The following is a 222,492-nucleotide window of genomic DNA, read 5'->3' as shown; positions in this document are numbered from 1 at the left end:
TTATTATTATTATTATTATTATTATTATTATTATTATTATTATTATTATTATTATTATTATTATTATTATTATTATTATTATTATTATTATTATTATTATTATTATTATTATTATTATTATTATTATTATTATTATCAAGCTGGCAATTCCTCAATGACCCCGATGGCACAATAAACGCCATAATTGACACGAGCACGAGCCTTATGAAAGGAAAACTTCCCGATCGTGAAAGTTTCGAGAAAATATTTATCTTCGACCCCGCTCAAGATAAATAAACTAGAGGTATACACTTATGGGCATCATTGATAAAATGGAAGCACAGTTAGAAGAAAGAGCCAAAAAAAGACAACATAACATGGAAAATCTTTTCATCTATCTTGCAGAATTAAATATTGATGAATTAAGTGATATTCTGTCTGAAATTCAAGATATTATGGACTCAAAATATTATAAAAAATTAATAGAAGCCGTCACTATTGATAAATTTAAAGATAAAGTTGATTTTCTTGGAGATTTACCTAAACATCGGATAGAAATCCTAGCTTACGATAACTTAAAAAAAGGAGGCTTATTAACCACCCTTTTCACCAAATCAATCATCACAGTCCAAGACACACTCACATTATATTCTTTTATAGAATCCATTTATTATATACACAAAAATCCATTAGAAAAAGAAGACCTAATAAATATTTATTTCAGTGGACTAGATGAACGTGTAATTTTTGCTCTAGAAAATTTTGACCAAGTTAAACTTGAAGATCTTCCTGAAACAACTCCAGAATATATTAAATCACTCGGAAAAACCTACTGGTCAGAGAAAGAACTCTACAAAAAACTAAACGAGCTAATGTTCGAAGTCATGGATTTTATTTTTGATTATCCTGCAATTACAAACCGTCCTTCAAAATATAGGGCCACAGAGGATCTTTTTATTCAATTTTTGGCTGCTTGTAATGCTGTGAATAATGGTCGTTTAGGTATTGGAGTTGATGATACTATTGTGGCTTATAAAACTTTTCTAAAGTTGATTAAAACAGATGTCACACAATATAAAGCTATTCCCGAACGGATAATAAATTTAGAGAATCATGGTGCTTATCTGGTTTGTAAAAAATGCGGAACCTATTACCAAATTCCAGAAGGCGAATCTGCAGATGATTATTCCAATAAATGCGAATGCGGAGGCAAATTAAAATACTTGGGCTCACCGCACAACTAAAAACCCTAAATCCATCCTAATCATGGCCAGGGACCATGTGGGTAACACCAACCAAACACCACTCACCTTCACAGTAGACAACACCCCACCCGTTATAAACCCTGAAATCACTCCAGAAAGTGTCAATCCCGAAGAAACAATAAATATAACCGTAACCGCCTCCCCCGACACGCAGAGTGTGGTGGCCATTATAGGCGCACAAAGAATCAACCTCACACCCACAAATGGAACCAGAACCTGGACCACCAACTACACCATACCACTAGATGCAACCTTCAACATCCACACCATACAAATAGAAGGAACCGATCAAGTAGGTAACGTGAGTAAGAACATGGCCAGTTACGAAGTACTGGATCCTAACCCTAACCCCGGACCCGAACCTAATCCTGGATCCAATCCTGGGCCTGGACCTGGACCTGAACCTGAACCAATACCCAGCCCCTCAAACACAGCTACAACGTGACATAGCCGGAGTCAGACAAGCAGTACAACAAGGCAGCTTCCAAGACGAACTGAACCGGTAAAAGGCTTTAAAAGCATGGACCAGCTTTTTAAACAAAGTCGGTTTCAATTACGGAATGTCAGTTTTCAAAAAAGGACTATATAAATTATTCCCCGACAAAAAATCCGAAATAGATTCCCTATTATTATTATTTTCAAGCTGGCAATTCCTCAATGACCCCGATGGCACAATAAACGCCATAATAGATACAATCACAAGCCTTATGAAAGGAAAACTTCCCAACCGTGAAAGTTTCGAGAAAATATTTATTTTTGACCCAGTACAAGATAAATAAACTAGAGGTATACCACATGGGCATCATTGATAAAATGGAATCTAAGATAGAAGAAATGGATAAGAAAAGTCAGCAAAATATGGAAAATCTTTTCAATTATCTTAATAACTTGGATTTGGATGGTTTGGCGAATATTCTTTCTGAAATTAAAGAAATCAGAGATTCAGGGTTTTATAAAAAACTAGTTGATGCCTCAAATACCAATAAATATAAAGAAGACATTGATTTTCTTGGAGATTTACCTAAGCATCGGATAGAAATCCTAGCATATGATAACTTAAAAAAAGGCGGACTATTAACCACCATTTTCACCAAATCAATAATCACAGTCCAAGACACTCTCACTTTATATCTTTTATAGAATCCATTTATTATATACACAAAAATCCATTAGAAAAAGAAGATCTGTTGAACATTTATTTTAGCGGACTAGATGAACGTGTAATTTTTGCTCTAGAAGATTTTGACATAATTAAACTTGAAGATCTACCTGAACCAACTCCAGAATATATTAAATCACTCGGAAAAACCTACTGGTCAGAGAAAGAACTCTACAAAAAACTAAACAAACTCATGTTTGAAGTCATGGATTTTAGTTTGAATTATCCAGACCTTAAAGACTGGTCATCTAAATATAGATCTACAGAGGATCTTTTTATTCAATTTCTGGCAGCTTGTAATGCTGTGAATAATGGCCGTTTAGGTATTGGAGTTGAAGACACTATTGTAGCCTATAAAACATTTTTGAAACTGATTAAAACAGATGTTACCAAATATAAAGCCATCTCTGAACGTATAATCCGTTTAGAAGATCATGATGCTTATCTGGTTTGTAAAAAATGTGGAACCTATTATCAGATTCCCGAGGGGGAATCTGCAGATGATTATTCCGATGAATGCGAATGCGGTGGGAAATTACAATACCTAGGCTCACCTCACAACTAAAAAAAAACCTATTTCCATCATGCTCATAACAGGAACCATGTGGGTAACACCAACCAAACACCCCTCAACATCAAAAAATATAACCTCTTCTTCTGCTGAATTGACTTTTACTAATTACCTTTTCACAGATTCACAATCTTCATCTAAGGAAAGTGGTAACTAGCAGCCCAATACTCAATCCCATCACAATTATAACTGTTGCCACCGCAATAACATTGAAAAGCTTGGTGTTCACATGTTCCCCCATGATTTTCTTGTCATTTATGATAAGGAGCATTAGTATCAGTACAAAAGGTAAAAGTATACCGTTTGCCACTTGAGATAAATACAGGATAGATAATAATGGGACCGATGGGATAAGAATTATGATTACCGCTGCTATAATCAGCCCCAAATATAAGCCATGGAACACCGGAGCTTCCCTAAAGCTTTTGGATACTCCTGCTTCGAATCCAAGACTTTCACATACATAATATGCTGTAGACAGTGGCAGGATACTGGCTGCAAAGAGTGAGGCGTTTAAAAATCCGAATGCAAATAGGATACTTGCGTATTGGCCTGCCAGTGGAGCCAGGGCCATCGAAACATCAGCAACGTTATTTACCTGGATACCGGTGGGATGTATGGTGGCTGCGCAGGCAATGACAATGAAAAAGGCCACAATGTTCACCACTATGGCTCCCAGCACTGCGTCCATCTTGGAATATTTGAGATTCTTTAAACTAATTCCCTTCTCCACTACCGAAGATTGGATGTAGAACATCATCCAGGGGGCAATGGTGGTTCCCACCAGACCAATCACCATGGTTATGTAGGCAGCATCAAGACTTATCTGTGGCATTATCATACTCTGAGCTGCTAATCCCCAGTCTGGTTGTGCCAGGAATCCAGCTATGATATAGGAGAAATAAAGGGCCGAGGCCATTAAGAATATTTTTTCCACACTTTTGTAGGTGCCTTTAACTACCAGGAGCCAGACAAAAAAGGCTGCCAGTGGCAGGGCTATGAAACGAGGCACATTGAATATGCCCGCACTTACTGCTATACCTGAAAATTCAGCCAGGACATTTCCGAAGTTGGCCAGAAGCAGGGCGACCATCATGAGGAAGGTGAGTTTAATTCCCACCTTCTCACGTATGAGATCTGCCAGGCCTTTCCCGGAAACTATGCCCATACGGACCCCCATTTCCTGGATCACGGCCAGTGCTATGATCATTGGGATGAATGTCCATAGAAGGTCGTATCCAAACTGTGAACCCGCCAGGGAGTAAGTTGTGATTCCTCCGGCATCGTTGTCCACGTTGGCAGTTATGATACCTGGCCCCATTACTGAGAGGAATATTATGAAGCTGATGACAGCAGGGCTCTTAAAAACCCTGCGGAAAATTGAATAATCCATAATTAGACCTTCTTAAATCTATTCCCCCTGTTTATCTTCCGAACATTCTTGGGACCCGTTTTTTCCAGGCAGTGGGTAAAACAATGTCTATTGCATCGTCAACTGTGATTATTCCCCTTATTTTATCTTTTTCAACAACAGGGAGGGCTATGAGGTTGTACTTTGCAATTTTCTGGGCAACCTCATGCTGTTCTTCCATTACGTCAACTTTAATGACATCAGTCTGCATGAAATCAGATATGTTTATATCAGGATCAGAGAGTATAATTTCCCTTATAGAAACTACTCCTACTAAATCGCCATTTTTTGAAAGAACATAGACATAGTAAATGGTTTCAACGTTTTTAGCCATTTCTCGAAGCGAGTCCAGGACTTGTTGAGCAGTGAGGCCCTCTTCCACAGCAGCAAATTCAGTAGTCATAACACCACCTGCGGTATTCTCAGGGTATTCCAGTAGTTTACGCAGGTCTTCTGATTCTTCAGGTTCCATTAGATCCAGGAGTTCTTCTGCCTTATCATCAGGTAGATCAGCGAGAAGGTCAGCTGCATCATCCGGAGACATTTCATCTAAAAGTTCGGCCGCTCTCTGGCTTTCCATTCCTTCCAGGAGTATAACCTGTCTTTCAGGGGAGACTTCCTCCAGGGTGTCGGCAGCTGCCTCATCATCCAGGGAATTCAAAATTGTTATGGATTCATTAAGTCCCAGCTGGTCCACAATATCCGCAATATCTGCAGGGTGAAGCTTTTTCAACTTCTGTTTAGGGACTTTTAGTTTTAAATTAGAATAGTCGCTGTTTAATGCATCAATATCCTTCCAGGAGATGAGATCTTCCCTGGAATCTATACCTAGGGGTTTGGCAATACGGGTCAAACTTAATCTTTTCAAAATACCGTGAATACCTATATCAACACCAATAACATGATAATGACCATTTTTGGCTGATAATTTGAGATCGTTAACCCGTCTGATCTTTTTATCCTCAATATCAACCACTTGCCGATCTAAAACATTATGAATAAGCTTAATATCATTATTTAAAATTGTATACTCTTCAATATCATTAATTGGGATTTTTAGGATTATTTTCTTTCCAATATCTCCAATGTAATTACAGGGAATATTTTTAACAGTTTTACCAGAAGTATTCACCATTATGGCTTTTATTATAGGATAAGCAGTTTCTGATGACACTATAACATCTTTCAGTTTCCCTATTTTTTCTCCGCTGGGGTTTATCACTGGTTTTTTTATTAAATCACTTAGGTACATTTCTCTCACCTCCTGGGATTGGTGGGTCATTTAGTTGGTCAATTGGAGGTATGACTCAGATTGGAGGTATGACTCCTTCTTTAACACGTTCCATCACAATCATCTCAGTCAGATCTTCAACACCATCAACCTGGCGGATTTTACTGGTTACTATCTTATTGAGCTCTTCAATGCTGTGGGCCCATACTTTAATGAGAATGTCATATTCTCCAGAGACACTGTAAACTTCAGAGACCTCTTCCAGTTTGGATAGTTCCATTTCCACGTTTTCGTGTTTTTCCGATTCTGTCTGAATGATGATGATGGCGGTGACCTTTAGGCCAGTTGCATCCGTGTCCAGAATCAGGGTGTATTGCTTGATCACAGTTTCTTCCAGCTTTTTAAGCCGGTTCGAGATGGTTGCGTCAGGTACGTTTATCTCCTTTGACATTTGGGAGAGAGTTATCCTTGAATTCTTGACCAGGGAACGAATAATTTCCGAGTCTATCTCGTCCATTTCAAATTCACCACGAATATGTTATTATAGTTAGTATCCTACCACCCAGCTTATAAAGATGTTGGAAGATTACCCAAATTATTCGTATTTTTTGGAAGATTACCCATAGGGAAATGAGCCTAATCAAGTTGTTCAAAACCAATCTCAAGGAACTTTCAGAAGTTAAATCATACCTTTAAGGAGTAAATCCTTAAAAATAACATTTTAAATCCTTAAAAATTTGAAATTCTTTAAAAAACATATGGATTATTCAAAAAAGGTGTCTATTTTAAGTATTATATCCAATTGAATTATAATAATATTATTGATATTAATTCACTGAAATCTTTGATGTGTAAGAATAATAAGCCACCTAAAAACTCAAAACCATACTTTAAAAACAAAATAGCAGGGCTGAGGATTCAGATACTGAACATTAACCTTTTCATAAGAGGTTCCCTTAGGAAACCCAGCTAGATACGTATTGAAAGCTTTATCAGGATTTCCAGAAGAATATACATGCAACCAGAGTACAGCAGTACTGTTATTGCCCATGCTTTCCCTTATAATGTCATTAACCCGAATGGGAGTGTTTCGGAAGAATTGAATATTCTCTGTTCTATTTTCTGGCCTATCCATCATCCAGACGGCTGCGGGATCTTCTACACAGATAGGATCCGTCATGACATAGAAATCGGTTGAATTCAACATTTCCTGAGTGATTCGAAAATGATAACAGACCCATCCTGATTTTTGATTTCTATAATCCACCTCCAAATGTTCCGGATTTCCATTAACACCAAAATGTGGGCATTCTTCCCCTAATTGTTTCTGTTCTGACAATCTGGAGCGGTCTACGGCGTTGATAAAAAGTATAATACTGGTATTAAGGTAATTGCAAAGAACTGTGCGGTTTTCCACCATTACTTCTGTAGAAGAATAGTTTCCACTAATATTTTTCACGTATATTGGTTCTAAAGATGTATCTACCGGATATATGGCCAGAGTAGATTTGCAATAGGTAGGAATTACTCGACCCGCCATTAATTTATCATAACTTCCGGTAAGGCGGTTTATCTTTGGGATACTTATGATGTTTGAATGAATTTTCATGTTAGTGGAGTCCACATCAGCCAATCCTGGTGTAATCCCACCCAAATCATTTAATTCCTCCCAATTTTCCGGAGATCCAGGGGTTTTTACCAGCATATCTGCACCGGAAAGGGTAATTCTTTCCAGAGAATTTCCGTAGACATAATCCTCCATTTTAGAACTAGCAATGTCCATGGCATCTGCCGAAACCCCCAATATAACGGTTATTAAAATTAAAGATAGCATTAGATCCATGGAAAATACCATTGCCCGACTATCTTCAGTAAATTCATTCCCAAACATCTAATCACTTGATCATTACATTTTAATGGGATCCACTCTAAAACTTAGGTAGTCCATATTTTTGTCGATGGGAATTATCCAAGTAGAGTTGGAAACTGTGCGTTCCATTGGTAAAGTAGATGAGCTTACAACCCGAGTAGGTTCCGTGAGAGCCAGTATCATTAAAAATAACATGGTCCACTGAACTGGGGGCAGTTGAGGAATTATCTGGAAATGTTATATTAGCTGACTGATTTGAAAAGGGGGCATTAACAGATGGTGCCGGTGTGATAAATGTTTCCACACCATAATGAGGACAAGTACCCTTCCCTTCCAGTCTGCAGAGGAAACAGGCCCCATCACTACTTTCATGATAAAATCCATTTTCAATGCAGTTTTTCAGGTTTACCAGTTCATTGGTGTTTCCGTGGAGAATGTAAGGATCGTAGGGGCATTTTTTTATGTATAATGAGGAGGTGGCGTTTTCATAAGCTTCAAAATTCTTGAGCCCCCTGGATTTGAGATAATTTGCCAGGCTGTTACCATAGAATATCCGGTCTTCCGTGATGGTTGCACTCCCATGATTCTTGCACTTGACAAATGGTAATGGATCATAAATCGAGAATGACCCATTGATGAGAGAAATGTTCTGGGTCAGATTTACCTGATGTTTCAAGGTGCCCTTGCGTACTGCAACCCTTGATTTGACTTCCACACAAAATGGATCATAGCTGTTATCCACGTTCAATATTGTACACTCCACCAACATGCCATTACCACTGTATTTTGAACAAAAAATATCCATTCTGTTCTGAAATTCCCCCTTAACCTCCTTTCTACTGTTTAAAAGAGGATTTCCACTACTTATAACCTCAAAAGATTTATCTCTAAGCACCTCCCTCCCTATTAATGGTAAATTTGTTTCCAGATCATTAGCAACACCCAGAACATCTTGGGAGTTTAACGTAGCCTGCTGGGCATCTGCTTCACCCACCGTCATGTCTGCCAATACCATTAATAGTAAAAAAGCGGGTAAAATAAGAAAAAATGAAAATAAACTCATCACGTAACCATTATTATCCATAATTTTACCCCTTTTTATGGGCCCGGTTCAAAAGTTTGTTTCCCTCTACACATAATTTATTATTTAATATATAAAAAGTAATACAATATAAAGTTATTTCTAAAGTAAAAAATTATATTATTCCGAGCATTAGTAAAGACAAAAAATAGATCATATATAATTTGTAGAAGTGGATCCTATTCGAATCATAAACATATAAAAACATCAGGACTATAAAAGGATTTATAAGAATAGATCAAATTATGGAATAGATCAAATTATAAAATCTAAATTAAACTAACTGAATTTAAACAAGCAATAACCAACTTAATCAAAAGCTATTAGCGAGGTATTATAAATGAAAGATATTGTAAGAGGCTGGCGTCACATCTCCCAAAGATATAATCTCATTGGATCAAAGTGTTTACAATGCGGCGAAGTATTTTTCCCAATGAGGGTTATCTGCCCCAAATGCAGACGAAAAGGTAAACTGGAACCCATAAAATTCACTGGAAATGGAAAAATTATGAGTTACTCTGTTATACACACCCCAACAGATGAATTTAAGAATATATCCCCATATGCCGTGGCTATTATTGAACTGGAAGAAGGAGCCAAGATCACCAGCCAAATAGTAGATTGTAACACCGATAACATTGAAATAGGTCAAGAAGTAGAGTTGGTATTCAGAAAAATCAGAGAAGAAGGCGATGAAGGAGTTATATCCTATGGTTACAAATTCAAACTCAAACAGTAAGGTAGGGATCGTTTTAGTGGGCCACGGCAGCCGACTACCCTATGGTAAAGATGTTCTAAGCCAGTTAGCAGAAATTTATAGACAGGAAAGTGATCATCCGGTGGAAGTAGGATTTATGAACATGAATAAACCATCCATCCCATCATCCATCAATAAACTGGCCCAGATGGGTGTGGAAAAGATTGTAGTAACCCCTGTGTTCCTGGCTCCTGGAGTGCACACCACCCAGGACATTCCCCGTATTCTGGGATTGAACAATGGTGACGAAACCCATGACCACAGCCATGCACATGGACACAGCCATGACCACGGTGAAACAGAGGAGATCCACTTCCATGGGGAAATAATCTACACCGACCCTCTGGGTCCCGATCCAAAAATCGTTTCCATAATAAAAGACCGGGTTAATGGGGCCCTTTAAAGATAATGCCTTCTAAAAATATTAAAACCCCGGAAAACCTTAAAATATCTCATATTGGTGAGAAAAAGCTTATCAAGCGACTCCTCTCAAGGAGTCGTGCTTTTCAACCTAATTCTCCTTTTTTTGATGAATTTTATTATAAAAGTCTCAGTGACGACGCTGCCCTCATTGATCTTGGGGATAAATATTTAGTGATAACTTCCGACCTTTTACTGGAATCATCTCATCTACCATCCGATATGAGCCCTGGAATGAAGGGGATGAAAGTGGTGACAGTGAATGTCAGTGACCTGGCAGCAATGGGAGCCAAACCCATTGGTTTTATACTGTCTCTGGGGTTACCAAAGGATCTTCCCCTTAATGAATTCGATGCAATAATGGATGGTGTTCTCTATTCCTGCCAGGATTATGAAATGGGACTGATGGGTGGTGACACCAATCAATCTGATGAGTTAATCCTCAGTGGAACCGGTTTAGGAATGGTGGATAAAAACAAAGTACTCATGAAAGAGGGTGCCCAGCCAGGGGATGTGGTGGCAGTTACCGGCCCATTGGGTGTGGCTGCAGCAGGATTTGAATTCTTATTATCCCCCCCAACTGTAAGGGAAGACCTTAAAAAAAATCTTAACCACTCAACCCTAGAACTCATCCAGAAACATGCCCTCCAACCGCATGCCAGATTAAAAGAGGGGATTATGCTGGCAAATACAGGTATAGTGACTTCTGCCACTGATATAACCGATGGTCTGGCCAGTGAAGTAGGGGAATTGTTGGAAGCTTCCAAAAACAGGTTGGGAATTACTCTTTTTGAAACCATGATCCCCCTTATTCCCGAGGTGGAAGAGATAGCTGCGGCATTAAACCAGGACCCCCTTGATTTTGCCCTTTATTATGGTGAGGATTTTGAACTTCTTTTAACCCTTCAAAAAGATGATTTTGACCATCTAAAGGATGAGTTCGGGCTTCATCAGGTGGGTGTGGTGACGGATTCTGGTAAGATGGAAATAATAGATAAAGATGGTAAAACAAATATATTAGAAAATAAGGGTTACCAGCACTTTACATAAGTGAGGATTATTTGATGGACATCTTGATCATCTAATAAACGGGGGTTTATCTAATGAAGAAGGAAGCCATACTTTATGAAAAGCGGGATAGTGTGCTTAACTGCCATATCTGTAATCGTAGTTGTGTTATATCCAATGGTAAGACTGGTTTTTGCGGGATGAGGCAGAATGATAATGGCACCATGTACAGCCTGAATTACGCATCTGCTTCCTCAGTGGCAGTTGACCCCATTGAAAAAAAACCTCTCTTCCATTTTTATCCCGGCAGCCTATCATTCAGCCTGGGAAGCGTTGGCTGCAACTTCCGCTGCCCTTACTGCCAGAATTGGTCCATATCCCAGGCCAGTCTGGAGGAAATAGGAATCAGAGATATCCTTCCCGAAGAAGCCATACAGATGGCCCAAGATAATAACTGCCAGTCCATTTCATGGACCTACAACGAACCTACCATGTGGTTTGAATATACCTATGACTCGGCAAAACTGGCCCATAAAAATGATTTGAAGACAGTTTATGTTACCAATGGTTACATGAGCTCTGAATCATTGGATCTAATCGCACCTCACCTGGATGCGGCCAATGTGGATTTGAAGGGGATGTCTGATAAATTTTACCGAGAACTGTGCCAGGCACGTCTGGAACCCGTGCTAGAAAACATACAGACCATGCATGATAAGGGCATCCACTTGGAAATTACCAACCTGGTGATACCGGGCTACAATGATTCCGAGGAAGACCTCCAAACACTGGTGAAATTTGTGGCTGATGTGGATGTGAACATCCCTCTACACTTCACCCGCTTCTATCCCCATTACAAAATGAACCAGGTCCCACCTACCCCTGTGAAAACCCTGGAGAAAGCCTATAAAATGGCCAGAGAATCAGGTGTGAAGTACGTCTACGTGGGGAATGTCCCAGGGAGTGATGGGGAGAACACCAGGTGTCCTGATTGTGGAGAACTTCTCATTAAGAGGGATGGATTTAGTGTGGGATCTAATAATTTGAAGAAAAATAAGGAATGCCCCAGTTGTGGGATGAAAATTGATATTGAAATTTAATTTAAGTTAATTAAACCAGTCATTGATTGGAAAAATCTTAAAAAAAATTTTATAAATAAAAAAAATAGGTTAAAAAACCCTAATTAGAGAAACTAACCCTTTCAAACTTCTCCAGTTTGTCCAGTGGCTTGGTGGCATCCACCCCTACCTTGGTGGTTGTTCCATCTGGCTTGGCACAGGGATCAAGGGATGATCCACGAGCTCCGGGAACGATTAGTATGTCATCATCACCTTTCACCCTGGTAGCGAGAGCATATTCCACATCCTCAGCATCGAAGATGTCGATGTCCTCATCAACAACCACACAATGTTTAAGTGAAGGATGTGCGGCCAGTGCCGCCATTATAACGTTTTTACCATCACCCTGAGTTTGTTTCTGGATAGAGACTGCTGCGTGTAACCAGCAGCATCCCCCTTCAGTTAGAGCTACGTTTTTCACAGTGGGGACAGTGTTTTGAACGGAATTGAATATTCTTGGCTCCTGTGGAAGGCCCTGTAGTAGTTTGTGCTCGAAACCTGCTGGCATTATGGCATGGTACATTGAATCAGACTGGAAGTGCATCCGGTCCAGTTCGATCACTGGTTCCATTCGCACCACATCGTAGGTGTCGGTTAAATCAACAAATGGTCCTTCTTCAGCCCTTTCATGTGGCAACATCCGTCCTTCAAGGAGTATTTCACATTCAGGAACCTCCAGATCCACTGTTTCACATTTTATGAGCTTCATTTCTCCATGGTGGAAATTGTTGGCCACTTCCAGTTCATCCACGTTAATGGGCACCGAAGTAGTGGTAGCCAACAGGGTGGCTGGGTGCATTCCAATGGCAATTGCCAGTTCCAAAGGTTCATCAAGGGCTTCTGCCCTCTGGTGATAAGTATAGAGATGTCGTGGCACAATACGGGCAGTTAGCCTATCCTTATCCAATACGAGCATGCGGTGGATGGAGGCATTTCGAACACCAGTTTCCGGATCCTTGGCAATGATCACCCCCGAAGTGATATAGGGCCCACCATCACGTGAATAATAGGTTAGTACTGGAAGTTCGGTGAGATCAGCGGTTTTGGAAATATCAAAACTATCCTGTGGACTTTTAAAATCGTTAATAGGAAGGGGATTGTTAATTGCCCCCATTATTTTCTGAGTAATTCCAGCTACATCAGTGTTTAGGGCCCTGGCAATCTTTTCACGGGTGTTGCATATCCCAGATATGACTTTCATGTCTGATTCACGGATGTTTTCCATTATGATAGTGTCTTTCGGATTTTTTTTCAGAAATTCAGCGGCTTCAAGGTTAACCGAAACTTTTTCATCAATTTTAATAGTGTTAAAGTCTTTTTCAAGAGTTTTCAAGAATCCTCGCATAAATTCACCAACCATTTCATTTGATAATAGTTACCATAAACAATATCAAGAATATTAGGAGAATTAAACCCCAGACATAATTCGCGGGGCATAAAAATCTGTTTGTAGAACAAGTTTCCCTTGTTCCCCCTTTATTTTTCTTTTCTTTCATAACTTCACAGTAGATCTTTAAATTATTATTAAGATATATTATGGACTAATTTGGAATATATTTATTGATATTCAATGCCAGATTGCATCTACGATATGTGTAAAAATTATGTTAAAAATAGTACACGTATAAAAAGAATCACCTATTGAACATCTTTATACTGTAATCATTATATTAACAATTTAAGCCATTTTATTTGAATAAACAGCTATTTGAATAAACAGCTATTTGAATAAACAGCTATTTGAATAAACAGCTATGATGAGTCATGTTTGTAAATATAACTCCCATAAAATCCTTACTTCCACAAAATCCTTTAAAAAATTATTGGAGGAGGAATATTGGATTTTGAAAAACTTGTCATCTTTTGCAGTTAATGTTACCCTTAAATCTGAGCAAATCTTTCTTTATCCTACTATCACCTATACCCAGCATTTCAGCAGCGAGTATAGCAGCATTACCCCCCGAATCCACACCCATGGTGGCTACTGGAACTCCCGGAGGCATGTTCACCATGGATAACAGAGCATCTATCCCCTCCATCTTAATTGAACAGGGAACCCCTATGACTGGTTTTTCAGTGTAAGCCACCACCGCACCGGTAACATGGGCTGAAAGACCTGAAATGGCAATGAAAACATTGGCATCTCTATTTCTCTTCATGAAATTTTCAAATTTATCAGGAGATCTGACTGGTGATACCACCGAAGAGTCATAGGTGATGTTGAGTTTATCCAGAAACATTGTGGTCTTCTTGGCCACCTTAATATCACTGTAACTTCCGGATATCACTGCCACTTGAGGCGGAATGATACCCTCCCTCAGTTTACCAGGGTGGGTTGTAGCCTTCGTCTCTTTTCCCTCTAGATTTTCATTTTGGGATTCTACTTCTTCTTGTTCATCTGAATCTGGGCTGATTTTAGAATAATATTTCCCATTCATCTGGAGGAAAAGTTTTTCCTCATCTTCAGCTATCTTTGAGTGAAAATCCCTGCGGAAAGAGGATAATCTTTCCCGAACATCTGCATCATCAATGCCTATTATTTGAGCTGCCAGTATAGCTGCGTTTTCACCCCGGTCAATCCCTACAGTTGCCACTGGTGCGCCTAATGGCATCTGGACTGAGGCAAAAAGAGCATCCAGCCCAGCCACTTTAACATCCACCGGGACCCCAATAACTGGTTTATGAGTAATCCCGGCTATGATTCCAGGAAGATGGGCTGATAGTCCGGCTATTCCTATAAAAACTTCGACTCCATTTTTTGCTGCCTTTGTAACTATTTTTTTCACTTTTTCATGGGTACGGTGGGCTGATGCCACCCTGAGATCATAGTATATTCCCAGTTTTTCCAGGATTGAGGTGGCCTTTTCAGCAATTTTAAAGTCTGAAGCACTGCCCAGTATGATCATAACCTTTGGTTCCATTATAAACCTCACTTTTTAGTATCAATATAATAGGGAATCGATGTGACCCTTTTACACATAACAATATGCTTAAACTGATAATAAAAGTTTTAGTAAAATGAACTATTAAAAAAAGGAGAAACCTTAATATAATCTTATATAAGTTAGTTTAGGTAATTAGTTGTATAGAATTAGAGGTGTAATATAAGTGTCTTGGATTATTCTATTATTTGTCCTGTTCATCGCTTCGGTGAAAACCAGGAGTTCAAAAAAACCAATGACCGTTTCGGTCATATTACCAGCTTACAATGAGGAAAAAACAGTTGATAGTGTAATAAAAACTGTTAAAGCACTTAATTATATTGACGAGATCATCGTGGTTAACGATGGTTCCCTGGACGCCACTGAACAAGTGGCAAAAGAAGCAGGAGCCACAGTTATAAGCCATACCAAAAATCGAGGAAAAGGTGCTGCTATAAAAACCGGGTTTAAAAATTCTAAAGGAGACATAGTGGTATTTATAGATGCGGACCTCCAGAAATTAGTCCCTAAACAGGTGGATAAGATGATCCAACCTATCCTCAATGGTGAAGCCGATGTTACCAAGACCAAATTCAAAAGAGAAGCCGGTCGAGTTACAGAGTTAACCGCCAAACCTCTATTAAGCTTTTTCTTCCCTGAAATCAGGTTTGAACAACCCCTGAGTGGTCAGTTTGCCGCTAAAAGATCATTCCTGAATAACATCCAGCTAGAAGATGATTACGGTGTGGATGTAGGAATTGTTCTGGACGCCGATGTAATGGGAGCACGGGTTAAAGAGGTGGATATTGGTAACATCAGCCATTCCATGTCTTCCCTGTACGAACTGAACATCGTGGCCACAGAAGTAGTGCGAACCATTGTGGACCGAGCCAACAGTTATGGTAGAATAACCATGATCGACACCCTTGGAAAATCCATAAGAATGGCTGTTTTGGGCCTTTCACTGATAACTTTAGGATTTTTCTTTGTGTTCTTCATCAGAATCCGTCCATCATACGTGGCCCTGTACCTGGGATTGGCCATAATCATAATTGGAATTATAATTGCCGCTTACTATATCATTAAGATCATTAGAGCATCGATTAAAACTATTTTACGGCCGGATGGTAAGTCCCGGAATCTGAAATCGTTTTTCTACATGCATTCTCCCCTGATAGTTTCCGCCCTCATCATGTTTGCTGTGCTCTTCACCATGTTGGGCTCGGTGCACGTGGATGAAGGTAAGATATCCGTTGAACCTGCAGCCAGGAATGTGATATTCTGGAAGCAACCAGTGGAAAACCAGACCATCGACATCAGGGGGCCCTATACTGTGGATAGTGCCCTGGAAAATGAATTTTCTGTTATCAGAACACCACAGGACGCCCTGAATACATTGGAATTGGGTTATGGAGACACGGTCATCATCGGTGGGCAGAGTTATACTTTAAATCAAACCATTCCTGGGGAGGATAGTATAATGAGGATACCCTATAATGCCCGGATCGCCCTGGGGCTTAATGTGCGTGATGTTATCAGGGACACTGATCTGCGTAATTATTTCAAGGATATTTACGCTGAGAAAAACATTTCCCTGAGTACATCCAACATAACCGCTACAGAGGGAATTATAATCAAAAACACGGCAAGTGATGCTAAAACCATCAACCTCTATCTTAACAACGAAAAGATCGGTACAACCACAGGGATACTCAAGGATGGAACCTATAAAATCTATTTAAATGGTTATTTGTATAAAACCATCCAAGTAGATAATGATAGCTCCCAGAATACATTCCTGGTGACTAAAGGGAATAATGTGGTGAAAATTGAGGTTGCTGGAGATGCCAAGTCCAGTGCAGAGTTCCCCACTTCCGATAAGGGAATTTTGTTCTACTTCAACCTCCCCAGCGGTTAAATTAAATATTCCTTTATTAATTTATTTTTTAACAGATCATGGCATTAGGAATATAACAGGCCACTAATTCAGAAAATAATATTAAATAAGGTATAATGCCAAAATAGGAATATTAAAGTTAAAAAAATAGTAATATAAAAAAATAGTAATCAAAGCATTGTAGAAGTAAACAGATTTACTTAATAATATACTTTCACTGCCTCTTCAATGTCATTGTACATCCCTAAAGCAGCCAATGCACCAATTTTTCCCTGAGAACCGGTAACTTCCACCATTTCCACTCCCACATCTTGCGCCACTTTTTCAGCTTCTTCCACGGTTAGCATGGATTTTTTAGCAGCCTCAGAATATGATCGGAGTTTTCTTGGGACATCTAGACCTTGAAGAACAGCAATTGAAGTTTTATCAGACAAAGTATCTTTTTTCAGTAATTCAACTACCTTCCGAATCAGCCCATCCTTTTCTCCAGGTTTCACTGCGAATACTAGGGCTATGGCCACACAGTTCTGGGTTTTGTTGGGATTATGAGGATATAATTGTACTGTAATATGATCCAGATATTGATATCCCTGACGGGCGAGTTCTGCCCCAACATTATGAGCTAATGTCCACGTGGCACCCTCGTCTTTGGTGTCAGTATCATCAATACCAATAATCACTTTTTCCATTCGAGGAGTGACTACAGTGGCTCTTCCCACCTTGGATCCTCCCCCAATATCCTGAAGTTCTACCCTCAACACCCCCTCTGCCATTCCCCGGCACATTGCTGCCCCTACACCAGCACCGGCCAGTCCAGCATGGACCACTTTAACTTCATCCCCCTCAACAGAGACTTCTTCAATTCCTGCTGCGTGTAAACTGGGTTTGAGACTTAAATTAGATTTACCCATTTTTACCAGGAATGTGTGTCTGTTACCATCTCTTTTAGCTTTTAATACTATGTCACTGCTGTGCTGGTACTGGTAGATCATCCACTGGGATCCGGATATGCAGGGATGGTACTCCACAATCTCCACCAGATCATCATTTACCATGGTGAGGACTTTCTGGTAGGGTGCAACCCAGGGGTCCTGGAATTTATCTTTTAAGTCACGGGGGGTGAGTATTTCCATAAAATTTCTCCAAAAAAATTATTAAAATTATTAGATCCTGTATTATAACTTTTGATTTAGATTACATGAAAAAATAATAGAAATAATTGGATAAATTTAATCCAACTATTTAAGCCGTTCAGTCATTTTCACTACGGCTTCTACGGCACGTTTGGCGTATTCAACCCTCTGATGGGCTTCTAAACGGGTCATGCCAGGTCCGGTGATTCCCAGCCCCACTGGTTTATCGTATTCCAGTGCTAGATCTGCAATTTTACGGGAAGCATGCTGAACAACGATTTCATCGTGGGAGGTAGCGCCTTCAATAACCGCTCCCAGAGTAACCACTGCATCAATATCATCCTGTTCTAAAAGCTTTTTTATGGCCAAAGGCATGTCAAAAACACCAGGAACAGTTATTACTTCAGTTATTTCTGATTCTAAAAATTTAGCATGTTCTTTTGCTAATTCTAACATCATATGAGTGATGTCATAATTAAATTCTGCAACTACGGCACCTATTCTAACTTTTACCATTATTTAATGCCTCCATTATAATTTTTAGCTGAAAATGATCTTCATTCATCTTCCACATACAATTAAATTTTTGATCTTCACTCGATCTTCACAATACGAGTTAACCAAATATAATAATTATATATAAGCTATGATAGCAGCTACTGAGCTGGTAGTCATGATTATTATTATAAAAATGGCTATCCATTGAGGTCTGGTCATTTTGTTTCGTCTCCCTTTATTCTAAGTTATACCAGGAATTTGGAAACTTTTTTGAGAGTTTCAACCAATATTTCTAGTTCTTCCCGAGTATTGTAGTAATGTATGGATGCCCTAACGGTTCCACCCAACTCATAAGCCCCTATATGCCTCATTGATGGTATTGCACAGTGAAAACCGCTCCTGACACATATGGATCTACTCTCATCCAGTATCTTGGCCAGGTCATGGGGGTTTATATTATCTATATTGAAGGAAACAATACCATAAATATTTTCTGGACTCCCATAAACAGTGACCTTCTCCAGATCAAGGATCTCCTGGTACATGAATCTGGTTAGTTTTTGACTGTGTTTCTCTATTTTATGCATCCCAATCCTTTTCAGGTAGTCTATGGATGCTCCCAGGCCAATGCACCCAGCAATATTTTGAGTTCCCGCTTCAAAGCAATATGGAGCTTCGGTGAGTTTAAAATCATCTTCAGTGACCTGGTCAACTGTTCCCCCTCCCAGGTTAAGGGGTTGCAATTTTTCCTGTGCATTCCGGGTGCAGTACAGAAATCCGGTTCCAACTGGACCTAACAATCCTTTATGACCAGGGAAAGCAATAAAATCAGCCCCTAACTTTTTCACATCAACACTAATATGCCCGGCAGATTGGGCGACATCAACCAGGTAAAGTGCTCCAGTTTTATTGGCTATTTTGGCTATTTCCTCCACGGGTTGTACCGAACCAATGGAATTGGAGATATGGGTGATACTTATCAGTCGCGTGTTTTCATCAACCGCCTTTTCAACTGCATCTGGATCAACAACTCCGTTTTCATCTGCATTTACAACCCTCAATTCCACTCCTTTACTACGCAGATTAAGCCAGGGTACCAGGTTAGAGTGGTGTTCAATGTTAGGGACCACAATGTTATCCCCCTCCTCAAATTCCAGACCATGAGCTACCATGTTTATGGCTTCAGTAGTGTTTTTGGTGAAAATAATCTCATCAGGATGGGAATTCACAAATCTGGCAATCTTCTCCCGTGCTTCATCCAGTTTATGGGAGGCCTTAACCGCCAGCCGGTAAGCACCTCTGCCAGTGTTGGCATTGTAGTTGTAGAAATAATCACACATGGCATCCACTACTGGTCGGGGTGTGGGGGTGGTGCTGGCAGCATCAAGATATATGACATCTTCCAGTAAGGGAATATCCCTTCTTACATCGGCTGTTTTCATAATATGCCCTGAAATTTCCTTTAATTAATTATAATATGATTTAAATAGTATATAAAAATTTAAAATATAATTAAAAAAATATTTTTCCAATGAGTTAGATTATTCTAAGGATAATATTGAATTCTAAGGATAAATATGGCAAAAAGAATAAAAAAAGGAATAGATTAAAGGTAGGCATTGAAAACAGTTACCTACACTTAGTAGAGGGTGTCTTATTCTTCCAGTTTCTTTCTGACTTCTGCAGCCATTTCCATGGTGGATGCATTACCACCAAGATCACCGGTCACCATTTTGCTTTCTGCCAGGACTTTTACCAAGGCATTTTCAAGTTTGCGGGCTGCATCGTTTTCTTCCAGGTAATCCAACATTAAAACTGCGGATAATATCATGGCAGAGGGGTTTGCAGTTCCTTTACCGGCATGATTTGGTGCTGATCCATGTACTGGTTCAAACAATCCCTGGTTTTCTCCGATATTGGCTGATGGGATCAACCCCAGTCCACCCACCAGTCCTGCACCTTCATCAGACAGTATGTCTCCGAAGAGGTTGGTGGTTACAATCACATCGAACATTTCTGGTTTGGTGATGAAGAACATGGCAGTAGCATCCACGTAACGGTCATCCAGTTCCATGTCAGGATAATCTTCGGCTACTTTGTAGAATGTCTCTTTGAAGAGCCCATCTGTTTTTTTGAGGACGTTTGCCTTGTGTACCGCGGTTACTTTATCCCTGCCTGTTTTTTTAGCATATTCGAAGGCAAATTTGCATATCCTCTCAGAAGCCTTTCTGGTGACCACTCGAAGAGCAGTTGCCCCCTCCTCAGTTTCCTCTTCCAGACCTATGTATAATCCTTCTGTATTTTCACGGACTATGACAAAGTCCAGGTTATTGAAAATGGATTTAGTGCCAGGGTAAGATTTAACCGGCCGGAGGTTCACGTACAGATCGAGTTCCTGCCTCATTTTAACGATTACATCAGCGGCTGATTCCCCTGCAGCCCCAAATAGACATGCCTGGGATGCTTTAACTATGTCCACTGTTTCCTGAGGTAATGCCACCCCTGTTTTCTCCATATGCTCATCTCCAGCATCGGCGAAAGTATAATCAAATTCAACATCTACTGCTTCCAACACATGGAGGGTTGCTTCCATTACCTCTTTTCCAATCCCGTCTCCGGGTATAACTGCTATTTTATACATGCATAACACCTGTTATCTTTTTTAATGATTTGTTCTTAATTCAGTGACATTCGAATTTTAATAGTCTAAATCAAATCTTACAGCTTTTAATTGAATTAAACTGATTTAAATCTTAATTGATTCTTATAATCGAATTCATGTCAAAAAATTTTTTTACTAGTCCTTTATCTCGGCAAGATGGTTTTTCAGATAGCTGATTAACCCTCCTTCGTTCATGATGCCCATCATGAATTCAGGGAGAGGTTTTATTTCAAACTCTTTAGAGCTGTTTAAATCCCTTATAACCCCTTTATCTATGTCTATCTGGATTTCATCTCCTTCTTCGATATTTTTAGAAATACCTTTAGCCTCTATAAGGAGTAAGCCTATGTTTATGGAGTTTCTGTAGAATATCCTGGCAAATGATTCCGCTACCACTGCTGATATTCCGGCTCCTTTTATGGCAATTGGTGCGTGTTCACGGGATGATCCGCAGCCAAAGTTTTTCCCAGCCACTATGATGTCACCTTCTCCCACCTTTTTGGCAAAATCAGGATCGTGTCCTTCCATAACACATGCTGCGAGTTCTTTTTCTCCGGTTAACACCAGGTATCGGCCGGGAATTATTATGTCAGTGTCCACGTCATCAGGGAACTTCCAAACCTTTCCTTCAAGTACTTTGTCCATAATTACCACCTTCAACTATCTTATGTGATTAAATATCTTTAATTATCGATTGAAACTTTTAATAGCAATAAAATAAGGTTTCCTAACAGTGATTATCTTGGATCTGTTATTTCTCCTTTGATTGCGGATGCTGCGGCTACTGCGGCTGAACTCAGGTAAACTTCTGCTTCAGGGCTTCCCTGTCTACCCTTAAAGTTCCGATTGGATGTGGACAGGCTTACTTCTCCAGGTCCCAGGAGTCCTACATGACCACCCAGGCAGGGTCCACAACAGGGGTTGCACACTAGGGCACCGGCATCCACAAATATGTTCATTAAACCCTCATCCAGTGCCTGGCGGTAGATTTCACGGGAGGCAGGTATTACTAACATCCTAACATCAGAGGATACTTGTTTCCCCTTCAGGATTTCTGCAGCCACTTGTAGGTCATCAAGGCGTCCGTTGGTACAGGATCCTAGGAATACCTGATCTATAGGTGTTCCTTCTATCTCGCTCACTGGTTTTACATTGTCCACATTGTGGGGGCAGGCTATCTGTGGTTCCAGGTCATTTACATCCACGTACATGGTGGTAAGTGAATCTGCATCTTCATCAGTTGTGAAAGATTGGTAAGGTTTGTTGGTGCGTCCTTTCAGGTAGTTTTTGGTTTTTTCATCCACTTCCACCATTCCTGTTTTGCCTCCCATTTCTATGGCCATGTTACACAGTGCCATACGCTGGGATACAGACATGTTGCTGGTGGTTTCACCTCCGAATTCGCAGGCCTGGTAGGTAGCACCGTCGGCCCCTATCTGTCCAATGATGTTGAGAACCACATCCTTGGAGTAAACATGCTGGCCAAGTTTGCCTTCTATTTCGAATTTTATGGTTTCAGGTACCTTAAACCAGAGTTTTCCTGTGGCAAATACCATTGCCATGTCCGTTGATCCGATTCCAGTTGCAAATGCACCTAATGCTCCGTGGGTGCAGGTGTGGGAGTCTGTTCCTACAATTACCTCTCCCGGGATCACGTGTCCTTTTTCAGGTAGTACCTGGTGGCATACTCCTTCCCTAACATCGTAGAAATTCTTTATTCCCTGTTTTTCCACGAATTCTCTCATGAAAATATGGTTCTGGGCTGCTTCTAGGGAGTCTGCTGGTACCTGGTGGTCGAATAGAACCACAATTTTCTCAGGATCCCATACTTTTTCCACCCCAATTTTCTGGAATGATTCAACAGATAAAGGTCCGGTTAGATCATGAGTCATAGCCACATCTATGTTAGCCATGACAATATCTCCTGCACCTGTTTCCTTTAATCCTGCTGCTTTTGCCAGTACTTTTTCAGCCATAGTCATTGACATCTGCTTTCCTCCATTTATGTAATTTACAATTAATTTATCGGTTCAATTGCCCCTATTCATGAATTTAAATCAATAACTTCAACTTAGGAATATGATCAGTTGTTTTTATTTCGAATAGAGCTATAATTCAGAAATTGTTATTTTATTTACAATTTTCACGAAATTTTCAACTTCTTCAGGGTTTAAAATCTTTGAAATCTTTTTTATCGTGTTTTTATGGACTTGTTTGTGCATTTCCATTATCTGGTTGCCTTTGGGTGTTAACTGCAGAGAATAGAAACGTTTGTCCTGGTTGGATTGGATTTTGTTTACAATTCCCAGATCAATTAACTGGTTGATGGCTATTGATACCGTTGATTTTTTTACGTCCAGTGTTTTTGCTAGTTCAGAAACGCTTATTCCCTGGTTTTTATCGATTAATTCTATGTAGTAAAGTTGTCTGAGAGTGTATTCTTTTAAATCTCCACTTCGAAGTTGTGTTTGGAATTTTCTCATTAAATCGCTAAGTTTATCCATTGATTCTACCAGTTCAAGCTCCTTATTCATAGGTTATCACCTGTCAAGTAAATAGTTTTATCTAACTAACTATTATATATAGTATTCCATGTGCTCCCAAAGAAATTTTCATAATATTTAACCCAGATATGACAATCCAGAACCAGTATCATTACTTCTCAAAAGCTCGGACTAATCACATTATATAATATAGATAAAAAATACTGAATGATGACCAACCCAATGTAGTAATAAAATATATATATAATGTAATACTAACTGTATATTGAATATGATAGATGATTTAATAATATGACCTGAGAGAATATTGATGAGGGAATAAAATGAGGGAAATGAGCCAAGAGATAAAGGATGAATATGAGAAAATCAAGGACAAAATCTCATATGAAGACTTCCTGAAAAAAATGGAAGAATATAAAAAAGAAAACGCAGATGTAAGCTTTATCGACGACATTAGCATAGCCCATATGGTGGTAGGGGACTATATTACCGAAAAAAACGAGCCCACTGAAGAAGTAAAGGATTTATGGAAGATAAAAGATTTAGAAACCGGCAAACAACACATAAACCTACTGGGAAGGGTAATGAGCATTTCCAACGTTAAAAAATTCACCAGTAAGAAAGGTAGAGAAGGAAAACTAGCAAACCTGATCCTTGCAGATGAGACCGGTAGAATAAGAGTTGTTTTTTGGACTGAAAACATCAAATTAATGGATAAATTCCAGGAAGGGGATGTGGTTCAAATCAATGACGTGGAAGTGAAACAGGGATTTCGGGATGATGAAACCCACCTTAACATACAATCCTCCCTAGAAAAATTGGACCCAACGGATTACCCTGATTTACCCCCATATAACGATAAAATAACTCCTTTGAGTGAAATTAAAGGAGATATGGAAGTAAACGTGGTTGCACGTGTCATTAGAATTCCCAGGATAAGGTCCTTTGATCGTAACGGCAGAGATGGTAAAGTAGCCTCCCTGGAACTGCAGGATAAAAGTGGTAGCATGCAATTCACCCTGTGGAACAAAGACACCAACCTCATCGATGATCTGGATCTAAAAGAAGGGGACGCAGTCAGGATACTGGGAGCTCAGAGCAGAGTTCGTAATGGAGAAGTATCCTTAAGCCACTCCTGGATCGGTAGAATTGTAAAAGGAGACTTTGATGTTCCAGAATATCAGGAAGATATTCTCAAAATCGGAGACGCCCATGAAATGAGAAATGTTACCCTGATAGGATTGGTGAGCAAAGTTTACGATACCATAACCTTCGAACGAGACGATGGGACCACTGGAAAAGTGAAATCCATGGAATTAGAGGATGATACAGGTGCTATTCGTCTTACCCTGTGGAATGAAGACACTGAAATCGATGTTAAAAAGGGAGACATCCTGAAAATCATCGGAGGGAACATTGAATTCGATGATTATTCCGGCACCAACTACCGGGTGAACACCAACTGGAACACCAAACTCATCATTAATCCCCCAATAGACCAGGAAATGAAAGATAAACTGAATGAAGTTGGTAAATACCTAAAACCAATGAAAATCAATGACTTAAATAAAATAGAAGATGATGGGGAAGAAGTGGATATCATTGGACGTGTGGTTAACCTATATGAACCCAACGAGTTTCAGCGAGACGATGGCACCACCGGCATGGTGAGAACGGCAGAAATTGCCGATGACTCTGGAATGGTACGGGTTTCTCTGTGGGATAATAAAGCAGAACATCAAATGAAAGAGGGAGATGCCCTGAAAATTGAGAATGCACGCACACGTCTGGGAGATTACCAGGTAGATCTCAGTGTGGGTAAAACTTCCCGACTCATTGAACCTACAGAAGAAGAGATAAAAGACCTACCATCTCTAAAAGATGTTGAATCAATGATCTATCAGAGTAAGAAGATCAAAGAGCTGGCTGAAGGGGACCGGGATGTGAGCATCTTCGGCCGTGTTTTAAGTATGGGAGAACCCACCCAGTTCACCAAAAGTGATGGCAGCGCAGGCATAGTCCGTTCCATGGAGATTGCCGACGACACTGGGGTGATTCGAGCTTCACTCTGGGATGATCAGGCCAACACATCATTTAAAGAAGGCGAAGCAGTCAAAATTGATAATCCAAGGGTTAATATGCGAAATGATCGTGTTGAGCTCAGTGTAGGTAGAACGACTATGATAACTAAACCCGCTGAAGACGAAACATCCGTTCCCAGCTTGGATGAGATAGAAGGAAAACTATATCCCTCCAAAAATATTGGAGATATTGAAGAAGGGAACCAGAGCATAAAGGTAACTGGAGAAGTAGTAGACATCCGTGGTAACAAAATACTCTTTGAAATGTGTCCCAACTGTAATAAAAGAGTCAACTGGGCGGAAGATGGTTATATCTGCGACATCTGTGGTGAAAAAATCGAAAAACCTAACATGTTGATGATTATCAGCCTCATGTTGGAAGATGACACTGGCACTATAAGTATCACCTTCTTCCGTAAGGCAGCCGAAGAAATTCTGGGCATGACCACCACCGAAGCCGAAGAAATCATTGCCACCACTGGAGATGAGGGATCCCTGGAGGAAAAAGTGGGGGATCTGGTGGGTAGACAGATCACCGTGATCGCAGATGCAAGTTTCGACGAATATAACGAGGAAGTGCGTTTAAACGCCAGGAAAATGGTGGATGTTAAACTTTAATTACTTAGTAATGGAAAATAAAGTATTGACTAACAATACTTTTAATCCATTCAAAAACACCCTTTATAAGAAAGATTTAAATTAATTAAACAAGTTCAAAGGAGATTAACATGGTGGAACTGGAAGACTTACCCAATGTGGGAGAAAAAACCGCACAAAAATTAAGAGATGCTGGTTTTGCAGACATGATGCGGCTGGCAACAGCCACCGCCAAGGAACTCAGTGTTAAAGCTGAAATTGGTGAAGGAGTTGCAGAAAAAGTCATCGAAGCTGCTCGTAAGGCAGAACAGATTGACTTTGAAACAGCCCTGGATGTGATGGAACGCAGGAAAGACGTGGGCCATATAATCACAGGGAGCACAGGTTTAGACGAGTTAATTGGTGGCGGAATAGAAACACAGGCCATAACCGAGGTTTTCGGAGAATTCGGATCCGGTAAAAGCCAAATATCTCATGAAATTGCAGTGACAGTGCAGTTACCTCCAGAAAAGGGAGGTTTATGTGGAGAATGTGTTTTTATTGACACCGAAAATACATTCCGACCGGAAAGGATAAAACAGATAGCAGAAGGGTTCACTTTAGATGTAGAGGAAGTTCTAGGGAAGATCCACATCGCCAGGGCATTTAACTCCAGCCATCAGATACTCATGGCCGATAAGGTCAACGAACTCATACAATCAGGTGTGAATATTCGTCTGGTGATTGTTGATTCCCTTACTGCTCATTTCCGTGCAGAATACGTGGGAAGAGAGTCCTTGGCCACCCGGCAGCAGAAACTGAACCAGCACCTGCACACCCTGCAGAACATAGCCAACACATACAACGTGGCAGTCTTTGTAACCAACCAGGTGCAGGCCCGTCCAGACGCATTCTTCGGAAGTCCCACCAAGGCCATTGGAGGACACGTACTGGGACACGCCTCCACCTACAGAATATGGCTCAAGAAAGGGCTGGCAGGTAAACGTATTGCCAGGTTAGTGGACAGCCCTCATCTGCCTGAGGGTGAAGCTGTGTTCAAGGTAGTTACCGAAGGGGTTGTTGATTAGCCATTTTATGAGTGATCCATTCCCTTTCTCATTTTTTTTATATTTTAAATAAAAGTTTAAGTCCTTATTTAGCTGTTTTAAACTCTTAAAAATAAATTTTAACCCGTTATCCAGATAATTTTTCTTATAATTCTATTCCTAATTTTCTAATTCCTTAAATTTAATGATGAATACAGTACCATAATCCCAACGTCCAGATTCAACTTTCACAGACTTGGATCAGCAACGTAAGTATGGAAGAGATCTATGGTCAAGGGCGCGAATTATAATCCCCACGAATATAATCCCCAACAATTAATCCTTTTGAGATCAGTGCATCTGTACAAACCTTCATGAATAATACCATAGATTTAGCACGATTCTGGCTCAACGAAAGTAAATATTATAACCCTGTCTTTATCATATTCGAATCCAAAAACTGTATCGTTGTTTAATATCTGAAACAATAATTCAATGTTGATAATTTACCAGAACACTGCAATAAGCAGATAATGTACATATATAATTAATATTGTAGATCAATAAGCTATAAATGGGTGAAAACTGCTAACTAACATAATACTCGCGAATTATGTGGAAAAAAATTCTACTATATAAACCTTGTTTAAAAATTTTAATAGAAAACTTTATCCGTATAATAGATACAACCCTAGACCATAAGATTAGTTAACTATCACAATGTGGAAAAATAGGTGATCTAATTGGCAGATGAAAATAAGCAAGAAGCAACTGAAGAACCAAAAATCGGAGTCTACACATGTCACTGTGGTATCAACATCGGTGGAGTCATTGATATTGAAGCAGTGAAAGAATACGCAGCAACCCTGCCCAACGTAGTAGTATCCGAAGAATACAAATACTTCTGTTCCGACCCTGGACAGGACATGATCCAACAGGATGTTAAAGATGGTAAAATTAACAGAGTAGTGGTGGCAGCATGTTCACCCCGACTTCACGAACCAACCTTCCGAAGGTGTATCAGAGAAGCCGGACTTAACCAATTCCTTTTCGAATTCGCTAACATCAGGGAACACGATTCCTGGGTACACATGGGCGAACCAGAAGCAGCAACCGAAAAAGCCAAAGATCTGGTAAGAATGGCTGTTGCTAAAGCTCGACTCCTAGAACCACTAGAAGCTGAAAAGGTTTCTGTGGACAACAAAGCTCTGGTTATAGGTGGAGGAGTAGCTGGTATCCAGTCCGCACTCGACCTGGCTGACATGGGATTCAAAACTTACCTGGTGGAAAAACAACCCACCATCGGTGGACGAATGGCACAACTGGACAAAACATTCCCTACCCTTGACTGTTCCATGTGTATTCTAGCTCCTAAGACTGTGGACGCTGGTAAACACGAAAACATCGAACTCATCTCTTATGCTGAAGTGAAAGAAGTTCACGGTTACATTGGTAACTTCCAAGTAGTAATTGAAAAGAAACCACGATACGTCATAGAAGACATCTGTACCGGTTGCGGAAGCTGTTCCGAAGTATGTCCAATTGAAATGCCCAACTACTTCGACGAAGGTATGGGTATGGTCAAAGCAACATTCATCCCATTCCCACAAGCCGTACCACTGGTAGCCACCATAGACAAAGATTACTGTATCGACTGTAAGCTTTGTGACCAGGCCTGTGGAAATGGAGCCATAGACCACGACCAGAAAGCGGAACGTATCGAAATCGACGTGGGTACCATTATCGTAGCCACCGGTTACGACCCATACGACCCAAGTGAGAAGAAAGAATGGTCCTACACCGATGCTGAAAACGTTATCACCGGTTTAGAACTGGAAAGGTTAATCAACGCATCCGGTCCTACCATGGGTAAAGTTCTAAAACCATCCGATGGTGAAAAACCCAAGAGTGTGGCCTTCATCCAGTGTGTGGGTAGTAGGGACGCTCAAATCGACAAACCATACTGTTCCCGTGTGTGCTGCATGTACGCCATGAAAAACGCACAGCTCATCAAGGACAAAATGCCTGACACCGATGTAGCAATCTACTACATGGATATCAGAGCATTCGGTAAAGGATTCGAAGAGTTCTACCAGAGATCCCAGGAAAAATACGGAATCAAATTCATACGCGGACGACCAGCTACCGTCCTGGTGAACCCAGACGATACACTAACTCTCCGTGCAGAAGACAGCCTACTGGGAAAAGTCACTGAGTACAACTACGACATGGTAGTTCTCTCAGTTGGATTAGAACCACCAGAAGGAGCCGAAGAACTCAGACAGACTTTAGGTATATCCAAATCTGCAGACGGATTCCTCATGGAAGCTCACCCCAAACTCCGACCTGTGGACACCCTCACTGACGGTATTTTCCTGGCTGGTGTATCCCAGGGACCTAAAGATATTCCTGACGCTGTGGCCCAGGCTTCTGGTGCCGCTGCACGAGCAGCAATACCAATGGTCAAAGGTGAAGTGGAAATCGAGCCAATCGTTGCAGTGGTCGACTCCGATGTCTGCGGTGGATGTGAAGTATGCTTAGAGCTATGTCCATTCGGAGCCATTGAAAGGAAGGACGAGAAAGCAACTATTAACATCGCACTGTGTAAAGGATGTGGAACCTGTGTAGGTGCCTGCCCATCCGGTGCAATGGACCAGCAGCACTTCCGAACTGGCCAGATATTCGCCCAGATCGAAGCTGCCCTAGATTCAGGTAAATAAGGGTAAACACCCTTCTTTAACCTCTTTTTTATTTTTATAATACTATTTAAAGAATTATTTTTAGATTTAACGGATTATAATTGTTTAATCTGTCAATACTATCCTCATACCTTACTATTATCCCTTCTAATCAATCTAAAACTATAAAATTTTCTCCTAAATTCCATAATAAATTATGCAAAAACTCCCCATACCCTGAAATAATACAGTTAATGAATTTTTTTATTTCAAAAAGAAAGGGGGATTAAGTATGGAGTACCATGAACTGGGTAAAAAACTAAAAACCATTCTTAAACTGGAGAGGGAACCTGTTGCTATGAAATGGGTTTCCAGAAAACCTCGAAATATTCCCAAAGAAGAAGAAAAATCAAGATTCTGCACTAAACTGGACAAGGCTATGAATGAAGAGGTATTTTATTCCACTGCTGATGAAGAAGAATGTATGGGAGGTCAGAGGTACACTGGTATGAAAGACCCAAAAGAATTCCCTAAAAACATGCGCAGTGGCTCATTTTTAGTTCCTGCAGGAGTATATAAAAGCATACCTGCAGTGCAACGGTCATGGAAGGGGAATAGGGCTGTTGAACCTGGAATATTTAATGCCATAATATTCGCACCCCTAAAAAAGGCAGATTTTGAACCTGATGTAATATTCATCGTTGCAAATTCAAAGCAGGGAATGGAAATTCTTCATGCTAACGCCTATGACTCCGGATCTCATGGATTGGGGGCTGATTCTGGCCCTATCTGTAGTTCAATGGCTGCCATACCCTATCTCACTGGTAAAGTAACCTATGGTTTCGGCGATATTGGCTCCAGGAACAACATGGATCTCCAGGATGAAGAGATCATGGTTAGCATTCCCTCAACTGATCTGGAAAGGATCATCCGAAACCTGGAGGAAATGAAAACCAAACCGTTTTTCAGGGAAAATAACTCATAAAATGATTAAATTAAAATAACCCATTTAAAATCTTTTTAATATTCTTTTAATTATTGGTGAGGAAGATTGGAAAGTATTTATATTGCCTCAATTTTATAGTTCCTTATACCAAACCCGCTAACGTGAGATCATACCCTGATTTGGCCGGGAGGAAAATAATGTCAGATAATGAAAAATACGCCCAGGAAATAAAGGATATTACCAAAAAGCATCACGAATGGATGAAAAACAGTATAAATCTCATTGCCAGTGAGAACATCACCAGTATCAGCGTCAGAGAAGCACTGGCTACTGATCTTTCCCACCGGTACGCAGAAGGACTGCCCTGCCACCGATTGTATGAGGGATGCCAGTACATCGATGATATTGAAAACCTCACCGTTGACCTGTCCAAACAGTTGTATAATGCAGAACACGCTAATGTACAACCCATATCCGGCGTAGTTGCCAATATGGGCTCTTTCTTCGCATTAGCCAATCATGGTGACAGAATGATGGCCCTGGAAGTTCCAGTTGGTGGACATATTAGCCATGCCAATGTGAGTGCAGCTGGTATTAGAGGGCTTAAAGTATCACCCCACCCCTTCGACGAAGAAAGGATGAACATAGACGCGGATGCCATGAAAAAGGAAATACTCGCCATTAAACCCAAAATAGTCCTTTTAGGCGGTAGCTTATTCTTATTCCCCCACCCTGTGGAAGAAGCCCGTGAGGCAGCAGAGGAAGTGGGAGCCAAAGTAATGTATGATGGTGCACATGTTCTGGGACTCATTGCCGGAGGCCAGTTCCAGGATCCATTGAAAGAAGGAGCAGATTTGCTGGTGGGAAGTACCCACAAGACATTCCCAGGACCACAGGGAGGTATAATTCTCTGTAAAGAAGAGATAAGTAAAAAAATTGATGACGCTGTCTTCCCTGGTGTGGTAAGTAACCATCACCTGCATCACCTGGCTGCCCTGGGCATAGCCACTGCAGAAATGGCAGAGTTCGGAGAAGCCTACGCCAAACAGATCATTGCCAATGCAAAGGAACTGGCACAGAACTTCCATGAACTGGGTTTCAAAGTACTATGTGAAGATCTGGGGTTCACTGAATCCCACCAGGTAGCCATGGACATGTCCAATATTGGAAAAGCCTCCAAGATGGCCAAAGACCTGGAAGCCAATAATATAATCCTCAACAAGAATCTCTTACCCTGGGATGATGTTAACCGCTCCGATGATCCCTCAGGTATAAGAGTGGGAACACAGGAGTTAACTCGCCGTGGATTAAAGGAATCACACATGGCCGAAGTTGCTGAACTTATTAAAAAGGTAGTTGTTGATGGTAAAGAAGTTAAAACTGAAGTATCTGAATTTATAACTTCTTTCGACACTGTTCATTACGCATTCCGTGGTGACAGAGCCTACGACTACATAGAATTTTAAGTAATATGGAGTAGCATCCTCGTCCTATGAATTTGTGAATATACAGTTGCTGTTTACAGAATAGGTCAGGATGGTAACAAGAGGATGGCTATGAAAATCGCTTGGGCTTTCACTGGAGCAGGCCACCTGCTCAGAGAAAGTGTGGAAGCACTGGAAGAGGTTACAGGGAAACATCAAGTAACTGTACTGCTTTCCGGTGCAGGGGAAGAAGTACTGAAGATGTACGGCCTTTTTGACCGTGTTAAATCAGTTACGGGTGGTTATTATCAGGAATTGGTTCTGGAAAAGGATCAGATGTGGAGTTATCCCATATCTGGCCGTTTTTCCCTGGGGAGATATGATTTGTTGATTGTTTCTCCCACAACCTCCAACACCATTGCCAAACTGGTGTATGGAATCGCTGATAGTCTGGTGACCAATGTTGTGGCCCAGTCAGGTAAAGGAAAGATAAAAACCCTGCTAGTACCTGTGGATCTGGAATCCGGAGACTTGGAAACAGTTCTCCCATCCAAACTGGAGTTGGATCTCTGCCAGAACTGCACTACCTGCGAGGCTGCAGCAGCATGCCCCCCTGATGCCATCACCCCCGGAGTGGAGATCAACCTCTTGAAATGCCAGGGGTGCTCCGCATGCCAGGTTGCATGCCCTTATGGGGCGGTAAGCGGAGGTAGCATAATCACTATCCACATGCGCGAAATTGACGTGGAAAACAGTAGGAAACTCCGTGGGCTGGAAGGAGTGAAAGTTCTAAAAGACCCATCAGACATTTTAACCCATCTATAACTTAAACAAATTCTAAAATTCTATTTTATTCCTATTCATTCTTTATATTCTAATTTTCAAAATTAATTAAGGATCAAACAACATAATTATACCAGTGAAATACATTATTTGAAGTTCGAATTCATGTGACAAACAGGACACGGGGGTATAATTTTGGTTGAAGAACATAAAAGAATTGATTTTCTAGTTGAAGAACTAAAAAGTGATGATTGGGTGGTTCGTGAAGATGCTGCCGAACTTTTAGGGGAAGTTGGGGAGCCAAATGCCGTGGAACCTTTAATAAAAGCTCTGGAAGATGAGGATTGGCATGTGAGGGAGGCTGCTGCCTTATCCCTGGGAATATTCGAAGATGAAAGGACTGTGGAACCTTTGATTAAACTCATGGATGATGACAAAGCCAATGTAAGATACGGAGCTGCTATCAGTCTCTCCATGATAGGTGACCAACGAGCAGTGGATGTGCTGCAGAAGGCAACTGAAGATGAAAACTCTGTGGTCCGTAAAGTCGCTATAGTAGCCCTTAAAGAGGTTAAAAATCGCCTGTAAACATTTTATAATTAATCCATAATTAGGAGGGGAAACATGGAAGACAATGTGCAGAAAGCTATATTCAGCCTTTTAGAAAAATATGCCAAAGCATACCAGGACAAAGATCTTGATGGAATTTTAAAACTCTTTGAAGACAGTGCTGACTTGGTAGTAATTGGAACCGGATACGATGAATGGATCAAAGGCTATGAAAATCTACAATACGGATTCGAGAGAGATTTCAAACAAGCCGATAATATAAATGTTAAATTCAGGAACGTTACCATCTCATCCACAGATAATGTGGCTTGGATATCTGCCCACATGAATGTGGATGCCCGGGCGGATGGTCAGGACATTTATCTTCCCGGCCGTCTAAGTGCTGTTATTCTAAAAATCAACGAAAAATGGCTTTTCACACAATTACATTATTCTCTGCCTGCATCTGAACAGGAAGAAGGTAAAGCCTGGCCTGATATCTAAAAAAGGATTAAAAAGGATTAAAAAGGATTAAAAAGGATTAAAAAGGATTAAAAAATACCATAATTTTTTTAATCATCTTCCAGGAGATCCAGGAGGTAGGCGGTCATTTCTAACTCCTCCCTTGCAAGATAATCTTCCAACCGGTTTTTGGAATCTCCAGTGCCAAAGGGGTAGTACTCCTCTTCAAAATAAACATTCATGTACAATTCATTTCCCTTAATCGTAATTGGATCCTCCAGAAGCCCCTCCAGTTTATTCAACTCTTCCCCAGTGAGTCCGGTTACTTTGTAGGTCACATAGTACCTTTTCAAACTGTCCGAAAACCCATAATCTATAATTTTTACCTTTAACTGCAACATTCATCCCCCTCTGATTCTGATTCCAGTTATTTCCCATCAGTTACCCTATTTTTTATCCATTATTTATCTTACCTAACTTATTTTCCCATCTACCGTGAACTATCCATTATGCATTTATTTATTCATGCACTTTCACATGTGAAATCCAGTTCATCACCAATTTGGGTGTTGGATTCAGCCAGTTTACCTTTTTCCAGTTCAATAACATACCTGGCCGGTGCCACCGGAGTGTAAGTGGTCCACGGATCAAGGGTGACAGTATCCACCACTTTCATCGCAGAATCAGCAAATACAACATCCAATGGTATGCGCATGAAGAACATGTGAATGCCCGAAGCTCTTCGACTTCTATCTGATGGTAATTTTAGAATAAGCCCTCTTTCAAGATTTTTTACCATCATTAATCCCTTGAAACGGGAGAAAAAACTGTCGGCCACATCTGCATTTCCCAGGTTGGTGCCCTTAGTTTTATTTACTATAAATACATAACTCATAAAGATAGATTTAACCTAATCATTATAATAGGTTTTTATAGGTTTGAGGGATCTTATATGAGAAATATTATTGTTGAAGAGCTTATTCAGAAGCCCATTGAAGAACAAGAAATAGAAATCGTTGAAAGGAAGGGTATCGGTCACCCGGACAGTATCAGCGACGGAATAGCAGAATCAGTTAGCCGTGGCCTGTGCATCGCTTACTTAGATCATTTTGGTGGTGTCCTGCACCATAACACCGATGAAGTGCAGATAACTGCCGGTGAGTCTTATCCTGAATTCGGTGGAGGAGACATAATAAAACCCATGGACATCCTCCTCACCGGAAGAGGAGTCCCAGAATATGAAGGGAAAAAGATCGGTATCGACAGAATAGCCATCAAAGCAGCCAAGGAATATCTTAAAGAGACACTGATCAACCTGGACGTGGAGACCTGCACCGTTGTGGAGTGCAAAATCGGACATGGTTCCGGAGACCTGGTTGATGTTTTCGGAAGGGAAGGAACCCCCAAATCCAACGATACTTCCTTCGGAGTTGGTTTCGCACCATTTTCCGAAACCGAACGAATGGTAATGGCCATTGAAGAACTCCTGAACTCCAAAGAATTCAAAAAGAAATATCCTCAGGTTGGAGAGGATATTAAGGTAATGGGGCTTCGAGACCGTGACCAGATCACCCTCACAGTGGCTGTGGCAATGATCTCCAAGTACGTGGATGGTGCTCAAACCTACATGAACACCAAGGAAGAGCTTAAGGACATCATCACCAACCTGGCCTTAGAACACACCTCAAGGGATGTGGAAACCTTCATAAACACCGCAGACAACCCTGACTGCGAATCAGAGGAGGGTTACTATCTTACTGTAACCGGTACCTCTGCAGAGATGGGAGATGATGGATCTGTGGGTCGTGGGAACCGTGCTAATGGACTGATAACCCCCAACAGGCCAATGTCAATGGAGGCCACCTCTGGTAAAAACCCAATAAATCATGTTGGTAAAATATACAACCTTTTATCTAACCAGATGGCCAATGACATAATTAAGGAAGTGGAAGGAGTTAATCAAGCCCATATGATGATATTAAGCCAGATTGGATCCCATATTGACCAGCCTAAAGCTGCCAGTGCTCAGCTCATCCTGGAAAAAGGTTACCAGATGAGCGAGGTTCGCAGCGAGGTTCAAGGTGTTATGGACACCTGGCTGGCTGACATAAACAAGATAACTGAGATGTTAATTAAGGGAAAACTTAGAACTTTCTAAAACCCTTTTCATCCTTTTATTTTTATTTAATATTTCCAATTATTGTTTTATTTTTGAATTAACTTTATCTAGAGTTTTTTTATGGTACCTATCACTGTCAACTCCCCCACCATTGACCATACCAATTATATAAAATGATATAAAAGGCTTATAACAAAGTTTGTTATGAGTAGATCATTATGTTGAGATCATTCAGTTGAAACTAAGACCTTTTGAGTTATATTTTATTAATAAACAATTGTTACGAGGAGAATGTTAGATGGCAATCAAGGAAGCCCCACGATCATACCAGTCTAAAACCATAGAAGAAAAGGTACAGAAATTCTGGGATGATAACCATGTATACCAGCATACCAAAGATTTAAGGAAAGATCAGCCTAATTTCTCATTTTTAGACGGCCCACCATACTGCAGTGGCCGAATACACTTGGGAACTGCCTGGAACAAGACAATTAAAGATAGTTTCCTGCGCTTCAAGTCCATGTCCGGGTTCAATGTTCGCCGACAGGCAGGATGGGACACCCACGGACTACCCATTGAACACAAGGTGGAGGGACTCCTGGGACTTAAAAGCAAGAAAGAAATTGAAAGCAGGATCGGTATTGAAAACTTCGTGAATAAATGTAAGGAGTTTGCAGTGGAAAACCAGGCACTCATGACCAAGCAATTCGAAAATATGGGCGTATGGATGGACTGGGATGATCCTTACGTGACATATGATACCCAGTACATGGAAAGCGCCTGGTGGACTCTTAAAAAAGCCCATGAAAAGGAACTCCTGGTGAATGACTTGCGGGTTATCACCTGGTGTCCCCGCTGTGAGACTGCACTGGCCCTTGCTGAAATCGATTATGAGAACAAGGAAGACCCCTCAATCTATGTTAAGTTCCCCCTGAAAGGTCGGGAAAATGAGTATGTGCTGGTGTGGACCACCACTCCCTGGACCCTGCCTGCTAACCTGGCAGTGTGTGTGCATCCAGATTACGATTATGCCTACGTAAAAGTTGAAAATGAAGGTATAGAAGAGGTTTACATAATGGCCGAAGCCCTGGTGGAAGCCACCTTCCCAGAGGCAGATTATGAGATCATTAAGGTAGTTAAAGGAAGTGATCTGGAGGAAACTGAATATAAACATCCCCTTACAGGTTTAATAAGTCCAAATTATGCCCAAACCATCCTCCATAGTGATTCAAATGCTGAAATTGATTTCCATTACCGCATACTCCCTGGTGATCATGTAACCCTCACTGAAGGAACTGGTTGTGTGCACACCGCACCAGGACACGGTCCGGACGACTTTGAAATTGGAAAACAATATGGATTACCCATATTCTGCCCGGTGGATGAGGCAGGTTTGTTCACCGCGGAAGCAGGCAAATATGAGGGTCAGTTTGTGAAAGATGCTGATCCTTACATAATTGGCGATCTGGATGCCCATCACCTTTTATTCAAAGAAGGCATCATTGATCACCGTTATGGGTTCTGTTGGAGGTGTAAAACTCCCATCATCTATCTGGCCACCAAACAGTGGTTTTTGAAGATCACCGCCATCAAGGACCAGATGCTCAGTGAGCTGGACAAAGTGGAGTGGGTGCCATCCTGGGCTGGTGAGAGTCGTTTCCGTAACTGGGTAGAAAATGCCAGGGACTGGACTATCTCCCGACAACGTTACTGGGGAATACCCATACCTATCTGGATCTGCCAGGACTGTGGAAAGATGGAGGTGCTGGGATCCATAGCAGAACTCCAGGAAAAAATCGTGGAAGGCCAGCTGGAGGGAGACTTCATCCACCGACCCCATGTGGATGAGATAAAACTGGGTTGCTCCTGCGGAGGGAAAATGCAACGCACCCCTGATGTTCTGGATGTATGGATCGACTCTGGAGTCGCAGGATGGGCTGCTCTACACTATCCTCAGGAGAAGGAGATGTTTGAGGAATGGTATCCCTACCAATTCATTACTGAGGGTCATGATCAGACCAGGGGATGGTTCTATTCCCAACTGGGTTGTGGAGTAATTGCCCTGGACAGTGTTCCCTACCAGAGGGTTCTGATGCACGGTTTCACCCTGGATGAGGAGGGTAAGAAAATGAGCAAATCCCTGGGGAATGTGGTGGAACCGGATGAGGTTATTGCCAAATACGGGGCGGATGTTCTCCGTTTCTACCTGCTGTGGGGTAACAAGCCATGGGATGATTTGAAGTTCAACTGGGAGGAACTGGGAACTGTGAATAAGATGTTCAACATCCTCTGGAATGTTTACGTCTTCAGCACCACATACATGGCCCTGGATGAATTCAACCCTTCCCTTTACAGTGAAGATGATCTAATATTCCGTGATGAAGATCGCTGGATCACTTCCCGGGTGCATTCTGTGGCCCGTGAGGTCACCGATGCCATGGACTCCCTGCACCTCCATAAGGCCACCCGCAGTCTCAACCATTTCATCCTGGAGGATCTAAGCCGCTGGTACGTCCGCCTCATAAGGGGAAGGACCTGGGTGGAAAAAGATGACCCTGACAAACTGGGAGCCTACTACACCCTCTACCATGTGCTTAAAAATATGATAACCATCCTGGCACCCATAGCCCCCCACATCACCGAGGAAATCTACCAGAACCTGGTGCGTGGTGTGGAAGAGGATGCCCCGGAAAGTGTGCACATGCTGGACTGGTGTCTTGACGAAGAAGTCATTGAACAGGACCTGGAAACCAACATGGACATCCTAAGGGAGATAATTGAGGCCTGTGCCCGTGCTCGTGATGTTGCCCGTTACAAGCTTCGCTGGCCTGTGCGTGAGATCATCATCGTGACCGAAGATCAGGATGTGGTAACTGCTGCCAAGGCCCTATCTAGTGTGCTCACAGAACAGGCAAACACCAAAGCAGTGGCAACTTCAGAGGAGTTTGAAGGTCTTAAAATTCTGGCAGGCCCTAACATGAAGACACTAGGGCCCAAATTACGTGGAGATGTGCCCAGGGTGGCTGCTAAACTTGCATCAACCGATGGTGCCGAGATAGTCACTGCCTTTGAAACCAGTGGCGAATACGTGGTGGAACTGGAAGATAAAAGCATTAAATTGGAAGATGGTGACGTGGTATTTGAAACCGAACTTCCAGATAACGTGGTCAGTGCTGAATTTTCCAGAGGAAGTGTTTTCGTGGACACAGAGCTCACCCCGGAGATATTATCAGAGGCCATGTCCCGTGAACTTATAAGACGGATACAAGACATGCGGAAAGACCTTGATCTTGATGTAGAGGCTAATATAAATGTTGTTGTAGACTGCAGTCTGGAATTCCGAAAACTAGTAGAACCGCATTTAGATTTCATTTCACACGAAGTAAGAGCAAAAGAACTTGAATTTGGAACTGAAGATGGGTATCACAGTAAAAAATGGAATATTGAAGAGTTTGAAGTATCTATAATCTTTAAACGAGTAACTCCATAAAGAGGGCGAAAAGATGACTTTAACTGACACGGAAATGGAATACATCAAAGAAGAATTGGGAAGGGAACCCAACCCCCTGGAATATGGTATGCTGGACATAATGTTCTCTGAACACTGCTCTTATAAGAGCAGCCGACCCATCCTGAAACTATTCCCCACCGAGGGTGAGAAGGTTATAATGGGACCCGGGGATGATGCAGGTATTGTGGAATTAACCGATGAACTGGCCCTGGTTATGGGTATGGAAAGTCACAACCACCCCTCAGCTGTGGAACCCTACGGAGGAGCAGGTACTGGTATTGGTGGAATAATAAGGGACATCATATCCATGGGTGCCATGCCCGTGGCTCTTCTTGACTCTCTGCGCTTTGGACCCATGGAGGACCAGCGTTCACGTTACATTTTCGAATACGTGGTTAAAGGAATCTCAGATTATGGAAACCGGGTAGGCATACCTACCGTTGGTGGGGAAGTGGAGTTTGAGGATAACTTCAAATTTAACCCCCTGGTAAACGTGGTCTGCGCAGGTATTGTACGTAAAGATGAGATAGTGCGGGGAATAGCTCCTAATGTGGGGGATGTTTTCGTGCTGATGGGTGGTCGTACTGGAAGGGATGGTATACACGGTGTTACCTTCGCTTCAGAAGAACTCACCTCTTCCTCGGAGCTGGAAAGCCGACCTGCAGTACAAGTGGGTGATCCATTCACTAAAAAACAGGTTATGGAAGCCACCTTTGAGGCTCTGGAGAAAGTCAACGTACAGGGATTGAAGGATCTGGGCGGAGGAGGTCTCACCTGCTGTATATCTGAGATGGCTGATAAAAGTGGTAACGGTGCTCTGATGGAGTTGACCAAAGTACCACTAAGGGAGGAAGGAATGACTCCATATGAAATTATGCTCTCCGAGTCCCAGGAAAGGATGGTCTTCGTGGTGCACCGTCAAGATGTGAGTGGCTTGCTGGAAATATTTGATAAGCATGAGTTGCCCTATGCAGTGATCGGTCAGGTCACCAGCAGCAAGAGAATGGTGGTTACCCAAGAAGGAGAAGTAATCGCAGATATACCCACGGAACTTTTAGCCGACCCACCCATCGTGGAACGTGAAGCCCGAAAACCAGTGGTAGATAAGGAATACGTGCAAATAGAGGACGGACCCGTTGATGAAGCCCTTTTAGATTTACTTTCCAGTCAGAATATTGCCAGTAAAAAATGGGTTTACCGACAGTACGATCATGAAGTGCAGATTCGCACGGTGGTCAAGCCCGGGGATGATGCTGCAGTACTGAGGGTGGATGATGAGAAGGCTTTCACCCTTACCAGTGACTGTAACAGCATACACTGCTACCTGAACCCCTACCATGGCGGTGCCGGGGCTGTAGCTGAAGCCATACGTAACGTGGTGGCCATGGGATCAGAACCATTATGTATGGTGGACTGTCTTAACTTCGGAAATCCTGAAAAACCAGAGGTCTTCTGGCAATTTAAAGAGTGCGTGCAGGGAATGTCCGATATTGCAAACCGGTTCCAGTTACCAGTTACCAGTGGAAACGTGAGTTTCTACAATGAAACCGAAGGAGTAACTGTTAACCCATCCCCCGTGGTTAGTGTGGCCGGGATCATGGATCTTAAGGATATCAGGACCATGGAATTTAAAAATGAAGGTGACAAGATCATCCTTATTGGGGCCACCCGTCCGGAGATGGATGGATCAGAGTATCACAAGACCATTCACGGAGTGGTACAGGGAGAATCCCCGCGGGTTAATATTGAAGACGAATATGCTTCAGCCCAGGCTGTCCTGGAATTGATTCGTGATGATGAAAATGAACAGGTCACTGCAGTTCACGATCTATCAGGAGGAGGATTAGGGGTTGCCCTGGCAGAGATGATTATTAAAGGAGATATAGGTGCCAGCATAGACCTATCCCGTGTTCCTCATGCTGAAGGACTGTCTACTTCCAAAATACTATTTTCAGAATCCCATGCCCGTTACCTGGTCACTGTGAAAGAAGAAGCATCTGCTGGGATCTTAAGCACTCTCCAGGAAATGAACGTTCCTGCAGCAGTTATTGGAACTGTTAATGGAGATACTCTTAAGATACGCTCTGCTGACATTGAAATCAGTGCTCAGCAGCTTAAAGATGCTTACCATGGCATTATAGAAAAGTTCATGGCCTGATAAAAAGACACCTAAAAAAATTTATGGGCTGATTAAAAAGGAAAGTTCATGAATGAAACATCCAGAAGTACCAGTAAATTATATGGTCTGATGATATGAAGAAAGAACTCTGGAGGCAGCTGATCCATGCTTCCGGTGTCTTCATCGTCGTTCTCAGCTATTTTCTACCATCACAGCTGTTGATTATTCTCTGTGTGGCTATACTGGTCTTTGTGGTTATGGTATTCCGACTGGACCATCAACACCATATTCCATTTTTTTCTACTATTTTACGGGTTGCCAAACGTGATGCTGATGAAAGGGGATTTGTTTACTTTTTTATTGGTATCATCATTACCCTGTACTTCTTCCAGTTTAACATGGCCATTGCCAATGCCGCGATCCTCATCCTGCTATTTGGGGATTCAGCATCAACTCTTATTGGTCGAAGGTTTGGAAGAATAAAATTACCTTTCCAATCACATAAAACTGTGGAGGGGAGTTTAGCATTTCTGGCTGTTGGATTTGCAGTTTCTCTCACCCAGTTACCCGTTATTCCTGCTTTTATTGGTGCACTGGCCGGTGCTTTAACTGAAGCTTACAGTCCAGTTGACGATAACGTGCCCATACCCCTGGTTTCAGCACTGGTTATTAGTCTAGTATTTTACTTTATAGGTTAATCCCAAAAATTTTAAATCATTATAAGGTGTGGGGTCCTCTATAAACTATTCATTGTTTTTCTTACAATCGAATAGCCCGTTCATGGCGGAAGGATCGTACCGTGCCCACGAATATAAGGAAGGATATGATCAGTGTGGGCAGTAAGTATAACATTATTTCCGGCCTGATATTGGGGGATACTGCTAGTTTAACCATTAAAACTGTGGGTATGAAGTTGAATACTCCCTGGAAGATTTCGGATTTGACGAATAAGGGGATGAAAAGGATGAAAGTGGCAAATACCAGTACTAACGTTATGGCAGAGTTAGCCTCCTTGGTGCTGTCCACCAGCATGGATATGAGTATCCCCACTCCAATAAAAGCCAGGCCCATGAAGAATAATACCAGTATCAGAAGAGCCGGGTTGAATATCGGAACCCGGAGAAGATCAAGGACTGCTATCCAGGCTATGCTCTGTATGAGAGAAAAGAATAATATGGGAATTATTTTACCAATTATAACCATATAACTGGATAAAGGAGTCATTAGAAGTACTTCAAAGGTTTTCCTCTCTTTTTCACCAACCACACTATCTGTTACAATGTTACTGGCTAAAAAGAAGGGTAAAAGAAGGATAAACGGTACTATAAATCCATATATCACTTCCACAAAGTAGGGGCTGTCCAGTGCCAGTGGCACCTGATTATCCTGATTAATTTTAATTTCCTGGAAGTTTACAGGGTTTTGGATGATATTCACCTGGCTTTCGTTTAAACCAGCATTTTTTAAGGTTTTTTCCGTGTTGAATTTGTCCACTGCATCGCTGATCTTGGTGGATACTACTGGATAAAAGACATTGGAAGTGTCCACTTGCACCACCACTTCCCCTGAGGATGAAAGATCAACCACTGCCACCAGCTTCTTTCCAAGGGCAATTTTAGCTTCATCAGTGCTATTATAATAATTTAAAGTTATTTTCTCTTCTTCCAGGTACTTTGAAAGGCTTGAACCCTCCAAATTCTGGGGCAAACCTATGTTAAGAGCTGATGTTACTCCCACCTGATCCAGTAGAGCCGGGTCACTGGCCACGGCAGCTACTGCTACCAGGCCCACTGCCCCTATGATTATGAAAACCTGAACCAGAACCACCAGTAGGTATATCCTGTTTTGGAGGATGTCCCTGGCTTCTTTCTTGGCGAGTGCCATTATTTTCTGGATGGTGCTGGGAATTTTCATGGTTCAGATTTTTTTAATCTGGGTTTTGGAAAGATTTTAAAAACATTACTCATTTATCTTTCCATCCCTCATTTCAACAGTTTTATGGGCGTATTCAGCGGCCATAGGATCGTGGGTAACAATGATAATACTTATGCCCTCACGATTGAGATCAGTTAAAAGATCCATGATCATTCTGCTGTTGGCAGTGTCCAGTTCCCCGGTTGGCTCGTCCGCCAGTATAAGCAGGGGATCGTTGGCTAGAGATCGGGCTATGGCCACTCGCTGCTCTTCACCACCAGATAACTGAGTTGGTAACCGATCGTACTTGCCTTTCAATCCAACACGGTCCAGAATTTCCCGGGCTTTCTTTTTATCCGGCTTAATCATTGGTAACATCACATTTTCCTCAGCAGTTAACTGGGAGAGTAGATTGAAGCGCTGGAAGACGAATCCTATTTGGGTTCTCCTTAGGTGGGCCTGTTCTTTCCCTGAAAGTTCAGTGATGTTTTTCCCCTGCAGGATGACACCACCCTTGGTGGGAAGATCCAGTATGCCAGCCAGGTGTAGCAGGGTGGATTTACCTGAACCAGAGGGCCCCATAACTGCCAGGAAGGAACCTTCTTCGAGTTTGAAGTTTACCCCCTGCAGGGCGTTTATTTCCTCGGCTCCCATTTTATAGGTTTTCCATGCTTCTTTGATTTCAAGTATATCAGTCATATCGCAACGCCTCCACAACATTAAGTCTGGATGCCCTCCAGGCCGGATAAAGGCCTGCTAAAATGCTTAATATTGTGGCTCCGCCAACCACTGCTAATATCAGCCAGGGCGGGAGCATGTATATTAAAGTAATGTCTTCCATTCCTAGTTGTGGGCCGAAGAATATTATAGCCAGTTGTAAGAGTGCTGCTGCTAGTATCAGGCCAATTAATGCCCCAATGAAACCTAGAAGTCCTGCTTCCATGAGTATGCTGCCCAGTACCTCGCGGTTGGTGAATCCTATGGCTTTTAAAACCCCTATTTCCCGGGTTCTTTCGGTTACGTTCACCAGCATTATATTTACAATACTTATAACCCCTACTATGAGGCCTATGCTGGCTATGGCCCCAATGAATAGCATTATACCATTCATCATGTCATCTATCTGTTTGGTGAAGTCAGACTGAGTCATTGCCATGGTTCCGGGCACCTGACTTTCAACATCCTTTTTAGCAGCTTCAGGGTCTCCCCTTGCACTGGCAGTTATGCTGGATACTTTATTTTCGTTAAGAGGGAGGGCTTTGTCCACGTCTAAAAATACAATCCCCATTCCCATCCCGGTACCTTGTTGTGTTATGCCGGTGATGGTGAATTCCTGTTCTTTGATGGTGATTGTACTGCCGATTTTGTAACCAAATTTATCAGCAAGAGACTGGTCGATTACCACGCCTGGTGTGCCGTTTATCTTTACCTGGTCCCAGTTAGATATTCCCAGAACATATAGGGGAGTTCTATTCATCTCCGTGGTGAACTGGGTTTCTTCCTTAACATCGTAAAGTTGTGACATGTTTTTAATCTTGGATACAGTTTCAGGGTTTAGATAAGAATCCCCACTGGATCCCATATAAGCTCCTCCAGAGCTGTTGTAGATGGAAACATCCCCCATCATGGTTTCTGTCTGGTCTTTCATGTAGGATTGCATGCCAGTACCTGCACCCATTAGAAGCACCAGTGTGGCCACCCCAATTATTATGCCTAGCATGGTCAGGGCGCTTCTGAGCTTTCTTCGTTTAAGGTTTTTAAATGAAAGTCTGTAAATGCTCATGTATCTTTCTCCATTTTAATCTTTAACAATTTTCCCCATATTGAATTTCACATAAGTAATTTCACATAAGTAAAATAATAGATTTAAATAGATTGGTAATATATTTTTCCCTGTCGCCCACAAGTTACATATGAAAGTACGATTTTATTACAATAGAATATTATTAATATGAGTTATTAAAAATCAATTCCACAGCATGATAAAGAAGTGGGACTATGGACGATGCAAAATTGATTGAACTGATTGATGCTGTTTTTTTATTTCATTATCCTCATTTAGTGAAAAAACTTTTCGCTAGCCCAATTATAACAACCGAAATACCATTTTCTCATTGTCAAACATTAATACTTTTAAGAAAATTTGAGATGTTATCAATTTCTGAAATAAGGAATGTCATGAATATAAAAAAACAAAATATGACTTATATAATAAATAAATTGGAAAATAAGAGATTAATTCAGAGATTACCCGATTTGAACGATCGCAGATTAGTTAAAATAAAAATTACAGATGAAGGAGAAGAATATATTAATCAATGGCAAATAAATGCAGTTGATAATATTAAAAAAAACCTTTCAACATTATGTAACGAAGATTTAGAACTACTTTTACAATCCATTAAAACAATAAAAATCGTTCTCCTTAAATTATCTAACGATAGAGAGTTTAAAGACTCAAAATTTATATTAAGACATTATGAACCCCAAATCCATTAAATATTTCTTTAAAGTGATTCATCCAGTTAGTCAAAACTTCGAATAATACAATATTAATACTAAAGAAATATTTATTAATAAATTATCAAATAATCTTTAACATCGGAATAAAGGAGGTGAACTCCCATGAATCCCGCAACATTAGGTGGAAGCCCGGTATGCGGTGGCTGTTTAGCTTGCATAGGGTGCGCTACTACTCCATTGTTAGCCTTTATAGGGGCTCTTTCTGCACTTGCCAAAAGCCAATACTACTAGGTAAAACACAGAGCAACCCAGGGAATTAAATCCCTGGGTGATTTTTAAAGGTGGTGGTTAATTGTCATACCAAATATTTCCCGCATTAAAAAAAGGTTATAATTTACATAAAGGCCCTAAATATGGTTATGTTTATCCATTTTCTTTAGGAAGTAATGATACTGGCCATGTAATAAATGAAGATGCTGCAAGAATACTCGATAAATGTGATGGTAACACCAGTTTAGAAGATATCGCCCGAACACTTGCTTTTCAATATCAAGAAGATTTTAATTCTGTATTAGTAACTATTAAATCCTATATAGAAGGATCTGAAGCATTTATTGAGATATTAGATAAGAAGATGGACGTGAATTTTCAAAGTACTGGAAATTGGGATATTCAAACACCAACCCACGCATCAATAGAACTCACATATAAATGTAATTTCTCTTGTAAACATTGCTACATTAACAGTAGCCCGAAAAATGACGAATTTTGGGAAAAAAATAAATTATTTGAAATATTATCTGATTTAAAAAGTCTTGGAATTTTGATAGTTGAATTAACAGGTGGTGAACCTTTAGTTCATCCTGATTTCCCTGAAATAATCGAACGTTGTTTGCAGCTCTTTCCTGTGGTTGGGGTTGATACTAATGGTTATTTACTTAAAAAAACGCATCTAAAAATTATCAACAATTATAACAATAGAGTATTTTTCCAAGTGGATATGCACGGAGATAATCCCAAATATGTTGATTGGTTTTGTAACCATGAAGGAGCATTTGAAAATGCTAAAAAGGCAATAATGATGTTAAGTAAAGAAAATTTTATTGTCCGGGCTGCAATGACATTAACCCCAATGAACATTGACCAGATTTTTTCCACGATATCATTAGTAAAAAATCTGGGTGCTACAAATATGATACTATCAACTGTAGTTCCTACAGGCAGAGGACGCTCTTCAGAACTTATTTTTTCGCCTGAAAATATGGAACATGTCATTAATCAAGTTGAAAAGGCTAAAAAAAAATTTGGTGACTTTCTATTTGAAGATCCTGAATATCTCCCAATCATAGGGGAAATAAACAATAATAAGCTCAACTGTGGAGCGGCAAGTAGATCTATTTGTTTTACCCCAAATGGAGAAATAAAAATGTGCCCAATGTCAAATCCAAACGATTTTTCATTAGGAAACGTTTATAAGGAGAGTGTTCATACCATATTATCAAAAAATATATCATCATTATTAATTGAACTTGAGGATCCAAAACAAGAAATATGTGGTGATTGTGAATATTTATGGTACTGCCACCGCTGTATAGCTCGAGGGCTACAGAAATATCATGAAATCCATGAATTATGCGTTTGGGGAAGAAGTCTTAAATTATTATCAATTTTAGAGGAGGTTAATACGTTTGGCTGAAGTTTTAATATCTATCAAAGAAATTCATCGCTTTTACGGGGATTTTGAAGCATTAAAAGGGATTTCATTAAAAGTAGAAAAAGGCCAAATATTTGGATATTTAGGCCCTAATGGCTCTGGAAAGACCACCACCATAAAATTGATATTAGGACTGATCAAACCGTCATTTGGAACCGTTAGAGTACATGGAGGAGATCCTTACCATGACAACGACATGAATGTGAGAATAAACATAGGATCTATGTTAGAACTTGATGGTTTATATGAAAAACTTACTGGTTTAGAGAATGTTATTTTTTGGGCTGAATTATTTGGTATAACTGGTTCAAAAGCCGTTGGCCAAGCCAAAAAGGTTATTAAATTAGTCGAAATGTCAGAATGGGCTCATGTCCTAGTTTCCAAATATTCCTTTGGAATGCGTAAGAGATTAGCTCTTGCCAGAGCACTGATCTCTGATCCAGATATACTCATACTAGACGAACCCACAGTAGGTGTTGACCCTGAAACAAGATACCTAATCCGAAAAATGATGAAAGATTTAGCATCTCAGGGAAAAACAATTTTTTTCTCATCACATGATCTTGAAGAAATACAGAAAACATGTACTCATGTTGCGATTATAAAAAAAGGAAAACTAATTTCTAATGGTGCTTTGAATGATGTTTTAGCTCAATTTGGAAAGCCTAAACTTTTCATTCGCCTTGAATCTGCTTCTGACACAGAAACTCTTGGCAAAAAATTGGAAGACATTGGTTATCAAATCCATATAGAAGGACCCTTAATTTCATTTTATCCGAAAAATGATTTAAATATCGATGATTTCTCTAAATATGGTATTTTAGATAGTTGGAAAGTCGAATCTTCACTTGAAGAGGTTTACCTCAATTTGGTTAGGGATAAAAGGCGAAAACATGAACAACCATATTAAAGCAGTGGTATCAAAAGAGGTTAAAGAAGTTTGGTTACGTAAAGATTATCTATTAACACTCCTTTTAAACACAGTTATTTTTTTAGGAGTGGGTTATATTTTTATCAGCCAAGCAACCCAAAACGAAACCATTAAAAAATTATTTATGGAGCTAACTTTCATAATTATCCCCCCATTTGCCATGTGGATACTTAGTTTTCCGTTTATTCAGGAAAAATTTGGCGATGAAAAACTTCTCCGGAGATTTGAATCTCTATTAACCACCCCAATTTCTCTTCCAAAACTATGGAGTGGTAAGATATTGTCTATATTCATACTAAGTTATCCTGTAATCATTCTCATTGTTATCCTATTTTCATTTATTTGGTATTTTTTAGCTGGTTTAAACCCAATTTTTATTTTATCAATTCCAGTCTGGTTAATGGCATTGTTAATATCCCCAATGATTCCAATGATCTACGCAGCATTTTCATCGTGGTCCATATTAAGATTTAGTCACCCTCGATTGATGGAAGCTCTGAATTTCTTTGCTATTGGCCTTAGTGTATTAGTATTCCTATCTTCTGGGAAGATCGTGGAATCAATTGCAAGTGGACATATTGTAAACTGGTTAATCATAGGTTACAGCATCATAGGGATTTTTCTAGCCACATCTCTAGTTCTATTCTTAATATACGAGTTAGATAAAGAAAATGTGACATTATAAAAAAATATTCACTGAAAATTATCTTTTTTAACACCAATAAGTTGCAGTGTGAGAGTTAACAATCCAGGTCGTGGCCCAAACAGAACATCATCCCTCCGGAAGAGCCAGGTGGCAATTCCAAAGAATATGATGCTTAAAATAATTACAAATGTTACTGACATGAGAATTTCAGGTATGGTAATGGCTTCACCTGCAAATAGCCTCATCACCGTGGTCATTGGTGAAATGTTGGCTGAGAAGCTTTTCCGGGAGATATAGGCCAATGCAGGGACAATCAAAAATCCCACCACCATGACATAGGCGAAGGTGATTCCTATTCCTGCCTCCTTGTAGTTCTTGGCGTAGGCGGCGATTATGGAAGTAAGGCCCACTATGGGCACCGCGGTTAGCACCACCAGAAGATAAACAAGTATAACATTGTTTATAGTGAAACCGGCAGCTATGAGGACTACTATCCACATAACCACTTGCAGGGCAGATATGGCCACCACAGCCAGCCCCTTACCCAGGAGTATTTCCCCTGGCGAAATTGGCATGGCAACCAGTATTTCAGCAGTTTTACGCTCTTTTTCCCCCACCACACTGTCAATGATTATGTTACCAAACAAAAAAAGCGGCAGGAACAGGAGCACCACCAGCATCACCTTCTTGATGATCTGCATGGGAAGTGATTCCCCTGTTTTTTCCTCCTTTAAACCAGTTTGAGGAGTGTTATTGGAAGGATTAGCAGATTGTAAGTATGACTGAGTTAAAGCAGATGAAACTGACTTGGTGGTGGTGTTAATGGAGTCTCTAATCACACTCCTTCTGGGATCAGCATAATCCAGATATAGCACCGTATCTACTATTTCCCCGTTCTGTATTCGTACAATTGAGTCTGATGAAACCGTGTAAAGCCCATTGGTTTCACCAGTTTCAAGGCGGAGGAGGGAATTATTACCATTGGTGGAATAAATTTTTATTATTTCCTGATCTATGCTCTTTTTAAACAAGCCCCCCTGGTCATCCACATCCAGGGTGGCAAAATCAACCAGGGAAGGAGTTAAAGATAGTCCTTTTTCCGATTCTATGTTGGCTGCAAAGGAATTGAACATGAAAATTAACATGGCCAGGACGGATAACTGCATGAAAAAGATTAAAAGGAATTTCTTACTCTTTAGAGTGTTTTTAAACTCCCAGCGAGTGATTATGCTGAAATTCATGTTGAGTTTCATGGTTTCTGCCTTAAATTTAAATCATGAGAATTTTCATGAATGATAATGAAAAACATCATCCCCTATAATGTTTCTTGACCCTATAATATTTCCTGATATTAAAGTCCCATGGATTTACTGGGTGGTTTGGATGAATACATCATCCAGGGTGGGTTCCTTGGTGTTCACTGAGATGGCCTGTTCACCGAAGATGTCAATTATCTGGGAGATATCCTCCCTGGATCGCAGGGATATCAGGAACTGGTTACCTTCCAGATTCACTCCTTCCACCGAGTCAAATGCCAGTAAATGGTTTTCATCAATTTTTTGAGGTTTATGAACCCGAACCTGTAGAATTGTATCCCCGTGTATTTTCTCCTTCAAATATTCAGGAGTTCCCATGTCACGAATCTTCCCCTGATTTAAGATTGCCACCCGGTCACAAAGTAAATCTGCCTCATCCATGTAATGCGTGCAGAGAATAACCGTTTTATCCCCCTTGAGGTTTTTGATGAAGTTGCGAATGGCCCTGGAGGTGGCTGGATCCAGACCCATGGTGGGTTCGTCGAATATTATAACCTCAGGATCATGGATCAGTGCCCGGGCAATTCCGATTCTCTGGCGCAGGCCCTTGGAAAAAGTGTTAATCCTGTCATCGGCACGGTGGCTCATCCCCACCAGCTCCAGAAGCTCGTCTATCCTTCCATCAATCTCATTTTTAGGGACCCCATAAAGTTCTCCGAAGTACTTTAAAAGTTCCCTTGCTTTGAATCGCTCATAAAGGTTGGGTTCCTCGGGTAAGTAGCCGATCATAGATTTGATCTTGATCTGATCATGATGAATGCTGTAACCCCCCACAGTCACCTCCCCTGAGTTAGGTTGGAGTATGCAGCAAATAATTCGGATAGCAGTGGTTTTCCCAGCCCCGTTGGGCCCAATGATCCCCAGTAGTTCTCCTTTTTCTATTTCCAGATTCAGGTTTTCCAGTGCCCTGATGCGTCCGAAAGACTTGTTTAAAGAGTCTATTTTAATCATTATATTGTCCGAGTTCAAGTCCACAACTCCATCCTGGGATTTTAAAATAATAACTCCCCTTTATATACTTAGATTCCATCTTCTTTATCTATTTAACCAAATACCATACCATGACCTACTTAAGTGAACGATCCAAGTGAACAATTTAAAATTACGCAAAGCACATTAAAACCATCCACGTAACAGAATCACCAGCCCTATGACTATCATGACAAATGGAAGTATATAGTGGCCATAATTTTTAATTTTATTGCCTATAACACGATTGTTTACCAGTTTAAACCCTAAAAAGCACCACACTCCCACCATGATCAGGAATATGATTGCGGTTAAAAACAGGTCAAAGGGATCCATACCTGCAAAAAGAGGCATGTAAACTCCTAAATTGTCACCACCATTGACTATGGTAACCAGAGCCACTGATAACATCATTTGTCCCCCTTTATATTTGCGGAAGTTTATTTTTTCACCAGAATCACCGGTTTCTGGTTTTTTAAGATCGAAAAGACTTCTGATCCCAATAATAATAGGGATAAACCCCAGTAAGCTGATCCAATTGGAGGGAATGATGAATTGGGCAAAATAGGCCAGGGAACTGGCTGTTAAAAGTACAATAAATCCTAAGTATTGTCCCAAAACCACATCTTTTGCCTTAAACTCTGGATTTGCAAAAAAAGCAGCGAGAATAAACAGATCATCGAGGTTGGTGGATATAAAAGCAGATATGGCTGTTAAAATTATTAAAGTTTCCATTAAATATCCCTTAAATTCGTCTATTAATAAATTTATAAGCCATTTGAAATGAAAGTTATGCTCCCCTAGATTAGAAGAACAATCTAAAAACAAAGTATTCCATCTAAACATTAGTATATATAGGGCGATATAACAATCTTTAAATACATTTTAAATGTTCTTAAATAAAGTATCAACTCCGCTGATTGAAAGGAGATGAGCCCTAATTAATTGGAAGATTTGATATTAAAGAGCGTATTAAAAGTTCTGTTCAAACTTACTTAACAGATGATGAAAATGTTTCTATCCAAACTTATACCCGTTGATGATGCCCAGAAAATCATCAACACCTGCCTGAAAACCACTGGAGTGGAAGAAGTCCCATTAGAAGAAGCTTATCAGAGAATTATCGCCCAGGACATGGTTAGCACATTAAATTCGCCCCCATTCGACCGTTCAGCTATGGATGGTTATGCTATACAAGCTGAAGATAGTTTCGGCCATTCCGAAACCAATCCATTCCAATTAAAAGTGGTGGATCAAATCGGGGCAGGGCAAAAGTCAAATTTAAAACTAACATCTGGTGAAACGATTAAAATAGCCACCGGGGCCCCTATACCTGCAGGTGCCAATGCAGTGGTCATGGAAGAGTACACTCATGAAAAAGGAGACATCATCGATGTGGAAACATCCCTGACTCCTGGTGAAAACGTTTCCCCTGCAGGAGAGGACTTTGATGAGGGGGACCTTGTTTTGAATAAGGGCAGTCTTTTAGGGCCTGCAGAACTGGCAATCATTGCCTCGGCAGGTTTTGACCGGACCCTAGTGTTTAAAAAACCCAGAATAGCTATTCTTATAACCGGCAGTGAACTGGTGATGCCTAAAAATGTGCTTGAAGGGGCAGAGGTGGTTAATTCCAATCATTTCACCATTAAATCCATGGTAGAAAGCTGCCTGGCAGTTCCTGAAATGTTCCACTCAATTGATGATGCAGAACTGGTAGAAGAACTCTTCAAAAAGCTTTTAAGTGAGTATGATGCACTAATCACCACAGGAGGCACCGCCATCAGTAAAGGAGATGTGGTGGTGGATGTAGCCCAGAAATTAGTAGGCGAAATCCCCATTCATGGAGTGTCTTTAAGACCAGGTAAACCATTTGGTTTCGCACAAGTCTATGATAAGCCTGTTTTTATGTTATCGGGTTTTCCAGTGGCAGCCATGGTACAGTTCGATGTTTTTGCAAGGGAATCCCTGCTTAAAATACAAGGATTGAATCGAAACCCGCTGATAGTGCATAAAAAGGCAGCAAGGAAAATACCGTCCACCCTGGGTAGAACCGATTATATAAGGGCCCGTATTGAAGGAGATATGGTCCGTCCTCTGAAGATTAAAGGTTCAGGTATCATAAGATCAATGGTGGAGTCGGATTCTTATATTATAATCCCTGAAAACCTGGAAGGAATATTAGAAGGGGCAGAATGTGAAGTTCTTCCCTATCATTCTCTAAAAGCTTAAAGCATGGAAGTAACTAATCTATTATAAAGGTGATCTTATTTGAACGTTTTATGGTACTACGTTATTTTCTTTGCCATTGTCTGGGTTCTGGCACTTTTATTCAGGGATAAATTAAAAATGGATGTCTACGGACCTATCCTGATGAGAAGAACCCAGAAAATGAGGGGATTCATTGATTGGGTAGCCAACACCAGCCCTCGATTCTGGCGCTGGAGTATGAATCTGGGCATCCCCATATCTGTTTTCTGCATGGGATTATCTGTTTATCTGATTATTATATCCTTGCCACGCATGTTCCAATCCCCCCAAGCAGCACTGCTCTTACCCGGAGTGGACATCCCCGGATCTCCCATATTCATCCCCATCTTTTCGGGTATCATCGCCCTGATTCTGTTGATGATAGTTCACGAGTTTGGGCATGGAATTATGGCCAGGGCACAAGGAGTGGGTATTAAATCAATTGGTGTGATTTTACTGGCAATACTGCCAGGAGCGTTCGTGGAGCTGGATGAGGAAGATGTTAAAAAAGCCAAAAGATCAGTAAAACTGCGCATATACGCTGCAGGATCCATGTTCAACTTTGGGCTAGCAGCAATTGCCTGGGTGGTTGTAATCATTCTAACCTCCTCGTTTATACCCTATGCTTTCCAATCAGATGGAGTTAAAATTATCAGTGTAACTCCTGGAGGTCCAGCTGAGGGTGTGCTTCAAGAGGGGATGGTTGTATCCAGTATTAATGGAATTTCAGTTAATAGTGGGGCAGCTTACACTGATTTAATAATAAATAAAACAAAACCAGGCGATACAATGACTTACGTGACTGATCAGGGTACCTACACCATTACCTCAACCAGTAATCCCAATAATGCATCCACAGCCTATCCTGGAACCCGGAATGAAATTCACTTGGAGGTTAAACCATCAGTGGCTCAGACCTATGGGGATATAATTCCATGGTTTTTATTTGATCTGGCTGATGTGTGTTACTGGATATATGCACTGAACATCATGGTAGGGTTGTTTAACCTTCTTCCCATGAAACCCCTGGATGGAGGAATTATATTCGAGGAACTTCTCCGATATAAAGTATCCGAAAATGTTACTGGAAAAATAGTTTCAAGTGTTTCATGGATCATGATCGGGATTGTAACCCTCTTAGTGGTGTATGGAACAGTTCCGGGAATATTGAAGATGTTTTAACCAATTTAACACCTTTATTTTAAGAAATATTAAATATTTTTTTTAATGGCTCGAATAAGCCTAACTAAATGTTATCCAAATTTAAAATTGGAGCCTAAGGAATTAATGCCAAAAAAATGGCTATTAAAAAAAAACGTTATCGTCGGCTTCGGCAGTTTAAACAGATATCCGAATCATTACGTTCATCATCACGATTGGTGGTGAAAAACATTCCACATTTTTTACACTGTACCTTCCGGAGAAGTGAAGGTGGACGGGCAACTGCAGGGTCCTGACACTGGCATTTAACCCCTAATTTTTTCTTACTCTTCCTTTTATTAGACATATTACCCCCACTAATCTAAAATTCTATTTTATTCGGAGTCTATGACAAAAAAAATATATTTCCTTTAAATTAGAATTCATCAGATCTAATCTAATATTGTGAACTAAACAAACATTATTCATGGATAAATTATAAACTTATTTATGTATTTTTTGTGTAAAATTTAGTGTAATAAAAAGGTGAACAATTTAATGAAAATCGTCATCATTGGAGGTGGGGCCGGTGGACTGTCGACTGCCTCCAACATAAGAAAACTCGATAAAAATGCCAAAATAACCGTTATAACCCGGGATGAGAACATAGCCTATTCTCCCTGTGCCATTCCTTACGTTCTCTCCGGCCAGGTGGACCAGTTCCAGGATATCATCATGCACCAACCTGAAGATTACCTGGAAAGGGATATCAAAGTCATAACCCGTGCAGAGGTATTTGAAGTTTCCAATACTGAAAATACCATAAAATACAGATTATTGGAATCTGATTCTGAGTATTCCCAGGAATTAGACTATGATTACCTGGTGATAGCAACTGGAGGAGCACCATTCACCCCACCCATAGAAGGAACCGGTTTGAAAGGAGTTTTCAAGATCAGAACCATTGATGACGGAGAAACCATTAAAAAATGGGCCGAGAAAAGTAAGAAAGTGGTGGTGGTTGGAGCCGGACTCATTGGATTGGAAATGGCCTATGGTCTTAAGAAGATGGGTTTGGATGTGACTGTCAATGAAATGTTACCCCAGATCGTTCCCAGATCCCTGGACCCCAGCATGGCCAGTATTGTTCAGAAATATCTGGAATCCAGGGGTATAAAGGTGATCCTGGGGAGGGCAATGGAAAAGATCGCCGGCCAAACCCGGGTCGAAGGAGTGGCCTATGAAGATGAAGTTCTCTCTGCAGATATGATCATAATGGCCACTGGTGTTAGGCCTGAAACCAAACTGGCTAAAATGGCAGGATGTGAACTTGGAAGATGGGCAGTTAAGGTCAATGAACAAATGCAAACCTCAGTTCCCAACATATATGCAGTGGGGGATTGTGTGGAAGTTACCGATGCCATAACTGGCCATCCCACCCAGTCACCTTTGGGTTCTACTGCAGTGCGACAGGCTAAGATTGCCGCCAGAAATATTGTGGGCAAGACTTCTAAATTTAAACCAGTTTTAAATGCCATGGTATCCAAGATTGGGGAGCTTGAATTCGGTTCTGTGGGATTAACTGAATCTGCCGCTGTTCACAATGGATTGGAAGTTATATGTGGTAAAAGCCGGGCTTTAACCAAGGCACGTTACTATCCCGGGGCTAAACGGATAGATGTTCTGATGGTGTGTGATCTTAAAGGAAGGATAGTTGGTTGTCAGATAATTGCCAAAGAAAGGGTTGCCGAACGTGTTGACACCATGGCACTGGCCATTGCCAAGAATGTTACCTGTCAGGAGCTGGCCAGCACTGAATTTTCCTACGCACCACCAGTTTCCATGGTAATTGACCCTATTATCCTGGCTGCAGAAGATGCCTGTGAAAAATTGAAGAATTCCAGGCACTAAAAAACAGGCCCCAGCCTGAAGTTTTTTAAAAATTGTAAATGGATGACTTGTAAAACAGGTAAAAGAGTTAAACGAGTAAGTATAGTTAAGGGTAAGGAGGATGGGCGACTCCATCCTCCTGAGGCGGTAAAATTAATTAAAAACAATGTTGGAGAGGTTTAGAAGTACCTCTCCAGAATTCCTTTTAACATTCGGGCGTGGCGAGCTTCATCCCGGGAGCTTTCATCGAAGAAATCATGGGCAGGGTCAATGTCACATTCTTTGGCCTTTTTAGCTGCTGCTTTTTTCTCATTGTTGGCCATGGTTTCTCCTTCCAGCATCATTTCCAGGTTTTCTTTGAGTGTGGGTTTGATTACTTCGTTCATTTCAGCAAAATGTGCTGCGTGCTCTGCTTCTTCCCAGGCTATGGTTTTTAGTACTTCTGCCACTTCTGGTAGTCCTTCTCTTTGTGCCAGTCTGGCCATGGCCAGGTACATTCCTACTTCCTGAGTTTCCCCACTGAAATTAGCCGCTACCAGTTTTTCCAGGTCAGTTCCTTTACAAATTCCTATTTCATGTTCGTTTATAAGATCCATTTTTCATTCCTCCAATGTTATATCCTAGTTAAATTTTATATTCCAAGACCAATGATTCTATCGGATTAAATTCAATTGAAAATCCCAGAATATTGGTTAGTATGTGCATAAAATGTCTTTATGCTGTTTTTATCTCTTGAGCCAGCTTTTTACCTGCTTCAAAGCATTTTTCAAGTTCGTCTGCATCTGGAACGTAGTATACTTCGTATTCATCGAGTACGTTGAATCCGCACTCTTTAAGATCACGGGACAGGGTTTCTGGAGCTCCACCTTTTCCACCCATGGATCCAAAGGTTAGTGCCAGGCGTTCCCTTCCAGTTCTGTTGAATTTCAATCCACGCAGGTAATATATCAGGTCACCCACACTGGGATATGGTTCATCGTAGATGGTAGGTGCTCCCAGTGCGATGGCTTTACTGTCCAGGATGTCCTTCACGATTTCACTTCGCTCGTCTTCGTGAAGATAGTACATTTTAACATCCACTCCCTCGCTCATAACACCTTCAGCCACGGCGTGGGCCATTTTCTGGGTGGACTGGTGCATGGTGTCGTAGATTATGGTGATCTTATCCGGGCATTCACCAGTGGCCCAGGTACTGTAAGCTCCAATGACCTTCATGGGATCGGTCCATATCTGGCCGTGAGCAGGGGCAATCATCTTGATCTGCTCCAGGAGTCCCAGGTCAGTGACTTCCTGGAATTTCTTCAGGACCAGTTTGGATAATGGAGTGATGAGGTTGGCATAGAATTTCTGGGTGCCATCCATTAGTATGTGTTCTGGTATTTCATGGTCAAACCTCTGGGGGTAGCAGAGGTGCTGTCCAAAGGCATCGTTAGGGAAGAGTATTCCTTCTTCTACCAGGAGAGTGAACATGCTGTCTGGCCAGTGCAGGAGGAATGCATCCAAAAATGCCAGGGTTTTTCCGCCCAGTTCCAGTGCATCTCCAGTTCCCACTTCAATGAAGTTGGCACCTTTCAAGGCAGGGAAATGTTTCAGTAAACCTTTGACTGCGATTTCTGTGCAGTAAATTGGTGCTTCTGGGAATTTTCGGTGTAGTTCTGGTAAAACTCCGCTGTGGTCTTTTTCCACATGGTTTTGAACTATTACGTCCACTTTGACTTCTTTACCTTCTTTTTCAAATGCATCCTCCACCCGGGCTATGAGTTCCTGATAATTACCAGGATATGCATTGTCGATTAAAGCCACTTTGTCGTTCCCGAATACAAGATAAGCGTTGTAGGTAGTTCCGTTTAGTGTGTACCCGTGGTACTTTCTTATGTCCCAATCTAAAACTCCTACCCAGTATACGCCTTCACCAATTTTTTCTGACTCTGCTTTCATGATTTCACTCACCGTTGACTAAATCTTATGAGATTGTTCTATATTTCGTTGGAGTACACCAATTATTACAAGGTTCGTGTACCCCCGAACGTATGCTATTATACGAACAATTGCATATATAGTTTACTGTTCGTGTTAAAACGAACGTACTTATATACCCGAACTATTTATATATTAAGGTGAGTAGATCACAAAGTGAAAGGAATAAATCACCCCAATAGATTTATCTCAAAAAGAAGTAAATCTACCAGGTTTTACCCTTCATATACATCCAACAAGTAATCTAAATGAATTTTATAGTAAAAAATTAAGCATATAAAAAAACTTATAGAAGGTTAAACATGGCCAACACAAACACTGCCCGCCGGATCAAAATATTTTCCACTAAAACTGGAGTTAATGTGGTTCAAAGCCCAATAAAGGCACAAATTCTCTCCATTCTCAAAGAAGGAGGCTTGAGCGGATCCCAGATCGTTTCTTGCACCAAAAGATCCAAATCCACCATCTCGGCACACCTACAGGATCTAGAGGATGCAGGCATAATAGACTGGGTAATAGACCCCGAAGACCGGCGCAGGAAAATTTATTTTATCACCTCTAAATTCCTTGGAGACCTATCATCCCCCCAGGAAATAGAAGATGATGTTAGTAATATCCTAGAAGAATATGTCATCCAAGCCGACGACCCATTCAAATTCTTCCGTTACATGTTCAGAACCATTAGAGTAGCATTATTAGATGAGGGAATAAACATAGATCCCATACTTCACAATGCAGGAGTGAAAGTGGGCCAGACATTTTATAAAAAATTAGAGGGTCAGAGCCTTAATGAACTTGCCCGAAATCTGGCATCATTCTGGGAAACCAATAAACTGGGAAATATCCAAATCAAAAGCATGAAGCCCCTCATAATACAGGCCTATGACTGTTTTGAATGTGAAGATCTACCACAACTGGGAAGACCAGCCTGTGCCTTTGATTCCGGATTACTGGAAGGTATCTTTTCCAATTATTATGGTCAGGAAGTGGAAGCCGAGGAAACCAAATGTTACGCTCAGGGAGATGACTTCTGCCAGTTCATAATTAAACCCCTAAAAAAAGATGATGCTTAAATTTTCAAAAAAATTATTTATTCAAAAAACAATTGATTTTGAAAATAAAACTGATTTGAAATTAAAAAAAATGATTTTGAAAATAAAAATCATGATTAAAATATCAATTTTTTGCAGTGAAACATAACCCTGGTTAAATCATTTTCATGAACTTTTTAAGTGCATGTTCTGCTTTTTGAATGTCTCTAACACAACCATAGTGTCCCCAAATTGAATCATAACTGAAAAGTTGTGAATTATCCAGTCCTTCATACATAGGCATGACACAATAATTGAAATCAACTATCTGATCCTGATTTATGGCAATTACCAAGGAAGGAACATTGATTTTAGATATCTTATCACCTAAATCATGACCTAAAAGGGCATGGTTTCTCCATACCAAGTCATTGGCATCCCAATCATGAGCATCCTTCTTCCTCTCCCCAACTCCATCGGAAAATTCACTCCGGGACTGGAAACACTCTTCATAGTTTTCAGGGGATAGTGACCAGAGAAAACTAAGGTTAGCTGATTTTTCCATGACTTTAACTGGATTTTCAGTGTAATTTCCATTTTCGTATCCAGAATCATCCAGGATTATCTGATTCATAAGATCATAAACTCCGTACATCCGGTTGGAGATTCTGTGACTGGTTCCATTAAGTATCAGGAAATCTAAAAAATCAGGGTACTCAATTGCCCAGTTAAGGGCCTGGAAACCACCCATGGACGTGCCCATAATACCCTTAAGATGTTTAATTCCCAATCCCCGGGTTATGAGCTGATAATGGGCTTTTACCATGTCTTTTATGTTGTAGCGGGGAAATTCTGTTCCCCTGCCTGATGTGGATGGGGCTGATGATCCTGGTGCTCCCAGGGCAGTGGGGCTGATCACGTAATAATGGTTGGTGTCTATGGCTTTACCCGGACCTATTACACTGGCCAGACTCTCCACAGATGTGTAGTCCCCACTCCACCCATGAAGGTAGATGAAGGCATTGGTTATGTTCCCCTCACTATCCAGTTTTTTAATTCCCTGGGTGGCGTATTCCAACTTCAGTTCCGGGAGAACTTCCCCTGATTCAAACTTGAAATCTTTTAAAATGTGATATTTTGGTTCAAGCAATAATTTCACCCTGTATCGTCTTTATCCTTTGATTCTGATTTCAAATTCCTTTTCAATGAGTTCCATTGCCTGTTGATGTTTAGGTCCTCCAACACGGCCCACTACCCGGGATATTTCTTTCAGTCTATCAGCGTATTCCTTCTTTTTCTTAGAAGAGACACGTTTAACCCTGCTTAGATTCACCAGAGCTTCAATCACCCCACAAATGGCCCTGTTGAGTGGTTCGGATTCTTTCTTTTCCTGTTTTATGTCTTGAACCTGAGAATGGAACATGATGGTGATATTTTCACCCATGGCATCCTCCTTCTCCACTTTCTTCTCATGGCGTACTTCACCAAAAAAAGTTGCATCCGCATTTTTCAGGGAAAATCCATTTGGTTCATCCTTGAATTCAGTTACTGGAGGATTGCCTATAAGTGAATGGGTGAAAAGTAGTGGGTCTCTGGATAAATTAACATAGAACCTTTTTTCCCGTTTAACATTGGATATGGTATGCGACCCCTCATGTAGTCGGAGGACCACATGATCCGGGCCTTTGCAAATAACCCCCATTGGAGCAGCATTTGGTGTTCCATCTTCATTACAAGTGGTTACAATACCCTCATAATGGAGGCCTCTCTCCATGTTCAGTGAATATAAATCTAACGTCATTTGTCTCACAATTCCTAAAAAGACAATTAATCATTACCCCAATTTAAACACTCCACACTAGATTTAATGGTCCCTACGGTCATTGAATTTAACTATGGTTGTGGAAAGGTACTTTCCATTCCGGGCAAAACCATCAAAAATCTCCTCATCATCCATACCACAGTTTTGAACTGAGAGAACCTTTTTATCCCTGGGATCCTTATTTATGATCTCTTCCAGCATTTGGGAGTGGCGGGAGGTTTTCATGATAACTGCAGTATCAGCGTGTTCCAGTAACCCTTCCAGTCTTTGATCCACCTTGGGCACCACCAGAATTATCTCATCCTTCTCACCCAGGGTGATACCAGCACTGGCAGCACAACCAGTAAAGGAATTTATTCCAGGTATCATCTCCACAGTGTAACCCCGTTCTCCAATTATCCGGGAAACATAGGAAAATGTACTGTAAATGGAAGGATCTCCCAGGGTGATAAACGAAACATCCCTACCTTCATCTAATTCCATGGTAATCAGCTGTGCAGCACCCGCCCAATAACTTTCAAGTGCCTTTTTATCCTCAATCATAGGGAATAATGGTTCAAGAGTTATGTATTCATCACTACGGCCATCTAAAATTCCCTGGACTATGGAAAGTGCCACGCTGGGTTTTTTTTCTGATGATTTAGGGGCGCAGATTACTGGAACGCTTTCCAGTGTCTTCACTGCCTTAACCGTGAGTAATTCAGGGTCCCCTGGACCCACACCAATGCCTATGAGTTTGCCTTTATTCATATTCATGATAAAACACCGAATTAGAGAGTAAGTTTAGAATAACTATTCTTCTATTTTATATCATAATAATGGTATTTATCTAGATTCTTTTGACTTTAAAAATAAAGAAAGTTTTAATTAGTATAATTTGAAGGCGTCGTGCAGATCATGATACTTCCCTGAAGATAAGATTACCCTGGAAATAAGGCCAGTGCAGGATTATTAGTATTCAGGCATTCAAATGAAATCTTCTTGATTATGACCCCATGAAATGATCTGAGTTCGTATGATGTTTGTAAAGTTTTCCTAACTGATATATTGACGACACCGAAATAGAAATCAGACATGTTTTGTGTGTCGGTCTTCCACAGTAATTTTCACAGCATCACCAGAATAAGCTATGTAAGTTGTTATATTGTCTGTGAAGCTATTTTGATGGGAAATCACGATTTAATTTAGCTAGTTGTGCTTTGTATACATTAAAGATGCCTCTTTTTGAGATTTGTTGGGTGCTTTGGCAGTAATACTCACACTTAATTCCGTTAGATTTTTTGGAAGTTGTTGTTGATATTCAAAATTACCTTTTTCATCGACTCTGACTTCCGTATTATTGAGGTTTAATTCTGTAGAACTAATATAGACCTTTGCATTAACATCTGTGTCTCCCTTTAATATGTATTGTACGGTTAGATTATCTCTCAGAACGTCATTTTTTTCCAATATCAGACTGGTAACTGGGAATAGGGCAGACATGACTACTAAAATAATAATAACACCTAAACAACACCCTCCAATGACGCTTATTATTTTAACACCAGAATTTTGTTTATCCCACCATCCTTTAAGGACACCTCTGGAGGGTGTATCTTGTTTTGGTATTTTAACAGTTTTTGGTATTTTTTTACCACATTTTTGGCAAAAATCGGACTTGTCTTCGTTTTCTGCTTGACAATTTGGACAAATTTTGGTCATGTTAATCCCTCATTTTATAAGATAGAAATTTTGATGAATGTAATGATGATTGCAGCCCCTGTTCCTGCTGTAAATCCTGTTATAAACCTTAAAGAATTGTTGCTTTTTCTTAAACCTAAAAATTGTGTAGATCCATCTATAACCAAAGGTAAAATTATGATTGGGGCAGGAATTAATATTAAGGTATAATCGACAAGAAACAACAATGAATAAATGAAAAATAATATGGCCCCAGTATAGATGCCCGTGCACCGTGAACACACAGGAAAATAGTATCCTTTGATGTTAAATGTTCTTTCTGGGATACAATGACATATAAACTGAAAGAAAAAGCTGGAATTTGATGTCATTTTGGGTTCAATCTTTATTGAATGAATTTCATCCATATAATCACCTGTGTGCGCCCCATAACTTTTTACACGCAACAAAAAAAGGTATAGGCAATCCAATATATGTTTTCCCATATGGCCTCATATCCCAGATTTTAATAGAGAGGGTGCTGAGCCCCTTAACAAAGTTCTACTTATACTGTGAATTTCTTTCTCATACATTGATCATTGAGCGCAAATAATTCACAATTCCAGGCAAATCATATATGGGTATACAAACAGCTTGTACTTGGGTATCAACTATTATTGATCGTGAATTAAGTCCGGGTAAATTTTCGGTGAATGTATGTGAATTACCTTCAGTAAAAAATGCTAAGGGTGCAGGTAACATAACCCATTGTTGAGTTTCAGTTTTGTATTTATTTTCAGAATAATCATAGTATGTTACAGCGTGTTGCACGATTATAATATCTAATGGGTGTCCTTTTCTGCTAACATCACAATTATACCAGTTATACTCTAAATTATCAAAGCCATATATATAACCATAAAGTGCTTTGTTTGACGTTATATCTTCATGATAATAAACATAAGGAGATCCATCTTTATGCGTACCGTAGGCATTAACCATGGTTAATGCAACCATTTCTACTCCTAAAAATTGGTTTAAAACACTAGCTCCATAATTAACTATGCCTATTGGTGTTAATGATATGATAGCGCTGTTTATGAAACCTGTGAGTCCATTTTGGACGTTGGTATTAAATTGGTTGAAGATAGAGACCGTGCCTCCGTTGAGAACGTCTAGTATTATTTGTCCAAAACCTGTTTGTCCAATATTTAGGATGCATTCTGCAAGGTCTGTGGCCCATTCGGTTTGTAGGTTGCTGTAGCAGAATGAACCACTAAAAGTTTCATTAGAGGGCATCATAACATCCATTACTAAGCCTGTTTCTGGATTCATAATCAAGATTTTCTGGTTGTCTCCTAGTGCTTTTATTATGATGTAGCCGTTGCTCTCAATTATTTCCAGTGCCTCACCATTCAGTAGCATGTTCCCTAAACCCATGGTCACACTACCATTAAGATCCCCAGTGGAATTGAATGAAGGGAATAAAACCTGCCCTACCCAGTATTCTATGGGTGAAAATGCTGATGAACATGCATAACGGAATGCTTTCGCATTGTCTTCATCTCCAACTACGTCCATTCCCATTCTGTGGTCCATTTCCCCTGTTATGTAAGTTTCGGCTGCATCATCACAAACCGAAACCACAATCGGAGTAGTACGAGTCCAATTGACATTGTATTTGGTTGCTGCTGCATCAGCAACTATATCATGACATTTAATAACTAATAGCGCTTCCAGGAAGGTTCCATAAGCTGCTTTCATAGGTCCATTAGCATAGAGAAGGGTTCCATTTGCATCTTTTTTATCCTTCTGGTTCAGCCAGTACCTTAAAATATCATCGGTAACTTCTGTTGTAACTATGGCAAAGCTTCTCACCCCTTCATATCCTGCATCCTTGTAAAGAATAGATGTGGGGTTGGATGGGTCGTCTCCGTAGGTGTGGTAGTATCCTCCGTTGGCATAGATCATGGTACTCTCCCTGCAGATAGGGTTTCCTGGGAAATTAATGCTGGTTGTTTGGTTGGTACCCGGGTCTTCAAATGAAATCTTCTTAGCGGCATCACCAGGATAAGTTATGTAAGTTGTTATAGTATCCATGAAGTAATTGTGATGGGCAATCACGTTCATCTCACTACTGTTAAAATCGTTAATCTGTTGGGTTATGTTCAGGATTCCTGCCTCCAACGCACTTCCTGTTAAACTCTGCAACTCAGGATACCGTTCAATATAACTTTGCAATGCAGTCCGGGATTCTGTTGACTCTGAAAACAGCCAGTTGAGGAAATTCACATTGTACCAGACTTTATCTGAGTAATTGTTCTTGTTATAGTAATAATAGGGATTGATAACAGTCTGACTTCGAACCACAACCCCATTCACAATCAAATCAACCTCATTCTCGAATGAACCAAAATCACTGCTGGTTGACTTCCACAACACACTCACCCAGCTAACCGACTCATTCAAAGGGACATCATAAATTAAACCTAGGTTCTGAGTTGGATTGTTAACATCCAAAGCTGTGAGACTGTAAACCACAATAGTTGCTTTAGCAACCCTATCAACACTCGTGGATGCATTTTGACTGTCTAAAGTGGCTGTAACATTTGTGAAACCAGATTGAAGGTTCGGATTTAACACCAACGTAGCTGATGCCTTACCATCTTCAGTATAACTGGTACTGGTAATGGTACTGTTATTATTTGAGGTGAAAGTGACAGGTATCCCGTCGGGTGTGTAGTTTACGGTTGAAAGGTCTTCATTGTTGCTATTGTGGTTCAAATCCGCAGTAATGGTTGCCTCGTATATTTTGCCATCTGCGACTTTGTAGGATGTAGGGGTGATGGTGAGAACCAAACGAGGATTGTAAAGCACGGATCCACTTATCACATAAATGGCACTAGGCTGAACCGATGAAACCACCGGATTATTGGTACCCCACCAGTTATTGGTAGCATTCACCGTACCACCCCTACTTAACAGCCCATATTGCCCATTTCCAAGTATCCTGTTGAAATGAAGATCTCCAGAGGAGTAGTATAGGTAAATACCTTGATAGGTGTTATTTTTGATGTCATTTCCAGTGACCTTGAGGTTATTGGAGTAACTGGAAAGAATACCACAATCATTACTCGCTAGACTACTTTCAGTTATCGTGGTATTGTTGGCCTGATAAAGATAAACACCCCTAAATGTACTACCAGTTACATTATTCCCTGATACTAGAGTGTTGTTTGAGTATTCCAGATCAATACCACCCAAATTATTCTGCAAAATATTACCAGAGATAGTACAGTTATTAGCAGAATTAAGGAAAATCCCATAACCAAAAGCACTGGTAACATTTACCAACTGCACCCCATTACCAGTGATGGTATTGGATAATATCTGACAATTATTAACTGCATTCAAGTAAACAGCAGATGAATTCGTAGCACCAATAAGGGTAAAACCATAAATCATCACACCACCACAATTATTTACTGTAAAAACTGATGATGAAGGGTTAGATGCCTGTACTGTCACATTACCCTCAGAGATCATGGTTAAATTTTTATTTATCACCACATTCTCAAGATAAGTTCCATTACTAACCAGAATAATATCACCATTAACAGTCAAAGGATTATTAACTGCTCCCTGTATGGTGCTGAAGGATTTGTGGAACAGTTTCGAGAGAGAATAATTGCCTTGAGTGGCTGCGATAGTGGTTGCACTGGATGTGGGGCTGGAGGTGAGAGTGACTGTTGCTTTACCTCTTCTTGTAGATGCAGTGCTGCTGCTAATAGTTCCAAGCGTGGTGGTGAAGTTCACTGGCAGACCATCAGGTATAGTACCTGAACTGGAAGTGTCTTCTCCCTGGTTGTTATGTGTTATATCTGCTGTTATCTCTGAACTGGAATTTGTGTTGTGTGTTACATGGATCACAGAACCAGTTAAATTCATCACCAGCCACAGATTTCGTGTAACATTTCCTCCGGCAATGTAGATTGCACTGCCATTGGCTGATGAAACTGTAAGGTTATTATTTCCCCACCAGTTATTGGTGGCATTCACGGTCCCTGTGCCGAGATTGTATAGCCCATAAACACTGTTTCCAGTGATTATGTTGAAATTAATATCTGCAGAGGAGGATGTGGCTTTAATTCCACTTTGGTGATTACTTGTGATGGTGTTTTCATAAACTGTGCTGTTATTGGAGCTTGTGAGTTCAATCCCATTCATTAAATTGTTCTGGATGGTGTTTGCCATTATTAGAGTGTTCACTGAGTTAGCAAGATAAATTCCCTGACCAGAGTTATTGGTGATGGCGTTGGAGTACACTGTATTGTTATTGGAACTGTTAAGTCTGATTCCCCCCATTAAATTACCCGTCAGGTTATTGTCCCATATCATATTATCCTGGGAACTGGTAAGAAGCAATCCATAGTAGTTATTGGTTAAAGTGTTACCGGCAATAGTACAGTTACTGGTCTGGTTAAGATATATACCAGAGGAAGATGTGCCATTGGCTCCTGTTAAGGTAAATCCTGAAATCACAGACTCGCTTCCACCGGAGTTGATAGTGATAACCGGGTTGTTGGAATTGGCAGCATGGATGGTCACGTTGCCATCATAGGGCATTATGGTGAGATTTTTATTCACTAAGATGTTCTCTGTGTAGGTTCCATTTCTAACTACAATAACATGACCATTAAGTGTTAAATTATTATTAATAGCGTTTTGTATACTGGAATAACCTTTACCTGTATTAAGATTTCCTACCGGTGCGAAGATATAATATAAAATGCTCACTGGGGATTGATTGCCTGTAAAGTCCACTGCCATGAATTTTAAAGTGGTGGTTGTAGTAATGACAATGGGAGCTGTGTATATTGTGCTGGAAAGAGTTGGGGTGCTTCCATTAGTGGTGTAATAAATGATTGGATGAGGGTCAAAGTTATCACTTGCTGTTAAATTCGCAGATTGAGTGGTATTGTAGAGTCCACTATCCCGAGTTGCATTTACTGTTGGCACAATTGTGTCAACTGTTACATTTAAATGTAAACTTTGCCTATCCAGTGTGGTGGTGATACTGACTATTCCTGATGAGACTGAATTTAATGTTACGACAGTTTTCCCATTCTTGGTGTACACTGGACTGGCAATTGTGCCTAAGTTGGTGGTGAAATTCACTGGGATATTGTCAGGTATATGGCCTTTTGATGAAGTATTCTCGCCATTATTATTACAGGTTAAATCTGCTGTTATGCATTTATTTTCACTGGAGTTAGTGGTTGATGAATTTATACTTAGAAGTAACCATGGATTATAATAAGTGGTGCTGTTACAGCTGTAAATATCATAATACGTAGACACCCAATTGGGTGAATAAATATAACTTGGAGTATTAGTTCCCCACCAGTTATTTGTGGCGTTTATCGTACTATTACCCTGAACAACAAGTGAAAACCTGCTATTGCCAGTTATTCTATTAAAATGGATGTTTGCAGTTGAATATTGTGGGTTGATCCCATATATGCTACCGGTTATGCTGTTCCCAGTAATTGTAGCATTATTAGAATAAATTAAATATATCCCGTAATTACCATTAGCTATATTATTATTTTGAATTTTATTATTGGAATTAGAACCTGATAAGGAAATGCCGGAATAGGTACTGTATACATCGTTGTTCTGGATCAAATTATTCGAACTTGTGATACCATTTATACCTTTATAATTACCAGTTATGCTGTTTCCAGTAATAGTGTTGTTACAGGAATTGTTGATCAAAACTCCCGTATTATTTGTAGATCCTTTTATAACAAAGCCAGATATTGTTGAACCGTTTCCACTGGAGGTTATGGTGAAGACCGGGAGATTTGAGTTTAAAGCTTGTACGGTTACAGTCCCTCCAGTAATTGCTTTTAAGGTCAACCGTTTATTGATAATGATGTTTTCAAGATAGGTTCCATTTGCAACCTCAATAATATCACCATCAGTAGTTGAAGAATCATTAATAGCTGCTTGTATGGTTGTAAATCCTTCTCTAGTTACAGCATTATACACTTTAAATAGATTAACCGTTTTTTTGATTATCTGATTATCTACAGTAACTGTAACGTTAGCGGTGTTATGTGGTGGGGAATAATTAAGTTGGGAAGTTGTTTTTCCATTGATTGTTCGTGCAGTTGGTTGGATAGTTCCGTAATTCGTGGTGAAATTCACAGTTATTCCATTGGGAACGTGCCCTAAGGATAATGTATTAATTCCTTCGTTATTGTAGGTTAAATCGGCTGTTATGTTAGAAACACCATCTGCAACACGAACGGAATTTACTGTAAGTACAATCCATGGACTGTAAATAACATTTCCACCTAAAATGTAAATGTCACTTGAATTACTTGAGGAGGCGGTTGGAGTGTTAGTACCCCACCAGTTGTTAGTGGCATTTACAAAGCTACTGTACTCATTAAATAATCCGAACAGGTCGTTTCCCGCAATTCTGTTGAAATTAACTGTGGCAGGTGAAAAATAGAGGCAGATGCCTATGTGATTGTTTGTTATTGTATTTTCAGTTATTCCCACATTATCCGAGTTTCCAATGTAAATTCCAGCATTCAGATTTTTTGTTATATTATTTCCAGATATTAAATTATTGTTTGAGTAAAGAAAGACAATTCCATCGCGAATATTGTTTGTTGCATTGTTTGTAGATAGGGTGTTATTCATCGCATTTTGAAGGTTAATTCCCTCAATGTTATTTGTCACATTATTTCCAGATAGGGTATTGTTATTGGAATTATAAATGAGAATTCCATTTTCAGTATTGTTAGTCACGTTATTTCCAGATATAATGGTATTATTTGAATAACCGACAATAATTCCACCGTAAACTGTCCCGTTTTGGCCATTATTTTTAATATTATTAGATCGTATAGTGCAAGTTGAATTATTAAGGAAAATACCAGTTTGAATATTGTAAGTTGCGGTATTACCAATTATATTTGAATTATTTGAATTATCAATACGAATTCCCTTGAAACTGTTGCTTATTGCGTTTCCAGATATGGTGTTGTTATTTGAATGATCAGTATAGATTCCATTTAGTCCATTTTTTATATTATTTCCAGATATCAAATTATTATTTGAATAATACGAGAAAATTCCGTTTGCAGTATTGTTTGTCACGTTATTTCCAGTTATTCTTGTACTATTTGAGTAATAAACGTAAATACCACCAGAACTATTTGTTATGGAATTTCCAGTTATATTACAACTATTGACTTCATATAATAAAATTCCATAATTAGTAGATCCTTTTATATTAAATCCTTGAATTGTTGATTTACTAGAAAAAATCACGAACACCGGCAATGAAGAATTCATAGGTCGAACTGTCACATTTTTTCCATAAGCTGAGATTAAACTAAGTTGTTTATTCACAACCACATTTTCAGTATAGGATACTCCCCCTACAAGTAGAGTGTCACCGTTTAGGGTATTTATAGCATTTATCGCCGCTTGCATGGTGCTAAATCTTTCATTTGTTCTATTATTCCATATTGGATTTATAATATAAGCCCACGGTTGCACATCAACACTTGCAGGGAGCGTGTGAAGAGAATTATAAGTATCCAGGATTTTACTGAAAGTATAGATCATATTATTGTAACTCATTGTTCCTAGACCAATAAGACCATAGGATGGTGCCTGGTTATTATTGCTAATAATATAAGTGTTGATACGTTGCGCAAAATCAATATAACCAGATTTAGTTAAAGTACCCGAATTCAGAGATTCCTGCTGAGAAGAAGGTGGTGTATCATCGAGTAAAGGTATAGGTGTGATATCATTATTGTTAATCTGATTCGTAGCCAATACTGCTAACTGCAAATACTGTGCCATATTAACCCTCGCCGAACCAATTGTAACAGTATTAGGCATGGTTTTATTATATTCTATACTGTTTTTTAGTTGAACTGAAGCTGCTACAATCTGTGCAGGAGTAAAAGTGGTTGAATTAAACACAATAGGAATATTTGCTGCACTCCAGGGCTTAACTCTAATATACGCAGGCAGATATCCATAAGTATAATAAACACTCAAAATACGACTAAATAAATAAACTTCCGACGAATATCCTATTTGGCCTAAGTTAATAAGACCGTATGGCGGTGCCTGATGGTTGTTATCCATATAATCATCAACACGGAGAGCAAAATCAATATAATCTGCTTTACTGATACTACCACTATTCAACTGTTCCTGTTGTGACCCAGGTATACTATCACTTGACAGAACTATGCGGGTGTTATTGTTATTTTTTATTTGATTTGTGGCCTGTACCGCCAGATGCAGGAATTGGGCAGTGTTGATGTTTACCCCTGCAACAGTCACCGTGCTTGGTACATTTTTAGTTGATTCAATTTTTGCTTTTAAAGTATTGGCCGTGGCAACTATCTGAGTGGGAGTGAAATTGAAAGACTGTGATTCAGTTATGGGAATGTTTCCTGTAGACCAGGATTTCATAGTTATTTGAGTTGGTAAAGTACCAGAACAATTATAAATAGTTAAAACACGACTAAAAAGATAAACCTGAGATGAATAACTAATTTTACCAGGGCCAGCCCAGCCATAAGGGGGTGCCTGATCATTGTCATCCATGTAACCATCAATACGCTGTGCAAAATCTACGTAGTCCGCTTTACTCATACTACCAGTATTCAATTCTTCTTCTTGATAACTAGGCGCAGTGTCACTTTCTAAATATATTGAAGTATTAGTATTACTGTTAATGTGATCAGTAGCCTGAACAGCCAAATGAAGATACTGTGCTGTATTTACAGTTTGTCCTTTAATAACTACACTACTTGGTAACGCATTATTAGCTTCAATCTGATTTTTAACAGTTACTGAAGCCGAAGCAATATCACCATTTGTAAAATTAGAAGTTGCAGAAACACAACCTATTCCCAAAACAAAAACAAAAGTCACCAGTACAATTGATATTAATAATTTTTTCATGATATGTCCCCTTAATCTAAAGGAGTAATAATCTAATATTTAATACTTTCCATAATATTCATATTATTACTAAATGGTGTAAATGAGGCAAAAAAGTAATAATTAAAAAATATCATATATTTGATCTCATAAGAAAAATTCATCAAAATAACAATGTTCTATCCACGAATCTCATAAGTACACCCCAAATAGCTAAGAATATTCTTTTAAATAACTGGCAAATTGTATTAAAAATATTTATAAATGTATTATTAAATCTGCATTGTAAAAAAAACTCCAATAAAGGCCAGGATCATCATTCAGTTCATACAAAAGTATTTAAAAGGAGTTTACTCAGATTAAATTTAAATAAACCCCTTAAAACTATATAATAAACTATTTTTAAAAGAATACTATTCATACGCTGGGAAACTTTACCTATTTATACCATTACCCAAAATATAACTCTCTATGGATAACGGCTTTTTCTGTGACAAGTGCGGAATGATAAAAGACCGCTGCATATGTAACTCTGGAAGTGTTGAAAATAGCATCCAGGCTAAAACTCCTAAAATATCATCATCAAGAATCAATGCCATTAAAAGGGCTTATCCCCACATTGACGAGGACATAATTGAGAAGTTCCCCTTCGCCTCACCTCGGGAAGGGCAACTGGAGATAATATCCGAAATCAGGGATGCCATAGAAGAGGGTTACTCTAACATAATCCTGGAAGCCGGCACTGGAACGGGTAAGTCAGTGGTAGCCACCACCCTGGCCCGCTTATACCATCCAGCCTACATACTCACCATGACCAAACAGCTACAGTCCCAGTACGCAGCAGAGTTTGGTTACCCCATGGTGAAAGGCCGTGGAAATTTCCTGTGCCAGAATGAGAGCCTGGAGTTTAGTTGTGACCAGGGAACCTGTCAGACCATTCCCAGCACTCAGAAATTTGCCTGTGATTATGGTATTAGTAAATCTCCCTTTGGTGGGGAGATGCACGCCTTTCAGGATGCCTTCGGATCACCCCTTTATTTCCGTTCCAACCAGAGATGTCGCTACTGGGATCAAAAAGCCCATGCAGCAGAAAGCTCCATAACCCTGATGAACTATGATTACGCCCTCCTGGAACTTAACTACGTGAAACACTTCGGTAAAAGGGACCTGATGGTCCTGGATGAGGCCCATAACCTGGAGAACAAGCTCATGCAGCGCCTGGAGGTTAACCTCTACAACCGCAGGCTGCAACGTGAAATCAAAAAGACCATACCCCCCAGTATGATGCAACACAAAGAACCACAGGAATGGATACTCTTTGTGGAATCACTATACGAAGACTACCAGGACATCAATATTAAACAGATCCCCAAAAACCAGGCTGACCGGGTAAATCGGATGAAAATGAACCTCAGCGAGCTTTCACGGAACCTGGAGGAAACTCCGGATAACTGGGTGGTGGACACTAGTCCCGGAGGAGTTTCATTCAAACCACTCCGGGTTAACACCTATGCCAACGACCGGCTGCTTAACCATGCAGATATAAGGCTGTTTATGAGTGCCACCATCCTGGATCAGGACCTCTTCTGCCAGTGGCTGGGCATCGAACCAGAAGAAACCTATCACCTGGAAATCAAGAGCGCCTTCCCCCCATCATCCCGTCCAGTGCATCTGAAACTGGTGGGAAACATGTCCCACCGCCTGATCAAACGTACCGCCCCCAAAACCATCCCGGTACTTGAGAAAATCATTGAACACCACAAATATGAGAGAGGGCTGATACACACCCATAACTACAAGTGCCAGGAATACATCATCAAACACCTTAAAAATCCCCGTTTAATGGGCCACAACTCCAAAAACAGGGAGCATGTTCTTAACCGATTTGAACACAGTGCCGATCCACGAGTACTGGTAAGTCCCTCCATGAGTGAAGGAGTAGACTTACCCTACGAAAAGTGTCAATTCCAAGTTATCTACAAGATACCATTCCCTTACTTAGGAGATCCCCAAATTAACCAGCGTAAACAACAAGATCCTTCCTGGTATGCTTATAAAACAATTATGACACTCCTTCAGGCGTATGGACGTGGCATGCGTGCTGAGGATGATTACTGTGAGACTTACATCCTGGATGGGAACTTCCGCATGTTACTCAGGAACAAGCTCTACCGGGAACTGGTGCCCAGCTTCTTCAAGGATGCCATACAGAGAGAATAACCATTATGTTCATAGAAAGATGAGATAGTTTTAATATAGAGTTTAAATAAACCATTACCAAGTATATTAATAATTATTGTTAGTTCCCGGGCCAATCCAAGTAATGAGAGGTACAATGAAAATGTCCGAACTTTCCAAGGTGGACATATACAGACAGATCGATGTTCTAAGGCAGAGCTTGCTGGATCTTACCATGCGTAACCAGCTTTTAAACTTCCGCTCCCGCAGCATGACCGTAAAAGTTAAAGAGGGAGAACTAGCTGAGATTTACGACCGATTAGTCCTTAAAAAAAGCAAAAGGAAACTTTTACAGTTTATTCCCCGGACAGACTCCGACACACGGTCAGATACGGATTACACGGATAAAACTTATTTTAAAGAGCAGGATTCTTCCCTAACTGTGGGAAGCCAAACCACGGATAAAGAATCAGTTTCTAGCACTGATAAAGGAATTAAAAAGGTAGATGATGAAGGTTTAACATCTTCGGCTGTTGCTGATGAACTGGGGGAACCTTCTGTCGAGGATATAGATGTAGATGATCTATCTTCACCTGTAACCGATGATGCTACATCCCCTGATTTTCCAGATGAAGATAGTGATGAGGAATGTCTTGCCCCTGAAGAATCCTTACTATGGGAATCACCCTCATTAGACCAGGAAACCCTTGAAAAGAATAAAGAAATCTTTTTATCCACTGATTTAACTCCATCAGAGCTTCAACGGCGGTTGTTCTATATAAATCAGCGTGCCAGGTCTATGATGGAAGAACAGGGTTATAATATTCTTTACTTGGCCATGGGATTCTTGAAATGGCATGAAAATAACGGGACACCCGGTGATCGTGAAGCACCCCTGATTCTCATCCCGGTGGAACTGGAACGTAAGCGAGTGAAGGGTTCTTTTAAGCTTCGCTGGACTGGTGAAGACATAATCTCAAACATATCCCTTCAGGCCAAATTACTGGATTATGGGGTGGAAATACCTGATTTTGAAATGCCCCGAACCCAGGAAGGCATTGATGAATATTTAGACCAGGTAAGAGAAGCTGTTTCCCATGAAAAAAGCTGGGAAGTTCGGGATAAGGCTTACCTTGGTTTTTTCAGTTTCACCAAGTTCGTGATGTACAAGGACTTGGACCCGGAAAGCTGGCCCGAAGACATGCCCCTGGAAGAGAACCCCCTTATTAAAGCCATATTCGACCCAACAGAAGAAGAACTGGGGCCGGGATTCCAGGAAGACCAGGTAGACGTGAAACTATCATCCGAAGATGTTTACCATGTTATGGATGCAGATTCATCTCAGATCGCAGTTATAGAAGATGTGAAACATGGCCGGGACCTGGTGGTGGAGGGGCCCCCTGGAACTGGCAAATCCCAGACCATTGTGAACCTGATAGCAGAATTACTGGCAAGAGGTAACACTGTTCTCTTTGTTAGTGAGAAAATGGCCGCCCTGGAAGTGGTTAAAGGGCGTCTGGACAGTGTTGGTTTGGGAGAATTCTGTCTGGAACTTCACAGCAAAAAATCCCAGAAAAAAGATGTTCTGGAGAAACTGGAAAGTGTATTACGGAATCCTAAACCCATTGATCTTTCAATGGATGATGATCTCAGCACCATTGAAGAGTTAAAATCAAATCTGAATGAATATGTTACCCTACTGCATTCTCCCTACGCAGAAATCAAATGGACACCCTACCAGCTTTTCGGAGTTAAAGAAAAATCATTGCACCATTTTGAAAAAAATGGCACCAGAATGCCACGTTTCACCATGGATAACAGTGCAACTTGCACTTTAAGGCAATGGCAGCGAACCATCAACAAGTTCAAGGAACTGGGGGAGTTGTACAAACTGGTGAAGCCAGTAGCCTATAATCCATGGAAATCAACCCGACCAGACCCCATACTACCTGCCGAAGAAGAGGAAATCGAAACCCTGCTAGAGGAAACCATCGAAACACTCAATGAACTGAATTTGAAGGCAGAAACTCTTTCCAAAATATCCGGTGTTAAGATCCCGGTGACACTGGAGGATACAGAACACCTGATAGCAGCAGTAGAGATAATATCCTCCTTCCCATCCCTGGAAAGGGAACTTATCCTTAACACCAAATGGGATTATGACAAATTACAGGTTTACAATCTCATTAAAAGTCTGGAAGAATACAAAGCCAAATCCAAAGGCCTGAAAAGGTTCAAGGAAGGAGTTTTGGACGAAGATATTTCATCATTACTCATGAATTTCCAGGAACAAAAACCGAAACTACTAAAATTCCTTAGTGGAGATTTTAAAAAGGCTAAAAAAAGGATTGGTAAACTTTACCTTGGTAAAACCCCTGAAAATGATGAGATAATACTTCAGGATCTGGAAGAACTCATAAGATGCCAAAAACTGCAGTTAAAGATCAGAGAACAGGATGAACTGGCCCGATCTCTGTTTGGCTCCCACTGGAAGAGGGAGGAAAGTGAAGCTGAAAACCTGAAGGACATATCTGAATGGATACTCAAATTCAGGAAAGCCCTTGAAGAAGGCAGAATTACCGAGAAAATTCTTATAATCCTTGATTCCACGCAACAGTATGAAATTAAACAGATCACCCAGGAAATGCACCAGGATTATAACCAGATCCTCCTGTACATAAATCAGTTGGATAGTTACCTCCACTTTAACCCTGACTCGGCTTTAGGAGAGTCTCTGACCAAGAGCCCGATTGATTACCTATTATCCCAGATTTCCCTCCTAAAAGTGGGGCTTTCTAGTTTGCAGAACTGGTCGCGTTTCAGTTCATCCAGGGTGGAGTGTCTGGAAACAGTGGGCAGTAACCTGGTGGAACTGGTGGATAAAGATGAAATTGAAGCAACCGACATTATACCCTGCTTAGAGGGTAACTTCGCAGATTCACTCCTTCGCATTCTATTTTTAGAGAAACCATCACTCTCCCGTTTCGTGGGAGATGTTCATGAGAAGAAGATAAATGAATTCAGGGAACTGGACCGTAAGATTATAAATCTTAACCGTTTCCGGATAGCCCAGGAATTACACCAGAACCGACCATCACTTTCCAGCACCGCCTCCCCCCGTTCAGAACTGGGAGTGCTTAAAAGTGAATTTTCCCGTAAACGGGGACACATGCCCATTAGAAAACTATTATCCATCTGCGGAGGCATAATCCAGACCATCAAACCATGTTTCATGATGAGCCCCCTTTCCATAGCCCAGTACCTGGACCCCTACAGTGTGAAGAACCTGCGCTTCGACTACGTTATCTTCGATGAAGCCAGCCAGGTGAAACCTGAAGATGCCTTGGGGGCGCTTTTAAGGGCCCGATGTGCTGTTGTAATGGGAGACACAAGACAGTTACCTCCCACCAGCTTTTTCGACATTTTGATTGATGTGGAAAGTGATGATTATGACCTGGCCGTTCTAGCAGATATGGAAAGCATCCTCCACCTTTGCAAACGTAGCTTCCCCTCGAAGATGCTCCGCTGGCACTACCGGAGCCGGCATGAATCCCTCATCGCAGTCAGTAATCAGGAATTCTATGATAACCACCTGTTGATCTACCCCTCACCCAGCCAGGACTCTGAGGAACTGGGATTGAAACTGGTTCACCTCCCAGAAACTGTTTATGACCGGGGGAAAACTGCAACCAACAGGGCAGAGGCCAAAGCAGTTATTAAAGCAGTGTTTGACCATTACCAGAAGTATGGTGATACCAAGAGTCTGGGTGTGGGTACCTTCAATGTACGGCAGCAGCAGGCCATCCTGGAAGAACTGGAACTGCAGTTGAAGCTCAACCCTAAAATGGAGAAGTATTTTAAAGGGAATCATGGGGAGCATTTCTTCGTGAAAAACTTGGAAACAATCCAGGGAGATGAGCGGGATGTTATAATGGTTAGTGTGGGTTATGGATTCGACTCAGAAGGTAATTTGAGCCATAACTTCGGACCGGTGAACCAGGATGGGGGAGAAAGACGTTTGAATGTTCTCTTAACACGTGCCCGTGAGAAGTGTTTGATATTCTCCAACTTCAGGGGTCAGGACCTTCAATTAGGTTCAAGTGCACCCTTCGGACTTCGTGCCCTTAAAGAATTCCTGGAATATGCTGAGGAGAAAACCCTGAGTCATCTGGATATGATTCAACATACCGCGGATGATGCCTTTGAAGAGGCTGTTTTTGAATTTTTAAGTGAACATGGATATGAAGTCCACCGTAGAGTGGGTTGTGCTGGTTTCCGGGTGGATCTAGCAGTTTTGGATCCTGAATACCCTGGACATTATCTTCTGGGCATTGCCTGTGACGGGCCCATGTACCAGACCAGCAGGGTGGCCCGGGACCGGGATCGACTCCGCCAACAAATCCTGAAAGGACTAGGATGGCGCTTCCATAGCTTATGGTCTACAGACTGGTATCGAAATCGTGGTGAAGTACAGAAACGGCTCCTGGCAATAATTGAAGAACTTCTGGGTGAAGATCGTGGGGAAGAAGCTATTCCTCCCGTGGAAGAGGCTGGAATAATTACATCTGTAGAAGAGGGGGAAAGTGATATTAGCTCTACTGTAGAAGAAACTACCACTGAAAAGGTTACAGATCTTCCCTCTGTAGAAGACACTACAGATCGAACCCCTAAAGAAACAGATCAGACCCCTGAAGAAGGAAGAGAAAATAAATCTCCATTAGAAGAAATTGAAGATATTATTGAACTTACCGAAGAAACTGGTGAAATTAGTTCCAATGATGGAAAATATACCGATATTACAGAATTTAGAGAAATTTTAGAATCCCAAATGGAATCATCTCCTGATTCAGAGATTAAAAAAGAAGCAAAAGAATTACCAAAAGAAGCAAAAGATGAATTACCAAAATATGTGGTTTGTGAAGATCCCGGTGTTGTTGTTTCCGGGGAATTCCACAGTCAGCCAGTGGGAGACATTGCCCGGGCAGCTATGAAAGTAGTGGAAATAGAAGGCCCCATACACTATGACGAAGTTGTAAAACGAGTGAGAACTTACTGGGGACTCAGTCGGGCTGGAAGACGTGTGCAGGCTGTTATGAAAGAAGCCATCAATCTGGGATTGATGGATGGTCAGATAATCCAGAAAGGTGACTTTTTATATTATAAAGATGCCCCGGTGGTGGTTCGCAGGAGAACAGGTAAAACCCCCGCTAAGATGGACCTCATAAGTCCAGAGGAAATTGCGGCTGCAGTGAGAATCATCTTAAAATCACAGTACGCCACCCATGTGGATGAACTGATTCGAGAAGTTTCACGACTATTCGGAGCCAAAGTAACCCGTAAACCTGCAATAAGCCGGATAAAAGGAGTTATTAATGATCTGATCCAGAAGGGTGAAATTGAAGAACGACCAGATGGAATGGTGGATCTTATCCGGGAATAAATCTGAAATATACATCCCATTGAAAGGGGATTGAGAATTATTCCCTTAAAAAAAAGATTATTCCCCTTAAAAAGAATAGAAAATATATTCCATTAACGTGTAAGTTTCCAGAATATTTGATTTATTCTTCAATCAAAGGATATCCGCTTATCTTCCACACACCTTCCACATTTATTTTACTACAACTACGGATATTTATATAAATTTAATAAACTCGATCTATTAAAATTTATTAAAAGGGAGTTTCCCCTTTTTTGATACTTTCAAGAGTTTTTTCAATTCTTTTAATTCGTGTTTCATCCTTTTTAGCACTAGCAATCCAGTACAATACCTGTTTTTTAACTGAACCACTGAATGCCTCAAAATTATCAAAGGCTATTTTATCCTTGTTCAAAGCATTTTTCAAATCTTCTGGAACCACCAGATCTTCAATATCATCCATAAAATTCCATGAACCATCCTTTTTAGCGGCTTCCACCTTTTCCAATCCCCGGGGATTCATCAGACCTTTTTTCATAAGTTTTTCAATTCGCTGTTTGTTTAGCTTTGACCAGGTGCTACCTGGTTTTCGGGGTGTGAAAACCTGCATGTAACGTTCTTCATCCAGAGTATTGACTTTACTGTCAATCCAGCCGAAGCTAAGGGCTTCTTCCACTGCATCATCATAAGAAATCCCGGTTTTTTCACTGTTTTTCTTATAATAAATGAGCCATACCCCTGGAGAAGTTTCATGGTGTTCAGTGAGCCACCATCTCCACTCTTCCCTGTTTCTGGCGTAGAAACGTTGAAACTGATCCCGGAGAGATTTGGACATAATAGTTAATTTATAGTGATTGATATGGATATAAAGATGATGTGATAGAAATTATGAAGTCTAATCCCTGCAAATTATAAACAGTGGATCTCATGAAACTCAGGAGATAATTATAATGGAAGAAAAAGCCCGACCTAACCGGTTTACAGAGGTTCTTGGTGAAGATGTGGATTCTGCTTTTAAAAAATTGGCATCAGAAATATTAAAAGATGGTGCCTTAACCCTCAAGGAAAAAAGCCTCATTGCCCTGGCATGTGCTGTTGCAGTGAAATGTGACCCGTGCACACGTGCACACAAAAAACAGGCCCTTAAAACAGGCGCCACACAAGAAGAAATTATGGAAGCTGCTGCTGTAGCTGGTCTGGTGCGTATGGGTTCCGGGTTTAACACAGCCTATGCACTTTTAGATGATCATGAACCTGGGAACAAATTACGTTTTAAACCACCTGTAAACGAGATAACTAAGAATAATGACAAATCTGAAGGATTTAAAACCTTGGAACGGGAACCTGACGGATACTTAAACAGTATTCTAGAAAAGGGGTCATCGAATGAAAATCCCAAATAGCTGACTAAGAGAATTAATACCCCAACTTTTTAAAAAAAGGTTGATCTTAAAAAAAGGTTGATCAAAACAAATCCAATAAAATAAACGGACCTGGGGGGATTTGAACCCCCGACCTTGGGATCCGAAGTCCCACGTCATGTTCCAGGCTAGACTACAGGCCCAAAAATTATTTAAAAAAAATGATCTTACACTAATGAAGTGTATTCTTTTTTTGAATATAACCTAATATAAACTTTACCACCCTGGACAGATGAGCTTCACACAAAGAAGAACATTTTAAATAATTTTTCATATCTTATTTATCAGATACTCCAGGGGGAAGATGAGTAGATACACTAAAGCACTGAATCTGGGGACTATAAATGATAACAATAGTGCTAAAAGAGCAATGCCTATGAAAAGCGCGTTGGTCCTCTTAGATATGGTTACTGTTTTTGGATCTATTTTTTCATCTATAAAGTTACTTCTACCAGCATAGTACCAGTTCAGACCTAGGAAAACTGCTATCCCCAACATGTTTAAATTGAAAATAATGTGAGAAATGGGGAATTCTCCATATTTACCTGTTAAAGAAGCAGAAAATGGGACCAGTACTATGAATAAGAGCCATATTACGTTTATCCATAATAATATGGTGTTCATCTTTTTTATCCGGTGAAAAGCACGGTGATGATTACTCCAGAATAGAGCCAGGAGAATGAAACTCATAACTAAGGTGTAAAAGCTGGGTATTAGACTATAAAGAGAATTTTGAACTGCAGCGTTGGATAATGGGCCGATAATATCCGGAACAGCTAAAGCCAAAACCAGTAAAGTCATGGCAATGGCAAATATTCCATCAACCAGTGTTTCGAGACGCTTAGTATCTACAAGTATACTTGAACTTTCAGACTCCATTTTAATCTCCTATCACATAAATATACTAAAAACTTATTTAATGTAATATGGCAGCACTTTTTAAATACTTTATGATATTTTAGCAACCCATTAGTTCCAGAATTAAGTAACTAATTGGAATTGTGAAACAAAAAGCAGCGCATTGTTTAATACTGCCATTTAGTGGTTCTATGCAGAAAAGACTAAAAATATTATTACCAATGTTAGTTGTTTCTTCAATTCCTTGTTCTTCCATAGCAGTTAAATACACTAATCCACTAAATCGGCTGCTGAACATCAATAAATAGGCATAATACAACATAAATATTATGAAAATAGAAAGGCTACCTATGAAAGACCCTAGATCTTTCACATAATGAATTAATTCAGTAGCGATCAGCAATAAAACCTCAATTATTACAGTATAAACAATCAAAAATGGGATATATCTGACCCATCCCATTTTTTTTATCAATCCAAAGACCCTTTTAAAATCAAAAACCGCCCCAAATCTGTTTTCGTCTACCATGTTAACTAATGATAGTACAAACACAATGTTAATTACAAAACCAATGCAGACAGAAATTATCGCTGAATTGCTGTTCAAATCAGAGTTTCCAGACAGCATCAATGCCAATAAAACAATATTTTGCGGAATTATTTCATATATTATGCTGGCGGCGATTGATTTAAAACCCTGGGTTAGTATGTCATCAGAATCACCAGCACCCCTAAAATTGGGTAACCCATAGGAACCCCTGATAGTGCTTTCTATAATTCTCCATTTATACCCATACATCATGACTAGGGGGATAATTAAAAAAGATCCCAAACCTAATAATGCCATTATCAAAAATTTCCTAATATTCAGAAATGGATATATTAGTGCATCATTAATAACGTGGCCTAAATTGATTGTTCATCCCCCATTCTTAATTTATTTTATTAAATGATTATCAATATTGCTTATAAAGTTAATGAATGACCTTAAGGATAAAATCAATCTTAAAATAAAAAAAATAAGAATTAAAAAAAATAAGAATTATCTGCGCGAATAGTTATTGAAACAAGGTATGCAGACTATTTCACCATTTTCCACCCGGGACCTGTGTTCGGCTACTGGTTCTCCACACTTGGCACAGTAGATGGACTTGAAGATCCTTGCTTCTTCTGGAAACTCCATTTCAACACTCTCCACTTTGAAGAGATCCTCAGCAGGTCCTTCTAATATATCAGCAGTAGCTTTGTTACGGAGTTCTATAAACCGGCTCATGTCCTCAGGGGTGGCTGAAGGAGAGAAAGCTTTTTTCCGGGCTATGGCAAACTCAGGATCCATTTCAGTCATGTCTTTTTTCAAAGATATACGCAGTGCTTCCCCGGTTTCACGGTTCATAAAGGTGTAAACGTGTTTTCCATGATCCTTGAATATTAGGTTTCCCTTGCCCATGGTGCATCCAGTTACCACCTGAATGGCATCCACACTGCAGCTGTCATTTTCAACTATGGCCACCAGCTCCTCATCCTCTGCCCTGGCAGACAATAATTCACAGATAGCTATTTCAGCCGCCCTGTACCCTATAGATATTCCTGGACATGAATGTCCGTGGAATTTGATTACATCAGAAAATGGAATTATCTCACATTCTTTAGCATCTTCCATAATTATCACTCCTGAAATGGACTTGTATATTTCCTATTTATATTATTACCCGGTGATAAATTCATCCCGGCCCCTGTTAACTACACTGATATTAACATAGGGTCTTGATATTAACATAGGGTCTTTTTTCCCTACTGAACTGCTTGATCCATCTGTATTTAAGTATATTCCTTCATTAGTCTTCGTACATTCCAGCCAGTGGATCTTTACCATTGGGGAACATTGCTCCGTAGGGTTCGAACCAGTCCATGTCCTTCACTGTGCAGAAGTGCATTCCCTGGTTGGACTCGGTCATCATCAATGGCTGGGCCTTTTCCACATCCCATGAACCATTTTCAGGGTTGTAAATATCATCACGTACTTCCAGGTGCACCACTTTCCCCACAACCAGTGCATAGGGGAAATTATCATATTCTTCAGCTACGATTTTGTGGAGTTTGCATTCCATCCAGGCGTAACATCCGTCCACCCCTGGTGTTTCAATCTTCTGACTGGGTTTTTCTTCCAGACCAGCAAGTTCATATTCATTAACCTCTGGAGGGACGAATTTGGCTGTGGGCATCACACTACCAGCCAGATCCATTCCGGGGAGGCTGATGACGAATTCTTCCCGGGCCTTCATGTTATCGAAGGTGTCCCTCATCACACCCGCAGTGGCCACGCATATCAGATCAAATGGGCGTAAAATAGGCATCAGACAGGAATAAGGGGCCACGTTTCGCACCCCATCTGGACTAAGGGTGGAAATGAAGGTCACGGGCAGGGGTATTATGGATTCTCTTTTGAAGTTTTTTAGTTGCATAGAGGTTCACCGCTATGAAACTAGGATAAACACCCATATAAATTTATCATATGAATAGAGTATAGAGTATTACTAATGGCAGTTGTAAAAGACCAATCTTAATACCCTGTACCCACTTAATTTGAGTTCAATTTCAGTTCCGGGGAGGTTTTCAACTTTGAACCAGAGATTCTTCGGGTTCTTCATCGAGTGTTTCTCTAAAGATTAATCCGTATGCCCTGTACATGAACAGGTACATGAATGGATAAATGATTAGGCTCACTAAAACCAAGCCTGCAAAGGGTATCATGGTTACTAACGCTGCCACTACTGCCAGGATAATATAAAAAATTCCTAGTAAAATTAGCATCAATATGTATCTTAACCAGCCGATACTTTCTATTCTCTCCCGGATTTCGCCGAATCTAAATGCTGCTCCTATTTCATCATAGTAAGCCATGTTGGAAATGGCCATTACAGATATTATCCCCACGATGATGAGAAGTATCGCACCCAGTAACAGAATAATCACCCCTATGCCTGAGGATCCTACAAGTAGCATGATGAAACCCACAACTAAAACTATTGTGGGAATTATTCCATAAACAAGACTTGTAATGAACAATTTAAGCCCATCTAGGAACAATTTAGTCCATTCATTAAATTCAGGAGGTTCATTTTCACCCATTATGGATGTTCTGATTGTCCTGAGTTGATATCCCAATATCAGGATAGATGCTACTAAAGCAGGAATTAAAAGAAAATACAATAAGCCAGAAACACGACCATATCCCATTACAATTTCCATTGAAAACTGGGAAATTAAAACTATTACCCCCAAAATCAACAGTCGTTTCCAGTTAGAAACTGGATACTTAAAAGCATTACCAATAATTTCACCCATGTCCATATTAAATCAACTCCCATGTAAATATGAAATCATACAATTAATTTATTATCATTTCCAGTTAATTCTTTACAATATAAATGTTTTTGCATGTCGCTAGACTCTCTGATAGGATGAGCTTAAAAAAAGGATAAATTTTATTTTCAGGCATAATATATCTATGTTTCTAAATCTTCCGGTAACGCAGAATATAGATTATAAGCCCCACCCCCAGCACCCCACTGGCTGCGAACCCCAGAAATCCTAAAATTGGCATCCCCCAGATCATGGGGCCGGTGTTGATCTGGATAATCCATGAGGAACCCAGGAGCAGGGCCGCGATTATTATGGACACCACCAGTTTATTACTGGTTCTTTCAATGTCTTCAGAGAGTTCCTCGGTATAACGGACCTTTATCTCCCCGTTTTCAATCTTGGCCACCAGGCGGTTGATGTTTTGAGGTAAGTTTTTCACCAGGTGCTCCAGTTCAAACATGTTATCCTTGAATACATCCGCCATGTTTTTGGGGTTGAATTTTTGCAGGAGTAGTTTCTTCACCATTGGTTTGAACTGCGCAGTAGTATCGAATTCCCCATCAAGGGAGTAGGCTACCTCCTCAATAAGGGATACTGCCCTGGCAATAAGGGTGAATTCCGGCGGTACCCTGGCTTGGTACTTGGTAATCAGGGGTAGGGCCAGTTCACTTAAGATATGGCCCAGGTGTATATCACTCAAACTAGCACCATAGTAACGGTCCAGTATATCCATTATATCCCTTTTAAGGATAGTTCTATCCACCGAGTCATTGATGATACCCATGTAGATAAGCTGGTTGATAATTGCATCCACCTTGTAGTCAATCACCTGGACAAAGAGTTCACCCAGGTTCTGCATGAAATCATGGTCAATGTGTCCCATCATCCCAAAGTCAATGTAACATACCACGTTATCCTCTAAAACATAGAGATTTCCAGGGTGGGGATCTGCATGGAAAAATCCATCCACCAGTAGCTGCTGGAAGTATGATTTAGCAACCCTCTCCGCTAATAGCTTGTTATCAAAGCCTTCCGGGTTCTCCATTACCTGACTCATCTTGGTTCCCCTGATGAACTCCATGGTTAAAACCATGGCTGTGGAATAGTCCGGGAAGACGGTTGGAGAACGGATTCCCTCATCATTAGCAAAGTTAGCCTGGAAATTCTGGGTGTTCCTGGCTTCAAGGCCGTAATCCATCTCTTTATGGATGGATTTTTCAAATTCATCCACAATCTCCGGAACATTGAACACTTGGAGACTGGGAATTTTCGTATGGACCATATCAGCCAGGTGATGCATGATAACCAGGTCTTTTTCCACCATATCCTGAATACCTGGCCTCTGTACCTTAATCGCCACCAGGGTGCCATCGGGTAAAACCGCACGGTGCACCTGGCCAATGGAAGCCGCAGCCAGATGTTCCTCTTCAAAGCTCTGGAATAACTGGTCTAATGGTTTTCCCAGTTCACCCTCCACAATTACCTTTACCGTGTCAAAATCAAAGGGTGAAGTGTCATCCTGGAGTTTAGTGAACTCATCAGCCATCTCTGGCCCCACCAAATCCGCCCGGGTGCTCATCATCTGCCCCAGTTTAATAAAAGTGGGCCCCAGTTCTTCGAAAACCATCCTTAACCGTTCCGGAGCAGTTGAATCCAGATCCAGATCAGAATCGTATTTATATAACAGGTCTCCCCAGCGGGAACCCTTCAGTTCCAGTTCACCCACCAGATTATCAAACTGGTACTTGGCCAATAAGTGCACAATCTCTTTCAAACGCTGGTAATCTATTTTTTTACGGGAAAATGGCATCACTATTATCACCGTTTATTTAAATCATTGGTTAATTCCTAATTTTCAATTTTCAATGGATCCGCAATGACCGCACCAATCAATAACCCCATAGAGATAGCCACAAAGGTCAGGACCACCATTATCAGGTTGGTAATGGATGCAGAATAGTTTTGTGCTGCCAGTGTAGCCAGGCTGATGAATCCCAGAGACCCAGGAACCAGAATCCAGAATGCAGGTATTATTGATACGTAGTATGGTGTTTTGAGTTTTGAACGTTCCAGATATGTTCCCAATATGGTCATGATTGCCGAACCTAAAAAGGCACCAAACAGACCTCCCAGGAGGTAGTTTCCGGCTTGAAGCCCCAGAAAAGTGGCAAATAACACAATCAAAACCCCTAACATGTCACGGTTTCTTATAGACATTAAGAGGTACATTCCCAGGGTGAAAACCAGGATCCCAATATAGGGAGCCCACCATCCAAGAGGATTGGCCAGGTAAGCTACCATGTAGGTCCCTGCGGAGAGTCCAGCCACCTGAAGACCCATTATAACCCCAAACAGGAGGAGTAACAGTATGACCACTCCCTGGACCAGGCGGCTGGCACCGGATATCACGTTGTTGGCTGCTAGTTCATACATTCCTGTGGCCAGAACCACCCCCGGGATGAAGTAGGAAAGTGCCGGGACCAGGATGGTTAGGGATCCCTTTATAATTCCCTGCTTCACACCGAAAAAGAAGATCATAGACACCAGGAATGCGGTTAAAACCGGTAAAATAAGGGTTAGTCTAGGTTTATCCTCAGAATATCCTATAATTAAACCTACAATTGCCCCTAATGCTCCGCAGAATAATAATTCATTTATTGTCGGTAGGAGGAGCATTCCTAGCCCAATGGAGTATAGTGCATATCCCAAAATGTGCCTTATGTAGTTGTGCTGGCGTTTAACATTTATTATCTCACTTATGCGGTTAATACCCTGTTCTGGAGTTATTTCTGCATTTTCTGCCTGGTAGATTAATTCGTATAATTGTGATACCTGGTCTAAGGGCAAGAGGCCCGGTTTCTGCCCAGTCACTGCCAGGGCCTTTGAATTCCCATCACTGATCTTGATGAGTACGAAGGTAGGAAAATCAATCACTTCCTGGGCTTTAACACCATAGGCCCGACATATGTTCTTTAAAATAGCTTCTATGGTCATCACTGCGATTCCTGCAGCAGTCATAGCCCGGGCTATTTCTGTTAGAAATTCCAGAAGATTTGGAGGTAAATCACCTCCATCTGATATGTTGGAAAGGTTTATGTGGGATGAATTAGTTTCAGGAACCATTTGACCAGTAACTCCCCATTTACTCTAAATAGATGATTGTTTTTAAAGATGATTAAATCTTTGGAGGCAAGTGGAACTTGCAACCGGAGAATAATAGAAGTTATGAAGTCATGTGGACTGATGAAAAACCGGACTTACCACCCCAGTGTAAGAGTTTTAAATGTCACCGATCAAAAGGTTAGTTGTAAAGTTTCTAAATCTACCTAATTACCCAGGTAGTAACAATTTATCAATCAGAATAATTAATTTCAAAATAAATAAATTTTCATCCAAAAAAATATTATAGGGATTATCATGCTGGCTAAACGTATTATACCATGCCTGGACTGCGACCTCAACGTTCCCCATGGACGTGTGGTTAAAGGAGTGGAATTTAAACAGATCCGATATGCTGGAGAGCCTGTGGAACTGGCCACCAAATACTACCAGGACGGAGCAGATGAAATCGTGTTCCTGGACATAACCGCCTCCCATGAGCGCAGGGAGACCATGGCCGATGTTATAAATGCAACCACCGAGAATGTGTTCGTGCCCATATGTGTGGGTGGCGGTATAAGGAAGCCCCAGGACTATGTGAACATGCTAAAGGCCGGGGCAGACAAATGCTCAACCAACACCGCAGCCATACACAACCCAGATCTTATCAATGAAGCTTCCAAGGTAGTGGGAAGCCAGGCCTGTGTTATTGGTATCGATGCTAAACGACGCTACATTGAAGATCCTAAAGAAAGTGATGACCATGTTATAATTGAAACCCCCCAGGGTTACTGCTGGTATGACTGCAGCATCTATGGTGGAAGGGAATTCACAGGCATAGATGCAGTTAAGTGGGCTATGGAGTGCCAGGAACGTGGTGCTGGGGAGATTCTCCTCACAAGCATGGACCGGGACGGTACCAAGGATGGTTACGACATTCCTCTGAACAGGACCATGAGCGAAATGTTGGATATTCCCATAATTGCCTCTGGTGGTGGAGGTAACCCAGATGATATCTATGAAGTACTCACCAGGGGCAAAGCAGATGCTGCTCTTGCTGCCAGCATCTTCCACTTTGATGAGTACCCAGTGCCCGTGGTGAAGGAGTACTTGAAGGAGAAGGGTGTTGCAGTTCGACTCTAAACTTTCTATTTTTTTTAGATTTGACATCCCCCTAACAATATACATCATCAAAATTATATGAAATATCAGGCGAGACATTTGAAAAAACGAAAACACATCTTCCTGGAAGACAATGCCAAAGTCGGCAGATTGGAAAGAAAGATTAAAAAATACAACAGATACAAGTCCCATAGTGATAAAACCCCTGAAGAAGATTTCCGTCTGCAGGAAAAACTAGCCATGCTCAGTGTGGTGGCCAGTAACTTTATGATGACTGGTCACAGTCCCACCATGGTCCTAACCAAACGTGAAGAGGGTGATGAGGTTATGATGCCAGTGGGTGGTGGTCAGAAGGATCGGGCCAGGGAGATCATCTGCAAGGCAGATTTCCGTAAACTATACCGTGGAGGTAAAGGTAGGAAAACCGACCCACTCATGATCGTGACTGCAATCTGTATGTACGTCATGAGGCAAGATAACCCGCGAAGGGGAGATATCCGATATTCCAATGATTTTATTAGGAACGTTGGAGTAACCAAGGACATATATCAGCACATAAGCCAAAAACTAGATGTTAAGGAAAATTCCTGATTTTTGATGTGTCGCTCTATAGAGTGATAGCAAAATTTTGGCTGCAACTTCTATTTTTGAATTGATTATTTAATTTACACTGAGTTAATAGCTTGGCCATCATTTTTATGAGTTTTATTTTTATCGTGCGGCCTTATTTCTTAAATTTTAACCGTTGTCATGATTGATTCATTTTATCTATAATTTCATCTGGGATTACTGATTATTTCACTTTAAAAAAACCTTAAATATTTTTAAGAACAAAATTATGGTGATCTAAGAATAGAATTCCAGTGTTTAACATGAAAAATGAAGAACCTGCTAAAAAAACCATTGGTTTATGGTCAGCCATAGCCATTGGAATTGGTGGGATGATAGGGGCTGGTATTTTCTCTGTTTTAGGCATTGCTACCGAAATAGCAGGCAATGTTGTTTACTTATCCTTCATTTTCGGTGGAATGATTGCCTTTTTAAGCACCTATTCCTATGCCAAACTTAGCTCCAAATATCCCTCAGCCGGAGGTCCGGTGGAATTTCTAATTCGAGGGTTTGGTGACGGAGTATTAGTGGAGGTTTTAACTTTTTACTCTACTTTGGATATGTTTTTGTTTTAGCGGTTTATGCCGAAGCTTTCGGTAGTTATGCTGCTACTTTCCTACCCTCTAACCTTTATAAAATTGGTGTAGATGTATTAGCCATTTTAATCATTGTTATATTTACTTTGATTAATTTCATTGGTCCTAAAGCTGTTGGAAAATCAGAAACTCTAATTGTGGGGATAAAAGTAGCAATACTCATAGCATTTACATTTATTGGATTTTTCTTCATAAAACCCGAATTATTATCCATTTCCACATTACCATCAATGGGAAATATATTGACTGGGGCTGCACTGCTATTTCTGGGTTACGAGGGCTTTGGATTAATAACCAATACCGCGGAAGATATAAATAAACCTCGTAAAAACATCCCAAGGGCTTTATATTTATCTATGCTTATTGTAATAGTGATCTATGTTGCTGTTTCAATAGCTGTGGTGGGAAATCTGACCATCCCGCAATTGCAAAAACAGCAGATTATGCTTTAGCAGCAGCAGCTGCACCATTTGCCGGTTCCATTGGTTTTACCATTATGGTTTTTGCAGCTTTATTCTCCACATCTTCAGCCATTAACGCCACTTTATATGGTGGTGCCAATGTTAGCTATTTAATGGCCAAAAAAGGAGAACTACCCCAATTTTAACAGAAAAATGTGGATGGACGGTAAGGAAGGGCTACTTGTTACCAGCATTCTAGTGATTATACTGATATTTTCCCTGAATCTTAGTAGTGTTGCCATGATGGGCAGCGCTGCTTTTCTACTTATTTATGCCGGAGTAAATATCGCCCATCTTAAACTTACCTCAGAAACAGGTGCTAATAAATACATTATTTACTTGGCTATTTTAGGATGTTTATTTTCCTTTTCAGTTTTAGCCTATTATGAGCTTTATAATTCTCCTTTAACACTCATTGTTCTTTCTGCGGTGGTTTTCTTATCTTTTTTATTTGAGTGGTTATACCGGAAATTTTCCACAAGAAAGTTTAAAATGAGAAAAATTAACCATTAACCTGAATGGAAGGAATTTCTCCCGAGAAACACTAACTTTTTGCCTATCATTCAGCCTTAAAATTAGCCAATCAGGAGTAAATCCACATGATCAGGAGAAACCTCATTAAAAAGAACTGTGCTCCCACTGGAAAGTTCCTGGCCGTTCTTAATCAAGATAAATTATTTTCCAAGACTTAAATATTTCATTTAACATAATTAATATGATAAGGCTACTATTTAGATTCACAAGAAAATTCTGATAATTATTAGAGGCGGGTGGTTTTATTGGCTGTAATTGAAATAGAAAACTTAACCAAATATTATGGGAAGGTTAAAGCCCTGAATAAGGTGGATCTTACTGTTGACGAGGGAGAAGTCTACGGCTTCATCGGACCCAATGGGGCAGGTAAATCCACCACTTTACGTATTTTACTTGGTTTGCTTCGAAAAAATGGTGGAGAAGTTCGGCTCATGGGAAAAGACCCATGGCATGATGCCGTGACCCTCCACCGTGATTTGGCCTACGTCCCAGGTGAAGTGAATTTATGGCCGAATCTCACCGGAGGCGAAGTTATTGATCTAGTTGGTAGACTGAGGGGCGGTTTCACCCCTGAACGTAGAGCGAAACTTATAAAACGTTTTAAATTAGATCCTACCAAGAAATGTGGAGCTTATTCAACAGGTAATCGGCAGAAAGTTGCTTTGATTGCCGCATTAGTTTCTGATGTGGATCTCTACATTTTTGATGAACCCACAGTTGGCCTGGATCCTTTAATGGAGGGTGTGTTCCGAAAATGCGTCAAGGAACTGAAAAAAGCTGGTAAAACAGTTTTTCTGTCCAGCCATATCCTGGCCGAAGTAGAGGCTCTTTGTGATCGGGTCAGTATTATAAGAGAAGGGAAAATAATAGAAACCGGCACATTCCAAGAATTAAGACATCTCACCCGTACTTCCATAACCGTGGACACTCTTAAACCCATTACTGGAATGGAGGATATGGTTGGAGTGCACAATCTAAGTATTGAAGGAAATAATGCCCATTTTAGTGTTGACGCGGAAAAAATAGACGCTATACTAAAACATTTAACCCAATTTGGAATTACTTCACTCTTAAGCACCCCTCCCACCCTTGAAGAATTATTCATACGATATTACGGTGATCAATACACTCCATTGGAAGAAGAACTCATCCAGGAATGATCCCATGGTTAATACGGATGACTTTGCCGGTACTTCAGCAATGACCAAGCTGATATTGCGTCGGGACCTAATGATATTGCCTATTTTTGTAATTTTCATGGTTATCCTGGTGGTGGGCATTGCAGCCAGCTTTTTGGAATTGTATCCTGATGAAACAATTCGTCAGGCATTTTTTCTACAAATGCAAAATAACCCCACCATTGTAGCACTCTTGGGCTCGGTACAGGACCCTTCCATTGGGGGACTTACCGCATGGAGAACTGGAATTCCCGGGACAATCGTGCTGGGACTTATTAGCATATTTCTCATCATCCGGCACACCCGTAGTGAAGAGAGAAAAGGACGTTTAGAGATTTTAAATTCCACCAGAGTAGGCAGACAAGCAGCGCTGACAGCAGCTTTCATTGTCACTTATGGATTAAGTATTTTTATTTCTTTTGCTATTGCAGCAGGCCTTATTGGATTAGGTCTTCCTCCAGAAAGTTCATTGGTACTTGGTCTGTCCATGGGAGTCTTTGGTTGTTTGATAGCTGCCATTAGCGGAGTGGCGGTTCAGTTTACTGAAAGTTCTGGTGATGCCCGATACATAACTGTTGCTATTTTATTGGGTTTCTTTGTGCTGCGAATTCTGGGATGGGACAATGGAAATGCTGCCTGGATTTCCTGGTTATCCCCAATTGGCTGGGTTCATCAAATCCGTTCCTTTGCTGGTAATGAGCTATGGGTATTTGGAATATTCCTTATCTTCATCACTGGATTGACAGTTACAGCCTACTGGTTATCCTCCAAACGTGACTTGGGTGCAGGAATAATAAGCCAACGTCCAGGCCCTGCACATGGATCTCTTCGCCTAAAAAACTCACTGGCACTGGCTTGGAGGCTTCACCGTGGCATGCTGCTCTTCTGGATATTGATATTTGCTTTATTTGGAGCTATGTTCGGATACACAGCCCAGACAATCAATGACATGATAAATGCAAACCCCCAATTTATGAGCCTTATTTCCCAATTAGGAGGTAATGCTGGGCCTGCTGATAGTTACTTCACGTTCGTGTTAGCATCTTTAGGAGAAATATTCGCAGTTTACGCTATTCTAGCCACCCTTAAACTACGAACCCAGGAGTCCAAGAAATATTCTGAATTCATACTTACCAGTTCAGTCAGTCGAAACGATTGGGCGGTTAGTAACCTTATATTTGCAGTATTAGGCTCAGCGACAATCATGATAATCTTTGGCCTGGTTTTCGGATTGAGTTACGGTTTAAATACTGGAAATTTATCCACAGATCTACCACGGATATTAACAGCCATAATGGCTTATTTACCCGCCGTATGGATATTTTGCGGGATCTCAATGGCATTATTTGGATGGTTACCTCGATTTACTTCATTGAGCTGGGCAGTCCTGGGTTTGATCGTGGTGATTGATTTATTAAGTGGATTTTACGACCTAACCCCCTTGATAAAAAATTTATCCCCCTACACCAATGTGCCTAAATTACTGGTAGGTGATACACTGGGATGGTCTCTCTTTTTAGTCCTGATGGTGGCGGCCTTGCTTATATTAATAGGGATTGTGGGTTACAACCGTAGGGATATTAATGGATAAATCTAAATTTGATCCAAAATTAAGGGTTTATCATTATTACAGTCATACTAGCCTAGAAGTAATATTAGCTGTTGATTTAGCCTAATGTTTACTTACTACAAAATATCCAATAACCCAATAAATTTATCTCGATGCAGTGGAATTATATTTTCTTTTCATTTGTGATTATACCGGGGAATTCCAGTGAAAAAATGAAAATATAAGAAAACTAAGAAATAATACTTGAAAGATAAAAAAAATCGACAATTAAAGTTAAAAATTGGGGGAATTTGTAGTGAAAATTAAAAACAGTGTAGTAGCCGTGGAAAATCTGGAGGAATCTGCCAAGTTTTATACAGATATTCTGGGACTGGATGAAGTAAGACGTTTCAGTCCAGTAGAGGGCCTGACCATCGCTTTCTTTAAAGGGGAAGGAGAAGCCACCATTGAACTGGTGGAAGGTGAAGAAGGTAAACAGGGACTCTACATGGTGGGTATTGAAGTAGAAAATATGGATGATGAGATCAGTTCATTAAAATCCAAAGGAGTTAAATTAACCCGTGGCCCTCTTGGTGCACCTGGAGGTCCTAAAATTGCATTTTTAGAGGGACCAGATGGTGTGGAAATAGAATTAATCCAACCCTAAAGATTGGAATCCCTAAAGATTGGAATAGTTTTTTAATTTTTATTTTTAACCATTTGTTTTTTTATCCGAGAATTTTCTAAGCAAATTATTAAAAAATAAGTAATTATGTGCCTAATTTAAGCAAAATAAAGAATATGAGAAAAAATCGTTCTTTCTGATAGGTCGCTCTATATAGTGATAGTAAAATTTTGGATATATTTCTACTTTTGACTTATAATAAAACAATATTCAAACTAACATGGCATGGCCATCGTTGATTAGGTAGGTTACACTGTTAGGGAAATTGATGTTTAGGATATTAATGGAGGTCATTTGACAAATGTTCCTTTTTGAAGATCTCTTAAAGCCTCCTCAATTTCTTCAGGCGTGTTCATTACAAATGGACCATAACGAGCTATGGGCTCATTTAATGGCTTACCTGATATTAAAAGGAATCTAACTGGTTTATTTTCGGTGTGAATTTTAACTGACTCCCCTTCACTAAAAATCACTAAATGAGTGGCAGATACCTGTGTTTCTTCTTCATCAAAGACACCTTCACCCTCAAACACGTATGCAAAAACCGTGTGCCCCCCTGGGAGATTATGCTCAAAAGAACTTCCCTCTTCGAGAGAAACATCCAAGTATTCTGGGTCTGCAAAGATTTCAGTTACGGGTCCTTTAACCCCATTTACCTCACCGGCGATAACTTTGACCTGCACACCTTCAGATAGGGCTATTTCAGGTATCTGGGATGCTTTTACTTCCTGATAACGTGGACCTGTCATTTTCAATTTAGCTGGGAGATTTACCCATAATTGAAAGCCTTCCAGTTTACCCTCTTCTGGCTCCTGAGGCATTTCTTCATGGAGTATACCGCTACCGGAGGTCATCCACTGCACATCACGTGCCCCAATTGTCCCAGAGTTACCTATGCTATCCTTATGATTCACATTACCACTTAACATGTAAGTAACAGTTTCAATACCCCGATGAGGGTGCATTGGAAAGCCAGCCAGATAATCCAGGGGATCATCCGAGCCAAAATGATCGAATAGTAGGAATGGATCCAGATAATCTGTGGCAATGGTTCTTCTAAGGCGAACACCCGCCCCTTCAATCACATAGATTGGTTCAACAATCTTTACAACCTTTCTTGAAGACATTTTTCATATCTCCTAATCACTTGTTAGGGGTAATTTACTAATCTTCCAGGCCACAAAGCCACCTAAAATATTAAAAGCTCCCTTAAAACCAGATTCTCTCATTTTATCCATGAAATACCCTCCCCTGACACCGCTCTTACAGTAGATCAGATAGTTCTTATCTTTATCCAGTTTTTCCACTTTACTCTGGAACTGATGGCCATCGTAATCCAGGTTCACTGCCCCGGGAATGTGTTCTTTTTTAAAATCCTCATGAGGTCGGATGTCCAGTATGGTAATCTCTGGTTCTTTTTCCATTAAATCACGGGCACTTTCAGGAGTTATGGTAATGAATTTTGCCATTTCTATCACCACTTTTATTATTGTTTTAATTACCTTTCTTATTTTCTATGGTTATCTAGAATTTACCAATATATGAAAAGAATAGATAAGATTAAAAGAAACCACCTCCCCCTACCTAAGCACGTTGATTAGATCAGATAATATCCTCCCCATAGTTTTAATTGTCAGAATTATGTCATCATTCATGTCCAAAATAGGGAATGTGACAAAAATTCAGCCTTTTGCATCCGTAAAGTATATATACGGGTTAAAAGGATAATTATATTCCATACCAGGGGGACAATCAAATATTAGGGAGTTCCCAAAATATGGGGGGTTACAGTTTAAATCCATAGCGATTACTGTCGAAAAAGAAGGAACTAAATACATTAGAACTGATCTTAGAGGAAGTCAACTTCTTCAATCTTCACATTTAAATAAGGGCACTGCTTTTAGTACTAAAGAACGGGAATTATTCAATCTTATCGGACTTCTACCTCATTCTGTGGAAACTCTGGATGAACAGCTTCAGAGGGCCTATCATCAGTACTCTCTCCAGGCTGATGATCTTCAGAAAAATATTTTTCTAAACAATCTTTACCATACCAATGAAACTCTTTTTTTCCGCCTTATCCGGGAGCACATTCAGGAGATGATGCCTATTGTTTACACACCCACTGCAGGCCTGGCAATCCAGCACTACAGTGATGAATTCCGGAAACCACGTGGAATTTATCTTTCCTACCCTGACCGGGAGCATGTTGATGAAATTCTGGATAACTGGAGTGATGGGGAAATTGACCTGATTGTTTTAACTGATTCTGAGCAGATACTGGGAATTGGTGACCAGGGAGCTAATGGAATTGGTATTTCCGTGGCCAAACTGGTGATTTACACACTATGCGCCGGTATCAATCCCAGAAGGATGCTCCCCATTATGATTGATGTGGGCACCAATAATCCCCGTCTACTGAAAGATCCATTTTATCTTGGCTGGCGCCATCCACGCATCAGCAGTGAGGAATACCATCAGTTTGTGGAGACTGTGATTAATGCCATAAATGAGAAGTTCCCCCAGGTTTTCCTCCAGTGGGAGGATTTCGGTAAGAAAAATGCAAGATATCACCTTGACCGTTACCAGGATGTGATGTGCACCTTCAATGATGATATACAGGGCACCGGGGCTGTTGCCATGGCCGCTCTCCTCAATGCTTTGAAATTAACCGGGACCCCTCTATCTCATCATCGGGTGCTAATTTACGGGGCGGGAACTGCAGGTTGCGGTATCGCTGATCAGATTTGGGAGCAGATGGTAAAGGAAGGTCTCAACCACCAGGAAGCCTACAGTTGTTTCTATCTCATGGACCGCCAGGGACTGGTAACCCGCGACCGGGATAACATTGACTACTTCAAAGCACCTTACGCCTGCAGTTCAACAGAAACAGATGAATGGGGCCCTGCAGATGATCCTAAGGACCTTCTGGATGTGGTGCGTAATGTGCAGCCCACCATCCTTATTGGCACCAGCACGGTGCATGGGGCTTTCAACCGTGAAGTTGTAACTACCATGGCGTCCCATGTAGAACAACCCATAATATTCCCCTTGTCCAATCCTTTAACCCTGGCGGAAGCCAGCCCCGATGATATAATTAAATGGACAGAAGGTCGTGCCCTGGTGGCAACTGGGAGTCCCTTTAGTGATGTGGAGTTTCAGGGGAAATCTTACCCAGTGTCACAGTGCAACAACGCCCTGATATTCCCAGGATTAGGCTTGGGCATAATCAGCTGCCAGGCTGAAAGGGTTACCTCAGGGATGATGGATGCCGCCACCATAGAACTGGCCAATTCAACCACCGATGATGCTCGACTGCTTCCGGAAATAGCCCAGCTGCAGGAAGTGAGTAAAAACATTGGAGTGGCAGTGGCCAGGCAGGCCATCCTAGAGGGAGTTGCCAGAACCCAGAAAGATAGAAATATTGAGAGTATAGTGGAATCCAATATCTGGGAACCAGTTTACGTGCAGTACAAGCCCCTAACTTCTATGGAAAATTCCAAATAAGGGAAATATAAGCCCAAATAAGGAAATATAACCCCATTTATACTCGAATAATTACCTTTCTCCTAAATAAATTCACTTTCCCCAATTGGTAACTGTTGATTCTTTTCTAACTGTGAATAATATTTCCTTTTCTTGTTCAAGCCTTTCTTGTTCAAGTTATAAATCAATGCAAAATTCCACTTGAATTTGAAGTTACCCTCCAGATAGGAATATAAACCACTATAATCATAATAATTCCTTGACAATTTAATTAAAATTCAGAATAAAGGAAATTGAAGGTTACAACATGTCACTGGTCATAAACACCACCACACCGGAAGGAATAGTACTGGCTGCAGACAGCAGGCAGAGTTATCGTAATATGAAGGGCATGGCCCGTATTGGCAGTGAAAACGCCATTAAACTCTTCCAGATCAATCGGAGGATTGGGGTGGGCATAACTGGCCTGGCCTTCCTCCCTGAAGGAGGGGTACAGAAAAATGTCAGTCAGTACATTGAAGAGTTCCGCAGATCCTCCAAGGTTAAAAACATGGAGGTGAAGGATGTGGCCCGGAAGCTGCACCACCTATTCAACGATAAATACCATTGGAAGGACCAGCTTGACCAGATCAAAACCAACATCCAGAATGACCTGAACTCCAAAGGATGTGCCATCATCCAGATGGAAATGGAAGACCAGTTATTGAAATTCAGCTTCAAAACACCCCAGGGGACCATTGAAAATGGCGTAGCCCGGGCAGACCCCATTGAGATACTGGTGGCAGGTTACAATCCCGATGGAACCCACCAGGTTTACAGTGCATCCATACCAGGACCAGTGCAAAAGCTCAGGGACAGCAAAAAGCAGGGGATGGAATACGGGAGTTCTTGGCTTGGCCAGGGAGATGTGGCCGCCCGTATAGTGCTGGGATTTGATGGCAGGATTCAGAACGTGGACTTTGTTAAAGAGGCCATTCAGTCCCGGAGCGAACAGGAAATACAGGGTCAGCTAAGGGGATTGGAATATGCCATCCAGTGGGGAACCATGACGCTGCAGGATGCCATTGACTTCGCCACACTAATGATCCAGACCACCAGCGCCATACAACGCTTCAGTGACGGTATCAACGCTGACCCTGGAGATATGCCCGGTGTGGGAGGCCCTATAGATGTGGCGGTCATCACCCCTGACCATGGATTTGTCTGGGTGAAGAAAAAGAAACTACAGTTCGCTAACTGTGAGCTTGATCTTGATAACGAGCCATTCCTTTAATCCAGTGATAAACCAATCTGAATATAATTCATTAAATAATGAGTTATATTAATTAATTGAATGCCAATTTATTGATTGAATGCCAATTTAGTGTGAATCCCTAATTAAAACCTAACAAAGGTAGTAACTGATGTCTGATCTTGCAGGTCTTTTAGCAATAACCATACCTCTTTCCTGGGCAGCGGCGGTGAGTCCAGTGACCCTATCTATTTTTCTGGTTATAATGTCCATGGCCCAAAAACCCAGACTGGCTGGTTTTTCATTTTACCTAGGTGCCATCGTAGTCCTCCTGTTAACTGTCCTGATTGGAATCTTTTTGGGCCAAAAATTAACTGTTTCAGGTCACGCTGACCCAATCACCATGGCAGCCATAGATATTTTCCTGGGTGCCGTGCTGTTTCTTCTTGGATTTCGAAACATGGTAAGCAAGGAACATGGTAAAAGTACCAACATTTTAAATCGTCTGCAGGTAGATCCAAAAACAGGCCAACTGCACCAGTTCATCAAATACTTTTCCATTGGAATTATAGCATTTTTAATGAACTTCAGTACTGCCATCTTTGTTCTGGCAGCAGGACGCGCTATAGGAGTGGTAAACGCAGGTTTCACCAACGATGCTACGTCTATTCTCCTTTTAATTCTTATCACCCTTTTAATAATAGAGATACCACTGTTATTCTTCATTATTCTGCCGGATAAGGCCCATAAAGTTATGAATCCAGTTAATGAATGGATCTCCAACCATGGCAACCTGGTAACCGGGATTTTCTGCATAGCCATAGGGTTTTTCGTGGTTTACAGTGGATTAGGAAAGTTAGGAATAGCCTAAAGGGAAAAAATGAGAATTGGAACGGAAAATTAATAGGTCAAAATAGGTAATATATGCACCTATTTTTGAAATTCAATAATTTTTTTGCATTTTATCCCCTTTTTACATTAGATACATATCTTCAGCTTTTCTGTAGAGTTCATCACGGAATTTAGGATGGGCAATATTAATTATTTCATGCGCCCTTTCCCTGGTGGATTTTCCCTTGAGATTGGCTACACCATACTCAGTTACCAGATAATGTGTATCCATGCGGGGTGTGGTGACCATGGCCCCAGGATCTAAATGGTCCACCACCCTGGAGATGGTGCCATTTTTGGCGGTGGAGTAGAAAGCCAGTATCGACTTTCCTTCTTTGGAATCGAATGCTCCTCGAACGAAATCAAGCTGCCCACCAGTTCCACTGTACTGATGGCCAGCCAGGTACTCGGCGTTACACTGCCCCAGAAGATCCACTTGGATAAGGGAGTTTATGGATATCATGCGGTCGTTTTTGGCTATCACTCCAGGGTTGTTTACATAGGAGCAGGGGTAGCTTTCCATGGCCGGGTTCTGGTTCATGAATTCCAGCATCTCCTGGTCACCCTGAGCCACAGTGAACACATGTTTACGAGGGTGGAGGGTTTTCTTCTCACCAGTTACCACACCCTCCTTTATGAGGTGGACCATTCCCGGACCGAATACTTCAGTGTGAATACCGAGATCGTTATGGTTTTCCAGTTGTTCAGCCACGGCATTGGGCAGGACACCGATACCCATCTGGATGGTGGCACCATCTGGCACCAGTTCTGATATTTTTTTACCAATGATATCTGCTTCGGGCTGTTTATCCCCACAGGGGAAGTCAGGGATGTTTTGGTGGTTTTCAACCACTGCATCCACCTCTGAGATGTGGATCAGGGAATCCCCAAATACCCGGGGCATGTTACGGTTCACTTCCACAATTAAAACCCTGGATGCTCGGGCTGCAGTGGAGGTGAAGTCGTTGGCAGTTCCGAAGGAGAAATAACCTGCATCGTCCATGGGAGAAACCGTGGTTATGCACACATCAACCCCAATGAACTCCTCTAAGAGCCGGGGTATCTGGTGGAGGTGGTTGGGAACGTAATAGTTAAGCCCGGTGCTAACCAGACCCCGAGTACCTGAATCCACGAATCCGCAGTAAGCTTCCACACAATCCATCAGGTCCGGGGCCAGTATGGTGGAGCAGACAGAATCCAGGGGGAGTACAGAGAACATTCTCATTTTTTCAAGGTCCCCCTCACGGAGACGTTCAGCAACCGCCTCCAGGAGGGCTGGGGGCTCGGCCATGGTCAACCCGTGAACCAGCATATCCCCTTTTTTAATTAGTTTGACTGCCTCTTCTGGAGCGGTTAATTTCAGTCTGTACTCTTTTTTATACACTTAATGAACCCCCTGATTTTCCCTTTCCCATAAAAACTAATTATTTTAACCTGTTTTTAAATCTTTAATTATTTGGATCAAACTTGTTTCCAAACCTATACTGAATTTTAATAGATATTAAATTTTAATTATGGTTTATTGTTTGTTTTCTTTGGATCCCAGACCTAAAAGGTATCCTCCGAATCCTAGTAGCCATAGAACAATGGGATAAGCCACCCATCTTTCCACCCCGCCCCCTCCCAATATTGGCATGAATATACTGGCTGTAAAAAGGAAAACCAAACATATTATTCCAAAGAGGAGTGTTATGTATTTAAGGGGTGATTTGATTAATCGGTAGGAGTAAATAGCTGATAATCCACCACTGATGAAGGTTGTCAGGGCAAATACTGGGTGTTGTGGATTGATATTCCCGGGGAATACTCCCACACCTAAAGCTCCCAATCCCAACAGACCTGTTAAAATTCCTGCAATCCGGTCATTGTAATATCTGAATAGGAAATAGGTGCCGATAAGGACTAGAATTCCGGTTAATATCATGCTGAAGTTGAATATCGTTGCCGATGGTTGGGTTATGATACTGTTTGGTGGCTCAGTGGCTCCTAAATCACTTATCATGCTGTTCGCAGTGGTGTATGTGTAATTTTCGGGGTAAAACGATTCAGCAGTTATGATACCCATTAAAATAATGCAACCTGCCAGGAAGAATAGGATTCCTGCCAGGGTAAGGTTTGATTTGTTGTAGTGTTCAGTTTTAGTGGTCATAATTATACTCAAACCAGTTTATCTATTTTGAGTCCTATCCAGTAAATTAACATTTCTATGCCCGTAACAATAAATAATGAAACATTGCCATAGTGGTGTTTTTACGGATATAATGAATTTCATATCAGTTCATTTAATTCTTTAACCCTTATTTTTTTCTCCCAAAGCAAAGGCTCACCTCAAACTTTGGTTACTGGCTATGAAAATACCGTTATCCTTGGTAATCTTAATTATTCCTTCTTTTTCTATAATATCTGCAAGGTAATCCTCAAAATCTTTCCGCTTCTGGCCTTTTATGGCCTCATTAACCTTTTCAAAGGAAAGAATGTAATCAACCAGGGGATCAGCTTCGGTTACTTCCAGACCATCCAGATATTTAATCATCTGCACCTGTTCAAAGGATTCACTCAGCTGTTTTTCACCATTTTCCAGCCCAAATGCACGGGCAAAGGGTTTTAAGGAGTAATAAATATCATCATCGTAGCGGGATACCAGTTCACTTATTTCCCTCATGTTACCAATTCCAAAGGTGGTGACATATAGTACACCGTCACTTTTAAGAACTCGGCTTATCTCGGATATGGCCTTCTTCCGGTCGGGAATGTGGTATAGCATTAAATTAGCAATTACGATATCAACAGAATCATCAGGGTATTGGATTTCCTGGGCATCTAGCACTTGGTATTCAAACCGTTCAGCATCATCCCCCAATACCCTACGCGCATCAGAGAGCATCCCTTTAGAAAAGTCTGATAAGATTATATGAGCATCTTCGGGTATTCTGTTTAAGTTTGCTTTCCATAAAAGTCCGTTGCCACATCCGATCTCCAGTACCTGTGCGTTTTCAGGAAAATTGATATGGTCAAATATCCATAGAATCCAGGAGTAAGGATTGGTCTTAAATCTCCTGCTTAATTCAACCCGGGCCATAAAATTCCTTGAATCTGAATACTGGTCTTGGAGTAAACTCATTTTTTAACATCCCCCACTCATACTTTAATCAAATTATAATAATGATACATGCCAAGCATAATATGATCTTAAATCTTGAAATATTTTACCCTTTGAGCATGAAAATGGCTGTTTACTGGTTATATCCGAATTAATAGTTATAAAAAGGAAGCTATAAATCCTAACACATTTTTAACTAAAAATAAGGTATTTACCCCAGCTATACTAATCACATTTGCCTATTTGATTCTATTTTTGATTTTTTACCCATAATACCTTTTTATTTCTTTTTAAATTTAATATAATTCCTTATTTTATTCGGAGTCTGTTGTATTATTATCACAAAAAGTTATATAAATAAAAATCATTCTATTAATAATAACGGAGGGGATATTATGGGAAAAATGAATAGCAAATCTTATATTTTTGTTTTAGTTGTATTTTTGTGTTTAGTAGTTGCTGCATCAGGATGTACTCAGCAAACTGGAACTGGAAACCAAACCCCTAATGTCAGTGGAGTTACTAGTGTTGTTTTAAATGGTCCTGGTACTTTGATTATCCAGCAAGGAGACAATGAATCATATAGAGTGGAAGCAGCAGATGACCTTATATCTAAAATTTCCACCACCGTGTCTGGAAACTCTTTATCCATTAGCAACCTGAATAGTGTAGGTAACGGGGCTGTAAAATTTTATATCACCCTTAAAAATTTAAATGTCCTCAGTGCCAATGGTGGTGGTAATTCTGAGGTGACTGGTCTGAACACTGATAAACTCACAGTTACCCTTGACAATGGGAAGATGACTCTGACTGGTAAAGCTGAAAATCTTATCGCCACTATTAACGGAGGGGGAAACATTGATGCCAAAGACTTGCAGAGCCAAACTGCCACCGTGACAATTAATGGAGATGGTAAAGCCAACGTTAATGTGGTTAGCACTCTGAATGCAGTGGTAAACGGAGGAGGTTCAATAACCTACACCGGCAACCCTCAAGTAACCCAGCAAGTGAATGGTCAGGGTTCAGTTAAAAGCGGTTAGGCCACCAAATTACCCCCATGATCTGCTTTAAAAATTTAGAGTGGATTTAATGGTGGTAATTTTTTTAATTTTTTATTGGATGTGAACAACTTGAAATCATTAAATAAATATAAAAAGACTTCAATAAGATCATTGCAGGCGTTATTCATTATTATAGTTTTATTTTTGAGTTTTACTCCCATATCAGCGACACAATGGGAAGTTGGTTCCGGACAGACATACAATACTATCCAATCAGCAATAGATAATGCGAACACCCTTGATAATGATGTTATCAATGTACACAGTGGAATTTACGCTGAAGACGTCATTGTGAACAAAATTTTAACCCTACAGGCCAATACTGGTGATGATGTAGAAATACAACCCGTGAATACTGGATTTACAGTGGTGAATGATGGAACCGGTGATGGTGGTGGAAGCACCATAGATGGTTTTAACATAAACAATTCTCCCACAGGTACTGGAGTAAATATCAGTGCAGAAAACTGTACCGTGAAAAATAACCAGATTACCGGCGGAACAACTGGAATTTTGGCATTAGCTAACAATACCCTTATAAAAAACAATGTTATTACCAACGTGCTAAACAACAGCGTTCAAGTCGGACGTACTTCAATAATAAATGACTCCGGCACTCCAAAAAAAATTAGTGTCAATCCAAATAACTGTAAAGTCGAAAATAACCAGATTAGGGGAGGATTAACCGGAATAGCAGTTGTAGGTGACAATGCCATGATTACTGGTAATGAAATATCCCAGACACAGGAACGTGGGATTTCTTTGTTTGGCTGTAACCCCATCATTTCTGGAAACAAAATAAGGGACATGGTGGGTGGTGGATCAAAAGCCGGAATTCAATTAGCCACCATAAACTTTACAGGTACCACCGGCCTTACCATTACCGGAAACACGTTATCTAACATTAACAGCACTAACGATACCGCTCTGGGGATTGATGCATTCGCCATGACCATGAATGATACACTGGATAGTATACTGATTTTGGGAAATACAATTTCAAACCTCTACGGTATAGGAAAGGCAACTGCCCTTTCAATAGTAGCTCTGGCATTAAACGGACCCATATCCACCATAGAAGTTATGGAAAACACCATTAACAATGTTACCAGTCAAGGGGTTAACAGCACCAGCACCGCTATTTCAGAAGTTGCAATGGGATTTAAAGATGATAATGGAACCTACAATAACACCACAATGGCCGACAAGTTGATTATCTCTAAAAATAAAATTACCAGCATTAACAGCGAAGATGAGAACGGTACCAGTAAAGGAATCTCTTTCGTACAATTATGCACAGCAAATTCATCTATTTCTGAAAATAACGTGTCTAACTTCAGAGCAAATATGATGGCTGTTGGAATTTCGTCTGTAGATGTAGATTACACTACTTTCCAATCAAATATAACAATAAATAACAATACAATTACTGATCTAACCGCCAACAACATTACATCAGGAATTGAATCCATTAATCTGGGAAATTCTAACATCATACATAACAACGTTTTCAGACTTAACAGTGCCAAAACTAAATATTTAGTTGATCTAAGCATTCTCCAAGGTAATGCCATAATTAACGGTAACAACCTTGAAGGAACAGGAACAGGAGAAGGTATTGCAGTCAATGGAAACCATAACACCATTAACTATAACCGCATTGTTAATTTCCAGCATAACATTCAAAACATTAATTTCACTGAATTAATGGAATTCAGTCAAAGCCAGACTCTTCCTACTGACGAACAAATCAGAGAATATATCCTTTCAAAAAACGGGACATACGTAAACGGGACGTACATAAACATAACTGAAGAAAACGTTACGGCAATAATAAATGGTTATCATAAACTCATTGATGGCATTGACAGCATACCAAGCAACACCACCGCTCCATATAACTGGTATGGAACCAACAGCGACCCTGGCAGCGATAAATTCCTAAAAGGTAATGGGACTCTAGATTATTCCCCATGGCTGGTTTTGAATGTTAATGCAGATCCATCCACTATCAATGTAGGCCAAACCTCCACTATAACTGCAGACGTCTATAGGGACTCGGCAGGTGGTGATCACAGTGCCAATGCATCGATGTACTTCAGTGGCCCTCAAGTAACGTTCACCACCAATCTGGGTAATGTGGGAAGTAAATCAGTGGTTGCTTTATGGGCCAGTGGTGCGGCTTCAGCAATTTTAAGAGCTGATGAAGGTGCTGGACTAGCCACAGTGACTGCCGGTGATTACCAAGTAGTTCAAACCTTTGTAACCATTTTAGCCGCGTCAAACACATCTCCCTCAGCAGCAAATGCAGCAAATACCGTGGGGATGCAGAGCACGGGAATACCTGTGAATGGATTAATTTTAGCCATTTTAATGGTTATAAGTGGATTAATCCTGTATAAACGGGATTAATATTTTTTATTTTTCTTTTTTAAGTTTATGCGTATTCCCACACTTTATTAGTATGTAAATAGTATTTAATGGGGTGAAATTATTAAAAATGAGAAAATCATCATTCAAAGGGCTGTGAAAGAATCAAAAAGTTTAGATCATAAGATAATGGTTCCATTAACCATTTTGATTTTGATTTTTGTCTTTATCATCCTTATTGGGGCGGTATCAGCTGATCAAAGCATTATCTATGTTAGCACTCAGGGAGACGATTCCCATGATGGTCAAAACCCGACCTGGAACGGTACCAGTGGACCCAAATTAACCATTAAAAACGCAACAAACACGGTATCTGAAAATGGTGTCGTGAATATCGCCAATGGTGATTATATGGGGTCCGATAACCGGGAGATAATTATTGAAAAAAACATGAGTATTGTTGGTCAGAGTAAAGAAAACACAGTAATAGATGCGGAAAATTTGGGGCAAATATTCTTAATTCAACCCAGTTTAACTGTTTTTATTGAAAAATTAACTCTCATTAATGGTAATACTTGTGGAGCGAATGATGGAGGTGCCCTTAGAAATTGTGGCTCAGTTACTGTAATTGACTGTAATTTCACTGGTAATACCGGAAACTTTGGAGGAGCAGTCTACAATGAAGGCAATATGACATTAATTAACTCTAATTTCATCAGTAATCAAGCATACTTTGATGGAGGGGTCATCTACAATAATAACGAAGGCACTGTTACGGGCTGTTCTTTCCAGGATAATACTGCTGATGGATTGGGTGGGGCAATAGATAATGAAGGCTCCCTGGATGTAGCAGAAAGTACATTCATCAATAACTCAGTAGGAGATAGTTCATACGGTGGGGCCATCTTCAATAGCATTAACTTGGTCCTGTCTAAATGCATATTCACTGATAATACTGCTAGTGGATGGGGTGGAGCTATTGATAATGAAGGTAATGTTACTGTTACAGACTCTAATTTCCAAAAAAACAATGCACCTTCTGGTGGCGCTATCTACAATAAGAACCCCGGAACCATTAAAATCATAAATTCTGATTTCAGTGATAACACAGCAATTAGAGGTCCTGGTGGTGCTATAGTAAATGGATATACTTGTATTCTCCAAAAAAGTACTTTTACTAATAATAAGGCCTCTGATTACGGTGGAGCTATCTACACTGCAGATACATGTACCCTGAATAACTGTGATTTCACCGCTAACACTGCATATTTTATGGGCGGTGCTATCTACAATGTAAACAACTGTACCATGGAAGACTGTGATTTCACCGCTAACACTGTAAATTTTACGGGTGGTGCTATTTCTAACAGCGGTGAATGCTCAGTGAAAAGCTCTACCTTCACTGGTAACAGGGCAGGTAATGGTGGTGCAATTTACAATGACTTTGACAGTATCTGTTCCGTGAAAAACTGCGATTTCGTCAGTAATCAAGGAAGTTTAGGTGGGGCTATCTTTAATCAGGGTAACCTCATCGCCATAATTAATACTTTCACCAGTAACAAAGCCTCACAGGGTAGTGTTTTTTACACCAACAGCAAAAACACGGAAATTCACTTCAACTGTATTGCCAATAACATAGGAATCGATGTTTACAGCTATGGATCCGGTGCATATGCCGAAAATAACTGGTGGGGAACCAACTTCCAGGGAACGAATCCCATAGCCATTGGAAGAGTGACTGCCAACGTTATCGCTGATCCCTGGTTAATCCTGGAATTTACTGTCAACCCCATTATCATCATGCAGGGACAGATCTCCACCCTGTTAGCCAACGTTAACCGTAACAGTAATGGAATGCTGGTTGGTGATGCCAGTAACCACGTTCCTGATGGTACCCCCATAACCTTCACCACCACACTAGGTAATGTGGGCAGTAAACTCGTAACAATTGGCACCATGAATGGAATAGCCACAGCTACGTTGCGCGGTGATGAAGCCGCAGGGGAAGCGTTGCTATCCGTGTTCCTTGATAGTCAGACCCTGACCAGAACTGTCACGATCAAAGCCCGTCCTGGCCTTGGATCAGCAGTAAATGCCGCAAATACCGTGGGGATGCAGAGCACCGGAATACCTATAAATGGATTAATTTTAGCCATTTTAATGGTTATAAGTGGATTGGTACTGCCAAAAAGGAGATAATATCTCCTCTTTTTTCTATTTTTTGATCATTAAGCACCCGGTTAATTTGGGGGAATATATTTATAGAACCAGAAAATCAGTAGATTAATTGATGAAGACTGAATTGAATTTCGCTTTTGAAAAATTTAATGGCCCTTTTAACCTTGACCTCACCATCAACAGTGGCCAGACCAGCCAGCCCCCTTGGAAAAAAGGTAATTTTTACTTTCAGGAATTGATAAAAGTGGATAATATTCCATGTCTGGTTAAGATTAGGCATAATGATACTGATCCAGAAAGTGAGGTGGAAATCATTGCTGAATCTCCTGAAAAAATATCCAAAAAGAGTATTGAAAGTTCAGTCAGGGAAATATTCGACCTCAACCATGATTTAAACCAATTATACGATTTTTTAGGTGAAGATCCTAAACTGGCACCCACCATAGATTTTTGCCAGGGACTCAGGCTTTTTAAGGCCCATAACCATTTTGAATGTATTATATCATCCATATCATCAGCTAACTGCTCAATACTACGCTGGACACGTTCCGTGAACGATGTTAAGGGGAAGTGGGGTGATGGATATCAGTTTAGTTCTGGAGATTTTTACTCATTTCCATCTCCTCGGGTGCTTGGTGAAGTTCCTGAACACGATTTAGAAGAGATGCAACGCTGTGAAGATGAGTTACCCGAAGATTTCATCTTTGAAAACAATCTTCAGGCTTGTGGGGTAGGTTACCGGGCCAAGTACATTATCAATGCATCTAGGATGGTCCAGTCTGAGATTGACATCCAGAAAGTGGCTAGGATGAAGTATGAAAAGGCTTTTGAAACCATTATTGAGCTCCCCGGTGTGGGGCCTAAGGTGGCGGACTGCATTCTACTCTACGGTTTCGGAATGGGAGAAGCTTTCCCGGTGGATGTATGGATTAAAAGGATCATTGAACATCTTTACTTCCCCGGTGAAGAAATTAAACCTCAGAAAGTCCGAGAATTCGGAATGGAACGTTACGGTGACTGGGCAGGTTACGTTCAACTGTACTTGTTCCATTACGCTCGTAAATCTGGACTTTTAGAGTCATTGCGTAAAGTGAAATAAAAAAATAGGTTCTTTTACTCGTTATCATCGGCATTTCCCATATCATATAAGCTAATGAACAGAAACACCACAAAGGCAATTATTGCCAGGTAATTGTAGGTGGAATACTGTCCCAAAATGAAAGTCTGGTAAAGGAGTACAACCAGGACAACTGAAATCATTAGCACGGCAATTCTGCTTAAGTTCTTGTTCATAAAATACCCCTACGGTTTTACGAGTCCATTTTATTTCTTAAAGTTTATAAATTATTTACTTTATTCAGGTTAATAGTCCGCTCGGGAAGTAATAAAACCGCAGCAGCAAAGAAGCACACCGCACCTATAAATGTTCCCATGTTCATTAGAAATGGATTGAATGGTTGATCCGAAGGTAGAATGATAAATGCTCCTGCTGCAGATACTCCAAACGCCACAGAGCCCACCAGGTTCAGGAAAACTATCCACCAGGAGAGACTTTGCAGTTGTAGGGATAAAAATTTATGACTCACCTCAATGTAGACCAGGTAACTGGAAACCAGGAAACAAATTGAACCATAAAGATCAGGACTCCATACGAATAATTCAGCCTGTGAAGCCGACATGATGCTGATAATTGCTGCAAAGGTGCTGATGTTGAAAAAAATCGTTCCCAGAGATTGTATTCCTGCCGACCACCAGTCAATTCTTGTTGGCTGGAAAAACATGAAATGCAATTTACTTTTAATTCCCCCTATTTCTTGCGGTGCGCTGGCTGTTTCCAGAAACTGCAAGAACCCGGCAGTGGTGAAAAATATGGAACCAATAAAATAGGTTAAGTTATCATAGAAAACACCCAAGAAACTGGTATAGGAAGGTAGGGATCCCAGGGCAAAACATACAGAACCAATAGCAAACAAAACTCCAATCCACCAGCCTACCGCTCCAGGAGCCAACCAAGTGGACCCTTTGTTTATTTCAAGGTTGAAATGGTGTTTTCGATGATAACGGGAAGTCCATGAAACAAGTTCACCGGCAGGGGTTTTGAAAATGGCCCGGGTGATGAAGGGTCCGGGTCCAGAAGACCCTAAAAATTGCCAATCATCCGGTACATCAACATAGGGTGATTTATACTTATTTTTATCTGTCAAAAACTTTCAAACCCCTAACTTGATTGTTGAAATTATTCAATGAAATCTACGGGCAACCCCTGTTCCAGGCATTTTTCCAGTTTTTTCTTAAGTTTCCGCTGGTGGGGGGGCCAGGCCATGTAAAGGATACTTTTCAACTTTAAAAGTGAAGACGGTCCGGGTGGTTCCATTAGTTTCCGCATTTCCGGTGTATCTTGCAATCCTGCCAGATGGAACATGTTTTTAAGTGCATCAGCATAGTACACTGATTCGGCGAATCCTTTGCCCAGAAAACGGCCTTCTGGGTTTCTGATATGAACTCCCCCTTCAGAGTACTGGGCTCCACTGGCATTGTAACCAGTCTGACCACCTTTAACTATGGGTGTCATGGTGAACTCCCTTATATCCTCAGGTACCATGTCCTGGAACTTGAAATTCCATCGGTCAGGGTACCAGGTGTTGGTTACCAAGTAATTTTCAGGGTCGGAGGATTTAACACTTTTAACCCATTTATCGACTTTTAAAGTCCCTTTCATGCCCACTACATTATGTTCTGAATCAATAAATTGCCCTTTAACCGGCACAGTCATGATCCCTGGTGGTTCTTCCCCAGACTGTTCATAGTACCTTAAATTTTTATCAGTGTGGGGTGCGTACATGGTCATCTCCCGGTCACCTGAAAACTGGGCCATGAACCAATCCCACCCCCTGGACTGGGAGGGTTTGGTAAGCATACTTGCTGCACGAACCACCTGGCACCGGCTGTTTCCCAGTGGTTCCAGGGCGTTACCCCACTGGTGGTCAAACCAAAACTTACCCTGAGTAAAGGTTATTTCCTCCCCATCCAGCTTCAAAAGACTGCCCGGTTCAAGACGGAGGTTAGTGGCAGAGTAGTAGAGTGTTCCAATATCACAGCAGCAGGGTAGACATCCCTGGTTCCCCTGGAGGAGGAAATCTTTGTTGGATGAGAATCCTAGGTCCACTTCCATCTCCACATCCTCTTCACTACCCTGATTCACCCCCCAGGCCTGCACCCGGAGAGGGAAAAGCCCATCTTCCCCTAAAGATGTTATCCGGTTATTTCCAGCCTCATAATGGAAAGGGTTGTTGGAGAATTTCAACAATCCAGTGGTCCCTGCAATGGCAAATGGGCGTGCCTGAAGGTGCTCTTCTCCTGCCCTGGCTACTGCAAGTTGCATTTCAAATATCTGGTTATCCCAATCTGTCAACCCAAAACTGTGGGCCATCTCTGGAGGTAATAAGGAATACCGATAGAACGATACCAGTATTCCGTATTCACGTCTCCGGGTGTCGCGGCAGTTACCCACAAAGAAGTGCCAGCCCACCTGATATCCTAGTTGCGGGGCGAAATCCCTGGGAAACTCAATATTAGATTCATCAGGAATATTTTGATATCCTCTGCTGCTGTCCACTCCTAGTAAATGGTTCAGGGCATATGCCTGGATGGATGTTAACGAATCACATTGTTCCAATAGCTTTTCATACCGTTTCCTGTAGCTAGGGGTGAATGAGTCCGGGTTATCCAGCAAATCCTGAATACGATGATGCATCCGCTCCCCAAAGGCATCTGGACTGTTTTTTTTACTCAAAATTCTTGTCCTCACACCTTTTGGGATTTTTTTGGCCTTGAATTCTTTCATCCATAGGGCCAGGGCTATGTTTTGTTTTTCTAACTCATCTAAATCATTGAGTGCGTCTTTTGACATTGAAACTTCTCCCCTCAATTTACAGATCCACCATCAATTATATTAAAATTCTATTCGTTCCCATTATTAATTAGATTATGCCAGTTACCCTGGATTTATTCATGGTAAATCAATTTAATTGACCTGATTATTTAGATTATAAACTAATTGCTGATAAAATTAAGGATAATAAATTACATGATAAGTACCATGGTTACATGAATACCCTCCGATAGATAAACAGGGACTGTTAAACATTAATAATTGAATAATTCGAGAATAAACTACTAATAAGTGGGTGATTATTTATGGGAGAACTCCAAAAACGGTTGGGGGAATTTCAAAGACAAACTGGAACTGCTTATCAGGAGATTATGAATATCCTGGAGGATAAATACTGCTGGAAGTGTCCCATGCGCAGCACCAGTAAAAATTCTCGGTGCAGGGAAATTCACGCAGGCAAAGTACTCCATGAATCAATGGATAAAGGAATAACTTGTAAAATAAATGAACACAATGTGCATCCAGTTGAAATCGAAGCATTAATCATGAGGATACTTAAAAAGAAGATTAAAAATCAGGGTGGTAGACAAGGGGAGAAAATCATTATCATAAGTATTGAAACTGAACAAAATCCAGCTTTAAGTCCTGAAAATAAGTTAATGGTTAAAATAAACCCTCGAAAGATTCGGAAGGGAGAAACCATTTTAATACCAGATAAACCAGGAGAACATCCCCTATTAGGTGCTTATGCTCTGGTTGCGGGGTTCCCTTTCCAGGTGGCTGTAGTGGAGAAGGTTTTCCATGAAGGTAACTTTTGGTATGTTAAAATGGAGGATGGGCAAATATTGCCTTTGGAATCTGTTTTTGGTGTGTTGCTTAAAGTCTTAGAAGAGGAGGATTCCCTTTAATTGGTTAATTATTTATAAACATCTTAAGTATAGTATATCTAGCAGCATCTATTACTGTTTAGCAGCATCTATTAAGGGGGAACATTTATTCAAATGATTGAAGATGATTACAGGGTTAGTGATGAGGATCTGAATGTTTCTAGAACGAAAATTCTGGATATGTTGTCTGATTCTACCCTTAAGGAAATTTCAGATGTGGTTTTGGGAGAAATTAAAGGGCTTCTTAAAAGTGAAAGCTGTTATGTGGCCTTTGTAGACCCTGAAAATGGAGACAGTGTGGGGATATCTTTCTCTCATCTGACTAAAGAATGCGAGATGTATGAGGAGATGGGTGAAGCCCGGTTCAAGGTCCTGAAAGATGGGAGTTACGGTGGACTTCTGGGTTACTCCCTGGACACCGGTGAATCATTATATGTCCATGATGTGACCAGTCATCCTGCTGCCCATGGTCTGCCCCCAGGTCATGAACCTGTGAATCAGTTCTTATCAGTTCCAGTGAAATTTGATGATGAGATCCTGGGCCAGATTGTGGCTGGAAATCCAGAAAAAGACTATGATAACCATGATCTGGAAATCTGTGAAAAAATAGCGGAAGCTTATGGAGTAGTATTAAAAAAACTGCTTTATTAACTGATTTTCAAGTTAATTGTTTTCAAATGAAATACCAAAATAGCCTCATTCCTTTATATACAACATTATTTTCTATAAGCCCTTTTCTATAAGCCTGCAAAGATTTCTATACGCGTGCAGAGTCAGGATAAAAAATTTTGTGCAGAGATTTGAAATCCATAATACATAAAAATAGAAAAAAGCAAAGAAAAATAGAAAGAGGAAAAAATAAAAATTAATTATTCATCGGTAACTGTGACTTTATTCATCACGTCGCCGGGTTTAATGGCATTAACCACTTCCATTCCCTTAACCACTTTACCAAAGACAGTGTGCACACCATCTAAGTGTGGCTGGGGGGAGTGGGTGATGAAAAATTGACTGCCACCAGTGTCTTTACCAGCGTGGGCCATTGAAAGAGCGCCGATTCCGTGTTTGTGGGGGTTTATCTCACATTTTATTGTGTAGCCCGGCCCACCAGTCCCATTGCCCTTGGGACATCCGCCCTGAATTACAAAATCTGGGATAACACGGTGGAACGTTAATCCATCATAATATCCGCTGCTAGCCAGTTTTTCAAAGTTAGCCACGGTGTTTGGGGCTTCCTTTTCAAAAAGGGTTAATTCAATGTTTCCTTTATCAGTTTCAATAATTGCTTTTTTCATAAGATTCACCAAGAAAAGTTCACTATTTCCCAGTTAATAAATGTTTAATAAAATTAACAATTCACACCCCTCCAGGATAAATAAAAATGATGGAGATTATATGTGATGAGAAGATTATAGGATTAAATGGGAATTAAAAAGCTATTGAGGGTCTAAAACTCCTTTTTGACCCACCAACATGAATGAAATCAACAAGCCAAGGATTCCTGCAACTGCCCATGCTATTCCTGCTAAAAACTCCCCTGCATAGAACATGTATGCTCCAATTCCAAGTAAGATGATAGCACACAGTAAGACAATTCTTTTTCTTACTTTCACCGCTTTAATGGGGCGTCCCAGCTGGGGTGAGATTGAAAGGAAAATAACACCTAAAATGAACCAGATTACTCCCTGGGATGTCTGTCCCATGTAAGCTGTATAGGCACCAATAATTAAGAGAATTGCCGATCCAATGTATAAAATAGTTTTTTGATTGTTCATAAGAGTTTTCCTTCCCCATACCCAGTTCAATTAGGATTCCATTGTGATGATTAAATAATTTCCACTATCAAATATATATCCATCCGGTGTGTTTTTAACCATATTTAATCATTTCCCTAGTTAGAGGATAGATAATGCTTATAATGTATTTAACCATAATTCATTATATCGCTTAAAATAATACTAAGTGCAAAGATGCTTAGGAGACATAAAAATGATTATAATTACATTTACACAGGTGATAATATGAATACAGAAGAAATAATGGCTAAGGATAAGGAATATGTAATGCAAACCTATGGTCGCCAGCCTCTAGCCCTTAAAGAAGGTAAGGGGGCTGTAGTATGGGATGTAGAAGGACGTCCTTACATTGACTGCTTAGCAGGGATTGCAGTAAACAACGTGGGACACGCTCACCCCAGAGTAGCCGAGGCCATCAGTAAGCAGGCTCACAAATTAATCCACACATCCAACCTTTACTACACCGAGGAGCAAGTAAGCTTGGCAGAACTCCTGGTTGAAGTTTCACCTCACCAGAAGGCATTTTTCTGCAACAGTGGAGCAGAAGCCAATGAGGGAGCCATAAAACTGGCCCGCAAGTACACTGGTAAGGGAGAAATCGTTGCCATGGAGAATAGTTTCCACGGGCGAACCATCACCACCATCACTGCCACTGGCCAGCATAAATACAAGAAGGGCTTCGGACCCCTAACCCCTGGCTTTAAACATGTACCCTATGGTAAACTGGAAGCTGTGGGTGAGGCTATCACTGATGAAACCGCTGCGGTTCTGGTGGAACCTGTCCAGGGAGAGGGTGGGATAATAATACCCCCCGAAGGTTATTTGAATGAGTTGAAGAAACTCTGCCATGAAAACGATGTTTTACTCATATTCGACGAGGTGCAGACTGGTTTTGGACGTACAGGTGAGATGTTTGCCTCCCAAACATTTAAGGTAACTCCAGATATCACCGCTCTGGCCAAGGCCATTGCCGGAGGATTCCCTATGGGAGCTCTTATGGCCAGTGAAGAAGTGGGAAATGCATTCCAACCTGGTGACCATGCTGCCACCTTTGGTGGAGGACCGCTGGCCTGTGCCGCTGGTTTAGCTTCAGTACAAGTCATCCGGGAGGAAGGACTCCTGGCAAAGTCACGTGAAAACGGTGAATACTTTAAAAATCAGTTGAAAGAATTATTCCTAGAGCACGGTCTGGTAGAAGATGTGCGTGGTGTGGGAATGATGCTGGGAATGGAAATGGACATACCCTGTACCAGCATGGTTGATGAAATGCGCCAGCAGGGAGTTCTGGTGAACTGCACTGCAGAAAAAGTACTCAGGTTCGTCCCACCACTGGTAATCACCCAAGAACAGATTAACGACGTGATTGATTGTCTGGATGAAGTTTTAAGAAGATTATCAGACTAATAATATTATATTTTTTTAATTTGAATCATATATTTTTTTAAATATTTACATAATATTTCATCAAGTAGTAATGATTATATGCACATAAATGGATACATTTAATGTTTACTTCTTTTCGGAGGATCATTTTATGAACTTACGCTTTAAGACCAATGAAAAAGGCAACCTGGACATCGGTGGTGCCGATGCTCTGGAACTTGCCCAAGAATACGGAACACCACTTTACGTTACAGACGAGATGAGAGTACGGGACAATTACAGAAGAGTCCATCAGGCATTCAGTAATGAATACAAGGACTTCAAAATATTCTACGCAGCCAAAGCCAATACCAGTCTGGCAATGATGAAAATTTTAGAACAGGAAGGAAGTTGTATTGATGCTGTGTCCCCTGGAGAAATCTATACCGCATTGTTAGCTGGCTTTGAGCCTGAAAGGATCCTCTACACTGGTAACAATGTAACCACCGATGAACTCAAATTCGCCCTGGATGCAGGTGTACGCATGAACCTGGACAGCGTGTCCATGCTGGAACGCCTGGCAGAACTTCCCGGAGCAGAGGGTACTAAAATATCATTTCGGGTCAATCCCATGGTAGGTGCCGGTCACCACGACCACTGCATCACCGGAGGAGAATTATCCAAGTTCGGAATAATGGAACAGGAAGCAGTAGAAGTATACCAGAAAGCACAGGAACTCGGTTTCACACCAGTGGGTATCCACACCCACATCGGTTCGGGTATTCTTGATCCTGAACCATTTAAACTGGCAGTGCAGGTACTGATGGATGTGGCTGGTCGAGTACACAAGGAAGCAGGTGTCACCTTTGAATTCATAGATTTCGGTGGAGGGTTGGGAATACCTTACACCCCAGAAGAAGGTTTGCTGGATATTGAAAAATTCGCTGGTGAAATTGTGGGGCTCTACCAGGATAAACTCACAGAACACGGGATGAATAATCCAACCATGTGCATAGAACCCGGTCGTTACATAGTGGGAGATGCGTCATATCTCTTAACCAAAGTAAACACTGTTAAACAAAGTTACCGGAAATTTATAGGGGTTAATGCTGGTTTCAACACCCTCCTCCGACCTACCATGTACGGCTCCTACCACCACATACTGGTGGCGGATAAACCAGAAGCAGAACCTGTAGAAAATATTGATGTGGCAGGAAATATCTGCGAATCCGGAGACCTCTTCGCCAGGGATAGACCACTCCCTGAAATCAGGGAAGGTGATATCCTGGCTATTATGAATGCTGGAGCCTACGCTTTCAGTATGGCCAGCCAGTACAACTCCCGACCACTGCCAGCCGAAGTCATGGTAAGTGATGGTGAAGTTGATATTATAAGGGAAAGGGAAACCTTTGCTGATCTTTTCAGCAAACAAAACATCCCCATGAGGCTATTAAAATGAGTGAAAGAATAATTCTACTCTTCCATAAAATGCATGGACTGGGAAATGATTACGTGGTAATTGATGAATCCGCTGAAGAACTTATCCCTGAGGAAAAAAAGCCAGAAATCTCAGCAGAACTTTGCACCAGAGGATTCTCAGTAGGTGCGGATGGAGTTATATTTGTAGTTCCATCTGCAGAGGCAGATATTCGCTTCCGGATATTCAACAGCGACGGTAGCGAGGCAGAGATGTGTGGTAATGGAATTCGCTGCTTTGCCAAATATGTCTATGAAAATGATGTCCTCAAACAAAAGAAAATGACTGTGGAAACCCTGGGCGGGACCAAAGAACTAACGCTACATGTTGAAAATGGCACTGTAAAATCCATCCGGGTTAACATGGGAACTGCAACCTTCAAAACCAGTGAAGTGCCCATGGCCAGTGATGAAGAGGAATTTATTGATCGGGAGTTGTTGGTTGATGGTGAACCATTAAAACTCACCACTATCAGCGTTGGAAACCCCCATGCAATCATTTTTACCGAGGAATTGGAAGGAGTGGCTCTGGATCATCTAGGACCCCTCATCGAAAACCACCAGGCATTCCCGGAGAGAATCAATGTGCACTTCGTGGGTGTGGTCAGCTCCAAGGAAGTGGAAATGCTTACCTGGGAACGGGGTGCTGGTTTCACCATGGCTTGCGGTACTGGGGCAACCAGTACAGTTATTGCAGGATACAAACTGGGTTTACTCCAGAAAGATGTCCTGGTACACCTCCCAGGAGGAGATCTTCAGATAACAGTGTACGAGAAAGAGGGTAAGTTAGGTGCCTTCATGGAAGGAGATGCAGTTAGTGTCTTTGAAGGGATAATGGAACTGGATTTATAACTGGTTCCATATTATACCTTCATTTATTTCTTAGAGTGGGAATACATTCCTTAAAAATTGAAATATTTAATTTTATAACGTAAGAATCAGTTTTCATTACTAATATCTTATAAAAAAAAGGATATTTCAAAATAAAAAACCATGACCAGGGTGTTGTTGATGCGCCTGGTTTAAGTCACATAGGTTTTTTTACTTATTTAATAATCTGAAATTATTAGATGAATTTATGACTTTAATTCATCCAGAACTTCCTTCAAAACTATTGCATTATTATGTTCTGTATTGCCAGAAGTATAGACCAAGGTAACAGTTTCTTTCTCCTTTTCCAGGTCCAGTATCTGGTTTAAAAATTCATCTTTATCCTGTAACTCTTCTCTGTATTTAGTCTTAAATTCTTCCCATTTCTGGGAATTCTGAGACAACCACCGGCGCAGATCATGACTAGGAGCTATATCTTTTAGCCATACATCCATCTTCAACCTTTGTTTAGACACTCCACGTGGCCATACTCGATCAACCATAATCCGGTAACCATCCTTCTGGGCAGGTGACTGGTAGGCTCTTTTTATGCGAATCATTTATATCACTAATGTTAGTATGTTAGGCATGGTACATTATACTATGGGGAAAATTGCTGGACTTACCCAATATTATTTATTTAATTATCATTCATCAGAAATATCTTCATACCTTCAGTTTTGTAAACTAATTGATAATACTAAGCCAGATCATGGTTTACTATCTGAGTAATGGCATTATAAATTCATTGATTTTGATTTGACTTAGATTTATGGTTAACGGGTGAAATATAAATTTTTCAATAAATATGCAAAGGGATAATGATCTTGAAAGTATCCCCCATAATAATCAAAGGGGGCTCTTTTTATTTAGTTAGATAAACACATTCTCTCCTTAATTTGAGAAGCTCTTTCTTCTTTTCCTGAAGGTCTTCCACTTTTTCCAGGAGCTGAGGCAACTTACCCTGTATGCACTTCACAGCATCATCCTGATGTATCCAAGTACACCCCTCACAACTCCACACTTTTTTCTCTTTTATCCAATGCCCCCCTGTGGATGGGTCTCCGCATGGGTAAAAGGGACAGTAACAGAATGTACAATTTTGAGGGTGGCTGTGGCATGGATAATATTCACAAGTAGTGTTAGAGCCTTCAACACCTTCTCCAGCCAAATATTTCTGGTAAAATTCTACTGCCAGGGGGTGAGTCGAGTGGGGGAGAACGTATCCACGTGGAGTCACCATTTTACCATCATCCACATAGGTGAATGTATTACCAACCAGTAGAGTGGTATTCATATCCACTTCTCCCTCATCTAAATCCCCCAATGAAACAATCCGAACTTCAGAACCATTATCACTGGTTTTGACTATCCCTACTGGAGTTTGTGGATTTCTAACATCACTAATTATCTTTAAAGCTTCATTCAGTGGTTCTGTTCTTCTTTTACTCCGGGGGTTGTAAAAAGCAATGATAAAATCTGCCTCAGCAGCAGCACTGACCTTTCTTTTAATCTCAGACAGGGGTGTGAGTATGTCGCTGAGGCTGATAACTGCAAAATCATGTAAAGGAGCACCTAAAAGGGCAGCAGAATAGTTAACTGCAGTCACTCCAGGGATTACTTCCACTTCTACCCCGGAATACTTTCCCATGACCTGATGGATTACATTGGCCATTCCATAAACACCAGGGTCTCCACTACTTATAACTGCCACTTGGAATCCTTTATTGGAATAATCAATGGCCAGTTCTGCCCGGTCAACTTCCTGACCCATTCCTTTGGATATGATCTGCTTACCTTCCAGGAGATCCTTTATCTGCCTGGTGTAACCCCCGTATCCAATTACAATCTCAGATTCCTCCAGTGCCCTGAGAGCCCTTAAAGTCATGTCTTCCCTGCGAGGGCCTATGCCAACAATTTTAATCATTCTATTTTCACCAGTTTACATAAATGAAATGAGTTAAATCATGTATTGTACAGTACACGGGTGGAAGTTATGACAATAGAGTTCAAATCAATCTGCACACCACCTGTTTTTGGTGTGGCCACTGCAGTGGCAGTTATACTGTAAGTTTCATTGGATTTAATTACAATTGGGCCACTAGATGCATTTCCGGTTGTTCCTCCGGTCTGGGAGTCCTTATATCCCATGGCAGTGATGTTAACATTGATTGTTTCATCATCTGTGTCCTGGTATGTCTGAGCAGAAAGACTCTGCAGATTGATGCCATCAATACCAGTTTTGGCTTTCATGGCATCCACCACCTCATTCTCATTAAGGATAACCAGGTTCTTTTGAGTGGCAATTTTTGGACCTAAATTAAGAAGAGAACTTACACCGTTAATCTGCATTTCAATTAAATCAGCAGGATTTGGTGGTTGTTGGGTTACAATTGTGTAGGATGCAAATAGACCTGCCTCAAAGAATACGGCAAAGAAGATTAGGAATAAGATTATCTTAACAGCTCTGGACAAAATATCACCTTAAATTGTGGATCAAATTCATTTGATTGTATACGATTGATTTTTATTTCGATTAGATTAAATTTTCAATTAAATTGATTAATTAGATTGAAATGATTTATTTAATGATTTATTTATTTTGATTTTATTGGATTGATTAATTCATTAGATGTAATATTAGATTTTAGAGTTTCTAAGACTATATTGAAATTTTAAATTTACAATTTATTAAAATTTGCAAGATAATATTGCATTATTAATAATGAAAACTATTGATTATTTATCAGTCCACTAATCATTTATATTAAATGTTTTGACTGTTACTTATTGATCCATCAAATTAGATATCTCAATAACTCCATTTTACCATGGATTAAACATAAGATCTTACCTTATTTTAAGATATTGACAATATCCAAAGGTATTGGTAATCCAATGATCAATTTATCATGGATCAATATGATTATTAGAAATTAAAAACAAATAATTATTGTAGGAAATAGGTTTTAATTAGTTCAGGACGGTATTTATGTTTGGAATGACTAAAAAGCAGTTCTTAAAAAAAAGCAAGAATTGTTTGAAGGATACTGGGATTCAACTGCTTTTAATAAGGGAAATTTTTAGTAAAGAAAGTACGGGAAAACTTGATTTTGATAATGATTACCATAAGCTTGATAAAATCAGGAAAAACATGGAAAACATATTCTTCAAATTTGAAGGTTTAAAACCACCCTCAAAATGTAAGTCTCTACAACGGGAAATATTGAATACCTTAATCATTCTTCAAGAGGTTATAGTTGTAAATTCTGAGTATATCATGTTGTCTAAAGATGGTTTTACAGAAGAAAGCCAGGAAAAATTTAAAAAATCCATTGATGATCTTGAAAATTTCAGGAATAAATTCAGAGAGTTAAGTCAAAAAATTGATTTATATCTAAGACGATGATAAATATATAAAATTAGTAAATTTATTGGATTGAAATTTTATTGGATTGAAATCTGTTAATTAATATGAAATCTGTTAAATGTTAATAAAAAAAATTCTCGTGAATTAAAGAAAATCCCAGATGTATATGCCTATTCATATTTTCAACAATCATTTCCTGGAGTGCCCATGACTGATGACATTATACTAAAATTTGCAGATGCGGAAATACTTCTTGATGAATCCGCTTACCATAGAATAAAAGATTATAATGATCCATCCAATTTGGTGGATTCATTAATCAAACATCTTACTATTTCACCCCAGGAAATGATGGTACTTACTGGTGACTGGGTAGATAAGTACTTGGGCCAATTAAATGACGATTTTCTGGGCTCAACCTATGTGAAAACTGATAAAATCGCCCAGATGAAACTAGTCCCCCAAGATTTTGATTTCCACATCATTAAAGATGCCAGTCGCAAGTCATACACCAATGGAGAAATCAAAGACCTTTCCAGTTACTTCAAAAGCAGGTACCACAAACTGAAGGAACTGTTAAACTACAAAAGAGAACTAAAAGATAGTTACCCAATTAAAGAGGCCACCAGTCTGGATGATGTGGTGAAAATCATTGGTATGGTCAGTGACATACGCAACACTAAAAACAACCATAAACTCATTGAATTAGAGGATGAAACAGGCAGTGCCACAGTTCTAATCCACAATGAAAACCATGAAGTCTTCCAGCAGGCTGAAATGGTTGTTAAAGACGAAGTAATTGGTGTTGTGGGTAGTAGGAAGGGTACTTTGATTATGGCCAGTGAACTGATAAATCCGGGTGTTCCCCGTATTGATGAGAAACCAATGGATTTTGCCACTGTTTTCTTAAGCGACATTCACATTGGAAGCTCCACCTTCCTTAATGAGGAATTCGACCGGTTCATTCACTGGATCAACGGAGACTTTGGTGATGAGGAACAGCAAGAAATTGCCAATAATGTGAAGTACGTAGTGGTGGCGGGTGATATGGTGGATGGAATTGGAGTCTACCCCCATCAGGATAAAGAACTGACCATTAAAGACATTCACCAGCAATATGAAGAAGCAGCACGATTATTTGGGGAAATAAGCCATGTTAAAATCATTGTAGCCCCTGGAAACCACGATGCTTGTCGACTGGCTGAGCCTCAACCAGCCATATCCGAAGATTATGCCAAAGGCCTTCATGATCTGAAAAACCTGGAATTCGTTAGTAACCCTGCCATGGTAAGTCTGGATGGTATTAAAGTGCTCATCTACCATGGTCGTAGCTTTGATGATATGGCCATGACAGTTAAGGGAATGAGCCACCAGCAATCTGATCTCATCATGAAGGAACTTCTGGAAAAACGGCATTTAGCCCCTATCTATGGTGAAAGAACTCCATTGGCATCGGAAATTGAGGATCATCTGGTTATTGAAGAAATCCCTGATGTTTTCCACACTGGACACGTGCACATCAACAGTTACAAGAGATACAAGGGAGTGCACCTCATTAACAGCGGAACCTTTCAGTCCCAGACTGAGTTTCAGAAGATCTATAACATCGTGCCCACCTGTGCCCAGGTTCCAGTAATCAATAATGGCAGTCTAAAAATGCTTGACTTCAGTTAAAACTGACATCATATCGTTTAATTACGGTAAATATTAATATGAATTTTTTATGATTAATTACAAATAATTTTAAGGGAAATTTAATTATAAAAATTTATTTATAAAAAGTTAACAACCGAATTGTAACGGAGATCAATATTTATGAACCACCATCCCTTAACCATGGAAATATGTGAAACTGCCCATTACATTTACAGTAAAGGATTGGCTCCAGGTAAATCAGGGAATATAAGCGCAAGATTCCAGGACATCGTGGCAATAACTCCTAGTGGAGTTTCATTGGGACATGTTAAAGAGGATGAAATAGTCCTGGTAGATATGGGTGGTGAAATACTGGTGGGTGGTAAAAATCCATCATCAGAACTTCACTTTCACTTGGAAGTCTATAAAAATAAAGATGTTGGGGGAATTGTCCACACCCATTCAGCATATGCAACCGGTTTTGCAATGTCTGGGAAAAAAATTGAACGCTTAGAGGGTTTTGGTGAACGAACTAAACCATTTTTGAAGATGGTTAACTATGCACAACCAGGAACACGTGAATTAGCCCAGTTGGTTGGTGAAGGTCTTAAAGCGGAAGATGTGGTTATTCTGGAAAATCATGGGGTGGTGGCCACTGGAAAAAACCTAAGAGAAGCGGCTCTTCTAGCTGAATTCGTGGAAGAAACTGCAAAAATCCAATTTGTCGCTCGTGTTCTTAGTAATATTGAATTTTAATACTTAAATTACTTAAATTGAAATTTTAATAATTTATATTGATTTAATAATGACATTCTTAATTCTTTCATTCTTTTAAAAAAGAAACTAAAAAAATTTCTAGTTTCTTTGGGTGTATTTGATTTAATGATACGTATCTTAGATTACTTATCTTAAAAATAAGTATCCACAAAAACAAGTTAAAAACAGGTTCATGGAATTTAAAAAACCAAGGAATGATTCAAAAAATTTGATTTAAATTGATTTTATTCACGAACTGATTCTAACTCACTTAAAACATTCCAGATAAGGGTTCTGGCATGGATGGGAATATTGGGGTCATTGCTTATCTCATCTAAAATGGATATTACAGTGCTGGCTCGGACAGTGGGTTCATCATCATCCTGTGATAATAAATTCTTAGATTCCTCAGCGGCCCTCCTAATATTCCTTGGCACACTTGTGTCCCCCATAATATGTTTTAAAATCTGATTACAACGTTCAAATGCTTCTGTACTCATAATAATGCCTCCATTGAGTTAATTTTGCTTAAGATGGTAATTCATAAAAAGCCTTATCCAAGTTTGTTTATATCTTGAGCTTTAAAAAGGTTTTGGTGAGAATTTTTAAAAAATGATTAAAAACCATCGAAAATGTTATTAAAGATATATTCTCGGTGCTAAACTATTATTAAAGACATATTGGGGGATAAAATATAATTTTGACCGGAATAGTTTACTTTGTGTTTTATTTTGTTTAATATTTTATTTAATTAGTTGAGACCGCAATTGCAACTGTAACACCATTGTACGCTGTTTTTTTCAGAATAAGACGTGAGCTTTCCCCAGCTCTAATGAGAGACACCGGCTCAGACACACCCTGCACCCCAAATTCACGCTGCACCAGCTTTGAAGGAGTGCAATCTACGTGTTTAAAGTCAGAAATTTCGTTTAATGTTACTATTTCAAGGGGTAAATCTGATTTAGATGCCGCGTCAATGATACCCTCTTCATCTTTCTTCAGATCAACTGTCGCCAGAGCATCCAACCTCTCCAAAGGCAAATGAAGATGCTGAAGAGCCGATCTAATAGCAAAAAATACTTGTTCACCAGCCACCCCTTTTTTACTACCCAAACCAGCCACTATCCTTTTAGGATAAAGATCTAATTCGTTCTCAAATTCTTTTCCAGGTAAAGAAGCTCGGATGAACGATTTTTCCCATATGTGAATACAGTATGATCTAGTCACCAGGGGATGATTCTCTAAAAATCTGAAACGTGAAGGTAGATGCAGATCAACCTTTCCATTCTCAGCAATTAACTGGTTCACCGCTTTAATAAGCTGTGGTTGTTTGACATCAAACCAATATTGATTAGCCAATGCATCAATACCCATTTTACCATTTAAATCTGTGGCTGTGGTTATAACTGGAACTGCACCTATAACCCCGGCTATTTTTATTGAAAACTTATTACCCCCACCCATGTGGCCAGATAATAAACTTATAACATGTTTCTTATTTTCAGCAACAACAAGTACTGCAGGATCCTTTAACTTTGATTTTATTATGGGACAAATAATTCTGACCATGATTCCAGTGGCCATTATAGCAACCCAGCAATCATAATCATTGAATAAGTTACTTACTGTGTCTTTAACATTTTTGTGGAACAAATCAACTTTTATGACAGTAGGATCATTCCGTAAAACCAATTCCATGTCACTGGCAAGTTTCTGCCCTTCTTTAGTCACACTTATTATTGCAAATCTCATGAAACCACTTCAAGTTTGTAATCCAGTTTAATATTAGTAATTAAATAATGTGAATATAATTGATAATTAAATAATTTGATTGTTAAATTGATTGTTAAATAAATTTGATTTGTTTACGTGTGGATGACTAACACTTAAAGAATGTATAACCATTGAAAAACTTCCTACACTTAAAAAAAATGTATAACACTCGGCATACACTCCATTAAATTGTTTGTTTTAATTTTATTGTTCAATTTATTGTTTATTGGATTAATAGAAATGTGAAGATTGGAATTAAAATTATAATTATTAAAAATATGGTTATTGTAGTTATAGTTAATTTAATGGCTTTTTTTATCATTTCGGGTTTTAAACCATTTTTAGGATATCCTAATTTGTATACCCCAGGTTTCACTAGCTGAACACCAAGAGCTCCAGCCGCAGATGCCATTGGATATCCAGAGTTAGGACTAGGAGTATTGCGTGCATCATTTAACATTACCTGCCAGGCACATTTATAATCCAACTTCATGAGGATGGCTGATAAAAATACCAAAAAACCGGTTATTCTGGCGGGGATATAATTAAGAATGTCATCTAACTTGGCCGGGAACCATCCAATATCGATATTTTGAGGGTCTTTGTAACCAACCATGGCGTCTAAAGTATTCACTACACGGTATGATACTCCGGCCAAGACTCCCAAAATAATAGGGAAATGATACCCTGAAGATCCTATCCAGTCCATTCCCCAACTTATGGAGAAAGAGTTCAAATAAGATAAAGTATTCAGATAGAATAAGATCGTTCCCAAGGAACCAAAGAGAAATATGTAAAATAAAGGGCTGACAACAGAATCAGTGATATTTTCAGTGAGAGTTTCAATTGATGCAGACACCACATCATCAGGAGATAAATTAGAAGTATCCCTACTAACTAAAAATGAAACAGATCTCCTGCCTTTTTCTAAATCTTCATTAATGCTTAAATAAACATTGTAAACTAAATTCAATAGGGATCTTATTGCAAAAGTTGTTGAAAGGATAATTGAAGCTATTAATAAGAATAAGATGTAAAATAAGATGTAATTAAATGAGGAAGTGTGTAAAAGGCAAATACATAAAAATGATGAGAGGTGTAAAATCAGTAAAAATAGTATATTGAAAGCAATTAGAATGATTGCAGTCATTAGGAAACCTGAAAGTCGATTTTTATTTTTAGAATCACCATACAACAAATTTTTACTTTTTTCTATTGATTTACCCATCCAGACTACAGGATGAATTGATGATGGTAGCTCTCCGAATATCAAATCAATTAAAATAGCTACAACTATGACGATTAATAGTTCAATTTCCATCAACTTATCCTAGCTCCTTAAATAAACACCAATTAATATCAATAATCTAAATATTTGATTTAATATTAATATAATCTAATTTTAACTAAGTAACTAATTTTAATTAACTAATTTTTTAATTAATTAATCTAATTTAACTAATTTTTTAACTAATTTTTACTGATTCAAATTTATAATCCTCTGCAAATTATTTTAATTCCAAATGAAGTCAGCATTTCCAACGTGAAATAGTATCAGGGTTAAATAAAATTCATATGTAGTTAGAGTAGTCTTTGGGTTTGATCAAATCAAATGAGTAAGACCCCAATTTCAACTGTAAAATTTTTTCACAATCACGTTTTTACAATCACCAAAAAAATTGAAACTATCCTGTTTTCAAACAATGAAGTTAGCAGTACGTAACATTTAGGTAATCAAATACAGTTTGGGAAAAAATCATGATTTTTCAATGAGTAAGACATGAGTTTCAAGTGTAACTTTAAAGATACCTGTTGTTAGAGAAATTATGATAACTAAGAGATCAATTTCAAGTGTAAAAGGATAAAAGTTACCATTTGAAAAAGAATTAAACATGGACTACAAGTGTATTATTTCATACCATCAGTTTATGTCAACTACATGTATATAGAGTGAATATTTAACATTGTGAGAGATGTATTTCAAGTGTAAAATTTAATATATAAATTTTAAATATTAGTATTAATAAAAAAATAAAATAAATTTATAATATAAGTTTAGAATAATTATTAATATTGGATAATATTTAGATCCTGGAAATTGGTGAAGAAAAATTTTTATGATAAAAGTAAATATAATATCAACTTAAAGTCTTCATATTTAATTTAAACTATTATTAAGATTTTAAAATAAAATTCAGTTTTAAAACTATGACTATTCTAATATTAACTATATATTAAGGAATACTGATTTTTAAAAATTTTAAGTAATAAAAACTATCAAATTAATTGTTTTTTGTTTATATTGAAAATATATAATCTAAATTAGATAATACTAGCTAAATAACTTTAATTTATTTAATTAAGGAATTTATTAGATTAATTAATAATGTCCAAGTGTTTAATTAAATATTCTTAATTTTCTATTTTAAATAATATTATTAAAATAAATTTTTTTATTTTTTTATTAATTTTTTCTTTTTACATATATTTTTTTTACAGTTGAAATTGATCTCTCTTTCTCTATTTTTATCATATCACATATTTTTTAATTTTTTTACACTTGAAATGCACCTCTCACCATAATCCTTAATATAGGATTAGTAACTTACACTTGAAATGCACCTCTTTGGTATTGATCAACAAAGTTGATTGATAATTTACACTTGAAATGCACCTCTCACCATAACAATTAATATAGGATTAGTAACTTACACTTGAAATGCACCTTTACTTCGTCAACATTGTAATTTTACACTTGAAATTCATACTTGTTAAATGGGTTCTTCACGTTTAGTGTGGTGTAGAACATTGTGTTTACTGTTTTTGACGAAGAATTTCCATAAAATAAATTAAAATGTTGTGATAATTAAAAAAAGTTCAAACTTTGTTTGACTTAAATTATTAACCTTTAAAGCATTAATTTGCTTAAACGGTGTAACTGATGAATAGGATAATAGATCCTTAAAATCAAATTGGGGTAGTATTGATCTCACTTGAATGATCAGAAACCACGATTTGACTAGTGATTGTAGTTCTCGATAGATTCATAAAATTGGGGGCATAATGTATTTTTATTATAAGAAGTGGTATCTATGAATATTTTTGAGGAATTGGGCGACAAAAATTCGGTATTTAAATGTAAAAAGTTTCTGGACCATAGATTTTTACCGGATAATCTTCCTCACCGTGAAGATCAGATTAAATCCGTGGCTAAATACTGGGTTGAGGCATTAAAAAATGTAACACCACCTGATGTTACTGTTTATGGTAAGACTGGTACTGGCAAAACTGCAGTAGCCAAGTTTGCCAAGAAGCAACTGGACCAGATATCTAAGGAGAAAAATGTTAATGTAAGGGTGGAATACATCCGTTGCACGGATTTCACCACAGAATACCAGGTAATTGCTCGTTTGTGCCAACAAATGGGGCAGGATGTTCCTTACCGTGGGTGGACTAAAGCCGAAGTGATAAATGCGTTCCGTAACCTTTTCAAGAAAAATGTTTTTGGTAACGATCTGATTTTAATTATAATCCTTGATGAAATTGATATTCTGTTAAAAAATGATGGTGATGGTTTACTTTACACTCTTACCCGGACTGATAATGTCTCCATAGCATCAATCAGTAACTTCGTGGACTTCAAACAGTTCATAAAGCCCAGGGTGCGAAGCAGTCTCCGTGACCGGGAGATTGTCTTTCCACCATACAATGCCCAGCAACTGGTGGACATTCTTCAGGAACGTTCCCACCTATCATTCAACGATGGGGTGTTGCACGATGAAGTCATACCCCTCTGCGCGGCACTAGCAGCCAAAGAAGAAGGTGACGCCAGGTATGCGCTGGATTTACTGCGAACTTCAGGCGAATTAGCTGATGAAAAAAGCACAGAGATGGTTTATGAAGAATATGTCCGGGAGGCTAAGGATCAAATTGAGCATAACAAGGTCACTGACATTGTAATGACCCTTCCCAGTCAACAGCAGAAGGTCCTGGAATCACTGATATTCTTAACTAAACGTAAAGAGGAAATAACTTCTGGAAGACTTTATGATGTTTACAAAGACATAACCAAGGGAGATTCTGTGTCATACCGAAGAATTTTTGACTTTATCAATGAATTAGAGATGTTAGGACTCATATCTACAAAAACAGTATCTCGGGGCAGGGGTAAGGGCAGAACAAATCTCATCACCCTCCAGTGTGATATGGAACTCTTGGAAGATGCCATGTGGAGTGGTTAATACCACTCTATTTGTAAATTATCTATTTAATTATAGAAATCATCTTTTCCATTCCTTTTAAAATAATCAACATCAATATTTTTTATATTTATTTTACTTACTTGAACATTTTAATAGAATTTGAAAATCGAACTCTTAATAGAATTAAAAATAGATTTTTAATTAAAAATTATATATTTTTTATAACATATTTTATCATTTAATCCTAGATTTATTACTTTATCATTGATTTTAACAGGGCCATTCGAACTGGAACTCCATAAAATGCCTGTTGGAAGTATCTTCCGTAGGGGGTGTTATCCACGTCATGGGATATTTCATCCACCCTGGGTAGGGGGTGCATTACTATGGCTTCACTTCCTTTAAGAAGTCTTGAATCAATGGTGTAGGCTCCTTTGATTTTTAAATATTCCTGGGGGTCGGGGAATCTTTCTTTCTGGATCCTGGTCACGTATAAAACATCAGCATAGCTGAGAACATCTCGAATGTCTTCTGTTTCCTGCACATTCACTCCCGCTGCTGCCAAGTCATGGAGGACTTCTCGTGGCATTTTAAGCTCGGGTGGTGATACAAAGCTCATTCGGGCACCGAACATGGCCAAAGCATATGAAAGAGAGTGTACAGTTCTACCATATTTGAGGTCACCCACCAGTGCTACGTGTAACTCTTCAATATCACCCAGAATACGTTTCATGGTGTATAAATCCAGAAGTGTCTGGGTGGGATGCTGCCCAGCTCCATCACCCGCATTAATCACAGGAACATCAACCATCTCTGCAACATAACGGGCGGTGCCTTCCATGTTATGGCGGATAACCAGGGCATCAGTGTATTCTCCAACGATACGTACGGTATCAGTTAAATTTTCACCTTTAACTGCGGAACTGGTTCCAGCTTCTGCAAAACCAACAGTACTACCACCTAATCGTTTCATAGCTGTTTCAAATGAGAGTCTGGTACGGGTGGAAGCTTCGTAAAATAACATTCCCAGAATAGATCCAGATAAAACATTTGATTTCTCCTGTGATCTGGCAATGGGTTCCATTTCTTCGGCTAATTTCAGAATGTATTCAATATCTCCTTTGCTAAAATCTTTAATTGAAATTATATTTTTCAAATTGAAACCCATGGTATTCACCATTGTACTGTTTATGTGGGGTATATTCCTTTTAAAACATTATATTAACTTATATTACCTTCTATTTTTAATATTTTTCATTATAGGTTTTCATATCTAGGTGGAATAAAAAATTTTTCAGATTAAAGTTTCCTTCCGAATGTTAAATATCCGGTGTGTCCAGTCATCCTGGTTTTTGGGCGAACTCCTTTATCTTTTACTTCTATTTCACGTACCAAACATTCTAAACTCTTTAAATCAGAAAATTCACGTTTTTTCAGGATTCGGGTGAGGAGTTTCACCTGGTCAATGTATGGTGTGTAGGCAGCTAAGTAACCTCCTGATTTAAGGGCATCCCGTGCATGTTCCACCACTTCCCAAGGTTTAGGCAGATCCAGGAATACCAGGTCCACATTCTCTTCATCTATACCTTCCACCACATCCTGACATTTTATGGTTACATTTTCTAACCCAAATCCTTTAACATTTTTATCGGCAATCTGCCAGAAGTCTTCCCTTAATTCATAAGAGTACACGTGACCTGTTTCTCCCACTATGTTACCCAGAAATATGGTGGCTGCACCAGCCCCTGTTCCTGCTTCTACCACTCGTTGACCGCTGCCCAGCCCGGTGTAGGCAGCCATAACACCCAGATCTTTGGGGAGGATGATGGAACATCTGCGGTCCATTAGTTCGATGTAATCGTTGATATTGGCATCTAAAACACGGAATTCTCGGCCAAGATGTGTTTTTAAAACATCTCCTGGGGTGCTGCTGGTTATTTCTTCTTTTTTAATGTAACCATGGTCTGTGTGAAGGTCATCAGTACCGGCGAGGAATTTCTTACCCTTTTCATTTATCAGAATCTTCATTTGATCATCGATCTCCACTTGAATTAATTAAATCATGAGTTTTTCAACAATTCCAGGATAATATCAGTTAATTTTTAAAGTTCCTAAAAATTTTAAGTATATTACTTATTTTTTTGTCTATTAAGGTTTTTTAAGTCTATCAAGGGGTTTTCAGTCATTTTCGGCTTTTTTTATAATTTCGGGATCTGTTATTATAAATCTTTAGAATTACTTACTCATCATAACTCTATTATTTACCATAAATAGAACTTCAATCATTTTCAACATCTTTTTCCAGAATGAATTCTTTTGATGGCTTGTTTTTCCCATTTACAATTGGTTTTTCGGTGGAATCATTTTCAGCATTCTTTGAATACCGGAATGTGTCTGAATATTTGGATGCAATTATCTTTCGGATATTTCGAGCAATTTTATCTCCAATTCCATCCACCTTTTTCAAGTCATCCACACGGGCAGTGATAACTCCTTCCACACTATCGAACATTTCCAAAAGTTTCCTGGCAGTCACTGGTCCCACACTGGGCAGTGATTCCACAATAAAAAGCTGCTGTTCCTGAAGGGTTAATGGTTTTCTTTCAGTACGCATTTGAACATCCTTCGAACCCTTGTCCAGTTCTCTTACTGCGAGTCTGTAGATCATAGCTGCAGTATCTTCTGGGTTACGGGTGGGAATGATGGGTATGTTAAAGTCAACTGCCAGACTGGCCAGTGCTCCTCTGATGGCATTGGGATGCAGCGAACTGCTGTATAAATCCTGCCCTTCCAGTATGATCAATGGCTTCTGGAAGTTTTCCACCAGTTCCTCGGCCTGCTTATACAACCTTTTATCCATCAATGAGCTCACAAAGTCATGTGTGCTTTTTCTTTCCACAGCTACCTGGGGACTTATCTGATAATCAGCAACAGGGAGGCTGGTGGGTTCCACCTTAACTTCTAAGTTACTCAATTCCCTGGTAACTCCAGACTTAGACTCACGGTGGTCTACATACACAACAACCCTTTTATCAGAGGATAAATTATCTTTATTTTCCCTGTCCAAAACCTTAACATCCTCATCATTAGCAATAAGCGGTCTTTCGGGTTGATTGTATCCATTGGCCAGCTGTTTTTTCATTCTCCTTTCCCGGTGCATGCTTGAATAATAGAATGACTCATCACGAGTGTTTTTTGTTATTAGAACGATCATACGGCCACTTGTGGTCCTACCGGTTCGACCACGCCTCTGAATCATTCTTATTTCCGATGGAACTGGTTCATAGAGTACCACCAGATCTACACTGGGAATGTCAATACCTTCCTCAGCCACACTGGTGGAAATCAGAACCTGATAAGTTTTCATCTTAAAGGCCTTTATAATATTCTTCTGTTCTTTCTGAGTTAGACCTTTTTCCTTTTCCCGGTTGGCCTGCCCAAAGAATTTAACGGCGTTTATACCTTCTTTTTGGCACTTATTATAGATTTGATTTATAGTGTCCCTGTACTGACTGAAAACAATAACTTGTTGTTTGTCTTCTGCTGCACTTTTAAGTATTTCCATGAGTTTTCCCAGTTTAGGGTGTTCCACTCCATTATTGTAGGCCTGTCTGGTTAAGTTCACCGCAGTTTTAAAGTTTTCATCCTTAAATAATCCCTTGGCAGCTTTGGTTTTTTTCTTCCTCATCCGTTCAAAGTAAGAGTGCAGGTTACTCACACCCTGTGTTTCTAAAAGTTCCAGGGAATGCATGACGCTGAAAACAGCGGTTAACATGGATATTGCCAGCAAGCAATCTCTTGGTGGGCTGGCACTTTGAGATATTCGGTTTTGGACTTTTCCCCTGGCTCTTAAAATGTCTTTTTTACTGACCTGCTGGATTGAATTGAGAACTCCCAGTTTTTTCAAACCATTAAGACGATTTTTAAGGGCCACATCCAGATGGGTTTTAATATCCAGTTGTTCCTTTTTCAACTCAACTTTCACCCATTCCACGTCAATGGGGTTGAAATATGGTTTGACATCAGGATCATCCTCATTTTTAACCATCACCTCATTTATAAAGAGATTCTGGCAAACCTGGTTTATCCTCTCTTCATCACCACCTGGTGATGCAGTTAAACCCAGTATCAGTGGGTTTTTGGCCTGTTTATTGTATCGCTTGGCCAGGAATACGTAGGAATAGGATCCAGTTCCCCGGTGACATTCATCAAAAATCAGTAAGGAAACATCCTCCAATGAATATCTTTCCGCTATGATATCTGATTCTATTGTCTGAGGGGTTGCACAGATGATCTGGGAATCATTCCATCTTTTAATCCGTTCTTCCAGTTTAACTGCACCAGTCAGACTGCTGGTGCTTGCTTTCAAAAATTCAATGAAACTTTCCTCGTGCTGGACTACCAGTGGTTTGGTGGGAGCTAAAAGCAAAATTTTACTGTCCGGATATTTTTCAAGCCTATCTGCAGCAACCAGGGCAGCGACCACAGTTTTACCCAGTGCTGTTGGGGCTACTATCATAGTATTCCCTTTTTTTATAACGTTAGCCGCGAGCAATTGCTGATAAAGACGTGCTTCAATTTTCCCGGCTTCGATTAGAGGGTGTTGTATCCACCTTACAGATTTTCTTGAAGAGTGGGCCTCATTTTGATGTTTATTTTCAACCATTTTTAATATCCTGAATTTGGTTTGTTAGAGTGACATATCTTGAACTAATACTATGTTTACAATCTATAAAACTATTACAAAAAAAATCAAATGCAGAATATAAAAATTCAAAATCTATTCTAAATTAGGGGAATTACATTGAAAAAGATAATTTGGGAGTTTGTGGAGTTACAACTTTTTTGGACCTATTTTTGACATATTTACTCATATATAGTATTAATCCCATTAATCTTAGAATGTGTTATTCAGTCTTTGAGGTTTCCGCATTAAAGCACCGAAGCTAAGAACTATTAACCTTATTTATACTGATGATGTATGGCTTGATTCTGTTTAATTATCTGTTAAATCTGTTTTTAAGGAAAATTCCTAATACTCCACTAATAATACCTAAAACTCCAGTGAAAACGGGAATAAATAAATACAAACCAAAATCCATGCCTATATTCAAGTAAAAATACATTAACAAGAATATCACGATATTATATACAAAAATTGCCATTATTGAATTCATGACACCGTATTTGTATCCACATCCTCTACATGTATACGATGCTAAAAATCCGCCGATTAATGGTGCTAAAAATGCCAGGGACCAAGTTATAATTATTCCTTCCCCAAAATAAGTGTAATTTAACAACATTAGTAGTAATGGTATTAAATAAATCATAATGGAAGATATTGCACCGATACCTACTAATCTCCATTTTATTTTATCAGGATTCTCATTATCGTTTGCTTCATTTTCAATTATATCATAATTTTTTGATTCTTCAATTTCAATGTATTTAAGTTTCCCACCGCATTCACATTCTTCAAAATCTTCTGGAGATTCTCCCGGCTGGAGTTCATAGTATCCTCCACATTTTTCACATTTTAAATACCACTTATCTCCAGACATATAAATTAAAGCCACTGCTCGGGCAAAATACATAAAAACAAATGGAACTACAATCATTATACATAAAAACTTTAAAATTGCTATTCCAAGCGGATAAATACTCATGATAAAGTTTAAAAATGTTAAGATTAATGTGGTGGTGCCATATATCACTAAAAAGAGGAATTCAATCACAATATACCATAAAATGAAATTTTTCCAACCAATATTAGAAATTTTATTTAATATTTCACGGAATTTGAAAGCTGCCCCGATTTTACTATCATTATATGCCATATGAGATATTGCAATATTTATAAATGGAATAGCTAAGATTACGTAAAAAATTGTAATAAGTCTCCAAAGTCCGACCTGAACATGAATTGCCATGTCGTAAAGCATCTGGAAAAAATTTAACGCATTATATGCAATAATTATAAGGGGGTTTACTCCAACATTTGATGGATACAATGTAACAAAAATTATTATGAGCAGGATAACTGGAATCAAATACACAATAGTTACTATTGACACTTTAATTCCTTTTATGAACAGATTAAACCAAGGGGCAAATTTTGGGAGTTTCACTCCATAATCCAAGGATGATTTTACGATTTTAAACGTGTACCCTCTAACTAAGATTCCAACAATGAATTCGATGACTAAAAGACAAATTACAATGTTAAATTTACTAAACGGATTACCTATTAAAAAAAATGTTTCTATATCTGTTATCAATACCAGAATCCCTAATATCAAAAATCTCTTCCAATCTGAAAAAGGATATCTTATAGAATCACTTACAATCTCCTTAATATTCATTCAATGAACTCCATATTGGTATAATCATCCTTTAATCTAACCCACAACATCAATTCATATTATCTTATATTCTTATTAATACTCACTGTACATAAATGTCGTACTAAAGAAAGTCATGATTACATTATTTTATGCAGCATCGATTTTTAACCGATACATCCATTCTTTTCAATCTCTTACGGTATTTCTGGCAAAATTAAAAAATTTACAACTAAGTAGTTCAAATTATCTTATGTGGGGGAATTATTGGCGAAAAACGCAATTTTGGGAGTATTTGGAGTTATAACTCTTATTAGACCTATTTTCAGCATAGGTTTTTGATACTAAAGTATTGGGATATAAAAAATACTTATTTTTCAGGTTTACCTAAGGCCAAACATTAAGAACTACAAAAAAGAGAAAATTCAGGATAATTTAGGAAATAACACATGTTAAATGTTTGATTAAAGGGGATTGTATCCACCTGACCATGGTATTAGTATATAAAAAGATAGTATAAAAATAGTGGCATGGGGATAGATACATCTTAAAACAACGATAAAACATGATTTTTGGGATATTTAATCTTTATTTTTAAAATTAAAAATAATTGTTTATAAAACTCATTTTTAAATCAGGAATACCCAGTGACTATCACATCCTTTTTTTGGATCTGTAATATGTCCTCGTGATTGGTGTTGTATAATGGGTCTCCGCACCCAACATTTATTATTAATAAATTATTAATAAATAATACTTACTACTTTGATGGTAATTGCTATGGTGATTTCAATGGATGGTGAGAATAATAATTATCATAATCTGGAATTAGAAACCATCTACAAAAACTTTATACACGAATTTGCCCATATTAATGGTGTTTTCCCAGTTTTAAAGTATTTCATGCATTTATGGGATGAACATGTTTGGGAATCCTTATTCAAAGTACATCGAAACTGGAAAAATCCTCTAAGCATCATGGATCATTCCAGTAAATCAGTTCCAGAGAGTTTAGTTTTGATGCAGGTTATTAAGAACGGGATGCAGCCGGGTAAGTCTGTTAATGGTTATTCAGTTAGTTATGATACATTTCGTAAGTTGCATATTTTCCTGGAAAAACTGTATGCACTCCATCTGGGCCGGGACTTGGTGATGGATGATTTATGGGCCTTGCATAAAAGTGATCTCCTGGAACGGCTACTAGGGGGATTGGATATATTCAATGTTTTTAAGGGTAGCTTGTTTTTGGGGGATGACTTTTTTCAGTGTATTAAAGGGGTTTATTGGGATGAAGATGCCTTAATTTTCTTTAAAAATCTTCATAATCTGTTCATTTCATTTTTATTTGAAGATCATGGTGAAAAGGAGACTAGCTTTAACCTGGAGCTTGAAAAGGTGCTGGTGCTTATGGCACACTGTAGTGCAGTATTATCTGACAGCAAATATATTGGTGCTGAAGATGTTTTAAGAGCTTATAATACATTATTTAAAATCCTAAACACCGATATCACAGCCTTAGTGAATAAAAAGTATTATGCTGGTCTTTTGCTATGTGAGGCTTGTAATGAATTATATCCTCTTCTTGAAGATGAAGCGCCATATGATTTCTCCAGTTGCAGTTGTGGGGGTGAATTGAAATATGTGAGTTCAGAATGAGTCAGTCCGATAAAATAGGATATAATAGAATTAATGGAGTTTATTCAAATAAAAAACCTTAAAACTCAATGAATTGCCACAGGGATTTCAATATGGATAGATTCTAATGGATCCTTTGGTAAATTGTAATCAGATCAGTTTTATTTATCACACGATAACCCTGGAGTGAGGGTTTAGTTTCACTTAAAACATCTATGTAATATTCTGCATCTGAATCAATTAACATGGAAGAAAACTCATCAACATTGTTATAGTCTCTTAAAACCCCGGTAATCACCATTTTTCTCATACTCCATGACACTGCTGGGCTGTAATCTGAAAAAATGATTTTATCCTGGTATTGTGGATCATAGTCATCCAGCCATTGAGCAGTGGGTTCAACGTACTTAATTAAACAGGTGTTGGGGGTATGACCTGCGAAGGTAACTGCAGTTGAAGATAAAAATACCAGGCCCACAATTAAATACAATCCCCATGACTTTAAAGAGTCCCTTTTAATTCTGGATTTATACCTTTCGATGAGGATGCTTAAACCCAGGAAAATAAAGTAGGTAAGGGCGGGAGCCACGGTAATGAGATATCTGTCCACCTTTACCGGTGTTACACTGTGCATTATGAAGAAGGTGAAAAACCACAAGAGGAAGAGTAAATCCATCTTCAAATTCTCTCCTTCCACATCATGCAATAATTTGTAGATCAAAAGACAGATAGAAAGGACCATAATATCAGTCACCAGATAAGGTGCTCCAGAAAAGCTTAAAAACCCAGCAAACACTAAAATTCCCAGTAATATTACCTGGACAATGGACCATTTAGACACACCATCCATTGCTTTTAGCTTCTTTTTTAAAATGGTGTAAATATATATTCCAAGACCACACAAAACGAATATGGCAATTATGTAGGCTAAAATCGATGTAGATCCTTGGCTAGGGCTTAATATTTGATAGTAACTTCCTTTAACCGGTCCAACAGCAATGTAGTTCAGTAGATTATGTAGGTAGTACAGGTTATCCGGGTTGTAGGCTGCATCTCCCACACCGAAGGATTTCCCAAATAATAACGGATTGATGATTAGGAAAACCAAACAGCTAAAATAACTAATTTTAAGGTAAGCATAGATTAAAACGGGTGTTAAAATTCCTAAAGGAATAATAATCTGTTTTAAATGTTTTTTGACGTTCTGGAGGAAATGGGTACCTACAATGAAATAAAAGAAAAGTGGGATTATTAAAAGGGCAGTGGTGTATCTGGTGAGAATGGCCACTGCCAGCATGGGGATAACCAGGTATAAGTATTTTGAATCCTTTTCTACCCCTCTGACCATGAAATATATGGTCCAGATCGAGAATGAAATTGCAGGCACATCAATGGAGCCACTGGCTGCCCACGAAAATACCAGGGGGAGTGAAATGTAGATTAAACATGCAGTGAAGCTTTGTATTTTATTAAAACGCTCATTTAATAGCAAATATAATCCCATAACTCCGAAAATGAATATAATGGCGTTTAATATGATTATAACACTACTGGATACGAATCCTGCCCGGAAAATCAGAGATGTTAAAAAGGGCATGAGTGGTGGCACTGCGGTCATATTGGTGCTTCCAGCTACCACGCCGGAGTAGTGCAGGGCTACATTCAGGTAGGTGAAAACATCGAAGTAATTCACCCCGATCATAATCTGCACTGCAGATAGAAAAATAGCAACAATGGTGGTGATTATGATTAGAATACACAGGGGATCTTTTACTTTTTCCGGCAGTCTAATTGAACCCTGATTTGAATCTGTAATAACCATCACCTGAATTAAAAATAGAAATTTCTTGTGTCATTGGATTATAAGATAATATGAATATTGGAAGAAACATTACACTGATTTTTTTGTATCATTTTGAGCTTATAATCCCTTCTTTCGAATCCGGTCAAGGGATATCTGATTAATATGTTCAATTTATTTTTTCAGGGCTATAAGATTCTCCCAGTCATCAAAAACCACGTCCAATCCACACATACTGGGAACATAATTCGCTGCCTTGGCAGAATTAACACCTATAACTTTAAAACCCATATCTTCTATAGGTGCCACCACCATGCAAGTGTCACAGACCACCCGCCCACCAGCTTTCTCTATGATTTTGGTGTAACCCATTCTATCTGAGGCAGCTTTAACTGAGATGGATGTGCACACCCATAACTGGTTGGCCAGTTTTTTCCCATCTAATTTAAGAGCAACTTCTTTTATCTCCTCTAATGATGCATGAGGACATCCTAAACATACCAGGTCTGGATTTTGGGCGGTAGAGAGTTTTTCCCTGGTGTTATCCAGATCCTCCCGGGTTACAGATAGTTTCTCCAGATTCTCAGTATGTTCTAAAGCACTCTGGTATTCGGGGGTGGTGTTCTCCATATGGTAAAGGGCCACAGCTCCTGAAGATGCCAATGCCGCACCCAGTGCTTTCAACTGATTAACTTGTGGCTTTATTTGTGGTTTATCCAAAAGTTTAAAGTAGGGTACACCGTTTCCTACAGCTTTCCCCACCAGATATCCCAGTGCACCGTAATCAGATCCTGTAAGTGGAGCTTCAACTTCAACCAGTAAATTAGGGACTCTACCCTGATCCAAGTGATAGCCGTAGTTGGGCGTTCTTCCACATATTGCAGCGGATAAAGCCCCAGGACCGCCTTCCCTATTTGTACGGGCTCCTAGAACTGAATTAGCGTAGCAAACTGCTGATGACTCTGACCAGGCAATATGACTACCCAGAGGGGGTACATTACCAACCAGGTAAGGGGTACAGGTGCAGGTGGTGCTGATTCCCATCTTACGGTAGGCTTCCACAATGAGCAACTGTTTTTTGGTGAATTCAGGAGGAAAACCAAGGTCTTTCCAATGGTCCAGATCCACCCCTGCAGGGTTGAGGGTGCTGGGTACTTTTACCTGGGCTCCTTCACTGGCCAGTTCTTCCAGATATTCCAAACCAGCATCGCCAATGGTTTTATAGGAAACTCCAGATATCTGGGCGGAGACTATCTCCACCATACCATCTGCTCCGTAGATATCTCCCAGAGCAACCAGGATTTCCATGGATTTCTCCACAGCAGGTCCGTGTTCGCCTGCGTACATTTTTTCCTCTTCTCGGGTAAGATACATAGAAAATGCCTCAGTTTAACTATTCTTAATTGGAGAGAATGTTCCCCTGAACATCTCAATCCCAGGGAAATATCTCAATTTAATTTAATCCTAATTCATCCTGATTATATCTTTTCGTTGGTTTTCCAGGTAAATCTGATATCCCGGTTTTAACTAACTTGTGTACTTACAATATCATTTACCAAGTTTTTGAAGTTTTCCAGTTCCTTGTAGGGTACCACTGCGCCTGCAGCAATATTATGCCCACCACCAGCACCGTTAAAGCTTTTAGCTGCCTGTTCAAGTGCAAAACCCAGGTTAACTCCTCGTTGTGTCATTTCAAGGGTTGTACGACCAGAAATTTTAACCTGATTGTGCATGCGGGAAAGGGTTATAACCGGTTTCTGAGAGTTTAAAATCTCAAGATCAATACCTAAAGATGCTAAAGTCCCCATGATCTTTTTATTTTCCTTATCTTCCGTGTAAAGATATTGCACATACTCCATTTCCTGGGAACCCTCTCTTCGGATCCAGCTTACACCTCTAATCAGAGATTCACGGTATTTACTTAAAAATTCCACACCTTCGGTTATAGCAGATTCCCTTTCACCCAGGCAGATACTTAATCCAACAGCGTAGTTTTTATTCTTACCACATGCATCCAGAATCAGAGCGTAATCCTCTAAATTTCGCAGTGCTGGATCTTCTTGAGGCATACTGTACACTGCGCCGAATATTTTTGGATTCAGTTTTATCAAGTGTTCGGTGAGAAAGTCTTTCTCCTCATTAGCCAGGTCTGTGAATTTAATACCGTATGATATACCAATCTTTTCCAGGAAAGCCTGACTTCCCTCGGGATTCCCGGAGATTCCAGGGATTCCTGGCTGGAATGTGTGGGCTAGAGCTTTATTCAGGGGGTCATCTTTGGAGGATATTTTCAGATCTTCGTGTTCTTCAACCACACCGGCGTCAGTGGCCTCGGAAAGTATGGTCTTATTCACACCAGTAAAACCATCAGCGTACTGCATATCTCCAAATGCACCAACCAGAGCCATTCCGGATAGTTCAACCTTTTCAAGGGGTTTTACAGTAAGATAAGTTACTCCAGATGCACTAACATCCCGGGTTCCGTCCAGTCCGAATAAATGGGGATTCACGTGCACCAGGGTTTCCTCATCATCTCCAGTGCTGTCCATGGTCTGGTGGTGGTCGGCGATTACAGCCTGGCCATTAAGCCGGCCAATCCGATTTACGTAACCACTTCCCATGTCACAGAAAAAGAAAAGTTTGTATTTCTCCCTGGAAAGCCGATCCAGGGTTTCCTCATTAAGGCGGGGAACCATGGTAACATGGAACTTCCCACCTTCCTGGGAGATGGCATTGCAGATAACACCTGCAGCGGATATGCCATCAGCATCATTGTGGGAGATAACTCTCACCACATGATCCTTATCTAAATGCTCCTTCAGGAGTTTAGAAGCTTCTTCAGCCCTATTTAACAAGTAGTGCTGCTTTTTTGGGGTCATATCTCCATCCTTCAGGGAGCACTCCTTCCTTGGTATAGTACTTCACCAGTCTCCTGATCCTAGATTCCACCAGTTGCAGACCTCTTTTGGTGTGCAAGTCCTTTGGATTTTCCTGGAGATGGTCCCGGATGTTCACTGCCTTACGGATGAGGTTCATTAGGTCCTCAGGGTATTCTTCTCCCTGGCCGTGGTTTTCCAGGATCTTGGTTATCTTCATATCAGTTACGCTTTTAACATCTGGAATTCCGTACTGATCTCGTAGTATAACTCCAATAACACTGGTTGATTTTCCTTCTTTTCTAAGTTTCAGTATGATCTCTTCAATTTCTTCGGTTGAATATTCAACCCAATCAGGCTTTGCTGCCATCAAATCACCTCTTAATTCTGTTAAATCTAAACTAGCAATTTAAATATATTTTAAATATATTTTTCAGATTTATGGCTTCATTTAGATATAATTTTAATTCAAGTTCATTAATTACTTAAATTCAATTTTAATAAGCTCCCATCTTTAATTTGGGACATTATTAATATAATCCAAGCTCTCAGTCTGGTTATTCGCTGTTTAACTGATCATTATACCAATGGGCAAAACTTTCCAGTGACCGGCGGCGATGGGAGAATTCATTCTTCTCATCCCGTGTAAGTTCACCAAAGGTCAGAGGGTATCCTTCTGGTATGAAAATTGGATCGTAGGCGAAACCATACTTTCCTTTTTCCTGATGTGCTATTTGTCCCCCGACTACACCTAAAAAAGTCTCGGGCTCGGTTTTGGGTGTTGCAAACCCAATTACCGACCTGAACTCGGCGTAACGGTCCTTGACATTATTCATCAGTTTTAAAATGCCTTGATTGCCCAGGGTGTCCTGTACATATGACGAATAAGTACCTGGAAACCATTTAAGAGCCTTTATAAACAGCCCTGCGTCTTCAACGATAACTGGTCTTCCAAGTCGCCTGGCAGCATCTTTGGCGCCAAAGCAAGCCACATCGGCCAGCTCTCCCTGAATTTCAGGGTATCCCAGGTCTATGTGTTCCACCTGGATATTGAACTGGTGGAAGATTCCTTGAGCTTCTTTTACTTTGTGTTGGTTACCGGTTATAAATGTTATGTATAAAGGATCTTCATTCTTGCTCATATGATCCACCAGAATAATTGCAATACAATTGTTTATTAACACATCTATGGTTGTTATGAGTGTATAAAACTTACCATAACTAGGTACTATTGATAATACATATGTATTTATATACTTCTTAATTCCTCTAAAAGATTGTCAGAATGATATTTTGACTTAAGAACCGATCTAAGACTTGTATAAGTTGGGGATAAATATATAAACAGGCATTGCAATTTTTAATTTTTAATTAATATGGCACTAAATTCCGGTAAAACAATTTCTAAATAGTTTTAAGTTCTAAAATTAAACCAAGGAATCATTTCATCATAGTCAATAAAAAGTTTGCCCATTAGTAATAAAATTAAAGGAATGAATATTATACAGCCCATCAAGAATTCTGATGAGATAGTTTAATGATTGAGCTGATATATCAAGTTATTTCATGCAAATAAAGAATTATAAAAATCTAGAGGTGAAGAAAACATGGTAAACACCGTTAATAATTCGAGTAATGAGAAAAAAATTTTTAAACCTAATTACATGCTGGTGGAAGAGGCCCATGTGAAGAACTGGGAGGCAGAAATAGAGAAGGGGAAAGATCTGGAGAAATACTGGGGGGAAAAGGCAGAACAATTTGAATGGTTCCAGAAATGGGATAAAGTCCTGGATGAAAGTCAGAAACCCTTCTACAAATGGTTTACCAATGGAAAAATAAATCTGGCCTACAATGCAGTTGACCGGTGGATACACACTGATAAAAGGAACCAGGTGGCTATTTTATATGCCAATGAGAGGGGTGATGAGAGAAAACTCACCTACTACGAGCTTTACCGTGAAGTGAATAAAATGGCCAACGCCCTTAAGAATTTAGGCATACATAAGGGTGACACAGTTTCCATGTATCTGCCTATGTGTCCTGAATTACTGGTCTCCATACTGGCCTGTAACAAAATAGGGGCGATTCACAGTGTGGTGTACTCGGGATTGAGTGTAGGTGCATTTGTGGAGCGTATGAACGATGCAGAGGCTAAAGTTCTCATTACTGCCGATGGTACCTATCGTAGAGGGAAAATAATAGACCTTAAAAAAATCGTTGACGAAGCCATGCTTAAATGCCACACCATTGAAACCACAGTAGTGGTGAAACACACTGGAAACCCCATACACATGTCTGAATTAAGTGGTAAGGAAATATTCTACGAAACACTCCTTGAAGGTGAGCCTGATGAATGTCCAGTTGAAGAGATGGACTCTGAAGATCCTCTGTTCATACTTTATACCTCAGGAAGTACAGGGAAGCCCAAAGCAGTTCTCCACACCACTGCTGGCTACATGGTGGGAGTGGCCACCACTTTAAAAACAGTGTTTGACATTCACCACGGTGACTTGTGGTGGTGTACCGGGGACATAGGCTGGATCACCGGCCACAGCTACCTCCTCTACGGACCCTTGCTTCTGGGTACAACCACTCTGGTATATGAAGGAGCACCAGACTATCCTGACCCAGGGATATGGTGGAAAATTGTGGAAAAATATGGGGTAACCAAGCTATACACATCACCCACCGCGGTAAGACACCTCATGCGGTACGGTAGTAAATATCCAACCTTATATAATCTTTCTTCTTTGAAGATACTGGGTAGTGTGGGTGAGCCAATGAATCCTGCGGCCTGGATGTGGCTCTATAAAAATATTGGGAATGAGAAAACACCTATAATGGATACCTGGTGGCAGACTGAGACTGGAATGCACATGATTGCACCTTTACCTATTTCTCCGTTAAAACCAGGGACACCTACCCTCCCCTTGCCTGGGGTGGATATTGATGTGGTTGATGAAAATGGTAACCCGGTTCCAGTGGGTGAAGATGGATACCTGGTGATCAATAAACCATGGCCAGCCATGTTCAGAACTCTGTACCAGGATGAAGAACGATATATCAATGTTTACTGGAAAGACTTACCCGGTGGGGTTTACCGGGCTGGAGACATGGCTCGGAAGGATGAAGATGGATATATCTGGATACAGGGCCGTTCTGATGATGTACTGAAGATCGCCGGTCACCGGGTGGGAACCTCTGAGGTGGAAGCAGCATTCTCTTCACATCCTGCAGTAGCTGAAGCAGCAGTCATTGGGAAATCAGATCCAGTTAAAGGACAGGTTATAAAAGCCTTTGTAATACTGAAAGAGGGCTATCAGTTAACCACAAATCTTATTGGGGAACTGCAGAAACACGTGCGTTATGAACTGGGACCCGTGGCTGTACTGGGTGACATAAAACAAGTTGAAAAGTTACCCAAAACCAGGAGTGGTAAGATCATGCGCAGGGTGCTCCGTGCCCAGGAAGAGGGGAAAGACTTGGGAGACCTGTCCACCCTTGAAGAATAGATTTTTGGATTAAATATCCTCAAATCATTCCTTTTTTATTTTAATTTCTCTTTTTGTATCTTTAATTTTATTTATTATTATTATTTTAAATTCCAATTTTTTCATATTCAATTTAAATTATATTCAAAACAAGTTTTTGATAGTTGAAAATTATAACTTATAACTTATTAGATATAACTTATAACTTATCACAATATATTCAGGAGTCTAGGTATAACGACCTCTTCCTTCTATTTCCTCAATTTTGGCCACTATCTGCTTGTAATCCCTGGCACCTTCATATCCTTTTATTATGGAATCAAAACACTCCTGGCTGATGTTATGATGAATACCGTTAATGGCCTTTTTAAATACCAGAAGATCCACTCCTTTATCTTCAACCAGATGGGATATTTTACCCAGACCAAAATCAATGAACACCACAGATTCTTTATTTTCACTAAGCATTAGGTTACTGGTGGTGAGATCGCCATGTATTATGCCACAGTCATGGAGCCTGGCCACACCTTCACCAATACTCCTGGATATGGAAATAATTTCGGATAATTCGATATTTTCACCACTGAAAATTTCTTTAACTTCCTTTCCATTGATATTCTCCATGGTAAGGGTGCTCTCCTTTAGATCCACATCAAAAATTAGGGGGGTAACCACTCCGCAGCGTTTAGCCTCTCCCATGAGTTTAGCCTCATTTTTGGTTCTTTTCTTCCGAAGGTACTCATCAATCTCCCTGATTCTGTACCCCTTAACCAACCTCTTTTTTACCAGCACTTCTTCATCCAGGTACTGATCCTGGTAGATATTGGCCTCAGCACCCTTGGCCATCAGGTCTCCAGGGAGTTCCAGTTTAAGGGCTGATTTTTCCATCCAGGGAATATCTACCTGGTCTGTGCGGTAGCGCTGCATTACACGGGTGTCGGCAATGTCCTGTTTCATGCCATGCTGGCGCATTAACAACCCCAGCCAGGCGTTCATGGCGCCATTATCTCCACAGTACTTCATTTCAGGCATGAAAAAATCAGCGTAGTGTTCACGGGTCATGACTTCCAGCATCTCCCTCAGACGCTGGTTGGCTGCCACACCCCCCACCAGTAGAACTTCGGATTTTTCAGAATGCGCCAGTGCCCGTTCAGTCACTTCCACCAGCATGGCAAATGCGGTTTCCTGCAAACTGTAGCATACATCTTCCAGGGCAGCACCAGATTCGTATTTTCGAATGGCAGCAGTGAGTAATCCCGAGAAGGATAGATCCATCCCTTTCACAGTGTAAGGTAATTTCAGATAATTATCTGATGCAAGAGCCAGCTCCTCTACACGGGGGCCCCCGGGATGTCCCAGGCCAACTGTACGGGCGAACTGATCCAGGCAGTTTCCTATGGCTATGTCCAGTGTTTCCCCGAATATCTGGTAACGTCCAGAATCAAAAGCAGTTACCTGGGTGTTTCCCCCACTCACGTATAATGTCAGAGGGTCCTTACATCCAGTAGTCAGTCTCCCGATCTCTATATGCCCTATACAGTGGTTCACACCCACAATTGGCACGTTCAGGGACAAAGCCAGGCTACGGGCTGCAGTGGCCACAGTACGCAGGGCGGGACCCAGACCAGGGCCACGTGCAAAGGCCACCATATCCAAATCCTCCACACCCAGATGAGCTTCTTCCAGGGATTTTTTTATAAGGGGAACCAGATTTTCAGCATGGTGTTCGGCTGCCTCACGGGGATGGATTCCACCTTTTTCAGGGAGAAGGGCACGGCCCTGCAGGGCCAGTATGTTCCCTTCTGAATCCACAATTCCCACACCAGTTTTTTCCGCTGTTCCCTCTAAACCTATACATATCAAGTGTATCACACTCTAAATAGCATAAAATGATTTTAATTTATGTAAATGACTTATTTTTTAGATTTATAATTAATTGAGTATAATCCGATTGATTTATCATAAAGATTCTCTGTAATATTCCAGATTTTTTTTACAAGTGATTTTACACCCATTTCATTATTTCTTTCCCATTATCTCTTTTTCATCCTTATTCTATTTTCACCGAGATAGTGACTGATAATCCCAATTTATTTCTCAAATGAAATTTATTTTTATATAGAACCTTACCCTATTTTATAGTCAGACAAATTTTAGTTGGAATTTTTCAAATTATTTTTAAAAAGAGGAATTGGTATGGATAAATCTATTAAGAGTTTCGGATCACGAGATACACTTCATAAATTACAGAATAAAGAATCATTATTTTTATGCGTTATTGCCACCACTTTAACTTCACGAATACCTGGAATCACCGGGGCAGGGGCATCACCTGAATTAACTGATTACACTCCTGCAGCTGATGTGGAATTAATAATCCATGGCGCACCACAATGCCTTCCAGAAATCCCGCAAACCGTGGTTGGTGGTGAAGCAGCCCCCACTCCTGCAGTAATAACCAAAGCCTCACTTGAAATGGCAAATATCCCATTTTTAGTTGCTGATGCGGGTGCAGCTGTTAAACCCTCAATTCCTTATGTGAATATCAATGATAAGCAGGGTAGGAATATTATAACCGGTGATGCGGTCAGTAATCCTGTGGAAATATTTAATAAGGGAAAAATACTGGGAAAGACTCTTTCCAAACTCACCGATCACCTGATAATTGGTGAAAGCACCCCTGCAGGAACCACCACTGCCCTGGGTGTTCTGGAAGCCATGGGATATGAAGCATGGGGTAAGGTCAGTGGAAGCACACCAGAAAACCCCCACACTCTTAAGCGCCAGACAGTTGAAAACGGCCTGGAAGCTGCTGGTTTGATGGATGACCTCCCCCTGGATCCATTCCAGGCAGTGGGGGCAGTGGGAGACCCGATGATCCCTGCAGTGGCTGGAATCACAGCAGGCAGCACAGTACCAGTAACCCTGGCTGGCGGGACCCAGATGACCGCAGTATGCGCATTCTTAAAAGAAGCAACAAAAGATTTTAATTTTGATGATGTTTCCATAGCCACCACCATTTTCGTGGCCACTGATGAAACTGCTGATATAAACTACATTGCCAGGCAAATCGCCCCTATAAACATCTTCGCAGTTGATCCTGGATTTGAAAAATCTGAAAACCAGGGACTTAAAAAATACACCCAGGGGGTAGTGAAAGAAGGTGTGGGTGCGGGAGGGGCAATGCTAGCTGCCCAGCTTAAGGGAGTTCATATTGATGATATAAGGACTAAAACTGAGGAGTTGTGCCGGGAAATTTTTTAAAAAATCTTGTTTGAAAAGAGAGTCGTTGAAACTTTACCCTTAATAATAGTTCATTGAAACGTTACCCTGAAAATTGATCCTTTGAAATTCATACACTTTAAAACAAAAATAGGGAACTAAAATGGAAAATAAAAAGAATGATTCTGGGAATGATTATAAGTACATAAGAATCTCCTACAACCTCACTGAAGACACACCAGTCCACCCGGACCTGGCCAAAATAACCATAACTCCTAAAAATCAGATTAAAGTGGGAGACAGTTACAATACTTCCGTTATAACTGCTGAAAATCATTCTGGAACACATGTAGATGCACCAGCTCATTTCCTAAAGGACGGACGTTCTATTTTCACCTACGATCCTACTGAATTGACCTTTAAAAAACCCCTTATTGTGGATTGCCCAAAAAAACCGGATGAACTCATCCATGAAGAAGATCTTTCCCCCACACTTAAACACTACAATGTGGATAATCTGGATTTTGACTGCATCCTGATACGCACTGGATTTGGAAAGTATCATGATACTGATACTCTAAAATATTTAACCAAAAATCCGGGTATTTCACCGGAAGCGGTTTTTTATCTGCGCAGTAACCTCCCTAAACTAGCCTGTCTGGCTATAGACACGGTGTCCATGTCCCGTTACGGTAGGATGGAGGAGATGATTCGCGTTCACCAAACTGCTTTCAGTGCTAACGATGGTTTAGGTAAACCCCTTCTTTTTGTGGAGGATCTGGATATTGAATCCATTCCAACAGCAGGGAGTCTGGAAGAGGTCATGGTCATCCCCTGGCAGGTTGGTGGAATTGACAGTGCTCCCTGTACTGTACTGGTGAAGATCAAATCAGAATAGATATATTTTGTGCCAGTAGGTTGAGTAAGATAGGATGGGTGTCCTTATCTGGAATGAGTATCAGAAATAAGGTTAAAAAGAAATAAAAGCAAAAAAATCCTATTTTTTTTAAATTATTCAGGTTTCCTATTTTCCCGACTGGTCGATATAAATGTCCTCGATATCTCTCCTCAAATAAAGATTATATATTTTCCCTGTAACATCCGATATATACTTTAAATCACCGTTTCCAGTATTTAATTACTTTATTTCCATGGTGTATTTCCAGATTTCCTGAATAAGGCAGTTATTTCCCTTCATGACTTTTTTATAAAATAGTTAATAATGTTATCCATTAATGTATTATATTCAAATTTCTGATTCCGTGAGAGAAATCTTTAAATATAATGAAATAATTAGTATGTAACAATGTTTTGTTACACTAATCACGGGAGTATAAAGTTATGGTAGAAGACCTAATTTCGAAAAAAGAATTATTAAAAGTAACTGGAATATCTTATGGCCAGTTATATCGCTGGAAAAGAAAAAATCTCATACCTGAAGAGTGGTTCATTAAAAAGTCTACATTTACAGGTCAGGAAACCTTCTTTCCAAAAGCTAGAATAATGGATAGAATTAAAAAGATAAAAAGCATGAAAGGAGATGTATCTCTGGATGATCTGGCAGATATGTTTTCTCCAAACTTAATGGAAAGAGTGCTTGAAAGCGGAAAATTAGTGGAACAGAACATTGTTTCGAAAACAACCATGGACTTTTATACCCAGAAGCGAGGCGAGGTAGAAAAATTTGCCTTTGAGAAAATGCTTTATTTATATATTTTAGATAAAATGTTTGAATCTGGAAAAATCAATATTGAAGAGGGTGAAATGATATTAAAGCTTTTAGAGGGGGAATATACTAAATTTAAGGGAAATGGTGGAGAACTACTTTTCTTACGTAAGCTTGGAATTTCAAGCTGCTGTTTAGTTTCAAGTGTTTGTGATATTTACTTTGAAAACAGCATGAAAATCATTGAAAAAGTAAATCTTTCGGATTTAATCGAGGAATTAAAAATTAAAATAGATTAATGGGGTGATATTTATGAAAGAAAGGATAGGAGACTTAAAAATCAATGGTCAGTCAAGTTCTGCTGGAGGAAATTACAACGATGTAATTGTAAATGGAGAAGGGAGAATAGCTGGTGATTTGGACTGTATCAAATTGAAAATTAATGGGCGATGTGATATAAATGGCAATGTAAAAGCTGAATCGGTTGAGGTGTACGGCAGTAATTCAATCAAAGGAAATCTTGAAGCAGAAAGAGCGAAAATTCATGGGACGGCTGACGTTAATGGGAATCTATCTGTAAACAAGGCAGAGATCCATGGAAGTATTGATGTTGATGGGGATTGTAATGCCGAAATTTTCAACATAGCAGGAACATTTGCTATCGAGGGACTTTTAAACGCTGGTGAATTAAAACTTAGTTTATATGGGGCATCTAGAGCACGTGAAATAGGCGGCGAGAAAATCACAGTTAAAAGAAAAGGAAAATATGATTTATTGGGTCTAAAAAGCAGGATTATGTCTAGTAAAGAACTTACGGTAGATACAATCGAAGGAGATGACATCTATCTTGAGAATACTCAGGCCAAAGTTGTGAGGGGAAATAACATAGAAATAGGGCCTGGTTGTGAAATTGAACTTGTAGAATACAAGAATGGCTTCAAAAAGGATGAAAATGCCGAAGTAGGAACTCATAAAAAGACACAATGATTAAAACTCTAATTTTTGAGCTTATGAATGACTATGGGGTAAAAATATGGTAAATAATGTGATTGAAGCTAAATCTCTTGTAAAAAATTATGGTGATTTCACTGCTGTAAACAATATATCCTTTAATGTGAAAAAAGGTGAAGTTTTCGCATTTTTAGGTCCTAACGGTGCAGGTAAGACCACGACAGTTGAAATGATGGAATGTCTTAAAAGTTTAACCGCAGGATCTATAAAAATTTTGGGAAACGACATAAAAAATGATGAGATAGAAATTAAACGAAGGATTGGTGTTCTTCCGCAGGATTTCGGTGCATTTCAATTGCTAACAGTTTACCAAAACATTGATTATTTCGCTCAGATGTATCCAAAACACGTTGAAGTGGATGATCTTATTAAAATGCTGGGTTTGAAGGATAAACGAGACATACTATTTGGATATCTTTCAGGCGGCCTTAAACAGCGTGTAGGAATTGCCATATCTCTAGTAAACGATCCTGAAATAGTTTTTTTGGATGAACCAACCACCGGACTTGACCCAAAAGCAAGAAGAGACGTATGGGCTGCAATAAAAGACCTAAAAGCTCGTGGTAAAACAATAATTCTTACAACTCATTATATGGAGGAGGCTCAAAATCTCGCTGATAGAGTGTGCATATTACACAACGGTAGAATTATTGCTGAAGGAACGCCTGAAGACTTAATAGGTCGTTATGGTGGGGATAAAATGCTCATTATCAGAAAATGTAGCGAAACAGCGAAAAATGAACTTATTAATACTATTCAGGAATACGCAATTGATGGTGATAATGTATTGGTGAAATTGTCTGGTGAAAATGATATGAAAATTATATCTAAGGCAGCTTCCATCATTGATACAGGTAAATCAACCTGTGAGGAATTATACGTTAAAAAAGCAACGCTTGAAGATGTATTTTTAAATTTAACTGGTGATAAACTCATTGAAGGAGGAAAATAAAATGTCAAGAATTATCACCGACCTTAAATACAGTTTTATAGAAATTTTTAATGACAAAATAAATATTATTCTTCAATTTATATTCCCAACTATTCTGTTCCTGTTGTTAGGGAATGTACTGGGAGGTCTGGGAAGCCAGTTACAGAATAATGCAGCTTCTGGCATGAACTATTTTGATTTTCTGCTTCCAGGAATACTGGCCTTTTTTATTATGACTGCCACACAAATGGCTGCAGGGACCATTGTCCACTACCGTAAGTCCGGGGTGTTTCGAAAGCTTTCAACAACACCAATTTCAAATATGGAATGGATTGCTGCAAGGATCATTATGTGGACTATCTTAATACTTCTTACACTGGCTGTAGCTATGTTTGCGGCATGGTTGATAATTGGCGTACATATAAATGTTAACCTGATAAGCCTGCTACTAATGGTCGCTGGAACTGCATTGTTTGCAGGGCTGGGCATACTCATTGCCAATTTTATTAAAAATGAAGAGGCTTTACTGACTGTTACGTTAACGATAATGGGCATAACATCTCTTGTTTCAGGGACTTTCATACCGGTAGAGACCATGTCTTGGCCACTGCAGTATCTAGCAAAAATATCTCCTCTAACCTACTTAAGCGAGGGTCTGAGAAGCTCCATGATTACCGGAAATACAGGAGATGCCATCACTGATCTGGCAATCGTTGCAGTACTCGGAATCATACTGTTTGGAGTAGGAGCAGCGACATTTAGTTGGAAAGAGGATTAAATTCATCCTTTCTTAAATTTAATAAAAATTTATGAAATTAGGATTCCTTATTAATTTTCTAAGGCATTCATAACAATATAAGTCCCTTTCTTTTTTAGTTTTCCAGTCTTCTATCGTTTTTAGATCTTGAATTTCGGATTTATTCGGCATGTAATTATTCTGGGCGGTCTTATAACTTGGTGCAAAAATTCTGTTGGGATGATTTCTCCATGATGGGATCAATTAATAGAATCTAACTTTCCTTGGAGTAGATCGTCCAATTCTTTAGTTTTATCGATTAGTTTTTGATCGACTTCTTTTAAGTTACCATGGACGACTAAATCACGATATACATTAACTTCAATCAGGGCTTCATAGATTTCATGAGAAATTACTTCATATTGTATAAGATCATCTAACATTCTTTCCATACTGAGTCTTTCCTCAAACCTTCCGACAGGAATTTCTAAACGTCTAAGCAATTCCCGTGCAGTAAATTCTAATTTCATAAAATTTTCTATGAAAACGCCAACATCTCCCGGTTCTTCTATCAGTCCATACTTTTCTTCCCTAACTTCTTGGGCAATTTTATCTTCTTTCTCAGGATCTATGATTCCCAAAACAAACCAAATTGCCGACATAATTGTTAAAACCACAAAAAAGTCAGTAATAGTAATTAAATAATTAGTATATGGAAAAACATAACCCTCGCTCCAAACTACAATTAGACTTAAGATGATGGCTAGGCCTGTAAAAAATGTTAAAAATCTTAGTTGGTCATGATACTTTTTTTTTAAACCTTTAAATATTACTTTTTTTTCTTCATATTTTTGTTCAAGATTAGTCATTGTCTGATAAACAATTGCATATCCTGCAATTAAAAAAGCGATAAATGTAGCGATAGCTTGTGCTGATGAACTGTAATAATAAAGGATATTTTGTTGATTAATACTATAATCCATTCCGTTAAATATAACAAAGTCCTTGATAAAAATAAAGGCAACTGCCAATCCAAATATGACTAAGTATATTTTTGTCTGTGGTTTAAGTTTATTAACTTGAGGATACTTCTTCATAAGTAATTTTAATTATCCAAATTGATCTTTATATACTTTTTTTAGATCTTCTTAAAAGACGAACTTTAACAAACGAAAAATTGGCAAATAACCCATTTAATATTGCTTAAATTGAATTTAAAATCTCTAAAAATCTTTGCTTATCCTTTAAATCTCCAAAATATTACTATTTTGTGTGCAATGTTTGAGTAAGATAGGATGAGTATCCTTATCTGGAATGAGTATTGGAATAAGGCTTAAAAAGGAATAAGAGTAAAAAAATAGGATTTTTTTAATTTGTACGGGGCCCCTTATGCCCAGACCATTGAAATTATAATGGTCAGCGCACCTACAAACCAGCAGTAGTATGAAAACACAATGAGGCTGTGTTTCTGGATGTATCCCATCATGAATTTAACTGCCAGGTAACTGAATATCATCGCTGATACAAAACCGCCTATCAAAACACCAAGGTCAGAACCAAAACTAACTATATCTTTGGTTTGAATCAGTGCCGCGCCTAATATGGCCGGTATGGATAGTAAAAAACTGTATTTAGCTGCTAATTTTCGATTCAGCCCGGAAAACAGACCAGCTGCAATGGTGGATCCTGAACGGGATATTCCCGGGGCAATGGCGAATCCCTGGAATAGGCCGATGACTAGGGAATTGGTAAATGATACCTCTTTAATTTCTTTACCTTCCTTGTCACTGTTTCTTTTCGCAATCCATTCTGCACCCCACAGAATAAACCCGGTTACAAGAAGGAAGAAACCCACGGAGGTAACCGAGCTGAAGAGGCTTTCGAACTGATCTTTGAACAACACACCCATCAGGCCTGCGGGGATGGTACCCACCGCTACCAGCCAGGTCAGCCGTTTAAATGGATCTTCTTTTATACCCTCTTTGAAGTTTCCATGGAAAAGATCTATTATACTGGACACGAATGCTTTTATCATAGCTAGAATATCCTTCCAGAAGTAACCAACCACTGCTACCAGCGTACCAACATGCAAAAGGGTGTCAAAAGCCAGACTCGATTGAACCCCCATTAATTCCGGCACTATAACCAAGTGGGCTGAACTGCTCACTGGCAGAAATTCAGTTAATCCCTGTACCATGCCCATTATGATTGCTTGAATAATATCCATGAAGTATTCTCCTTTTATTCTTAAATGTCTAAAATATCCTTATTATTTTAAAGTTATCCTTATTTTTTTTAATTATTGTAAGATTAATTCCTTAATTAAAACTAAGGTAAATAGTAACGTTTAACTGTTATATAAACATGTACTAATACTTCTAACTTATAAGTTTTAAGTTATAACTTATAAATTATAATTATAATTTTTAGATTGTTCGAATATTTTTTTATCCTATCTTTTCTGATTTTAAATTATTAAAAACGATTTTTATCATTCAAATTACTAGTTTATCTTCAAATACTAGTTTTTCCAGCAGGTTAACTATTACATTTTGCCTCCTTGTAAGATCATTCAGTATTTACTATCTAATACTTATTAAACTCATCAAAAATAAGCTTTTTCCAATATTTACCCTTAGTTTATCCTGTTTTACTCTCATTTGCCTACATATTACCCCTAAATTCAACCATATTTAGAATTACCCTAAGTCTACCAAACTAGGTGATTTTGTCGTGGCAAACTAAATAATAGTTAAAAAAGGAGAATGAATAATATATGGACTTAAAACAAAAAAATTTCTTGAATTACAGGTAAAATAAAAAATAAGTAAAAATATTGTTAAAGATAATTTTCAGTTAAATAAAAGTTAACCATCCATGATTATCCTCAGCGTCACCATCTAAAATAGCGAAGAAACGTTCCTGTAATTGTTTGGTTATTTCACCCCGTTTTCCATCACCAACAGTTATCCGGTCAACCGATCTGATGGGGGTGACTTCTGCTGCAGTACCGGTTAAAAAGAGTTCATCAGCAATGTAAAGCATCTCCCGGGGTATTTCCTCTTCTTTAACTTCCAGGCCCATTTCTCTGGCCAGGGTGATTATGGAATTTCTGGTGATACCATCTAGTAATGAAGAAGCACGTGGTGGGGTGTGCAGGACTCCCTCCTTTATAATGAAGATGTTTTCGCCACTGCCTTCACTGACCATTCCATGGTAGTCCAGCATAATGGCCTCATCATAATTATTGGATACTGCTTCCATTTTTGCCAGCTGACTGTTCATGTAGTTGGAACCAGCCTTGGCCATGTTAGGCATGGTATTGGGGGCCATACGGCGCCAGGTGGACACACCAACATCCACTCCGTTTTCCAGAGCCTCTTCTCCCAGGTACTTTCCCCAGGCCCAGACAGCAATTATAGACTCTACTGGACAGTTCAGGGGATAAACTCCCAGTTCAGCATAACCTCTGAAGATTGCAGGGCGTATATAGCACGCGTCAAGCTGGTTAATCTTGATGGTGTCCAGAATGGCCTGACAGAAATCTTCATGGGAGTAAGGAATTTCCATGCGGTATATCTTGGCTGAGTTATAGAGACGTTTTACATGTTCTATTAACCGGAACACTGCCGGGCCTTTTTTGGTATTATAACAACGTATTCCCTCAAAAACACTTGATCCGTAATGGACTACGTGTGATAATGCGTGAACTTTTGCTTCCTTCCAATCAACGAACTCTCCGTTGAACCATATTTTTCCCGACTCGTCAAAGGCCATGTTATCCCTCAGAATAATAAAAATGATCTATATCTAAAATCTTCCAAAATCTATTGGTTGAACTAGTTATTAAATTATTTTTTTTATCAGTAATATCAGAAATCTACAAAGTCCAAAGTTAACTTATCAAGCATATTATGCATTTTTAAAGTTATTCATGCACTTTTTTAAGATTTAAAACGAAAACAACCAGTTTTTGAACTGGGATGAGGTAACTTAAATATTAAGTAATTTTTTAATTCGGGTAAGTATCAATTACTTTACTAAGTAAACAAATCATAATTCATCAACAACTTGGAAAACTTTATATAACTTCTCTGCCAAACCATGGAAGTACCTAGTCTGGGCCGGTGGTCTAGGGGTATGATACCTCGCTTACAACGAGGTGATCAGGAGTTCGAATCTCCTCCGGCCCATTTATAAATCTTTATTCAGCGATTATTTCCTATTTTAAAGCTTTAAAAGGCTTAAATCCTATTAGAAATCTTATTTCAACTCAGGGCCGGTGGTCTAGGGGTATGATACCTCGCTCACACCGAGGTGATCAGGAGTTCGAATCTCCTCCGGCCCATTCCATCTACATCTCATCCTGTATTATTTTTAAAGTATTCCACCCGATTCAATAGATTGAAGATCTTATTGGAGATCTGCAAGGAAAAACCATAACCATTAAAATTATCCTTCCACCTTCACGGAATTTTGACAGTGACATCATATTCCCATATGAATTTGAAGTATCAATATTATCTTTTTAATTTCTGTTTTAAAAAGTTGGGATTTTTGCAAAAATATTTCAAGATCTAGACTTTCAAAATCAAAAAAATGAGGATAGAGTATAATAAGGGAAATGAGGGTATAAACAAGATAAAATGGATTTAAAATAAAAAAATTAGCCTAAAAAGAAGTTTTAAAGGGCCATGATCATGATTACATAGATCAGGAGGGAAACGAAGAACACTATTGTCCCTTTACTGAGAGTTTTTGTCACGTCACGCTCAATAGCCATTACCAGTCCATAAGATAATACTGCGGAAATTAATATTTTGGCGATTCCTAAAATAGCAGTATTTGTATATCCCATGCTGATAAAATAGGTTATAAGGGATGAAAGTGCGAATACAATGATTATTAGGGATATTGTATTGGTTAAGAGGGGTTTAAGCCCTGGAGTCTCAGGCATGGAGAATGATCTTGAATTTTTTGCCCTATCTAAACTACCTTTTCCCCTGCTGAAGAAACCAGGAGAAGAAGATGTTTTGGGAAATGAAGAAGATGTATTTGATGAAGGCGTGTACTCTTCGGTTACCTCAGGAGTTCCTGATCCTACTCCTTCCCCTATTCCTTCTTCATCATCGTATACCCCGACTCCACCGTATTCATCGTGCTGGGCGGAAAATTTCTTGGCCAGTGTCATTAACCCGTCTTTATCAATAATTTTGATGTTCCTACGGTCAGCATAGTTTACCGCGCTTTTGGTGAAGTAAGAGGTGGTAACTACCACGATCTTGGAGGCTTTCAGGGTTTTTCCCACCATTTCCATCTCCTTCAAAACGTCAAGACCTACTTCCCAGCGGTCATCATAGTTTTTACAGGCTACAACCACCCCAATATCTCCAAGGATGGTGGGTAGAACGCCGTAGATGTCAATGATGTGTCGGGAAGTCTGGAAGTTACGGTAGACCTTGAAGCCTGATTCCTCCATTACCCTTGCCATGAATCTGACTAATCTGTTTTTATCCAATTCCCCCACCTTCAAACAGTGATGATATAACATCACCTCATAGTTTCTTTATTTACTAGATGATAATATTTGTTTTCTACTTCTTTATACTTAAAACTGTTCCCCTCACCAACTGGTTACTACCACGCAAACTATTTAGATGTTGAGGTATAAATTTGCCTCTATGACCATTCTCATCACAAATGATGATGGAGTTAACTCCTCAGGAATCATCGCCGCTAAAAAAGCAGCGGAAAAACTTGGCAAAACACTTGTAGTTGCACCTGCCACTCAGCAAAGTGGAATTGGTCACGCTTTAACTCTTTTTGAACCGATTAGAGTTACAAGTACAACTATGAATGATGGTAGTGCGGCCCACATGGTTTCTGGAACACCTACTGATGCGGTAATCATAGGTATCTTTCAGATCGCTGATGAAAAGCCTGATTTAATTATATCCGGAATTAATATAGGTGAAAACCTCGGAAAATCAGAGCTAACGACCTCTGGAACAATTGGAGCTGCCATGGAAGCAGCAGTTCACGGTATTCCTGCACTTTCAGTTTCATTGCAGGTAACCAGGGGGGATATCAAGTTCCATGATGGTCACGTGGATATAGACTTTTCCCATGCACAAAAAATGACGGAAAGAGTTGCCAGAATGATCTTAAAAAAAGGTCTGCCTGAAGGGGTTGATTTTTTAAACCTGAACATTCCATCTCAACCGGAAAGTGACCGTATCATGCTCACCCGTTTAGGTGAAAGAATGTACCGGGTGCATATCAAGGAACGCTTGGACCCCCGGGGAAGACCATACTACTGGATTGATGGTGATTCTGTGGAGGACGATGATGTGGGTACCGATGTACATACTCTTAAGCGTGAAAGATGTGCAACACTAACTCCAATTTCTCTGGATGCTACCTCACCTTTGGATTTGATGGATGGCTGGAATAAAATATAAATTTTTTAATATTCTCCAATTACTTTCATTTTCCTTAAATACGGGGTTTGGCAGCTATTGCAGATATTTCTACAGTAGACGAATTCATGAAATCATGGATTTTTCATAATGTAATATTCACCCATAATTTCTACAGTAGAAATAAAATAAATGAACCTACACCAAATAAATGAAGTTACACAATCCAAGACAACCAAATTACACATTGTATTATTTCTACAGTAGACTAGTTTTTCAGGGATTATTAATGATTTAACAATTAAATTATTGCTAATTTTATTTAGAATGTGAAAATAAAAGAATTTAGAATTATAATATAAAATAAAAGAACATTAATGAATAAAAAACCTAAAATATCATCATTAATCTTGTTCTGAGTGTACTCCTATTCCCAGTATGTCAACTGTACCTTCAAATACAGCCTTTGCAATCTGGGCACTACCCACAGAGCCTGAGGTGGGAGGTAGCATTACCACTTCTCCAATATTTTCCACTTCATCCTTCAAGGCACCGAAAAAATCAAAGGGGTCCTGCATGGATCCCACTGAACCGGTTAGCACCACTCCTTCCATTTCATTACGGGCAATTCCAGCCAGTCCCCATATTTCCATGGCTATGGTTATGAGCATGGTTTCCAGGGCCAGCTCGGCCTGGGGATCTCCCTCCTGGTACTTTTCTAGAAGCACATCCTTGGCATGAGCCACCTTCTCATCTATACCCGCCACTTTAACTGCTCCAGCACGAGAAAAACACTGGTTGGCAGTGCGTAAACCGTCATCAATATCACGTATCATCTTCAAATCCAGAGGCCCATGAACAATACCCATGGAACCAAGACAGGCGTCCACAGCTCCCCTGATTTTCCCATCTTCCAGGAGAATGCTCACTGTGTTGGAGCTGATATCCGATACAATGAAATTCTTAAAACCAGTTTCCAGATGGGCGTTGTAGCATATGCTCACCTTTTCTGCACTGGCGTGATGGGAATAAGCAGCCCGGAAACAGGGGTCCATGGAAGGGGTATCCTGGTGCAGCCCGGGTATTAAAACAGTAGGAATTCCTGATTTTTCAATTTCCTCGTAAACAGCTGTACCACCACCGGTAACCTTCCCTGCGCCTTCAATAGAGAGAATACCCCTATTTTTAACCTGTTCCAGGGGTGTTATTTTGCTGATACCGTCACCCATAGCGTAGGTAATGGCCATCAGCTGGATTGAATCCAGATCAACTATTCTAGAAAGCTCTTCCATTGCAGAAACCTCACCAGAGGAGACTTCATCCCGTCCTATCTTGAGATGTTCTGGGGGGTCGCGTAAAACTGTAAAAGAAATACCGGTGGTGCCGTGATCCATTCCTACAAATACCATTTTAGTTCACCCTGAGTAGATTCTATAGTGATAGAGTACTATGTTAAATCAGTAATTGTGATGGGTTAAATAAAATTATCTTAAATAAATCGCGTTTTAATAAAAAAAAGTGGAAGAAAGTTATTCTTCCAGTCCACAGAGTTTCCTGAGCTTTTTACCCTGTTTTTCAATTTCCAGTTCGTCTTCCATGTCCCTCATCCGGTTGAGCTGAGGACGGCCGGACTGGTTCTCAAGAGCCCATTCTTTGGCGAATTTACCGTTCTGGATCTCTTTCAGGATTTCTTTCATTTCCTTACGGGATTCCTCAGTTATAACTCTATCTCTTCTGGTTAATCCTCCGAATTCTGCGGTGTTGCTCACGTCATTCCACATTCCGGCAAATCCTTTCTTGTATATGAGGTCAACGATGAGTTTAAGTTCGTGGCAGGTTTCAAAGTAGGCCACTTCTGGTTGGTAACCAGCTTCCACCAGGGTTTGGAACCCTGCTTTTATGAGTTCGGTTGCTCCTCCGCAGAGAACTGCCTGTTCACCAAAGAGGTCGGTTTCAGTTTCTTCTTTAAAGGTGGTTTCCAGAACTCCAGCACGGGTGAGGCCACTTCCCTGTCCCATGGCCAGGGCTACCTGGAGGGCATCGCCAGTGTAATCCTGCTGAACTGCCACCAGACCAGGAACACCGAATCCGCCCAGGTACTGCTCACGTACAGTGGAACCAGGTCCTTTAGGCGCGATCATGGTAACGTTAACGTTTTCCGGTGGTTTTATGTACTGGTAGTGTATGTTGTATCCGTGGGAGAAACTCAGGGTGTTTCCTTCTTTTAATCCTGGTTTAATTGATTTTTCATAAACATCCGCCTGTATCTCATCAGGAATGAGTACATGGATAACATCTGCCTTTTCTGCAGCTTCTTCTACAGTTAAAACCTTCATACCATGATCAGCAGCGATTTGCCAGGAGCTTCCTCCTTTCCTGAGTCCGACCACCACATTTAACCCACTTTCGGCCATGTTTCGGGCCTGAGCCATTCCTTGACTTCCATATCCAATTACTGCTATGGTTTTATCCTTAAGTGCATCTATCTTCACGTCTTTTTCATAATAAATCTTCATAGGAGTCACCTCTTTAAAATTGAAAGAAATACCCAGTGGGTATATAAGAAATTTTTTTTCTTAGATTTAGTTTTATATGTCTAATCATTATGGAGTTTTATTAATAAACTTTGCCCTGAGTTAAATTAAGGAACTTTAGCCTAGTTTAACTTTAAAAAAGCTTCATTTCCAAAGATTAATGATACTACGGGGCCGGTTGATTGATTTATGGAACACCCAATCATAAAAAAAATAAAAATTAAGTGATTCGGAGTTTAAACCATTATATGGTCTTCGAACCCCGTGATATCGCGGTTGGCCCAGTTCTGGAGATTTCTTTTATACCAAAGCCTCTTAAAAGGTCAATGAGTGCGTCGATTTTCTCGGGTGTTCCGGTGATCTCCAGGGTGAGATTTTCGGGTCCCGCATCAACGATTCTGCCCCGGAAAATATTGGCGTACTGGATGATCTCAGAACGGGATCTTTCTGATGTGGCATGGGTCTTGATGAGACACAACTCCCGGATTACAGTTCCCTCTGCATCCAGGTCCCTGACCTTAATTACCTCGATGATCTTATTGAGTTGCTTGATTATCTGTTCCAGGATTTTATCATCACCCTGGGAGATGATGGTCATACGGGCCATTTCATCCTGTTCTGATGGGCCCACGGTGATGCTGTCAATGTTAAAGCCCCTACGGGTGAACAAACCCGCAACACGTTGCAAGACACCGGGACGGTGCAGTACTAGGGCGCTGATTATATGGCTTCTCTGTTCATCCATTTTAATCACCTCCGGTTTCCTGGGCAGAAGGCCGGTATGGTATCTCATCAGGATTTTCCCTTTCAACCTTGTATTCGCCAACGATCTCAGTGAGACCACATCCTGGGGGTACCATTGGTAAGATCTCATCAGGATCGATCATCACATCAATGAGGGTGGGTTCTCCTGAATTCAAAGCCTCTTGGAGTGTTTCTTTCATCTCACCGGGACGTTCTACTCGGTAAGCGTTCACTCCGAATGCTTCGGCTAGTTTAACAAAGTCGGGCATGGCGTTGAGCTTGGTCTGGGAGATTCGCTCATCATAGAATAATTTCTGCCACTGGGCCACCATTCCCAGATAGCGATTATCCAGGACACAGACCACAACTGGAATATCATACTCTTTGACTGTGGCCAGATCCTGGCAGACCATTAAGAATCCGCCGTCTCCGCAAACAGCCACCACATCATTATCTGGCATGGCTACTTTGGCGCCCATGGCAGCAGGGAAACCGAAGCCCATGGTTCCCAGACCTCCGGAAGATAGGAATTTTCTCGGATTTCTGGAAGTGAAGTAATGGGCCATCCACATCTGGTTCTGACCAACATCAGTGGTGACTATGGTATCATCAGTAACTGCTTCAGAAATTTCTTTTATAACCTGTTGGGGTTTCAGGGGTGTATCGTCAAATGAAAGACGGGGCATGCAACTAGCACGGAAGGTTCTCACGTAATCTGTCCAGTCATGATTGTTAATACCCTTGGTCTGGGATATGATCCGTAACAAATGGGATAGAATGATCTTAGCATCACCTACAATGGGGACATTCACTGCCACGTTCTTACCAATCTCTGCAGGATCAACGTCAATGTGTATTATTTTAGCGTTAGGTGCGAATTTATTCACATCTCCAGTGGTACGGTCTGAAAACCGACAACCTACTGCAATAAGACAATCACACTCATCTACCATCATGTTGGATGCTTTTCGACCGTGCATTCCTAGCATTCCCAGTGATAGGGAATGGTCTTCAGGGAAGCATCCTTTACCCATTAAACTGGTGGTTACTGGTGCCCCAATCATTTCCGATAGATGTTGCAGTTCTTCTGATGAATCTGAGTGGATTACGCCACCTCCAGCAAGTATAACTGGTTTTTTAGATTTTAATATCAGTTCGGCGGCTTTTTTAACTTGCAGGGGATGTCCTTTTTTGGTGGGTTTGTATCCTGGCAGATCGATGGTTATGTTTTCAGGATAATCAAGCTCACCTTCCTGGACATCTTTAGGCAGATCCACCACTACTGGTCCGGGTCTGCCAGTTCGAGCTATGTAAAATGATGATCTTATCATCTGGGGTATTTCTGATGATTCCATGGCCTGGTAACTGTGTTTGCTAATGGGCATGGTTATGCCTATGGTGTCTACTTCCTGAAAGGCATCATTACCAATCAAGGAAGTACCTACCTGTCCTGCCAGGGCCACAATGGGTGCGGAATCCATGTAAGCAGTGGCGATACCGGTCACCAGATTGGTGGCTCCAGGACCGGAAGTGCCTATACATACACCTACTTTGCCAGAAGCCCGAGCATAACCGTCTGCTGCGTGGGCTGCACACTGTTCGTGCCTTACCAGTATGTGTTTGAGGTCTGAATCGTAGATTACATCGTACAAGGGGAGCAGGACTCCTCCAGGATATCCGAAGACTACGTCCACTCCCTCATCGGTTAGTGACTTGATTATGGCTTGACTGCCCTTCATATTTGACACCTAATTGTGTTTTCTTAAAAAATTTCATTTTATTTGAAAAAAATCTGGTTTATGATTTTTATTATATGCCGATTAGTTTTCATGTTATATGTATTTGTATGTATAATAATAATTGGAATCTGCAATAGGGTGGGCTATTACAATCTTAACATGTTAATAGCGAGTCCCAGACACAGCACCTAAAGTACCTAATGGTCCTTACAGAACTCCTTTACAACTTTACTTTAAAAGACAGGGCAGATGATTAAGACCATGATATTATATGTGTGTGAAAATTAAAGATTTAATTTGAGAACTTGGAGGGTTATTATGAAGATTCTGGTGGTAGGAACTGGAGCAAGAGAGCACGCCATTTGTCAGGCATTACATGGAGAAGCTGATATTTATTCAATAATGAGTAATCAAAACCCGGGCATTGCCCGTATATCCCAATTCAAGATTGGTAATGAAATGGATATTGAAGGGGTGAAAAAACACGCCCTGAACATGAAAGTGGACATGGTCATAATCGGGCCAGAAGCACCCCTGGAGCATGGAATTGTGGACACACTTCAGGAAGCAGGAATTCCCTGTGTAGGACCAACCCAACAGGCTGCCAGGATCGAAACTGACAAGGCATTCATGCGTGATCTATTTACAAAACATAACATCTCCGGATCCATTGCCTACGGTGCATTTGACACAGTAGAAGATGCAGGTCAATTCATTGATGATTTTAAAAATGATGTGGTAGTAAAACCAGTGGGCTTAACCGGTGGAAAAGGTGTTAAAATCGTAGGAGAACACTTGAAAGACTCTGAAGAAGCTAAAAATTACGTTAAAGAGATCATTGATAATAAAATAGGTGGTCATGCCAGTGTGGTCATTGAAGAACGCCTGGTGGGGGAAGAATTCACAGTACAGGCTCTGGTGGATGGAGATCACCTGGTCCCAATGCCTGCAGTGCAGGACCATCCTCATGCCTACGAGGGAGATCAGGGACCCATAACGGGGGGAATGGGCTCCTACTCTGATAAAAACGGGCTTTTACCCTTCCTTGAATCGAAAGACTATGATGCGGCGGTTAAAGTAATGGAAGAAACCATTAACGCTGTTAAAAAAGAGGTTGGTCCTTATAAGGGAGTTCTTTACGGTCAATTTATGCTCTGTCGTGATGGGCCTAAACTGGTGGAATACAACGCCCGTTTCGGTGACCCAGAAGCCATGAATGTCCTACCACTCCTGGAAACCAGTATGGTTGAATTATGCCAGGGCGTGGTGGATGGAAACCTTAAAAAGGCCCAGTTCAGGCATCAAGCAACTGTATGCAAATACCTGGTACCCAACGGTTACCCTGAAAGTGGAAAAGCCGGCCAGCCCATCCAAGTGGATGAAGACAAAATAAAAGCAGAGGGTGGGATGGTGTTTTACGCTGCAGTAAACCAGAAAGATGGAAATGTGTTAACCACTGGTTCCCGGGCATTGGGCCTGGTAACCACTGCAGATAGTATACAAGACGCGGAAGAACGATGTGAAAGGGCTACTCAGTATGTGCAGGGGGACCTGTACCACCGTAGTGATGTGGGAACTGATGAACTTATCTTGAAGCGTATCCAGCATATGAAAGAAATTCGCAAATAATAATTGATTAAAAATTCACGGCTGAAACTAGGTCACCTGAGTAAACCATATTAATGGCGGTTTTAATGACCAGATCCCGGAGATATCTCAACAACCTGCCCAATGTTGAAAACATTAAGGATCTTGCAAGAGATATACTGGACTGTGAGTTGAAACTGGACCGGGCCATACAAGACAATGCAAAGGTAAAAGATGATATTCTAGTACTGGAAACTCAACTTTTATCCTTTGATAACGAGGAAAACCCTCAAAAAATAAAAAATACACAGGTAAAGTTAGAAAAGTTACCCCATGTTTTATTTTCAAATGATAAAAAAATTGCTGGTCTGAAAAAAAAAGATTTTTTCTTCCAAATCCCTGGTTGATGAAGAGATAAGGGAAGGCCTATCCCAACTTTTTCACCAGGCAAAATCAGACCTGGATGAAGCGCAACATGGCATTATCAAACACCAACAATTGGTAGAAGAAGCACAGAGAAGGCTTATGAATAGTCCTGCGGAAGAGTTTCATAAATATCGTGATGAATGGATTCGACATGTGAAGACAGTCATTGAATATGAAGAAAAGGTTAAAAAAAGTGAAAAACAGCTTGAAGCGACTAAAAGAGTTTACAGGCTTGAATTCGGTTAAAAATCTCACTATATTTATTTCATTCTTTTCATAAACTTTAAGTAAAAGTATCCGCAGATATTCCTACTTCAGAAGTAATAATAAAACTGGTAATAATAAAAACAGAATTATATTACTTTCACTATAATTTTTATTAAAAAATGAGGACAATTTAAGGGATGAGGCTATGAAAAACCTTTTATCCGCGTTAGACGCACAAAACAATCTGGATGAAATACTGGAAAAAGCGGAACAGTTTAAAAAAGGACAGGGTCCTGAAAAACCATTAAAGGGAAAATCTCTGGCAATGGTTTTTGAGAAATCTTCAACCCGCACCAGAATATCCTTTGAAGTAGGCATGTATCAGCTGGGTGGCCATCCCCTGTACCTGTCTGCTTCTGACCTTCAGTTAGGAAGGGGAGAGATCATTCCGGACACAGCCCGGGCAATGAGTCGCTATGTTGATGGTATTATGATCAGGGCACGTGAACATGAAGACGTCCTCCAGTTTGCCAAGTACGCGGACATACCGGTGATAAATGGTTTAACTAACCTGGAACACCCCTGCCAGGCATTCACTGATATATTCACCATACTAGAGCGTAAAAATACTTTAGATCTTCAGATGACATTTATGGGTGATGGAAACAATGTTTGCAACTCCTTATTACTGGCAACAGCCATGGTTGGCATGGATTTCACTGTAGCTTGCCCTCAGGGTTATGAGCCGGATCCGGTTATTTTAGAAGAGGCCCAGAAGATTGCCCAGAAATCAGGTTCAGTAATTAAAGTCACCAGTGATGTTGCCGAAGCAGTTAATGATGCTGATGTACTTTACACTGATGTATGGGTTAGTATGGGTGATGAAGAAGAAGAAGCCCAGAGAATTATGGATATGCAGGATTACCAAGTCAACCAGGATATCCTGGCCATGGCTGCCGATGATGCAATGGTCTTGCACTGTCTTCCTGCTATCAGGGGTCAGGAAATAACTGAAGAAGTCTTAAACGGCCCACAATCAGCAGTTTGGGATCAGGCTGAAAACAGGCTGCATGTGCAGAAGGCCATAATGTACATTTTGCTTAAGAGTTAGATTTTAAGATTACCCAAAGTTGGAATTAAAACCATTAATCAGAAGAAAAGAAAAAAAATAAGTTGATAAAATAAATTTACAGTTCCAGACATTTGGAATTATAATTTATAAACTCTTCAATAGCCTGATCTAAGTCAAAGAACTGGGTTTCTGTTTTTTTATTTAAAATAATGAAATACAGGAAACTTAAGATCATAAAAGATAGCACATTAGGATCTGTCTTGTGATTTGGGAAAACCTTTTTCAAGTAATTTCTCAGATGCACGATGAATGTTTCAGTAATTGAATTGGAAATCCTCTGTCTTTCATAAACTATTATATTCACATATTCAAAATTCCTTTCAACCAGTTCTGCAAGGTTCATTACTAACCTTCGGTATTGATCTTTAGGATCTGTTAACTCCTCATCTATAACCAGCAGAGAATCGAAATCTTCCATAATTCTTTCTTTATTCTCAGTTAAAACCCGATTAAAAAGATTTTCTTTAGTTTCGAACTTTCTGAATAATGTCATTTCAGTGAAACCAGATTTTTCGGCTATTATACGAGTTCTAGCTCCACTATATCCTTTTTCGGAGAAAACTTCTAAAGCGGCGTCTAATATTTTTTGTTCAGTATTAGTAGGCATTAAATACATCCCTTGAAATGAGTTTTTTTGTAATAGGTTGTTTTTTCAGTATTTGTATCATCAGTTATATCATATTAAGAGATTTGCTCCCTTCTGTTCAACAACCTTAATAAAGGTTTAAATAACCATTTAAAGCACATTAATAGTAATTATTATTTTATTATTTTCTCTTCCTCGGGGCTACATTGATATTGGGGCTTCTATTCCAAGAAGATCAAGGCAGTTTCTAATGGTTATCCTGGATTTATCTACCATAAGTAGTCGTAACAGTTCTTTTTCAGATCCAATAACGGGAACGGATTTATAGAACTTGTTGAAGGCACCGGCCACTTCAAGGGCGTACTGGGCCACAGGGTGAACCCTTAGATCATGAGCTGAGTCGGCAATTATACTGCTGAATCTGGCAAGGGTTTTTAAGAGGTCAACTTCAAGTGTATCCATATCCTGGAAGTTCAAAGCACCCATATCTACCTTAGATGGGGTGAATTCCTCTGCTTTTTCCAGTAGTTTACATGCTCGTGCATGTGCATACTGGATAGATGCACATCCTCTCTCAAAACTCAATGCTTCATCCCATTTGAATACAATGTGTTTTTCAGGGGATAATCGTGCGATGTAGTAGCGTATAGCTCCCACACCAATGACTTTAGCAATTTCCCTTTTCTCATCTTCATTTAGTTCCGGTCTTCTTTCATCTAATTCTACCCTGGCCCTCGTTGTGGCTTCATCTATCAGCTGATCCACACTGATGAACACTCCCCTCCGGGTGGACATGGATCCCTCTGGCAGAGTGATGAACTCATAGAAAATAACATCAGGACTGGCACCGCCCAGTAGTCCCAGGGCAATTTTCAGCTGGTCAATGGCCAGTTTATGATCTGAACCCAGAACATCCACCACCTGATCAGAGTTTTCAGATTTCTGCAGGTGATATGCCAAGTCCCTGGTGGTGTAAAGGGAGGTTCCATCGGAACGGGTTAAAATAAGCTCTTTTTCAATTCCGTAATCATTTAAATCAAGATAGAGAACATCATTTTGTTTAGTGTACTCTTCCAGGTTTTTCAGTATCTTATCCAGGGAACCATCCCTGACAAACTGGCTTTCCCAGACGAAAGAGTCGTGGGTTATGTTCATACGCTCTGAAGTATTTTCTACCCCTTCCAAACACGTGCTAACCACCTCCTTAAACATAGATTCCAGTTCAGGGGGGTTTTCTTCTTCATATGTTTTTAAGATCAAGTCTATCTGGGTTTTAATTTCTGGATTTGCCTTTAACTCCTGATTAACCTGGAAGTAAAGTTTACCTATCTCCACATCTCCTTTTTCATCAGGGTCCATCTGATAGTCCAGGTTTTGGAGTCCCCACACGATCATGGCAATCTGTCGTCCCATATCATTAACATAGTACTGGGTTTCCACCTTGAAACCAGCTGCTAAGAGAACACGGGCCAGTGAATCGCCTATAATGGCGTTTCTGATGTGTCCAATGTGTAACGGGCCGTTGGGATTGGCAGAGGTGTGTTCCAGGATTATCTTCTCATTTATACTCTCTAATGACCCATAATCATCCTTTATTGATTCTAAAACCATTCTGGAAAATATTTCGGGGTCAAAGAAAAAGTTAATGTAGGGTCCCTTGGACTCCACACTTTTAAAAGGGGAAGTTAATTCAATGTTTTCTACCATTGTTGCTGAGATTTCCACTGGGGATTTTTTCAGTGATGATGCTAATTGAAAAGCCACTGATGTGGCCAGATCACCCATATCTGGGTTTGGAGGCACTTCGAATTTGATTTCAGCGGTTTCTTCCCATCCGAGATCTTGAATTGCTTTTTGAACGGATTTAATAGCTGTTTGTTCCAGTTTTCTGTACATGAATTCACCTGTAAACATGATGTTTTTTTGTGATGGGTTAGATTATGATAATTTTATTGGATTAATTTTAGTGCATTAAAAATAAATAGAATCAGTGGATTAAAGTCCACGGATCCATAGAGTTATGTAACCTATTTTAGGGATTACCAGGGGCTGGCTACCTATGCTCACCACTTTGGCCTGGACCTGGCTTGTTGAAACCAGGCTAGGGTCCGCTTTGGGATTATTATCCCCCTTGGTAACGTAATATGTTTGCCCGTCAGATCCTGTTTGGATGCTGATTATGCGATGAATAACCGGTTCAGGGAACCAGGTGGCATTATATATGATAATATCTCCCACTTTCAGATCAGAGGGGTTTATTTCCTGTATGCCCAGGAAGTTGGTTTTTTCAATGACCACCACGTCTCCCCGGTAGAAAACGGGTTCCATACTCCCTGAAACCACCACGTTCAGGTGCTGGGCCAGTATAATTCCCACCAGTATGATTATAACATAACTTGCTATCTCCCTTCCCATACTAGTGGATTTTTCCTTGGATTTAGGTGTCTGATTAGCCTTTTCATTTTTTCTCTGTTTTTTAGCCATTAAACCACCTATTTTAAAACGGCACCTTCATCAGCAGAACTGGCCATTTTACTGTAACGTGCTAACCATCCCTTCAACTGCTTTTCAGGGTGTTTAACAGTCTGGAGCCTTTGTTCAATTTCATCTTCTGCAACCACCAGTTCCAGTTTTCTCTGGGGTATGTTAATCCTTATTAGATCACCATCTCTAACCACGGCAATCGGCCCATTACCCATGGCTTCTGGTGAAACATGGCCGATACACGGACCTCTGGTTCCTCCGGAGAATCTTCCATCGGTTATGAGGGCCACAGATTTGATTCCCATTCCAGATATTGCAGAGGTAGGATTAAGCATTTCCCTCATGCCTGGACCTCCACGGGGGCCTTCGTAACGGATGACTATCACATCTTGTTCCTGGATCTTACCCTGAAATATGGCTTTGGTGGCTTCTTCTTCACTGTTAAAGACTTTAGCAGGACCCTCATGGGTTAACATGTCTGGGTTAACCGCGGCCTGCTTCACCACAGAACCGTTAGGGGCTAAACTACCTTTTAAAACGGCAATACCGCCTTCCTGGTGCACCGGGCTGTCCATTGGGTGTATAACTGTACTATCTAGAACTTCAGCTGCACTGATGTTGTTTCCCATGGATTCACCAGTACAGGTAAGGGCACCCTGAACGATCTTATCTCCTAAAACCTTTAACACAGCAGGTATGCCTCCGGCCTTGTGCAGGTCAAGCATGGTATGTTTACCTGAGGGGCTGATTGCAGCCAGATGTGGTATTTTGCGACTGTAACTATCGAAAAGCTCTAAATTAACTTCAACTCCCTTATCTCTTAGCTCATGGGCTATGGCGGGTAGGTGCAGTGCGGTGTTGCTGGATCCTCCCAGGGCCAGATCCACCACCACGGCGTTGTTAAAGGCATCCTGGGTCATGATCATGGAGGGGGTGATGTTCTTCTCCACCAGTTCCATTATTTTCTCCCCGGATTCCCGGGCCAGCTGGATCTTACGGGAATCCACAGCATGGGTGGTGGCACAGTAGGGCAGACTCATTCCCATGGCCTCAGTTAAACAGGCCATACTGTTGGCAGTGAAGAGTCCTGCACATGATCCTGCTCCAGGACAGGCGCAACGTTCCAGTTCATCCAGTTCTTCTTCACTCATCTTCCCTGCGGAAACCTTACCCACTGCTTCGAAAACATTGATTAGGTCTACAGCTTCCCCTTTGTATTCTCCAGGGAGCATAGGACCACCGGTAACCACTATAGATGGTATGTCCAGGCGGGCAGCAGCCATCAGCATACCTGGCACGATCTTATCACAGGTGGGTATAAGAACCAGGGCATCCAGACTGTGGGCCTGGGCCATGCTCTCCACGGTGTCAGCCACGATTTCACGACTGGCCAGTGAATAACGCATTCCCTCATGGTTCATGGCAATTCCATCACAAATAGCCATAGTGCTGAACTCAAAAGGAACACCTCCGGCCTGGCTGATTCCCATTTTAACTGCATCAGCAATTTGTTTTAGATGAATATGTCCGGGAACTATGTCTGTAAAACTGTTAGCCACTCCAATGAATGGTTTTCCCATTTCAGCATCGGTTACACCACAAGCCCGTAAAAGGGAACGGTGAGGGGCTCTTTGCATCCCCTTTTTTATGTTATCGCTTCTCATCAAATCACCTGTGATTTACAAAATAATAATATCGTAAACTTATAATGTTATAATTATGTTGTAACCACTTTTAAATGCTATCTCTTTTTGAGGGTAAAATTTATGCATTGGATGAACAATCTTCCCATCAATGTCCTTTTCAATTGGATCACTGGAACAAAGTGCAGTTATTCATTTATATCCTCATTGGAGTATTAATTTTTTAAATAAAGCAGAATCATCTTTTAAGCATCTTCAGCATTGGTTATTCTTAAATTAAATCTGAAAATTTCATATAAATCATAGATATATAATTAATAACATGGACACTCTACTCATTTTAAAGTTCCTCATCGCCCTGGCAATAGGTGCCTTGATAGGTATTGAAAGGGAGCGAAAACAAGAGGGGGCTGAGTTTGCAGGGATTCGAACCTTTATTTTAATTGCCATCATGGGAACCATCTCTGCCTACATCTCCCAATTCTTTCCCTACTTTTGGATTGTAGCCTTTGCTGGGCTGGTGGTCCTGGTGGTCCTGAGTTACCTGGTAACCACCCGGAAAAATGGTGATGTGGGGATAACCACTGAAGTTGCTGCTTTTTTAACCTTTGCCCTGGGGTTAGTCTGTTTCACTGATGAGGGAATGCTGGTGGCTCCTATTTTCGCCATAATCATCACCACTCTCCTGGCGGTTAAACCTCACCTTCACCAGTTCGCCCACCGGATAAGTGAAAAGGAGTTGATAAACACCCTTAAATTCTTGATAATCGCCTTTGTAATCCTCCCGCTCCTTCCAGATGAGGTTATGGGGCCCCTGGCCGTGTTTAATCCTTTCCAGATCTGGTTGATGGTGGTTTTCATATCCGCCATCAGCTTCACTGGTTACATACTCATGAAGTTCATTGGCCCTGAGAAGGGGCTGGGTGTCACTGGAATCGTTGGGGGTTTGGTGTCCAGTACCGCAGTGGCCACCTCCATGGCTGCCAGAGTTAAAGAATCAGGACTTTTAATGAAGGCCGCGGTATTCGCCACAGTGGTAGCCAGTTCCATGATGTTCCTCAGGATGCTCTTCGAGGTTTCAGTTATCAATCCAAGCCTGCTTCCACAGTTATCTGCCCCTATGCTGGTAATGGGTGTTTTGGGTATAATATTGGGGGTTATTATCTGGAAAAAAACTGAAGTTCGGCAGATGGATGCAGATCTCAAACTGGATAACCCCTTCTCATTAAAACCCGCCCTGATATTCGGAGCCCTCTTCCTGGGAATTTTATTCCTTTCCAAGATCGCTAACATCTACCTGGGAAGTGGTGGTGTCTACCTGGCCAGCATAATCTCGGGAGTGGCTGATGTGGATGCTATTACCATCAGCATGGCCTTATTAGCCCCTGAAACTATTCCTCCCACCACTGCAGTGACTGCCATTACCCTGGCAGCTATCTCCAATACGGTTTTCAAATTTTTAATAGCATTATTCCTGGGAACAAGAAAATTCGGTCGGAATATTGGAATAATTTTTTTAGTCATCATCATTGCAGGGTTAATTACCATACTGGTGTTTTAAGAATGAATTCTTCGAGTTAAACTTACATTCATTCTTTATTAAAATTCCATTGAAATTTATTTTTTTAACGTAATGACTTTCTTAAACTTCTTAATTTTCATTTACATTTTAAAAATATCAGTTTAATATTTCTACAATTCTACCCTATTATGAGGGTTAAACCAGGGTCACCGGGAATCTTAAAAGAAGAGGTAGCTTATAAATAACATCAAGACAGAACTTTATTTTTAGTGTATCTAGTCTTGACTGTAAAGATTAACAGATAAGTAACATTAACATATGACTAACTGAGTTTATATTAAGGTGGTAGCATGCGCATACTTTTGATTCATTCTGATCATTTGAAGTACCAAACCAAATCCAAAACACGAATCGCAGAGGAAATAGACGACGAGAAGAAGAAAGGCCAGTTTGAAAATGCCCTGGTGGTTTTCACTGCTGTGGAAAAGGAAGATGAAGAAAACCCAGTGGCAGTGGTTGAAAACGCTGTGAAAGAGATAATGGATGTATCGGGTAAAATTAAAGCGGAAAACATTGTAATTTACCCCTACGCTCATTTAAGCTCATCTTTAGGGGCTCCAGATGCAGCCAAGAAGATCCTCATCAATCTGGAATCAGAACTCCTGGCCCGGGATTTACCAGTCAGCAGGGTGCCTTTTGGATGGTACAAATCATTCGAAGTCTCCTGCAAAGGACATCCCCTATCCGAGCTCTCCAGGAGTATAACCTCTGAATCTGCCGAAGAAAAAGAAGAAGAATCTCCAGATGAAGAAGAATCACAATTTTACATGTTAAAAGACGGGGAACTTCTGGACACCGAGAACTACAGTTACCAGAACAGGGACCTTAAAAAACTGGTGGATTATGAACTGGGAAGGGGGGAATCCACTGGGGATGAACCACCACATGTGAAGCTCATGCGGGAGAAAAAACTGGCAGATTACGAACCATCTGCGGATGTAGGACACCTCCGATGGTATCCTAAAGGCCGGCTCATCCGTGACCTTTTATCTGATTATGTTTACACGTTGGTAACTGACCGGGGTGCCATGCCTGTGGAAACACCCATCATGTACGATCTGGCCGATGATGCCATCCGGGTGCACGCTGAGAAATTCGGAGAACGCCAGTACAGAATGGGAGGCGGTAAAAAAGACCTCATGCTCAGGTTCGCGGCCTGTTTCGGAGCCTTCAGAATTCTAGCAGACTCATTCTTAACCTGGAAGAACCTTCCAGTGGGTATTTACGAGCTTTCAACCTACAGTTTCCGTCTGGAGAAGAAGGGAGAAGTTGTGGGTTTAAAACGACTCCGTGGATTCACCATGCCCGACCTGCACACTGTTTGTGCTGATTTGGAACAGTCTCTCCAAGAATTTGAGGGTCAGATCGAGATGTGCAAAAAGACAGGCGAAGACCTGGATGTGAACTATGAAGTCATTTTCCGGGCCACAGCTGATTTCATGGAAGAAAACCGGGAATGGATCAACAAAGCAGCCGCAATGATCGGTAAACCAGTTCTCATGGAGATACTCCCGAAGCGTAAACATTACTGGATATGTAAAATGGACTTTGCAGCTATCGATGCACTGGGAAGGCCAATTGAAAATCCCACCATACAGATCGACGTGGAAAGTGGGGAAAGATTCGGAATCACCTACATTGACTCCGAAGAGCATGAACACCACCCTCTCATCTTACACTGCAGCCCCACTGGAAGTATTGAACGGGTTATATGCAGTTTACTTGAAAAATCCGCCCTGGACATGAAAGAAAAAGTCCCCATGTTACCGGTGTGGCTGGCACCCACCCAGGTACGGGTTATACCTATAGCAGAGCGACACATGGAATATGCAAATAAAATTGCACAGCAAATAAAGGACGCTCACATAAGGGTGGATGTGGATGACCGGCCAGAAACAGTGGGTAAGAAGATCCGGAACGCCGGAGGAGAATGGGCATCCTATGTCATTGTAATAGGTGACCGTGAAATGGAAGGCTCTGAGTTAACAGTCAATGTCAGGGAAACCGGTCAAAAGGTATCCATGGGCATCCAGGAACTTATCGATGTTATAAAACTGGAGACTGAAGGAATGCCATTCAGGCCACTGCCCTTGCCAATGGACATCTCCCGAAGGGTTAACTTCTAATGAGTTAACTTTTCACCTATTCCCAAATATTTCATGAAATAGATTCATTCAAATAAATAAGAATTTCACAATATTATAATAGAAATTCATCAATAAAAATGATTCTTAAAATCACAGGTTAGGAGTAAATTACGGAGTAAATAACTATGGAAAAAGTTCCTTTATCTCAACTTGAGGGCAGGATAAGGTCTTTTAAAAATGTGATGGTTAATTCCAATCCTGAATGGGAAATGGCAGTAATTTTCAGCAAAATCAACCTATACTACTTCACCGGTACCATGCAGGATGGTATGCTCATCATCCCCCGAGAAGGAGATCCCACCTTATGGGTACGGCGCAGCTACCAGAGGGCTCAGGATGAATCATTATTTCCCTTCATTAAACCTATGAGAAGTTTTCGAGATGCCCGCAGGGACATCGAAACCCTCCCTGATACAGTGTACCTGGAAACAGAAGTGGTACCTCTGGCTATGTATCAACGTTTTACTAAACATTTTTCTTTTAATGAATTTCGCTCTGTTGATTTGCAGTTGGCTGGTGTCCGGGCAGTTAAAAGCAACTACGAGCTTTCATTTATGCGGAAGTCTGGAAAGATCCACCAGCACGTCCTGGAGGACCTTGGACCAGAAATGCTACGCGAAGGGATGAGTGAAGCTGATCTGGCTGTTGAATTATTTTCGGTTCTGGTAGAAGAGGGCCATGATGGATTAACCCGTTTTGGAATGTTTGATAATGAGATGGTGGTGGGCCATGTTGGTTTTGGTGATAGTTCCATTTACCCCACCTATTTTGATGGTGCCAGCGGAACTCGTGGATTAAGCCCAGCAGCACCAGTTTTAGGAAGCCGCCATCGGAAGCTCGAAAAAGGTGACTTGGTATTTGTGGATGTGGGCTGTGCTGTTAATGGATACAACACTGATAAGACCATGACCTACATGTATGGTAGTGCATTACCTGATCATGCCCTGGAAGCCCATCAGAGGTGTGTGGAAGTCCAGAATGAGATAGCTCGATTGCTGAAACCTGGTGCAATTCCCTCCAGGATATATAGTGAGATAATGAATAACCTGGATGATGAATTCCTGGAAAACTTCATGGGCTTCGGACCACGTAAAGTGAAGTTCTTAGGACACGCAATAGGCTTGTTGATCGATGAACTTCCGGTGATTGCTGAAAGATTCGACCAGCCACTCCAGGAGGGCATGGTATTTGCAGTGGAGCCTAAAAAAGGAATTAAAGGTGTGGGTATGGTGGGAATTGAAAATACTTTTATTGTAACTCCCCGCGGAGGAGAATGTATTACCGGGGATAATCCTGGATTGATCCCTGTATTTTAAACCATAGTTTGTCCCCTGTATTTTAACCTATAATTTTTCATTAATTCATATTGATTTTTTTAGTTAAATTCGTCTTATTCTTTTTACTAACTCTTCTGAAAACTTTAAATATTATAACTTATAACTTATACTTATAACTTATAAGAAATTTCAAAAAAAATATAATTGGAGAACCATTATGGCCGAAGTAATATCAATACTCAATCAGAAAGGGGGTTGTGGTAAAACCACCACTGCAGTAAACCTTTCTGCAGCATTAGCACTGTTAGGTAAGAAAGTTCTGGTAATTGACATGGACCCGCAGGCCAATGCCACCACGGCTTTCGGGGTGGAGAAAAACGAGGAAAATTCAGTTTACCGAGTTTTAACCGGGGAACAAACAGTAGCTGAGGCAATTGTCTCCACAGAAATTTCAGAACTGGACCTCCTTCCCAGCCACATCTCACTCAGCGGGGCTGAAATAGAGCTCAGTAAAGATATTGGATTCCCATTCATACTAAAAGAATCCATGGATGGTCTTTTGGATGGTTATGACTACGTTTTACTGGATGTACCACCTTCTCTGGGTATCCTAACCATCAATGCCCTGGTAGCTGCAGATAGTGTTATCATACCTATCCAGGCTGAGTTCTATGCTTTGGAGGGAATGGCTGATCTTTTGGATGCCATGAAACTGGTTGAAAGTCGTTTAAACAGTCCTTCACCTATAAAGGGAATATTAATCACTCTTTATGATTCACGTACCCGACTGGGCCGGGATGTTTACCATAATGTTAAACAGTACTTCGGTGACACTGAATACATTTTTAAAACCACCATTCCTCGTAATGTGAAACTGGCCGAGGCTCCCAGCCATGGAAAACCATGTATTATTTATGATGATGAATGTATAGGGACTGAAGCCTACAATGACCTTGCTAAGGAATTTTTAGCCTTGAATGAATCTGATGGGGAGGATAATAAATGACTCCTGCTAAAAAAGGTGAAAGTGCATTGGGAAGAGGACTGGATGCCCTCATTCGGAAAGAAAAACCCAAAAATGAGGATAAACAGGGGAACGTTGAAAAAACAGTACCTGTAGAGAAGAAGGCACCGGGGAAAACAGCTGCTGTAAGTTCTTCAAAAGTTAAAAGTTCTCCCAAAGTTAGGAAACCCAGAAAACCCAAGGAAGATCCCAATAAAATCATTATTGATGGGGTGGTTCTGGAGGTACGTAAAAATCCTCGAATATCCTTATGGTCTGCAAAATCAGCGGCTGTTTTGAGATTTTTAAAAAATACCAAACCGGCATTTAGTATAAGTAAGGAGGCATCTGCCCTTATTGAGGAGGCAGTGCAACAGAAATATCCTGAGATCTGGGAAATGTTTGAAAAGGAAGATTTTTAGAAATTAGTGGTTAAACGGGGGTGGTTAGTTATAAGTTATAATTAATTATAAGTTAGAACTTATTAGTTATAACTTATAACTTTCTTTTTTTTATAGATCATTTGAAGTTTACAAATTTTTAGACACCTTAAAAAATACATCAAACTAATACATCAAACTAATTTTAAAATGATAGGGTGGTTTGCCTGGCACGGTTCAACTGGATGAATGGTTCGGCTCTTTTTGCTACCACACCTAGTTTTTTGAGTTCATCAAGTTCAGTGAATTTTACTCCTTTTCTCCGGGCGTCGGTGATCCTCTGGGCGGATTTTTTACCAATGCCAGGGATACGCATCAGCTCTTTAAAACTGGCTTCATTTATTTCCACAGGGAATTCTTCAGGGTGAGATTTTGCCCAGAGCAATTTAGGATCTTCATTCAAGAGGATGAAACCTTCATCATCCAAAATAATCTCATCCAGTGAAAAACCATAGGAATTCAGGAGAAACTGGGCTTGGTACAGCCGGGGTGTTCGTTTCTCTTCAGGTTTGGTTTGATCTGCCAGTGGGGTTTCTTTAAGCGGTTCAAAAGGGCTGAGGTAACTTAGATTGATATTCAAATGTTTATGGAGCCATTCGGCTCGTTTCAATACATCCTGATCAGTTTCATTGTTGGCCCCTACAATTATTTGAGTGCTTTGACCCGAAGGGGTCAGTTCGTGGTGACGTTTTTTAAGACGTCCGATCCATTTCATTCTCCGCAGGACATCGTTATGATAGTCTTTAGTGCTGGTGAGCTCCTGGAAACCAGCTGCAGTGGCTGATTCAAGGTTCACACTCACCCGGTCTGCCAGGTTCATGGCCCTTTTAATCATGTCATAGGAAGCTCCGGGAATTATTTTAAGGTGTATGTAACCCTTGTACTCGTATTCCAGGCGCAGTTTACGGGCTACTTCCACCATATTTTCCATGGCCACATCAGCATCACCGGGCATCCCTGAACTTAAAAAAAGCCCTTCAGCATAGTGATTCTGATAATAGTGGAGAAAAACTGATATTAACTCTTCCGGTGAAAATTCAATCCTTTCAAAATGGTTATGGCAGTGATTGATGCAGTAGTTACAGTCACTGGTGCAGTGATTGCTCATCAATACCTTGAATAATGGGACCTGGCAACCCCCTTGAGTTCGGGCATGGTAAATCCCAGGCAGGTTACGGGAGGTGAAATTCTCTTGATTAAACCCTACATAGTTACAGAGGTCGTACTGGGAGGCTTCACCCAGAATACGCAATTTTTGTATCTCCATCAAGTTTCTTTATATTCATTAAGATAAATAAAAATTTAGAAAGAGCAGATGAAAAGTAAATTGTTGATTATTCTAACTACTCAGGCATTCATACTGGAACCGAGGTCATTATGTGCCAGAATAGTTTTTTTAATTATTTTAATATATCCTTTGTAATTATTTTAATATCCCACTTTTTTTATACATGTCGCCACTTTTATAATAAAGACGGTTCTTATTAGACACATGAGATTAGTACTGGCAGGCACAGGTAGCGCGGTGGGGAAGACTACTATCTCCACCGGGATAATGAAGGCCCTCTCCCATGAACAGGAAGTCCAACCCTATAAAGCAGGCCCGGATTATATTGATACCACTTATCATACCATGGCCACTGGAAATGTTAGCCGAAACCTGGATTCATTTTTCATGAGTGACGGCCAGATCCGTGAGGCATTTGAAAGGGGTTTGAAGATTTCAAATTCAAAGATAGGGGTTATAGAAGGTGTAAGGGGCCTTTATGAAGGAATAAGCCCCACTGGGGATGTGGGAAACACCGCTTCAATCGCTAAAGCACTAAATGCACCGGTTGTTCTTATTTTAAATTCCCGTAGCTTGGTTAAAAGTGCCGCCGCCATTGTTATTGGTTTTAAAACCCTGGATCCCACCATACGGATTGAAGGGGTCATTCTGAATCTGGTTAAAAACAGGAAACACTACCTCAAGACCAAGGAGGCAGTTGAAAAACTGGCAAACACCCCAGTAATTGGAGGTATTCCTCGGGATGATGCCATCAGTGTTGAGCAACGTCACCTGGGCCTGGTACCGGCAGTGGAAAGGGAAAACATCAAACGGAACATTGAAGACTGGGGCCAGGTCATGGAGGAGAACATAGATCTGGACGCACTTGTTAACATAATGAAAGGTGCGGGGAAACTGCCTGAAGGTCGGGAGCCACTATTCCAGCAGGAAAACACCCGGAAAGTTAAAATGGGCATTGCCCGAGATGAAGTGTTCACCTTTTACTACCAGGATAACCTGGAAGCACTCGAATCCAACAATGCAAAGCTGGTTTATTTCAGTCCGTTACATGATGAGGGGGTGCCAGATGTGGATGGAATCTACATTGGTGGAGGTTATCCTGAAATTTTTGCCCGGGAACTGGAGGCCAACCAGTCCATGCGCAGATCCATAGAAAAATTCCACCAGGAAGGGCGACCTATCTATGCTGAATGTGGAGGATTAATGTACCTCACCCGTTCCATAAACCAGCACCAGATGTGTGATGTGTTCGGTTACCACTCCCACATGACTAAAAAACCCCAGGCATTGAGCTACGTCATTGCCAGGGCAGAACATGATAACATAATCATCCCGGAAGGAGAGACCTTCCATGGTCATGAGTTCCACTATTCCAAACTTGAACTGGAAGGCCAGAAACCGAAATTCGCATTCAACATCCTGAGGGGTCAGGGAGTGGTTGATTCCATGGATGGATTGATGAGCAAGAACACCCTGGCCAGTTACGTGCATACTCATGTGGCAGCATGCCCCACCTTTGCCAGTAGACTGGTTAAAACTGCATCAGGAGATTATTAGGATTAAAAATTATTAGTTTTTACTTCAAATTTTTTTTAATTCCTTAATTTTATTATTAAATTATTTTTTTTAATTTTTTTTAAGATTAATTAAACTCTTAAATTCATAATAAACATTATTTAGCAAGGATTTACTATTTTCTACAGTAGAATGTATTAGGGAATTTTATCTTGACTTGATGCTCGTTTGCATTGAAAGTAGAGTTATTTTTCTACTGTAGAACACAAATATTGTTTTCAGTTACAATACTGCACCATTAATTGGTCCAATACCTACGCAATTCTTCTACTGTAGAACAAGATTAAGGTTAATTCTAGGGTCAAAATTATGTATATGCTAGTCTACGATGAAATTTACTAGTCAATGGTGGATTCATCCCATGACTAAAAAGCTTTATAAACAAAAGGAATAAAGGAATTAGACAAATAATACTAAATAAATTTCTTAAAGCTTGAAATAATTCCCAACAAGAAAAAATTCTGATATTTTATTCAAGTTACTTACAACATGTAAATTTTGATTTCATGGTATAATTTAATAGAATAAACTAGTAGTAACATTTTAGGAGAATAATTATGAAGTTTAAAAGTGTGGATCTATTTTCACCCTATATTCTGGTGGTTATCATTGCTTTGTACATAGCACTGGCAGCAATAGCATACCAGGAACACCTGAGAAACCTTCAGTGGATTTCCAACACCACCTGGGCCTACGTTTTAATGGGAACTCTATTTTTCATTGCAGGTGTTTTCGTCCCTAAATTCATTTATAATCATAGTGAAAAACTTAAATCCATTCTGGGAGGTTCCAATGTTACTGAAGAGAATTCCGCACCGTGGTACAATAAACTCCGGATCCTACTGGATGAGCGGGTGGTACTGGCTGCAGTACTCATTGGCATATTCCTCCAAATCCTGAACCTCTACCTTTTAGGAGGTATACCTATCTTAAGCGGGTACTTGAAGTTCAAGGCCACCACGGACTTATGGCGCATTTCATACCCCATATTCCTCCCGGCAATCACCATTCTCCTGGCAAAATATCCACGCAAATGGTATTATCTTCTTTTCATCATAGGCCTGGGAGTCTTTGCTATTAACGGCTACCGAACCACCACCATGGCCATACTCATCAGTGGTTTTATAACCTTATATTACACCCGGAAAATGAAAACCAGCCACATACTGATTTCAATCTTGTTAATTGGTTTAGTGGGGGTAGCAGCAGGTTACATCGCGGTAATGTCCATTCAATGGCAACAATGGAGTTTAAACCCGTTACAACTCGTTGCGTATCGTGCTGGCTTTACCATGATGGTTTTTGACAAAATCGTGCACATGGCTGGAGCTACCGGAGGCGACCTATTCCACCAGGCACTCTCCACAGGACATCCTAGGGTCACAGTGGGGCAGGTTGTCCTTAACTACCCTGTATCCGGGAGCACACCCACCACCAGCATAACTTCAACCATATTCGGACCAGCAGTACTGGACTTTGGATTCTATGCCATGGCCATACAGATGTTTATAATTGGAGCAGTACTGCAGGTCATCTACGCCACCCAAGTTAAAGCTAACGGGGCATTCACTGCATTATATGCAATCGTGTTAACCCATACCATGATATGGGTGGAAACAGGCCCCACCGATAGTGTGGTTTACCTGTTCTATTTACTGGCCTTAGTTGCGGTGGTTATATATGCAACTCAACTAGTGAGAAATTCAAAAAGAGCCATAGTAAATTAAATCCATTCAATTAATATTTCCACATTCAATTAATTATTTCCAGATTGCAAGGCCCATAAACTTTTATTTTATTTTTAAAATAAGTAAATGGGAATTTTTTTACACTGGAAATGTATGTCTCTTTTTTAAATTTAGTAATTTTTACAGTTACAATCCTTTTATTTAAAGTACCCTTCAAAATGTTTGATAGTAATTAACTCACTTATTGAACACGGATACTATCAATAATAGTCTCAAAACTCTGTTTTTCTTCATTGTAATCTTTAGTGGGAACTGTGGTTAGAATGGTAAATGTATTGTTATTTTTCACAAAGAGTATTTCTTCGTGTCTCATCTGGTTAAAAAAGAACATAATATCATTACCCTGCAATATGGTTCGGTATGCTGTTTGATTGTTTAATATGAGGGTATCTTCTGATATCTTTTTCCAACCAGGATAGACGGTGTAATTTTTCTGGTGAAGAACTCCTTCTTCAGACATACCGTAATTGGGGGTTATCATAATCTGTAGTTGAGTATAGTAATCCTTGGTAACAATGATGTTTTGGTTTTCATTGTCAATTGAAACACTCACCTGCCAGTTACCAGGATATGAAAAATTAACACCATTATAAGAAAAATTTTTAGTTATATCCTGGGAATTGTTGCGATTATCATTGTTGTTAATGGTTATGCAGCCAGATGTCAAAACCACAAAAACCAGAAATCCAATTATTAAAAAATAGCCATTCGAATGATTCATAAGTACTTCACCACTGGAAAATAGCATTTTATTATATTTAAAATATGCTATGTCCTATTAAAGAAGAGGATCCCAACTTTTTACAGGCCCCTGTAATCTCCTATATAAATCTTCCCCTAATAATTAAATGAAAAAATACTTATGCCGATCTCTCAAATAGCAAATCGGTGATAATATGGTTGTAAAAATAGGAGTTATTAAATGCGGTAACATAGGTACCTCTCCAGTTCTTGACTTAGTCTTAGACGAGAGGGCCGACAGGCCTAACATAGATGTTAGAGGAGTCAGTTCTGGAGCAAAGATGAACCCAGAACAGATTGAAGAAGTTGTACCAAAAATAATGGATTACGACCCTGATTTCGTAATATTCATCAGCCCAAACCCAGGTGCTCCTGGACCAGCTAAGGCCCGAGAACTATTATCTGGAATGGACGTCCCAGCATTAATCATTGGTGACGCTCCTGGAATGGGTAAAAGGGAAGAAATGGATGAACAAGAATTAGGATACATCGTAGTTCTGGGCGACCCAATGATCGGAGCTCGAAGAGAATTCCTGGACCCAACTGAAATGGCCTCATTCAACGCCGATGTAATAAAAGTACTAGCCGCCACCGGTGCTTACCGAGTGGTACAGGAAACCATCGACGGAATGATCGCTGCAGCTGAAGCAGGAGACGCAATTGAACTACCAAAAGTAGTCATCGACGCTGCTAAAGCCACAGAAACCGCCGGATTCGCCAGCCCCTACGCCAAAGCAAAAGCAATGGCTGCTTATGAAATGGCTGCTAAAGTGGGTGACATTGACCTCAAAGGCTGTTTCATGGTTAAAGAAATGGAAAAATACGTACCAATCGTGGCTTCAGCCCACGAACTCATTGCTACAGCTGCCAAACTGGCCACTGAAGCACGTGAGATTGAAAAAGCTAACGACACCGTTCTACGTAAACCACACGGTCCTCAGGGCCAGACAATGTCCAAAACCGTGTTAGTTTCCAAACCAGAATAAGTCTATTAAAAAACAGTCCTTACAGGACTGTATCTTTTTTTATTTTAATTCTTACTTTTGATTCATTGTACATCTGGAAAATTAATAATATCATTATTATTTAATATTACTTTATACATAACAAAGCATGGTGTATAAATGATCGAAAATATCATAGAACGCTTCTCCAAAGCAGCCAGTATGCAACGATGGAACGACCATATCCGTCCAGTGGAATTTACGGAACTGGATAAACAGGCCCATAAAATGGTAATTGCCTATGTAATCGGCAGGTTTGAAGAAGACCGTATGGGACCGGGTAGTGTTGACTGGATAGCACTCATCGAAGGGGGAATCTTTGAATTTCTCCATAGAACAGTTTTAACCGATATTAAACCGCCTGTCTTTCATCGTATGATGAAAGAAAAGGGTGAAGAACTTAATAAACACGTTTTCCAGAAGCTTGAAATTGATATGGAAGGTCTGGATCCTGATTTCCAGGGACGATTTAAAAATTATTATCTGAAGAGTCCCAACACACTGGAAAGGCGCATACTAAGGGCAGCTCACTACTTGGCAACCCAGTGGGAGTTCAAGATCATCTACCACACTGCACCTTTCATCTACGGCATTGAAAAAACCAAAGAAAATATTGAAAACCAGATCGAAGATCATTACGATCTAATTGGAGTGCAGAAGATCCTCCTGGGTAAGAAATCATTTGGATTCGTCGACCTCTGCGGACAGCTTCGCTTCCAGAAACGATGGGCACATATTCCCCGCATACCCGAAACATCGGTACTGGGGCACATGTTCATTGTGGCTGCCACCAGCTATCTATGCACCCTGGAGATGGGCATCGAAGCATGCCCGAAAAGATTCTACAACAACTTCTATGCTGGTCTCTTCCATGATCTGCCGGAAGTCCTAACCAAGGACATCATATCCCCGGTTAAAGGTTCGGTAGAGGGACTTAAGGAAATTATTAAGGATTATGAAGATTTCCAGATGAAAGAAGAGCTTCTACCCCTCTTGCCCAGGCCATGGCACACAGATATGAAATATTTTTCAGAATCAGAATTTGAAAACAAGATACAGGAGAACCAGGAAGTTAAACATGGTTTCAGCTTTAGAGATATCAATGAAAAGTACAACCAGGATAACTTCTCTCCCCTGGATGGAGAACTCCTCCATGCTGCGGATCGCCTGGCTGCCTTTATTGAGGCAAAACTCTCCATTGATCATGGGATAAAATCAGCTGAACTGGAAGAAGCCGCAGAAAATATATACTCCGATTATGACGGGCGGAAGATATCCGGTATTGATTTTGGTAGGATATTTAATTACTTCCTATAAGATTGATCCTGAATTTTTTAGAAAATAAAAAAAAATAGAAATAATCAAGAGAATGAATACATCTCCATATTCATTCATTTTTACTATCCCTTGATTATAATTATTCAGTCTTGAATTTCCCGGAAAAATCCTGTACAATGGCTTCCCATTCACCACTTTTCTGTGCCTTGCCCCCAATGGCCACTTTGTCGATAAATTCCATTCCTTGGGCTTCTAAGTTTTCACGGATTTTTATGGTGGCGGTTTGGTTACCATCCCCTCCCATGGTTACCAGAACCGCGCATTTTTTACCAGAAACATTTTCCAACTCTTCCAGGTACTGGTTAACACCGGGCGTGGTGCGGCCGGCCCACACAGGACTGCAAACAATCAAACAATCATAATCGGCTATGTCAGTTATACAGGGTTTTATGGGCCATTTCTTCTCCAGGTAGGCATGAATAGCTTTTATGAGATACCATCTGTCTTTAACAGGTTCTATACGGGTGAAATCAGCATTTATTAACTCCTGTAATTTCTGAGCCACAGTCAATGTGTTCCCAGAATAGGAGTAACAGGCGATCAGTGTTTTCATTTTTTAACCTCCATCATATATTTTTGACTTTAATCTTTTGACTTTAAATTATAATTACTTAATCATGTTATTAAAACCAAGAAAGCCTTTATTGACTTTGTAGGTTAGGTTTTATTATTGGACCATAACTTTCGGCCCACAAGGGAAAAGACGGGGATCATGAATAAAATAACCATACTCCACTTTGGATTAATGAAAGTAAATAATATGGTCACAGAAATCACAATGGGCATGAATAAAAGACTTCGCTTGATATAAGGGTAATATGGTTTCACTTTTTCAGATATCAGACCCCTATCAAGAGAGTAGCTCCAGATTATGTAGAAAAATAAGCCGATGAAAAGGAGGTTAAAGTCAAATATCAGTTGTGCAAGTTGATATTCTGGAAATTGGGCTATTATTGAGGTTGATAATGGTAATAGTGCAATGAACATCAGCCAGAATATGTTTAACCAGATCAGGGTGAAGTTGCTTTTTTTAACCAAGTAGAACATGTGATGGTCCACCCAGAACACGGCCAGGAGGAGAAAACTCAGAAAATACACCGCAAATTTAGGAATGATCTCGGAAGTGGTTTGCACGAACAGATCCGCAGTGTGTATGGGTCCGACGGGTATCTGAATGGTTACTACCAATATGGTCATGGCAATGGCGAAGAGACCATCAGTCAGGGTTTCCACTCGTCTGGTGGGAATTAACAAACCCTCAGGATATTGACTCATCAATCCTCCCTTAAATCACGCCCTTGGTACTGGGAACCCGGTCATGAACCACCCTGGTTGCATCGTGCAGTGCACGGGCCAGGGCTTTGAAAATGGCTTCCACCTGGTGATGGTCGTTTTCACCTTCACATCGGGCGTGAAGGTTCATTTTCCCGGTCTGAGCCAGTGACTCTAAAAAGTGACCCACGTTCTCAGTGCTGAGGTCACCTACCTGGTCCTGGTGGAAGTTCATATCTAGGACACTGTAGCTGCGCCCGGATAGGTCCACGGCCACCATGGCCAGAGATTCGTCCATGGGTACCAGTGAATGGGCCATTCTTCTTATTCCTTTTTTATTCCCTAATGCTTCTTGCAGGGCTTCACCCAGGACTATTGCCACGTCTTCTACGGTATGGTGGTCGTCTATTTCAATATCTCCCTGGGCTTCTACTTTCAGATCAAAAAGACTGTGCCTGGTGAATGATTCTAACATGTGGTTTAAAAACTGGATCCCGGTTTCCACCTGGTACTCTCCTGTGCCATCCAGATCTAGCTCAACAATTATGGTGGTTTCAGAGGTCTTTCTCTGTATCTTGCTTTCCCGGTTCATTTGGATCATCCCTCACTATAAGTATTGCACCTTCCGGACACTTGGAAGCGCAGATTGTGCACAGGTGACAGTAACGAAGATTGGTGGCCATGGCCTTCTTATCCACATCCCATATCTTGGCTCCCTTAGGACACTCTTCCTTACAGATTCCACAGCCAGTGCATTTTTCCGCATCTACTTCTATTCTCATAATACGCTCCTAATAACTTATAAGTTATAACTTATCATTAATATTTGAAAATTCATATACGGGGGTTTAGCCTTTTTAAGAGGTTAAAAATCATTTGCTAATTATAACTTATAACTTATACCATATTACTTTAATTATTTCACGAGTAATAACTAAACATTCATCAGTCCTTTTGGTATATTTCCAGAAATTCCTGGAACCTGTTCAGGGTTTTCTTGAGACTTCGGAAACCCTCTTCATCTTCTTTTACTCCTTTTAAAGTGTCTTGGGACCAGAAATTGGCTCCAAGATTGGATCCAAATGGTCCTCCACTAACTGGTATGGTCCCATTAAGAATATAAAAAGTCATAATCTGTTGTATGGCCAGTTCCTGACCCCCAACACGATCCCCGCCCACGGCAATGGCCATGCCTACTTTGTGTTTCAGGAAGTTTATATCCACAGCTGCTGCGGCACGGGTCCTATCCATAACCGCTTTGATTTGAGCGCTAACTCCCCCATTGTAAATAGGAGTGGCCATTATGATTCCTTTAACATCTTTAAAAATAGGATAGAGTTGGTACATATCATCTTTGACTATGCATTCCTTTTTCCGCAGACAGTAATCACAATTCCTGCAGGGGCTAATATCTTTCCCCCTAACAGTGAACAATTCGGTTTCATAACCCTTTTCTTCCAGGGTATTCAGAGCCTCAGTTAGGACGTACTCTGTGGCCTGTTTCCTTGGGCTTCCGCTTATTCCTAAAATTACTTTTTGCACTGATAATTCCCCCACATCAGATATAATTTGAATTTATTAAGTTTTAACTTTTTTCTTATTTACATTTAGTATGATGTATTTTGATTATACTTGCACTATGGACTTGTAAATGAATAGATCAAGAAAATAATGGAATCTTTAATAACTAATTGGGCACTGTAATAGGGATGACTCATAAAACTTGACGTGCACATCCTATTATAAAAATTAGTGAATTTAATTGATTATAGAGATTGAAAAGTGGATAAAAAATGATTTTTCAGATTAATTCCATTTTTAACAATTTCTGGCGGAAAAAAATGTAAATTTTTGTGCACTGTAGGTTTTGTGCACTGTAGACCCGGTGGTAAAATCAATTTTGTCTTGGATGTGGATTCATGACATCATCCACGGTGAGACCGTTTGCTTCCAGTTGAGGAGTCCACTGTGCATTAGCAATTTCCACAAACATCTCTTTGGGAATGTCAGGTTCAGTATAAATGTTATCACCCGCGGTATCTGAAAGGAACAACTGCAGAAAATGTTTTTTCCCTTCGTCTGTTTTCTTTCGCGCCTCTGGTGGTAGGTGAATGGTAAAAGGGCCGGCTCCAACTCCAAGACCTACTTTCCAGGGAAAACCAACGGCCTCAGCCCAGCACTGGATCCTGCCGAGGGCCCATTTTGTCTGGTATCCTTCGTAAAATCCCAGATTACAGACCGCATACACCGAAGGCTTCTTCTCAGGCGGATATTCTTTGATAAATGCATCCAGTTGTTCTAGATACGAAATAACATGTGAAGGAAGGCTATCATAGTAAAGAGGGAACACAAAAACCAGGCGGTCACAGGAAAGAACTTTATCAAACTGTTCAGGTCTTAATGCATTGAATACAAAAACCTCCCCCTCATCTCCAATTGCCGCTGTCATCTCTTCAATCAGATGAGCGGAAATACTCCCTCTACCTTTTGGGCTGCCCATGATCATGGCGAGTTTCATAATGGAACCTCCTTATAGACATCATTGATGAAATGCAGCTCACCAGTAGTTTTCGGACCCATGTTTGCTTTGTTTGCAATGTAGAGTCCGGTCATCATTTCTTTTTCCCGATGAGTGATGTTATTCCCGTACATGTATACATTAAAATTCGAAGTTCTCTTATCTTTATTCTCCCGCAGGACATGTTTTAATTCACCGTTCCGTATCTCAAAGAACGGGGTACCGCTACCAATTGAGCGGTCAAAGAGGTTCTTTATAAATCTGCTGTATCCCCCATACACACATCTGCTGATGACAATTATTTCTTCTCCGACAAATCGAGTGGGCATATCATTATAACTGTCTTTTATGATGCACTGCATCGGGGTTTTAATCCAGCAGCTGAAACAGCCGATACAGTTTCTTATCGACCCCTCACTTTCAGCAATTATCCTCACATCTTCACGGTTTTTGAGACCTGGAAATGCCTTGAGAAATTCTTCCGGGTCAAGATCATGCACAACAACTTTCATTTTTAATTCTCTCCCTTTTTGTAAGATTCCTCTTTTTGTATAGCTCTGTTTTCAATAGGTCAGTAGTATCTACATAAATTACGATGGGCGGACCCAGCCGCTTACACACAGTTAACAAATGTTACTAACAGCTAACCTAATTAATAAATTCAAACATTTCTACTATATACTGATTTCTATTTTTTCCGGGTGGAGGCGGTAATTATTGTCCAAACTTTTTATTGTAAACATTTTTTATTGTAATAAAATTGTTCCAGTATCTCCAAAATAGCAAAAAAATCGTATAATCGAAGTGGAAAAAATTAGTGAAATTTAATCTGTAATATAATTAAATGGGTAAAAAATTAATATATGGGAAAATAAGTGGATATATGCCTTTTCATAATTCATAGACTTAAAAATGACTATAAATCGCTAATAATTTTATAAAATAAAAAAAAGGGTTGAGCATATTTTGTATGCTCATTAGTTGGATTAGCCTCTATTAAATGGATTCATCTTCATCCAGGGCCAGTCGCATGGTATCTGGGTCCTGGGGCATCTTTTCCAGGAAGTCCTCGGCTGCGTGGCGTACATCTCTGGAACCGATGATGTAACGGCCTACCACGATAATGTCCGCACCACTGTCCAGGGCCTGATCCATCTTTTTGGGTACAATACCTCCAGCAACTGCCACCAGGCCATTATTGCTTAGAATATCCTTGATTTGGTTAATATTACCCCATTCAGTCATAGCTGCCTGTTCTTCACCACGTTCAGCTTTCATGGTTTCCAGATCCACGTTACGGTGCAGGAGGACGATGTCTGGTTTGAAGTTGAGTGTTTCCAGTTTTTCAGTGAAGTTATCCACGTTCATCATGTCCAGTATGGAGTAAATTCCCTGTTTCTGGGCTTCGTGGATTGCTTTTTCAATTGACTCCTGAGTTCCGAGTCCGGAGATAGCCACTGCATCAGCAGTTTCATCTGCAGCCATTTTAACTTCTATACGACCCACATCCAGAGTTTTGAGATCGGCAATGATAAAGGCATCTTTCTTGAGTTCCCTGATCTTACCAACGATTCCCACTCCAAACTTCTTAACCAGTGGGGTTCCTGCTTCTATTAGGATTCTCTCCCGGTCTGGTAGACTGTCGATGATGCGTTCCATTTCCTGCATGTTATCCAGATCAAGAGCCACCTGTAGGTATGGTGGCTTCCATAGTCTGGTTACTTTGAAACCCATTACTGGATGCGCTCCTCTGTCTTTTTCTGCTAATACTTTGTTTACTGATGGATATCCTTCCATTGCTCTTCTAAGGGCTAGTTTGGTTGCTCCGTAGTTGTACTGGTATATTTTACGGTAATCTGATGCTTCAGGGTGAATGAACACACTGATGATTAGAACCATATCCTCGGCATCTTCTTCTGGTAATATGCCTTCGGCAACAGCATCGGCCACTGCTCGGCCCACTGCAGTTTGAGCAGGTCCGAATATTTTGTTAGCATCGTCAAGACAGCGCACACTGACCTTGGGTACTATAAGCGTTGCTGGTTTGGTCATCAGGTTGGGTCTGATGACTGAAAGCAACGGTGTGTGGCCCAGTGAAAGATTTGACATGTTATTCACGAAGGCAGTACCTACTGGTCCGTTTTTATCTCCAATTACTAGATCAATGTGAGCAATTTCATTTCCGTTTCCGATTAAGGCTTCCCCTATCTGGTACATAATCATGATCCTCCAATTTAAGTCTAAATTTATACATTAATTCTATGAATGATGGATTATAAATAGATATATTCTACCAGTCTCAAAATGGCAAATTCCCACCAACCCTGTTGGGAAGGAAAAAAAATAAGAGGGTAGAAAAAATAAAAAAAGATTTTTTTTGGGGGTTAAAAAAAAGTTTAGATAGTGGATTAATCTACTATTTTACCTTCTAAATAATCATCATAACCCGCAAGATCCAGGAGTCCATGTCCAGAGAAGTTAACCACAATGTTTTTCTCTTCACCAGTCTTCTTGCATTCAAGTGCTTCATCTATTCCGACTTTTATGGCATGGCATGTCTCTGGCGCAGGTACTATTCCTTCTGTTCTGGCGAAGGTCACTCCGCTCTTGAAGATATCGTTTTGTTCCACAGCTCTTGCTTCCACAATACCCTGGTTAACTAGGAGGGCCACTAAAGGTGACATACCGTGGTACCTGAGGCCTCCAGCATGGTCTGATGGGGGTATGAAGTCGTGTCCCATGGTGTACATCTTAATGAGTGGGGTAAGTCCGGCAGTGTCTCCGAAGTCGTAACAGTAGTCACCCTGGGTCAGGGTTGGGCAGTGGGATGGTTCGGCGGCAATGAATTTACAGTCGATTTTTTCATCCAGCTGGTCTTTAACGAATGGGAATATGGCTCCAGCGAAGTTACTGCCACCACCAACACAGGCCACCATAACATCTGGAGATTCATCGAATATTTCCAGTTGTTTCTTGGTTTCCTGCCCAATTACAGTCTGGTGTAACATAACGTGGTTTAAAACGCTTCCCAGTGAGTAATTTACTTTTTCATCGTTTAAGGCATCTTCAATTGCTTCGGATATAGCCACTCCCAGGGTTCCAGGATGTTCTGGATTTTCTTTCAGGACTTTTCTACCGAATTCAGTTCTATCGGTGGGTGATGCTAATACCTCCCCATTATAGAGCTGCATGATGGTTTTACGGTAAGGTTTTTGGTTGAAGGATACTTTAACCATGTAAACTGTGCACTCCATATCCATGAGGTTACAGGCCAGTGAAAGAGCGGTTCCCCATTGTCCTGCGCCGGTTTCGGTGGTTAAACGTTCGATACCGTCCTGTTTAGCATAGTATGCCTGTGCTATTGCAGTGTTTAGTTTGTGACTCCCAGTGGGGGAGGTGTCTTCCCTTTTGTAGAATATCTTGGCCGGTGTGTCCAGATGGTCTTCCAGGGCTTTGGCCCTGGCCAGGGGGGTGGGTCGCCCCATCTGTTTGTAGAGATTCCTAACTTCTTTTGGAATCTTTATGTAACGTTCTGTGGATAATTCTTGTTCCAATACTCCTTTGGAGAATATTTTTGGCAAGTTTTCCAGCTGTTTTCCTTCTTCGGTCTGATCGTAGGCAGGGAACTCCACTGGTAAATCCGCGGCGATGTTGTACCATTTTTTGGGAATTTCTTTTTCAGTTAATTTTACACTGTACATGAATTTCACCTCTTAAATTTCCTTGATTTTAAATTTAACCTGAATTCATAATTTTTTTAGAAAATTTCATCTTATTTTGCCCTATTAACATGATTTAATAATAGGAAATACTGAAAAATCAATGAAATAATCTGTGTATTTTTATAGATTTTTTAGATGTTCCTCTATATAATTGTCTGACACAACAATATACTTAACGTACTACTTAAATCTTTGTTGTATATATGTGTACATCAGAATTGGGGTGCAATTCTTATTATAAAAGGGCCTATACAATAAACCATGAAAATACTGGCAATCGATGTGGGTACCGGGACCCAGGACATAATGCTATATGATTCTTATGACTCTATGGAGAATGCAGTGAAGATGGTTCTTCCTTCTCCTACTCAAATAATGGCCAACAGGATAAGAAAACATCACCATGATCTGTTTTTAAGTGGAGAAACCATGGGTGGGGGACCTATCAATAAAGCCATAAAAAATCATCTTGATAAAGGTTATCGGGTGGTGATGACTGAGAATTCGGCCAGAACAGTCCGGGATGACCTGGAAAGGGTAAGGTCTACTGGGGTGGAAATTGTTCCGGACACTGAAAAACATCCTGAAATTCCAGAATTAGAGCTTAAAGATGTTGATTTAACTGCAATCCAGGAAGCTTTATTAAATTTTGATGTGGAACTTGACTTCGACTGTATTGGGGTGGCAGTGCAGGACCATGGTTACCAGGCAGGAACTGGTGACCGAAACTTCCGTTTCCAGAAGATAAGGGAGAAACTTAACATTCCACGGACACCAGAAGAGTTCGCCTATGATGGGGAAGCCCCAGAATATTTCACCCGTATGCAGGGGGTTCTTAGAACATTAAAAGGTTATGAACCAGTTATAATGGACTCTAAATTTGCTTCAATTTGCGGAGCAACTCTGGATCCTCTTGTCAGTGACATGGATAAGTATGTGGCTATTGATGTAGGCAACGGGCATACACTGGCGGCATCTTTCATGGATGGGAAAATTCACGGAGTTTTCGAACATCATACTGGTATTTTAACTCCTAAACGGATAGAAGAACTTGTGAAACGATTATCTGGAGGTATTATCACTCATGAGGAGGTTCATGATGAACATGGTCATGGGGCATGGGTGGTGGATGCAATAGACTCCTATGAATGTGTGGTTGCCACAGGACCAAAGCGCGCTATACTGGCTAAAACAGATTTGAATGTGCACAACGCTGCTCCAGGGGGCGATGTGATGATGACTGGACCTGCAGGACTTATAAAATCCATTAAATCGAGATAGGAGATCCTGATGATTATTGACCCTCACATTCACAGCACCTGTTCTGGAGACTCCACTGCCACGGTGAAAGATATTATTAAGCATTCTCGCAAAATTGGCCTGGATGCAATTGCAATTGCTGATCACAACACTCTTAGGGGTTCTGAGATTGCTTTAAAAGATTTTGGCAGAATGGATGATCTGGTGATCATACCGGCCATGGAAGTTTCCACCAGTAAGGGACACATTGTGGCCCTGGGTATCAGTGAAGAAATACCAAAAGGAATCTCCCCTGAGGAAACAGTGGAACTCATACGTGTTCAGGGAGGGATTGCAGTAGCAGCACACCCATTCGTAACTTACCGGGAAGGATTGTTCACCAATGTGAAATTTGTGGATGTGGATGCCATGGAAACCCTTAACTCTCGTTATATATTTGGATACTCCAACTGGCGAGCTAAGAACATGGCTAAAGAAAGGAACATTCCTCAGATTGGTGCAAGTGACGCACACTTTTTAGGAGCTATTGGTAGCTGTGTCACGGAGGTGGAAGCAGATTTCTCAGTGGATGGGATTATCAAGGGTATTCTTTCCGGGAAGACCAATGTTTTCGGAGACAGAACACCATTACCCCTTATCCTTAAAGAAGTTATTAACAAGAAGATCCGGAGACTTTGAAGATATTTTATAATTTTCCATTTTTTTCGAAAGTCTTGACAAGTTTTTGAATAGGATAACCTGTTTTTGGACATAGTAAGATAAATATAAATATTTTAACACCCTACATAGGGCCATGGTTCTTGATCAAGTCATACAGTACATCCAGGAGAACTTTGTCTACCTGCACCCCGGTTACACCACATTCAATACCATTGTTTTTGGTATTATCCTGGGTCTGGTAATTCTCCTAATCATAAGGATGTTCCGTTGGATAGATAAAGACCCAAAAGACCTTTTTATACCATTAATTCCATTCATATTCTTTGGATCCAGTGCCCGGGCCCTGGTGGATAATGGCATATATCCCTTAACCTACATCCTGGTAACTCCAGGCATATACATATTAACTGGTTTAACAGCCATATTCACCCTTTTAGCATCGGTTTTAATTGAACGCAAGATTGGCTGGGATTATCGCTACATCATATTTGCAGTGGGCGCAGCAATATGTCTACCCAATATCTATTACACTCAACACCTCAATCCTGTGGTAGTATTCCAAGTGCTTGGATCATGGGCTTTAGTTTCTGCTCCATTTGTACTACTGGGTATGAAATGGAGTCTTTTAAAGAATAAATTTAATTTAGGTGTTCTTTTAGCTCATTTACTTGATGCCAGTTCCACTTTTATTGCGGTGGATTATTATGGTTATGGTGAGCAGCACGTCCTGCCCAATGCCCTCACCCAGATGGTGGACAGTGCCATTGTAATGTTTCCCCTTAAAATAGCAGTGATACTGCCTGCCCTCTATATTATCGACACCTATGTGGAAGATAAGACCATTAGGAACATGTTAAAACTGGCTATATTTATTTTGGGACTGGCACCGGGTATCAGGAACTTCCTGAGCCTGGCCATGGGTACCTGATTCTTCTAAAATCAGATTTACAATAAGAATTTTTTTTTTAACATAATTTTTTTATGAAGTCTTATACAAAATACTAATTAATGTCAAACCATAGGGGTCTTCCCATGTACATAGATAAAGTAAAAAAAGAAATGAAAATACCTGAAAAGGTGCGAATATTCGACACCACCCTCCGTGACGGTGAACAAACACCAGGGGTGGCCATAACGCCAGACGAAAAGATAAGAATAGCCAAGAGGCTGGATCGTCTGGGAGTGGATGTTATAGAAGTGGGTTTCCCAGCCTCATCGCTGGGGGAGCAGAAGGCTGCCCGGGAAATCAAAGGTCTGGGACTGAATGCACAAGTATGTGGTTTGGCAAGAGTACTGCAGGAAGACTTAGACGCAGCCCTGGACTCTGACGTGGATTACATTCACACCTTCATTGGCACATCTCCTTTACACAGGGAGTACAAGTTACATATGAATCAGGAAGAAATTCTGACTAAATCAGTGGAAGCTGTGGAGTACATTAAAGATCATGGTATCATAGCCGAGTTTTCAGCAGAAGATGCCACTCGAACTGAATTTGACTTTTTGAAAAACATCTACACTGCGGTGGAGGATGCAGGAGCAGATGTAATCAATGTACCGGACACAGTGGGAGTCATGGTCCCGGCAGCAATGCGACAACTGGTAAACGACCTCAAAAATGTGATAAACATCCCCATCAGTGTGCACTGTCATGATGACTTTGGCCTGGCAGTTGCCAACAGCCTGGCAGCAGTGGAAGCCGGAGCCCAACAAGTCCACGCCACCATCAACGGCTTAGGGGAACGGGCAGGAAACACCTCCTTGGAAGAGGTGGTCATGGCCCTCATGGCCACTTACGGTGTCAAAACTAATATAACCACAGAACTCTTAGTGGGAACCTCAGAACTGGTATCAAGAATCACCGGGGTGAAAATGCCCCCTAACAAGGCCATTGTGGGAGAAAACGCATTTGCCCATGAAGCCGGAATACATGTTCATGGGGTGTTACAGAAGGCTGAAACCTACGAACCAATGAAACCGGAGATGGTAGGACACACTCGCCGTATAGTCATGGGAAAACACACCGGAGCCCGGGCCATAAGATCCAAACTCGATGATTATGATATTGAGATGGATGAAAACCAGTTCTGCAGCCTGTACGACCAGGTGAAGAAGCTGGGGGACAAGGGCAAAATGATCACCGACGCAGATCTCCAGGCACTGGCTGAAACAGTTTTAGGAAAACCTAAGGAAGAAAAGGTCAAACTGGAAGGCTTCACAGTGATGACTGGTGATAATGTACTTCCCACAGCCACAGTTAAACTAAACATGGATGGTAAGATAAAAACCGCTGCAAAAACAGGTGTGGGTCCAGTTGATGCTGCCATTAATGCAATACAGGACCTAGTTAGGGAAACTGCTGATATTGAACTTAAAGAATACCATATTGAAGCAATAACTGGTGGTACCAATGCCCTGGCCGAGGTGTTTGTAATAATGGCTGATGGTGAAGGTAACAGTGCCACTGGACGTTCAACTGTGGAAGATGTGGTTATGGCCAGTGTTGAAGCTGTTTTAGATGCGATTAACAAAATTCTGATTGCAAGATAGAGATCACATATCACTTGGAAGTGGATAAACAAGCACGCAGAATCATTATAAGATGGCAATGATATAATTAACAAATAATTAATCAGTTAACAGTAAATAATGTTTTATAAATATCAGGAGCACAGATAACCATGGCCAGTGCAACTATTCTGGTGGTGGAAGATGAAAGAATCACCGCTGAAGATATCCGGGCAGGACTGGAGTTTGCAGGTTACAAAGTACCAGTAATATGTTCTACAGGTGAAGATGCCGTTCACCAAGCTGGACGAATTGAACCAGATTTAGTCCTGATGGATATTAAATTAGAGGGTGAAATGGATGGTATTGAAGCAGCTGCCCAGATAAGAAAATTGTATGACATCCCGGTAATTTATTTAACAGCTTATTCTGATGAAAAAACGGTTGAAAGAGCAAAATTAACAGAACCATCTGGATTTTTGGTTAAAGGGCAGGGAATGTTAAGTAAACCATTTGATGAGAACGAACTCCATGCTGCTATAGAAATCACCTTATATCGCCATCAGATGGAAAAGGAACATGACCAGATTTCATCGGCCATGTTACTGAAAACCAGTGAAGCGGTGATTGCAACCAATTCCACTGGTCAGATCAGATTCATTAATACCCTGGCTGAGAAAATAACTGGCTGGACTAAAGATGATGCACTGGGTAAGGATTTAGAAGAAGTTTTTCTACCTCTCGCTGAAATAAATGACGAATCATCCCTGGAAGATGTCCTGACCAGTGAGGGAACACCAGAAATAACTTCACGTGATGGGTCACGTTTCGCTATTCAGGGCACTGTAACTCCTATAAAAGATTACAAACACAAAATAAATGGTATGGTGGTGTCTTTTCAAGTTCAAAACGATGGTGAACAATATTTAAAAAACAGTGTTAATTGAGGGTTAGGGTAGATTAGTGGGGGAGTATGAAATGGCCAATATAAATATCCTGATAGTGGAAGATGAGAGGATAACCGCTGAAGACATGAAAAAAGCATTAATTAGTGTTGGTTTTAATGTGCCTGCCATTGTATCTTCGGGTGAAGAGGCTATTAAAGCATCTGAAGAGTTAAAAGTTGATCTGGTCCTCATGGACATCAAACTGGAAGGTGAAATGGATGGTATCCAGGCTGCCGAGAAGATCCGTTCCAAACTGGGAATTCCCATAATTTACCTAACGGCTTATTCTGATGAAAAAACAGTTCAAAGGGCCAAAATAACCGAGCCTTCTGGATTTATTCTCAAACAACCCTACGGATTTTTACGCAAACCATTCGAAGAAAGTGAACTCAATACTGCCATTGAAATAACCCTGTATCGGGATAGGCTGGAAAAAAGACTCCGAAAACATGATAAATGGTTAGGAGCAATGCTGAGAAGCATCAGTGATGGAGTAATTGCCACGGATTCACAGGGCCAAGTGAGATTCATGAATTCAATGGCTGAAGAATTAACAGGCTGGCTGGAGGAAGATGCTTTGGGTCATGATGTGCGAGATGTATTCAAACCCATGGATTACAAATTCCCCCAGGGTGAGAACATCCCCATGACAGAATCTCGTTTCAAAAAAGCCATTCTCCCCACCAAAGATGGAAGTAAATTGACAGTTGATGGTAGTGTGACCTTCATTAAAGACTTTGAAGATAATGTAGACGGCCTGGTGGTAATATTCCGTGCAATTGACTCGTAATCTTCGAATATTATTCATGTCCTCGTTGTTCCTGTTTCCGGAATTATTTGATTCAATGGAATATGATGATGGCCATCCATTAACCTCCTAAAAAGGTATTAATAAATGGTCAGGCACGATTTTTTAGTTTATTTCCCCATTTTTTTGTATGATGGTGTCAAGAGTTTGATCCCATTTGATGAACTGTCTTACAAAATAAAAAAATATTCTCAGTGTTGAATCCATATTATAAAATTTTACAGCTTTTTAACAGACATTCGTTTGATTTTAACATGCATTCACTTTTTGTAACGTTTCAAATTGCTTATTTCTTTAAAAAACTGTGTCATAAAATATATATAATATTAGGAACAGCTTAGAATCATAGTATATCAATGGAGGTTAAGTGAATGTCAGAGGAAAATGTGGTGTACATTGGAAACAAACCGGTAATGAACTATGTATTAGCTGTAGTAACACAGATGAACGGCGGTAGCAACGAAGTAATACTCAAAGCCAGAGGACGAGCCATTTCCAGAGCCGTGGATGTTGCAGAGATAGTCAGAAACAGATTCATAACTGATGTGGATATTGGAGGTATTGAAATATGCACAGAAGAGATTATGAATAATGAGGGAACCTCCACCAATGTTTCGGCCATTGAAATACAGCTTGCAAAGGATTTCAGTAAATAGTTTTTAAACCTCCTGTTTTCCTTTTTTTTATTATTAATTTAGTATTGTAGAGTTTTTTAAGAGAATAAGGAATAAGGCTCTATCCCTAGCTTAATCAATATAATTTTTTATTCAGTTAAATTGTGAAAATATTATTCGATTTTTTAATTATTCTAAAAAAAGAGTAACAGAAGATGATGAGATCTTCTGTGTTTTATCTTAAGAACCATATCTTAAGATTATTTTATTATTCCTTAGTTTTACGTCGGTTACGTACAGTTCTACCAATAAATAAAAGGGCGGCTATGATTACAATGCCTCCACCAATGTAGTAGACGTATACTGACATGGGCGCGGTTTTTTTGTCGTTGTTGAGGGCATACAGGGATCCATCATCTGCCCCAATGTAGATCATGTTTCCGTAGGTTGCTGGAGAAGACTGCATTGGCTGGTTAAGGATACCATAGCCAGGATTGTAGCTCCACTCTTCGTTACCGTTGTACTTGTTCACTATGTAAACTGTACCTCCGTCGGATCCAAATACTATTTTGTTATCGGTGATGGCGGCTGTGGTCTTCACCGCGCCACTGGCGGTGTAATTCCATTTTTCCACCCCGGTTCGGGTGTCCAAACACATCATCTTACCATTGTCAGCCCCTACAAAAAGGCTGTTGTCATTGGTGTCAACAGTTGGTGATGAGGCAACTGCTTTGCCCATATCGTAGTTCCACTTGAGTGTTCCATCAGAGGTACTAAGAGCGTATACTTTCCCATCGTCTGATCCAACGTAGACCATATCGTTCATCACTGCAGGGGATGATTCTACCTTATCTCCGGTGGTGTATTCCCATGTTTTATTCCCTGTGTTTATATTTAGAGCGTATACTTTCCCGTCATCTGATCCAACAAACAGTGTACTTCCAGAGATGGCTGGGGATGATTTGACTGAGCTACCTGTGTTGTATTCCCATACTTTGGTTCCGTTGTTTGTATCTATTGCATAAACCCGGCCATCATCAGAACCCACATATACCCGGTTACCCTGGACCAGTGGTGAGGATTCTATAGCGTTACCGGTTTTGTATTTCCACTTAACATCACCATTTTTGGTGTCTTGGGCGTAAAGGTATCCATCTGATGATCCTACGTAAAGAACGTCTCCAACCAGGGCAGGGGATGATATTATTGCTCCGTCAGTTTTGTAATCCCATAGTTTGGTGCCGTCTTCCATGTTAACTGCATATACATGGCCGTCGTTGGAACCAAAGTAGATTATTTTATTCATTATGGCCGGGGATGATTTTATAGCTCCCTGGGTGTTGAAATACCATACTGTAGGTGTGAAATCTGCGGCCTGGTCAATAAAACCGGTGTGCTGGGCATTTTCATGGAACGAACTCCAATCTGCACCTGCAACCGTCGCTACGCCCATTGGCGATGCCAGAAGGCATGTTATCATAAATCCGAGAAGCATCTGCTTTTTTCCAATATCCATTGTTATCACCTTATTACACATTCGTTAAGCTAAACTCTTCTTAAATGTCTCTGTTAAATCTGGTTACACCCATAGCGAAGAATAATAGGGTGAAACCTGCAAGTACGGCTATATCAATCCAAATATCACCCAAAGTTGCCCCTTTTAGCATAACTCCTCTTAATGCATCGTTAGCATAGGTTAAAGGCACCACATAGGCTATTTTTTGGAATATCCATGGCATGGTTTCCAGGGGGTAGAAAACTCCTGAAACGAACATCATGGGCATGGTGAAGGGCATCACCATCTGGGTGTAGTCTTCCTGAGTGGAGACCCTGGCAGAAACCATTATTCCGAAACCTACAAAGCACAATGCAGTAAGCACCAGGAGAAGTATGGTAAGTAACATACTACCGTTTATCGTAATTCCAAACAGTACTATTGCTGCAAAAATCAATACTATAGCTCTTGCTGTTTCTATGGTTAGTTTGGATATGATTTTACCTCCCACTACAGTGGCCACACTGGTGGGGGTCATGAACAATCGGGCCAGTTCTCCTCGTTCTCGTTCTCCAGCTAAGGCCTCTCCCATGCTGAACATGGCTCCCATCATGATGGTCATGGCCAGAACTGCTGGAACCAGGAAGTCAATGTACTTGATGTCACCGTAGATCTTGTTGATCTGGAAGTTTATGGAATTCATTATGTTCTGATAGTTAACTCCAGCCAGTGCCGATGTGGTTTGAACGCCCTGTGACTGTACTTGAACGGCTGTGGACTGATTATTCATTGCTTCCAATTTTTGAATCCCTATCTGGGCAGATATCTCGCTGAAAAGGCCCTGTGTCGCTGGTATCAGTGCCTGGGTGGCCATCTGATCCGAAGAGTCCACGTATACCACCACGGATTTGGCATTGGAACTGTTTAAATTTTCATAATCAGGGGGTAGTAATATGGCTGCTTTAACCTGACCGGATTCTACCATTTCTTTTCCCCTTTGAGGGTCATTTATGATATCCTTCACATTGTAAAAGGACGTCCCTTTAATGGCATTGAGGGTAGCATCGGTTACAGGACCATCGCTCTGTTTCACTATCACCACAGGAATATTTTCAATGGATCCTCCCATACCGTAACCGAAAAGGGCGATCATAAGTATGGGAAAGAGAATAATGGAAAACAAACGTGGTTTATGCCTCCATAGAACTATAAGGTCTTTTTTAAGCATCCACATGATTTTTTTAGTTTCAACCATCTAATCACCTCCCTCCCCTTCTTTTTTAACTTTTTTGGCAGTTACTTTCATGAAAACATCTTCTAAGGAGGGGTCTTTAGTTGAAATTGAGGTTATATTTCCACCAGTTTCCATTATTGTTGATATTACTTGGGTTACTGCATTTTCAGTGTTGGCTAATTTAAAACCAAGTCTTCCTGATGCATGAGTTTCAATGTCCAGGACGCATGGGATCTGGGATAATCTATTAACCAGCTCAATATCTGAGTTGGTCACCATTAAGCTCATTTCTCTTGCTTTATCCATTTCAGATTCTTTTACAGCATCCTTCAACTTACAGAAGGAAGGGTGGTCACTGGTCTCAGAGTCTTCCATTTCACGGACAATTTCCCCTATATTATTTTCAACAGATTCTTCCTGTGTAAGTACTGTGTCTTTGAGGCCCTGTGGGGTGTCAAAGGCAGCAAGTTTTCCTAAATTGATTATACCCACATGATCACAGAGCATATCCACTTCGTACATATCGTGGGAGCAGAGGATGATGGTGTGGCCGCTCTGGTTCAGTTCATCAATCAAATCCCATAACACACTCTTGGTGGTGGGATCCAGTCCAATGGTAGGCTCATCCAGAAACAGAATATCTGGCTGATGCACCAGGCTGGCAACTACCGATACTTTTTGTTTTTGCCCTCCGGACATCTGCTTAACCATCTTGTTTTCAGCGTACTTAATGTCCACCAGTTCCATCAATTCATCAATTCTCTGTTCCTTAAGGTCCCGGGGCATTCCGTAGTAATCTGCACATAATTCTGCATTTTCCCGTGCAGTGAGATCACCGTATAAGCTTACCAGTTGTGGTACCATCCCTATTTTTTGGCGAACTTGGTCTGGTGATTCAATAATATCGTATCCTGCTACTTTTGCTGTACCGGAAGTAGGGGGAATAAGACAGGTGAGCATTTTTATGGTAGTTGTTTTACCGGCACCATTAGGTCCTAAAAATCCGAATATACTTTTATTTTTAACTTTCAAGTCTAAAGCGTCAACTGCTTTAAAATCACCATATGTTTTGGTGAGATTAGAGGTTTCAATGGCATATTTCATACCGTTAACTCCTATTATTTTTTTATACACATTACGTCTTCTAGAAAATCTTCATAAAGGTTATTTTCACGGGCTTTAAAGAAATTTCTTATCTTTTCAAGGGTTTTAACACCTTCTGGGGTTATTTCGTAATATTTAACCTTTCTTTTCCCATGGTTTTCCCAAGTGCCCTTTATAAGGCCTTTCTTTTCAAGTTGGTGTAATTTGGGGTAGATGATGCTGGCGCTGGGCATCTTAATTTTATCACTAAATGGTGATGATTCATGGAGTTGGGTCATGATCTCATAACCATGCTGTCCCTTTTTACTGATAAGCCAGAGCATTATTATGGGGCCTGAACCTCGCATAACGCCTCTGACCAGTTTTTTTTCGAATTGATCCAAATTTCCAAATAAGTCCTGGCTATCCATTACAGCACGGTAGTAGCCACGCGATTTTTTAAATTCGATTTTTTCAAGTTCATCTGTGGGAATATTGTCCTTGGAATCTTCTGGGGGGTTATCTCTAATTAGCTCATCATCCATCCACTTCACACCTCTCCATCCTCATATTGATATATCAATTTTCGACATAGTTTAATTAGATATATCCACTTTCCATATAAAGGTTGGGGGGGGGTCACAGTAAAATCAACTAAAAAGTATACAAACAGGGTGTAAATCTTCTGATGGGAGAAGATCAATTAAAATGAAAACTGGTTATGAAATGAATTCGAAAAATATATCATAATTACTTTTAAAAATATTTAATATGAAAATTGGATTTTCAACTCTAGCTCTTTTCATGAATTCCTTTGAAGATTTTCTGGACAAAGCAACTGCTGATGGCTTTGATCTTATGGAAATACTCTGTGAAGGTCCTTATTGGCCCCGAAATATTCTCAGCCAGGGGGAAGAACTGGAAATATTCACGTCATATGATGTGGATGTTTTCCTGCATGCTCCCACCATAGACCTAAACCCTGCTAGCATGAACCCTGGTATTCGAGAGGAAACTCTTCGTCAGATTCGGGAAACAGTTGATTTAGCATCAAAAATAGGGGCAGAAGCCATAACCACTCATCCCGGGATGATACACAGATTAGAAGACAGAATCAGAGAAATGGGTAAATATTTTGCCATTGAAACTTTAAAAGAGGCAAATCAATACGCAGAAGATCGGGGTGTTATTTTATCGGTGGAAAACATGCCACATCGTTACGCTTACTTCTGTAACACAGCACAGGAACATTCTTACTTCCTGGATCAATGTGAATGTCATGCTACAGTAGATCTAGGTCATGCCAACACCACCAACCATCCTGCTTCATTTTTAGAACTTGAAAAAACCCATTACTATCATTTAAGTGATAATAATGGGGATAAAGATCAACACCTTGCCTTGGGTGATGGAACACTTGATCTGAACCTGATTAATGGCATTGACAGGGGAATCATTGAATTAGACAATTATGATAATGTTATAAAAAGCAGAAACGTCCTTATTGAACTAGAAAATAATAATATGTAATAGTAGTAAAAATAGGATATGGGGGTATTAGATGTCCAGTAAAGTGTATTTTTCCAATTTCCGCTCTCGAAACCAGGGAGAAAACAAAACCAGTAAAATAAAGCAGTTATTCGACATGGCCGGATTTCGAGAATTCATCCAGAAGGATGATCTAACTGCCATAAAACTTCACTTTGGAGAAAGGGGAAACGACACATATCTTAAACCGGTTCTGGTAAGTGCAGTTGTTGAAAAAATTTTGAATTCTCAGGCTAAACCTTTTCTAACTGATACCAACACGCTTTATTATGGGAGCCGTCATAATTCAGTCGACCACCTCCAGACAGCCATAAAAAACGGTTTCGCCTACGCAGTTACCGGGGCGCCGGTGATTGTTGCCGATGGAATCCGTGGAGATAACTGGATTCCAGTAGAGGTGGGCTTGAAACATTTCCAGAAAGTTAAAATTGCAGGAGATATAGAAAATTCAGATAGTATGCTGGTTTTATCCCACTTCAAGGGCCATGGCATGAGTGGTTTTGGAGGGGCGATTAAGAATCTGGCCATGGGATGCGCATCATCCCCGGGGAAAATTGAACAGCACAATTGTGCCCAACCCATCATAAGTGATAATTGCACCGGCTGCGGGACATGCATTGGGTCCTGTCCTTTATCCATTATGTCGCTTGTGGAAGGTAAAGCAGTGATAGATATGGAAAAATGTGTGGCCTGTAATAACTGTCTGGCCAACTGTCCTGAGTCAGCTATAGAACTTGATTTTAATTCATTATCCGAGTTCATGGAGCGAATGGTAGAATATGCCTATGGTGCGGTTAAAAGTAAAACGGGCAAAGTTGGTTACATTAACTTCCTCATGGACATTACCCCTGACTGTGACTGTGAAGCATTCAGTGATGCTCCCATTGTCCCGGACATTGGAATACTGGCATCCACGGATCCGGTGGCCCTGGATAGAGCAAGCTATGATCTGGTGAATCAGCAAGTGGGATTGGAAAACTCACTACTTGAACATCAACACCATAAAGGAGGCGATAAATTTAGAGGAGTGTGGGAAGGTGTTGATGGACGGGTATTGTTGGAATATGCAGAAGAAGTTGGACTGGGATTTGGAAAATATGAGTTAATAAATCTATAAAATTATAAAAAAATAAGATTTCTATAAAATATCCATAAAATATGTAATTGATATCATCAGGCCAGGGGATGTTTTACCCATAAACTGGCTGTTTATGGGGTGCAGAAAGTTCGTTTATAAATTTTTCCATTTTTCCCGCAGACCAAGGTATTAAATAAATGAGAATAAAACGCAAATATTAGAGTGTTAATTTTTTTATCTAAAATTAAAATCTAGATAAGAGAGGGGTTTTAAATGGATACAGCTTATACATGGCTGATACTGGGGATAATTGGTGCATTAATAATGCTTGGAATTCAATTTTATTCTAAACGAGTTTTAACCACCAAAAAAATAGTGGGAATTACTCTCCTATCCTTACTGGTTATCACAGTAGGATTTGGTTCCATTTGGGCTTCCATTGGACATTCATTCTTCGCCAATCAGGTGGCTTCATCCATTGGGTGGGCTCCGGGAAGTCCATTTCAACAGGAGGTGGCCTTTGCCAACCTGGCATTTGGGGTTCTGGGAATATTATGCATCTGGATCAGGGGTAATTTCTGGACAGCCACTGTCATAGGAGTTTCCATATTCCTCCTGGGAGATGCCCTGGGCCATATAAGCAACATCTTTGTCACTGGTAATTACGCCGCTGGAAATGCAGGGGCTGTTCTGGTTCTGGATATACTGGTACCACTACTTTTAATTGGTTTACTGGTGGCCTACCGGATCATGGAGGAAAGAGCAGTGCGCAGTGCCATTAAGAGTCTGGAACGATCATTATAACTAAAGAGTTTTTATAACGAGGTAAACCATTTGCAGAACAACGAAAAGACAATAGAATCCGTGGGGATCAGTGCCCGGCGCATAGAAACCCTTGTGGATGGTGTTTTCGCAATAGCAATGACCCTCCTGGTTCTAGGAATTGCAGTACCCTCCATAGCCAACCCCACTGAGGCCAGCCTTTATCAGGCCCTTTTGGACCTTCTACCTAATTTTTACAGTTATTTTATCAGTTTCGTTCTTCTGGCTGTTTTTTGGAGAATCAACCATGTCCAGTTCAACCGGATTAAAAGGGCAGATGACACTTTACTATGGATAATTGTCATCTGGCTACTTTTCGTGGCATTGGTTCCCTTTTCAGCATTCTTTGTAGGGGAATACGGGAATTTCCAGATTCCAAACATCTTCTTCGACCTGAACCTTTTTGCCATCGGATTTTTATTATTCCTAAACGGGCGTCATGCATTCAACCATGGATTGGTGGATGGTGTAGATGATGAAATGCGAAAATCAAGTTTAAGGGTTAATTTAATGTTACCAGTAATTTCTCTACTTGCACTGGGAATTACATTCCTCCCCTTTATGAAGGAATTGGGATATGGCTGGTCAAGTCTTGTTTATCTGATTATTCCTTTAATGAAACGTTACCAATAATTATTTGGGGGTAATTAATTTTTTAAGTAGGATTAATCAGTTCTAAAATGGTTAATAGGGTATTATGGGGCATTTATTAAAAACCATTAAAACAAATGATGGATTAAAATCAGAAAGCATAAATCGAATATCTATTAAAAATTGATATCTATTAAAAATCAATATCCAATTAAAAATTGATATCTAGAATTTCTTTAATATTACTAACCACCACGTCAGCAGCATCAAAAACTTTTTCAGGTGTTTCATCATCTTGCTGTGTGGTTAAAACGCCCACATCTGCCTCTTTAAGTGCCAGGATATCATTGGCACTGTTACCCACCATCATCACCTTGTATCGATTTTTAAGTCCGGCCACAATTTCCTTTTTTCTCCAAGAATCTGCAGTGCCGAAAACATTCTCCGAGGGAATGTGAATGAAACTGGCCAGTTCCTCCAGGGACTTCATACGGTCTCCTGAGGCCACGTAGATGTGGAAGGATCTTTTTTTGAGTTCTTCCACCACTCCTGAAACTTCCGGAAATATTTTACCCCCTGCAGTGATGGTGAATTCAATATGGCCACTACGGGTGTTCATTATGAAGCCAGATCCACTGCATATCTGCACGTTATAATCCTTTTCAACCACAGCTTGAATGGTATCCTGAATATCACTAATTTTAGCATTTTCATTTTTAATAAGGGTTAAAACATCTTCTTTTTTGATATCTGAAGATGCGTAACTTATATCGAAAGGCACGTTGTTACGCACTATGAATTGGTGAATGGTTTGATCTGGTCTGGCATTGACAAGACAAGTGGAAGGGTCTGTCTGAAGGACCACCAGGGCCCGGTGTGGATTTTTATCAACCAGGTCAATGGAACTGATGTGATCATGGATAAATCCACTATTAAGATCTTTAATAGCCCTGTACCTGGATATTAGGGTTCCGGAGTTATCGAAAACAACAGCTTTCATGTTTCTATAATATCTCCTCGTAACTTAAATAATTACAAATTTAACCAGAAAATTCACATTTCTAATTACTGTCAGGGGGTATAAAACCTAAAATAAAACTGATAAATATTACAGAATTTTCAGGCTATTAGGGTGGAGTAAATGAAATAAATTCCTAAAAGCACCAGGAAAACTCCACAAATCATCATCATGATCCGGTAACGGTTACCGGGGAGTACGCGCCTGCCTTTGCTGGTGAAAAAAGATACTAGGCTGTACCAGCCAAGATCTGCCCCCCAGTGGCCCACCAGAAAACTAAAGACTCCTATGATTCCTGCTAATTCTATTCCCTTGAGTAGGAAGGCCCAGCCCACAGTGGCCCACCAGAGATAGAAGTAAGGGTTGGTGATGCTGGTAACTATTCCGCTTAAAACTGATCCTCTTTTTTCAATTGGCTCTCCATCCCCTGGGATCTCTTCTGGCAATGGAGATCTAGCTATGCTATAGCCAATGTAGATGAGCATCACTCCTCCCACGCCTCCGATGATCATGGTTACCCACTGGGATCCAATAACCCAGCCCAAGCCCAGTATCAGGAGTATTATCAGGGTTGTCTCGGCAATGACATGTCCCAGAACTACCAGGGGCCCGGCTCGGGATCCCTTTTTAAGGGAATCAGATATGGTAACGGTTAACATGGGTCCCGGAACCATTGCACCCGACAAACCCACCCAGAAGGAGGCCGCTGCAAATAAAATAACTTCTATCCACATTTAAATCATTCAATTTGACCTTAAATCTTTTAGAATACAATTATTGGAATAATTCAAAGATAAAAATTCAAGGATTATGCTTCTTTTTCAAGACATAATTTATTTTTTTTTTAATCTTGTAATAATTGGATGATGTTGTATTCATTGCTTCATTGTAGTTAAGGTGTAACTTTGTACTATCTACTATTATCTCATAATTAGTGGAATAAATTATGAATAAAATAATAGTATGATTAGTAATTAGGCTGGTTCAGCACTTCTATGATCTGGGATAAATGCTGGTCTATATCTTCGATCTGGTCATCAGTCAGGGATCGGGTCCGGGATAAGAACTGGAAGCGTTCGTATACATGGCCCATTTTATTCAGGACTTCGCTTCGATTTACTTTCTGGTACATTCACATCACCAGAACTAGATTGAACTTTCAAACCTATATATCTTACCAAAAAGAAGGGTTAGGGTGGTTCAATCCCTGCAAACTAAAAAAAGAGATTATAATTTAACTCATGAAATTAAAATCTGTTCCCATTCCCTGTTCACGGGCCCGTCTGTAGATGAGTCCTGCAGTCACCACATCCTGAACTGCCAGACCAGTGGAGTCAAAAATGGTGATCTCATCACCTTCTCTACCAGTTTCCTTTCCAATAACCACATCTCCCAGTTTAGCATGGATATCCTTTCGTTTCAGAACATTCTGTGAGACTGGTACGTTGATCTCCCCACTGTGACTGGCCTGATCCCAGGAATCAATAATGATCTTTGACTTTAAAAGTAACCGGGTTTCCAGTTCCTGTTTACTGGGGGCATCGGCACCCATGGCGTTAATATGGGTTCCGGGGCTGATCCAGTCAACTTTAATCAGGGGCTTCCGTGAGGGGGTGGTGGTTACAACCACATCAACATTCTTTACAGCTTCTTCTGCAGTTTCAACTGCTTCCACATCAAAACCATAGAGCTTTGATGCTGTTTTAGCAAAATTGGTCCTGGTGCTGCAGGTTCTGCAGAAAACCTTTGCCTTTTTAATATCCATAACCTCGTTAAGGGCCATTAATTGGGTGCACGCCTGTTTACCCGCACCGATTATTCCCAGAGTCTCTGAATCTGGTCGGGCAAGGTATTTGGTGGCAACTCCTGCCGCTGCACCTGTCCGCATATCAGTTACCCAGGTTCCGTCCATAACTGCCATGGGAAAACCGGTCTCTGGATCTACCAGTTCTATGACTGCCATCACCGTGGGTAGCTGATGTTCGGTGGGGTTTTTGGGATGCACATTCACGCATTTAACTCCTGCCTCTTCATTGCTCCGCACGTAGCAGGGCATGATCCGCAGATCTCCTTCATGGAAAAATAAGTACTCTTTGGCTGGCATCTGCACATCACGCTGAGCGTAGGCCTTAAAAGCGGTTTCAACTGAATCAACAACTTCTTTCATGGTAATGAGTTCTTTAATCTCGCTTTGTTTTAGTAAAAGAGTTCCAGACATATTTGCACCTCTTAGATTAAATCATCAAATAAAAAATCAATTAAACACTCATAACTAATCATAGGTTTTTTTTATTGGGACTTACCCTGAAATTTTTATGATGACGGAAACATTTAACTTTAACTATTTGTGCATATAAGAACACTTTTTAGGAAATAAAGGTGGCATAGGGATTTTAATAAGCTCCACAACATAAAAGCAGATAGAAACTCACTACACCCAGTATTTACCATTAAAATGTTAAAGGGAAAATGAATGATTTAAACAAACGTTTCTGGGAAATAGACGTCCTTCGCGGTCTAGCAATACTGATGATGGTAACATATCATCTGGTATTTGATCTTACTTACTTTGGAGTGTTTCCATTTAACGTTTCATCGGGTGTTTGGTGGTGGTTCGCCAGGCTAACTGCCTTCATATTCCTGTTCCTGGTGGGAATTTCCCTTACCCTGAGTTACTCCCGAGCCGAATTAATGGGGCAAAAACAGGAAAAAAAGAATATTTTCCCAAAATATCTCAAAAGAGGAGGTAAAATATTTTTCCTGGGCTTATTAGTTACTCTGGCAACATGGATTTTCATACCTGGGGATTTTATAGTTTTCGGAGTCCTGCATTTTATTGGAATAGCAATAATCCTGGAATATCCATTTTTAAACAAAAAATACCTTAACCTAGTTCTTGGAATTATCTTCATAATCACAGGTTTCATTCTGGCACAGTTCACAGTCACCTATCCCTGGCTTTTATGGTTGGGCTTGAAACCCGCAGGATTCATCACCGTGGATTACTTCCCATTGATCCCATGGTTGGGAGTGGTTTCTTTGGGTCTTTTTGCAGGAAAAATACTTTATCATGATTATAAAAGAAGATTTCACCTGATTGACCTTTCACAAAATCCATTTACCCGGATGTTCAGCTTTTTAGGACAACACTCACTGCTGATCTATTTACTACACCAGCCACTTCTCATAATGATACTGTACTTTATGGGTGTTCTGGACCTGGGAAATTTATTTCATTTTATAAATGCATAATTAAAGACATGTATCTGGGAATTAGGAAAATGATGGGGAGTCGAAATTATAATTATTAGATTTAGATATTTAGGAATACATTTTAGGAATTAGGTTGTCTAATAAATATAATCAAGGGGAGGGGTCCCTATGCCCTATTTGATCTGTGAAGATTGTGGAAATTACTATGAGCTGAAAGAAGGCGAATCCTCCGAAGACTTCCAACTGGAATGTGATTGTGGGGGTGAGTTAGAGTACTATCCCACTAAATACGATTACTATAAAAAACACAGAATAAACCAGGGTTCTGTTGAAGAATCGGCTAAAAAATCTCCCAAAAACAAAGAAAAGATAACTGAAGGATTTTTTAGTAATTTAGATGCCCAGTCAAAGGGTTTCATGTTAGTAGGTGTATTGGGGGTAATTATTTTAATCCTATTATTTGGTTCATCAGGGATGATCTCTTCCATTAGTCCTTCCTACTTGGATGTAATGCCTCCTGAAATTCAGGCAGCCAATGCCCCTGTACTGGTGATTCTGTATGCTCCGAGATGTTCAGCCTGCCAGAAATTCGATTCAGAAACCCTAACCAACCCTGATATCCAGCAAAAGATATCCTCATATTCAGTTATGAGAATAAACGTTGATACCAACCCGGAACAGGCCAATCATTTCAATTCCAATGTCATTCCCACCATGGTGCTTCTTGATCCCAAGGGTAAAGAAATTCGCCGGAATGTTGGTTACATGACTGCCACCGAGCTTATAAATTTTTTAAAAACATAGAACAATGCAGTATTTAAAAAATATTGAAAAAATGATTTTTAAGGAAATAAGATTCAATTTTCAGGAAATAAGATTCAGATTAAATCTCATTTTCTCCCCTTACAGAAAGTGTAAATATCCACATCAATGGTAAATATAATAAGATTCATTTTCTAAATCAAAGGATGGTAATGATTAAACTGCACATAGATTCGCTACTCACGCATTAGGTGGGAATATGAATATTTTGGAAAAATCACAATCAATCAAGAATCATGAATTAACTTCAGAAGAGAACCTGGAAACCTTCATAAAACAAATCGGAAAGGATAATCCTAATATAAGGGCATTTGTTGAACTTAATTTTGATGAAGCCCGGGAAAGGGCAAATGCAATTGATGATAAGATAAAAAATGGTCAGAAAGTTGGAAAACTGGCCGGTATGGTAGTGGGAATCAAGAGCAACATCAATGTGGAAGACTTCCACATCACCGCTGCCTCTCCTACCCTGGAAAACTATCTGGGAAGTTACGATGCCACAGTTGTCCGGCGTATAAAATCAGAGGATGGAATTATAGTGGGAATGACCAACATGGATGAATTCGCTGCTGGAAGTTCCACTGAAACATCCTTCTTCGGACACACAGATAACCCCGCAGCCCCGGGCCGCATACCTGGAGGATCCAGTGGGGGCAGTGCAGCAGCAGTGGCCGCTGGGATGTGTGACCTGGCACTGGGCTCAGATACCGGGGGATCCATACGTAACCCGGCATCACACTGTGGGGTGATGGGATTCAAACCAACCTACGGTGCAGTGAGCAGGCAGGGACTTCTGGATCTGGCCATGAGTTTTGACCAGATCGGACCATTCTCCACTGACGTCAGTGGTGTGGCTCTCATGCTGGAAGTTATTGCCGGTGAAGACCGACGGGAGTGTACTACCATGGACTGGGAAGTACCTGAATTCACATCTTCCATCACAGATCCTGAAAATGCACTTAAAGGTATGAAGCTGGGTGTAGTGAAGGAATTCTTTGATGTCTCTGATGAGGCTATCGTTAATATTATTGAAGATCGCATCAACCAAATGCAAGAGGCAGGGGCTGAAGTAGTGGAATTAAACTTCGATTATCTCAAATTATGCCTACCTACCTACTACCTCATAAACTACGTGGAATTCTTCTCAGCCACCAGAAAATATGATGGTCGAAAGTACGGAGAACGCATCGAAGAAGTCTGTGGAGAAGAGGTACTGCGCAGGATACAGATGGGATCATACATCAGCCAGAAAGAATTCAGTGGCAAGTACTACAAAAAAGCATTACAGGCCCGATCACTCATTAGAAAAGAAATCACCGGACTATTAAAAGATGTAGATGCACTGGTGGGACCCACAGTACCAAAACTACCTCATAAATTGGGCACCTCACTGGAGCCAATGGAAATGTACGCCTATGATATCCTGACGGTTATAGCCAACCTGGCAGGAATACCTGCAGCCAGCACACCCGCAGGAGATGTAAAAGGAATACCCGTAGGAATGCAGTTCCAGGCAAAACCCCTGGATGATGAGAAGATAATGCAACTGATGGCGGCCCAGGAAGGCTTGAACTAAGTTCTTCCCAATTATTTTTATTTTTTTATTTCCAACCCCGGTTATTATCCAATTAAATGTTTAACAATCAATTAGATAATTGAATCAATAGTCAAATAAATCAAATAGAATTCATAATTAAAGGTTTCAATTAAAGAATAGAACATTCAATTAAAAAATTAACCCAGTCGTGGATCCCAATGAAAAAAATAGGCATCCTGTATGTTAAAGGATCACTACCCAATTTCGAGGACTTTGGAAAACTCCCCACCCATCTATTAAAGGACAATGGGGTGGTCAATGGGGAAAAAGCTCATGAAGTCTTAGATGGTCTGATAATTCCCGGGGGGAGTATCATAGAATCAGAAAGCATCACTCCAGAAGTGGCCAGTGTCATTAGAAAAATGGATGCTCAGGGTAAGTTCATACTGGGAATGTGTTCCGGGTTCCAGGTACTGGCACATAAAACTGACATAGGCCGGAAATCTCCCTGTCCAGTGGAACGAGAAGGACTGGGAATACTGGATGTCACATTCCACCCCCTCATTGGAACTGACCGGGTGGAAACAGAAGTAACTGATGAATCCTTCCTCACCAATGGAATGGTGGGTGAAACAATTACCGGTTTCCACTGCCACACCTATGGTGATATAAGGGGAGATGCACCACCCATACTCTTTTCACGGGTTAAAAGAACAGATTACACAGATAATCCTCGTGAAATACTCTCCGGTGTTCGTAATGATGAAGGTAACGTGGTGGGAACCATGATTCACGGATCACTGGATGAAAACCCCTCCCTGACAGGCAACATTCTCCAGTACCTGGATGCTGGTGAAGAAGAAATCCCGGAGATTCACCAGGCTAACCAGGAGCTCCTGAAGAAAATCAGGGGAGAAATAGGAATTGGATTGGATATTTATTCCGATTATAGGATACCCATTACTAAAAATAACCAAAAAAGTAATCAAATCCCTCCATTCCTTATGATTGCCAGCACAGGCTCTGACTCAGGGAAAACCTTCCTCACCACTGGAATTGTAGGGGCTCTTCGACGGAAAGGATACAGAGTGGGAGTTTTAAAAGTTGGTCCGGATACAAGAGACATTGTACCATCCCTTTACCTCAACAAAGAAAAAATGGTCAATTTTTCCTCCATAAAAATAGGAGGACTGGGCTGGAAAGACTTGGAAGAAATAATCAAGGGATTAAAAGGCCAGCACTATGATCTTATCTTGATTGAAGGTGTTATGAGCATATTCACCGGTTTACTAAACGAAAAAATACCCTTCTCAGCAGCGGAAATAGCCCGGGCGGGTAACATCCCCACAATACTGGTATCTGGATGTAATAAGGGGGGTATTGAAACAGCAGCACTGGATCTGGCCTCACATCTGGAGATGATGCAGAAAATGGGTATAAAAACCACCGGAGCCATCCTGAACAAGGTATATCACCAGCAAATAGCGGAAAATGCATCAAATTACATTAAAAAAACCACAGGACTGGATTGGGTGGTCCGGGTTCCCAAAGCTCAGCTGGCAGCACGGGGTGGAACTCCCGAGGTGGAGATAAAACTGGAGGATTTCTGCCTGAAAGCCATGGAAACAGTTGAAAAACACCTCGATGTGGCAGAAATCCTGAAAATGGCTCAAAAACCAGAATTCACTGGTTACATCTCTTATGATGAAATTCTGGATGTTTATTTATCTTAAACTGTTTATTCATCCTTATATTTACTTAACTTCAAAATAAACAATCTGGATAAGAATTTAATGAATTAAAAAGTTAATAGAAAAAGGAAGAAGTAAAGCCAGAAACCCTGAGTTTAAAGACCTTTAAACTCGTGGTAGGCTTCAATTAACTCGGCTCCACTTAAAAACACTAAGTCATTCTTTTTAGCGTACACACCCACTTTATCGGTGTTCATTGAACCACCGGTTTCATCATCCATCATTTCACAGCAAACCGCCACCTGGATGGTGCCGGCCATCTCAGCCAGGGCAATGCTCATCTCAGTATGACCTCTCCTTTTTAGAACATGGTCTTTAGCAGCTCTAAGTAGGGTTACGTGTCCTGGAGCACGGAAGTATTTACCGAAATCCTGGAAATTTCCATTTTTACACAATAATCCCAGTTCCTTAATGGTGCAGGCACGGTCATTGTCGGTAATACCTGTGAAGGTCTTCCTGTGGTTCACGGTTATGGAGAAAGCTGATTTTTCATCATATGGAATGTCATTGGGTGTTAATTCGGCGAGAACTGGGTATTCGGTGCTGGCTGCATCCATCATATCAGTCATGAAGGGAATTCCCAGACTGTCGGAGATTTCAGAGGATATGGGAACGCAGAAAAGACCACCGGCATCGTTCCTAATGGTGGTCATGTGCTGGGGGGTCATGAACTCCGCAGCCACAATCATGTCAGTTTCTCGCTCCCGGTTGTCATCGTCAAATATTAAAACTATTTCTCCCTTTTTAAATGATTCTATGGCTTTTTTTATCATGTGATCACTGATTAGATTTTTTTTTTGATAATAGATTTTTAGTAGTTTAGTTAACAATTGTTTTATAAGTTAAACATTTTTACATTCATATAGTTCATTTTATTTAAAAACAAAAAAATGATCTTCAATCTATTTTTAAGGTGGCCTCATCTCCATCCTCAAGTTTCAGAGTAATCCGAAGATTTTCCTTGGCAACGAATTCTAAAATTTCTGGAGAGTGTTCAGTCTTAACTGGGAACAGAATAGCTCCATTTACTATTCCATTAAGTTGGGCTGGGAGAAATTTAACATCCCCATAATTACCAGTCCCCTTGATGACTCCCATCTTATCCTGCATATTGGATATGTTGCCCGCGTTTTCCGGAGAGATTTTCAGGTTAAGAGTACCTGGAAATGGTTCAAATTTAAGTTTTTTCCTAAACTCCTCCTTGTAAACCTCTAAAGACATAAAATAACTGCCTTTATGAGTTCCAGAGATGATTTTACCGGTGATTTCCATATGAACTTCCTTTGATTTCGTTTAATTATTTTCAGTTATTAGATTATTATGTATGATTAATTATCCTTCAATTCCTGTTTGAAAGTTTCTGTTGCCAGCACATGGGCTTGCCTAATTGGTTCAGGGGTTTTGAAAACGCTGGTCATTTTCACAATATCTAATGCACTCTTTAGGGAGATTTTATGACCAACACTCACATATTTTCCCTTAAAAAAGGCCCCAAGCACGTGATTATTTTCTTTTATCAGTTGAAATTCATCACTGGCGTGGTGTTTTTGGGTGGCTACGTTTATATACCTTTCATCAATTAACCTTTTTGCCACACCTATGCTGGGAACATCCATGAGCACACCCACATGGGAAGCCAGTCCAAATCCACGGGGATGCATAACACCATGACCGTTAACCATTAAAACATCAAAATCATGTTTTAAAGTATTCAAAACAGATATAACTGGATCAGTCTCCCTCATGCCAAGGAAACCAGGGATGTATGGGAAAAATAGTTCCACTAACAGAGTTCCTTTCTCCAGTATCTCCAGACATTCCAGTTGCAACACCACTACCGCGGCAACTGCTTTATTATCAACTGAAAAGGAAACATCTACCCCAGCCACTGCATCCAACTTACTGAAACAGTCCTCTTCCAATACTTTATCTGCCAAGGAGTACTGTATGTTGGCTAGTTGCTGGGTCAGGTTGTAAGAACACATTATAACTAATAAATAACTCCTATTTTGTTAATTTACCGTTAGATGAAAATTTATCCACTTTGTAATACTTATATAACCTTAATAGACTTTTTCCCAATAACCGGTTAATAACTTTATTCTGAAACTGTCAATAATGTTATTTCCTAACCCTAAGTCAACAATGGGTTATTCTTTAATTTCTCCAGTTATAGTGCAGAATATCGGGCCTCGAATGTCTATAACTTTGTTTCTGCTGTTTATGTAGCGCATGGCCAGTTCATCCAGTTTAAGGTTGATATCAGAGGGAGATTTAGCTATGGTAGTACGTAACTTAATCTGTTCTTCTCCACTTACCACCATTTCCTCTATGCGGTAGGCTGCCTGGGCTGCCACACCACTCATGTAACTGATGCCGGTGGGTATGCCCTTTTTAAGGGCTTGAATAGCCAGATCATCCATTATCTCCTTTCCCAGATTTCCCAGAATCTCATCTGCAACATCATCCGGGGACTGGAAACGTTCCATCTGCGCTGGCTGGGGTACACCAACAATATTCCCATCATAAACATGCACACGATTCCAGCTGGCCGGTCCCAGTAGTTTTGTTCCTGCTTCTGGCTCTATGATCTTAACTTCAATATTCTTACCCATAAATTCTCCCTGGAAGGCGGTGAATTCGCAGGGTGAGCTGATGTCACTGTGTTCAATGGCGGTGCGGGTTATGGATTCCATCAGCTTTTGCCCATCATCAGTCACCGGGTACAGGTTCATAT

At 40.2% G+C, this 222,492-nt stretch carries 195 protein-coding genes and 3 tRNA genes (1 of these 198 cut by a window edge); 97 read left to right on the top strand and 101 right to left on the bottom strand.

Annotated features, from left to right (window positions below; genetic code table 11):
* Window positions 1–293: 293 nt before the first annotated feature.
* The 4 genes from HY987_RS10875 to HY987_RS10860 all read left to right on the top strand — a co-directional run bounded on the left by HY987_RS10875 (window position 294) and on the right by HY987_RS10860 (window position 2,968).
* On the top strand, window positions 294–1,223 hold the full coding sequence (locus HY987_RS10875; protein ID WP_292758454.1) for a hypothetical protein: 930 nt from the start codon (window positions 294–296) through the stop codon (window positions 1,221–1,223).
* Window positions 1,224–1,245: 22 nt separating this feature from the next.
* Window positions 1,246–1,689, top strand: coding sequence for a hypothetical protein (locus HY987_RS10870; protein ID WP_292758452.1), 444 nt, complete (start codon window positions 1,246–1,248; stop codon window positions 1,687–1,689).
* Window positions 1,690–2,039: 350 nt separating this feature from the next.
* Window positions 2,040–2,384 carry a hypothetical protein gene (locus HY987_RS10865; RefSeq protein WP_292758450.1) on the top strand — a complete coding sequence of 115 codons (345 nt, stop codon included), beginning with the start codon at window positions 2,040–2,042 and terminating at the stop codon, window positions 2,382–2,384.
* A gap of 47 nt (window positions 2,385–2,431) precedes the next feature.
* Window positions 2,432–2,968 carry a hypothetical protein gene (locus HY987_RS10860; protein ID WP_292758448.1) on the top strand — a complete coding sequence of 179 codons (537 nt, stop codon included), beginning with the start codon at window positions 2,432–2,434 and terminating at the stop codon, window positions 2,966–2,968.
* A 139-nt stretch (window positions 2,969–3,107) separates the two neighbouring features.
* On the opposite strand, the gene HY987_RS10855 is transcribed toward HY987_RS10860, so the two are convergent.
* From HY987_RS10855 to HY987_RS10835, 5 genes are all read right to left on the bottom strand, one after another.
* Window positions 3,108–4,367, bottom strand: coding sequence for an Nramp family divalent metal transporter (locus HY987_RS10855; protein WP_292758446.1), 1,260 nt, complete (start codon window positions 4,365–4,367; stop codon window positions 3,108–3,110).
* A 31-nt stretch (window positions 4,368–4,398) separates the two neighbouring features.
* Window positions 4,399–5,637 (bottom strand): CBS domain-containing protein, encoded by a 1,239-nt coding sequence (locus tag HY987_RS10850; protein WP_292758444.1) that lies wholly within the window; start codon window positions 5,635–5,637, stop codon window positions 4,399–4,401.
* Window positions 5,638–5,692: 55 nt separating this feature from the next.
* Window positions 5,693–6,133 carry an Lrp/AsnC family transcriptional regulator gene (locus HY987_RS10845; protein WP_292758442.1) on the bottom strand — a complete coding sequence of 147 codons (441 nt, stop codon included), beginning with the start codon at window positions 6,131–6,133 and terminating at the stop codon, window positions 5,693–5,695.
* A 360-nt stretch (window positions 6,134–6,493) separates the two neighbouring features.
* Window positions 6,494–7,507 (bottom strand): hypothetical protein, encoded by a 1,014-nt coding sequence (locus tag HY987_RS10840; RefSeq protein ID WP_292758441.1) that lies wholly within the window; start codon window positions 7,505–7,507, stop codon window positions 6,494–6,496.
* A gap of 37 nt (window positions 7,508–7,544) precedes the next feature.
* On the bottom strand, window positions 7,545–8,570 hold the full coding sequence (locus HY987_RS10835; RefSeq protein ID WP_292758439.1) for a hypothetical protein: 1,026 nt from the start codon (window positions 8,568–8,570) through the stop codon (window positions 7,545–7,547).
* Window positions 8,571–8,907: 337 nt separating this feature from the next.
* Between HY987_RS10835 and HY987_RS10830 the strand changes: the two genes are divergently transcribed.
* From HY987_RS10830 to amrS, 4 genes are read left to right on the top strand one after another with little or no spacing between them, the layout of a single operon-like run.
* Window positions 8,908–9,306, top strand: coding sequence for a Zn-ribbon domain-containing OB-fold protein (locus HY987_RS10830; protein WP_292758438.1), 399 nt, complete (start codon window positions 8,908–8,910; stop codon window positions 9,304–9,306).
* Entirely contained in the window at window positions 9,278–9,727 is a 450-nt protein-coding gene (cfbA, locus tag HY987_RS10825; RefSeq protein ID WP_292758436.1) for a sirohydrochlorin nickelochelatase, read from the top strand. Before HY987_RS10830 ends, cfbA begins: the two co-directional genes overlap by 29 nt.
* 5 nt (window positions 9,728–9,732) lie before the next feature.
* Window positions 9,733–10,794 (top strand): thiamine-phosphate kinase, encoded by a 1,062-nt coding sequence (thiL, locus tag HY987_RS10820; protein ID WP_292758434.1) that lies wholly within the window; start codon window positions 9,733–9,735, stop codon window positions 10,792–10,794.
* Between the two features lie 53 nt (window positions 10,795–10,847).
* A complete protein-coding gene (gene amrS, locus HY987_RS10815; RefSeq protein ID WP_292758432.1) occupies window positions 10,848–11,852 on the top strand; it encodes an AmmeMemoRadiSam system radical SAM enzyme in 1,005 nt (334 codons plus the stop codon).
* Window positions 11,853–11,931: 79 nt separating this feature from the next.
* On the opposite strand, the gene HY987_RS10810 is transcribed toward amrS, so the two are convergent.
* Window positions 11,932–13,215, bottom strand: coding sequence for a UbiD family decarboxylase (locus HY987_RS10810; protein WP_292758429.1), 1,284 nt, complete (start codon window positions 13,213–13,215; stop codon window positions 11,932–11,934).
* A gap of 511 nt (window positions 13,216–13,726) precedes the next feature.
* Window positions 13,727–14,791, bottom strand: coding sequence for a 5-(carboxyamino)imidazole ribonucleotide mutase (gene purE / locus HY987_RS10805; RefSeq protein WP_292758427.1), 1,065 nt, complete (start codon window positions 14,789–14,791; stop codon window positions 13,727–13,729).
* A 187-nt stretch (window positions 14,792–14,978) separates the two neighbouring features.
* On the opposite strand from purE, the gene HY987_RS10800 reads away from it, so the two are divergent.
* Window positions 14,979–16,709: a glycosyltransferase gene (locus HY987_RS10800; protein ID WP_292758425.1), complete on the top strand. Its 1,731-nt coding sequence runs from the start codon at window positions 14,979–14,981 to the stop codon at window positions 16,707–16,709.
* A 179-nt stretch (window positions 16,710–16,888) separates the two neighbouring features.
* Here the strand turns inward: HY987_RS10800 and mmp11 are convergent, their stop codons facing one another.
* From mmp11 to HY987_RS10765, 7 genes are all read right to left on the bottom strand, one after another.
* A complete protein-coding gene (gene mmp11 / locus HY987_RS10795) occupies window positions 16,889–17,821 on the bottom strand; it encodes a methanogenesis marker protein 11 (RefSeq protein ID WP_292758423.1) in 933 nt (310 codons plus the stop codon).
* Between the two features lie 105 nt (window positions 17,822–17,926).
* Window positions 17,927–18,337, bottom strand: coding sequence for a 6,7-dimethyl-8-ribityllumazine synthase (gene ribH / locus HY987_RS10790; protein WP_100905336.1), 411 nt, complete (start codon window positions 18,335–18,337; stop codon window positions 17,927–17,929).
* A 227-nt stretch (window positions 18,338–18,564) separates the two neighbouring features.
* Window positions 18,565–19,761, bottom strand: coding sequence for an aminotransferase class V-fold PLP-dependent enzyme (locus HY987_RS10785; RefSeq protein WP_292758419.1), 1,197 nt, complete (start codon window positions 19,759–19,761; stop codon window positions 18,565–18,567).
* A 212-nt stretch (window positions 19,762–19,973) separates the two neighbouring features.
* Entirely contained in the window at window positions 19,974–20,960 is a 987-nt protein-coding gene (locus HY987_RS10780) for an isocitrate/isopropylmalate family dehydrogenase (RefSeq protein WP_292758417.1), read from the bottom strand.
* 156 nt (window positions 20,961–21,116) lie between these two features.
* Window positions 21,117–21,626 (bottom strand): 3-isopropylmalate dehydratase small subunit, encoded by a 510-nt coding sequence (locus tag HY987_RS10775; RefSeq protein ID WP_292758415.1) that lies wholly within the window; start codon window positions 21,624–21,626, stop codon window positions 21,117–21,119.
* A 92-nt stretch (window positions 21,627–21,718) separates the two neighbouring features.
* The gene (hacA, locus tag HY987_RS10770) at window positions 21,719–22,969 is read right to left on the bottom strand and encodes a homoaconitase large subunit (protein ID WP_292758413.1); all 1,251 of its coding nucleotides are present in this window, start codon (window positions 22,967–22,969) and stop codon (window positions 21,719–21,721) included.
* A gap of 120 nt (window positions 22,970–23,089) precedes the next feature.
* Window positions 23,090–23,515: a MarR family transcriptional regulator gene (locus HY987_RS10765; protein WP_292758411.1), complete on the bottom strand. Its 426-nt coding sequence runs from the start codon at window positions 23,513–23,515 to the stop codon at window positions 23,090–23,092.
* Window positions 23,516–23,808: 293 nt separating this feature from the next.
* On the opposite strand from HY987_RS10765, the gene HY987_RS10760 reads away from it, so the two are divergent.
* The 8 genes from HY987_RS10760 to HY987_RS10725 all read left to right on the top strand — a co-directional run bounded on the left by HY987_RS10760 (window position 23,809) and on the right by HY987_RS10725 (window position 34,072).
* Window positions 23,809–26,184 (top strand): OB-fold nucleic acid binding domain-containing protein, encoded by a 2,376-nt coding sequence (locus HY987_RS10760; RefSeq protein WP_292758410.1) that lies wholly within the window; start codon window positions 23,809–23,811, stop codon window positions 26,182–26,184.
* A gap of 110 nt (window positions 26,185–26,294) precedes the next feature.
* Entirely contained in the window at window positions 26,295–27,230 is a 936-nt protein-coding gene (gene radA / locus HY987_RS10755) for a DNA repair and recombination protein RadA (protein WP_292758408.1), read from the top strand.
* A gap of 701 nt (window positions 27,231–27,931) precedes the next feature.
* Window positions 27,932–29,908, top strand: a complete 1,977-nt coding sequence (locus HY987_RS10750; protein WP_292758406.1) for a CoB--CoM heterodisulfide reductase iron-sulfur subunit A family protein — start codon at window positions 27,932–27,934, stop codon at window positions 29,906–29,908.
* Window positions 29,909–30,158: 250 nt separating this feature from the next.
* Window positions 30,159–30,851: a DUF169 domain-containing protein gene (locus tag HY987_RS10745; RefSeq protein WP_292758404.1), complete on the top strand. Its 693-nt coding sequence runs from the start codon at window positions 30,159–30,161 to the stop codon at window positions 30,849–30,851.
* 158 nt (window positions 30,852–31,009) lie between these two features.
* The gene (gene glyA, locus HY987_RS10740; protein WP_292758402.1) at window positions 31,010–32,278 is read left to right on the top strand and encodes a serine hydroxymethyltransferase; all 1,269 of its coding nucleotides are present in this window, start codon (window positions 31,010–31,012) and stop codon (window positions 32,276–32,278) included.
* A gap of 90 nt (window positions 32,279–32,368) precedes the next feature.
* Window positions 32,369–33,061, top strand: a complete 693-nt coding sequence (locus HY987_RS10735) for a dihydromethanopterin reductase (acceptor) (RefSeq protein WP_292758400.1) — start codon at window positions 32,369–32,371, stop codon at window positions 33,059–33,061.
* Between the two features lie 153 nt (window positions 33,062–33,214).
* On the top strand, window positions 33,215–33,607 hold the full coding sequence (locus tag HY987_RS10730; RefSeq protein WP_292758398.1) for a HEAT repeat domain-containing protein: 393 nt from the start codon (window positions 33,215–33,217) through the stop codon (window positions 33,605–33,607).
* Window positions 33,608–33,643: 36 nt separating this feature from the next.
* Window positions 33,644–34,072 (top strand): nuclear transport factor 2 family protein, encoded by a 429-nt coding sequence (locus HY987_RS10725; protein WP_292758396.1) that lies wholly within the window; start codon window positions 33,644–33,646, stop codon window positions 34,070–34,072.
* 68 nt (window positions 34,073–34,140) lie between these two features.
* On the opposite strand, the gene HY987_RS10720 is transcribed toward HY987_RS10725, so the two are convergent.
* Both HY987_RS10720 and HY987_RS10715 read right to left on the bottom strand, forming a co-directional pair.
* Window positions 34,141–34,431, bottom strand: a complete 291-nt coding sequence (locus HY987_RS10720) for a DUF5750 family protein (protein WP_292758394.1) — start codon at window positions 34,429–34,431, stop codon at window positions 34,141–34,143.
* A 122-nt stretch (window positions 34,432–34,553) separates the two neighbouring features.
* Window positions 34,554–34,925, bottom strand: coding sequence for a DUF192 domain-containing protein (locus tag HY987_RS10715; RefSeq protein WP_292758392.1), 372 nt, complete (start codon window positions 34,923–34,925; stop codon window positions 34,554–34,556).
* 57 nt (window positions 34,926–34,982) lie between these two features.
* Between HY987_RS10715 and HY987_RS10710 the strand changes: the two genes are divergently transcribed.
* The 4 genes from HY987_RS10710 (at window position 34,983) to HY987_RS10695 (ending at window position 42,477) form a co-directional block, all read left to right on the top strand.
* A complete protein-coding gene (locus tag HY987_RS10710; RefSeq protein WP_292758390.1) occupies window positions 34,983–36,188 on the top strand; it encodes a methionine adenosyltransferase in 1,206 nt (401 codons plus the stop codon).
* Window positions 36,189–36,447: 259 nt separating this feature from the next.
* Window positions 36,448–39,639 carry an isoleucine--tRNA ligase gene (ileS, locus tag HY987_RS10705; RefSeq protein ID WP_292758387.1) on the top strand — a complete coding sequence of 1,064 codons (3,192 nt, stop codon included), beginning with the start codon at window positions 36,448–36,450 and terminating at the stop codon, window positions 39,637–39,639.
* A gap of 13 nt (window positions 39,640–39,652) precedes the next feature.
* Window positions 39,653–41,818 carry a phosphoribosylformylglycinamidine synthase subunit PurL gene (gene purL / locus HY987_RS10700; protein WP_292758385.1) on the top strand — a complete coding sequence of 722 codons (2,166 nt, stop codon included), beginning with the start codon at window positions 39,653–39,655 and terminating at the stop codon, window positions 41,816–41,818.
* A gap of 95 nt (window positions 41,819–41,913) precedes the next feature.
* Window positions 41,914–42,477: a diacylglycerol/polyprenol kinase family protein gene (locus HY987_RS10695; protein ID WP_292758383.1), complete on the top strand. Its 564-nt coding sequence runs from the start codon at window positions 41,914–41,916 to the stop codon at window positions 42,475–42,477.
* A gap of 61 nt (window positions 42,478–42,538) precedes the next feature.
* Here HY987_RS10695 and HY987_RS10690 read toward each other — a convergent pair whose 3' ends face one another.
* From HY987_RS10690 to HY987_RS10680, 3 genes are read right to left on the bottom strand one after another with little or no spacing between them, the layout of a single operon-like run.
* Window positions 42,539–43,693, bottom strand: coding sequence for an ABC transporter permease (locus HY987_RS10690; protein WP_292758381.1), 1,155 nt, complete (start codon window positions 43,691–43,693; stop codon window positions 42,539–42,541).
* Between the two features lie 45 nt (window positions 43,694–43,738).
* Entirely contained in the window at window positions 43,739–44,392 is a 654-nt protein-coding gene (locus tag HY987_RS10685; protein WP_292758379.1) for an ABC transporter ATP-binding protein, read from the bottom strand.
* Window positions 44,385–45,476 carry an FtsX-like permease family protein gene (locus HY987_RS10680; protein WP_292758377.1) on the bottom strand — a complete coding sequence of 364 codons (1,092 nt, stop codon included), beginning with the start codon at window positions 45,474–45,476 and terminating at the stop codon, window positions 44,385–44,387. The genes HY987_RS10685 and HY987_RS10680 overlap by 8 nt, the downstream gene beginning before the upstream one ends.
* 215 nt (window positions 45,477–45,691) lie before the next feature.
* Here HY987_RS10680 and HY987_RS10675 point away from each other — a divergent pair, with 215 nt between their 5' ends.
* From HY987_RS10675 to HY987_RS10655, 5 genes are all read left to right on the top strand, one after another.
* Window positions 45,692–46,192, top strand: a complete 501-nt coding sequence (locus HY987_RS10675; RefSeq protein ID WP_292758375.1) for a MarR family transcriptional regulator — start codon at window positions 45,692–45,694, stop codon at window positions 46,190–46,192.
* Between the two features lie 126 nt (window positions 46,193–46,318).
* Window positions 46,319–46,447, top strand: a complete 129-nt coding sequence (locus tag HY987_RS10670; RefSeq protein WP_292758373.1) for a hypothetical protein — start codon at window positions 46,319–46,321, stop codon at window positions 46,445–46,447.
* A gap of 61 nt (window positions 46,448–46,508) precedes the next feature.
* Window positions 46,509–47,852, top strand: coding sequence for a radical SAM protein (locus HY987_RS10665; RefSeq protein WP_292758371.1), 1,344 nt, complete (start codon window positions 46,509–46,511; stop codon window positions 47,850–47,852).
* Window positions 47,845–48,780 (top strand): ABC transporter ATP-binding protein, encoded by a 936-nt coding sequence (locus HY987_RS10660; protein ID WP_292758369.1) that lies wholly within the window; start codon window positions 47,845–47,847, stop codon window positions 48,778–48,780. The genes HY987_RS10665 and HY987_RS10660 overlap by 8 nt, the downstream gene beginning before the upstream one ends.
* Entirely contained in the window at window positions 48,764–49,486 is a 723-nt protein-coding gene (locus tag HY987_RS10655; RefSeq protein WP_292758367.1) for a hypothetical protein, read from the top strand. Before HY987_RS10660 ends, HY987_RS10655 begins: the two co-directional genes overlap by 17 nt.
* Before the next feature lie 8 nt (window positions 49,487–49,494).
* On the opposite strand, the gene HY987_RS10650 is transcribed toward HY987_RS10655, so the two are convergent.
* The 3 genes from HY987_RS10650 to HY987_RS10640 all read right to left on the bottom strand — a co-directional run bounded on the left by HY987_RS10650 (window position 49,495) and on the right by HY987_RS10640 (window position 52,467).
* Window positions 49,495–50,700, bottom strand: coding sequence for an ABC transporter permease (locus HY987_RS10650; RefSeq protein ID WP_292758365.1), 1,206 nt, complete (start codon window positions 50,698–50,700; stop codon window positions 49,495–49,497).
* A gap of 114 nt (window positions 50,701–50,814) precedes the next feature.
* Window positions 50,815–51,738: an ATP-binding cassette domain-containing protein gene (locus HY987_RS10645; protein ID WP_367146894.1), complete on the bottom strand. Its 924-nt coding sequence runs from the start codon at window positions 51,736–51,738 to the stop codon at window positions 50,815–50,817.
* A 141-nt stretch (window positions 51,739–51,879) separates the two neighbouring features.
* Window positions 51,880–52,467, bottom strand: coding sequence for a cadmium resistance transporter (locus tag HY987_RS10640; RefSeq protein WP_292758363.1), 588 nt, complete (start codon window positions 52,465–52,467; stop codon window positions 51,880–51,882).
* A gap of 276 nt (window positions 52,468–52,743) precedes the next feature.
* Here HY987_RS10640 and glp point away from each other — a divergent pair, with 276 nt between their 5' ends.
* Together glp and HY987_RS10630 are read left to right on the top strand one after the other, a co-directional pair.
* Window positions 52,744–53,961, top strand: coding sequence for a gephyrin-like molybdotransferase Glp (glp, locus tag HY987_RS10635; protein WP_292758361.1), 1,218 nt, complete (start codon window positions 52,744–52,746; stop codon window positions 53,959–53,961).
* A 39-nt stretch (window positions 53,962–54,000) separates the two neighbouring features.
* On the top strand, window positions 54,001–55,161 hold the full coding sequence (locus HY987_RS10630; protein WP_292758360.1) for a site-2 protease family protein: 1,161 nt from the start codon (window positions 54,001–54,003) through the stop codon (window positions 55,159–55,161).
* Between the two features lie 136 nt (window positions 55,162–55,297).
* On the opposite strand, the gene HY987_RS10625 is transcribed toward HY987_RS10630, so the two are convergent.
* Window positions 55,298–55,486, bottom strand: coding sequence for a hypothetical protein (locus tag HY987_RS10625; RefSeq protein ID WP_292758358.1), 189 nt, complete (start codon window positions 55,484–55,486; stop codon window positions 55,298–55,300).
* A 191-nt stretch (window positions 55,487–55,677) separates the two neighbouring features.
* Here HY987_RS10625 and HY987_RS10620 point away from each other — a divergent pair, with 191 nt between their 5' ends.
* Window positions 55,678–57,030 carry an FAD-dependent oxidoreductase gene (locus tag HY987_RS10620; RefSeq protein ID WP_292758356.1) on the top strand — a complete coding sequence of 451 codons (1,353 nt, stop codon included), beginning with the start codon at window positions 55,678–55,680 and terminating at the stop codon, window positions 57,028–57,030.
* A gap of 158 nt (window positions 57,031–57,188) precedes the next feature.
* On the opposite strand, the gene HY987_RS10615 is transcribed toward HY987_RS10620, so the two are convergent.
* Window positions 57,189–57,605: a ferritin family protein gene (locus tag HY987_RS10615; RefSeq protein ID WP_292758354.1), complete on the bottom strand. Its 417-nt coding sequence runs from the start codon at window positions 57,603–57,605 to the stop codon at window positions 57,189–57,191.
* 118 nt (window positions 57,606–57,723) lie between these two features.
* Window positions 57,724–58,947, bottom strand: a complete 1,224-nt coding sequence (locus tag HY987_RS10610; RefSeq protein WP_292758352.1) for an FprA family A-type flavoprotein — start codon at window positions 58,945–58,947, stop codon at window positions 57,724–57,726.
* A gap of 341 nt (window positions 58,948–59,288) precedes the next feature.
* Here HY987_RS10610 and HY987_RS10605 point away from each other — a divergent pair, with 341 nt between their 5' ends.
* Window positions 59,289–60,059: a V4R domain-containing protein gene (locus tag HY987_RS10605; protein WP_292758350.1), complete on the top strand. Its 771-nt coding sequence runs from the start codon at window positions 59,289–59,291 to the stop codon at window positions 60,057–60,059.
* A gap of 133 nt (window positions 60,060–60,192) precedes the next feature.
* On the opposite strand, the gene HY987_RS10600 is transcribed toward HY987_RS10605, so the two are convergent.
* The 6 genes from HY987_RS10600 to HY987_RS10575 form a co-directional block, all read right to left on the bottom strand.
* A complete protein-coding gene (locus HY987_RS10600; RefSeq protein WP_292758348.1) occupies window positions 60,193–61,176 on the bottom strand; it encodes an alpha/beta fold hydrolase in 984 nt (327 codons plus the stop codon).
* A 12-nt stretch (window positions 61,177–61,188) separates the two neighbouring features.
* A complete protein-coding gene (locus HY987_RS10595) occupies window positions 61,189–61,818 on the bottom strand; it encodes a DUF447 domain-containing protein (protein WP_292758346.1) in 630 nt (209 codons plus the stop codon).
* Between the two features lie 63 nt (window positions 61,819–61,881).
* The gene (cobI, locus tag HY987_RS10590; RefSeq protein WP_292758344.1) at window positions 61,882–62,595 is read right to left on the bottom strand and encodes a precorrin-2 C(20)-methyltransferase; all 714 of its coding nucleotides are present in this window, start codon (window positions 62,593–62,595) and stop codon (window positions 61,882–61,884) included.
* Window positions 62,596–63,027: 432 nt separating this feature from the next.
* Window positions 63,028–63,540 carry a zinc-ribbon domain-containing protein gene (locus HY987_RS10585; RefSeq protein WP_292758342.1) on the bottom strand — a complete coding sequence of 171 codons (513 nt, stop codon included), beginning with the start codon at window positions 63,538–63,540 and terminating at the stop codon, window positions 63,028–63,030.
* Window positions 63,541–63,554: 14 nt separating this feature from the next.
* A complete protein-coding gene (locus HY987_RS10580) occupies window positions 63,555–63,890 on the bottom strand; it encodes a DUF2085 domain-containing protein (RefSeq protein WP_292758469.1) in 336 nt (111 codons plus the stop codon).
* Window positions 63,891–64,083: 193 nt separating this feature from the next.
* Window positions 64,084–72,510 carry a right-handed parallel beta-helix repeat-containing protein gene (locus tag HY987_RS10575; RefSeq protein ID WP_292758340.1) on the bottom strand — a complete coding sequence of 2,809 codons (8,427 nt, stop codon included), beginning with the start codon at window positions 72,508–72,510 and terminating at the stop codon, window positions 64,084–64,086.
* Between the two features lie 450 nt (window positions 72,511–72,960).
* On the opposite strand from HY987_RS10575, the gene HY987_RS10570 reads away from it, so the two are divergent.
* Both HY987_RS10570 and HY987_RS10565 read left to right on the top strand, forming a co-directional pair.
* Complete coding sequence (locus HY987_RS10570; protein WP_292758338.1) at window positions 72,961–74,709, top strand: ATP-dependent DNA helicase; 1,749 nt, start codon at window positions 72,961–72,963, stop codon at window positions 74,707–74,709.
* Between the two features lie 115 nt (window positions 74,710–74,824).
* Window positions 74,825–80,107, top strand: a complete 5,283-nt coding sequence (locus tag HY987_RS10565; RefSeq protein ID WP_292758336.1) for a DUF3320 domain-containing protein — start codon at window positions 74,825–74,827, stop codon at window positions 80,105–80,107.
* Window positions 80,108–80,339: 232 nt separating this feature from the next.
* On the opposite strand, the gene HY987_RS10560 is transcribed toward HY987_RS10565, so the two are convergent.
* Window positions 80,340–80,921 carry a YdeI family protein gene (locus HY987_RS10560; protein WP_292758334.1) on the bottom strand — a complete coding sequence of 194 codons (582 nt, stop codon included), beginning with the start codon at window positions 80,919–80,921 and terminating at the stop codon, window positions 80,340–80,342.
* A gap of 115 nt (window positions 80,922–81,036) precedes the next feature.
* Between HY987_RS10560 and HY987_RS10555 the strand changes: the two genes are divergently transcribed.
* Window positions 81,037–81,489, top strand: coding sequence for a carboxymuconolactone decarboxylase family protein (locus HY987_RS10555; RefSeq protein ID WP_292758331.1), 453 nt, complete (start codon window positions 81,037–81,039; stop codon window positions 81,487–81,489).
* Window positions 81,490–81,574: 85 nt separating this feature from the next.
* On the opposite strand, the gene HY987_RS10550 is transcribed toward HY987_RS10555, so the two are convergent.
* The 8 genes from HY987_RS10550 to HY987_RS10515 form a co-directional block, all read right to left on the bottom strand.
* Window positions 81,575–81,650, bottom strand: a tRNA-Arg gene (locus HY987_RS10550).
* 127 nt (window positions 81,651–81,777) lie between these two features.
* Window positions 81,778–82,386, bottom strand: a complete 609-nt coding sequence (locus HY987_RS10545) for a TMEM175 family protein (RefSeq protein WP_292758329.1) — start codon at window positions 82,384–82,386, stop codon at window positions 81,778–81,780.
* A gap of 79 nt (window positions 82,387–82,465) precedes the next feature.
* A complete protein-coding gene (locus HY987_RS10540) occupies window positions 82,466–83,212 on the bottom strand; it encodes a DUF4013 domain-containing protein (RefSeq protein WP_292758327.1) in 747 nt (248 codons plus the stop codon).
* A 195-nt stretch (window positions 83,213–83,407) separates the two neighbouring features.
* Window positions 83,408–84,025: an FmdE family protein gene (locus HY987_RS10535; RefSeq protein ID WP_292758325.1), complete on the bottom strand. Its 618-nt coding sequence runs from the start codon at window positions 84,023–84,025 to the stop codon at window positions 83,408–83,410.
* A gap of 175 nt (window positions 84,026–84,200) precedes the next feature.
* On the bottom strand, window positions 84,201–84,827 hold the full coding sequence (locus tag HY987_RS10530) for a flavin reductase family protein (RefSeq protein ID WP_292758323.1): 627 nt from the start codon (window positions 84,825–84,827) through the stop codon (window positions 84,201–84,203).
* A 151-nt stretch (window positions 84,828–84,978) separates the two neighbouring features.
* Window positions 84,979–85,716, bottom strand: a complete 738-nt coding sequence (locus tag HY987_RS10525; RefSeq protein WP_292758321.1) for a DUF4013 domain-containing protein — start codon at window positions 85,714–85,716, stop codon at window positions 84,979–84,981.
* Between the two features lie 163 nt (window positions 85,717–85,879).
* The gene (locus HY987_RS10520) at window positions 85,880–87,538 is read right to left on the bottom strand and encodes an AarF/ABC1/UbiB kinase family protein (protein WP_292758319.1); all 1,659 of its coding nucleotides are present in this window, start codon (window positions 87,536–87,538) and stop codon (window positions 85,880–85,882) included.
* 38 nt (window positions 87,539–87,576) lie between these two features.
* Complete coding sequence (locus HY987_RS10515; protein WP_292758317.1) at window positions 87,577–88,851, bottom strand: threonine/serine exporter family protein; 1,275 nt, start codon at window positions 88,849–88,851, stop codon at window positions 87,577–87,579.
* 48 nt (window positions 88,852–88,899) lie between these two features.
* On the opposite strand from HY987_RS10515, the gene HY987_RS10510 reads away from it, so the two are divergent.
* From HY987_RS10510 to HY987_RS10470, 9 genes are all read left to right on the top strand, one after another.
* Entirely contained in the window at window positions 88,900–89,058 is a 159-nt protein-coding gene (locus tag HY987_RS10510; protein ID WP_292758315.1) for a hypothetical protein, read from the top strand.
* Between the two features lie 87 nt (window positions 89,059–89,145).
* Window positions 89,146–89,970 (top strand): imidazole glycerol phosphate synthase subunit HisF, encoded by an 825-nt coding sequence (gene hisF, locus HY987_RS10505; protein ID WP_292758312.1) that lies wholly within the window; start codon window positions 89,146–89,148, stop codon window positions 89,968–89,970.
* Window positions 89,971–90,048: 78 nt separating this feature from the next.
* The gene (locus HY987_RS10500; RefSeq protein ID WP_292758310.1) at window positions 90,049–90,540 is read left to right on the top strand and encodes a hypothetical protein; all 492 of its coding nucleotides are present in this window, start codon (window positions 90,049–90,051) and stop codon (window positions 90,538–90,540) included.
* Window positions 90,541–90,821: 281 nt separating this feature from the next.
* Window positions 90,822–91,133 (top strand): amino acid permease, encoded by a 312-nt coding sequence (locus tag HY987_RS10495; protein ID WP_292758308.1) that lies wholly within the window; start codon window positions 90,822–90,824, stop codon window positions 91,131–91,133.
* A complete protein-coding gene (locus tag HY987_RS10490; protein WP_292758468.1) occupies window positions 91,082–91,606 on the top strand; it encodes an APC family permease in 525 nt (174 codons plus the stop codon). Before HY987_RS10495 ends, HY987_RS10490 begins: the two co-directional genes overlap by 52 nt.
* Window positions 91,607–91,774: 168 nt before the next feature.
* A complete protein-coding gene (locus HY987_RS10485) occupies window positions 91,775–92,128 on the top strand; it encodes a hypothetical protein (protein ID WP_292758306.1) in 354 nt (117 codons plus the stop codon).
* A 257-nt stretch (window positions 92,129–92,385) separates the two neighbouring features.
* Window positions 92,386–93,309 carry an ATP-binding cassette domain-containing protein gene (locus HY987_RS10480; RefSeq protein WP_367146893.1) on the top strand — a complete coding sequence of 308 codons (924 nt, stop codon included), beginning with the start codon at window positions 92,386–92,388 and terminating at the stop codon, window positions 93,307–93,309.
* A gap of 4 nt (window positions 93,310–93,313) precedes the next feature.
* Window positions 93,314–94,918, top strand: a complete 1,605-nt coding sequence (locus HY987_RS10475) for a hypothetical protein (RefSeq protein ID WP_292758302.1) — start codon at window positions 93,314–93,316, stop codon at window positions 94,916–94,918.
* A gap of 274 nt (window positions 94,919–95,192) precedes the next feature.
* Complete coding sequence (locus tag HY987_RS10470; RefSeq protein WP_292758300.1) at window positions 95,193–95,543, top strand: VOC family protein; 351 nt, start codon at window positions 95,193–95,195, stop codon at window positions 95,541–95,543.
* Window positions 95,544–95,851: 308 nt separating this feature from the next.
* On the opposite strand, the gene HY987_RS10465 is transcribed toward HY987_RS10470, so the two are convergent.
* Together HY987_RS10465 and HY987_RS10460 are read right to left on the bottom strand one after the other, a co-directional pair.
* Window positions 95,852–96,688, bottom strand: a complete 837-nt coding sequence (locus HY987_RS10465) for a pirin family protein (RefSeq protein WP_292758298.1) — start codon at window positions 96,686–96,688, stop codon at window positions 95,852–95,854.
* A 12-nt stretch (window positions 96,689–96,700) separates the two neighbouring features.
* Window positions 96,701–97,030: a rhodanese-like domain-containing protein gene (locus HY987_RS10460; protein ID WP_292758297.1), complete on the bottom strand. Its 330-nt coding sequence runs from the start codon at window positions 97,028–97,030 to the stop codon at window positions 96,701–96,703.
* A 289-nt stretch (window positions 97,031–97,319) separates the two neighbouring features.
* On the opposite strand from HY987_RS10460, the gene HY987_RS10455 reads away from it, so the two are divergent.
* The 3 genes from HY987_RS10455 to HY987_RS10445 all read left to right on the top strand — a co-directional run bounded on the left by HY987_RS10455 (window position 97,320) and on the right by HY987_RS10445 (window position 101,149).
* Window positions 97,320–99,068, top strand: coding sequence for an NAD-dependent malic enzyme (locus tag HY987_RS10455; RefSeq protein WP_367146898.1), 1,749 nt, complete (start codon window positions 97,320–97,322; stop codon window positions 99,066–99,068).
* Between the two features lie 286 nt (window positions 99,069–99,354).
* Window positions 99,355–100,320 (top strand): hypothetical protein, encoded by a 966-nt coding sequence (locus HY987_RS10450; protein ID WP_292758295.1) that lies wholly within the window; start codon window positions 99,355–99,357, stop codon window positions 100,318–100,320.
* 130 nt (window positions 100,321–100,450) lie between these two features.
* A complete protein-coding gene (locus HY987_RS10445) occupies window positions 100,451–101,149 on the top strand; it encodes a GAP family protein (protein WP_292758293.1) in 699 nt (232 codons plus the stop codon).
* Between the two features lie 102 nt (window positions 101,150–101,251).
* Here the strand turns inward: HY987_RS10445 and HY987_RS10440 are convergent, their stop codons facing one another.
* From HY987_RS10440 to HY987_RS10430, 3 genes are all read right to left on the bottom strand, one after another.
* Window positions 101,252–102,553, bottom strand: a complete 1,302-nt coding sequence (locus tag HY987_RS10440) for an acetyl-CoA hydrolase/transferase C-terminal domain-containing protein (protein WP_292758291.1) — start codon at window positions 102,551–102,553, stop codon at window positions 101,252–101,254.
* A 135-nt stretch (window positions 102,554–102,688) separates the two neighbouring features.
* Window positions 102,689–103,318: a DUF998 domain-containing protein gene (locus tag HY987_RS10435; RefSeq protein WP_292758289.1), complete on the bottom strand. Its 630-nt coding sequence runs from the start codon at window positions 103,316–103,318 to the stop codon at window positions 102,689–102,691.
* 174 nt (window positions 103,319–103,492) lie between these two features.
* Window positions 103,493–104,290 carry a class I SAM-dependent methyltransferase gene (locus HY987_RS10430; protein ID WP_292758287.1) on the bottom strand — a complete coding sequence of 266 codons (798 nt, stop codon included), beginning with the start codon at window positions 104,288–104,290 and terminating at the stop codon, window positions 103,493–103,495.
* Window positions 104,291–104,664: 374 nt separating this feature from the next.
* Between HY987_RS10430 and HY987_RS10425 the strand changes: the two genes are divergently transcribed.
* The 4 genes from HY987_RS10425 to HY987_RS10410 all read left to right on the top strand — a co-directional run bounded on the left by HY987_RS10425 (window position 104,665) and on the right by HY987_RS10410 (window position 110,977).
* On the top strand, window positions 104,665–105,309 hold the full coding sequence (locus HY987_RS10425) for a head GIN domain-containing protein (protein WP_292758285.1): 645 nt from the start codon (window positions 104,665–104,667) through the stop codon (window positions 105,307–105,309).
* A gap of 165 nt (window positions 105,310–105,474) precedes the next feature.
* Entirely contained in the window at window positions 105,475–107,742 is a 2,268-nt protein-coding gene (locus tag HY987_RS10420; RefSeq protein WP_292758283.1) for a right-handed parallel beta-helix repeat-containing protein, read from the top strand.
* A 114-nt stretch (window positions 107,743–107,856) separates the two neighbouring features.
* The gene (locus tag HY987_RS10415) at window positions 107,857–109,899 is read left to right on the top strand and encodes a right-handed parallel beta-helix repeat-containing protein (RefSeq protein ID WP_292758281.1); all 2,043 of its coding nucleotides are present in this window, start codon (window positions 107,857–107,859) and stop codon (window positions 109,897–109,899) included.
* 91 nt (window positions 109,900–109,990) lie between these two features.
* Window positions 109,991–110,977 (top strand): DNA glycosylase, encoded by a 987-nt coding sequence (locus HY987_RS10410; protein ID WP_292758279.1) that lies wholly within the window; start codon window positions 109,991–109,993, stop codon window positions 110,975–110,977.
* A 14-nt stretch (window positions 110,978–110,991) separates the two neighbouring features.
* Here HY987_RS10410 and HY987_RS10405 read toward each other — a convergent pair whose 3' ends face one another.
* The 3 genes from HY987_RS10405 to HY987_RS10395 are packed head-to-tail and all read right to left on the bottom strand — an operon-like array spanning window position 110,992 to window position 113,788.
* The gene (locus HY987_RS10405; protein ID WP_292758277.1) at window positions 110,992–111,171 is read right to left on the bottom strand and encodes a hypothetical protein; all 180 of its coding nucleotides are present in this window, start codon (window positions 111,169–111,171) and stop codon (window positions 110,992–110,994) included.
* A 44-nt stretch (window positions 111,172–111,215) separates the two neighbouring features.
* On the bottom strand, window positions 111,216–112,082 hold the full coding sequence (locus tag HY987_RS10400; RefSeq protein ID WP_292758275.1) for a hypothetical protein: 867 nt from the start codon (window positions 112,080–112,082) through the stop codon (window positions 111,216–111,218).
* 32 nt (window positions 112,083–112,114) lie between these two features.
* On the bottom strand, window positions 112,115–113,788 hold the full coding sequence (locus HY987_RS10395) for a lipocalin-like domain-containing protein (RefSeq protein ID WP_292758273.1): 1,674 nt from the start codon (window positions 113,786–113,788) through the stop codon (window positions 112,115–112,117).
* A 287-nt stretch (window positions 113,789–114,075) separates the two neighbouring features.
* On the opposite strand from HY987_RS10395, the gene HY987_RS10390 reads away from it, so the two are divergent.
* Both HY987_RS10390 and HY987_RS10385 read left to right on the top strand, forming a co-directional pair.
* Window positions 114,076–114,678, top strand: a complete 603-nt coding sequence (locus HY987_RS10390; protein ID WP_292758271.1) for a hypothetical protein — start codon at window positions 114,076–114,078, stop codon at window positions 114,676–114,678.
* Window positions 114,679–114,771: 93 nt separating this feature from the next.
* Window positions 114,772–115,308: a GAF domain-containing protein gene (locus tag HY987_RS10385; RefSeq protein ID WP_292758269.1), complete on the top strand. Its 537-nt coding sequence runs from the start codon at window positions 114,772–114,774 to the stop codon at window positions 115,306–115,308.
* 218 nt (window positions 115,309–115,526) lie between these two features.
* On the opposite strand, the gene HY987_RS10380 is transcribed toward HY987_RS10385, so the two are convergent.
* Window positions 115,527–115,952, bottom strand: coding sequence for a peptidylprolyl isomerase (locus HY987_RS10380; RefSeq protein WP_292758267.1), 426 nt, complete (start codon window positions 115,950–115,952; stop codon window positions 115,527–115,529).
* Window positions 115,953–116,093: 141 nt separating this feature from the next.
* A complete protein-coding gene (locus HY987_RS10375; protein WP_292758265.1) occupies window positions 116,094–116,432 on the bottom strand; it encodes a hypothetical protein in 339 nt (112 codons plus the stop codon).
* A 246-nt stretch (window positions 116,433–116,678) separates the two neighbouring features.
* Here HY987_RS10375 and HY987_RS10370 point away from each other — a divergent pair, with 246 nt between their 5' ends.
* The 3 genes from HY987_RS10370 (at window position 116,679) to dapF (ending at window position 120,143) form a co-directional block, all read left to right on the top strand.
* Complete coding sequence (locus HY987_RS10370) at window positions 116,679–117,857, top strand: acetylornithine transaminase (RefSeq protein ID WP_292758263.1); 1,179 nt, start codon at window positions 116,679–116,681, stop codon at window positions 117,855–117,857.
* A 130-nt stretch (window positions 117,858–117,987) separates the two neighbouring features.
* Window positions 117,988–119,274 carry a diaminopimelate decarboxylase gene (gene lysA / locus HY987_RS10365; protein ID WP_292758261.1) on the top strand — a complete coding sequence of 429 codons (1,287 nt, stop codon included), beginning with the start codon at window positions 117,988–117,990 and terminating at the stop codon, window positions 119,272–119,274.
* Window positions 119,271–120,143, top strand: a complete 873-nt coding sequence (gene dapF, locus HY987_RS10360; RefSeq protein ID WP_292758259.1) for a diaminopimelate epimerase — start codon at window positions 119,271–119,273, stop codon at window positions 120,141–120,143. Before lysA ends, dapF begins: the two co-directional genes overlap by 4 nt.
* Before the next feature lie 224 nt (window positions 120,144–120,367).
* Here the strand turns inward: dapF and HY987_RS10355 are convergent, their stop codons facing one another.
* The 3 genes from HY987_RS10355 to HY987_RS10345 all read right to left on the bottom strand — a co-directional run bounded on the left by HY987_RS10355 (window position 120,368) and on the right by HY987_RS10345 (window position 122,636).
* Window positions 120,368–120,721 (bottom strand): DUF488 domain-containing protein, encoded by a 354-nt coding sequence (locus tag HY987_RS10355; RefSeq protein WP_292758257.1) that lies wholly within the window; start codon window positions 120,719–120,721, stop codon window positions 120,368–120,370.
* A 305-nt stretch (window positions 120,722–121,026) separates the two neighbouring features.
* Complete coding sequence (cobJ, locus tag HY987_RS10350; protein ID WP_292758255.1) at window positions 121,027–122,088, bottom strand: precorrin-3B C(17)-methyltransferase; 1,062 nt, start codon at window positions 122,086–122,088, stop codon at window positions 121,027–121,029.
* A gap of 38 nt (window positions 122,089–122,126) precedes the next feature.
* Window positions 122,127–122,636, bottom strand: coding sequence for a hypothetical protein (locus HY987_RS10345; RefSeq protein WP_292758253.1), 510 nt, complete (start codon window positions 122,634–122,636; stop codon window positions 122,127–122,129).
* Window positions 122,637–123,153: 517 nt separating this feature from the next.
* Between HY987_RS10345 and HY987_RS10340 the strand changes: the two genes are divergently transcribed.
* The 3 genes from HY987_RS10340 (at window position 123,154) to HY987_RS10330 (ending at window position 125,922) form a co-directional block, all read left to right on the top strand.
* Window positions 123,154–123,570 carry a hypothetical protein gene (locus tag HY987_RS10340; protein WP_292758251.1) on the top strand — a complete coding sequence of 139 codons (417 nt, stop codon included), beginning with the start codon at window positions 123,154–123,156 and terminating at the stop codon, window positions 123,568–123,570.
* A gap of 168 nt (window positions 123,571–123,738) precedes the next feature.
* Complete coding sequence (locus HY987_RS10335) at window positions 123,739–125,205, top strand: DNA-directed DNA polymerase II small subunit (RefSeq protein WP_292758249.1); 1,467 nt, start codon at window positions 123,739–123,741, stop codon at window positions 125,203–125,205.
* A 141-nt stretch (window positions 125,206–125,346) separates the two neighbouring features.
* Window positions 125,347–125,922: a class II aldolase/adducin family protein gene (locus HY987_RS10330; protein WP_292758247.1), complete on the top strand. Its 576-nt coding sequence runs from the start codon at window positions 125,347–125,349 to the stop codon at window positions 125,920–125,922.
* 245 nt (window positions 125,923–126,167) lie between these two features.
* Here HY987_RS10330 and HY987_RS10325 read toward each other — a convergent pair whose 3' ends face one another.
* The 3 genes from HY987_RS10325 to HY987_RS10315 all read right to left on the bottom strand — a co-directional run bounded on the left by HY987_RS10325 (window position 126,168) and on the right by HY987_RS10315 (window position 129,016).
* A complete protein-coding gene (locus tag HY987_RS10325; RefSeq protein ID WP_048072839.1) occupies window positions 126,168–126,422 on the bottom strand; it encodes a UPF0147 family protein in 255 nt (84 codons plus the stop codon).
* 247 nt (window positions 126,423–126,669) lie between these two features.
* Entirely contained in the window at window positions 126,670–127,674 is a 1,005-nt protein-coding gene (locus HY987_RS10320) for a cobalt-precorrin 5A hydrolase (RefSeq protein WP_292758245.1), read from the bottom strand.
* A gap of 244 nt (window positions 127,675–127,918) precedes the next feature.
* Window positions 127,919–129,016: a cobalamin biosynthesis protein gene (locus HY987_RS10315; protein WP_292758464.1), complete on the bottom strand. Its 1,098-nt coding sequence runs from the start codon at window positions 129,014–129,016 to the stop codon at window positions 127,919–127,921.
* Between the two features lie 1,771 nt (window positions 129,017–130,787).
* On the opposite strand from HY987_RS10315, the gene HY987_RS10310 reads away from it, so the two are divergent.
* Window positions 130,788–131,936 (top strand): orc1/cdc6 family replication initiation protein, encoded by a 1,149-nt coding sequence (locus HY987_RS10310; RefSeq protein ID WP_292758243.1) that lies wholly within the window; start codon window positions 130,788–130,790, stop codon window positions 131,934–131,936.
* A gap of 214 nt (window positions 131,937–132,150) precedes the next feature.
* Here HY987_RS10310 and pyrB read toward each other — a convergent pair whose 3' ends face one another.
* The 4 genes from pyrB to HY987_RS10290 form a co-directional block, all read right to left on the bottom strand.
* Window positions 132,151–133,065 (bottom strand): aspartate carbamoyltransferase, encoded by a 915-nt coding sequence (gene pyrB / locus HY987_RS10305; RefSeq protein WP_292758241.1) that lies wholly within the window; start codon window positions 133,063–133,065, stop codon window positions 132,151–132,153.
* Between the two features lie 131 nt (window positions 133,066–133,196).
* Window positions 133,197–133,925 carry a tRNA (adenine-N1)-methyltransferase gene (locus HY987_RS10300; RefSeq protein ID WP_292758239.1) on the bottom strand — a complete coding sequence of 243 codons (729 nt, stop codon included), beginning with the start codon at window positions 133,923–133,925 and terminating at the stop codon, window positions 133,197–133,199.
* Window positions 133,926–134,175: 250 nt separating this feature from the next.
* Window positions 134,176–136,563, bottom strand: coding sequence for a DEAD/DEAH box helicase (locus HY987_RS10295; protein WP_292758237.1), 2,388 nt, complete (start codon window positions 136,561–136,563; stop codon window positions 134,176–134,178).
* Window positions 136,564–136,897: 334 nt separating this feature from the next.
* Window positions 136,898–138,262, bottom strand: a complete 1,365-nt coding sequence (locus HY987_RS10290; protein ID WP_292758235.1) for a DUF4013 domain-containing protein — start codon at window positions 138,260–138,262, stop codon at window positions 136,898–136,900.
* Window positions 138,263–139,033: 771 nt separating this feature from the next.
* Here HY987_RS10290 and HY987_RS10285 point away from each other — a divergent pair.
* Window positions 139,034–139,897 (top strand): hypothetical protein, encoded by an 864-nt coding sequence (locus tag HY987_RS10285; RefSeq protein WP_292758234.1) that lies wholly within the window; start codon window positions 139,034–139,036, stop codon window positions 139,895–139,897.
* A gap of 103 nt (window positions 139,898–140,000) precedes the next feature.
* Here the strand turns inward: HY987_RS10285 and HY987_RS10280 are convergent, their stop codons facing one another.
* From HY987_RS10280 to HY987_RS10260, 5 genes are all read right to left on the bottom strand, one after another.
* On the bottom strand, window positions 140,001–141,698 hold the full coding sequence (locus tag HY987_RS10280; protein ID WP_292758232.1) for a glycosyltransferase family 39 protein: 1,698 nt from the start codon (window positions 141,696–141,698) through the stop codon (window positions 140,001–140,003).
* Between the two features lie 153 nt (window positions 141,699–141,851).
* Window positions 141,852–143,051 (bottom strand): aconitase X catalytic domain-containing protein, encoded by a 1,200-nt coding sequence (locus HY987_RS10275; RefSeq protein WP_292758230.1) that lies wholly within the window; start codon window positions 143,049–143,051, stop codon window positions 141,852–141,854.
* 149 nt (window positions 143,052–143,200) lie between these two features.
* On the bottom strand, window positions 143,201–144,556 hold the full coding sequence (locus tag HY987_RS10270; RefSeq protein WP_292758228.1) for a DHH family phosphoesterase: 1,356 nt from the start codon (window positions 144,554–144,556) through the stop codon (window positions 143,201–143,203).
* The gene (locus tag HY987_RS10265) at window positions 144,522–144,923 is read right to left on the bottom strand and encodes a 30S ribosomal protein S15 (RefSeq protein ID WP_292758226.1); all 402 of its coding nucleotides are present in this window, start codon (window positions 144,921–144,923) and stop codon (window positions 144,522–144,524) included. Before HY987_RS10265 ends, HY987_RS10270 begins: the two co-directional genes overlap by 35 nt.
* A gap of 187 nt (window positions 144,924–145,110) precedes the next feature.
* A complete protein-coding gene (locus HY987_RS10260; RefSeq protein WP_292758224.1) occupies window positions 145,111–145,695 on the bottom strand; it encodes an XTP/dITP diphosphatase in 585 nt (194 codons plus the stop codon).
* 465 nt (window positions 145,696–146,160) lie between these two features.
* On the opposite strand from HY987_RS10260, the gene acs reads away from it, so the two are divergent.
* Window positions 146,161–148,065, top strand: coding sequence for an acetate--CoA ligase (acs, locus tag HY987_RS10255; protein ID WP_292758222.1), 1,905 nt, complete (start codon window positions 146,161–146,163; stop codon window positions 148,063–148,065).
* 207 nt (window positions 148,066–148,272) lie between these two features.
* Here the strand turns inward: acs and HY987_RS10250 are convergent, their stop codons facing one another.
* Window positions 148,273–149,916: a bifunctional N(6)-L-threonylcarbamoyladenine synthase/serine/threonine protein kinase gene (locus HY987_RS10250; protein WP_292758220.1), complete on the bottom strand. Its 1,644-nt coding sequence runs from the start codon at window positions 149,914–149,916 to the stop codon at window positions 148,273–148,275.
* A 324-nt stretch (window positions 149,917–150,240) separates the two neighbouring features.
* On the opposite strand from HY987_RS10250, the gene cobT reads away from it, so the two are divergent.
* The 6 genes from cobT to HY987_RS10220 all read left to right on the top strand — a co-directional run bounded on the left by cobT (window position 150,241) and on the right by HY987_RS10220 (window position 155,652).
* Window positions 150,241–151,308, top strand: coding sequence for a nicotinate mononucleotide-dependent phosphoribosyltransferase CobT (gene cobT / locus HY987_RS10245; protein WP_292758219.1), 1,068 nt, complete (start codon window positions 150,241–150,243; stop codon window positions 151,306–151,308).
* A 121-nt stretch (window positions 151,309–151,429) separates the two neighbouring features.
* Window positions 151,430–152,164 (top strand): cyclase family protein, encoded by a 735-nt coding sequence (locus HY987_RS10240; RefSeq protein ID WP_292758217.1) that lies wholly within the window; start codon window positions 151,430–151,432, stop codon window positions 152,162–152,164.
* 443 nt (window positions 152,165–152,607) lie between these two features.
* On the top strand, window positions 152,608–153,231 hold the full coding sequence (locus HY987_RS10235) for a YhbD family protein (RefSeq protein ID WP_292758215.1): 624 nt from the start codon (window positions 152,608–152,610) through the stop codon (window positions 153,229–153,231).
* A gap of 13 nt (window positions 153,232–153,244) precedes the next feature.
* Window positions 153,245–153,919, top strand: a complete 675-nt coding sequence (locus HY987_RS10230) for a polymer-forming cytoskeletal protein (protein WP_292758213.1) — start codon at window positions 153,245–153,247, stop codon at window positions 153,917–153,919.
* Window positions 153,920–153,965: 46 nt separating this feature from the next.
* A complete protein-coding gene (locus HY987_RS10225) occupies window positions 153,966–154,895 on the top strand; it encodes an ABC transporter ATP-binding protein (protein ID WP_292758211.1) in 930 nt (309 codons plus the stop codon).
* Between the two features lies 1 nt (window position 154,896).
* A complete protein-coding gene (locus tag HY987_RS10220) occupies window positions 154,897–155,652 on the top strand; it encodes an ABC transporter permease (protein ID WP_292758209.1) in 756 nt (251 codons plus the stop codon).
* A gap of 218 nt (window positions 155,653–155,870) precedes the next feature.
* On the opposite strand, the gene HY987_RS10215 is transcribed toward HY987_RS10220, so the two are convergent.
* The 3 genes from HY987_RS10215 to ilvE all read right to left on the bottom strand — a co-directional run bounded on the left by HY987_RS10215 (window position 155,871) and on the right by ilvE (window position 159,387).
* Window positions 155,871–156,707 (bottom strand): hypothetical protein, encoded by an 837-nt coding sequence (locus tag HY987_RS10215; protein ID WP_292758206.1) that lies wholly within the window; start codon window positions 156,705–156,707, stop codon window positions 155,871–155,873.
* 290 nt (window positions 156,708–156,997) lie between these two features.
* The gene (locus HY987_RS10210) at window positions 156,998–157,837 is read right to left on the bottom strand and encodes an undecaprenyl-diphosphate phosphatase (RefSeq protein WP_292758204.1); all 840 of its coding nucleotides are present in this window, start codon (window positions 157,835–157,837) and stop codon (window positions 156,998–157,000) included.
* A gap of 629 nt (window positions 157,838–158,466) precedes the next feature.
* Complete coding sequence (gene ilvE, locus HY987_RS10205) at window positions 158,467–159,387, bottom strand: branched-chain-amino-acid transaminase (RefSeq protein WP_292758202.1); 921 nt, start codon at window positions 159,385–159,387, stop codon at window positions 158,467–158,469.
* Between the two features lie 344 nt (window positions 159,388–159,731).
* On the opposite strand from ilvE, the gene HY987_RS10200 reads away from it, so the two are divergent.
* A tRNA-Val gene (locus HY987_RS10200) sits at window positions 159,732–159,803 on the top strand.
* 83 nt (window positions 159,804–159,886) lie between these two features.
* Window positions 159,887–159,958: transfer RNA gene (locus HY987_RS10195), tRNA-Val, on the top strand.
* 336 nt (window positions 159,959–160,294) lie between these two features.
* Here HY987_RS10195 and HY987_RS10190 read toward each other — a convergent pair.
* Window positions 160,295–161,137 carry a restriction endonuclease gene (locus HY987_RS10190; RefSeq protein ID WP_367146897.1) on the bottom strand — a complete coding sequence of 281 codons (843 nt, stop codon included), beginning with the start codon at window positions 161,135–161,137 and terminating at the stop codon, window positions 160,295–160,297.
* 154 nt (window positions 161,138–161,291) lie between these two features.
* Here HY987_RS10190 and surE point away from each other — a divergent pair, with 154 nt between their 5' ends.
* Window positions 161,292–162,071, top strand: coding sequence for a 5'/3'-nucleotidase SurE (gene surE / locus HY987_RS10185; protein WP_292758198.1), 780 nt, complete (start codon window positions 161,292–161,294; stop codon window positions 162,069–162,071).
* A gap of 362 nt (window positions 162,072–162,433) precedes the next feature.
* Here surE and HY987_RS10180 read toward each other — a convergent pair whose 3' ends face one another.
* From HY987_RS10180 to HY987_RS10165, 4 genes are all read right to left on the bottom strand, one after another.
* Window positions 162,434–163,438, bottom strand: coding sequence for a methanogenesis marker 12 protein (locus HY987_RS10180; RefSeq protein ID WP_292758196.1), 1,005 nt, complete (start codon window positions 163,436–163,438; stop codon window positions 162,434–162,436).
* A 120-nt stretch (window positions 163,439–163,558) separates the two neighbouring features.
* The gene (gene ilvC / locus HY987_RS10175) at window positions 163,559–164,545 is read right to left on the bottom strand and encodes a ketol-acid reductoisomerase (protein ID WP_292758194.1); all 987 of its coding nucleotides are present in this window, start codon (window positions 164,543–164,545) and stop codon (window positions 163,559–163,561) included.
* Window positions 164,546–164,807: 262 nt separating this feature from the next.
* Window positions 164,808–165,308: an acetolactate synthase small subunit gene (ilvN, locus tag HY987_RS10170; protein WP_292758192.1), complete on the bottom strand. Its 501-nt coding sequence runs from the start codon at window positions 165,306–165,308 to the stop codon at window positions 164,808–164,810.
* Between the two features lies 1 nt (window position 165,309).
* On the bottom strand, window positions 165,310–167,046 hold the full coding sequence (locus tag HY987_RS10165; RefSeq protein ID WP_292758190.1) for an acetolactate synthase large subunit: 1,737 nt from the start codon (window positions 167,044–167,046) through the stop codon (window positions 165,310–165,312).
* A gap of 318 nt (window positions 167,047–167,364) precedes the next feature.
* Between HY987_RS10165 and purD the strand changes: the two genes are divergently transcribed.
* The 4 genes from purD to argF all read left to right on the top strand — a co-directional run bounded on the left by purD (window position 167,365) and on the right by argF (window position 170,377).
* Window positions 167,365–168,675: a phosphoribosylamine--glycine ligase gene (gene purD / locus HY987_RS10160; RefSeq protein WP_292758188.1), complete on the top strand. Its 1,311-nt coding sequence runs from the start codon at window positions 167,365–167,367 to the stop codon at window positions 168,673–168,675.
* 65 nt (window positions 168,676–168,740) lie between these two features.
* The gene (locus HY987_RS10155; RefSeq protein WP_292758187.1) at window positions 168,741–169,040 is read left to right on the top strand and encodes a hypothetical protein; all 300 of its coding nucleotides are present in this window, start codon (window positions 168,741–168,743) and stop codon (window positions 169,038–169,040) included.
* Between the two features lie 118 nt (window positions 169,041–169,158).
* The gene (locus HY987_RS10150) at window positions 169,159–169,305 is read left to right on the top strand and encodes a hypothetical protein (protein ID WP_292758185.1); all 147 of its coding nucleotides are present in this window, start codon (window positions 169,159–169,161) and stop codon (window positions 169,303–169,305) included.
* 166 nt (window positions 169,306–169,471) lie between these two features.
* The gene (gene argF / locus HY987_RS10145; RefSeq protein WP_292758183.1) at window positions 169,472–170,377 is read left to right on the top strand and encodes an ornithine carbamoyltransferase; all 906 of its coding nucleotides are present in this window, start codon (window positions 169,472–169,474) and stop codon (window positions 170,375–170,377) included.
* Window positions 170,378–170,453: 76 nt separating this feature from the next.
* Here the strand turns inward: argF and HY987_RS10140 are convergent, their stop codons facing one another.
* The 4 genes from HY987_RS10140 to ilvD all read right to left on the bottom strand — a co-directional run bounded on the left by HY987_RS10140 (window position 170,454) and on the right by ilvD (window position 175,132).
* Window positions 170,454–171,005 carry a TetR/AcrR family transcriptional regulator gene (locus HY987_RS10140; RefSeq protein ID WP_292758181.1) on the bottom strand — a complete coding sequence of 184 codons (552 nt, stop codon included), beginning with the start codon at window positions 171,003–171,005 and terminating at the stop codon, window positions 170,454–170,456.
* Window positions 171,006–171,185: 180 nt separating this feature from the next.
* Window positions 171,186–172,880 carry an arginine--tRNA ligase gene (gene argS / locus HY987_RS10135; protein WP_292758179.1) on the bottom strand — a complete coding sequence of 565 codons (1,695 nt, stop codon included), beginning with the start codon at window positions 172,878–172,880 and terminating at the stop codon, window positions 171,186–171,188.
* Between the two features lie 99 nt (window positions 172,881–172,979).
* Window positions 172,980–173,468 carry a signal peptidase I gene (locus tag HY987_RS10130; RefSeq protein ID WP_292758177.1) on the bottom strand — a complete coding sequence of 163 codons (489 nt, stop codon included), beginning with the start codon at window positions 173,466–173,468 and terminating at the stop codon, window positions 172,980–172,982.
* 8 nt (window positions 173,469–173,476) lie between these two features.
* Window positions 173,477–175,132 (bottom strand): dihydroxy-acid dehydratase, encoded by a 1,656-nt coding sequence (ilvD, locus tag HY987_RS10125; protein WP_292758175.1) that lies wholly within the window; start codon window positions 175,130–175,132, stop codon window positions 173,477–173,479.
* Window positions 175,133–175,433: 301 nt separating this feature from the next.
* On the opposite strand from ilvD, the gene HY987_RS10120 reads away from it, so the two are divergent.
* From HY987_RS10120 to HY987_RS10100, 5 genes are all read left to right on the top strand, one after another.
* A complete protein-coding gene (locus tag HY987_RS10120; protein ID WP_292758173.1) occupies window positions 175,434–176,672 on the top strand; it encodes an MgtC/SapB family protein in 1,239 nt (412 codons plus the stop codon).
* A 311-nt stretch (window positions 176,673–176,983) separates the two neighbouring features.
* Window positions 176,984–178,819, top strand: a complete 1,836-nt coding sequence (locus HY987_RS10115) for a threonine--tRNA ligase (protein ID WP_292758171.1) — start codon at window positions 176,984–176,986, stop codon at window positions 178,817–178,819.
* 146 nt (window positions 178,820–178,965) lie between these two features.
* Complete coding sequence (locus HY987_RS10110) at window positions 178,966–180,156, top strand: Xaa-Pro peptidase family protein (RefSeq protein ID WP_292758169.1); 1,191 nt, start codon at window positions 178,966–178,968, stop codon at window positions 180,154–180,156.
* Between the two features lie 178 nt (window positions 180,157–180,334).
* Window positions 180,335–181,123, top strand: a complete 789-nt coding sequence (locus HY987_RS10105; protein WP_292758167.1) for a ParA family protein — start codon at window positions 180,335–180,337, stop codon at window positions 181,121–181,123.
* The gene (locus HY987_RS10100) at window positions 181,120–181,542 is read left to right on the top strand and encodes an AAA family ATPase (protein ID WP_292758165.1); all 423 of its coding nucleotides are present in this window, start codon (window positions 181,120–181,122) and stop codon (window positions 181,540–181,542) included. Before HY987_RS10105 ends, HY987_RS10100 begins: the two co-directional genes overlap by 4 nt.
* A 163-nt stretch (window positions 181,543–181,705) precedes the next feature.
* On the opposite strand, the gene HY987_RS10095 is transcribed toward HY987_RS10100, so the two are convergent.
* Window positions 181,706–182,812: a radical SAM protein gene (locus HY987_RS10095; protein ID WP_367146890.1), complete on the bottom strand. Its 1,107-nt coding sequence runs from the start codon at window positions 182,810–182,812 to the stop codon at window positions 181,706–181,708.
* 240 nt (window positions 182,813–183,052) lie between these two features.
* On the opposite strand from HY987_RS10095, the gene cfbB reads away from it, so the two are divergent.
* Together cfbB and HY987_RS10085 are read left to right on the top strand one after the other, a co-directional pair.
* The gene (gene cfbB, locus HY987_RS10090; protein WP_292758161.1) at window positions 183,053–184,405 is read left to right on the top strand and encodes a Ni-sirohydrochlorin a,c-diamide synthase; all 1,353 of its coding nucleotides are present in this window, start codon (window positions 183,053–183,055) and stop codon (window positions 184,403–184,405) included.
* Window positions 184,406–184,980: 575 nt separating this feature from the next.
* The gene (locus HY987_RS10085) at window positions 184,981–186,150 is read left to right on the top strand and encodes an oligosaccharide repeat unit polymerase family protein (protein WP_292758159.1); all 1,170 of its coding nucleotides are present in this window, start codon (window positions 184,981–184,983) and stop codon (window positions 186,148–186,150) included.
* Window positions 186,151–186,352: 202 nt separating this feature from the next.
* Here the strand turns inward: HY987_RS10085 and HY987_RS10080 are convergent, their stop codons facing one another.
* Window positions 186,353–186,892 carry a hypothetical protein gene (locus HY987_RS10080; protein ID WP_292758157.1) on the bottom strand — a complete coding sequence of 180 codons (540 nt, stop codon included), beginning with the start codon at window positions 186,890–186,892 and terminating at the stop codon, window positions 186,353–186,355.
* A 175-nt stretch (window positions 186,893–187,067) separates the two neighbouring features.
* On the opposite strand from HY987_RS10080, the gene HY987_RS10075 reads away from it, so the two are divergent.
* Both HY987_RS10075 and HY987_RS10070 read left to right on the top strand, forming a co-directional pair.
* Window positions 187,068–187,898: a F420-dependent methylenetetrahydromethanopterin dehydrogenase gene (locus HY987_RS10075; protein ID WP_292758155.1), complete on the top strand. Its 831-nt coding sequence runs from the start codon at window positions 187,068–187,070 to the stop codon at window positions 187,896–187,898.
* 138 nt (window positions 187,899–188,036) lie between these two features.
* Window positions 188,037–189,233 (top strand): HD domain-containing protein, encoded by a 1,197-nt coding sequence (locus HY987_RS10070; RefSeq protein WP_292758153.1) that lies wholly within the window; start codon window positions 188,037–188,039, stop codon window positions 189,231–189,233.
* Between the two features lie 100 nt (window positions 189,234–189,333).
* Here HY987_RS10070 and HY987_RS10065 read toward each other — a convergent pair whose 3' ends face one another.
* The 9 genes from HY987_RS10065 to HY987_RS10025 all read right to left on the bottom strand — a co-directional run bounded on the left by HY987_RS10065 (window position 189,334) and on the right by HY987_RS10025 (window position 196,745).
* Complete coding sequence (locus HY987_RS10065) at window positions 189,334–189,807, bottom strand: NAD(P)H-dependent oxidoreductase (RefSeq protein WP_292758151.1); 474 nt, start codon at window positions 189,805–189,807, stop codon at window positions 189,334–189,336.
* A gap of 104 nt (window positions 189,808–189,911) precedes the next feature.
* On the bottom strand, window positions 189,912–190,529 hold the full coding sequence (locus tag HY987_RS10060) for a TMEM175 family protein (protein WP_292758149.1): 618 nt from the start codon (window positions 190,527–190,529) through the stop codon (window positions 189,912–189,914).
* A gap of 10 nt (window positions 190,530–190,539) precedes the next feature.
* A complete protein-coding gene (gene hisB, locus HY987_RS10055; RefSeq protein WP_292758147.1) occupies window positions 190,540–191,118 on the bottom strand; it encodes an imidazoleglycerol-phosphate dehydratase HisB in 579 nt (192 codons plus the stop codon).
* On the bottom strand, window positions 191,081–191,308 hold the full coding sequence (locus HY987_RS10050; protein ID WP_292758145.1) for a ferredoxin family protein: 228 nt from the start codon (window positions 191,306–191,308) through the stop codon (window positions 191,081–191,083). Before HY987_RS10050 ends, hisB begins: the two co-directional genes overlap by 38 nt.
* A 163-nt stretch (window positions 191,309–191,471) precedes the next feature.
* On the bottom strand, window positions 191,472–192,068 hold the full coding sequence (locus tag HY987_RS10045; RefSeq protein ID WP_292758144.1) for a flavodoxin family protein: 597 nt from the start codon (window positions 192,066–192,068) through the stop codon (window positions 191,472–191,474).
* Between the two features lie 352 nt (window positions 192,069–192,420).
* Window positions 192,421–193,026, bottom strand: coding sequence for a hypothetical protein (locus HY987_RS10040; RefSeq protein WP_292758142.1), 606 nt, complete (start codon window positions 193,024–193,026; stop codon window positions 192,421–192,423).
* A gap of 14 nt (window positions 193,027–193,040) precedes the next feature.
* A complete protein-coding gene (locus HY987_RS10035; RefSeq protein WP_292758140.1) occupies window positions 193,041–193,556 on the bottom strand; it encodes a hypothetical protein in 516 nt (171 codons plus the stop codon).
* 484 nt (window positions 193,557–194,040) lie between these two features.
* The gene (locus HY987_RS10030; protein WP_292758138.1) at window positions 194,041–195,261 is read right to left on the bottom strand and encodes a bifunctional 5,6,7,8-tetrahydromethanopterin hydro-lyase/3-hexulose-6-phosphate synthase; all 1,221 of its coding nucleotides are present in this window, start codon (window positions 195,259–195,261) and stop codon (window positions 194,041–194,043) included.
* A gap of 191 nt (window positions 195,262–195,452) precedes the next feature.
* The gene (locus HY987_RS10025) at window positions 195,453–196,745 is read right to left on the bottom strand and encodes a TrpB-like pyridoxal phosphate-dependent enzyme (RefSeq protein ID WP_292758136.1); all 1,293 of its coding nucleotides are present in this window, start codon (window positions 196,743–196,745) and stop codon (window positions 195,453–195,455) included.
* 282 nt (window positions 196,746–197,027) lie between these two features.
* Between HY987_RS10025 and HY987_RS10020 the strand changes: the two genes are divergently transcribed.
* The 7 genes from HY987_RS10020 to albA all read left to right on the top strand — a co-directional run bounded on the left by HY987_RS10020 (window position 197,028) and on the right by albA (window position 203,605).
* On the top strand, window positions 197,028–198,047 hold the full coding sequence (locus HY987_RS10020) for a DUF1786 domain-containing protein (RefSeq protein WP_292758134.1): 1,020 nt from the start codon (window positions 197,028–197,030) through the stop codon (window positions 198,045–198,047).
* A gap of 9 nt (window positions 198,048–198,056) precedes the next feature.
* Entirely contained in the window at window positions 198,057–198,704 is a 648-nt protein-coding gene (locus HY987_RS10015; protein WP_292758132.1) for a PHP domain-containing protein, read from the top strand.
* A 115-nt stretch (window positions 198,705–198,819) separates the two neighbouring features.
* Window positions 198,820–199,614 (top strand): DUF63 family protein, encoded by a 795-nt coding sequence (locus tag HY987_RS10010; protein WP_292758130.1) that lies wholly within the window; start codon window positions 198,820–198,822, stop codon window positions 199,612–199,614.
* Window positions 199,615–199,718: 104 nt separating this feature from the next.
* Entirely contained in the window at window positions 199,719–201,236 is a 1,518-nt protein-coding gene (locus tag HY987_RS10005; protein ID WP_292758128.1) for a 2-isopropylmalate synthase, read from the top strand.
* Window positions 201,237–201,367: 131 nt separating this feature from the next.
* Window positions 201,368–202,141: a response regulator gene (locus HY987_RS10000; RefSeq protein ID WP_292758126.1), complete on the top strand. Its 774-nt coding sequence runs from the start codon at window positions 201,368–201,370 to the stop codon at window positions 202,139–202,141.
* Window positions 202,142–202,172: 31 nt separating this feature from the next.
* The gene (locus HY987_RS09995) at window positions 202,173–202,931 is read left to right on the top strand and encodes a response regulator (protein WP_292758125.1); all 759 of its coding nucleotides are present in this window, start codon (window positions 202,173–202,175) and stop codon (window positions 202,929–202,931) included.
* Between the two features lie 389 nt (window positions 202,932–203,320).
* Window positions 203,321–203,605: a DNA-binding protein Alba gene (gene albA / locus HY987_RS09990; protein ID WP_292758123.1), complete on the top strand. Its 285-nt coding sequence runs from the start codon at window positions 203,321–203,323 to the stop codon at window positions 203,603–203,605.
* Between the two features lie 226 nt (window positions 203,606–203,831).
* On the opposite strand, the gene HY987_RS09985 is transcribed toward albA, so the two are convergent.
* From HY987_RS09985 to HY987_RS09970, 4 genes are read right to left on the bottom strand one after another with little or no spacing between them, the layout of a single operon-like run.
* Complete coding sequence (locus HY987_RS09985; RefSeq protein WP_292758121.1) at window positions 203,832–205,079, bottom strand: PQQ-binding-like beta-propeller repeat protein; 1,248 nt, start codon at window positions 205,077–205,079, stop codon at window positions 203,832–203,834.
* Between the two features lie 40 nt (window positions 205,080–205,119).
* Window positions 205,120–206,313: an ABC transporter permease gene (locus HY987_RS09980; RefSeq protein ID WP_292758119.1), complete on the bottom strand. Its 1,194-nt coding sequence runs from the start codon at window positions 206,311–206,313 to the stop codon at window positions 205,120–205,122.
* A complete protein-coding gene (locus tag HY987_RS09975) occupies window positions 206,314–207,396 on the bottom strand; it encodes an ATP-binding cassette domain-containing protein (RefSeq protein WP_292758117.1) in 1,083 nt (360 codons plus the stop codon).
* 14 nt (window positions 207,397–207,410) lie between these two features.
* Window positions 207,411–207,920 (bottom strand): PadR family transcriptional regulator, encoded by a 510-nt coding sequence (locus tag HY987_RS09970; RefSeq protein WP_292758115.1) that lies wholly within the window; start codon window positions 207,918–207,920, stop codon window positions 207,411–207,413.
* Window positions 207,921–208,146: 226 nt separating this feature from the next.
* Between HY987_RS09970 and HY987_RS09965 the strand changes: the two genes are divergently transcribed.
* The 4 genes from HY987_RS09965 to HY987_RS09950 all read left to right on the top strand — a co-directional run bounded on the left by HY987_RS09965 (window position 208,147) and on the right by HY987_RS09950 (window position 211,456).
* Entirely contained in the window at window positions 208,147–208,905 is a 759-nt protein-coding gene (locus tag HY987_RS09965; RefSeq protein WP_292758113.1) for a sugar phosphate isomerase/epimerase, read from the top strand.
* Between the two features lie 31 nt (window positions 208,906–208,936).
* Window positions 208,937–210,040, top strand: a complete 1,104-nt coding sequence (locus tag HY987_RS09960; RefSeq protein ID WP_292758111.1) for a DUF362 domain-containing protein — start codon at window positions 208,937–208,939, stop codon at window positions 210,038–210,040.
* Window positions 210,041–210,274: 234 nt separating this feature from the next.
* Entirely contained in the window at window positions 210,275–210,805 is a 531-nt protein-coding gene (locus HY987_RS09955; RefSeq protein ID WP_292758109.1) for a DUF6790 family protein, read from the top strand.
* 30 nt (window positions 210,806–210,835) lie between these two features.
* A complete protein-coding gene (locus HY987_RS09950) occupies window positions 210,836–211,456 on the top strand; it encodes a TMEM175 family protein (protein WP_292758107.1) in 621 nt (206 codons plus the stop codon).
* 169 nt (window positions 211,457–211,625) lie between these two features.
* Here the strand turns inward: HY987_RS09950 and HY987_RS09945 are convergent, their stop codons facing one another.
* From HY987_RS09945 to ala, 4 genes are all read right to left on the bottom strand, one after another.
* Window positions 211,626–212,414, bottom strand: a complete 789-nt coding sequence (locus tag HY987_RS09945) for an HAD family hydrolase (protein ID WP_292758105.1) — start codon at window positions 212,412–212,414, stop codon at window positions 211,626–211,628.
* A gap of 119 nt (window positions 212,415–212,533) precedes the next feature.
* On the bottom strand, window positions 212,534–213,166 hold the full coding sequence (locus HY987_RS09940; protein WP_292758103.1) for a LysE family transporter: 633 nt from the start codon (window positions 213,164–213,166) through the stop codon (window positions 212,534–212,536).
* Between the two features lie 233 nt (window positions 213,167–213,399).
* The gene (locus HY987_RS09935) at window positions 213,400–213,564 is read right to left on the bottom strand and encodes a hypothetical protein (RefSeq protein WP_292758101.1); all 165 of its coding nucleotides are present in this window, start codon (window positions 213,562–213,564) and stop codon (window positions 213,400–213,402) included.
* A gap of 102 nt (window positions 213,565–213,666) precedes the next feature.
* Complete coding sequence (gene ala, locus HY987_RS09930; RefSeq protein WP_292758099.1) at window positions 213,667–214,650, bottom strand: alanine dehydrogenase; 984 nt, start codon at window positions 214,648–214,650, stop codon at window positions 213,667–213,669.
* Window positions 214,651–214,901: 251 nt separating this feature from the next.
* On the opposite strand from ala, the gene HY987_RS09925 reads away from it, so the two are divergent.
* The 4 genes from HY987_RS09925 (at window position 214,902) to HY987_RS09910 (ending at window position 219,737) form a co-directional block, all read left to right on the top strand.
* Window positions 214,902–215,684, top strand: coding sequence for a heparan-alpha-glucosaminide N-acetyltransferase (locus HY987_RS09925; protein ID WP_292758097.1), 783 nt, complete (start codon window positions 214,902–214,904; stop codon window positions 215,682–215,684).
* Window positions 215,685–215,813: 129 nt separating this feature from the next.
* On the top strand, window positions 215,814–216,449 hold the full coding sequence (locus HY987_RS09920; protein ID WP_292758095.1) for a thioredoxin fold domain-containing protein: 636 nt from the start codon (window positions 215,814–215,816) through the stop codon (window positions 216,447–216,449).
* A 217-nt stretch (window positions 216,450–216,666) separates the two neighbouring features.
* Window positions 216,667–218,043 (top strand): Asp-tRNA(Asn)/Glu-tRNA(Gln) amidotransferase subunit GatA, encoded by a 1,377-nt coding sequence (gene gatA / locus HY987_RS09915; RefSeq protein WP_292758093.1) that lies wholly within the window; start codon window positions 216,667–216,669, stop codon window positions 218,041–218,043.
* A 179-nt stretch (window positions 218,044–218,222) separates the two neighbouring features.
* Complete coding sequence (locus HY987_RS09910; protein WP_292758091.1) at window positions 218,223–219,737, top strand: AAA family ATPase; 1,515 nt, start codon at window positions 218,223–218,225, stop codon at window positions 219,735–219,737.
* A 113-nt stretch (window positions 219,738–219,850) separates the two neighbouring features.
* Here the strand turns inward: HY987_RS09910 and ribB are convergent, their stop codons facing one another.
* The 4 genes from ribB to sepS all read right to left on the bottom strand — a co-directional run.
* Window positions 219,851–220,528, bottom strand: a complete 678-nt coding sequence (ribB, locus tag HY987_RS09905) for a 3,4-dihydroxy-2-butanone-4-phosphate synthase (protein ID WP_292758089.1) — start codon at window positions 220,526–220,528, stop codon at window positions 219,851–219,853.
* 124 nt (window positions 220,529–220,652) lie between these two features.
* Window positions 220,653–221,027 carry a CTP-dependent riboflavin kinase gene (locus tag HY987_RS09900; protein WP_292758087.1) on the bottom strand — a complete coding sequence of 125 codons (375 nt, stop codon included), beginning with the start codon at window positions 221,025–221,027 and terminating at the stop codon, window positions 220,653–220,655.
* A 56-nt stretch (window positions 221,028–221,083) separates the two neighbouring features.
* Window positions 221,084–221,740: an endonuclease V gene (locus HY987_RS09895; RefSeq protein ID WP_292758085.1), complete on the bottom strand. Its 657-nt coding sequence runs from the start codon at window positions 221,738–221,740 to the stop codon at window positions 221,084–221,086.
* A gap of 165 nt (window positions 221,741–221,905) precedes the next feature.
* Window positions 221,906–222,492 carry the 3' portion of an O-phosphoserine--tRNA ligase gene (gene sepS, locus HY987_RS09890; RefSeq protein WP_292758083.1) on the bottom strand. Its footprint extends 1,075 nt past the window's final position, so only the last 587 of its 1,662 coding nucleotides appear in the window; its start codon lies off the right edge, out of view — the gene reads right to left on this strand; its stop codon occupies window positions 221,906–221,908.

The sequence above is a fragment of the Methanobacterium sp. genome, assembly GCF_016217785.1.
In the GTDB taxonomy this organism is placed as follows: Archaea; Methanobacteriota; Methanobacteria; order Methanobacteriales; family Methanobacteriaceae; genus Methanobacterium.
Note: the sequence above shows the minus strand (reverse complement) of the source record. Positions and strands in the feature narration are given on the sequence as shown.

What these genes read in the sequence shown, in the direction of transcription:
- HY987_RS10875 (WP_292758454.1), top strand. Translation starts at nt 294, where the DNA reads ATGGGCATCATTGATAAAATGGAAGCACAGTTAGAAGAAAGAGCCAAA.
- HY987_RS10870 (WP_292758452.1), top strand. Translation starts at nt 1,246, where the DNA reads ATGGCCAGGGACCATGTGGGTAACACCAACCAAACACCACTCACCTTC.
- HY987_RS10865 (WP_292758450.1), top strand. Translation starts at nt 2,040, where the DNA reads ATGGGCATCATTGATAAAATGGAATCTAAGATAGAAGAAATGGATAAG.
- HY987_RS10855 (WP_292758446.1), bottom strand. Translation starts at nt 4,367, where the DNA reads ATGGATTATTCAATTTTCCGCAGGGTTTTTAAGAGCCCTGCTGTCATC.
- HY987_RS10850 (WP_292758444.1), bottom strand. Translation starts at nt 5,637, where the DNA reads ATGTACCTAAGTGATTTAATAAAAAAACCAGTGATAAACCCCAGCGGA.
- HY987_RS10845 (WP_292758442.1), bottom strand. Translation starts at nt 6,133, where the DNA reads ATGGACGAGATAGACTCGGAAATTATTCGTTCCCTGGTCAAGAATTCA.
- HY987_RS10840 (WP_292758441.1), bottom strand. Translation starts at nt 7,507, where the DNA reads ATGTTTGGGAATGAATTTACTGAAGATAGTCGGGCAATGGTATTTTCC.
- HY987_RS10835 (WP_292758439.1), bottom strand. Translation starts at nt 8,570, where the DNA reads ATGGATAATAATGGTTACGTGATGAGTTTATTTTCATTTTTTCTTATT.
- HY987_RS10830 (WP_292758438.1), top strand. Translation starts at nt 8,908, where the DNA reads ATGAAAGATATTGTAAGAGGCTGGCGTCACATCTCCCAAAGATATAAT.
- cfbA (WP_292758436.1), top strand. Translation starts at nt 9,278, where the DNA reads ATGGTTACAAATTCAAACTCAAACAGTAAGGTAGGGATCGTTTTAGTG.
- thiL (WP_292758434.1), top strand. Translation starts at nt 9,733, where the DNA reads ATGCCTTCTAAAAATATTAAAACCCCGGAAAACCTTAAAATATCTCAT.
- amrS (WP_292758432.1), top strand. Translation starts at nt 10,848, where the DNA reads ATGAAGAAGGAAGCCATACTTTATGAAAAGCGGGATAGTGTGCTTAAC.
- HY987_RS10810 (WP_292758429.1), bottom strand. Translation starts at nt 13,215, where the DNA reads ATGCGAGGATTCTTGAAAACTCTTGAAAAAGACTTTAACACTATTAAA.
- purE (WP_292758427.1), bottom strand. Translation starts at nt 14,791, where the DNA reads ATGGAACCAAAGGTTATGATCATACTGGGCAGTGCTTCAGACTTTAAA.
- mmp11 (WP_292758423.1), bottom strand. Translation starts at nt 17,821, where the DNA reads ATGGAAATACTCACCCCCCGTGACTTAAAAGATAAATTCCAGGACCCC.
- ribH (WP_100905336.1), bottom strand. Translation starts at nt 18,337, where the DNA reads ATGGTAAAAGTTAGAATAGGTGCCGTAGTTGCAGAATTTAATTATGAC.
- HY987_RS10785 (WP_292758419.1), bottom strand. Translation starts at nt 19,761, where the DNA reads ATGAAAACAGCCGATGTAAGAAGGGATATTCCCTTACTGGAAGATGTC.
- HY987_RS10780 (WP_292758417.1), bottom strand. Translation starts at nt 20,960, where the DNA reads ATGTATAAAATAGCAGTTATACCCGGAGACGGGATTGGAAAAGAGGTA.
- HY987_RS10775 (WP_292758415.1), bottom strand. Translation starts at nt 21,626, where the DNA reads ATGGACAAAGTACTTGAAGGAAAGGTTTGGAAGTTCCCTGATGACGTG.
- hacA (WP_292758413.1), bottom strand. Translation starts at nt 22,969, where the DNA reads ATGTCAATGACTATGGCTGAAAAAGTACTGGCAAAAGCAGCAGGATTA.
- HY987_RS10765 (WP_292758411.1), bottom strand. Translation starts at nt 23,515, where the DNA reads ATGAATAAGGAGCTTGAACTGGTAGAATCAATGGATAAACTTAGCGAT.
- HY987_RS10760 (WP_292758410.1), top strand. Translation starts at nt 23,809, where the DNA reads ATGAGGGAAATGAGCCAAGAGATAAAGGATGAATATGAGAAAATCAAG.
- radA (WP_292758408.1), top strand. Translation starts at nt 26,295, where the DNA reads ATGGTGGAACTGGAAGACTTACCCAATGTGGGAGAAAAAACCGCACAA.
- HY987_RS10745 (WP_292758404.1), top strand. Translation starts at nt 30,159, where the DNA reads ATGGAGTACCATGAACTGGGTAAAAAACTAAAAACCATTCTTAAACTG.
- glyA (WP_292758402.1), top strand. Translation starts at nt 31,010, where the DNA reads ATGTCAGATAATGAAAAATACGCCCAGGAAATAAAGGATATTACCAAA.
- HY987_RS10735 (WP_292758400.1), top strand. Translation starts at nt 32,369, where the DNA reads ATGAAAATCGCTTGGGCTTTCACTGGAGCAGGCCACCTGCTCAGAGAA.
- HY987_RS10725 (WP_292758396.1), top strand. Translation starts at nt 33,644, where the DNA reads ATGGAAGACAATGTGCAGAAAGCTATATTCAGCCTTTTAGAAAAATAT.
- HY987_RS10720 (WP_292758394.1), bottom strand. Translation starts at nt 34,431, where the DNA reads ATGTTGCAGTTAAAGGTAAAAATTATAGATTATGGGTTTTCGGACAGT.
- HY987_RS10715 (WP_292758392.1), bottom strand. Translation starts at nt 34,925, where the DNA reads ATGAGTTATGTATTTATAGTAAATAAAACTAAGGGCACCAACCTGGGA.
- HY987_RS10710 (WP_292758390.1), top strand. Translation starts at nt 34,983, where the DNA reads ATGAGAAATATTATTGTTGAAGAGCTTATTCAGAAGCCCATTGAAGAA.
- ileS (WP_292758387.1), top strand. Translation starts at nt 36,448, where the DNA reads ATGGCAATCAAGGAAGCCCCACGATCATACCAGTCTAAAACCATAGAA.
- purL (WP_292758385.1), top strand. Translation starts at nt 39,653, where the DNA reads ATGACTTTAACTGACACGGAAATGGAATACATCAAAGAAGAATTGGGA.
- HY987_RS10695 (WP_292758383.1), top strand. Translation starts at nt 41,914, where the DNA reads ATGAAGAAAGAACTCTGGAGGCAGCTGATCCATGCTTCCGGTGTCTTC.
- HY987_RS10690 (WP_292758381.1), bottom strand. Translation starts at nt 43,693, where the DNA reads ATGAAAATTCCCAGCACCATCCAGAAAATAATGGCACTCGCCAAGAAA.
- HY987_RS10685 (WP_292758379.1), bottom strand. Translation starts at nt 44,392, where the DNA reads ATGACTGATATACTTGAAATCAAAGAAGCATGGAAAACCTATAAAATG.
- HY987_RS10680 (WP_292758377.1), bottom strand. Translation starts at nt 45,476, where the DNA reads ATGAGCATTTACAGACTTTCATTTAAAAACCTTAAACGAAGAAAGCTC.
- HY987_RS10675 (WP_292758375.1), top strand. Translation starts at nt 45,692, where the DNA reads ATGGACGATGCAAAATTGATTGAACTGATTGATGCTGTTTTTTTATTT.
- HY987_RS10670 (WP_292758373.1), top strand. Translation starts at nt 46,319, where the DNA reads ATGAATCCCGCAACATTAGGTGGAAGCCCGGTATGCGGTGGCTGTTTA.
- HY987_RS10655 (WP_292758367.1), top strand. Translation starts at nt 48,764, where the DNA reads ATGAACAACCATATTAAAGCAGTGGTATCAAAAGAGGTTAAAGAAGTT.
- HY987_RS10650 (WP_292758365.1), bottom strand. Translation starts at nt 50,700, where the DNA reads ATGAAACTCAACATGAATTTCAGCATAATCACTCGCTGGGAGTTTAAA.
- HY987_RS10640 (WP_292758363.1), bottom strand. Translation starts at nt 52,467, where the DNA reads ATGGAAACTTTAATAATTTTAACAGCCATATCTGCTTTTATATCCACC.
- glp (WP_292758361.1), top strand. Translation starts at nt 52,744, where the DNA reads ATGTTTCTATCCAAACTTATACCCGTTGATGATGCCCAGAAAATCATC.
- HY987_RS10625 (WP_292758358.1), bottom strand. Translation starts at nt 55,486, where the DNA reads ATGTCTAATAAAAGGAAGAGTAAGAAAAAATTAGGGGTTAAATGCCAG.
- HY987_RS10620 (WP_292758356.1), top strand. Translation starts at nt 55,678, where the DNA reads ATGAAAATCGTCATCATTGGAGGTGGGGCCGGTGGACTGTCGACTGCC.
- HY987_RS10615 (WP_292758354.1), bottom strand. Translation starts at nt 57,605, where the DNA reads ATGGATCTTATAAACGAACATGAAATAGGAATTTGTAAAGGAACTGAC.
- HY987_RS10610 (WP_292758352.1), bottom strand. Translation starts at nt 58,947, where the DNA reads ATGAAAGCAGAGTCAGAAAAAATTGGTGAAGGCGTATACTGGGTAGGA.
- HY987_RS10605 (WP_292758350.1), top strand. Translation starts at nt 59,289, where the DNA reads ATGGCCAACACAAACACTGCCCGCCGGATCAAAATATTTTCCACTAAA.
- HY987_RS10595 (WP_292758346.1), bottom strand. Translation starts at nt 61,818, where the DNA reads ATGACGTTAGATTTATATTCACTGAACATGGAGAGAGGCCTCCATTAT.
- cobI (WP_292758344.1), bottom strand. Translation starts at nt 62,595, where the DNA reads ATGAATATGAATAAAGGCAAACTCATAGGCATTGGTGTGGGTCCAGGG.
- HY987_RS10585 (WP_292758342.1), bottom strand. Translation starts at nt 63,540, where the DNA reads ATGACCAAAATTTGTCCAAATTGTCAAGCAGAAAACGAAGACAAGTCC.
- HY987_RS10580 (WP_292758469.1), bottom strand. Translation starts at nt 63,890, where the DNA reads ATGACATCAAATTCCAGCTTTTTCTTTCAGTTTATATGTCATTGTATC.
- HY987_RS10575 (WP_292758340.1), bottom strand. Translation starts at nt 72,510, where the DNA reads ATGAAAAAATTATTAATATCAATTGTACTGGTGACTTTTGTTTTTGTT.
- HY987_RS10570 (WP_292758338.1), top strand. Translation starts at nt 72,961, where the DNA reads ATGGATAACGGCTTTTTCTGTGACAAGTGCGGAATGATAAAAGACCGC.
- HY987_RS10565 (WP_292758336.1), top strand. Translation starts at nt 74,825, where the DNA reads ATGAAAATGTCCGAACTTTCCAAGGTGGACATATACAGACAGATCGAT.
- HY987_RS10560 (WP_292758334.1), bottom strand. Translation starts at nt 80,921, where the DNA reads ATGTCCAAATCTCTCCGGGATCAGTTTCAACGTTTCTACGCCAGAAAC.
- HY987_RS10555 (WP_292758331.1), top strand. Translation starts at nt 81,037, where the DNA reads ATGGAAGAAAAAGCCCGACCTAACCGGTTTACAGAGGTTCTTGGTGAA.
- HY987_RS10545 (WP_292758329.1), bottom strand. Translation starts at nt 82,386, where the DNA reads ATGGAGTCTGAAAGTTCAAGTATACTTGTAGATACTAAGCGTCTCGAA.
- HY987_RS10540 (WP_292758327.1), bottom strand. Translation starts at nt 83,212, where the DNA reads ATGGCATTATTAGGTTTGGGATCTTTTTTAATTATCCCCCTAGTCATG.
- HY987_RS10535 (WP_292758325.1), bottom strand. Translation starts at nt 84,025, where the DNA reads ATGGAAGATGCTAAAGAATGTGAGATAATTCCATTTTCTGATGTAATC.
- HY987_RS10530 (WP_292758323.1), bottom strand. Translation starts at nt 84,827, where the DNA reads ATGCAACTAAAAAACTTCAAAAGAGAATCCATAATACCCCTGCCCGTG.
- HY987_RS10525 (WP_292758321.1), bottom strand. Translation starts at nt 85,716, where the DNA reads ATGGACATGGGTGAAATTATTGGTAATGCTTTTAAGTATCCAGTTTCT.
- HY987_RS10520 (WP_292758319.1), bottom strand. Translation starts at nt 87,538, where the DNA reads ATGCCATTTTCCCGTAAAAAAATAGATTACCAGCGTTTGAAAGAGATT.
- HY987_RS10515 (WP_292758317.1), bottom strand. Translation starts at nt 88,851, where the DNA reads ATGGTTCCTGAAACTAATTCATCCCACATAAACCTTTCCAACATATCA.
- HY987_RS10510 (WP_292758315.1), top strand. Translation starts at nt 88,900, where the DNA reads ATGATTAAATCTTTGGAGGCAAGTGGAACTTGCAACCGGAGAATAATA.
- hisF (WP_292758312.1), top strand. Translation starts at nt 89,146, where the DNA reads ATGCTGGCTAAACGTATTATACCATGCCTGGACTGCGACCTCAACGTT.
- HY987_RS10495 (WP_292758308.1), top strand. Translation starts at nt 90,822, where the DNA reads ATGAAAAATGAAGAACCTGCTAAAAAAACCATTGGTTTATGGTCAGCC.
- HY987_RS10485 (WP_292758306.1), top strand. Translation starts at nt 91,775, where the DNA reads ATGGACGGTAAGGAAGGGCTACTTGTTACCAGCATTCTAGTGATTATA.
- HY987_RS10475 (WP_292758302.1), top strand. Translation starts at nt 93,314, where the DNA reads ATGGTTAATACGGATGACTTTGCCGGTACTTCAGCAATGACCAAGCTG.
- HY987_RS10465 (WP_292758298.1), bottom strand. Translation starts at nt 96,688, where the DNA reads ATGTCTTCAAGAAAGGTTGTAAAGATTGTTGAACCAATCTATGTGATT.
- HY987_RS10460 (WP_292758297.1), bottom strand. Translation starts at nt 97,030, where the DNA reads ATGGCAAAATTCATTACCATAACTCCTGAAAGTGCCCGTGATTTAATG.
- HY987_RS10450 (WP_292758295.1), top strand. Translation starts at nt 99,355, where the DNA reads ATGTCACTGGTCATAAACACCACCACACCGGAAGGAATAGTACTGGCT.
- HY987_RS10445 (WP_292758293.1), top strand. Translation starts at nt 100,451, where the DNA reads ATGTCTGATCTTGCAGGTCTTTTAGCAATAACCATACCTCTTTCCTGG.
- HY987_RS10435 (WP_292758289.1), bottom strand. Translation starts at nt 103,318, where the DNA reads ATGACCACTAAAACTGAACACTACAACAAATCAAACCTTACCCTGGCA.
- HY987_RS10430 (WP_292758287.1), bottom strand. Translation starts at nt 104,290, where the DNA reads ATGAGTTTACTCCAAGACCAGTATTCAGATTCAAGGAATTTTATGGCC.
- HY987_RS10425 (WP_292758285.1), top strand. Translation starts at nt 104,665, where the DNA reads ATGGGAAAAATGAATAGCAAATCTTATATTTTTGTTTTAGTTGTATTT.
- HY987_RS10410 (WP_292758279.1), top strand. Translation starts at nt 109,991, where the DNA reads ATGAAGACTGAATTGAATTTCGCTTTTGAAAAATTTAATGGCCCTTTT.
- HY987_RS10405 (WP_292758277.1), bottom strand. Translation starts at nt 111,171, where the DNA reads ATGAACAAGAACTTAAGCAGAATTGCCGTGCTAATGATTTCAGTTGTC.
- HY987_RS10395 (WP_292758273.1), bottom strand. Translation starts at nt 113,788, where the DNA reads ATGTCAAAAGACGCACTCAATGATTTAGATGAGTTAGAAAAACAAAAC.
- HY987_RS10390 (WP_292758271.1), top strand. Translation starts at nt 114,076, where the DNA reads ATGGGAGAACTCCAAAAACGGTTGGGGGAATTTCAAAGACAAACTGGA.
- HY987_RS10385 (WP_292758269.1), top strand. Translation starts at nt 114,772, where the DNA reads ATGATTGAAGATGATTACAGGGTTAGTGATGAGGATCTGAATGTTTCT.
- HY987_RS10380 (WP_292758267.1), bottom strand. Translation starts at nt 115,952, where the DNA reads ATGAAAAAAGCAATTATTGAAACTGATAAAGGAAACATTGAATTAACC.
- HY987_RS10375 (WP_292758265.1), bottom strand. Translation starts at nt 116,432, where the DNA reads ATGAACAATCAAAAAACTATTTTATACATTGGATCGGCAATTCTCTTA.
- HY987_RS10370 (WP_292758263.1), top strand. Translation starts at nt 116,679, where the DNA reads ATGAATACAGAAGAAATAATGGCTAAGGATAAGGAATATGTAATGCAA.
- lysA (WP_292758261.1), top strand. Translation starts at nt 117,988, where the DNA reads ATGAACTTACGCTTTAAGACCAATGAAAAAGGCAACCTGGACATCGGT.
- dapF (WP_292758259.1), top strand. Translation starts at nt 119,271, where the DNA reads ATGAGTGAAAGAATAATTCTACTCTTCCATAAAATGCATGGACTGGGA.
- HY987_RS10355 (WP_292758257.1), bottom strand. Translation starts at nt 120,721, where the DNA reads ATGATTCGCATAAAAAGAGCCTACCAGTCACCTGCCCAGAAGGATGGT.
- cobJ (WP_292758255.1), bottom strand. Translation starts at nt 122,088, where the DNA reads ATGATTAAAATTGTTGGCATAGGCCCTCGCAGGGAAGACATGACTTTA.
- HY987_RS10340 (WP_292758251.1), top strand. Translation starts at nt 123,154, where the DNA reads ATGTTTGGAATGACTAAAAAGCAGTTCTTAAAAAAAAGCAAGAATTGT.
- HY987_RS10335 (WP_292758249.1), top strand. Translation starts at nt 123,739, where the DNA reads ATGACTGATGACATTATACTAAAATTTGCAGATGCGGAAATACTTCTT.
- HY987_RS10330 (WP_292758247.1), top strand. Translation starts at nt 125,347, where the DNA reads ATGAACCACCATCCCTTAACCATGGAAATATGTGAAACTGCCCATTAC.
- HY987_RS10325 (WP_048072839.1), bottom strand. Translation starts at nt 126,422, where the DNA reads ATGAGTACAGAAGCATTTGAACGTTGTAATCAGATTTTAAAACATATT.
- HY987_RS10320 (WP_292758245.1), bottom strand. Translation starts at nt 127,674, where the DNA reads ATGAGATTTGCAATAATAAGTGTGACTAAAGAAGGGCAGAAACTTGCC.
- HY987_RS10315 (WP_292758464.1), bottom strand. Translation starts at nt 129,016, where the DNA reads ATGGAAATTGAACTATTAATCGTCATAGTTGTAGCTATTTTAATTGAT.
- HY987_RS10310 (WP_292758243.1), top strand. Translation starts at nt 130,788, where the DNA reads ATGAATATTTTTGAGGAATTGGGCGACAAAAATTCGGTATTTAAATGT.
- pyrB (WP_292758241.1), bottom strand. Translation starts at nt 133,065, where the DNA reads ATGGGTTTCAATTTGAAAAATATAATTTCAATTAAAGATTTTAGCAAA.
- HY987_RS10300 (WP_292758239.1), bottom strand. Translation starts at nt 133,925, where the DNA reads ATGAAGATTCTGATAAATGAAAAGGGTAAGAAATTCCTCGCCGGTACT.
- HY987_RS10295 (WP_292758237.1), bottom strand. Translation starts at nt 136,563, where the DNA reads ATGGTTGAAAATAAACATCAAAATGAGGCCCACTCTTCAAGAAAATCT.
- HY987_RS10290 (WP_292758235.1), bottom strand. Translation starts at nt 138,262, where the DNA reads ATGAATATTAAGGAGATTGTAAGTGATTCTATAAGATATCCTTTTTCA.
- HY987_RS10285 (WP_292758234.1), top strand. Translation starts at nt 139,034, where the DNA reads ATGGATGGTGAGAATAATAATTATCATAATCTGGAATTAGAAACCATC.
- HY987_RS10280 (WP_292758232.1), bottom strand. Translation starts at nt 141,698, where the DNA reads ATGGTTATTACAGATTCAAATCAGGGTTCAATTAGACTGCCGGAAAAA.
- HY987_RS10275 (WP_292758230.1), bottom strand. Translation starts at nt 143,051, where the DNA reads ATGTATCTTACCCGAGAAGAGGAAAAAATGTACGCAGGCGAACACGGA.
- HY987_RS10270 (WP_292758228.1), bottom strand. Translation starts at nt 144,556, where the DNA reads ATGACCCCAAAAAAGCAGCACTACTTGTTAAATAGGGCTGAAGAAGCT.
- HY987_RS10265 (WP_292758226.1), bottom strand. Translation starts at nt 144,923, where the DNA reads ATGGCAGCAAAGCCTGATTGGGTTGAATATTCAACCGAAGAAATTGAA.
- HY987_RS10260 (WP_292758224.1), bottom strand. Translation starts at nt 145,695, where the DNA reads ATGAGCAAGAATGAAGATCCTTTATACATAACATTTATAACCGGTAAC.
- acs (WP_292758222.1), top strand. Translation starts at nt 146,161, where the DNA reads ATGGTAAACACCGTTAATAATTCGAGTAATGAGAAAAAAATTTTTAAA.
- cobT (WP_292758219.1), top strand. Translation starts at nt 150,241, where the DNA reads ATGGATAAATCTATTAAGAGTTTCGGATCACGAGATACACTTCATAAA.
- HY987_RS10240 (WP_292758217.1), top strand. Translation starts at nt 151,430, where the DNA reads ATGGAAAATAAAAAGAATGATTCTGGGAATGATTATAAGTACATAAGA.
- HY987_RS10235 (WP_292758215.1), top strand. Translation starts at nt 152,608, where the DNA reads ATGGTAGAAGACCTAATTTCGAAAAAAGAATTATTAAAAGTAACTGGA.
- HY987_RS10230 (WP_292758213.1), top strand. Translation starts at nt 153,245, where the DNA reads ATGAAAGAAAGGATAGGAGACTTAAAAATCAATGGTCAGTCAAGTTCT.
- HY987_RS10225 (WP_292758211.1), top strand. Translation starts at nt 153,966, where the DNA reads ATGGTAAATAATGTGATTGAAGCTAAATCTCTTGTAAAAAATTATGGT.
- HY987_RS10220 (WP_292758209.1), top strand. Translation starts at nt 154,897, where the DNA reads ATGTCAAGAATTATCACCGACCTTAAATACAGTTTTATAGAAATTTTT.
- HY987_RS10215 (WP_292758206.1), bottom strand. Translation starts at nt 156,707, where the DNA reads ATGAAGAAGTATCCTCAAGTTAATAAACTTAAACCACAGACAAAAATA.
- HY987_RS10210 (WP_292758204.1), bottom strand. Translation starts at nt 157,837, where the DNA reads ATGGATATTATTCAAGCAATCATAATGGGCATGGTACAGGGATTAACT.
- ilvE (WP_292758202.1), bottom strand. Translation starts at nt 159,387, where the DNA reads ATGGCCTTTGACGAGTCGGGAAAAATATGGTTCAACGGAGAGTTCGTT.
- surE (WP_292758198.1), top strand. Translation starts at nt 161,292, where the DNA reads ATGACCATTCTCATCACAAATGATGATGGAGTTAACTCCTCAGGAATC.
- HY987_RS10180 (WP_292758196.1), bottom strand. Translation starts at nt 163,438, where the DNA reads ATGGTATTTGTAGGAATGGATCACGGCACCACCGGTATTTCTTTTACA.
- ilvC (WP_292758194.1), bottom strand. Translation starts at nt 164,545, where the DNA reads ATGAAGATTTATTATGAAAAAGACGTGAAGATAGATGCACTTAAGGAT.
- ilvN (WP_292758192.1), bottom strand. Translation starts at nt 165,308, where the DNA reads ATGGATGAACAGAGAAGCCATATAATCAGCGCCCTAGTACTGCACCGT.
- HY987_RS10165 (WP_292758190.1), bottom strand. Translation starts at nt 167,046, where the DNA reads ATGAAGGGCAGTCAAGCCATAATCAAGTCACTAACCGATGAGGGAGTG.
- purD (WP_292758188.1), top strand. Translation starts at nt 167,365, where the DNA reads ATGAAGATTCTGGTGGTAGGAACTGGAGCAAGAGAGCACGCCATTTGT.
- HY987_RS10155 (WP_292758187.1), top strand. Translation starts at nt 168,741, where the DNA reads ATGACCAGATCCCGGAGATATCTCAACAACCTGCCCAATGTTGAAAAC.
- HY987_RS10150 (WP_292758185.1), top strand. Translation starts at nt 169,159, where the DNA reads ATGAATAGTCCTGCGGAAGAGTTTCATAAATATCGTGATGAATGGATT.
- argF (WP_292758183.1), top strand. Translation starts at nt 169,472, where the DNA reads ATGAAAAACCTTTTATCCGCGTTAGACGCACAAAACAATCTGGATGAA.
- HY987_RS10140 (WP_292758181.1), bottom strand. Translation starts at nt 171,005, where the DNA reads ATGCCTACTAATACTGAACAAAAAATATTAGACGCCGCTTTAGAAGTT.
- argS (WP_292758179.1), bottom strand. Translation starts at nt 172,880, where the DNA reads ATGTACAGAAAACTGGAACAAACAGCTATTAAATCCGTTCAAAAAGCA.
- HY987_RS10130 (WP_292758177.1), bottom strand. Translation starts at nt 173,468, where the DNA reads ATGGCTAAAAAACAGAGAAAAAATGAAAAGGCTAATCAGACACCTAAA.
- ilvD (WP_292758175.1), bottom strand. Translation starts at nt 175,132, where the DNA reads ATGAGAAGCGATAACATAAAAAAGGGGATGCAAAGAGCCCCTCACCGT.
- HY987_RS10120 (WP_292758173.1), top strand. Translation starts at nt 175,434, where the DNA reads ATGGACACTCTACTCATTTTAAAGTTCCTCATCGCCCTGGCAATAGGT.
- HY987_RS10115 (WP_292758171.1), top strand. Translation starts at nt 176,984, where the DNA reads ATGCGCATACTTTTGATTCATTCTGATCATTTGAAGTACCAAACCAAA.
- HY987_RS10110 (WP_292758169.1), top strand. Translation starts at nt 178,966, where the DNA reads ATGGAAAAAGTTCCTTTATCTCAACTTGAGGGCAGGATAAGGTCTTTT.
- HY987_RS10105 (WP_292758167.1), top strand. Translation starts at nt 180,335, where the DNA reads ATGGCCGAAGTAATATCAATACTCAATCAGAAAGGGGGTTGTGGTAAA.
- HY987_RS10100 (WP_292758165.1), top strand. Translation starts at nt 181,120, where the DNA reads ATGACTCCTGCTAAAAAAGGTGAAAGTGCATTGGGAAGAGGACTGGAT.
- cfbB (WP_292758161.1), top strand. Translation starts at nt 183,053, where the DNA reads ATGAGATTAGTACTGGCAGGCACAGGTAGCGCGGTGGGGAAGACTACT.
- HY987_RS10085 (WP_292758159.1), top strand. Translation starts at nt 184,981, where the DNA reads ATGAAGTTTAAAAGTGTGGATCTATTTTCACCCTATATTCTGGTGGTT.
- HY987_RS10080 (WP_292758157.1), bottom strand. Translation starts at nt 186,892, where the DNA reads ATGAATCATTCGAATGGCTATTTTTTAATAATTGGATTTCTGGTTTTT.
- HY987_RS10075 (WP_292758155.1), top strand. Translation starts at nt 187,068, where the DNA reads ATGGTTGTAAAAATAGGAGTTATTAAATGCGGTAACATAGGTACCTCT.
- HY987_RS10070 (WP_292758153.1), top strand. Translation starts at nt 188,037, where the DNA reads ATGATCGAAAATATCATAGAACGCTTCTCCAAAGCAGCCAGTATGCAA.
- HY987_RS10065 (WP_292758151.1), bottom strand. Translation starts at nt 189,807, where the DNA reads ATGAAAACACTGATCGCCTGTTACTCCTATTCTGGGAACACATTGACT.
- HY987_RS10060 (WP_292758149.1), bottom strand. Translation starts at nt 190,529, where the DNA reads ATGAGTCAATATCCTGAGGGTTTGTTAATTCCCACCAGACGAGTGGAA.
- hisB (WP_292758147.1), bottom strand. Translation starts at nt 191,118, where the DNA reads ATGAACCGGGAAAGCAAGATACAGAGAAAGACCTCTGAAACCACCATA.
- HY987_RS10050 (WP_292758145.1), bottom strand. Translation starts at nt 191,308, where the DNA reads ATGAGAATAGAAGTAGATGCGGAAAAATGCACTGGCTGTGGAATCTGT.
- HY987_RS10040 (WP_292758142.1), bottom strand. Translation starts at nt 193,026, where the DNA reads ATGGGCAGCCCAAAAGGTAGAGGGAGTATTTCCGCTCATCTGATTGAA.
- HY987_RS10035 (WP_292758140.1), bottom strand. Translation starts at nt 193,556, where the DNA reads ATGAAAGTTGTTGTGCATGATCTTGACCCGGAAGAATTTCTCAAGGCA.
- HY987_RS10030 (WP_292758138.1), bottom strand. Translation starts at nt 195,261, where the DNA reads ATGTACCAGATAGGGGAAGCCTTAATCGGAAACGGAAATGAAATTGCT.
- HY987_RS10025 (WP_292758136.1), bottom strand. Translation starts at nt 196,745, where the DNA reads ATGTACAGTGTAAAATTAACTGAAAAAGAAATTCCCAAAAAATGGTAC.
- HY987_RS10020 (WP_292758134.1), top strand. Translation starts at nt 197,028, where the DNA reads ATGAAAATACTGGCAATCGATGTGGGTACCGGGACCCAGGACATAATG.
- HY987_RS10015 (WP_292758132.1), top strand. Translation starts at nt 198,057, where the DNA reads ATGATTATTGACCCTCACATTCACAGCACCTGTTCTGGAGACTCCACT.
- HY987_RS10010 (WP_292758130.1), top strand. Translation starts at nt 198,820, where the DNA reads ATGGTTCTTGATCAAGTCATACAGTACATCCAGGAGAACTTTGTCTAC.
- HY987_RS10005 (WP_292758128.1), top strand. Translation starts at nt 199,719, where the DNA reads ATGTACATAGATAAAGTAAAAAAAGAAATGAAAATACCTGAAAAGGTG.
- HY987_RS10000 (WP_292758126.1), top strand. Translation starts at nt 201,368, where the DNA reads ATGGCCAGTGCAACTATTCTGGTGGTGGAAGATGAAAGAATCACCGCT.
- HY987_RS09995 (WP_292758125.1), top strand. Translation starts at nt 202,173, where the DNA reads ATGGCCAATATAAATATCCTGATAGTGGAAGATGAGAGGATAACCGCT.
- albA (WP_292758123.1), top strand. Translation starts at nt 203,321, where the DNA reads ATGTCAGAGGAAAATGTGGTGTACATTGGAAACAAACCGGTAATGAAC.
- HY987_RS09985 (WP_292758121.1), bottom strand. Translation starts at nt 205,079, where the DNA reads ATGGATATTGGAAAAAAGCAGATGCTTCTCGGATTTATGATAACATGC.
- HY987_RS09980 (WP_292758119.1), bottom strand. Translation starts at nt 206,313, where the DNA reads ATGGTTGAAACTAAAAAAATCATGTGGATGCTTAAAAAAGACCTTATA.
- HY987_RS09975 (WP_292758117.1), bottom strand. Translation starts at nt 207,396, where the DNA reads ATGAAATATGCCATTGAAACCTCTAATCTCACCAAAACATATGGTGAT.
- HY987_RS09970 (WP_292758115.1), bottom strand. Translation starts at nt 207,920, where the DNA reads ATGGATGATGAGCTAATTAGAGATAACCCCCCAGAAGATTCCAAGGAC.
- HY987_RS09965 (WP_292758113.1), top strand. Translation starts at nt 208,147, where the DNA reads ATGAAAATTGGATTTTCAACTCTAGCTCTTTTCATGAATTCCTTTGAA.
- HY987_RS09960 (WP_292758111.1), top strand. Translation starts at nt 208,937, where the DNA reads ATGTCCAGTAAAGTGTATTTTTCCAATTTCCGCTCTCGAAACCAGGGA.
- HY987_RS09955 (WP_292758109.1), top strand. Translation starts at nt 210,275, where the DNA reads ATGGATACAGCTTATACATGGCTGATACTGGGGATAATTGGTGCATTA.
- HY987_RS09945 (WP_292758105.1), bottom strand. Translation starts at nt 212,414, where the DNA reads ATGAAAGCTGTTGTTTTCGATAACTCCGGAACCCTAATATCCAGGTAC.
- HY987_RS09940 (WP_292758103.1), bottom strand. Translation starts at nt 213,166, where the DNA reads ATGTGGATAGAAGTTATTTTATTTGCAGCGGCCTCCTTCTGGGTGGGT.
- HY987_RS09935 (WP_292758101.1), bottom strand. Translation starts at nt 213,564, where the DNA reads ATGTACCAGAAAGTAAATCGAAGCGAAGTCCTGAATAAAATGGGCCAT.
- ala (WP_292758099.1), bottom strand. Translation starts at nt 214,650, where the DNA reads ATGTCTGGAACTCTTTTACTAAAACAAAGCGAGATTAAAGAACTCATT.
- HY987_RS09925 (WP_292758097.1), top strand. Translation starts at nt 214,902, where the DNA reads ATGAATGATTTAAACAAACGTTTCTGGGAAATAGACGTCCTTCGCGGT.
- HY987_RS09920 (WP_292758095.1), top strand. Translation starts at nt 215,814, where the DNA reads ATGCCCTATTTGATCTGTGAAGATTGTGGAAATTACTATGAGCTGAAA.
- gatA (WP_292758093.1), top strand. Translation starts at nt 216,667, where the DNA reads ATGAATATTTTGGAAAAATCACAATCAATCAAGAATCATGAATTAACT.
- HY987_RS09910 (WP_292758091.1), top strand. Translation starts at nt 218,223, where the DNA reads ATGAAAAAAATAGGCATCCTGTATGTTAAAGGATCACTACCCAATTTC.
- ribB (WP_292758089.1), bottom strand. Translation starts at nt 220,528, where the DNA reads ATGATAAAAAAAGCCATAGAATCATTTAAAAAGGGAGAAATAGTTTTA.
- HY987_RS09900 (WP_292758087.1), bottom strand. Translation starts at nt 221,027, where the DNA reads ATGGAAATCACCGGTAAAATCATCTCTGGAACTCATAAAGGCAGTTAT.
- HY987_RS09895 (WP_292758085.1), bottom strand. Translation starts at nt 221,740, where the DNA reads ATGTGTTCTTACAACCTGACCCAGCAACTAGCCAACATACAGTACTCC.